Origin of the sequence: Novosphingobium anseongense (assembly GCF_037482895.1) — a bacterium.
GTDB lineage: Bacteria > Pseudomonadota > Alphaproteobacteria > Sphingomonadales > Sphingomonadaceae > Novosphingobium > Novosphingobium anseongense.
The window spans coordinates 1,237,588-1,468,273 of the sequence record NZ_JBBHJZ010000001.1; the positions used below are offsets into that span (position 1 = coordinate 1,237,588).

203 protein-coding genes, 2 tRNA genes and 1 pseudogene (2 of these 206 running past the window's edge) are annotated in these 230,686 nt (G+C 66.3%); 90 read left to right on the forward strand and 116 right to left on the reverse strand.

Annotated features, from left to right (window positions below; genetic code table 11):
• The 3 genes from guaB to WG901_RS05955 form a co-directional block, all read right to left on the reverse strand.
• Positions 1-193, reverse strand: partial view of an IMP dehydrogenase gene (guaB, locus tag WG901_RS05945; protein ID WP_339586085.1) — the 5' portion only. The gene continues 1,265 nt to the left of window position 1, outside the view; 193 of the gene's 1,458 nt are visible here — the first part of the coding sequence; it begins with the start codon at positions 191-193; the stop codon falls past the left edge of the window.
• Positions 194-291: 98 nt separating this feature from the next.
• Positions 292-1,767 (reverse strand): M28 family peptidase, encoded by a 1,476-nt coding sequence (locus tag WG901_RS05950; protein ID WP_339586086.1) that lies wholly within the window; start codon positions 1,765-1,767, stop codon positions 292-294.
• 93 nt (positions 1,768-1,860) lie between these two features.
• Positions 1,861-2,616: a 3-hydroxybutyrate dehydrogenase gene (locus WG901_RS05955; protein ID WP_339586087.1), complete on the reverse strand. Its 756-nt coding sequence runs from the start codon at positions 2,614-2,616 to the stop codon at positions 1,861-1,863.
• 92 nt (positions 2,617-2,708) lie between these two features.
• Here WG901_RS05955 and ypfJ point away from each other — a divergent pair, with 92 nt between their 5' ends.
• The 3 genes from ypfJ (at position 2,709) to WG901_RS05970 (ending at position 5,516) form a co-directional block, all read left to right on the forward strand.
• Entirely contained in the window at positions 2,709-3,581 is an 873-nt protein-coding gene (ypfJ, locus tag WG901_RS05960; protein WP_339586088.1) for a KPN_02809 family neutral zinc metallopeptidase, read from the forward strand.
• Positions 3,582-3,647: 66 nt separating this feature from the next.
• A complete protein-coding gene (locus WG901_RS05965) occupies positions 3,648-4,307 on the forward strand; it encodes a hypothetical protein (protein WP_339586089.1) in 660 nt (219 codons plus the stop codon).
• Between the two features lie 60 nt (positions 4,308-4,367).
• On the forward strand, positions 4,368-5,516 hold the full coding sequence (locus WG901_RS05970) for an alpha-hydroxy acid oxidase (protein ID WP_339586090.1): 1,149 nt from the start codon (positions 4,368-4,370) through the stop codon (positions 5,514-5,516).
• Here the strand turns inward: WG901_RS05970 and creD are convergent.
• From creD to sdhC, 6 genes are all read right to left on the reverse strand, one after another.
• A complete protein-coding gene (gene creD / locus WG901_RS05975) occupies positions 5,502-6,926 on the reverse strand; it encodes a cell envelope integrity protein CreD (protein ID WP_339586091.1) in 1,425 nt (474 codons plus the stop codon). The two genes, WG901_RS05970 and creD, sit on opposite strands and share 15 nt — an antisense overlap.
• 65 nt (positions 6,927-6,991) lie before the next feature.
• The gene (locus WG901_RS05980; RefSeq protein ID WP_339586092.1) at positions 6,992-9,091 is read right to left on the reverse strand and encodes an oxidoreductase; all 2,100 of its coding nucleotides are present in this window, start codon (positions 9,089-9,091) and stop codon (positions 6,992-6,994) included.
• 86 nt (positions 9,092-9,177) lie between these two features.
• Positions 9,178-10,305, reverse strand: a complete 1,128-nt coding sequence (locus WG901_RS05985) for a cupin domain-containing protein (protein WP_339586093.1) — start codon at positions 10,303-10,305, stop codon at positions 9,178-9,180.
• Between the two features lie 76 nt (positions 10,306-10,381).
• Positions 10,382-12,202, reverse strand: coding sequence for a succinate dehydrogenase flavoprotein subunit (gene sdhA, locus WG901_RS05990; RefSeq protein ID WP_339586094.1), 1,821 nt, complete (start codon positions 12,200-12,202; stop codon positions 10,382-10,384).
• Position 12,203: 1 nt separating this feature from the next.
• Complete coding sequence (sdhD, locus tag WG901_RS05995; protein WP_339586095.1) at positions 12,204-12,587, reverse strand: succinate dehydrogenase, hydrophobic membrane anchor protein; 384 nt, start codon at positions 12,585-12,587, stop codon at positions 12,204-12,206.
• Positions 12,588-12,602: 15 nt separating this feature from the next.
• Entirely contained in the window at positions 12,603-13,016 is a 414-nt protein-coding gene (gene sdhC / locus WG901_RS06000) for a succinate dehydrogenase, cytochrome b556 subunit (RefSeq protein WP_339586096.1), read from the reverse strand.
• Between the two features lie 135 nt (positions 13,017-13,151).
• On the opposite strand from sdhC, the gene WG901_RS06005 reads away from it, so the two are divergent.
• Both WG901_RS06005 and WG901_RS06010 read left to right on the forward strand, forming a co-directional pair.
• Complete coding sequence (locus tag WG901_RS06005; protein WP_339586097.1) at positions 13,152-14,114, forward strand: 50S ribosomal protein L11 methyltransferase; 963 nt, start codon at positions 13,152-13,154, stop codon at positions 14,112-14,114.
• Between the two features lie 158 nt (positions 14,115-14,272).
• On the forward strand, positions 14,273-16,474 hold the full coding sequence (locus tag WG901_RS06010; RefSeq protein ID WP_339586098.1) for a TonB-dependent receptor: 2,202 nt from the start codon (positions 14,273-14,275) through the stop codon (positions 16,472-16,474).
• Between the two features lie 48 nt (positions 16,475-16,522).
• Here the strand turns inward: WG901_RS06010 and WG901_RS06015 are convergent, their stop codons facing one another.
• A complete protein-coding gene (locus WG901_RS06015; RefSeq protein WP_339586099.1) occupies positions 16,523-17,671 on the reverse strand; it encodes a sterol desaturase family protein in 1,149 nt (382 codons plus the stop codon).
• Positions 17,672-17,756: 85 nt separating this feature from the next.
• The gene (locus WG901_RS06020) at positions 17,757-18,557 is read right to left on the reverse strand and encodes an SDR family NAD(P)-dependent oxidoreductase (protein ID WP_339586100.1); all 801 of its coding nucleotides are present in this window, start codon (positions 18,555-18,557) and stop codon (positions 17,757-17,759) included.
• A 69-nt stretch (positions 18,558-18,626) separates the two neighbouring features.
• Here WG901_RS06020 and WG901_RS06025 point away from each other — a divergent pair, with 69 nt between their 5' ends.
• Together WG901_RS06025 and WG901_RS06030 are read left to right on the forward strand one after the other, a co-directional pair.
• Positions 18,627-19,082, forward strand: coding sequence for a winged helix-turn-helix transcriptional regulator (locus WG901_RS06025; RefSeq protein WP_339586101.1), 456 nt, complete (start codon positions 18,627-18,629; stop codon positions 19,080-19,082).
• Between the two features lie 104 nt (positions 19,083-19,186).
• Positions 19,187-19,549, forward strand: a complete 363-nt coding sequence (locus tag WG901_RS06030) for an endonuclease domain-containing protein (protein WP_339586102.1) — start codon at positions 19,187-19,189, stop codon at positions 19,547-19,549.
• A 57-nt stretch (positions 19,550-19,606) separates the two neighbouring features.
• On the opposite strand, the gene ligA is transcribed toward WG901_RS06030, so the two are convergent.
• From ligA to WG901_RS06060, 6 genes are all read right to left on the reverse strand, one after another.
• On the reverse strand, positions 19,607-21,742 hold the full coding sequence (gene ligA / locus WG901_RS06035; RefSeq protein ID WP_339586103.1) for an NAD-dependent DNA ligase LigA: 2,136 nt from the start codon (positions 21,740-21,742) through the stop codon (positions 19,607-19,609).
• Entirely contained in the window at positions 21,742-23,406 is a 1,665-nt protein-coding gene (gene recN, locus WG901_RS06040) for a DNA repair protein RecN (protein WP_339586104.1), read from the reverse strand. The genes ligA and recN overlap by 1 nt, the downstream gene beginning before the upstream one ends.
• 36 nt (positions 23,407-23,442) lie before the next feature.
• Complete coding sequence (locus tag WG901_RS06045) at positions 23,443-23,886, reverse strand: RrF2 family transcriptional regulator (protein ID WP_339586105.1); 444 nt, start codon at positions 23,884-23,886, stop codon at positions 23,443-23,445.
• 65 nt (positions 23,887-23,951) lie between these two features.
• Entirely contained in the window at positions 23,952-24,749 is a 798-nt protein-coding gene (locus tag WG901_RS06050) for an outer membrane protein assembly factor BamD (RefSeq protein WP_339586106.1), read from the reverse strand.
• A 69-nt stretch (positions 24,750-24,818) separates the two neighbouring features.
• The gene (locus WG901_RS06055) at positions 24,819-26,108 is read right to left on the reverse strand and encodes a hypothetical protein (RefSeq protein ID WP_339586107.1); all 1,290 of its coding nucleotides are present in this window, start codon (positions 26,106-26,108) and stop codon (positions 24,819-24,821) included.
• A gap of 1 nt (position 26,109) precedes the next feature.
• On the reverse strand, positions 26,110-26,673 hold the full coding sequence (locus tag WG901_RS06060) for a TetR/AcrR family transcriptional regulator (RefSeq protein ID WP_339586108.1): 564 nt from the start codon (positions 26,671-26,673) through the stop codon (positions 26,110-26,112).
• Positions 26,674-26,759: 86 nt separating this feature from the next.
• Between WG901_RS06060 and WG901_RS06065 the strand changes: the two genes are divergently transcribed.
• A complete protein-coding gene (locus WG901_RS06065) occupies positions 26,760-28,805 on the forward strand; it encodes a molybdopterin-containing oxidoreductase family protein (protein WP_339586109.1) in 2,046 nt (681 codons plus the stop codon).
• Positions 28,806-28,815: 10 nt separating this feature from the next.
• On the opposite strand, the gene WG901_RS06070 is transcribed toward WG901_RS06065, so the two are convergent.
• The 8 genes from WG901_RS06070 to WG901_RS06105 form a co-directional block, all read right to left on the reverse strand.
• Positions 28,816-29,697: an SDR family NAD(P)-dependent oxidoreductase gene (locus WG901_RS06070; RefSeq protein ID WP_339586110.1), complete on the reverse strand. Its 882-nt coding sequence runs from the start codon at positions 29,695-29,697 to the stop codon at positions 28,816-28,818.
• A 94-nt stretch (positions 29,698-29,791) separates the two neighbouring features.
• Positions 29,792-30,640: a TauD/TfdA dioxygenase family protein gene (locus WG901_RS06075; protein WP_339586111.1), complete on the reverse strand. Its 849-nt coding sequence runs from the start codon at positions 30,638-30,640 to the stop codon at positions 29,792-29,794.
• 131 nt (positions 30,641-30,771) lie between these two features.
• Complete coding sequence (locus tag WG901_RS06080; protein ID WP_339586112.1) at positions 30,772-31,623, reverse strand: TauD/TfdA dioxygenase family protein; 852 nt, start codon at positions 31,621-31,623, stop codon at positions 30,772-30,774.
• A gap of 135 nt (positions 31,624-31,758) precedes the next feature.
• The gene (locus tag WG901_RS06085; protein WP_339586113.1) at positions 31,759-32,592 is read right to left on the reverse strand and encodes a TauD/TfdA dioxygenase family protein; all 834 of its coding nucleotides are present in this window, start codon (positions 32,590-32,592) and stop codon (positions 31,759-31,761) included.
• A 25-nt stretch (positions 32,593-32,617) separates the two neighbouring features.
• Complete coding sequence (locus WG901_RS06090) at positions 32,618-33,244, reverse strand: TetR/AcrR family transcriptional regulator (protein ID WP_339586114.1); 627 nt, start codon at positions 33,242-33,244, stop codon at positions 32,618-32,620.
• Positions 33,245-33,370: 126 nt separating this feature from the next.
• Entirely contained in the window at positions 33,371-34,609 is a 1,239-nt protein-coding gene (locus WG901_RS06095) for an MFS transporter (RefSeq protein WP_339586115.1), read from the reverse strand.
• Positions 34,609-35,874 (reverse strand): MFS transporter, encoded by a 1,266-nt coding sequence (locus tag WG901_RS06100; protein WP_339586116.1) that lies wholly within the window; start codon positions 35,872-35,874, stop codon positions 34,609-34,611. The genes WG901_RS06095 and WG901_RS06100 overlap by 1 nt, the downstream gene beginning before the upstream one ends.
• A 90-nt stretch (positions 35,875-35,964) precedes the next feature.
• Complete coding sequence (locus tag WG901_RS06105; protein WP_339586117.1) at positions 35,965-38,466, reverse strand: TonB-dependent receptor; 2,502 nt, start codon at positions 38,464-38,466, stop codon at positions 35,965-35,967.
• Here WG901_RS06105 and WG901_RS06110 point away from each other — a divergent pair.
• The 3 genes from WG901_RS06110 to WG901_RS06120 are packed head-to-tail and all read left to right on the forward strand — an operon-like array spanning position 38,453 to position 41,355.
• Positions 38,453-38,803 (forward strand): hypothetical protein, encoded by a 351-nt coding sequence (locus WG901_RS06110; protein WP_339586118.1) that lies wholly within the window; start codon positions 38,453-38,455, stop codon positions 38,801-38,803. The genes WG901_RS06105 and WG901_RS06110 overlap by 14 nt on opposite strands.
• 45 nt (positions 38,804-38,848) lie before the next feature.
• The gene (locus WG901_RS06115) at positions 38,849-40,108 is read left to right on the forward strand and encodes an MFS transporter (RefSeq protein WP_339586119.1); all 1,260 of its coding nucleotides are present in this window, start codon (positions 38,849-38,851) and stop codon (positions 40,106-40,108) included.
• Entirely contained in the window at positions 40,108-41,355 is a 1,248-nt protein-coding gene (locus tag WG901_RS06120; RefSeq protein ID WP_339586120.1) for an MFS transporter, read from the forward strand. The genes WG901_RS06115 and WG901_RS06120 overlap by 1 nt, the downstream gene beginning before the upstream one ends.
• A gap of 3 nt (positions 41,356-41,358) precedes the next feature.
• Here the strand turns inward: WG901_RS06120 and WG901_RS06125 are convergent, their stop codons facing one another.
• From WG901_RS06125 to WG901_RS06140, 4 genes are all read right to left on the reverse strand, one after another.
• A complete protein-coding gene (locus WG901_RS06125; protein ID WP_339586121.1) occupies positions 41,359-42,924 on the reverse strand; it encodes an ATP-binding protein in 1,566 nt (521 codons plus the stop codon).
• A 219-nt stretch (positions 42,925-43,143) separates the two neighbouring features.
• A complete protein-coding gene (locus tag WG901_RS06130) occupies positions 43,144-44,448 on the reverse strand; it encodes a cytochrome P450 (RefSeq protein ID WP_339586122.1) in 1,305 nt (434 codons plus the stop codon).
• 103 nt (positions 44,449-44,551) lie between these two features.
• Positions 44,552-45,805, reverse strand: coding sequence for an MFS transporter (locus WG901_RS06135; RefSeq protein ID WP_339586123.1), 1,254 nt, complete (start codon positions 45,803-45,805; stop codon positions 44,552-44,554).
• A 102-nt stretch (positions 45,806-45,907) separates the two neighbouring features.
• Positions 45,908-46,921 (reverse strand): methyl-accepting chemotaxis protein, encoded by a 1,014-nt coding sequence (locus WG901_RS06140; RefSeq protein WP_339586124.1) that lies wholly within the window; start codon positions 46,919-46,921, stop codon positions 45,908-45,910.
• A gap of 316 nt (positions 46,922-47,237) precedes the next feature.
• On the opposite strand from WG901_RS06140, the gene WG901_RS06145 reads away from it, so the two are divergent.
• Together WG901_RS06145 and WG901_RS06150 are read left to right on the forward strand one after the other, a co-directional pair.
• Positions 47,238-49,346 (forward strand): RelA/SpoT family protein, encoded by a 2,109-nt coding sequence (locus WG901_RS06145; RefSeq protein WP_339586125.1) that lies wholly within the window; start codon positions 47,238-47,240, stop codon positions 49,344-49,346.
• Between the two features lie 68 nt (positions 49,347-49,414).
• Positions 49,415-49,505: transfer RNA gene (locus WG901_RS06150), tRNA-Ser, on the forward strand.
• 417 nt (positions 49,506-49,922) lie between these two features.
• Here the strand turns inward: WG901_RS06150 and WG901_RS06155 are convergent.
• The 3 genes from WG901_RS06155 to WG901_RS06165 all read right to left on the reverse strand — a co-directional run bounded on the left by WG901_RS06155 (position 49,923) and on the right by WG901_RS06165 (position 53,503).
• Positions 49,923-50,609 carry a cytochrome P450 gene (locus WG901_RS06155; protein ID WP_339586126.1) on the reverse strand — a complete coding sequence of 229 codons (687 nt, stop codon included), beginning with the start codon at positions 50,607-50,609 and terminating at the stop codon, positions 49,923-49,925.
• A gap of 79 nt (positions 50,610-50,688) precedes the next feature.
• Complete coding sequence (locus tag WG901_RS06160) at positions 50,689-52,110, reverse strand: acyl-CoA reductase (protein ID WP_339586127.1); 1,422 nt, start codon at positions 52,108-52,110, stop codon at positions 50,689-50,691.
• A 25-nt stretch (positions 52,111-52,135) separates the two neighbouring features.
• Entirely contained in the window at positions 52,136-53,503 is a 1,368-nt protein-coding gene (locus tag WG901_RS06165) for a hypothetical protein (protein WP_339586128.1), read from the reverse strand.
• Between the two features lie 119 nt (positions 53,504-53,622).
• Between WG901_RS06165 and WG901_RS06170 the strand changes: the two genes are divergently transcribed.
• Positions 53,623-54,525 (forward strand): SDR family NAD(P)-dependent oxidoreductase, encoded by a 903-nt coding sequence (locus WG901_RS06170; protein ID WP_339586129.1) that lies wholly within the window; start codon positions 53,623-53,625, stop codon positions 54,523-54,525.
• Here the strand turns inward: WG901_RS06170 and WG901_RS06175 are convergent.
• The 4 genes from WG901_RS06175 to WG901_RS06190 form a co-directional block, all read right to left on the reverse strand.
• Positions 54,516-55,214 (reverse strand): TetR/AcrR family transcriptional regulator, encoded by a 699-nt coding sequence (locus tag WG901_RS06175; protein ID WP_339586130.1) that lies wholly within the window; start codon positions 55,212-55,214, stop codon positions 54,516-54,518. The two genes, WG901_RS06170 and WG901_RS06175, sit on opposite strands and share 10 nt — an antisense overlap.
• A 12-nt stretch (positions 55,215-55,226) precedes the next feature.
• Complete coding sequence (locus WG901_RS06180) at positions 55,227-56,492, reverse strand: MFS transporter (protein WP_339586131.1); 1,266 nt, start codon at positions 56,490-56,492, stop codon at positions 55,227-55,229.
• A gap of 86 nt (positions 56,493-56,578) precedes the next feature.
• A complete protein-coding gene (locus tag WG901_RS06185) occupies positions 56,579-59,104 on the reverse strand; it encodes a TonB-dependent receptor (protein WP_339586132.1) in 2,526 nt (841 codons plus the stop codon).
• Between the two features lie 670 nt (positions 59,105-59,774).
• Positions 59,775-61,250, reverse strand: a complete 1,476-nt coding sequence (locus WG901_RS06190; RefSeq protein ID WP_339586133.1) for a trehalase family glycosidase — start codon at positions 61,248-61,250, stop codon at positions 59,775-59,777.
• 14 nt (positions 61,251-61,264) lie between these two features.
• On the opposite strand from WG901_RS06190, the gene WG901_RS06195 reads away from it, so the two are divergent.
• The 4 genes from WG901_RS06195 to WG901_RS06210 all read left to right on the forward strand — a co-directional run bounded on the left by WG901_RS06195 (position 61,265) and on the right by WG901_RS06210 (position 67,615).
• Entirely contained in the window at positions 61,265-62,269 is a 1,005-nt protein-coding gene (locus WG901_RS06195) for a LacI family DNA-binding transcriptional regulator (RefSeq protein ID WP_339586652.1), read from the forward strand.
• 98 nt (positions 62,270-62,367) lie between these two features.
• Positions 62,368-63,663 (forward strand): MFS transporter, encoded by a 1,296-nt coding sequence (locus tag WG901_RS06200; protein ID WP_339586134.1) that lies wholly within the window; start codon positions 62,368-62,370, stop codon positions 63,661-63,663.
• Between the two features lie 47 nt (positions 63,664-63,710).
• The gene (locus WG901_RS06205; protein WP_339586135.1) at positions 63,711-66,158 is read left to right on the forward strand and encodes a TonB-dependent receptor; all 2,448 of its coding nucleotides are present in this window, start codon (positions 63,711-63,713) and stop codon (positions 66,156-66,158) included.
• 14 nt (positions 66,159-66,172) lie between these two features.
• On the forward strand, positions 66,173-67,615 hold the full coding sequence (locus tag WG901_RS06210) for a sulfatase family protein (protein WP_339586136.1): 1,443 nt from the start codon (positions 66,173-66,175) through the stop codon (positions 67,613-67,615).
• A 131-nt stretch (positions 67,616-67,746) separates the two neighbouring features.
• Here the strand turns inward: WG901_RS06210 and WG901_RS06215 are convergent, their stop codons facing one another.
• Both WG901_RS06215 and WG901_RS06220 read right to left on the reverse strand, forming a co-directional pair.
• Entirely contained in the window at positions 67,747-68,562 is an 816-nt protein-coding gene (locus WG901_RS06215) for an SDR family NAD(P)-dependent oxidoreductase (protein ID WP_339586137.1), read from the reverse strand.
• Positions 68,563-68,596: 34 nt separating this feature from the next.
• On the reverse strand, positions 68,597-69,460 hold the full coding sequence (locus WG901_RS06220; protein ID WP_339586138.1) for an SDR family NAD(P)-dependent oxidoreductase: 864 nt from the start codon (positions 69,458-69,460) through the stop codon (positions 68,597-68,599).
• 203 nt (positions 69,461-69,663) lie between these two features.
• Here WG901_RS06220 and WG901_RS06225 point away from each other — a divergent pair, with 203 nt between their 5' ends.
• Entirely contained in the window at positions 69,664-70,059 is a 396-nt protein-coding gene (locus tag WG901_RS06225; RefSeq protein ID WP_339586139.1) for a nuclear transport factor 2 family protein, read from the forward strand.
• A gap of 84 nt (positions 70,060-70,143) precedes the next feature.
• On the opposite strand, the gene WG901_RS06230 is transcribed toward WG901_RS06225, so the two are convergent.
• Complete coding sequence (locus tag WG901_RS06230) at positions 70,144-71,991, reverse strand: DUF885 domain-containing protein (protein WP_339586140.1); 1,848 nt, start codon at positions 71,989-71,991, stop codon at positions 70,144-70,146.
• A gap of 497 nt (positions 71,992-72,488) precedes the next feature.
• On the opposite strand from WG901_RS06230, the gene kaiC reads away from it, so the two are divergent.
• The 5 genes from kaiC (at position 72,489) to WG901_RS06255 (ending at position 76,893) form a co-directional block, all read left to right on the forward strand.
• Positions 72,489-74,189 (forward strand): circadian clock protein KaiC, encoded by a 1,701-nt coding sequence (gene kaiC / locus WG901_RS06235; protein WP_339586141.1) that lies wholly within the window; start codon positions 72,489-72,491, stop codon positions 74,187-74,189.
• On the forward strand, positions 74,186-74,515 hold the full coding sequence (locus WG901_RS06240) for a circadian clock KaiB family protein (protein ID WP_339586142.1): 330 nt from the start codon (positions 74,186-74,188) through the stop codon (positions 74,513-74,515). Before kaiC ends, WG901_RS06240 begins: the two co-directional genes overlap by 4 nt.
• A 32-nt stretch (positions 74,516-74,547) precedes the next feature.
• The gene (locus WG901_RS06245; protein WP_339586143.1) at positions 74,548-74,835 is read left to right on the forward strand and encodes a circadian clock KaiB family protein; all 288 of its coding nucleotides are present in this window, start codon (positions 74,548-74,550) and stop codon (positions 74,833-74,835) included.
• Between the two features lie 2 nt (positions 74,836-74,837).
• Positions 74,838-76,472, forward strand: coding sequence for a response regulator (locus tag WG901_RS06250; RefSeq protein ID WP_339586144.1), 1,635 nt, complete (start codon positions 74,838-74,840; stop codon positions 76,470-76,472).
• A 118-nt stretch (positions 76,473-76,590) separates the two neighbouring features.
• Complete coding sequence (locus WG901_RS06255; protein WP_339586145.1) at positions 76,591-76,893, forward strand: hypothetical protein; 303 nt, start codon at positions 76,591-76,593, stop codon at positions 76,891-76,893.
• A gap of 88 nt (positions 76,894-76,981) precedes the next feature.
• On the opposite strand, the gene WG901_RS06260 is transcribed toward WG901_RS06255, so the two are convergent.
• The 5 genes from WG901_RS06260 to WG901_RS06280 form a co-directional block, all read right to left on the reverse strand.
• The gene (locus tag WG901_RS06260) at positions 76,982-77,164 is read right to left on the reverse strand and encodes a hypothetical protein (protein WP_339586146.1); all 183 of its coding nucleotides are present in this window, start codon (positions 77,162-77,164) and stop codon (positions 76,982-76,984) included.
• Between the two features lie 349 nt (positions 77,165-77,513).
• The gene (locus WG901_RS06265) at positions 77,514-77,753 is read right to left on the reverse strand and encodes a hypothetical protein (protein ID WP_339586147.1); all 240 of its coding nucleotides are present in this window, start codon (positions 77,751-77,753) and stop codon (positions 77,514-77,516) included.
• Positions 77,754-77,849: 96 nt separating this feature from the next.
• Positions 77,850-78,209: a hypothetical protein gene (locus WG901_RS06270; protein WP_339586148.1), complete on the reverse strand. Its 360-nt coding sequence runs from the start codon at positions 78,207-78,209 to the stop codon at positions 77,850-77,852.
• A 378-nt stretch (positions 78,210-78,587) separates the two neighbouring features.
• Entirely contained in the window at positions 78,588-79,412 is an 825-nt protein-coding gene (locus WG901_RS06275) for a flagellin N-terminal helical domain-containing protein (protein WP_339586149.1), read from the reverse strand.
• A 202-nt stretch (positions 79,413-79,614) separates the two neighbouring features.
• Positions 79,615-80,466 (reverse strand): NADPH-dependent oxidoreductase, encoded by an 852-nt coding sequence (locus WG901_RS06280; protein WP_339586150.1) that lies wholly within the window; start codon positions 80,464-80,466, stop codon positions 79,615-79,617.
• Positions 80,467-80,890: 424 nt separating this feature from the next.
• Here WG901_RS06280 and WG901_RS06285 point away from each other — a divergent pair, with 424 nt between their 5' ends.
• Positions 80,891-82,489 carry an FAD-binding protein gene (locus tag WG901_RS06285; protein WP_339586151.1) on the forward strand — a complete coding sequence of 533 codons (1,599 nt, stop codon included), beginning with the start codon at positions 80,891-80,893 and terminating at the stop codon, positions 82,487-82,489.
• Positions 82,486-82,860, forward strand: coding sequence for a 4Fe-4S dicluster domain-containing protein (locus tag WG901_RS06290; protein WP_339586152.1), 375 nt, complete (start codon positions 82,486-82,488; stop codon positions 82,858-82,860). The genes WG901_RS06285 and WG901_RS06290 overlap by 4 nt, the downstream gene beginning before the upstream one ends.
• 270 nt (positions 82,861-83,130) lie before the next feature.
• On the opposite strand, the gene WG901_RS06295 is transcribed toward WG901_RS06290, so the two are convergent.
• From WG901_RS06295 to WG901_RS06335, 9 genes are all read right to left on the reverse strand, one after another.
• Positions 83,131-85,668 (reverse strand): TonB-dependent receptor plug domain-containing protein, encoded by a 2,538-nt coding sequence (locus WG901_RS06295; protein ID WP_339586153.1) that lies wholly within the window; start codon positions 85,666-85,668, stop codon positions 83,131-83,133.
• Positions 85,669-85,709: 41 nt separating this feature from the next.
• Complete coding sequence (locus tag WG901_RS06300; protein WP_339586154.1) at positions 85,710-86,681, reverse strand: aliphatic sulfonate ABC transporter substrate-binding protein; 972 nt, start codon at positions 86,679-86,681, stop codon at positions 85,710-85,712.
• Between the two features lie 3 nt (positions 86,682-86,684).
• On the reverse strand, positions 86,685-87,533 hold the full coding sequence (locus WG901_RS06305; RefSeq protein WP_339586155.1) for a TauD/TfdA dioxygenase family protein: 849 nt from the start codon (positions 87,531-87,533) through the stop codon (positions 86,685-86,687).
• 242 nt (positions 87,534-87,775) lie between these two features.
• Entirely contained in the window at positions 87,776-88,567 is a 792-nt protein-coding gene (locus WG901_RS06310) for a class II aldolase/adducin family protein (protein WP_339586156.1), read from the reverse strand.
• Positions 88,568-88,578: 11 nt separating this feature from the next.
• Complete coding sequence (locus WG901_RS06315; RefSeq protein ID WP_339586157.1) at positions 88,579-89,667, reverse strand: LLM class flavin-dependent oxidoreductase; 1,089 nt, start codon at positions 89,665-89,667, stop codon at positions 88,579-88,581.
• 23 nt (positions 89,668-89,690) lie between these two features.
• Positions 89,691-90,923 (reverse strand): rhodanese-like domain-containing protein, encoded by a 1,233-nt coding sequence (locus WG901_RS06320; protein WP_339586158.1) that lies wholly within the window; start codon positions 90,921-90,923, stop codon positions 89,691-89,693.
• Entirely contained in the window at positions 90,920-91,537 is a 618-nt protein-coding gene (locus WG901_RS06325) for a cysteine dioxygenase family protein (protein WP_339586159.1), read from the reverse strand. The genes WG901_RS06320 and WG901_RS06325 overlap by 4 nt, the downstream gene beginning before the upstream one ends.
• A complete protein-coding gene (locus WG901_RS06330; protein ID WP_339586160.1) occupies positions 91,534-92,346 on the reverse strand; it encodes an ABC transporter ATP-binding protein in 813 nt (270 codons plus the stop codon). The genes WG901_RS06325 and WG901_RS06330 overlap by 4 nt, the downstream gene beginning before the upstream one ends.
• 20 nt (positions 92,347-92,366) lie before the next feature.
• On the reverse strand, positions 92,367-93,167 hold the full coding sequence (locus WG901_RS06335; RefSeq protein WP_339586161.1) for an ABC transporter permease: 801 nt from the start codon (positions 93,165-93,167) through the stop codon (positions 92,367-92,369).
• A 262-nt stretch (positions 93,168-93,429) separates the two neighbouring features.
• Between WG901_RS06335 and WG901_RS06340 the strand changes: the two genes are divergently transcribed.
• Together WG901_RS06340 and WG901_RS06345 are read left to right on the forward strand one after the other, a co-directional pair.
• Complete coding sequence (locus WG901_RS06340; protein ID WP_339586162.1) at positions 93,430-94,263, forward strand: LysR substrate-binding domain-containing protein; 834 nt, start codon at positions 93,430-93,432, stop codon at positions 94,261-94,263.
• A 100-nt stretch (positions 94,264-94,363) separates the two neighbouring features.
• Positions 94,364-95,029: a peroxiredoxin-like family protein gene (locus tag WG901_RS06345; RefSeq protein WP_339586163.1), complete on the forward strand. Its 666-nt coding sequence runs from the start codon at positions 94,364-94,366 to the stop codon at positions 95,027-95,029.
• A gap of 59 nt (positions 95,030-95,088) precedes the next feature.
• Here the strand turns inward: WG901_RS06345 and WG901_RS06350 are convergent, their stop codons facing one another.
• From WG901_RS06350 to WG901_RS06360, 3 genes are read right to left on the reverse strand one after another with little or no spacing between them, the layout of a single operon-like run.
• Positions 95,089-96,039, reverse strand: coding sequence for an NAD(P)-dependent oxidoreductase (locus tag WG901_RS06350; RefSeq protein ID WP_339586164.1), 951 nt, complete (start codon positions 96,037-96,039; stop codon positions 95,089-95,091).
• The gene (locus WG901_RS06355) at positions 96,036-97,208 is read right to left on the reverse strand and encodes an acyl-CoA dehydrogenase family protein (protein WP_339586165.1); all 1,173 of its coding nucleotides are present in this window, start codon (positions 97,206-97,208) and stop codon (positions 96,036-96,038) included. The genes WG901_RS06350 and WG901_RS06355 overlap by 4 nt, the downstream gene beginning before the upstream one ends.
• Positions 97,209-98,201 (reverse strand): ABC transporter substrate-binding protein, encoded by a 993-nt coding sequence (locus WG901_RS06360; protein ID WP_339586166.1) that lies wholly within the window; start codon positions 98,199-98,201, stop codon positions 97,209-97,211.
• A gap of 172 nt (positions 98,202-98,373) precedes the next feature.
• On the opposite strand from WG901_RS06360, the gene WG901_RS06365 reads away from it, so the two are divergent.
• Complete coding sequence (locus tag WG901_RS06365; RefSeq protein WP_339586167.1) at positions 98,374-99,414, forward strand: aldo/keto reductase; 1,041 nt, start codon at positions 98,374-98,376, stop codon at positions 99,412-99,414.
• 13 nt (positions 99,415-99,427) lie between these two features.
• Here WG901_RS06365 and WG901_RS06370 read toward each other — a convergent pair whose 3' ends face one another.
• On the reverse strand, positions 99,428-100,792 hold the full coding sequence (locus WG901_RS06370; RefSeq protein ID WP_339586168.1) for an FAD/NAD(P)-binding protein: 1,365 nt from the start codon (positions 100,790-100,792) through the stop codon (positions 99,428-99,430).
• A gap of 206 nt (positions 100,793-100,998) precedes the next feature.
• Here WG901_RS06370 and WG901_RS06375 point away from each other — a divergent pair, with 206 nt between their 5' ends.
• Positions 100,999-101,598 carry a nitroreductase family protein gene (locus WG901_RS06375; protein WP_339586169.1) on the forward strand — a complete coding sequence of 200 codons (600 nt, stop codon included), beginning with the start codon at positions 100,999-101,001 and terminating at the stop codon, positions 101,596-101,598.
• On the opposite strand, the gene WG901_RS06380 is transcribed toward WG901_RS06375, so the two are convergent.
• Positions 101,580-102,617, reverse strand: coding sequence for an ABC transporter substrate-binding protein (locus tag WG901_RS06380; RefSeq protein WP_339586170.1), 1,038 nt, complete (start codon positions 102,615-102,617; stop codon positions 101,580-101,582). The genes WG901_RS06375 and WG901_RS06380 overlap by 19 nt on opposite strands.
• A 170-nt stretch (positions 102,618-102,787) precedes the next feature.
• Between WG901_RS06380 and WG901_RS06385 the strand changes: the two genes are divergently transcribed.
• The 4 genes from WG901_RS06385 to WG901_RS06400 all read left to right on the forward strand — a co-directional run bounded on the left by WG901_RS06385 (position 102,788) and on the right by WG901_RS06400 (position 106,686).
• Positions 102,788-103,588 (forward strand): SDR family NAD(P)-dependent oxidoreductase, encoded by an 801-nt coding sequence (locus WG901_RS06385; protein WP_339586171.1) that lies wholly within the window; start codon positions 102,788-102,790, stop codon positions 103,586-103,588.
• Between the two features lie 103 nt (positions 103,589-103,691).
• Positions 103,692-104,285, forward strand: coding sequence for a glutathione S-transferase (locus WG901_RS06390; RefSeq protein ID WP_339586172.1), 594 nt, complete (start codon positions 103,692-103,694; stop codon positions 104,283-104,285).
• A 103-nt stretch (positions 104,286-104,388) separates the two neighbouring features.
• Positions 104,389-105,273, forward strand: a complete 885-nt coding sequence (locus WG901_RS06395) for a TauD/TfdA dioxygenase family protein (protein WP_339586173.1) — start codon at positions 104,389-104,391, stop codon at positions 105,271-105,273.
• Positions 105,274-105,348: 75 nt separating this feature from the next.
• Positions 105,349-106,686 (forward strand): LLM class flavin-dependent oxidoreductase, encoded by a 1,338-nt coding sequence (locus tag WG901_RS06400; RefSeq protein WP_339586174.1) that lies wholly within the window; start codon positions 105,349-105,351, stop codon positions 106,684-106,686.
• 71 nt (positions 106,687-106,757) lie between these two features.
• On the opposite strand, the gene WG901_RS06405 is transcribed toward WG901_RS06400, so the two are convergent.
• The 9 genes from WG901_RS06405 to epsC form a co-directional block, all read right to left on the reverse strand.
• Positions 106,758-107,255, reverse strand: a complete 498-nt coding sequence (locus tag WG901_RS06405; protein ID WP_339586175.1) for a RidA family protein — start codon at positions 107,253-107,255, stop codon at positions 106,758-106,760.
• 24 nt (positions 107,256-107,279) lie between these two features.
• Positions 107,280-108,809 carry a flavin monoamine oxidase family protein gene (locus WG901_RS06410; RefSeq protein ID WP_339586176.1) on the reverse strand — a complete coding sequence of 510 codons (1,530 nt, stop codon included), beginning with the start codon at positions 108,807-108,809 and terminating at the stop codon, positions 107,280-107,282.
• Positions 108,810-108,817: 8 nt separating this feature from the next.
• A complete protein-coding gene (locus WG901_RS06415) occupies positions 108,818-111,331 on the reverse strand; it encodes a TonB-dependent receptor plug domain-containing protein (RefSeq protein WP_339586177.1) in 2,514 nt (837 codons plus the stop codon).
• Between the two features lie 316 nt (positions 111,332-111,647).
• Positions 111,648-112,058, reverse strand: coding sequence for a DOPA 4,5-dioxygenase family protein (locus WG901_RS06420; protein ID WP_339586178.1), 411 nt, complete (start codon positions 112,056-112,058; stop codon positions 111,648-111,650).
• 12 nt (positions 112,059-112,070) lie between these two features.
• The gene (locus tag WG901_RS06425; protein WP_339586179.1) at positions 112,071-113,405 is read right to left on the reverse strand and encodes a dicarboxylate/amino acid:cation symporter; all 1,335 of its coding nucleotides are present in this window, start codon (positions 113,403-113,405) and stop codon (positions 112,071-112,073) included.
• A gap of 16 nt (positions 113,406-113,421) precedes the next feature.
• Positions 113,422-114,579, reverse strand: a complete 1,158-nt coding sequence (gene ssuD / locus WG901_RS06430; protein WP_339586180.1) for an FMNH2-dependent alkanesulfonate monooxygenase — start codon at positions 114,577-114,579, stop codon at positions 113,422-113,424.
• Positions 114,576-115,919 carry an LLM class flavin-dependent oxidoreductase gene (locus tag WG901_RS06435; protein ID WP_339586181.1) on the reverse strand — a complete coding sequence of 448 codons (1,344 nt, stop codon included), beginning with the start codon at positions 115,917-115,919 and terminating at the stop codon, positions 114,576-114,578. Before WG901_RS06435 ends, ssuD begins: the two co-directional genes overlap by 4 nt.
• Before the next feature lie 11 nt (positions 115,920-115,930).
• Entirely contained in the window at positions 115,931-117,031 is a 1,101-nt protein-coding gene (locus WG901_RS06440; protein ID WP_339586182.1) for an LLM class flavin-dependent oxidoreductase, read from the reverse strand.
• 343 nt (positions 117,032-117,374) lie between these two features.
• Complete coding sequence (epsC, locus tag WG901_RS06445; RefSeq protein WP_417602422.1) at positions 117,375-118,349, reverse strand: serine O-acetyltransferase EpsC; 975 nt, start codon at positions 118,347-118,349, stop codon at positions 117,375-117,377.
• Between the two features lie 345 nt (positions 118,350-118,694).
• Here epsC and WG901_RS06450 point away from each other — a divergent pair, with 345 nt between their 5' ends.
• From WG901_RS06450 to WG901_RS06495, 10 genes are all read left to right on the forward strand, one after another.
• Positions 118,695-121,217 (forward strand): TonB-dependent receptor plug domain-containing protein, encoded by a 2,523-nt coding sequence (locus tag WG901_RS06450; RefSeq protein ID WP_339586183.1) that lies wholly within the window; start codon positions 118,695-118,697, stop codon positions 121,215-121,217.
• Positions 121,217-122,212: an ABC transporter substrate-binding protein gene (locus tag WG901_RS06455; RefSeq protein ID WP_339586184.1), complete on the forward strand. Its 996-nt coding sequence runs from the start codon at positions 121,217-121,219 to the stop codon at positions 122,210-122,212. Before WG901_RS06450 ends, WG901_RS06455 begins: the two co-directional genes overlap by 1 nt.
• A gap of 572 nt (positions 122,213-122,784) precedes the next feature.
• Positions 122,785-125,199: a TonB-dependent receptor gene (locus WG901_RS06460; protein WP_339586185.1), complete on the forward strand. Its 2,415-nt coding sequence runs from the start codon at positions 122,785-122,787 to the stop codon at positions 125,197-125,199.
• 361 nt (positions 125,200-125,560) lie between these two features.
• The gene (locus tag WG901_RS06465) at positions 125,561-126,517 is read left to right on the forward strand and encodes a sterol desaturase family protein (protein ID WP_339586186.1); all 957 of its coding nucleotides are present in this window, start codon (positions 125,561-125,563) and stop codon (positions 126,515-126,517) included.
• Between the two features lie 109 nt (positions 126,518-126,626).
• Positions 126,627-127,271 (forward strand): hypothetical protein, encoded by a 645-nt coding sequence (locus WG901_RS06470; RefSeq protein ID WP_339586187.1) that lies wholly within the window; start codon positions 126,627-126,629, stop codon positions 127,269-127,271.
• 203 nt (positions 127,272-127,474) lie between these two features.
• Positions 127,475-128,242, forward strand: coding sequence for an SDR family NAD(P)-dependent oxidoreductase (locus tag WG901_RS06475; RefSeq protein ID WP_339586188.1), 768 nt, complete (start codon positions 127,475-127,477; stop codon positions 128,240-128,242).
• A 56-nt stretch (positions 128,243-128,298) separates the two neighbouring features.
• Entirely contained in the window at positions 128,299-130,386 is a 2,088-nt protein-coding gene (locus WG901_RS06480) for a hybrid sensor histidine kinase/response regulator (RefSeq protein WP_339586189.1), read from the forward strand.
• Positions 130,387-130,597: 211 nt separating this feature from the next.
• Positions 130,598-133,123, forward strand: coding sequence for a TonB-dependent receptor (locus tag WG901_RS06485; RefSeq protein ID WP_339586190.1), 2,526 nt, complete (start codon positions 130,598-130,600; stop codon positions 133,121-133,123).
• Between the two features lie 123 nt (positions 133,124-133,246).
• Entirely contained in the window at positions 133,247-135,181 is a 1,935-nt protein-coding gene (locus WG901_RS06490; protein ID WP_339586191.1) for a putative bifunctional diguanylate cyclase/phosphodiesterase, read from the forward strand.
• 207 nt (positions 135,182-135,388) lie between these two features.
• Positions 135,389-137,437: an O-linked N-acetylglucosamine transferase, SPINDLY family protein gene (locus tag WG901_RS06495; protein ID WP_339586192.1), complete on the forward strand. Its 2,049-nt coding sequence runs from the start codon at positions 135,389-135,391 to the stop codon at positions 137,435-137,437.
• Positions 137,438-137,458: 21 nt separating this feature from the next.
• On the opposite strand, the gene WG901_RS06500 is transcribed toward WG901_RS06495, so the two are convergent.
• Positions 137,459-138,358: a LysR family transcriptional regulator gene (locus WG901_RS06500; RefSeq protein WP_339586193.1), complete on the reverse strand. Its 900-nt coding sequence runs from the start codon at positions 138,356-138,358 to the stop codon at positions 137,459-137,461.
• 76 nt (positions 138,359-138,434) lie between these two features.
• Here WG901_RS06500 and WG901_RS06505 point away from each other — a divergent pair, with 76 nt between their 5' ends.
• Together WG901_RS06505 and WG901_RS06510 are read left to right on the forward strand one after the other, a co-directional pair.
• Entirely contained in the window at positions 138,435-139,043 is a 609-nt protein-coding gene (locus tag WG901_RS06505) for a pyridoxamine 5'-phosphate oxidase family protein (RefSeq protein ID WP_339586194.1), read from the forward strand.
• Positions 139,040-139,450, forward strand: a complete 411-nt coding sequence (locus WG901_RS06510) for a VOC family protein (RefSeq protein ID WP_339586195.1) — start codon at positions 139,040-139,042, stop codon at positions 139,448-139,450. Before WG901_RS06505 ends, WG901_RS06510 begins: the two co-directional genes overlap by 4 nt.
• A gap of 3 nt (positions 139,451-139,453) precedes the next feature.
• On the opposite strand, the gene WG901_RS06515 is transcribed toward WG901_RS06510, so the two are convergent.
• A complete protein-coding gene (locus WG901_RS06515) occupies positions 139,454-139,789 on the reverse strand; it encodes a DUF4031 domain-containing protein (protein ID WP_339586196.1) in 336 nt (111 codons plus the stop codon).
• On the opposite strand from WG901_RS06515, the gene WG901_RS06520 reads away from it, so the two are divergent.
• The gene (locus WG901_RS06520) at positions 139,790-140,557 is read left to right on the forward strand and encodes an HD domain-containing protein (RefSeq protein ID WP_339586197.1); all 768 of its coding nucleotides are present in this window, start codon (positions 139,790-139,792) and stop codon (positions 140,555-140,557) included.
• Positions 140,558-140,602: 45 nt separating this feature from the next.
• Here WG901_RS06520 and WG901_RS06525 read toward each other — a convergent pair whose 3' ends face one another.
• The 3 genes from WG901_RS06525 to WG901_RS06535 form a co-directional block, all read right to left on the reverse strand.
• On the reverse strand, positions 140,603-140,824 hold the full coding sequence (locus WG901_RS06525; RefSeq protein ID WP_339586198.1) for a hypothetical protein: 222 nt from the start codon (positions 140,822-140,824) through the stop codon (positions 140,603-140,605).
• Positions 140,825-140,942: 118 nt separating this feature from the next.
• Positions 140,943-141,182, reverse strand: a complete 240-nt coding sequence (locus tag WG901_RS06530) for a tautomerase family protein (protein ID WP_339586199.1) — start codon at positions 141,180-141,182, stop codon at positions 140,943-140,945.
• A 22-nt stretch (positions 141,183-141,204) separates the two neighbouring features.
• The gene (locus tag WG901_RS06535; RefSeq protein WP_339586200.1) at positions 141,205-141,915 is read right to left on the reverse strand and encodes an SDR family NAD(P)-dependent oxidoreductase; all 711 of its coding nucleotides are present in this window, start codon (positions 141,913-141,915) and stop codon (positions 141,205-141,207) included.
• Positions 141,916-141,997: 82 nt separating this feature from the next.
• On the opposite strand from WG901_RS06535, the gene WG901_RS06540 reads away from it, so the two are divergent.
• Entirely contained in the window at positions 141,998-142,885 is an 888-nt protein-coding gene (locus WG901_RS06540) for a LysR family transcriptional regulator (RefSeq protein ID WP_339586201.1), read from the forward strand.
• Between the two features lie 12 nt (positions 142,886-142,897).
• Here the strand turns inward: WG901_RS06540 and WG901_RS06545 are convergent, their stop codons facing one another.
• From WG901_RS06545 to WG901_RS06575, 7 genes are all read right to left on the reverse strand, one after another.
• Positions 142,898-144,304 (reverse strand): NAD(P)H-dependent flavin oxidoreductase, encoded by a 1,407-nt coding sequence (locus WG901_RS06545; RefSeq protein WP_339586202.1) that lies wholly within the window; start codon positions 144,302-144,304, stop codon positions 142,898-142,900.
• Between the two features lie 27 nt (positions 144,305-144,331).
• Positions 144,332-145,081 (reverse strand): class I SAM-dependent methyltransferase, encoded by a 750-nt coding sequence (locus WG901_RS06550; RefSeq protein ID WP_417602431.1) that lies wholly within the window; start codon positions 145,079-145,081, stop codon positions 144,332-144,334.
• Complete coding sequence (gene prfB, locus WG901_RS06555) at positions 145,078-146,205, reverse strand: peptide chain release factor 2 (protein ID WP_339586203.1); 1,128 nt, start codon at positions 146,203-146,205, stop codon at positions 145,078-145,080. The genes WG901_RS06550 and prfB overlap by 4 nt, the downstream gene beginning before the upstream one ends.
• A 70-nt stretch (positions 146,206-146,275) precedes the next feature.
• The gene (locus WG901_RS06560; protein ID WP_339586204.1) at positions 146,276-146,845 is read right to left on the reverse strand and encodes a peroxiredoxin; all 570 of its coding nucleotides are present in this window, start codon (positions 146,843-146,845) and stop codon (positions 146,276-146,278) included.
• Between the two features lie 52 nt (positions 146,846-146,897).
• Positions 146,898-147,185, reverse strand: coding sequence for a DUF1330 domain-containing protein (locus WG901_RS06565; RefSeq protein ID WP_339586205.1), 288 nt, complete (start codon positions 147,183-147,185; stop codon positions 146,898-146,900).
• A 62-nt stretch (positions 147,186-147,247) separates the two neighbouring features.
• A complete protein-coding gene (locus WG901_RS06570; RefSeq protein ID WP_339586206.1) occupies positions 147,248-147,538 on the reverse strand; it encodes a hypothetical protein in 291 nt (96 codons plus the stop codon).
• Positions 147,471-148,604: a hypothetical protein gene (locus WG901_RS06575; protein WP_339586207.1), complete on the reverse strand. Its 1,134-nt coding sequence runs from the start codon at positions 148,602-148,604 to the stop codon at positions 147,471-147,473. The genes WG901_RS06570 and WG901_RS06575 overlap by 68 nt, the downstream gene beginning before the upstream one ends.
• A 214-nt stretch (positions 148,605-148,818) precedes the next feature.
• On the opposite strand from WG901_RS06575, the gene WG901_RS06580 reads away from it, so the two are divergent.
• The 3 genes from WG901_RS06580 to WG901_RS06590 are packed head-to-tail and all read left to right on the forward strand — an operon-like array spanning position 148,819 to position 151,278.
• Positions 148,819-149,469 carry a TetR/AcrR family transcriptional regulator gene (locus WG901_RS06580; RefSeq protein ID WP_339586208.1) on the forward strand — a complete coding sequence of 217 codons (651 nt, stop codon included), beginning with the start codon at positions 148,819-148,821 and terminating at the stop codon, positions 149,467-149,469.
• A 25-nt stretch (positions 149,470-149,494) separates the two neighbouring features.
• Complete coding sequence (locus WG901_RS06585; RefSeq protein ID WP_339586209.1) at positions 149,495-150,376, forward strand: SDR family NAD(P)-dependent oxidoreductase; 882 nt, start codon at positions 149,495-149,497, stop codon at positions 150,374-150,376.
• 32 nt (positions 150,377-150,408) lie between these two features.
• Positions 150,409-151,278, forward strand: coding sequence for an HpcH/HpaI aldolase/citrate lyase family protein (locus WG901_RS06590; RefSeq protein WP_339586210.1), 870 nt, complete (start codon positions 150,409-150,411; stop codon positions 151,276-151,278).
• 78 nt (positions 151,279-151,356) lie between these two features.
• Here the strand turns inward: WG901_RS06590 and WG901_RS06595 are convergent, their stop codons facing one another.
• Both WG901_RS06595 and WG901_RS06600 read right to left on the reverse strand, forming a co-directional pair.
• Positions 151,357-153,603: a TonB-dependent receptor gene (locus WG901_RS06595; protein WP_339586211.1), complete on the reverse strand. Its 2,247-nt coding sequence runs from the start codon at positions 153,601-153,603 to the stop codon at positions 151,357-151,359.
• A gap of 156 nt (positions 153,604-153,759) precedes the next feature.
• Complete coding sequence (locus tag WG901_RS06600; protein WP_339586212.1) at positions 153,760-155,436, reverse strand: MFS transporter; 1,677 nt, start codon at positions 155,434-155,436, stop codon at positions 153,760-153,762.
• Between the two features lie 240 nt (positions 155,437-155,676).
• On the opposite strand from WG901_RS06600, the gene WG901_RS06605 reads away from it, so the two are divergent.
• Positions 155,677-156,930: an acetyl-CoA C-acetyltransferase gene (locus WG901_RS06605; RefSeq protein WP_339586213.1), complete on the forward strand. Its 1,254-nt coding sequence runs from the start codon at positions 155,677-155,679 to the stop codon at positions 156,928-156,930.
• Between the two features lie 147 nt (positions 156,931-157,077).
• The gene (locus tag WG901_RS06610) at positions 157,078-157,497 is read left to right on the forward strand and encodes a MarR family winged helix-turn-helix transcriptional regulator (RefSeq protein ID WP_339586214.1); all 420 of its coding nucleotides are present in this window, start codon (positions 157,078-157,080) and stop codon (positions 157,495-157,497) included.
• 114 nt (positions 157,498-157,611) lie between these two features.
• On the opposite strand, the gene WG901_RS06615 is transcribed toward WG901_RS06610, so the two are convergent.
• Positions 157,612-157,932 (reverse strand): hypothetical protein, encoded by a 321-nt coding sequence (locus WG901_RS06615; RefSeq protein ID WP_339586215.1) that lies wholly within the window; start codon positions 157,930-157,932, stop codon positions 157,612-157,614.
• A gap of 300 nt (positions 157,933-158,232) precedes the next feature.
• Between WG901_RS06615 and WG901_RS06620 the strand changes: the two genes are divergently transcribed.
• The 6 genes from WG901_RS06620 to WG901_RS06645 all read left to right on the forward strand — a co-directional run bounded on the left by WG901_RS06620 (position 158,233) and on the right by WG901_RS06645 (position 165,226).
• The gene (locus WG901_RS06620; protein ID WP_339586216.1) at positions 158,233-159,462 is read left to right on the forward strand and encodes a CaiB/BaiF CoA transferase family protein; all 1,230 of its coding nucleotides are present in this window, start codon (positions 158,233-158,235) and stop codon (positions 159,460-159,462) included.
• A 32-nt stretch (positions 159,463-159,494) separates the two neighbouring features.
• Positions 159,495-160,721: a CaiB/BaiF CoA transferase family protein gene (locus WG901_RS06625; protein ID WP_339586217.1), complete on the forward strand. Its 1,227-nt coding sequence runs from the start codon at positions 159,495-159,497 to the stop codon at positions 160,719-160,721.
• 44 nt (positions 160,722-160,765) lie between these two features.
• Positions 160,766-161,056 carry a hypothetical protein gene (locus tag WG901_RS06630; protein WP_339586218.1) on the forward strand — a complete coding sequence of 97 codons (291 nt, stop codon included), beginning with the start codon at positions 160,766-160,768 and terminating at the stop codon, positions 161,054-161,056.
• Positions 161,057-161,116: 60 nt separating this feature from the next.
• A complete protein-coding gene (locus WG901_RS06635; protein WP_339586219.1) occupies positions 161,117-162,610 on the forward strand; it encodes a class I adenylate-forming enzyme family protein in 1,494 nt (497 codons plus the stop codon).
• Positions 162,600-163,793 (forward strand): CoA transferase, encoded by a 1,194-nt coding sequence (locus tag WG901_RS06640; RefSeq protein ID WP_339586220.1) that lies wholly within the window; start codon positions 162,600-162,602, stop codon positions 163,791-163,793. Before WG901_RS06635 ends, WG901_RS06640 begins: the two co-directional genes overlap by 11 nt.
• 182 nt (positions 163,794-163,975) lie before the next feature.
• A complete protein-coding gene (locus WG901_RS06645) occupies positions 163,976-165,226 on the forward strand; it encodes an amidohydrolase family protein (RefSeq protein ID WP_339586221.1) in 1,251 nt (416 codons plus the stop codon).
• Here WG901_RS06645 and WG901_RS06650 read toward each other — a convergent pair.
• Entirely contained in the window at positions 165,194-166,147 is a 954-nt protein-coding gene (locus WG901_RS06650; RefSeq protein ID WP_339586222.1) for an enoyl-CoA hydratase/isomerase family protein, read from the reverse strand. The two genes, WG901_RS06645 and WG901_RS06650, sit on opposite strands and share 33 nt — an antisense overlap.
• Before the next feature lie 191 nt (positions 166,148-166,338).
• Between WG901_RS06650 and WG901_RS06655 the strand changes: the two genes are divergently transcribed.
• The gene (locus WG901_RS06655) at positions 166,339-167,133 is read left to right on the forward strand and encodes a helix-turn-helix domain-containing protein (protein WP_339586223.1); all 795 of its coding nucleotides are present in this window, start codon (positions 166,339-166,341) and stop codon (positions 167,131-167,133) included.
• 4 nt (positions 167,134-167,137) lie between these two features.
• On the opposite strand, the gene WG901_RS06660 is transcribed toward WG901_RS06655, so the two are convergent.
• Complete coding sequence (locus WG901_RS06660) at positions 167,138-167,875, reverse strand: DUF2889 domain-containing protein (protein ID WP_339586224.1); 738 nt, start codon at positions 167,873-167,875, stop codon at positions 167,138-167,140.
• A 168-nt stretch (positions 167,876-168,043) separates the two neighbouring features.
• Between WG901_RS06660 and WG901_RS06665 the strand changes: the two genes are divergently transcribed.
• The 4 genes from WG901_RS06665 to WG901_RS06680 all read left to right on the forward strand — a co-directional run bounded on the left by WG901_RS06665 (position 168,044) and on the right by WG901_RS06680 (position 174,402).
• Complete coding sequence (locus tag WG901_RS06665) at positions 168,044-168,238, forward strand: ferredoxin (RefSeq protein ID WP_339586225.1); 195 nt, start codon at positions 168,044-168,046, stop codon at positions 168,236-168,238.
• Between the two features lie 216 nt (positions 168,239-168,454).
• Positions 168,455-171,034 carry a TonB-dependent receptor gene (locus WG901_RS06670; RefSeq protein ID WP_339586226.1) on the forward strand — a complete coding sequence of 860 codons (2,580 nt, stop codon included), beginning with the start codon at positions 168,455-168,457 and terminating at the stop codon, positions 171,032-171,034.
• A 184-nt stretch (positions 171,035-171,218) separates the two neighbouring features.
• The gene (locus tag WG901_RS06675) at positions 171,219-173,423 is read left to right on the forward strand and encodes an acyl-CoA dehydrogenase family protein (RefSeq protein ID WP_339586227.1); all 2,205 of its coding nucleotides are present in this window, start codon (positions 171,219-171,221) and stop codon (positions 173,421-173,423) included.
• Positions 173,424-173,580: 157 nt separating this feature from the next.
• The gene (locus WG901_RS06680; protein WP_339586228.1) at positions 173,581-174,402 is read left to right on the forward strand and encodes an enoyl-CoA hydratase/isomerase family protein; all 822 of its coding nucleotides are present in this window, start codon (positions 173,581-173,583) and stop codon (positions 174,400-174,402) included.
• Positions 174,403-174,453: 51 nt separating this feature from the next.
• Here WG901_RS06680 and WG901_RS06685 read toward each other — a convergent pair whose 3' ends face one another.
• From WG901_RS06685 to cysD, 13 genes are all read right to left on the reverse strand, one after another.
• Positions 174,454-175,194, reverse strand: coding sequence for a TetR/AcrR family transcriptional regulator (locus WG901_RS06685; RefSeq protein ID WP_339586229.1), 741 nt, complete (start codon positions 175,192-175,194; stop codon positions 174,454-174,456).
• Positions 175,195-175,214: 20 nt separating this feature from the next.
• Positions 175,215-176,687, reverse strand: coding sequence for an aldehyde dehydrogenase family protein (locus tag WG901_RS06690; protein ID WP_339586230.1), 1,473 nt, complete (start codon positions 176,685-176,687; stop codon positions 175,215-175,217).
• 36 nt (positions 176,688-176,723) lie between these two features.
• The gene (locus WG901_RS06695) at positions 176,724-177,464 is read right to left on the reverse strand and encodes an SDR family oxidoreductase (RefSeq protein ID WP_339586231.1); all 741 of its coding nucleotides are present in this window, start codon (positions 177,462-177,464) and stop codon (positions 176,724-176,726) included.
• A gap of 172 nt (positions 177,465-177,636) precedes the next feature.
• On the reverse strand, positions 177,637-178,005 hold the full coding sequence (locus WG901_RS06700; RefSeq protein ID WP_339586232.1) for a MarR family winged helix-turn-helix transcriptional regulator: 369 nt from the start codon (positions 178,003-178,005) through the stop codon (positions 177,637-177,639).
• Positions 178,006-178,170: 165 nt separating this feature from the next.
• On the reverse strand, positions 178,171-178,587 hold the full coding sequence (locus tag WG901_RS06705; RefSeq protein WP_339586233.1) for a nuclear transport factor 2 family protein: 417 nt from the start codon (positions 178,585-178,587) through the stop codon (positions 178,171-178,173).
• Complete coding sequence (locus WG901_RS06710; RefSeq protein ID WP_339586234.1) at positions 178,587-180,299, reverse strand: class I adenylate-forming enzyme family protein; 1,713 nt, start codon at positions 180,297-180,299, stop codon at positions 178,587-178,589. Before WG901_RS06710 ends, WG901_RS06705 begins: the two co-directional genes overlap by 1 nt.
• Before the next feature lie 83 nt (positions 180,300-180,382).
• Positions 180,383-181,366 (reverse strand): acrylyl-CoA reductase (NADPH), encoded by a 984-nt coding sequence (gene acuI, locus WG901_RS06715; RefSeq protein ID WP_339586235.1) that lies wholly within the window; start codon positions 181,364-181,366, stop codon positions 180,383-180,385.
• A gap of 69 nt (positions 181,367-181,435) precedes the next feature.
• Positions 181,436-182,092, reverse strand: a complete 657-nt coding sequence (locus WG901_RS06720) for a TetR/AcrR family transcriptional regulator (protein ID WP_339586236.1) — start codon at positions 182,090-182,092, stop codon at positions 181,436-181,438.
• A 144-nt stretch (positions 182,093-182,236) separates the two neighbouring features.
• The gene (locus WG901_RS06725; protein ID WP_339586237.1) at positions 182,237-184,729 is read right to left on the reverse strand and encodes a TonB-dependent receptor; all 2,493 of its coding nucleotides are present in this window, start codon (positions 184,727-184,729) and stop codon (positions 182,237-182,239) included.
• A gap of 307 nt (positions 184,730-185,036) precedes the next feature.
• Positions 185,037-187,463, reverse strand: a complete 2,427-nt coding sequence (locus WG901_RS06730; protein ID WP_339586238.1) for a TonB-dependent receptor — start codon at positions 187,461-187,463, stop codon at positions 185,037-185,039.
• 254 nt (positions 187,464-187,717) lie between these two features.
• A complete protein-coding gene (locus WG901_RS06735) occupies positions 187,718-188,455 on the reverse strand; it encodes a 3'(2'),5'-bisphosphate nucleotidase CysQ (protein WP_339586239.1) in 738 nt (245 codons plus the stop codon).
• A gap of 116 nt (positions 188,456-188,571) precedes the next feature.
• Positions 188,572-190,500, reverse strand: a complete 1,929-nt coding sequence (gene cysN, locus WG901_RS06740) for a sulfate adenylyltransferase subunit CysN (RefSeq protein ID WP_339586240.1) — start codon at positions 190,498-190,500, stop codon at positions 188,572-188,574.
• Positions 190,500-191,483, reverse strand: coding sequence for a sulfate adenylyltransferase subunit CysD (gene cysD / locus WG901_RS06745; protein WP_417602445.1), 984 nt, complete (start codon positions 191,481-191,483; stop codon positions 190,500-190,502). Before cysD ends, cysN begins: the two co-directional genes overlap by 1 nt.
• A 16-nt stretch (positions 191,484-191,499) precedes the next feature.
• Between cysD and WG901_RS06750 the strand changes: the two genes are divergently transcribed.
• The gene (locus WG901_RS06750; protein WP_339586241.1) at positions 191,500-192,606 is read left to right on the forward strand and encodes a helix-turn-helix transcriptional regulator; all 1,107 of its coding nucleotides are present in this window, start codon (positions 191,500-191,502) and stop codon (positions 192,604-192,606) included.
• A gap of 189 nt (positions 192,607-192,795) precedes the next feature.
• Here WG901_RS06750 and WG901_RS06755 read toward each other — a convergent pair whose 3' ends face one another.
• From WG901_RS06755 to WG901_RS06765, 3 genes are read right to left on the reverse strand one after another with little or no spacing between them, the layout of a single operon-like run.
• Positions 192,796-194,040 carry an MBL fold metallo-hydrolase gene (locus WG901_RS06755; protein ID WP_339586242.1) on the reverse strand — a complete coding sequence of 415 codons (1,245 nt, stop codon included), beginning with the start codon at positions 194,038-194,040 and terminating at the stop codon, positions 192,796-192,798.
• A 2-nt stretch (positions 194,041-194,042) separates the two neighbouring features.
• Entirely contained in the window at positions 194,043-195,056 is a 1,014-nt protein-coding gene (locus tag WG901_RS06760) for a zinc-dependent alcohol dehydrogenase (protein WP_339586243.1), read from the reverse strand.
• Positions 195,057-195,096: 40 nt separating this feature from the next.
• The gene (locus tag WG901_RS06765; RefSeq protein ID WP_339586244.1) at positions 195,097-195,891 is read right to left on the reverse strand and encodes an SDR family NAD(P)-dependent oxidoreductase; all 795 of its coding nucleotides are present in this window, start codon (positions 195,889-195,891) and stop codon (positions 195,097-195,099) included.
• Positions 195,892-196,032: 141 nt separating this feature from the next.
• Between WG901_RS06765 and WG901_RS06770 the strand changes: the two genes are divergently transcribed.
• From WG901_RS06770 to WG901_RS06780, 3 genes are all read left to right on the forward strand, one after another.
• Positions 196,033-196,923 carry a helix-turn-helix transcriptional regulator gene (locus WG901_RS06770; RefSeq protein WP_339586245.1) on the forward strand — a complete coding sequence of 297 codons (891 nt, stop codon included), beginning with the start codon at positions 196,033-196,035 and terminating at the stop codon, positions 196,921-196,923.
• Between the two features lie 140 nt (positions 196,924-197,063).
• Positions 197,064-198,230, forward strand: a complete 1,167-nt coding sequence (locus WG901_RS06775; RefSeq protein WP_339586246.1) for a sulfotransferase family protein — start codon at positions 197,064-197,066, stop codon at positions 198,228-198,230.
• A 193-nt stretch (positions 198,231-198,423) separates the two neighbouring features.
• Entirely contained in the window at positions 198,424-198,894 is a 471-nt protein-coding gene (locus tag WG901_RS06780) for a VOC family protein (RefSeq protein ID WP_339586247.1), read from the forward strand.
• Between the two features lie 28 nt (positions 198,895-198,922).
• Here the strand turns inward: WG901_RS06780 and WG901_RS06785 are convergent, their stop codons facing one another.
• Positions 198,923-199,639 carry a transcriptional regulator gene (locus tag WG901_RS06785; RefSeq protein WP_339586248.1) on the reverse strand — a complete coding sequence of 239 codons (717 nt, stop codon included), beginning with the start codon at positions 199,637-199,639 and terminating at the stop codon, positions 198,923-198,925.
• A 144-nt stretch (positions 199,640-199,783) separates the two neighbouring features.
• Between WG901_RS06785 and WG901_RS06790 the strand changes: the two genes are divergently transcribed.
• Genes WG901_RS06790 through WG901_RS06815 form a run of 6 tightly spaced genes read left to right on the forward strand, consistent with a single transcriptional unit; the run spans position 199,784 to position 205,618 of the window.
• A complete protein-coding gene (locus tag WG901_RS06790) occupies positions 199,784-201,262 on the forward strand; it encodes an aldehyde dehydrogenase family protein (RefSeq protein WP_339586249.1) in 1,479 nt (492 codons plus the stop codon).
• Between the two features lie 3 nt (positions 201,263-201,265).
• A complete protein-coding gene (locus WG901_RS06795; RefSeq protein WP_339586250.1) occupies positions 201,266-202,048 on the forward strand; it encodes a carboxymuconolactone decarboxylase family protein in 783 nt (260 codons plus the stop codon).
• A gap of 4 nt (positions 202,049-202,052) precedes the next feature.
• Complete coding sequence (locus WG901_RS06800; RefSeq protein WP_339586251.1) at positions 202,053-202,808, forward strand: SDR family NAD(P)-dependent oxidoreductase; 756 nt, start codon at positions 202,053-202,055, stop codon at positions 202,806-202,808.
• A 4-nt stretch (positions 202,809-202,812) separates the two neighbouring features.
• Positions 202,813-203,625 (forward strand): NAD(P)-dependent oxidoreductase, encoded by an 813-nt coding sequence (locus WG901_RS06805; RefSeq protein ID WP_339586252.1) that lies wholly within the window; start codon positions 202,813-202,815, stop codon positions 203,623-203,625.
• Between the two features lie 14 nt (positions 203,626-203,639).
• Positions 203,640-204,425 carry an SDR family oxidoreductase gene (locus WG901_RS06810; RefSeq protein ID WP_339586253.1) on the forward strand — a complete coding sequence of 262 codons (786 nt, stop codon included), beginning with the start codon at positions 203,640-203,642 and terminating at the stop codon, positions 204,423-204,425.
• Positions 204,422-205,618 carry an NAD(P)-binding domain-containing protein gene (locus tag WG901_RS06815; protein WP_339586254.1) on the forward strand — a complete coding sequence of 399 codons (1,197 nt, stop codon included), beginning with the start codon at positions 204,422-204,424 and terminating at the stop codon, positions 205,616-205,618. Before WG901_RS06810 ends, WG901_RS06815 begins: the two co-directional genes overlap by 4 nt.
• A gap of 27 nt (positions 205,619-205,645) precedes the next feature.
• Here the strand turns inward: WG901_RS06815 and cofH are convergent, their stop codons facing one another.
• The 3 genes from cofH to cofE are packed head-to-tail and all read right to left on the reverse strand — an operon-like array spanning position 205,646 to position 209,718.
• On the reverse strand, positions 205,646-207,976 hold the full coding sequence (gene cofH / locus WG901_RS06820) for a 5-amino-6-(D-ribitylamino)uracil--L-tyrosine 4-hydroxyphenyl transferase CofH (protein WP_339586255.1): 2,331 nt from the start codon (positions 207,974-207,976) through the stop codon (positions 205,646-205,648).
• A 6-nt stretch (positions 207,977-207,982) separates the two neighbouring features.
• Positions 207,983-208,927, reverse strand: a complete 945-nt coding sequence (gene cofD, locus WG901_RS06825; RefSeq protein WP_339586256.1) for a 2-phospho-L-lactate transferase — start codon at positions 208,925-208,927, stop codon at positions 207,983-207,985.
• Positions 208,924-209,718, reverse strand: a complete 795-nt coding sequence (gene cofE / locus WG901_RS06830) for a coenzyme F420-0:L-glutamate ligase (protein ID WP_339586257.1) — start codon at positions 209,716-209,718, stop codon at positions 208,924-208,926. Before cofE ends, cofD begins: the two co-directional genes overlap by 4 nt.
• Before the next feature lie 97 nt (positions 209,719-209,815).
• Between cofE and npdG the strand changes: the two genes are divergently transcribed.
• The 8 genes from npdG to WG901_RS06870 all read left to right on the forward strand — a co-directional run bounded on the left by npdG (position 209,816) and on the right by WG901_RS06870 (position 215,436).
• Positions 209,816-210,469: an NADPH-dependent F420 reductase gene (gene npdG, locus WG901_RS06835; RefSeq protein ID WP_339586258.1), complete on the forward strand. Its 654-nt coding sequence runs from the start codon at positions 209,816-209,818 to the stop codon at positions 210,467-210,469.
• A 1-nt stretch (position 210,470) separates the two neighbouring features.
• The gene (gene cofC, locus WG901_RS06840; protein WP_339586259.1) at positions 210,471-211,058 is read left to right on the forward strand and encodes a 2-phospho-L-lactate guanylyltransferase; all 588 of its coding nucleotides are present in this window, start codon (positions 210,471-210,473) and stop codon (positions 211,056-211,058) included.
• A 19-nt stretch (positions 211,059-211,077) separates the two neighbouring features.
• Positions 211,078-211,935, forward strand: coding sequence for an SDR family NAD(P)-dependent oxidoreductase (locus tag WG901_RS06845; RefSeq protein ID WP_339586260.1), 858 nt, complete (start codon positions 211,078-211,080; stop codon positions 211,933-211,935).
• A 27-nt stretch (positions 211,936-211,962) separates the two neighbouring features.
• Positions 211,963-212,880, forward strand: a complete 918-nt coding sequence (locus tag WG901_RS06850) for an LLM class F420-dependent oxidoreductase (RefSeq protein WP_339586261.1) — start codon at positions 211,963-211,965, stop codon at positions 212,878-212,880.
• 65 nt (positions 212,881-212,945) lie between these two features.
• Positions 212,946-214,226 (forward strand): MFS transporter, encoded by a 1,281-nt coding sequence (locus WG901_RS06855; protein ID WP_339586262.1) that lies wholly within the window; start codon positions 212,946-212,948, stop codon positions 214,224-214,226.
• A gap of 73 nt (positions 214,227-214,299) precedes the next feature.
• The gene (locus WG901_RS06860; protein ID WP_339586263.1) at positions 214,300-214,827 is read left to right on the forward strand and encodes a MarR family winged helix-turn-helix transcriptional regulator; all 528 of its coding nucleotides are present in this window, start codon (positions 214,300-214,302) and stop codon (positions 214,825-214,827) included.
• Between the two features lie 124 nt (positions 214,828-214,951).
• Positions 214,952-215,173, forward strand: coding sequence for a hypothetical protein (locus WG901_RS06865; RefSeq protein ID WP_339586264.1), 222 nt, complete (start codon positions 214,952-214,954; stop codon positions 215,171-215,173).
• 65 nt (positions 215,174-215,238) lie between these two features.
• Positions 215,239-215,436: a hypothetical protein gene (locus tag WG901_RS06870; RefSeq protein ID WP_339586265.1), complete on the forward strand. Its 198-nt coding sequence runs from the start codon at positions 215,239-215,241 to the stop codon at positions 215,434-215,436.
• A 15-nt stretch (positions 215,437-215,451) separates the two neighbouring features.
• Here WG901_RS06870 and thiE read toward each other — a convergent pair whose 3' ends face one another.
• The gene (thiE, locus tag WG901_RS06875; RefSeq protein ID WP_339586266.1) at positions 215,452-216,099 is read right to left on the reverse strand and encodes a thiamine phosphate synthase; all 648 of its coding nucleotides are present in this window, start codon (positions 216,097-216,099) and stop codon (positions 215,452-215,454) included.
• Positions 216,100-216,185: 86 nt separating this feature from the next.
• Between thiE and WG901_RS06880 the strand changes: the two genes are divergently transcribed.
• Positions 216,186-216,581, forward strand: a complete 396-nt coding sequence (locus WG901_RS06880) for a hypothetical protein (RefSeq protein ID WP_339586267.1) — start codon at positions 216,186-216,188, stop codon at positions 216,579-216,581.
• Here the strand turns inward: WG901_RS06880 and WG901_RS06885 are convergent.
• The 5 genes from WG901_RS06885 to tkt all read right to left on the reverse strand — a co-directional run bounded on the left by WG901_RS06885 (position 216,578) and on the right by tkt (position 222,261).
• Complete coding sequence (locus WG901_RS06885; protein ID WP_339586268.1) at positions 216,578-217,489, reverse strand: fructose bisphosphate aldolase; 912 nt, start codon at positions 217,487-217,489, stop codon at positions 216,578-216,580. The genes WG901_RS06880 and WG901_RS06885 overlap by 4 nt on opposite strands.
• An 85-nt stretch (positions 217,490-217,574) precedes the next feature.
• Positions 217,575-218,774 (reverse strand): phosphoglycerate kinase, encoded by a 1,200-nt coding sequence (locus WG901_RS06890; protein WP_339586269.1) that lies wholly within the window; start codon positions 218,772-218,774, stop codon positions 217,575-217,577.
• The gene (locus WG901_RS06895) at positions 218,771-219,247 is read right to left on the reverse strand and encodes an MOSC domain-containing protein (protein WP_339586270.1); all 477 of its coding nucleotides are present in this window, start codon (positions 219,245-219,247) and stop codon (positions 218,771-218,773) included. The genes WG901_RS06890 and WG901_RS06895 overlap by 4 nt, the downstream gene beginning before the upstream one ends.
• A 1-nt stretch (position 219,248) precedes the next feature.
• On the reverse strand, positions 219,249-220,256 hold the full coding sequence (gap, locus tag WG901_RS06900) for a type I glyceraldehyde-3-phosphate dehydrogenase (RefSeq protein WP_339586271.1): 1,008 nt from the start codon (positions 220,254-220,256) through the stop codon (positions 219,249-219,251).
• Between the two features lie 31 nt (positions 220,257-220,287).
• The gene (gene tkt / locus WG901_RS06905; RefSeq protein ID WP_339586272.1) at positions 220,288-222,261 is read right to left on the reverse strand and encodes a transketolase; all 1,974 of its coding nucleotides are present in this window, start codon (positions 222,259-222,261) and stop codon (positions 220,288-220,290) included.
• Between the two features lie 190 nt (positions 222,262-222,451).
• Between tkt and WG901_RS06910 the strand changes: the two genes are divergently transcribed.
• The 4 genes from WG901_RS06910 to WG901_RS06925 all read left to right on the forward strand — a co-directional run bounded on the left by WG901_RS06910 (position 222,452) and on the right by WG901_RS06925 (position 223,994).
• On the forward strand, positions 222,452-222,637 hold the full coding sequence (locus WG901_RS06910; RefSeq protein ID WP_339586273.1) for a hypothetical protein: 186 nt from the start codon (positions 222,452-222,454) through the stop codon (positions 222,635-222,637).
• A complete protein-coding gene (locus WG901_RS06915) occupies positions 222,634-222,942 on the forward strand; it encodes a cell division protein ZapA (protein WP_339586274.1) in 309 nt (102 codons plus the stop codon). Before WG901_RS06910 ends, WG901_RS06915 begins: the two co-directional genes overlap by 4 nt.
• A 228-nt stretch (positions 222,943-223,170) precedes the next feature.
• Positions 223,171-223,746: a 5-formyltetrahydrofolate cyclo-ligase gene (locus WG901_RS06920; RefSeq protein ID WP_339586275.1), complete on the forward strand. Its 576-nt coding sequence runs from the start codon at positions 223,171-223,173 to the stop codon at positions 223,744-223,746.
• On the forward strand, positions 223,746-223,994 hold the full coding sequence (locus tag WG901_RS06925) for a DUF2842 domain-containing protein (protein WP_339586276.1): 249 nt from the start codon (positions 223,746-223,748) through the stop codon (positions 223,992-223,994). The genes WG901_RS06920 and WG901_RS06925 overlap by 1 nt, the downstream gene beginning before the upstream one ends.
• A gap of 114 nt (positions 223,995-224,108) precedes the next feature.
• Here WG901_RS06925 and WG901_RS06930 read toward each other — a convergent pair.
• Positions 224,109-224,185: transfer RNA gene (locus WG901_RS06930), tRNA-Asp, on the reverse strand.
• A 216-nt stretch (positions 224,186-224,401) separates the two neighbouring features.
• On the opposite strand from WG901_RS06930, the gene WG901_RS06935 reads away from it, so the two are divergent.
• Complete coding sequence (locus tag WG901_RS06935) at positions 224,402-224,863, forward strand: hypothetical protein (protein WP_339586277.1); 462 nt, start codon at positions 224,402-224,404, stop codon at positions 224,861-224,863.
• Here WG901_RS06935 and WG901_RS06940 read toward each other — a convergent pair.
• The 5 genes and pseudogenes from WG901_RS06940 to thyA all read right to left on the reverse strand — a co-directional run bounded on the left by WG901_RS06940 (position 224,860) and on the right by thyA (position 230,000).
• Positions 224,860-226,164, reverse strand: a complete 1,305-nt coding sequence (locus WG901_RS06940) for a dihydrolipoamide acetyltransferase family protein (protein WP_417602582.1) — start codon at positions 226,162-226,164, stop codon at positions 224,860-224,862. The two genes, WG901_RS06935 and WG901_RS06940, sit on opposite strands and share 4 nt — an antisense overlap.
• Positions 226,165-226,371: 207 nt before the next feature.
• Positions 226,372-226,542 (reverse strand): annotated as a pseudogene (locus tag WG901_RS23780) (biotin/lipoyl-containing protein); the annotation flags it as partial.
• A gap of 4 nt (positions 226,543-226,546) precedes the next feature.
• Complete coding sequence (locus tag WG901_RS06945; protein ID WP_339586279.1) at positions 226,547-227,602, reverse strand: alpha-ketoacid dehydrogenase subunit beta; 1,056 nt, start codon at positions 227,600-227,602, stop codon at positions 226,547-226,549.
• Complete coding sequence (locus WG901_RS06950; RefSeq protein ID WP_339586280.1) at positions 227,602-228,900, reverse strand: 3-methyl-2-oxobutanoate dehydrogenase (2-methylpropanoyl-transferring) subunit alpha; 1,299 nt, start codon at positions 228,898-228,900, stop codon at positions 227,602-227,604. The genes WG901_RS06945 and WG901_RS06950 overlap by 1 nt, the downstream gene beginning before the upstream one ends.
• Before the next feature lie 116 nt (positions 228,901-229,016).
• On the reverse strand, positions 229,017-230,000 hold the full coding sequence (gene thyA / locus WG901_RS06955) for a thymidylate synthase (protein WP_339586281.1): 984 nt from the start codon (positions 229,998-230,000) through the stop codon (positions 229,017-229,019).
• 139 nt (positions 230,001-230,139) lie between these two features.
• Here thyA and WG901_RS06960 point away from each other — a divergent pair, with 139 nt between their 5' ends.
• Both WG901_RS06960 and WG901_RS06965 read left to right on the forward strand, forming a co-directional pair.
• Positions 230,140-230,484 carry a hypothetical protein gene (locus tag WG901_RS06960; protein ID WP_339586282.1) on the forward strand — a complete coding sequence of 115 codons (345 nt, stop codon included), beginning with the start codon at positions 230,140-230,142 and terminating at the stop codon, positions 230,482-230,484.
• Between the two features lie 9 nt (positions 230,485-230,493).
• Positions 230,494-230,686, forward strand: the 5' end (the start) of a protein-coding gene (locus WG901_RS06965; RefSeq protein WP_339586283.1) for a methyl-accepting chemotaxis protein. 1,349 nt of this gene lie beyond the right edge of the window; the window shows 193 of its 1,542 coding nt (coding positions 1-193); it begins with the start codon at positions 230,494-230,496; its stop codon lies beyond the right edge, outside the window.

Below are 230,686 nucleotides of genomic sequence, written 5' to 3' on the forward strand. Positions count from 1 at the left end.
TGCCGCCGAGTTGCGCCATGACGATCGCCATGTCGGCCTCGGTCACCGTGTCCATTGCCGAGGAGATGACGGGGATGTTGAGCCCGATCTCGCGCGTCAGACGGGTCCGCGTATCGGCCTCGCTCGGCAGGAAGTCGGACTCGGCCGGACGCAGTAGGACGTCGTCGAAAGTCAGGCCGAGAGGGATGTCCATGGTGCCACTGCGCCTTTCGCGGTTGGATTCGTGGCGGCCCATGTAATCAAGCCCGCCCGATATCGCTAGGGCTGAATTGGCCTCGAGACCGTTGCGGCCTACTTCGCCCTCTCGCTCCGCCTCGGAACGCGCCGCAGATCGGCGAACCAGCGGCCGAGCGCGACTTGGAAGGCGACGTCCTCGGCCGCGCCGCCCAGTTCGATCGTCTGCGTCAGATCGTCTTTGGGCCGATGATAGCCGCCCTCGAAGAAGCTTTCGAGCCGCGCCATGTCGCCATAGGCGCTGGTGACCATGACCGCCGGGATATCGTGCTGGTGCAGCGCCCAGCCGTCCTGGCGGCGAACATAGGCTTCGATGCCGTCGCTCGTGACGAGCTTGCGCTTCTGCCGCTTGGCCACGGCCGCGATCTGCGCGTCGAGCGAGGTCATGCCCTTGCCGACGATCGCGACTGGCGTGCCCGCGGGGGCGATGGCAAAACTGTCGATGTTGAAGGCAGCGACGATCTGTCCCAGCGGCAGTGGCGGATTCTCGGCAAAGGCATGGGCACCGAGCAGACCCAGTTCCTCGGCGGTCGTCGCGAGAAAGTAGATGTCGCGATCGGCCTGCGGCATCCGCACCAGACGCCGCGCGGTCTCGGTCAGGACGGCGATGCCGCTGGCGTTGTCGATCGCGCCGTTGCATATCTGGTCCTCGGCCGGTGGCTCGCCGCAGCGGCCGAAGCTGTCCCAGTGGGCGAGAAACAGCACGGCGCCGGCGTCGGGACGGCGCCCCGGGATCTTCCCGATCAGGTTGTGGGTGCGGATCGTCGTTTCACTGCTCGTCGCCTCGATCGTAGCGGTCAGGTCGAGCAGTTGCGCAGCGAAATCGGGGGCGGCCGCGGCCTTTTCGAGTGCGTCGACGCTGCGGCCGCTGCCCTGGAGCAGCGCAGCCGCGCCTTCGCGGGTGATGAAACCCTCAAGATCGCCGCCGACGGCATCATCGGCCAAGGCATAGCCCGAACGGCGGCGGCGGGCGGCGACGCTATCGAGCGTTCGGTCGCCGTCGAGCACGGTCAGCACGGCCGAGGCGCCCGCGGCAAGCAGCGCGTTCTGCCGCTCGCTGTCGTCGATCCCAGCGTCGAGCAGCAGCGCGACGCGCCCTGCGAGTTCGTTGCGCGAGGACACCGTGCCGGGATTGCGATAGGCCATCCCCTTGCCGACGAAGAGCAGCGGCGCGTCCTTGACCATCGAGCGCCGGCCAGAGGTCAGCATCAGCATCGCATCGCGCGGGACGTACTGCCGGCGCCCCTTCCGCGCGAATATTGCCGAGGACGAGGCCGGCTCGCGCGCGATCAGCGTGACCGGCGCGAACCATTCGTGTCCTGGAGTATTGGTACCCGAGACGAGACCGATGTTGAACCATTCGCGCGCCAGATAGCGCAGGGTCTTCGCCTCGCCGTCGGTGCCCGGCTCGCGCCCTTCGAAATCGTCGCTCGCCAGGACGCGGATGTGCTGCATCAATTGGGCTTCGAGGACGGTGTCGCGACGCGGCGCAGCGAGGCTAGCCGACGACAGGCCGAGACCCGTCATCAGCATGCAACCGACGATCGCAAGCCTGCCCCTGTTCATCCGGCCAAATTACAGCATCGTCTAACGTCAGCAAGATTTATGACTGTTAACCAAGAGGTTTTATTCCGCCGTCCAACCACCATCCATGCTCATGTTGGCGCCCGTCACATTGGCTGCGGCCTCGCTGCACAGAAACAGGGTCATGGCTCCGATGTCGCTCGGCTGGACGAACTGCTTGGTCGGCTGACGCACGAGCAGCACGTCCTCGATCACCTGCTCGCGCGTAAGACCGCGCGCCTTCATCGTATCGGGGATCTGGTTCTCGACCAGCGGCGTCCAGACATAGCCGGGGCTGATGCAGTTCGCGGTGACACCGTCGGTCGCGAGTTCGAGCGCCAGCGTCTTGGTCAGCCCGGCGAGCCCATGCTTGGCCGCGACATAAGCGGATTTGAACGGCGAAGCGGTCAGCGAATGGGCGGACGCAACGTTGATGATCCGCCCCCAACCTGCCTCCTTCATGTGTGGTACGGCAAGGCGGCTCGTGTGAAAGGCCGCGGTCAGGTTGAGCGCGAGGATCATGTCCCACTTTTCGACCGGAAAGTGCTCGATCGGCGCGACGTGCTGCATACCGGCGTTGTTGACGAGCACGTCGACCGGACCCGCCCCCGCCATCAGCGCCTCGACACCCGCGCGCTGCGACAGGTCGCCCGCGACATGGCGCGCCGAAAGCTCGTCGCAGAGCGCCGCAATGGCTTCAGCCTCGCCGAAACCCGATAGCACGATTTCGGCACCCTCGGCACGCAGGGCCCGCGCAACGGCAAGGCCGATGCCCGAGGTCGAACCGGTAACGAGGGCGCGTTTGCCTTTGAGGAACATGCTCGACTCCATGGGGTTGTGAGCTAGAATTGCAGACTGTCTCGCACCTGCGGAATGATCTGCGCAAGTGCGGCAAGGGAGGAAAAAGGCCGATGCGGCTCGACGATTTCGATCCTCGTGACATCAACGTCGAGGATCAGCGCGGCGGCATGCTGCCGATCGGCATGGCCGGCGGCAAGATTGGCTGCGGCACCCTGGTTATCGCGCTGATCGCGGCCTTGGTGTTCGGAGTGGATCCCACGCAATTGCTCGGCGGGCTCGAACAGTCGCAGCAGCAATCGACGCCGATGCAGCCGCAGGGCGCGCCCAAAAGCCTGAGCGAAAGTTGCTCGGTCGATGCGGTCAGCCGCGAGACCTGCAACGCGCTCGCCTCGCTCAACCGCACCTGGCAGCCGATCTTCGCGCGGTCGAACGTGCAGTTCCAACAACCAAAGCTGGTGTTCTACTCGCAGATGGGCCGCTCGGGCTGCGGCGCCGCGCAGAGCGCGATGGGGCCGTTCTACTGCCCCAGCGACAACGGCATCTACATCGACACCGATTTCTACCGCGAGATGGAACAGAAGCTCGGCGCCGGCGGGGACTTCGCGCGTGCCTATGTCATGGCGCACGAATACGGCCACCACGTCCAGACCCTGACCGGCCTGTCGCGCCAGGTGCGCAGCGCGCAAGAGCAGAGCCCGCGCGAGGCCAATGCATTGCAGGTGCGCATGGAGTTGCAGGCCGATTGCTATGCCGGCGTCTGGGCCGCCAAGAACAAGGACCGCATCGAGTCCGGCGACATCGAAGAAGGCCTGACTGCGGCGAGCTCGATCGGCGACGACACGCTGATGAAGAATGCCGGCCAGCGCGCGAATCCGGAAAGCTTCACCCACGGTTCAAGTGCGCAGCGCATGCAATGGCTGCGCAAGGGACTCGAAAGCGGGAACGAGGACGCCTGCGACACGTTTGCCGATCTGAGACGGTAGGACGGGTCGTGTCGCGACGACGCCGCGCCGATGGAACCCTGACGAACAAGCCGGTTGGAGATTCGCATGCGTAAGATGAACTGGCTCGCGTTTTCGGCATTTGCCTTGGCGGCTTCGCCGGCGATCGCCGAGCCGGGTGTCGCCGATCGGCCCGACAAGCCGATCATGCAGAAGGATGTGACCGCCAAGGACGTGGTCTCCACGCCGGCGACCGATCTCAACCTCAAGAAGGACGAGATTCCGGCGCTACTGCTGGCAGCCGAGGAGCGCCCCTATACCCTGACCGGCCTATCCACCTGCCGCCAGCTGGCGACCGCCATCGGCGAACTCGATGCCATCCTCGGCGAAGACGTCGACGTGCCGCAGACCGAGGGCCGACGCACCACGCCGGGCCGCGTCGCGCAGTCGGTGGTCGGCTCGTTCATCCCCTTCCGCGGCTTGATCCGCGAGGTATCGGGTGCCAACAGCCGCGATCGCGCGCTGCAGGCGGCGATCCTCTCGGGCGTCGCGCGGCGCTCGTTCCTCAAGGGCATCGGTCAGGGCAAGGGCTGCCGCTATCCGGCACGTTCGGCGACGCTCGACGTGTTCAACGCGCGAATGGCCGCGCTCGAAGAGGGCAAGGAACCGGCGCGCGCGCGACCGGCCGATGCCGAGCCTGTGAGCACGCGCGGCGACACGCGCGCGGTACGCTACGTCTCCCGCCCGATGGTCCAACGCGCCGACTGACGCGCGCCTGTCTCTTCGGCGAGGATTGTTGCTTTTGAGCGATTGCGCTAGCGCGCGATCATGCGCCTGACCGACTGCCACAACATCGACGATTTCCGCCGCCTCGCTAAGCAGCGCCTGCCCTGGCCGGTGTTCGACTACATTGACGGCGCCGCCGACGACGAACTGACCAAGGGACGCAACACCGCAGCCTATGCCGACTGCGACCTGGTGCCCGACGTGCTCGCCGGGGTGCACGAGATCGATACCTCGATCGAGATCCTGGGTCGCAGGAGTGCGCTGCCGCTGATTCTATCGCCGACCGCGCTCCAGCGCGTGTTCCACTGGCAGGGCGAGCGTGCGGTGGCCAAGGCGGCCGAGAAGTTCGGCCTGTGGTTCGGCATCTCGAGCCTCGCGACGGTCTCGATCGAAGAGATCGGCGCCCTGGTCTCTAGCCCGAAGATGTTCCAGTTCTACTATCACAAGGACCGCGGACTGAACCGCTCGATGATCGAGCGCTGCCAGGCCGCGAAGTTCGACGCGATCGCGCTGACGGTCGACACGATCGTCTCGGGCAAGCGCGAACGCTGCGCGCGTTCGGGTTTCACCTCGCCGCCGAAGTTCACCCCCTCTTCGGCGCTCTCCTACGCGATCAAGCCGCGCTGGGCGCTCGACTACGTGTTCCGCGAGAAGTTCGCCCTGCCCAACCTCGACACGCACGTCAGCGAAGGCAGCGGCGAGGCCGTGTCGATCGCCGGCTATTTCAACACGATGCTCGACCCGTCGATGGACTGGAAGATGGCCGAACAACTCCGCGAGGACTGGGGCGGCAAGTTCGCGCTGAAGGGCGTGATGAGCGTCGCCGACGCCCGGCGCGCGGTGGCGATGGGCGCCGATGCGATCATGATCTCGAACCACGGCGGCCGCCAGCTCGACGGCAGCCGCGCGCCGTTCGACCAGGTCCGCGAGATCGTCGACGCGGTCGGCGGGCAGATCGAGGTGATCTGCGACGGCGGCGTGCGCCGCGGCACCCACGCGCTCAAGGCGCTGGCCGCGGGGGCAGACTGCGCTTCGGGCGGACGGCTCTACCTCTATGCGCTAGCCGCCGCCGGCCAGGCCGGCGTCGAGCGCGCGATCGGCCTGCTCAAGGACGAGATCGAGCGCGGCATGAAGCTCATGGGCGTCAAGAATGTCGCCGAACTCAACCGCGAGCGGCTACGCTGGCGCTGAGCCCGGAGCGCGGCCCACCGCGCTCCAGTCGACCTTGCGCGTCGCATACATCACTCCGGCAAGCGCGCCGAACAGCAGCACCGAGCCGATCACCAGCGACCAAGCCTCGAGGTTGAGCAAGACGAACAGCAGGGCGTAAAGCCCGACGAGCAGCGCACCGATGAAGCGCGCGCGCTGCCAGGACTTAAGCACGGCCGCGCTGTAGGCCGTCAGCAGCCCGATGATCGCGGCCGAAGCCAGCAGATAGGCCGCGGTGAAGCCGATCACCTCGGCGAAGGCGAGCAGCATCACGAAGAACAGCACGAGCCCCGCGCCGGTCAGCAGGTATTCGGCCGCCGCGACGCGTGCGCCGCCGACGACGTCGAACAGCAGGAAGGCGAGGAAGGTGAAGCCGATGAACAGGAAGCCGTATTTCACCGAACGATCGACCTTCGAATATAGGTTCACCGGCTCGATCAGTCCGACCGTGACCGCGAGCGCCTGACCCGAGCTCGCGCCGACGCCGTCCGAGGTCATCGCGATCCGGCTCGCGGTGCCCTCGGGTGAGCCCGTGTCGATAACCGGCGGGCCCTGGTCGTCGGTCGCCACCGGCGCCTGGCCGAGCGCGAGCTTGTCGACCGTATAGCTGGCCTTGAACCCCTTGTCCGAGATCTGGGGCTTTTCGGGCAGGAAGGCACCGCCGAAGCTCGGGCTGGCCCAAGGCGACGTCACGTCCCACTTGGTCTGACCGCCGCGCGGGACGAGGCTCAGCGAGCGGCTGCCACGCAGGCCGAAGGCATAGTCGACCGCCAGCGTGCCCTGGCCCGTCCAAGGCACGAAAGCGAAAAAGCCCTGCCCCCCGGTTGCGCCCGGTCCTTTGCCGGGCTGCACTGCCAGCGCTTGTCCGTTTGCCGTGAGCGTCCCGCCGGTGGTGAGTCCGCGAGCATCGGAGGCGCCGAGGCGCAGTTCGGCCCGGTCCCAGATCAGCTTGTCCGCCGTCACCCCGAAGCGCGGCAGATCGGCGGGCAGCGCGAAGCTGGCCTTGCCCTTGACCTGAGCTTCGTAGAGCACCGAGCGATAGATCGACTTGCGCCGCTCCTCGGGCTTGATCGCCGTGGTCACGTCGTTCTGGATGGGCGAGACGTAGAGCAATTTCTCGACCTCGACCGTGCGCGTCGTGGTCTTGCCGTCGCTGCCGGTCTCGTTCTGCGTCTCGGTCGTGCGGAAAGGCACGACGATCACGGGGCCTGCAAGCACCTGCGGCCCGCCCCAGCCGGCGTTGATCGCGGTCTGCGCGGTTTCCGACTGACTCTGCCGATCCCAGACCAGCGCATAGACCATCATCAGCGGGATCACGAGCGCGAGCCCGATCAGGCTCGCAAGCAGCAGCTTGATCCCCGGCGAGCGTTCCTTACGCACTGGTTCGGTCATGAATGCCCTTCCCGCGATGTTCGATCAACCTCGCCTACCGAGACTTGCTCACCGCTGAACGAAGGTCAATGCCGCCGCGGCACGTCTGCCGGCAACATCGCGGTCGCCGGATCGTCGGGTGCGAACCAGGCTTCGCTCACGGTAGCCGGCGCGCCGGGCTCGCCGATCAGGCGCGCGAACTTCTGGCCTTCGTAGGGCGCCGCCGCGAGCATCCGCGCCGCCAGCGCATCGCCGATCGTGAAGAGCTGCGGCACGCGGCCTTCGAGCGCGCGGGCGATGTGATCGATCGGCTCGCGCGCGGTCGAGAGCACCACGGCGTCGGCGGCCTCGCGGCTCTCCTCGCCGGTGTGGACGTCGTAGAGCACGACCGCGCCCGGCTCAATCCGGCGGATCCAGGTGCTTGGGCGCAGGCGCACGCCGGCGCGCTTCATCCGGGCGACGAGGTAGCGTTCCTCCCAATTGTCGGTGTTGCGCCCCGAGACCGGAGAATAGGCGGCGGTGACGAATTGCACCTCGGCGTCGTCGCTCGCGAGTATCTCGGCGAGCCCCGTGCCCGTGTGATAGCCCTCGGCATCGATCACGAAGACCTTGCCCGTGAGCCGCACGCCGTCCGCCAGCAAGGCCTCGGGTCGGTGGACGAAAGGCAGGTCCCATCCCGGAATGTCGGCATCGAAGGTGATGCTGCGCCCGCCGGGGCTGTAGCGCGCGCCGGTGGCGACGATCACCGCGTCCGGCGCTTCGGCGAGAACGCTGTCGGCATCGGCCGCGATACCGAGCCGAACCTCGACCCCGAGCCGTGCCATCTCGCGTTCCCACCAGTCGATCGCCGGGCGATAGTGCTCACGTCCTGGCAGCGCGGCCCAAAGCGCCAGCGCTCCGCCGAGATGGTCATTCTTCTCGATCAGGGTGACCGCGTGACCGCGCCGCGCAGCGACGCGCGCGGTTTCGAGCCCGCCGGGCCCGCCGCCTACCACCACGACCTTGCGACGATGCGGCGCGGGCGTGAAGCTCTCCTCACCCCACACCCGGTCGCGGTAACTGGCCGGATTGATCGCGCAGCCCTGCGCGCCGTCGCCGCCCGCCGCTGTGCACCAGTTGCAGGCAATGCAGGTGCGGCTCAGGTGTTCGAGCCCGTCGCGCGCGTTCTGGACGAAGCGCGGTTCGGCAATCAGCTGGCGCGCCGAGCCGACCACGTCGCAGACCCCTGCCGCGAGCGCCGCCTCGGCATCGGCCATGTCGGTCAGGTTGCCGAGCACCGACAGCACGGGCACCGCGCCCGCGGCCTTGCGCACCTGCTCGACGAAAGGCCGGTAATACTGCTTGCGCTCGAAGCCGGTCGGCATGCCGTGATGGAACTGCTGCGGCTCGAGCCCGACATCGAGATCGATGTAGTCGAGCAGGCCGCGTTCGCAGAGCCGCTCGACCACCTCGAAGGCGGTGTCCGTGCCATAGCCGCCCTCGATCTGCTCGTCGCAGTTGAAGCGCATGCCCACGGCGAATTCCGCGCCTTCCACCTCGCCGGCCCCGTCGCGCGCCGCCTGCAGCGCCTCGGCGACGAAGCGCATGCGGTTCTCGAGGCTGCCACCGTATTCGTCGGTGCGCTGGTTGAAATAGGGCGAGAGGAACTGCTCGACGAGCGCGGCGTGACTCGCGTGGAGCATGATGCCGTCGAATCCGGCTTCGGCCATGTGCCGGGCCGTCTGGCGGATCGCGCCGAGCATGCCGGCAATCTCGGCCTTGGTCATCGCGCGGGTCGAGGCGGCGCGGCCGTTGAGCCCGAACTGCCGCACCGAGGGCGCCAGCGACGGCGCCGGCGGGCTCAGCGCCTGCCACTGCCCCGCGCCGATCCAGTGGTAGAGCGTCTCGCCAAATATCTTGCCGCCGGCCGCATGGATCGCATCGGCCATGACGCGGAAGGCCGCAACGTTCTCGGGCGGGTGCGGCGACGGCTGGCGCGTGCGCCCGCGCTCGTGGATCGCCAGTGCCACGACGACCAGCCCACAGCCCCCGCCGCGCACCCGCTCGGCACTATAGGCGACGAGATCGTCGAGCGGCTTCGAGCCGGCGCTCAGCGCCGAGCCATGCGGCGCGAAGAAATAGCGCGTAGGGATTTCAACGGGACCGAGCCGGATCGGCGAGAACACATTCGGATATTTCGGGTGCATCGCTCTCTCCGGGGCATCTTATATTTTCGATTCAATCGTACCCAGAAGTACCTTTACTGCAAGCCAAGGTTTGTGCGCACAAGGCCTCAGTCCTCGTCGATCGCAAGACAGCCGGCCTCGATCAGGTCGGCGAGCAGCGCGATTGCCGCTTCGGACGGATCTTCCACCAGCACGACGCGGGCCAGGGCGCACAGCTGCCTTGCCAGCCCGGCCACGTCCGCGCCGCACTCCCAGGTGCGACCATCGACGAACAGCAGCACGCCCGCCCCTTGCGCCACGTAGGAAAACCGGCTGGCCGGATTGCGCGACAGCGCCACGCCGGCGCACAGATCCGCGCGATCGAACGGCTGTTCGGGCCGCCAGTCCATGTCGGGGTATTTCGGCGCGGTGGTATATTCGCCGAACCAGCGCGCAAAGCTGTCGCGATCGAGCATCTTCTCGGCGATCATCGCCTGCAGCCGGGCAATGGCATCGGCGGTGATCTCGCCTGGATTGTCCTGCGCCGCCAGTCCATGGTCGCCATAACGGTCGCCATCCTGCAAGCCGCCCAGCACATGATCGCACCAGTGGGCAATCAGTTCGCCGCGCGACGGCGCGCGGAAGCCGATCGAATAGGTCATGCAATCGTCGCCGAGCGCCACGCCGTTGTGCGCCACGCCGGGCGGGACATAAAGGATGTCACCGGGCTCGAGCACCCATTCCTCGACCGGCTCGAAATCCGCGAGCAGGCGCAGGTCGTCATGCGGGAGAAGCGGCGTGGTGTGGTCGCAGGTGCCGCCGATCTGCCAGCGCCGCCGGCCCAGACCCTGGATCAGGAACACGTCGTACTGATCGAAATGCGGCCCCACGCCGCCGCGGTCGCTGGCGTAGGACACCATCACGTCGTCTATCCGCCAGTTGGGCACGAAGCGGAACGCCTCGATCAGCGCGGCAACGTCGGGAACGTGGTGATCGACCGCCTGGACGAGCAAGGTCCACGGCTTCTTGCCGAGCTTGCCGAAGTGCGCCGGCTCGAACGGCCCGCCCTCGGCCTTCCAGCCCGCCTTGCCGGTCGCCACCAGCCGCGATTCCACCGTATCCTCGCAGGCGAGACCGGCCAGTTCGTCGGGCTCGAGCGGGTTCTGCCATAGCGCCCAGGGATTGCGGATCAGCAGCGGCCGCTGCTGCCAGGTGTCGCGCAGGAAGGCGGCGGTGTCGAATTGGGTTAGTCGCACGATCGTCCAACGCTCCATGCAAAAGGCCGGAGCATCCGCCCCGGCCTTGCTAGTGTTCTCAACGAAGCGCGATGGCTCAGTATACGCGCTTCTTCGGCTTGATGTACTCGATGTCGTCGGTCAGCGTGTATTCGTGGACCGGGCGGTAGTCGATCTTGACGCCGCCGCCCTTGCCGCCCCAGCCGTCGAACCAGGCCACGGTGTGCTTCATCCACTCGGCGTCGTTGCGCTCGGGGAAATCCTCGTGCGCGTGGGCGCCGCGGCTTTCCTTGCGGTTCTGCGCGCCGTGGAGCGTGACGCTCGCCTGGCTGATCAGGTTGTCGAGCTCCATCGTCTCGACCAGATCCGAGTTCCAGATCAGGCCCTTGTCCGAGACATGCAGGTCGTTCATCCGCTCGTAGGTCTTGGCGAGCTTCGCCTTGCCTTCGACCATCAGCTCGTCGGTGCGGAACACGGCCGCGTGTGCGGTCATCGTACGCTGCATTTCCATGCGCACCTGCGCCGTCGGCGAACCGCCCTTGGCGTTGCGGAAGTGGTCGAGGCGCGTGAGCGCGAGGTCGGCCGAATCCTTGGGCAGCTCGGGCCAGGCCGCGGACGGATCGACCAGCTGCTTGAGGCGGTGACCGGTGGCGCGGCCGAAGACCACGAGATCGATCAGCGAGTTCGAACCCAGGCGGTTGGCGCCGTGGACCGAGACGCAGGCGGCTTCGCCCACCGCGAACAGCCCGGGGACGACCGTGTCCGGGCCATCCTTGCCCAGCGTCACGACTTCGCCGTGATAGTTACAGGGGATGCCGCCCATGTTGTAGTGGACGGTCGGCACCACCGGCAGCGGCTGGCGCGTCAGGTCGACGCCCGCGAAGATCTTGCCGCTCTCGGTAATGCCCGGCAGGCGCTCGGCCAGCACTTCGGGCGCGATGTGATCGAGGTGCAGATAGATGTATTCACCGTTGGGGCCGACGCCGCGGCCCTCGCGGATTTCCATCGCCATCGAGCGGCTGACGACGTCGCGCGAGGCAAGGTCCTTGGCCGACGGGGCATAGCGTTCCATGAAGCGCTCGCCGGTCGAGTTGGTCAGGTAACCACCCTCGCCGCGCGCACCTTCGGTGATGAGCACGCCCGCGCCGTAAATGCCGGTCGGGTGGAACTGGACGAATTCCATGTCCTGCAGCGGCAGGCCCGCGCGCAGCACCATGCCGCCGCCGTCACCCGTGCAGGTGTGGGCAGACGTGGCGGTGAAGTAACAGCGGCCGTAGCCGCCGGTCGCCAGGACCACGGCCTTGGCGCGGAAGCGGTGGATCGTGCCGTCGTCCATGCACAGCGCGATCACGCCGACGCACTTGCCGTTGTCCATGATGAGATCAATGGCGAAGTATTCGATGAAGAAGTCCGCGTCGTACTTCAGCGACTGCTGGTAGAGCGCGTGCAGCATCGCGTGACCGGTACGGTCGGCCGCGGCGCAGGTGCGCTGGACCGGCGGGCCCTCGCCCATGTTCTGCATGTGACCGCCGAACGGGCGCTGGTAGATCGTGCCGTCGGCGTTGCGGCTGAACGGCACGCCGGCGTGCTCGAGCTCGTAGACCGCGGCGGGCGCTTCGCGGACCATGTATTCGATCGCGTCCTGGTCGCCGAGCCAGTCGGAACCCTTGACCGTGTCGAACATGTGCCAGGTCCAATGGTCCGGGCTGTTGTTCTTCAGCGAAGCGGCGATGCCGCCCTGCGCCGCGACGGTGTGCGAGCGCGTCGGGAACACCTTGGTGATGCAGGCCGTCTTGAGACCGGCCTCGGCGCTGCCCATCGTGGCGCGCAGGCCCGAGCCGCCGGCGCCGACGACGACGGTGTCATAGGTGTGATCGATGATCTTGTATGCGGGCTGACCCGAAGCAGCAGTGGCCATCTTAGGCAGCTCCCAGCGCGAGGCGGACGACGCAGAACAGGCCGAAGGCCGCGGCTGCGAAAGTGATGAGGTTGAGCGCGACGATACTCGCGAACTTGTTGGCGTCTTCATGGACGTAGTCCTCGAGGACGACCTGCACGCCGAGGCGCGCGTGCCAGATGTTGATCAGCACGAACAGCGCCAGCGCGGTCGCCGGGATCGGCCGGACGATCCATTCGCGGACCGCCTCGTAGCTGAAGTTCGGCAGGAGGAAGAGCGAGACGCCGAACCACACGGTCAGCAGCAGGCTGCCGATGGCGGTGTAGCGAATGATCAGCCAGTGATGCGCGCCGTTGTGCGCCGAACCGAGGCCGCGAACGCGTCCGATCGAAGTTCCGTTGCCCATGTGTTTCTTCCTATCTCAGCGCAGCAGCAGCGCGGCCCAGAAGGCCGCGGTGAGGACGAAGCCAAGCAGCGTGCTGACGGTCGCCCAGAGGTTGTTCTGCCCCAGTTCGTAGCCCGCGCCGATGTCGAGCACGAAGTGACGGATGCCGGTGATCGTATGCGCGATCACGGCCCAGCTCACGCCGACCAGCACGACCTTGCCGTACCAGGCCGAAGCGAGGCCGTGGAACGTGGCATAAGCCGCCGGACCGCTGACCAGCGCGCCGAGCCACCAGAGCAGAAGGAAGATGCCGACAGTCGCGCCGACACCGGAGACGCGGTGCAAGATCGACGAGAGCATCGCGGGACCCCAGCGCCAATGAAGGCGGGCACCGTCCATCAGGTGCGGCGATATCGGTCGCTTGCGTGCCGAAGGGCTGGCTTGGGCCATTTTCTCGAATCCCCGTTGTGCATAGCAGCATTCGACGCTGCTCTATGCGCTCCCCCTTAGCCAAATCGCCGAGCCGTGCAAGTCGGTGCGGCCTTCGCCTTGGCGATCCCGCCACGCCTCCCTATGGGAAGCGCCATGAGCAAAGCCTGGAAACTGACCGCCTTCGCGCCGCGCGCCGTGATCGAAGCCGCGTTGATCGCGCACGAGGACGCCTTCGACTGGGACCCCGACATGGTGCTCTCGGGCAGCGAGATCGCGGAAGACAAGCCCGACGACTGGCGGCTCGAGGTCTGGCTGCCACGCAAACCAGGCAGAGCCGAAAAGGCGGCGATCACCGCGCTGTTTGCCACGGAAGCACCGGGGCTGGCGGTCGAGGAACTACCCGAGACCGACTGGGTGACGCAGAGCCAGCAGGGCCTCGAGCCGATCCGAGCGGGCAAGTTCCACGTCCACACGCCCGAGCACCCGCCGCTGGCTAGGCCCGGTATCCGCGACTTCACGATTCCCGCGAGCCGCGCCTTCGGCACGGGCCAGCATGCGACGACCGCGGGCTGCCTGACGATGCTCACCCATATGAAGCGCGAAGGCGTGGTCGCGCGCAATCTGGCCGACATTGGCACGGGCACCGGCCTGCTCGCGTTCGCCGCGCTCGATCTCTGGCCGCGCGCGCTGGCGACCGCGAGCGACATCGACGACGTCTGCATCGGCGTGGTCGACGACAATGCCGCGCTCAACCATATGCCATTGGGCGCTGGCGCGGGTGCCGTGACGATGGTCGTGGCCGACGGCATGGCACATCCCGTGCTGCAGGTGCGCGGACCCTACGACCTGCTGATCGCCAACATCCTCGCCGGCCCGCTTATCGAACTCGCCCCCGATTTCGCCAAAGCCCTGGTGCCGGGCGGCAGCCTGCTTCTCGCCGGCCTGCTCGAGACGCAGGAACCCCAGGTCCGCGCGGCCTGCCGCCGCGCCGGCCTGCGGCTCGCCGCGCGGCTGGTGAACGGCGACTGGTCGATCCTCTGGCTGCGCAAGCGACCCGCGGTTCGTTCGCGGAGCAGCCGGCCCGGCCAGCTGCCCGAGTGGTCGAGGCGCTGGTAGCCAGCCTCTCCATTCGGCGAGCACACTGTTCCCTTAAGTCGTAGAACAATTCCGCAGGGCAATCGACTTTGCCTGTGACGGTCAAATCCCTCCGTTCCGGTTGCAGATTCGGCGCGCGCGCCGCAAGCAACGGAAACAAAACGATACGGAGGGGGATCATGCAACACACGAAAATGGCGCTGCTTGCCAGCGCATCCTTGGTGCTTTTCACGGCACCGGCGCAAGCTCAGGACACGACTTCGGCGCCCGCAGCGCAGGAAAGCGAGGCCCGTCAGGGTTCGGCCGCGGCGCTGATCGACGACATAGTGGTCCGTGCGCGCAAGAAGGGTGCCGCCGAGCGCGCGCAGGACGTGCCGATCGCGCTGACGGCGGTCAGCGGCGCACAGATCGAGGCCATGTTCGCGCAGGACCTGACCGACATCGGCATGACCATGCCCAACGTGCGCCTCGACGACGGCGGCGCCTTCCCGGGCGTGTCGAACTACACGATCCGCGGCATGGGCTTCAACTCGACGATCGCCTCGGTCGAGCCCACGGTCGGCACTTTCGTCGACGGCATCTACATCGGCGCCAACCTGGGCGGCCTGCAGGAAACGCTCGACCTGGAATCGGTCGAAGTGCTGCGCGGCCCGCAGGGCACGCTGTTCGGCCGCAACGTCACCGGTGGCGCCGTGGTCATGCGCTCGCGCCGGCCCGAGGGCGAGTTCGGCGGGATCTTCCGCATCGGCTCGGGCAGCGGCAACCGCAAGGTCCTGGCCGCGGGCATCGAGGGTCCGCTGTCGGAAACCGTCGCCGCGAAGGTCTTCGCGCAATACAGCGACTATGACGGCGACTGGCACAACCTGACCACCGGCAGGCGCCACGGCGCCGACGAGACCTTCGCGGTCCGCCCGATGATCCGCTTCCGCCCGTCGAGCGCGGTCGACATCACGCTGATCGGCGAATACGGCAAGACCGACGGCGACGGCGTCGCCAGCCGCTTCATCGAGGATCCCGCGCAGCTCCTGTTCCAGCAGGGCATCCGCGAGCCGAAGGGCGCCGAGAACCTCTCGAACAACTTCCAGGGCGATACCGACATCGAGTGGAAGCAGGCCGTGCTCGACGCCAACGTCGAGCTGGGCGGCGGCACCCTCACCTCGATCACCGGCTATCGCAAGGTCGACTACTTCTCGACCGGCGACACCGACGGTTCGCAGAGCGAGACCGCGCGCGCGATCAACCAGATGAGCCAGCACCAGTTCAGCTCCGAGCTGCGCTATGCCGGCAAGGCGCTCGGCGGCAAGCTCGACTATACGATCGGCGCCTACTACTTCGAACAGCGCATGGAGCAGTTCTACCATGTGTTCTTCTTCGGCGCTTCGAACCAGCGCTCGCGCGGCGTGCTCAACCACCACACCTGGTCGGTCTTTGCCCAGGGCGACTACGAGGTGGTGCCCGGTTTCTTCGTCACCGCCGGCGGTCGTTACACCTGGGAAAAGAAGCGCGCGGCGACGGGCCGCACGAACGAGTGCACGGTCCAGCTCGTCTGCAGCCTGACCGACGAAGGCTCGACCGTGTGGAAAAACTTCGCCCCCAAGGTCGGCCTGAGCTGGAAAGCGACCGACGACGTGCTGGTCTATGCCAGCTGGACCAAGGGTTTTCGCTCGGGCGGCTACAACATCCGCACGACCGGCGCTCGGTTCAACCCGGCCAATCCCGCCGCGGCCAACGAATCCGCGGGTCCCTACGACCAGGAAGTCGTCAAGGCGCTAGAAGGCGGCATCAAGACCGAGTTCCTCGACGGCAAGGCGCGGGTCAACCTGGCCGCCTTCCACAACCAGTACGACGGCCTTCAGCGCACGGTGAACCAGGGCCTGGTCAACTTCATTGCCAATGTCGCCAAGGCGACGGTCAACGGCGCGGAGATCGAAACCACCTTCCTGCCCTTCGCCAACCTCGCGCTGACCGCGAACCTGGGCTACCTCGACGCCAAATACAAAGACTACATCCTGCCGGGCACGACCACGAACCTGAGCGGCAAGCAGCTGATCCGCGCGCCGAAGTGGACCTATACGCTGGCCTTCACCCACGACCTCGACCTGGGTTCGGGCGGCGTCATCACCAGCCGCGCCTCGCTCAACTACAGCGGCAAGACCCCGGCCAACGATCCGGGCAACTACTTTGCCGCGGCCTATCACCTGGTCGATGCCAGCCTGACCTGGTCGCCCGAAGGCAACAACGACCTCAAGCTGTCGGCCTGGGTCAAGAACCTGACCAACGAGAAGTATTCGCTGACCGCGACCTATGTCGGCACGCTGTTCACCAACCTCTACCAGGCGCCACCACGGCGCTGGGGCGTGGAAGCGACCTACAAGTTCTGAATGTGGCTTGGGGAGTCGTTCGCACGGCTCCCCAATTCCCACCGCCCCTCAATCCTTCGACTGCTTCCTGACGAACGGATACTTCATCTGCGCCCAGTACCCCGTGGGCACCTTCTCGGGCACGCCGTAGTCCTTGGGCCAGCGGCTCTCGGGCAGGTGGAACGTCCCGAACAGCTTGTCGAGCAACGGCAGGTGGATCGCGAAGTTCACGTCGACCGCCTCCTGCTCGAGCCCGTGGTGCCAGTGGTGGAACCGCGGCGTCGCGACCCACTGGCCGAGCCGGTTGAAATCGCCGCCCAGGTTCGCGTGAAGCAGCGACGAGTAGACGTAGACGAAGCCGATATAGGCCTGCATCACCGAAGGGCTGAAGCCCAGGGTGAACAGCGGCAGCGAGGTCACGCCGCGCAGCAGCACGACCTCGACGAAATGCATGCGCGCGCCCGCCAGCCAGTCCATCGCCGGCGCCGAATGGTGCACGGCGTGGAAGCCCCAGAGGAACGGCACCGTGTGGAACAGGCGGTGATACCAATACTGGAACAGGTCCGAGAGCACGACCACCGCGAGGAACTGGACGATCCACGGCAGCGAGGCGACCCACAGGCGGAAGCCTTCCCAGCCGCCGGTCTGCGCGTTGACATAGGCCTGCGGCGCCAGCGCGAGGAAGGTGAAGGCCTGCACCATCATCGAGCTGATCAGGTAGTAGAACAGGTCCTCGCGCCACTCGATGCGGAACAGCCGCTGCTCGGCACGGTGCGGGAAGAACCGCTCGATCGGCGCGAACATGAAGCCGGTGACGAGCAGGTTGACGATGAAGAAGTCGAGCCCGAAGAAAATGCCCCAGTCGCGCGTCTCGGCGGGCTGGACGTTCGACCCGCCGATCAGCGCGGCGACGAGGCCGATGACCAGCGCCGTCACGCCCAGCGCCTTGCGCGGTCGCAGCAGCAAGGACAGCAGCGACAGCGCATAGGACAGCAGCAGCACGACGTGGACCGCGACGCGGAATTCGGGCCAGTCCTTGAGCGTCTGCAGTTCGGGCATCGCGAAAAGGCCCGGATAACGCAGCGCCACGACCATGCCGAAGCCCGAGATCGCGAAAAGCAGCGCGAAGAAGCCAGCGAACCAGCCCGAGCCGAACCCGCGCACCTCGATCGGCGCCTGCAGATCGCGCTCGAGATTGCGGAAGAAGTCTTTGATCATCGGCACCGTCCCCCGAAAGCATGACGCTTCTAGGACAGGCGGCGCGCCATTGCGAGCCTGGCTTGCGCGCCGCCGGGCCCGATCTTCAGTTCGTCACCGCCTCGCGATAGCGCGGGGCGACCTGGCCCTTCGACAGATTCGGCGCCATCGCCAGCCGCGCCGCCTGCATCGCCTGCCATTGGCCCTCGTCGGGCAGCGGCGGGATCGTGATCGTCTCGCGCCGATCGAAGCCGAGCAGCGCCGCGTCGACGAGATCGTCGACCCCCATGACGAAATCGGGCGGAAAGGCATCGACGTCCTTGCCCGAACGCTCCCAGATCTCGGTACGCGTCGCGCCGGGAAGCACCGCCTGGGTGTAGACGCCCTTGTCGGCAAGCTGCGCCGACAGCGCCTGACTCAGGTTGAGCAGGAAGGCCTTGGTGCCGCTGTAGACGCCGTCGAACATCTCGGGCGCGAGCGCGAGGACCGAGGCGATGTTGACGATCGCGCCTTCCTGCTTCGCCACGAAAGCCTTCGCGGCCGCGGCGGCGAGGCGCGTCGGTGCGGTGACGTTGAGCGCGATGATGCGTGCGAGCTCGGCCGGGCCGTTCTCGAGCACGCTGCCATCGAGCGACATGCCGGCGTTGTTGATCAACAGGGTGACGTCGCGCGCGGCCAGCCGCGCCTCGATCCTGGCGACATCGGCATCGGCGGTGAGATCGGCGCCGATCACCTCGATCGCGACGCCCGTCTCGCCGCGCAGACGTTCAGCCAGACCCTCCATCCGCGCGGTGTCGCGCGCGACCAGGACGAGGTCGAGGCCACGCTTGGCCAGTCGATCGGCATAGACCGCGCCGATCCCGCTCGAGGCGCCCGTGACGAGTGCGGTGCCGTTGATATTGCTCATGTCGCAACTCCTTTTCGACTCGATGTCGAGTGACTTGCATTTTGATAGTTATGTCGCTATCATTCTGCAATGGACATCGAAAAATATTCCGCCGGCCCCTGCCCCCTCGCTCGTGCACTGCTGCGCGTGGGCGACACCTGGTCGATGATGATCCTGCGCGATGCGGGTTTCGGGGCGACACGGTTCGACCAGTTCCGCACCAGCCTGGGCATCGCCCCCAACATCCTGACCAGGCGGCTGACCGCACTGACCGAGGACGGCCTGCTCGAGAAGCGGCGCTACAGCCAGCGGCCGCCGCGCGACGAATATGTCCTGACCGAGAGGGGCCGCGACCTCCTGCCGATCCTGTCCGCCCTCGGCGCCTGGGGGCGCCGGCATTTCGGCGAAGGCTGCCTCAATGTCATGACCGACGGCGCGACCGGTGCCGAAATCGAGCCCATCGTTATCGATCGGGTCAGCGGCACGCCGCTGGCCGAACTGGAACTCCGCATGGTCGCACCCGAGGAAAACGCACCGCCAAGGTGAAGTTAAGAGAACTGATCCGATGCGGATCCGGCTACCCTTCTCCCGCTGGCGGGAGAAGGATACGCAGGCTTGGCGCGTCAGCGCCTAGCCGGAGTTGGATGAGGGTGGCAATCACGCGCCGAACCAGTCCGCACGCGCGCCAGCTTCGGCGCAACATGACCGACGCCGAGCGGTATCTCTGGCATGCGCTACGTGCACGGCGGTTCGCGGGCTGGAAGTTCCGCAGACAGGTCTCCGTGGGACCGTTCGTGGCGGATTTCCTGTGCCATGCAGCCAGATTGATCGTCGAAGTCGATGGCGGGCAGCATAGCGCAGCGGTCGATGCGCAGCGCACTGCATTGCTCGAGAGCATGGGCTATCGCGTGGCGCGCTACTGGAACCACGAAGTGCTGGAAAACATCGAGGGGGTCCTGCGGGCATTGGAGGTCGCGCTTGGCCACCCTCATCCAAGCTCCGCTAGCTCCTGACGGAGCAAGCTGCGCTATCCTTCTCCCGCCAGCGGGAGAAGGGCTTGCCCAATTCCCCTACCCCGCCGCCTTGAAGATCTCCGCCCAGGCCGCCTCGTCGATCACGTCGATGCCGAACTTCTCGGCCTGCTTGAGCTTCGAACCGGCGCCCGGCCCGGCGACGACGAGGTCGGTCTTGGCGCTGACCGAACCGGCGGCGCGCGCGCCGAGGGCTTCGGCCTGGGCCTTGGCCTCGTCGCGGCTCATCGTCTCGAGCTTGCCGGTGAAGACCACGGTCTTGCCCGCGACCGCACTGGCCTTGGTCTCGACCACGTAAGGCGGCGGCGAGACTTCGGAGAGCAGGTCTTCCCAGACCGCGACGTTGTGCGGCTCGTGGAAGAAGTCGCCGAGCGCCTCGACCACGACGGGGCCGACGCCCTCGATCGAGAGCAGTTCGGCCTTGGCCTCGTTGGCGACATTCCCCTCGAGGTCGGCTTCCTCGATGCGCGCCTGCTGTGCGACCTCGCGCAGTGCGGGCAAGGTGACGAAGCGCTTCATCAGGTCGCGCGCGGTCACCGCGCCGACGTGACGGATGCCGAGGCCGAACAGCAGCCGCGCCGCGTCGGGCGTGCGCTTGGCCTCGATCGCCGCGAGCAGGTTGTCGACCGACTTGTCCTTCCACCCCTCGCGCCCGACGATCTCCGAGCGGCGCTTGCGCAGGCGGAAGATGTCGGCGGGGCTTTCGAGCCAGCCCTCGCCGAAGAATTCTGCGATCGTCTTGTCGCCGAGCCCCTCGATATCGAGCGCGCCGCGGCTGACGAAATGGCGCAGGCGTTCGGTCCGCTGCGCCGGGCAGATCAGGCCGCCCGTGCAGCGCACGTCGACCTCGCCCTCCTCGGCGACGGCTTCGGACTGGCACTCGGGGCAGTGGTCGGGGAAGTGGTAGGCCGCGCGCGGTTCCTCGCGCGTCAGATTCTCGACCACCTGGGGGATCACGTCGCCCGCGCGCTGGAGGACGATGCGGTCGCCCACGCGCAGGCCGAGCCGGCCGATCTCGTCGCGGTTGTGCAGCGTCACGTTGGTGACGGTGACCCCGCCGACGAGCACGGGCTTGAGCCGCCCCACCGGGGTCAGCTTGCCCGTGCGGCCGACCTGGATGTCGATCGCCTCGATCGTCGTTTCGGCCTTTTCCGCGGGGAACTTGTGCGCCATCGCCCAGCGCGGCGCCTTGGCGACGAAGCCGAGCCGGCCTTGCCAGTCGAGGCTGTCGACCTTGTAGACCACGCCGTCGATGTCATAGGGCAGGTTCGGTCGCAGCTCGCGAATGCTGCGGTAATGCTGCAGCACCTCCTCGACCGTGGCGCAGCGCACGAGCAGCCGCGAGACGGGCACGCCCCACTCGGCGATCTGGCCCATGACGCCGAACTGCGTCGCCGCGGGCACCTCGCTGACCGCGCCCCAGCCGTGCGCCAGGAAGCGCAGCGGGCGCCTGGCGGTGATGCTCGCGTCCTTCTGCCGCAGCGATCCCGCCGCAGCATTGCGCGGATTGGCGAACTGGCGGACCTTGGCCGGATCGAAGTCCTCGCCCTTGCTCTCGGCGAGCGCCCGGCCCTCGGCCATCAGTTGTTCGTTGAGCGCGAGGAAGGCGGCCTTGTCCATATAGACCTCACCGCGCACCTCGAAGACCGCGGGCGGCTTGATCGCGCCGTTGCCGCGCAGCTCCTGCGGAATGTCGGGAATGTGCGCGACGTTCGGCGTGACGTCCTCGCCGACCTGACCGTCGCCGCGCGTGGCCGCGCGCACCAGCTTGCCGTCCTCGTAGCGCAGCGAGCACGACAGGCCGTCGATCTTGTCCTCGGCGGTCATCGTCACCGGCGCGTCCTCGGGCAGCGCCAGGAAGCGGCGGACGCGCGCGACGAATTCCTCGACCTCCTCGTCGGAGAAGGCGTTGTCGAGGCTCATCATGCGAACCTCGTGCGCCACCTTGCTCAGCGGCGAAGCGGCGATCTCGTGGCCGACCTTGCGGCTCGGGCTGTCGGCGCGGATCAGTTGCGGGAAGGCCGCCTCGAGTTCGGCATTGCGGCGCACGAGCGCGTCGTACTCGGCATCGCTGATCTCGGGCGCGTCCTCGGCGTGGTAGAGCCGGTCCGCGCGCGCGATCTGCCTGGCAAGCCGCATCAGTTCGTTGGCGGCTTCGGCCTCGGGGATCTCCATCACACGCCCTCTAGCAATCGGTCGGCCTGCGCCCTTGCCTCAGCCGTGATCTCGGCGCCAGAGAGCATGCGCGCGATTTCCTCCTGGCGGCCGGCGGCGTCGAGCAGGGCCACGCCGGTGCGGGTGACCGTGCCCTCGCTCGACTTGGCGATGACGTAGTGGCGGTTGCCGCGCGCCGCGACCTGCGGACTGTGCGTGACCGCGAGGAGCTGGCCATCCGACGCCAGTCGCGCCAGACGATCGCCGATCGCCGAAGCGACGGCGCCGCCGACGCCGCGGTCGATCTCGTCGAAGATCACCGTCGCCGCGCCGCCCTCTTCGGCGAGCGCGACCTTGAGCGCGAGGATGAAGCGCGAGAGCTCGCCGCCCGAGGCGATCTTGTTGAGCGGGGCGAAGTCCGCGCCCGGATTGGTCGCGATGAGGAATTCGACCGCGTCCATGCCGCCGGGGCCCCAGCGGTCTTCGGGCAGGCGCAGCACGGCCGTGCGGAAGCGCGCGGCGTCGAGCTTGAGCGGCGCGAGTTCGGCGGCGACCGCCTTGTCGAGCCGCTGTGCCGCCTCGATGCGCGTGACCGACAGCGCCTCGGCCTTGGCGCCATAGTCGAGCGCGGCGACCTGCGCGGCCTGTTCGAGCCCGGCGATCTCGGCCTCGCCGCCCTCGATCGCGTCGAGCGCGGCGCGCATCGTCAGCATGCGGCCGGGCAGATCGTCGACCTGGCAGCCGTGCTTGCGCGCGGCGGCGCGCAGCTCGAACAACCGCGTCTCGATGCGATCGAGCGCGGCGGGATCGAACGACAGCGCCTCGACCGCGCGACCGATGCGGTCCTCGGCCTCACCCGCCTCGATCACGGCGCGATCGAGCGATTCGAGCGCCTCTGCCAGCAGCGGATGCTCGCCGGCGATGCGATCGAGCCGCCGCGCCGCGCCGCGCAGGGCCGCGAGCGCCGAATCCGATCCGCTCCACAGATGCTGGAGCTCGGCGAGATCGTCGGAGAGCTTCTCGCCCTTCTGCATCGTCGCACGCTGCTCGGCGAGCTCTTCCTCCTCGCCGGCTTCGGGCGCGAGCGTGGTCAGCTCGGCGAGATGCGCGAGCAGCAGATCCTGGTCCGCCGCGGCCTGTTCAAGCCGCCCGCGTGCCGAGGCCAGCGCCTCCTCGGCCGCGCGCCAGGTGCGCCAGGCCGCCTCGAGCCCGGCAGCATCGGCGCGCGCATAGCGATCGACCAAAGCGCGGTGCCCGCGCGGATTGACCAGACCGCGATCGTCGTGCTGGCCGTGCAGCTCGACAAGATAGCTGGCCAGCTCGCGCAACAAGGCGACGCCGACGGGCTGGTCGTTGAGGAAAGCCTTGGAGCCGCCATCTGCCTTGAGCTGGCGCTTGACGATCAACGGCTCGCCCGGCTCGATCTCGATCTCCGCATCGTCGAGCAGCTTGGCAATACCGGACGGCAAGGCCGCGAATTCGAAGCTCGCGGTGACGCTCGCCTTGTCCTCGCCCGCGCGGACCAGGCCGCTGTCGGCGCGGTTGCCCAGGACGAGCCCCAGCGCATCGAGCAGGATCGACTTGCCCGCGCCGGTCTCACCGGTGAGCACGCCGAGACCGCGCGCGAAATCGAGGTCCAGCGCCTCGATCAGGACGATGTTGCGGATGGAAAGGCGGGTCAGCATGTTCGCGGGACGTTCTAGCTCAGCGAAATCAGATCGTCACTCGACTTCGACGCCTTCGAAAGGCGGCACGAGTTGGATCGGATCGGCGAGCGAAACCTTGTCGAGCATGGCGGCCATCTCGTCGCGCAGGGTCAGCATCAGTCCGCGCAGGCGGCATTCGGCCTCGGGCAGGCAGTTGTTGCAATGCTCGTGCGCATTGCGCGCGGCGCAGGGCACGAGCGCGAGGCTGCCGCGGGTCAGACGGATGATGTCGCCATAGCGGACGTCGATCGGGTTCAGCGCCAGCTCGTAGCCGCCCTCGCGACCGCGGTGCGAGATGACCAGGCCTTCGCGCACCATCTCCGAGAGGATCACGGTGAGGAACTTGCGCGGAATGTTCTGGGCTTCGGCGATGGAATCCAGACGCACGGGTCCCTGCCGCCAGGTGTCGGACAGATGCTGCAATGCGCGGATCGTATAGCGAGTCTTCTGCGAAAGCATGTGCCCGCACTCAGCGCGCCCCAGTCGGAAATGTCAACTTGGGGAGTAGAAAGTCCTGAAGAAAATCAGCTCGCAGTGGTGCCCGGCGCGTGCTGGCTCATCAGCTCGTAGGCTTTCTTGTACCACTCGCTGTCGGGATAGTTGTTGCCGAGAACGGCCGCGGCCTTCTGCGCTTCCTCGGGCACGCCGAGCGACAGGTAGGTTTCGACCAGGCGGAACAGAGCCTCGGGCGCATGGCTGGTCGTCTGATAATTGTCGACGACATTGCGGAAGCGCAAGGTCGCGGCGACCCAGCGGCCCGTGCGCTCGTAGAGCCGGCCGATCGTCATTTCCTTGCCCGCAAGGTGATCGTTGACGAGATCGATCTTGAGCCGCGCATCGCTGGCATAGCGCGTGTTGGGATAGCGGCGCGTGACTTCGGTCAGCGCGGTCTTGGCCTGGAGCGTGATCTTCTGGTCGCGGGTCACGTCGCTGATCTGCTCGTAATAGCAGAGCGCGATCAGGTAATAGGCGTAAGGCGCGTCCTTGTTGCCCGGATGGATCGACAGGAAGCGCTGCGACGACTGGATCGACTTGGTATAGTCGCGCGCCACGTAATAGCTGAAAGCGCTCATCAGCTGCGCGCGGCGCGCCCAGGGCGAATAGGGATGCTGGCGCTCGACCTCGTCGAACAGAGCTGCCGCCTGGCGGGTATCGCCACGATCGAGCCGGGACTTGGCCGCCGCATAGAGCGTATCGACGTCGCGCGCGACATAGGCGGTATCGCGGTTCTTGCCCCCGCGCCCGCCGCAACCCGCGGTGAGCAGCATGGCGCCGGTGGCGATGGCAAGGACGGTGAGTTTCAGCGGCGATCGATCGAGCATGGCGGGGTCTATAACCAGCGGTGTGCTGAACGCCAAGTGAAGTTGCGAAGGGTGTCTACAGCCACGAACCTACCGCAGCGCCAGCATCGCCGTCAGGCTCGCGCCGAAATCGCGCCGCGCCCAGAGATCGAGGAAATTGGTCGAGACGTGAAGAAAGCCGCGGACCACAGGATCGCGGTCGATCAGCGGGTCGCGCGGGCCGGCCGCCTGTGCCGCTTCGGGCAGGCGCGCGGCGAGCAGCGCGGGGAAATCGAGCATCAGTGCGAGACCGAGCATGGCGACCGACAGGTCGAAATGAATATCCAGCAGGTCGCGCGGCAAGTCGGGTCCGCCATGCCCCGCGAGTTCGCGCGCGAACAGGGTCAGCAAATCGTCGAGATGCGCCGCGATCATCGTGCCCTCTGCGGCCGAGAGCCCGCCCCAGAGACCGTAAGCGAGGTTCATCTGGCGGGCCATGCCCCAGTCGAGCAGGCCGCAGCGGAGCACGCCGCCCGCGTCGCGCCAGAACCAGGCGTTGTCGATGTTGGTGTTCCAGTGGGTCAGCGCGACGAAGCGCGGATCGGCGTGGAGGAAGCGGCGCACGGCAGCCTCGTGGCGGAGCAAAGCCAGAGCGTCGCGTTCGAGCCGCTCGACGAAGCCAGGATCGCGGACCGCGGCCGGGAAGAGCTGCGGGCTGCCCTGCACCAGCGCGCCGATCGCGGCGACCTTGGCGCGGATCTGTTCGGGCCCCTGCGGGATCGGCAGGTCGGCGGCGGCGGCGGTCCGGTCCCACGGGAACAGCCGTTCGAGTTCGGGCGACAGCGCGCCCCGATGCTGCGCAGCGGCGAGCGCCGCAAGCGCGGTCACGGTCGCCTGGTAGTGTTCGAGCGCGTTGGTCAGCTCGTGATCGCGGCACTTCGCGCGCAGCGGTTCGAGACCCTGTTCGCCAAAGGCGATCTGCTGGGTGATGAGCAGGCCAGAACCGGTGTCGGGATCGAAGTCGGCAAAATAGGGCCTCGCCACCGCAACCGGGAAAGACGACAGCCGGGCGAGTTCAGCAAGGCGCACTTCGGCTTCGAGCTCGTAGCGCCGGCGATCCCGGAAAGCGTCGGCGAAATCGCGCGACAGCTTGACGAAAAGGTCGGTGTGCAGCGCGGGATCGGGCTGCGCATATTCGACCGACAGCAGCAGCTTCTGCCCCGAATTGCCGGCATGACACGGCTCGACCGCAACGAACCGCGCAACGGCGTTGTCTGACGGCAGCGAGCCGAAGGCGTGAAACGCCCGCGTGAGGAACTCGGCACCGGCCTCGCGCAGCGCCGCGGGATGGCTCGGCATCGCCAGACCCGTGGCCCGGCCGGTCGCGAAGTCTTCGATCATGTCAGTCCTCGCCGTCGACGATCGCCTGCAGCGAACGCGCGAGCCAGCGAAGCGAATGCTCGGGGATCGTCTCTGGATAGAGCCCGTCCATCTGGATGACGAAGCCGGTCATAAGCGAGAACATGTCCATCGCGCGCTCGAGCGCATGCGGCGGGCCGAGCCAGTCGACCAGCGGCTGGATCATGTGTTCGCGCGATACGCGGCGCGCGATCTCCTTGGCCTCGGGATCGGCCAGCGCCGTCACCAGCATGACGGTGATGTTCGTGTTGCTGCGCTCGGGGATCAGCCGCGCCATCGCCTCGCCGAAGCCGATCTTCTGCCAGGTGAACACGGAATTGGTGCGCAGGACGTGGACCAACGCCTCCTCGAACAGCGCCGCCTTGGAACCGAAGTAGCGGCTGACCAGCGAGGGTGCGACCTGCGCCTCCACCGCGATCTCGCGGAGCCCGGCCTGGGCATAGCCCGAGCGCGTGAAGACGTCGGCGGCCGCCGCGAGGATGCGCGCGCGCGTCTGCTCGAGATTCCGGCGCTTCGGCTCGGGCTTGGCGGCGAGAACGGACTCCATCGCCCCGGCCTATCAGAGTGCTTCCCGTTGACAAGGTATCGTAAGTGGCCGATTGACCACTTATTGGGATTTTGGGGAGAACGGCCGTGGAAAATGCGGTCAGCAAGAAGACCTATTGCCGCATCTGCACGAACCAGTGCGGCATGGTGATCGATGTCGCCCGGGACGAGGCCGGCATCGAGCAGATCGTCAAGATTCGCGCCGACCGCGAGCATCCGCTGAGCCAGGGCTATTCCTGCCCCAAGGGTCGCGCGATCGGCGGCATCCACCATCACCCCGATGCGATCACCCGCCCGATGATGCGCAAGCAGGGCGCACTGGTGGAGGTGAGTTGGAACGAGGCGCTCGACGATATCGCCGCCAAGCTGCGCGGCGTGATCGACGCGCACGGGCCCAACGCGGTGGGCGTCTATTTCGGCAGCGGGCTGGGCATGGACGCCTCGGGCTATCGCCTGGTCGATACGTTCTACAAGGCATTGGGAGCCCCGCCCAAGTTCTCGCCGCTGACGATCGACGGCACGGCCAAGCTGCTCGTGGCGATGCAGGTCGGCGGGTTTCCCGGGCTCAATCCCAAGACCGACGACAAGGCCTGCGACATGCTCGTCTATGTCGGCACCAACCCGATGGTCAGCCACGGCCATAACACCGGCATGTTCAACCCCGCCGGACCGATCCGCGCCATGGCCAAGCGCGGCGAGGTCTGGACGATCGACCCGCTATTCACCGAGACCGCCAAGTTCTCGACTCGTCACGTCCAGCCCTATCCGGGCAAGGACTATGCCGTGCTCGCCTGGCTGGCGCGCGAGATCATCGACGGCGGGCCGATGACGCCGGCGCAGCCGATCCAGGGTCTGGAAGAGTTGCGCGCGGCGCTCGCCGGCTTCGACCTCGCAACGGCCGCGCAGATTGCCGGCGTGCCCGAACAGGACCTGACCGACCTCCTCGCCGCGGTCCGCCGCAAGGGCCATGTCACGATCGAGACGGGAACCGGCGTGACCATGTCGCGCAGCGCCAACGTCACCGTCTGGCTCGGCTGGGTCATCAATATCCTGACCGGGCGGATGAACCGCGCAGGCGGCACCTGGTTTCACCCGGGCTTCATCACCCAGTTCGACTCCTTCGAACTGCCCGTGCTCGACGATCCGTTCACGCCGGGCGCGCCGACCATGCCCGAAGTCTCGGGCATCTTCGGCGACTGGCCCTGCGCGGCGCTGCCCGGTGAGATCGAAGCGGGCAATATCCGCGCGCTGATGAACTTCGGCGGCGCGCTGCTGCGCTCGTTCCCCGATGCCAACGTGCTGACGCCGCAGCTCGAAAGCCTCGACCTCCACGTCACCTTCGAGATCATCGCCAACGAGACGACCGCGCTCTCGACCCATGTGCTGCCGACCAAGGACCAGGTCGAACGCCCCGACATCGCCTTCTGGGACACGCTCTCGGGCAGTTTGTCGATGCTGCATACGCCGGCGCTGGTCGAACCGCAGGGCGAACGGCGCTCGGCCTGGTGGGTGATCGCGCAGATCATGAAGCGCGTCGGTTTGCCCCTGCCCGACTACGTGCCCGAGAGCGATCTCCAGCAGGGCGCCGACGAGGCGATGCTCGCCGCGCTGATGCCCCATGCGCGCGCCAGCTACGAAGAGGTCGCGGCAAACGGCGCGGTGGTGCTGCCGCTGGAGTTTCCGGGCATCTGGGTCGATGCCCACATCGAACGCATGGGCGGCTGGAAGCTCGCGCCGCCGGCGCTGGTCGGCTTCTGGCAGGAACTGCGCGCCGAGGACCAGGCCGCGCTGGGCCAGCCGCGCCCGCTGTGCTTCATCTCGCGCCGCCAGCGCCGCAAGTTGAACGCTGCGCTGAGCTTCCTGGGGAGCCCCGCGGACATCATCCTCCACCCCGCCGATGCCGAGGCCAACGGCATCGCCCACGGCGACGCGGTGCGCGTGAGCACGAGGCGCGGCGAGATCGTGCTGACCGCGAACGTCAGCGATACGATCCGCCGCGGCGTCGCCTCGATTCCGCACGGGCACGAGGCAGCGAACGTCAACCTGCTGACCAGCGTCGAGGAGGTCGATCGGCTGACCGGCATGGTGCTCTATACGGGGATCCCGATCGCGGTGGAGCCGGTGGCGGCCTGAGCCACCGCGCTCACTTCACCTTGTAGGCCCCGTACTCCGCGGGCGCTATGCCGGTCTGCTCGCGGAACGAGGGCGCGAACTGACCGCCGAGGTCGGTGATGCCGTAGTGCTTGGCCATGTCCGCGCCGACCAGGGTCTTGCCGTTGTAGTCGAGCAGCTTGGGATCGTTGAAGAGCGCCCATGCGACATGACCGGTGAGGCCGGTGGACTCGAGCTGGCCTTCGAGGTGTTTGAACTTCTCGGGCTCGGCCGCTATCATCTCGAGCAGGCGTTCGGAGGTCAGCGCGCCCATCCAGATCGACACGGCGGCGACCTTGGAACCGGCATCGGCGAAATCGACGCCCATGTCGAAGGCCATCTTGTCCAGGCCGGCCTTGTGCGCGCCATAGGCGGGGCCGAAGCAGTAATGCATGGCCCCGGGCGACGAGGTGAACAGGATCAGGCCGCCCGTTTTTCCATTTTGGCCCTGCCTCACCATATGCGGCGCGACGTGCCACGAGGCGACGAAGCCCGAACGCACGCCGACGTTGATCATGTCGCCGATCTTGAGCGGCTTTTCCCAGAAGTTTCCGGGCATCGACAGTTCGTCGTAGATGGCGCAGGCGTTGTTGATCAGGATGTCAACGCGGCCTTGCTCGGCGATGACCTGCTCGACCAGCGCGCCGACCTCCTCGTCCTTGCTGCTGTCGCAGGCGACGGCGATACCCTTGCCGCCGGCCGCGGTGACCTCGGCGGCGGTGGCGTGGATCGTCCCCGGCATCGAGGCGTCGCCTTCCTTCTGCGAGCGCCCCGTGACGTAGACCGTGGCGCCATGCGAACCCAGCGCCGTGGCGATCCCCCTGCCCGCGCCGCGGCTCGAACCGGTGACGATCGCGACTGGTGGCTGGCTCATACTGCTCTCCCTGAAAAGATTCGTCAGGTTGTTAGCGGGATGCGCACGGGACGGTCAATGCCGTCCCGGCACTTCGCCAACCTTCTGGGAAGCCTCAGGCGAAGGCTTCCTCGCCTTCGAGCTTGGTGCGCATCATCAGGCGGCCCGACTTGTGGTCATAGGGCAGCGCGCGGTGCATGGTGCCGGTGTTGTCCCAGATCACCATGTCGCCGAGCTTCCAGGTGTGGCGGTAGGAGAAGCGCTCCTGCGTCGCCCAGTCGCGCAGACGGACGAGCAGCGATTCACTCTCGGTCGGGTCCTTGCCGAGCACCGAAAGCGCGGTCGCGCCGAGCACCAGCGACTTGCGGCCCGAACGGTGCTTCCACACCAAGGGCAGCGTGTTCTTGCCGCGCGACTGCCACTGCTGGAGCAGGGCATAGCTCGGCTCGGGGTTCACGTAGAGCTGCGAACGCCACATCGCATGGTCGACCTGCAGGCCCTCGATCTGCGCCTTCTCGTCCTCGGGCAGTTCGTCCCAGGCGGCATAGGTGTTGCAGAAGTCGGTCTCGCCGCCGACGGGCGCTAGCGCACGCGCGCTCATGATCGAGGCGAGGATCGGCTTGTCCGACATCGTCCCGTCGAGGTGCCAGAAGAAGGCGCCCTTGAGGTATTCGGCGATCGGGTTGATGCTCGAATCCATCGTGATCGGATAGACCGCATCCTTGCCGCCGGCCGCCTCACCATCCTCGTGCGCGAAAGTGCCGAGCGTGTGGGTGAAGGCGATCTGCTCGTCATCGGTCAGGTTGATCTCGGGGAAGACGATGACCCCGCGGCGCTCCATGAGCTCACGAATTTCGCTCGCGCGCTCGCCCGAAAGCAGCGTCGCCTTGTCGGTGTGGATGGCCGAGCCGATCTTCGGCGCGACGTCGGTGACTTCCCAGCGTGAGGATACGGCTGTCGCCATCTTCGTGTTCTCCCATAAGCCTTGCGGGCCTTGTTGTTGAACACTTGTACAGCGCGACGCGCGCGAGCGTCAACGCGAAACGGCCGCCCTCTCGCGAGGACGGCCGCTGCGAACGTTGCGAACGAAGGCGCTCAGACGAGCGGCTCTTCGCCTTCCAGCTTGGTGCGCACCATCATGCGGCCCGTGGCGGGATCATAGGCTTCGGCGCGGTGCATCGTGCCGGTGTTGTCCCAGATGATCATGTCGCCGACCGACCACTCGTGGCTGTAGACGAACTGCTCCTGCGTCGCCCACTCGCGCAGCCAGTTGAGGATGCGGACGCTCTCGAAGTGGTCCTTGCCGACGATCGTGTGCGCGGTGTTGCCGATGACCAGCGACTTGCGGCCGGACTCGTGGTTCCAGACCAGCGGGATCTCGACGTCGCCGATGCTCTGCATGCGCTCGAGCAGTTCCTGGTTGGGCTCCGGGTTCCAGTACATCAGGGTCGGCCAGGCGCCGTGACGGACGCGGTAGCCGTCGAACTCGGCCTTCTTGTCCTCGGGCAGCGCGTCGTAGGCGGCATAGGTGTTGGCGACGCCGGTGTTGCCCGTACCCTTGGGCGACGGAACGACACAGCGCAGCAGCGAGGCGCGGATCGGCATCTGGTTCATCGTGCCGTCGATGTGCCAGAACAGCGAACCCTTGAGGTAGATCGCCGAGCTCGGGTTGACCTTCTCGTCGAGGGTGATCGGGTGGACCTTGTCCTCACCGCCCTTGTCGGTCATCTCCGGCGCGAAAGTGCCGAGCGTCTTGGTGAAGGCGACCTGCTCCTCGTCGGTGAAGTTGACCTGCGGGAAGACCAGGACGCCGCGCTGCTCGAGCAGATCGCGCAGCTCTTCGGCGTTTTCGCCGCGGAGCAGCTCTTCCTTGCTGTTGAGAATGCGGCTGCCGATCCCGGGCTTGATGTCCTCGACGGAAAGGCGGGTCTTGGCGGCGGTGGCCATGGCGAACTCCGATCAATGAGAAAAACGAACTGCTCGCGTCTATTTCTGCCAAGCAAGGCTGGCCGTCAAGGACGCCGAGGCGATCACTGTGATCGTGTACAGTTTAATTTGATCTGAATTCGAAAAGCGATTTGCTCAGCCCAGAGGCTCCTCGCCGGCAAGCTTGGTGCGGACCATCAGACGGCCGCTGTCGGCCGGATAGGGCCGCACGCGGTGCAAGGTCCCGGTGTTGTCCCACATCACCGCGTCGCCGCGCGACCAGCTATGCGCATAGTGGAAGCGCTCCTGCGTCGCCCATTCGCGCAGCCAGACGAGCAGTTCGAAGCTCTCGAGCGGGTCCATGCCGACGACGTTGACCGCGGTATTGCCGATCACCAGCGAGCGGCGGCCCGAACGGTGCGTCCAGACCAGCGGCAGGGTCCGGCGCGGCACCTCGAGCCATTGCTGCAGCGTCTCGTAGCTCGGCTCGGGATCGACCGCGCGCTGTGCGCCAGCCATCGCGTGGACCGCCTGCAGCCCCGCAATCTGGCGCTTGCGCGCTTCGGGCAGCGCCTCCCAGGCGGCATAGGTGTTGCAGAACTCGGTCTCGCCGCCGCTTTCCGACAGGACCTTGGCGCAGAGGATCGAGGCGAGGATCGGCGCGGCGTTCATGTAGCCGTCAAAGTGCCAGAAGAACGAAGCGCGGGTGTAGTCGGCGCTGCGGCCGCCGGCGGGGTCGATAGAGATCGGCGTGACGCCCTCGTCGTCACGATCGGGCGCATAGGTACCGAGCGTCTTGGTGAAGGCGACCAGTTCGGCCTCGGAGAAATCGATCCGCGGGAAGATCAGGACGCCACGCTCTTCGAGCAGCGCGCGCAGCTCCGCGGCATGGCCTCCCGAGAGCAAGGCCGGCTTGTCCGCCAGCACCTCGGCGCCGATCGCCGGCTTGATCGCACGATGGTCGAGCCGGTTCGCCGCCTCGCTGGCCATAGCCTCTCTCCCGAACTGGACGGGCTCAGCCTTGGCGCAGGGCCTCCGCCAGTTCGGCGCTTTTCTCCAACGGCGGCGCGAGCTTGTCCAGCCATTGCTCGACGAAGGCGCGCGCCTCGTCGTGGCCCGAGGTCACGCCGAGCCCGCCTTCCATGACCAGCGCGCGGCCGATGCCCGCGAGCACGAGGCTGAGCCCCGCCGGCGGCACGCCGTCGGGACCGGCCAGGCGTTCGCCCAGCAGCTTGGTGAAAATCTCCACCTCGCGCTGGCGCATCGCTTCGCAATGCTCGGCCATATGCGCGCGCACCGCCTTGCGGTGGTTGGCGAGCGCCATGAATTCGAGCGCGATGGCGATGCGGCTGGTGTCGGTCAGATAGGCCCAGAGCGCGCGGATCGGATCGTCGGAGAGCAGCGCCTCTTCGATCATGCGGTCGCTGTGCTCGGCGCCGTGACGCGAAACCGCGAGCAGCAGGTCGTCGGTGGTGGTGAAGTAGTAATGGACGAGCGAGGGCTTGAGCCCGGCCTTGGCCGCAACCCGGCGCGTGCTCACGGCGGCATAGCCTTCGTCGCGGATCAACTGTTCGGTCGCATCGAGGATCAGCGCCCTTGTCGCCGAATTCTCCGCTCCAACCCTGCGTGGCGTGACTGCCATCCAAAACCCCTGACTACGGGCTCCATCACCTAGGACCACGGGCGCTCAAGTCAAGGAAAGCGGGGCTCGCACCTGTGGGCTTTGCCCGCGGAAGCCTGCGACATCGCCCCCACGAGCATAGCAAACTCAGTGCGCTTCCAACCGCCAATCATGCTTCGGCCGGCCCATCGTCGCCATGGCCACAGCACCGATCGTCATCGCCACCATCACCGTGACGAGCAGGCCGTCGTAATTGCCCGAGCGGTCGTGCAGCCAGCCCGCGACATAGGGACCGATCGCGGCGTTGATCGCGCCGAAGGTGATGATCGCGCCGAAGAGCGCAGCAAAGGCACGCAAGCCGAAATGCCGCGTCGCGAGATAAAGGGCGACGTCGATCTCGGCGCCCGTGGCGATGCCGAAGCAGGCGACCGCCAGGGTCAGCAGCAGCACGCTGGGCGCGTCGAGCAGCAGGATGGCGCAGCCGATCACCGGCAGGAACTGGGTGGCGGCGCCGAGCAGGCCCCCGGGAAAACGATCGAGCAGGAAGCCGACGGTGAGACGCGCGACGATACCGACGAGGCCCATGACCGAGGCGATCCGCGCGGCCTGCATCGGCCCGATCCCGGTCTCGCTCAGCAGCGGCACGAGATTGGCCGACATCGCCATGTTGTAGAGCGAAAAGGCCCCGAAGGCGACGAGCAGCCGCCAGAACGCGGCCGTGCGCATGCCTTCGCGCAGGGTCAGGCCAGGCACCGGTCCGGCGACGACCTGCGCCGCCTCGCCCGGCTTGCGACCGTCCCTGAAGAACAGGAACACGACCGGGAAGGTCGCGAGGATCCAGACGCCAGCGACACCGACGAAGCCCACGCGCCAGCCGTAGTCGCCGATCAGCCAGGTCGCCAGCACGGGCACGACCGCGGCGGTGATCGGCGTACCCGAGAGGGCGACTGCCATGGCGAGCCCGCGCGAATGGTCGAACCTGGCGGCGACGGCGCTGGTCCAGACGGTCGACTGCACGAGCACCACGCCGACCGCGAGGACCATCCAGAGCAGCGACCAGTTGAGCAGCGTACCCGTCGCCGTGGCGAGCAGCGCGAAGGAGCCCGTCTTGACCAGCAGCCCCGTCAAGGCGACGCGGCGCGGGCCGAAGCGATCGACGATCATGCCGATCAGGATGTTGAGGAACACGCCCACCGCGTTCGACAGCGAGAGGCCGATCATCACATCGGTCCGCGTCCAGCCGAAGGCCTGTTCGAGATGCGGCACGAACGGGCCGATGCCGTAGCTTTGCAGCCCGATCGTCGAATAGCCGACGAGAGCGGCCAGGGTCAGCGGCCAATAGGCGCGCCATTCGACCGCGCCTGCCTTGCGATCTCCAGCTTGCATCAGTGTCCGAGGCTCCAGTCGTGCTTGGGCCGGCCCATCGTCGCGATCGCCACGGCGCCCGCGCCCATCAGCACCATCAGCACCATCAGCATCTGGTCGTAGCCGCCCGAACTGTCGTGCAGCCGGCCGGCGATGAACGGTGCCGTCGCGCCGCCGAGCGCGCCCGAGGTCAACAGCGCCCCCATCAGCGAAGCAAAGCTCTTGAGCCCGAAATGGCGCGATACCAGGTAGAACACGACGTCGTATTCGGCGCCGATGGTGATGCCGAAGCTGGCCACGGCGAGCGCCAGGACCAGATAGCCGGGCACGTCGACCAGCATCAGGCCACAGCCGATCACCGGCAGGGTGAAGACCACGGTACCGAGGATCGTCGCCGAGAAGTGATCGAGCAGGAAGCCGGCCGATATCCGCGCGACGATCCCGACGATGCCCATCAGCGCCGCGAGTTGCGCGGCTACCAGCGCGGTCTGCCCCTTCTCGCTCATCAGCGGCACGAGATTGGGCGCGATCGACATCGTATAGAAGGCGAAGGCGAAAGCCGCGACCATCAGCTGCCAGAAGGCCCGCATGCGCAGCCCTTCGCCGATCGTGACGCCGGGCAGGACGGCAAGCGCGGCGGGTGCTTCGGCCTCGGCGGGCCGCGTCTTGCGGGCCTGCCTATCCTCGTCCTGCCGGCCGTGGAAGAACAGGAACACGACGGGCAGCGCGACCAGCAGCCAAATCCCGGCAACGCCGGCAAGCGCCAGCCGCCAGCCGTATGCGCCGATCAGCCAGGTCGCGAGCACGGGCACGATCGCGGCGCAGAACGAAGATCCACTGAGCGTCACTGCCAGGGCCAGCCCCCTGCCCTTGTCGAAGCGGCTGGCGACGGCGCTGGCCCAGACGTTGGCCTGGGCGAGCACGGCGCCGAAGGCAACGAGCAGCCAAAGCAGCGACCAGTTCAGCATCGTGCCCGTCGCCGTGGCCAACATGGCGATGGCGCCGGCCTTGACGACGACGCCGCCCAGCGCGACGCGCCGCGGCCCCACGCGATCGGCGAGCACCCCGACCGCAAAGTTCAACAGGACGCCGATCGTGTTCGAGATCGTCAGGCCAAGCATCACTTCCGAGCGCGACCAGCCGAAGGTCTGCTCGAGCGGCGCAACGAAAGGCCCGATCCCATAGGTCTGGATCGCCATGGTCGAATAGCCGATCCCGGCGGCGATCGGCAGCAGCCCGTGCCGCCGCCATTCGCCCAACGCCGTCAACGGCGCGTCCTGTTTCATTGTCCTCTCCCGCGCGTCCCGCACGGTTAAACGAGACGGCGGCCCCTTTGGCAAGGGACCGCCGCCGTTTTGTTCCGCTCGGGGAAAGACTTAGCTGCCGAAGTGGATCTTCACGCGCATGCCGTACATCCGCGGTGCGCCGAGGAGTATCCATTCGGCCCCCGACGACGCGAGGCCGTTGCTCGAAGCCACCCAATACTTCTCGCCCGTGACGTTGGTCGCGAACACCGCAAGATCGACGCCGCTGCCGGCGATCGAGTTCCAGTTGAAGTTGAGGTTCAGCAGGTCGGTCGCCGGCGCGATGCTGGCGTTGTAGGGGATCGCGCCCTGGGCGAAGGCGCGATCGTTGCCGTGGTTGCTGAACTGCTTGTCGGTATGGGTGAAGGTCGCCCCGAACGAGACCTTCCCGACCTCCTCGGAAAGCGGCAGCGTATAGGTCGCGGTCAGGGTCACGCGGTTCTTCGGTGCGAAGGGCAGGATCGTGCCTTTCGCGAAGCCGCTGGCCTGGTCGCAGTTGAACGCGGCGTTGTTGCAGTTCGTCACGGTACCGCCGCCCTGAACGACCTTGGCGTCGAGATAGGCATAGCCCAGGTCGAAGCGCCAGGAATCGCCGATCATCAGCGAGCCATCGACCTCGACGCCCTTGAGTTCGGACCTGCCGACGTTCTGGATGCCGTTGATTCCCGTCGGCGCCGGCGCCGTGCAGGTCGCACGGCCGCCGGTATTCGGCACGCCGTTGGCGTTGGTCAGCGGCAGGCACTGCGGGATGAACACCGAGACCTGCTGATCCTTGAACTTGTTGAGGAAGGCCGCGAAGTTCAGGTTGCCGCGCACGTCGCCGCTGTTGAAGCTGGTCTTGGCGCCGAGCTCGAAACTGTCAACGTATTCGGGCTGCCAGGCCTCGAACTGCAGGTTCGCCTCGTTGACGCTGCCGCCGCGATAGCCGCGCGCGTACTTGGCATAGAGCAGCGTGTCGGGATCGGGCTTGAAGTCCAGGTTGATCAGCCAGGTCGGCTTGCTCGAACGGGTCTGGAACGAACGGCCGATGCCGCAGGCACCGTTGGTCAGGACGGCCGCGGTGGCGCCGCCTGCCGGCTGCGCCGCGCGGGCGCAGCGATAGGTCAGCACGCCCGTCGCCGCGTTGCGGATGACCTGGATGTTGTCCGCTTCCACCCGCACCCGGTCCCAGGTGTTGCGGATGCCGCCGGTGATGGCGAACTGCTCGGTCAGCTTGAACGTCGCCTGGGCGTAGAGGCCGTAATTCTTGTAGAAGTAATTGTTATGCGCGATCGAGATGTTGCCCAGCGCGCTGCAGCGGAAGGCCCAGACATCGGCCTGATTGACGCAGTTCGACAGGATCGCGGTATATTGGGTCTGCTGCTTGTTGGGCGCGCTGTGCTCGAGATAGCCGCCGACCTGCCAGACCAGCTTGTCGCCCGCCGTATGACCCTGGAGCTGGAGCTCCTCGCTCAACGTCCATTGATCGCCCTGTCCGCCGTCGGGACCGGGATTGGTGATGACGAAGGACCGGGGAACGGTATCACCGGGCAGCAGGAAGGCGTCGCCCGAAAGGTTGAACGAGTACGATTCCTTCGCCTTGCCGTAGCTGAAGATGTTCTTGACGGTGATCTCGTCGCTCGCGCGCCAGGTCGTCGTGTTGATGGCCTGCCAGGTCTCGTTCTTGACGAAGGAATTCTGGTTGTTGTTGGCGACGTCGTAATAGCCGTACCGGGCCGCGGTCTGCCGATCGAGCTCGGTGCAGTTGGCCGCGCGCGAGGTCAGTGCCGTGCCGATATTGCCGTCCGAACCGGCCACCGTACCGCGGTTGCAGTAGGCATATTTGCCCATGTAGCCGTTGGTGTCGGACTTGGCCCAGCTGAAGATCGCGTAGTTCTCGAGATCGGGAGTCAGATCGATCACCAGGCTGGCGCGCGCTGCCCAGTAGTCGATGTCGTTGAACGTGCTCGGCCCCACCCCCGAGCGGTTGCGGATGTAGCCATCGCGCTTGTTGCGATCCACTGCGACGCGGAAGCGGATGCTGTCGCTCAACGGCACGTTGAGCACGCCCTGCACGCGCCACTGATCGTAGTTGCCGATCGTCCCTTCGACATTGCCCTCGAACCGGTCGGTCGGCTTCTGCGGCACGAGCAGGATCGCGCCACCGGTGGTGTTGCGGCCGAACAGCGTGCCTTGTGGGCCTTTCAGCACCTGGACGTTCTGCAGGTCCATCATCTGGCCCACGCCGGCGCCGTTGCCGCTGGTGATGTTCGAGGACAGACGCGGCGCCGTGGCTTCGGCGAAGTAGACGGCGACCGAGGGCGCCGTGTTCAGATCCTGCGAGAAGCCGCGGATCGCGAAGCTCGACTTGTCGGGGCCGTAGCGGCCGTTGACCGTCAGCGACGGCGTATAGGTCGCCAGGTCGGTGCTGTTGACGATGTTGCGCGCGGCGAGCTGCTCGGGATTGTAGACCGTGATCGAGATCGGCACGTCCTGCAGGCGTTCGTCCATGCGACGGGCCGTCACGATGATGTCGCCGGCGCTGGCCTCGGCCGCCTCCTGGGCGAAAGCCGGTGTCGTCATGACCACGGTCATGGCCGTTGCCGCTAAAGCAAAGTTCCTCGTGCTTTTCATTTTATCCTCCCCACTATCCCCGCCGGTCGGCCGCTTTCCGCAGCTGTCGCTCGTGCTTGGTACGATGCGCAGGATCGGGCGGTTTTCCGCCCACCTTCCCAACCGATTTCTTGCTTTTCGCATCGGTTTTTTGGCCTTTATTCGTGAGGTGTCAAGCAACACTTGGAACTTTAGTCCCATGTTTCCGACGGGCGGGCGGCGCACCGGCTTGACCCCAAACGAAAAAGCATCGTGCTGCTTGGGGACCCTGCCCGCCGAACCGGTCGAACGGAGCGAAAAGCGACTGCCCGGCGATTGACACGGCGGCCTGCAATTGGGAGCTTCGCGCAAAAGGGAGAGAGGATTGCCAGAAAAGCTGCCGGCTACGGCCGCAACCGAGTGGCGCGCCCACTGGACCGTGGTGCTCGCCGCCGCGGCGGGCGTTTCGCTCTCCGCCGTCAGCGTCTCGTCGCTCGGGGTGATGATGGAGCCGATCGAGCAGGAGTTCGGCTGGAGCCGGACCCAGATCTCGCTCGGAACCTCGCTCGTCTCGTTCATGGCAGTCCTGCTCGCCACGGCGGTCGGCCTGGCGATCGACCGGCTCGGCGCCCGCTTCGTCGGCATCGTCGCGGCGGCGCTGATGTGCGCGGGCGTGTCGCTGATGTCGGCTGTCGCGGGCGAGCTCTGGCAATGGTGGAGCCTCTGGCTCGTGGTCGGCCTGGCCGCCTCGGCCATGCCCACGGTCTGGCTGCTGCCCGTCACCAGCCTGTTCCAGTCGGGCCGCGGCCTGGCCGTGGCGATCACGCTCTGCGGATCGGGCATCAGCACCTCGCTGATCCCCATCGTCGCCAATGCCCTGCTCGCCGAATATGGCTGGCGCGGCGCCTATCTCGGACTTGGCGCGATCTGGGCGGCGGTCGTGCTGCCGCTGGTCCTGCTGTTCTTTCGCAGCGCCCCCAAGGCACCCGTCGCACCGAGCAGGACGGCGGGAGAGGCGCTCGAGCCGATGGCGCCGCTGCCCGGCCTGACCGCGCGCGAAGGCTTCGCCTCGCCCAAGTTCTACAAGCTGGCGCTCGCGGCGTTCCTTTCGATGTCGGCCGGCGTCGCGCTGATCCTGAACCTGGTGCCGGTCCTGCGCTACACCGGTCTCACCCCGGCGAATGCCGCCGCCGTCGCCGGGGTGATCGGCCTCGCCACGATCGTCGGTCGCATCGCCGGTGGCTGGCTGATGGACCGCATGAGCGCGGGTACGATCGCAGCGCTATCCTCGGCCGGGGCGATCGCCCTGCCCGCGCTGCTGCTGATCGCGCCGGGATCGGTCATGGCAGCCACCGCGGGCGTCGCGATCTATGGCCTGCTCGGCGGCGCCAAGGTGCCCGCGGTCGCCTACCTCGCCAGCCGCCATTTCGGCGCGCGCGCCTTCGGCACGCTCTATGGCGCGACCAACACGGCGATCGCGCTCGGCGTCGGACTCGGCCCGCTCGCGGCCAACTACGTCTACGACCTGACCAAGTCCTATACCCCGGTGATGTGGACCGCGGTGCCCTTCCTGGCGATCGCCGCGCTGCTCTATCTGTCGCTCGGGCCCTATCCGGATTTCACGAAACAGGAGGCCGCGGCCTGATGGCGACGACGATTCCGGGCTCGGCGCTGGCCGAATGGCGCAAGCACTGGCCGCTCGTCGCCGCGACGATGATGGGCATGTCGCTGGCAGCGTTGCTGACCTCGGTCTTCGGCGTGATCCTCGGCCCGATCGAACAGGAATTCGGCTGGACCCGCGCCGAGATCTCGTCGGGTCCCGCCGTGGTCTCAATGATAGGGCTGTTCCTGGCGATCCCCGCCGGCCACCTGATCGACCGCTTCGGCGCCCGGCGCTGCGGGCTCGTCGTGATCGCCTGTTCGTTCGCCTCGATGGCGGCGATGTCGGCGATCGGCAACCAGCTTTGGCAATGGTGGGCCTGCTGGGCGGTGTTCGGCATCGCCGGCTCGTTCACCTCGACCGTGTGGATGGCGCCGGTCTCGACGATCTTCCATTCGGGCCGCGGCATGGCCATCGCGCTGACCGTCTCGGGCACCGGGATCAGCATGACCCTGGCCCCGGGCATCGCCGAATGGTTCGTCCAGCATTACAGCTGGCGCACCGGCCTGCTGGCGTTGGGGGTGATGTGGTGCGCGGCGGTCCTGCCGCTGGTCCTGGCTTTCGTACCCAACCACGTCGCCCCAGTGGAGGAGGCGGAAGAGGCCCTGGCGCCCGTGCAGGATCGCAACGTCGGCCTGACCCCGCGCGAGGGCTTTGCCTCGCCGACGCTCTACATCCTGTTCTTCGCCTCGTTGCTCTCTGCCATGACCGGCGTGGCGCTGATCCTCAACCTCGTGCCCGTGCTGACCTTCACCGGACTGACGCGTACCGAGGCGGTCACGATCGCCGGATCGATGGGGATCGCCTCGATCGTGGGGCGCATCGTCGGCGGTTACCTGATGGACCGCTACGACGTGCGCCGCCTGGCGATCGGCGCCTGCGTGGTCTCGCTCGGCCTGCCGCTATCGCTGCTGCTCGGCGCGGGTACCTTCTGGGCGGCGATGGCCGGCATCGTCGCCTATGGCCTGACCGGCGGGATGAAGATGAACGCGATCGTCTACCTGGTCAGCACGCACATGGGCGCGCGGAGCTTCGGGCTGTTCTACGGCGTCATCAGCATCACCACGACCGTCGCGATGGGCATCGGCCCGCTGATCGCCAATCACATCTACGACGTCAGCAAGTCCTATACGCCGGTGATCTGGGCGACCGTTCCGGGCTTCATCCTCGCGGGCGTGCTGTTTGCAACCCTGGGGCCCGCCCCTGCGCTGACAGCGCGCGACACGCCGTAACCCTCAGCCGTCTTTCTGCTGCATCAGGTTGCTGATGCGCCGGCCCAGTTCCTCGACCGCGAAAGGCTTGGTCAGGACCTGCATGCCGCGTTCGATATGGCCGTGGTTGAGTACGGCATTTTCGGCATAGCCGGTGACGAACAGGATGCGCAGGCCCGGCCTGAGCTGGCGCGCGCGTTCGGCCACCTGGCGGCCGTTGAGCCCGCCGGGCAGGCCAACGTCGGTAACGAGGAGATCGATGTCGGGCGTGTTCTCGAGGATCTGGAGCCCGGAGGGACCGTCGCCCGCCTCGAGGCAGCCATAGCCGAGATCCTCGAGCGAATCGACGATCAGCATCCGCACCATCGGCTCGTCGTCGATCACCAGCACTGTCTCGCCCGAACGCGGCGCAGCGGCGGCCGCTTGCTCGCGCGGCTCCTCATCTTCGCTCGGCCCGTCGTGACGCGGCAGGTAGATGCAGACCATCGTGCCCTGGCCGATCTCCGAATAGATGCGGACGTGACCGTGGCTCTGGCGCGCGAAGCCGTAGACCATCGACAGCCCCAGACCCGTGCCTTGGCCGATCGGCTTGGTCGTGAAGAAGGGATCGAACACGCGCTCGAGATCCTCCTTCTCGATGCCGGTGCCGGTGTCGCTGACGCAGATCGTCACGTACTGGCCCGGATCGAGCCGGTGCTGCGCGGCGGCGCGCGCGTCGATCCAGCGGTTCGAGGTCTCGATCGTGATGCGGCCGCCCTCGGGCATGGCATCGCGGGCGTTGATGCAGAGATTGAGCAGCGCGTTCTCGAGCTGGTTCTCGTCGACCAGAGTAGACCACAGGCCGCTTGCCGCGACGGTCTCCACCTTAATGCTCGGACCGACCGTGCGCCGCACGAGTTCGGCGAGTTCCTGCAGCAGCGAATTGGCCAGCAGCGGCTTGGGCGAGAGATTCTGCCGCCGCGAAAACGCGAGCAGGCGGTGTGTCAGCGCGGTCGCGCGACGGGCGGCACCCTGCCCTGCCTGGAGATAGCGCTCGACATCGGTGGTACGGCCTTGCGCCAGACGCGTGCCGATCATCTCGAAGGCCCCCGAGATTCCCGCCAGCAGATTGTTGAAATCGTGTGCCAAGCCGCCGGTGAGTTGGCCGACGGCCTCCATCTTCTGTGCCTGGCGGAGCGCCGCTTCGGCCTCCTCGCGCTCGGCCAGCGCTTCGGCGACCCGCGCCTCCAGCGTCTCGTTGAGCTCGCGCAGCGCGGTCTCGGCCTGGACGCGTGGGGTGATGTCCTTGAACAGGACCGCAACCTGGTTCTCGCTGCCATCGCCGACGCGGTAGGCAGAGACTTCGAGGTGATGGCCGGTCGCGACGATCTCGCGCTCGAAGCGGATCGAACGGCCGCTCGCAAGGACGCCGCCGTATGTCTCGACCCAGCCGTCGGCCTCGTCACCGACGAGATCGCGCACCTTCTGGCCGACGACGTTCAGCAAGCCGGCGTTTCGCTCGTAGGCCGGGTTCGCCTCGACATGGACGTAGTCGCTGAGCGGGCCGTGCGGACCATCGATGAATTCGATGATGCAGAAACCCTCATCCATGGACTCGAAGAGCGTTCGATAATGCTCCGCATTGCCCGAAAGACCTGGCATCCCCGCTCGCCCTCTGCACGTTCCATCCGCGCCCGATCGGCCGCGCTCCGGCGAAAACGACCGGAATGGTTGTTTGTGCCATCGTCGCCGGTCGGAGTCAGTTATTATTTGTGAACTGCGCCACCCCGTTCCCGTCGGGGCGGCGGCAGAATCATCGAGAATGCCGGTCTATTTGACGTCCCAGACCAGCGGCAGGTTGCGGATCGAGAGAAGGCCGGGAAACACCGAAGTGTCGCTGCCCGGCTTGGCGCGGAATTCGGGAATACGCTTGAACCACTCGTCGAGCAGCAGGCGCAACTCGCGCCGGGCGAGATGCCCGCCGAGGCACGAATGCACGCCGCCGACCAGGGTGAAGTGGCGGTTGCCCTTGCGCGTGGGATCGAATTCGCGCGGGTTCTCGAAGCGCGCCGGATCGAAGTTGCCCGCGGGGTTGAGGCAGGAGAAGCTGTCGCCGGCCTTAACCTGGACGCCGTGCCACTCGAAGTCCTTGATCGCGCGGCGCGCCGACGAGAGGATCGGCTGGGTGCGCAGGAATTCCTCGACCGCGCCGTTGATCAGCTCGGGATTGTCGCGCAGCCGGGTCTGGATCTCGGGCTGCAGCGCCATGCGGCGGAACATCTGGGCGATCGTTGCGGCGACCGTGTCGAGCCCGCCGAGCCAGAGAAACCAGACCATGCCGATCTTCTCGTCATCGGTGAACTTGCGCCCCTTGATGTCGCCGTGGACGATCGAGGAGGTGAGGAACTGGTCGGGGTTCTTTTCCTTTTCGGCGATGAACCCGCGCAGGAAATCGAGCACGCTGCGCAGCGCCCACTGCATCTTCTCGAGGCTGCCCGAATGGAGAATGTTCCACTCCCATTCGAGGAAATCGTCGAACATCTCCTTGGGGAAGCCCATCATGCCCATGAAGATGCGCACCGGGAACACGCGGGCGAAATCCCAGGCCATGTCGACCTCGCCCTTGTCCTCGATCTCGCCGATCATCTCGTCGAGCACTTCGCGGATCATCGGCTCCATCACGCGGGTGATCGTCGCCGGGCCGAGGAACTGGGTGAGGAACATGCGGTAAGGCGTATGCTCGGGCGGATCGAGGCCGAGCGGGATCGACGGGAAGGTCTCGCCGATCAGCCGCTGGAACTCGGCCGTGCCCTTGTTCGAGAAATGCTCGTTGTCGCAATAGACGCGGTCGATGTCCTCGTAATGCGTGACCACCCAGTTGCCGGTGGCCGAGCCGCCCGCGATCGCGCCCAGGCCGCCGGCGGCGGGCGGGTTGAACAGCAGGCGCGGGATGTTCTGGCCCGCCAGCCAGCCCATGTGCTCGTAAGGATCGACCTGATCGTTGGGCACGCCGCCCATCGTCCACGACAGGTCGACGATCCGGTCCTTGGGCACGTGCGAAGGCGCATCGGGGAAATCGACGCGGATATCGTCGAGGCTCTTGGGATGCGGTGCGGTGGCGGTCGACGCAGACATGATCTTCTCCCTTATTGGAGAGGTGCATGCCACCAACCCGCCTTGCGGGCAATCATCGGCGAGAACGCGGTTTCCCCCTTCGCCCCCGCGATGAAATGCGTCGCTATTCGGCCGGAGCGGCCTCCAGCGTCGGCTCCTGACGTGCGTGCAGCCGGATTGCCGGCAACCAGAACATGGCGGCTATGCCCAGCGCGCAGAAGGTCCAGAAGATCCCCTTGTAGCTGCCGGTCAGGTCGAAGATCAGGCCGAACAGCGGCGGCGTCGCCAGCATCGCGATCAGGATGACCCCCGAAAGAAGCCCCATGGCGCGACCGACCGCGCGCTGGCCAAAGACCCGCGGCGCGATGAAGCTCTCGATCGGGATCATCAGTCCGCCGAAGATGCCGATGCAGGCCACGCCCAGCGCGATCGCGCTGTAGCCGGCGCTGGCCTGGGTCAGCAGGCCGATACCCAAGGCAAAACCGCCGAGCGCGACGAACATCAGCGTGCGCGGCCCCACGCGATCGGCCAGCGCGGCGAAGCTGAGCTTGGCGACGAAGCTGCAGGCCGAATAGACCGAGATCAGCGTCGCCGCCCGGGTCGCGTCGATGCCGCTGTCCTTGGCCAGCGGCGCCAGGTTGGTGATCATCCCCTTCATCCCGGCCGTGACGATCGCGACCGTGCCGGCGATGGCCCAGAACGCGGGATCGGTCAGGATCTGCCGGGCGGAGATCGGTGCCCTGCCCAGTTCCTGCCGCGCCAGTTCGGGCGCTTCGGGCGCACCGTCGGGATGGAGCCCGCGATCGGCGGGCCGCTCGACGACGAGCAGCGCCGCCGGCACGGTCCAGACGATCAGCACCAGCGAGAGCAGTTGCAGCGCCTGTCGCCAGTCATGGGTATCGAGCAGCCCCTGGATGATCAGCGGAAAGGCAAAGCCGCCCGCGGAGATGCCCGCGATGGCCACGCCGATCGCACGGCCGCGCAGATTGGCGAACCAGCGCGAAAGCAGCACCGTCGCCGCCACCGGCCCCATCAGCGCGTTGGCCGGCGCAATCAGCAGGGCGAAGGCGACGAGGACCTGGACGAACGAGGTCGCCAGCGAGATCGCCGTATAGCCGGCCGCCAGGAAGCAACCGCCCGCGATCATGAGCCTGCGCACCGAAAAGCGGTCGGCGAGGTTGCCGATCAGGGGCATCAGCACCGCGCTCACGGCCGAATAGACCGTCATCGCCAGCATCAGCACCATGCGGGTGGGCTGGAATTCCTGCGCCAGCGGCACGGCAACCAGCGAATAGGTAGAGGCGATCATGCCCGAGGCGGAAAGCAGCAGGAAGCAGATGCCGACCTGGCGCCAGCCGACGGCGAACGAAGCGGGCATGGGCTGAACTCTCCTCGGCATCTTGTTGTCGGGCGCTTGTGCCAGACATCGCGCCAAGGTCAACGCGCTCGTATACAATCGCCCGCATCGGCGGCGATTGGGTCAGCCGCCCGCGGTTTCGATGCAGCCGTACCAGCCGAGGCCGGCATAGGTTTCGTATCCCGGGGTCAAGGCATAGGAGACCAGCTTGGCGCCGTTCTGATAGAATCCGCGCTTGCTGCCGGCCTGGAGCGAATAGGTCTCGGCCTCGCCGTGTCCGGTCGAAGAGGCGATGACGCGGTGCTGGGCGTTCAGCAGCATGATGCGCGTGGTCTTGCGCTCTTCGGCATCGAGCGGCACCCCCTCGACGATCGCTTTGGCCTGCGGCTCCCAGTCGAAGAATATCCCGAGCACGCCCAGCGGCTGGCCGTGCTCGACGCCGCCGGCGCGGATCGCCGTGGCATAGGTCGCGACCTCGGCGCGATCGAGCGCCGGATTGCGTTCGATGTCGCAGACGGTGAAGGCGTCGCCGCTGGTCGTGGCCATGCCGTTGCGGAACCACTCGGTGCCGGCGACATTGCGCCCGACGACCGAACCGTAGCGATCGGGCCGGCCATTCGCCACGACCACGCCGTTGCGATCGGCGATCCAGAGATCGAGATAGACCGTGTAGGAGCGCAGGATCGTCGCGAGCCGCCGCGTGGCATGGGCCTGGGCTTCGGACGAAGGCTGCTCGAGCAGATCGACCACGGCGGTGTCGGTCGCCCACCAGCGCACGTCGCACGAACGCTCGTAGAGATTGCGATCGATGATCTCGACCGCGTTGTGCGCCATGTCGGCGAAGCGATTGCCGCGGGAATCGAGCAGCATCTGCCGTCCCGCCGCCTCGATACGGCCGGCGTTGTCGTTGATCGCGGTGCGCAGGCCCGCCGACAGCGCGCTGACCTCCTTGGTCACTTCGCCCATCTCGTGCGCGACGACCGCGAAGCTCTTGCCGACCTCGCCGGCACGCGCGGCCTCGAGCCGGGCGTTCATCGCCAACATCTGCGTCTTGACCATGATCATGTCGATCGAGCTGATCTTCTCGGCCGTGTTGCGCGACAGATCGAGCGCGAGTGTCAGAATGTCGTCTTGCAATGTAGCGCCCCCGCCGTCGCGTATGATCGCCTCGCGCAGGACACCCTTTCCCAAACCCGACGTTTTCCGCCGTTTCGCGGCCATTTATCCGCATAACTACTTACCGGGGCGTTAAGCCTGTTTCTGCGACGCGAAAAAATCCGAAAAGCCGCGTCCAGGCGGGAACCGATCGCCACGCTCGCGCGTATAGGGTGTAACTGTCGCCGCCTATCCTCCCTGGGCCCGAGTGCTCAAAGCTGGCGGCGACAGGCTTCTCCCTCAAGCTTCGGCGCTTCCCCCTTGCCCTCGCAGGGGTTCTCCGCCCATTTAGGCAGAGATGCTGCGTCAATACGAACTTGTCGAACGTGTGAAGGCCTACGATCCCGATGCGGACGAGGCCATGCTGAACCGTGCTTACGTCTATACCGTCCAGAAGCACGGCACGCAGAAGCGCGCCTCGGGCGATCCCTATTTCAGCCATCCGGTCGAAGTCGCCGGACTGATGACCGAGCTCAAGCTCGACCAGGAGACGATCGTCACCGCGCTGCTCCACGACACGGTCGAGGACACCCTGGCAACGATCGAGGAGGTCGAGAAGTTCTTCGGGCCCGACGTCGCCCGCCTCGTCGACGGCGTCACCAAGCTCTCGAAGATCGAGACGCTGACCGAGAACGAACGCGCCGCCGAGAACCTGCGCAAGTTCCTGCTCGCGATGAGCGAGGACCTGCGCGTCCTGCTCGTCAAGCTGGCCGACCGCCTGCACAACATGCGCACGCTCCATTTCATCAAGAGCGAGGACAAGCGCCGCCGCATCGCGCGCGAGACGATGGATATCTATGCTCCGCTCGCCGAGCGCGTGGGCATGTACGAATATATGCGCGAGATGCAGTTGCTCGCTTTCGAGCAGCTCGAGCCCGAGGCCTATGCGACGATCACCGGCCGGCTCGCGCAGATCCGCAGCCAGGAAGGCAGCCAGGTCGGCGCGATCGCGCTGTCGGTCAAGCAGGCGCTGGCCGAAACCGGGCTCAAGGTCGAGGTCTCGGGGCGCGAGAAGCATCCCTACTCGATCTGGAAGAAGATGGCCGAGCGCCACGTCACCTTCGAGCAGATCACCGACATCATGGCCTTCCGCGTCATCACCGACAGCGTCGAGGACAGCTACAAGGCGCTCGGGGTGCTCCACCAGACCTGGCAGATGATCCCCGGCCGCTTCAAGGACTACATGTCGACGCCGAAGACCAACGGCTACCGCTCGCTGCACACGGCGCTGATCTACGAGAATTCGATGCGCGTCGAAGTGCAGATCCGCACCAAGGACATGCACCAGACCAACGAATACGGTCTTGCCGCGCACTGGGCCTACAAGCAGGGCGGCGAGCGCCCCGACGGTCCGCGACCCGACGAAGAAGTGGGCTGGCTGCGCGACCTCGTCGAGATCGTCGACGCCAGCCACGACGCCGAGGAACTGCTCGAGCACACCAAGCTGGCGATCTACCAGGACCGCATCTTCGCCTTCACGCCTAAGGGCTCGCTGCACCAGCTGCCCAAGGGCTCGACCCCGGTCGACTTCGCCTATGCGGTGCACACCGATCTGGGCAATGCCGCGGTCGGCGCCAAGATCAACGGCCGCCACATCCCTTTGCGCACCCCGCTCAACAACGGCGACGTGGTCGAGATCATCAAGAGCCGCAACGCCCAACCGCAGCTCTCGTGGCTGGGCTTCGTCGTCACCGGCAAGGCGCGCGCGGCGATCCGCCGCGCGGTGCGCGCCAAGGAGCTTCAGGAAATCGCCGCGATCGGCCGCAAGCTGTTCGAGGAGATCGTCGAGCGGCTGCCCACCAAGATCGGCAAGAAGGCGATCGCCGACGCGGTCAAGCGCCTGGGCTTCGCGCGCGAGGAAGAGCTGATGGCGGCGATCGGCACGGCCAAGCTGTCAGACCGGGAGGTCATGGAAGCGCTCGTCCCCGGCAGCGCCGCCGATCTCGCCGACGATCACGACTGGCCCAAGCAGGAGCGCGCGATCTCGATCCGCGGCCTGACCCCGGGCATGGCCTTCCATCTCGCCGACTGCTGCCACCCGGTGCCGGGCGATCGCATCGTCGGCCTGCGCCAGCCCGGCAAGGGCGTGGAGGTCCACACGATCGACTGCCTGAGCCTGGCCAGCGGCATCGATGCCGACTGGCTCGACCTGTCGTGGGGCGAGCGCTCGACCGGCGCCGTCGGCCGCCTGCGCGTGGTGCTCTACAACCGCCCGGGCACCCTGGCCGAAGTCACCGCGATCTTCGCCAACAACCGCGCCAACGTCACCGATCTGCACATGATCCAGCGCGACGACCCTTTCGGCACCTACGAGGTCGATCTCGAGGTCAAGGACGTCGCGCACCTCAGCCGGATCATCTCTTCGCTGCGCGCGAGCGAGGCCGTGGCCGAGGCCGAACGCATCTGACGGGAAATAGCAGGCCATGCCTTGCGCAGCGCTCCGGCTGCCGCTAGGGCGCGCCTTCCAGAGCATGCGGAGCGGTGGCCGAGTGGTCGAAGGCGCTCGCCTGGAAAGTGAGTATACGTCAAAAGCGTATCGAGGGTTCGAATCCCTCCCGCTCCGCCATCACCCTGTTCGCGTACATCCGAATGCGCCGCAAAAGTGCCGACAGCACAGGCCCTTCCTCCTTGCGCGCTGCGGTTTCGGGATCAGGCGACCAGCGCTACCGTCGTTCTAGCAGAGCCGAAAAGAGCCGGCCGGAACCGTCTGGTCATGCCGCTGACGGTCCTGCTCGGGAGATCTTCCGCGGTGAGCGCGAAACGGGGGAACCGCGGGCCACGCCACGCTTGAGCAATCCGGCGCCTTGCCGGTATGCGCGAGCCAATCTTCTCAGCGCGTTTCCGGCAGGCGGGTCATTCTCGCATAGACGCTGCGAACCGCCGCCGTAGCGGCGGTGGAACATAGCGAAGCATGCTCCCTCGCCGACCGCGAGGAAGGGGCGTTATCAGCCCAGTCGACGACCGTGACGAAGTCCCGCAACCATCAAAGGGTTGCCGCAGCGGCCGCAGGTCGCTTTCCAGGTGCGACGAAGTCATCCGCCGGCGAAAGCTTGATGTGCATCCTCTCGAGACCGCGAATGATGAAGCTCGGCTCGTAGTTGAGATCCGCGACACCGTTGGGATGCTTCTCGAGATCGAGTGCGATCTTCGAGGTCATGCTCAGGAACTTCTCCATGATCACGCGGACTTCCACCCGCGCGAGCGGAGCGCCGGCGCATACGTGCTTGCCGCGACCGAAACCGACGTGCTCGACCACCTTCTTTCGCCCGATGATCAATTCGTTCGGATCGTTGGTCGAGCCCTCGATCCGCAGCACTTCCTCCAGGAAGGCTCCGATGAGCTTGGGTTCGGCACGCAGCCGGCTCTGGAGTTCCTGATCCTCGACGAGGTACTTCATCGAATTGCCCAGCAGCTTGGCCGAGGTGTCCTGGCCGGCGCCGAACATGAACATGCCGAGCTGGACGAGGTCGTAGATTTCAGGCGTCGTGCCGTCGTTGTATTTGGCGTGCGCGCACTCGGTCAGGATGTCGTCGCGGGGATTCGCGCGGCGATCCGCCAGGTAGCCGTAGAAATACTTCCCCATGATCGCGAAGGGATGCTCGGCGCCGCCCGACATCGGATCGGTGCCGTCGAGGGCCCAAGGAATGGGACCGCTGGCGATGGCGTCCATGCCGGTTGACCGCAGTTCATCCGTCGCCGGATCGGCGTTTTGACGGGCGGTCGAAATTTCTTATGTCGACGCGTCGGCGCTAGTCGCGCACGACGCCGTCCTCGTTGGCCATCCAGTGGACGAAGCGGTGCAGCGGGTACATCGCGTCGTGGGGATTGCCGATCGCGCTGGGACCGGCTTCGCCGAGCCTGACCACGCGCTGCGCCCCGCCGCTGGCGAGATGATCGCGCAGCGCGGCCATACGCTCGAACGGGTAGACGCCGACGGTCTGGGTGGCGACGTTCACGTACTTCATCGCCTCCATGAGATCGGGTACGCAGACCACGTTCGAGGTCTTGCGCAGCGGATGGAAGTCGACCGGCTCTTCCGAACGGATCGCGACGCCCCGGCCGTCGGTCTTGCCGAAGACCGCATATTCGTCGTCCATCATGCGCAGGACGTCGATCTGCTCCTTGAGCTCCATGTCGAGCGGGCGCGGCGTGCCCTCGTCCATGCGGTCGACGCGGATCTGATCGGCGAGGACCTGACAATAGCGATCCGCCTGTTCGGGTGTGGCTTCGATGAAAGTGAAACGGCTGGAGACACAGGGTTCCTGGCCACCCATCGCCACGTCGCTCGCGTTGAGCGTCGCGGCCTCGACCAGCGTCTGCTCGCTCGCGAAGGCCTCGCGCCCGACCATCGAGATCGACGTCTTGGGGTCGAACGAGACGAGCTGGAAGCCCGGGCCGACGTACTTCATCACATTGTTGATCGCATCCCCACCGCCCCAGGCGACGAGCTTGTCGAAATATTGCGGGCGATAGAGGACGCGCTCGACGCTCTCATCGCCACCGCGCCAGTAGATCGCCGACATCGACTGGACGACAGGGTGGTTCGGATCGACCTCGGCCATCGTGCGCAGGAAGGCGACGGTCGAGAACGGGTCGGCCGAGGCCATCTTGAACAGGCTGACCGATTTCACGAGCGCCGACTGGGCAATCGACTGGATGCCCTGGGTCGGTGCGTTTCCGGGCAGGACGTGGATCAGCCGCGGGGCATAGGCGCGAATGAACGAACGACGGCCCTGATGATCGGTATGTGGCACCCATTCGTCGAGCGCCTTGGGGTTGGGGAAGTTCTGCTCGACCAGTTCCCTCAGGACCTTGGGGTCGAGGTATCCGATCGCATGCTTGAGCTGGAACTCGATCGACTTGCGCGGCTGCAGGCTGACCTTGGCCATGCGGTCGATCGTGGTCTGGATATGCGGGTTGTTGGGATCGGCAAGCTTCTGGCCGGCCTCGTGAAGGAAGTCGATGATCTCGGACAGCGGCGTGTTGAGCAGCGGCGGAAGTTCCGATCGCGGATGGACGAGGCTGTCGAGGTCGATCTTCGGTGTCGCGAAATCGACGCCGAGGTCGCGCGAGCGATGGACCTGCCCGGCGCCTTCGACGAGCTTGCCACGGATGAAGAACGGCGCGGAATCGGCCTGCGTCGCAGCGGTGATTTCGGTTACGGTGTTCATGGGTTCTCTCCTGGAATGGCGCAGATCAGGACAGGCCGCGGACATAGGCATCGACCGTGCCGGCACAGCCGATCTTGTCGTCGCCCTCGAGGTCGGCGTAGCGCGCGATGTCGTCCTTGATCGACGGCGAGCCATTGCCGCAGGCGCAGGGGCTGAAGTCTATCTCGATACGATCACCCGAGATCACTCCGCCCCAGCGACCGTCCATCGACAGGTCGAAGAAGGCCGCACGCGCCTCGATCGGGCCCTGCCCGTCCACGCTAGCCTCGAAGCCCGGCGCAAGCGCATCGCCCTCCTTGTTGAGTGGAATGGCGACGAGCCAGGCCGGCAGGTGATAGCGCTGACCTTTCTGGCAGCGCGGCGCCGAGGTGTTGACCTCCTGCATGCCGTACATCTGGTAGATGAAATTCGGCTGGAGATTGAAGGTCTCAAAGACGAATTCGCGGTAGTTGTCGGGCAGCTGGGCGCGCTTGAGGCCGCCGCCGAGGAAGACGCCGTTCTCGGGGTGAAAGTCCTTGGCGCTGTAGCCTTTGGCGCGCACGGCCTCGGCAAAGGGATAGAGCGCCCCCCACATGCCGGTGATGTAGAGCTTCTGGTCGCGCTTGGCGATGATGTCGTCGACCGCGCCTTCCTGCGCAGCGTCCAGGGCTTGCTGCCGGCCGGCGGATTCAGCCTCGAACTCGGCGATCTCGCCGGGCTTGGCCGTGCCGTCGGCGATCGCCTTCCGCAGCGTGATCATCTTGGTCATCGAGCCGATCGTGACCGGCGGCAGCCCGGAATTGAACCGCGGCGCCTCGGGGTCGACGAAGGCCCCCATCATGGCCATACCCATCGCGGTGTTGCGCGGCGTATAAGCCACGGCGCCTGCAGCGCCCGCCGTGGTGCGCATGTCCCTCACGCGGATATCCGATCCCCACTGGACCGCAGCCACGCCGTCCCTGGCCGCGAAGTCGAGATCATGCTGCGAGGCGACGAGCATCGCCGACTTGCCGGTAGTGCCCGACGAGCAAGAAACGTGGTGTCCGGCCTTGCCGCAGGCGACGACCCAATCGTCGATGTCCTCTACCCCCGACAGATCGATATTATCGGTCGGATGGGCCGACACCGTGCCGAGCCACTTGGTCAGGCGATCCCACTTCTTCTCGGTGAGGAAGCTCTCGGGATAAGACTTGTAAGCCGTATGCGGCAGCAGCAACGGGACGACATCGGCAAGGTTCTTGACTTCGGTGATGCCGGCATCGGCCGCGCGCAGCTTGACCAACTTGATCCGCTCGCCCTGCTCGACCAGCCTTTCGGCGATCGCCGCCACCTGGACATCGCGCACCTCGCCGTAGGACGCGTAGGCCTGCGCGGTGCCGGCCGTGCTTAGCAGCTTGTCGCAGTTAGCACCCATGAACCTTCTCCCATCGAATCGATTTGCTTCGACGCATACGATAATGTGTTATATGAAATAACACAACTAGGATGGATGCCAGGTCGCGGCGGCCTGTCGCAGAACAAGGATTTTCCAGGATGCAAAGCTACCGGCCACCTTCGCAGAACGGCACGCTTTCGATTGTAACGGGCACCGGTGGCCTGGGCTACGAAGTCGCGCTTGCGCTGTCTCGCGCCGGCGGCCGTGTGATCCTCGCAGGACGAAACGCAAAGACGGGCGCCGGGGCCGTCGCCGCGATCGCGGCTGCCGCGCCCGGCGCCGATGTCGCATTCGAAGTGCTCGATCTGGCCAGCCTGCGATCGGTTCGCGACTTTGCTGCGCGCTTGCGCGGAAGCGAGCAGGCCGTCGATCGCCTGATCAACAACGCCGGCGTCATGTCGCCGCCCCGGCTCGAACTCACGAGCGAAGGCCACGAGGTGCAGTTCGGCGTCAACTATCTCGCACATTTCGCGCTGACCGCGGAACTGCTGCCGCTGCTCCGCGCGAGGCCCGGCGCGCGGGTCGTCAACGTGACGAGCCTGGCGCAGCACTACGCCAAGTTCGACATCGAAAACCTGCGTAGCGAAAAAGGCTATCATCCTGGCCGCGCCTATTGCGGATCGAAGCTGCTCCAGGCGATGTTCGCGCGCGAACTGCAAAAGCGCAGCGACGCGGCCGGCTGGGGTCTGACCAGCCTCTCCGCCCACCCGGGCTTTGCCGGGACCAATCTCTTCGAGACCGGCGGCGGAATGAGCCGGTTCGTAAGCACCCGCATCCTCTTGCCGCTGCTCGGGCAATCGGCCTCGGCCGGGTCATCACCCATTCTCTTCGCCGCAACATCTCCCGAAATCGATGGCGGGGCGCTCTATGGCCCGACGGGCTTCATGCAGATGCGCGGTGCCCCGGGTCCCGGCAAATATGCCAAGATCGTGGAAGACCAAGCCGTGCGCAGCGATGTGTGGCGCAGGTCCGAGGACCTTGCCGGGGTGCGCTACGGCTGATCCGTTTTCGGATCCCGGCTCAGCGCAGGCACCACGCGGGGCCGCGCGGTGACATCGACGATCAGCGCGTCGAACAGCGCAACGATATCGTCCAGCGGATAGTCTTCGGGCTGGCGCAGCCACCAGGCCAGTATCTCGAAGATACCGCTGGTGACGAAAGGTGCCGCCAGTTCGACCGGCAACCAGGGATTGGCGCGGGGTCCGCTGTGCCCGCGCTCTTCGGCTATGCGCGCGAATTCCGCACGCATGATGTGAGCAGCACCGCCATTCAGCAACACGGTCCAGAGCTTGCGATGGGCATGAACATGGCTGCACAGTTCGAAGGCGCTGCCCTGCCCCTCGCCGTTCAGCGCCGCATGGCCAAGCGAGATCAGCGTACGCACCTCGTCGGTTGCGATCTCCTCCAGAAGTTCGTTCTTGGTGGCATAACGACGAAAGAAGGTGGGATAGCTCAGCCCCGCGCCATCGGTGATCTCCTTTATCGAGATCTCTTCGAGTGGTTTGCGTTCGATCAGATCGAGGAACGTCGCGCGCATCGCCTCGGCCGATCGCTGCGCCCTTGCGTCGCCGCTTTTCGACGGTGTCGTCGTCCTTGCTCGGGCCAAAACGGATCGTCCCCTGAATACGCCAGCCAGAAAGCGCTGGTTCTCCGTTCTATCGCGAAAACACCCGCGCTTGTCAGCCGTCAACTCCGCATCGCCTCATTCGGGCCGGGTCTCCCATGCCGGAAAGGATCCTAGCCGGAAGATCAGCGCGGCGCAGAGCACGCTCGTGCCGATGCCCGTCCACAACAACGGGCCGTAGCTGCCAAAATGATCGAAGACCGCGCCGGCCGCCACCGAACCCAAGCCGCCTCCGATACCGACGAGGCTGGTCATCACGCCGAAAATCTTGCCGAAATGGGCCATGCCCGCATAGCGGCCGGTCAGGTAGGCGCAGACCTGCAGCTTGGTTCCGGTCGTATAGCCGATGATCATCATCGCGACGACATACCACCCCGCCGTGTGTTGCGGCTGCAGCAGCATCAGATAGGCGATAGCCGGCGCGAGCAGCGTGATCGCGCCGACAAGGCCGGCGTTCCAGCGATCGGTCATCCAGCCCGTCAGAAGCTTGCCGGCGATCGCGGCCGCGCCGGACAGGCTGGCCAGCCATGCCGCGTCGGCGCGCGACACGCCGGTCGAGGTGAGGAGCGGCACCTGGTGGATCAGGATCGCCGTGCCGATGAACATGGTGATCAGCGTGGAAAGGCCGATCCGCAGCAGCGGCAAGCTGCGCAGCGCCTCGCGTAGGGTCAGCCCAGGCTGCGGGGCCGTGGGCCGCGGCGCTTCGAACTGGCCGCGAATCGCCAATCTGTCCCGATCGCGCACATCGTAGAGAAAGAATAGCGCAAGCAGCACGCAAGGCGCCGACCAGCCCAGGCCGATCCAGAGATAGGCCTGGCGCCAGCCGAATTCGTCGGTCAGCCATTGCGCCAGCGGTGGCGCGGCAATCTGCGAAATGGCCGTACCGCAAAGCACGACGCCGAGGGCCAGCCCGCGCGCGGCCGTGAAGGCGTTCGAAACGGCCGTGGTCCAGACCGTCGCCTTGATGCCGAGGCTGACCAGTCCATAGAACAGCCACAGCAGGTACCACTGCACCATCGATCCATTGGCGAGACTGACCAGCGCCAGCGACGCCCCGGTCAGCGCGAGCGAGGGTATCGCCATCCGACGGCTGCCCCAACGATCGATCAGACCGCCGATCGAAGGCGAAAGCAAAACCATGATCAACGATGGAATGACGCTGACCACCGAAATCTGAGCGCGGGTCCAGCCGAACTCGGCTTCGAGCGGCTCCATGACGAGGCCAATGACATAGGACGAGACAGTATGGAGCGAAAAGCCGGCGGCGGAGGCGAGGACCAGTGGGCCATGGGTGCGCCATTCGTCGCTCGCCTGCGTCCTGCCGATCATGTTCGGGCTTTCCATCGAACGTCTCCCGAAACCTGTGTTCCTGGCCAAGGCGTGTCCCCGCAGATGCCGGAGCGGAGGTCCGGACACCTGCGAAGACCCTTTTAGAATTCGATCGAAAGATCGATGCCGTAAGTGCGCGCCGGCACGTAGCTTGCCGAAGTGGCGAAGGGCGTGAACAGCGCCGTGGTCATGTCGCGACGGTTCGTCAGGTTCTTGCCCCAGAGCGCCAGTTCCGCATCGACCGGCCCCAGCGCGAGATGGCGAAGCGCGATGCGACCATTGATCGTCCAGTAGCCGTCCACCTTTTCCGCACCGCGATTCCAGTCGAAGATCTGGATCGCAGGGTTGCCCGCGAAGCTCGTGCCCCCCTGGTAGAACCCGTCGCTGCGCAGGCTCAGGGTCGTTTCGCCGAACAGCGGCTGGGTTTCATAGGAGCCATAGAGGCTGCCGGTCCAGGCCGGCCTTGCCGTCACGTCGAGCCGGCCACCGTTGGCCGCCAGAACACCCGGTTCGACGAACGGGAACGAGATGTCGGTGTAGCTGAGACTGCCGCCCATCGTCACGCCGCGCGTCGGCGCCGCGGTGACTTCCAGTTCGAATCCACGCGCGCGGACCTTGCCTTGGTCGCCGACGAAGACGCTGAGCTTGGGCAGCATCTCGCCGGCGATCGTGGCGCCGTAGAGCTGGGTCAGGATCGGCAGAGCCAGCGCCGCCGATGCCGTCGCCGAAGTCGATTGTGCTTGCTGGAAATGGTTATAGTCGACGTGGAAAAGCGCCAGATTGGTGCGCAGCTTGTTGTCGAGGAAATCGGCCTTGATGCCCAGCTCCCAGGACTTTGCGGTCTCGGGTTCATAAGGGATGCCGCCGGTCGAACCGCCCGACACGAACGAATTCGAGAACTTGCCGTAGATCAGCGTGTCGTCGTTCGGGGTCCAGTTCACGCCGAAGAGGAAGTTGGGCTTGGTCTTCTTGAAATCGGGCGGCGTGATCACCGTGTTGGGCGATACCACTCCCGTCGGCCCACGCGTGTTGTAGGTGAAGGTGCTGGTCTTCTTGTCGCGCGTGATGCGCGCACCTAGCACGACCTCGAGCTGCGGCGTGAACTTGTACTCGAGCTGCGCATAGGCCGCGATCGAGGTCGCCTCGTTGTCATAGACGCCCTCGTTGCCCAACGGAATCCGGCCATTCTGCTGCACGAAGGTCGGGAACGACAGCGTGTTCTGCAGGCCCTGCGGACCGCCCGCGATATCCTTCGAATGGAACCACAGCGCCCCGACGGTCGCGTTGAGATTGCCCGAAGTGAAATTGACCTGAAGTTCGTCGCTCCACTGCTTCGACACCGAGGCCGACTGCGAGGCGACGAGGATGAAGCGCTGCCCGACCAGCGGCGCAAGCTGAGCCGCGAAAGCGGGGATCGCGGCCTGGGCCGCCGCGGCATTGGGAATGCCCGGCGTGCCGATCGAGCTGAACGCGACGAGCGTCGCATAGGGAACCAGTGCCGGCTGGGTGAAGGTCAGGCTCGAAATGCCGTCGATCGGCGTCGGGCCGAGCACTTGGGATTTGCGATAGGCGAAGATGTTCTTGACCGTCAGGCTGTCGCTGGCCTGCCAGGTCGCGGTCGCGCTGTGGCCCTGGACGGTCTGGGTGCGCGGGACGGCAAAGCCGTTGGTCGCGATGTCGGGGCGTTTGCCGTCTGGGCGGGCGTAAAGATCCTGGCTCGCGTAGAGCGGCTTCAGGATATTGCCGACAAGCGCCGGCAGACCGGAGAAATTGGGATCGTAACCGACGAAGCCGGTGACGTCAGGCGTGCCGCTGTCCTCGTTGCGATCGTACTTGTAGACGATCTTGAAGGTGTCGCTCGGCTCGAACTTCACCGAGCCGAAATACGAGTTGGAATCGACCGTACCCAGATATTCGGCCGAGCGCTGGACGCCGAAGGGCGACGTCGAGCGATCCCAGATCAGCCCGGCGGCGGCGTTGCGCACTTCGCCGCGGCGATAGTTCCGCACGAAACTGCCGAAGGCGCTGAACGGCCCCATCTGCGGCAGGTCGGCGGTGACGCGGAAGCGATAGGCATCGCGGTTACCGATCGAGCCCTCGGCCTTGATATGGGCCTCGCCGCCGGGATCGCGCGTGGTGATGCTGATCGCGCCGGCGGTGGCATTGCGGCCGAACAGCGTGCCCTGCGGTCCGCGGAGCACTTCGAGCCGCTGGATGTCGGGCAGTTCGAAGATCGAACCGCGCGGGCTGCCGACGTAGACGCCGTCGATGTAGATCGAAACCTGCTTGTCCGATCCGGGCACTACGCCAAAGCTGCTCTGGCCGCGGATGGTGAACACGGGCACGGAGCTGCCCCCAGGCGACGGCTTGACCGTGACGCCCGGAGCGATCGCCGAAAGGTCGTTGACCGTGAAGATACGGTTCGCCTGCAAGCTTTCTGGCGTGATCGCGGTGACCGCGATCGGCACGTCCTGCAGGCTCTGCTCGCGCTTCTGCGCGGTGACGACGATCTCCTCGAGGCCGCCCTCGCCGTCAGCGCTTTGCGCCCAGGCTTGCGAAGCGAAGGTAGAACCTGCCGCCAATACGGTCGACGCGAGCCAAAGGGCGCGCGTGATATTGCTCCTCATCCGTTCTCTCCCTTGACGGCCCGGCGCGTTCACCCGCCCTCGCCGCCGATCTATTTAGATACCGACGCTCGCAGCTTTCCTGTTCGCCTGGAGGCAAGTCCGGGCGCGATGCCGAGGCGCAGCCCATCGCCCGCGCGACACCACCTGAACGGCGAGGCGCGCGGCGAGAGCATTTGCCGAGCAGTCGAATTCGGGCATCACCCGAAGCAGTCACCTGCGATACAATGGCTCATATATATGTAATATGAAATCACACAACTGCAAATTTCGAGGTTTTGTGCAATCGAGATCGGGCATGCCGATTGCTTGTGGCGACAGCCAAACGGCGCGATACCCTAGATAAATCTTGCGCGCGGGCCCGAGGTCAAAGCAGGAGCGATCTATCGATAGACTTGGATTGCCCGTATCCTCCACCGTCTGGCTTGGGCGCACCTGCCCGCGTGGCTGATAGCGGAAGAGGTGAAAGCGGGTACGTTGATCGCCATCGCAGGAAGCGGCCTGCCCGGACGAACGGAGCAAATTGCCGCGATACGTCGCAGGGACAGACCTCATGGTCCGACCGGTGATGCGCTTTTGGGTCGCATCGCGAACCCGATAAGCAGAAAATACCCCGCCTAAACCTGACTGACCTCGACGCTAGCCATCGTTCGCAGCGAGCGGCATTCGACGGTCAGCCGGAACGCGATGAATCCAGCCTTGCCGCCAGCGCCGCAGTGACGCCGTTCGTCCAGCCAAAGCCCTCTTGCGTGACGTATTCGCCGCCGTCCCCACTTCCGCCCCGCTCGACATCGTACTTCTCGAGCATCCGTCCGGTGGCCGCGAACTCCGTTTTGACGGTAGCAATCCAGCGACCGGCAAGATCCTGTGCCAGCGTGGGCTCGCCATGGCTCGCGAACGCCTGGCAGGCGATCCACTGGAGCGGCGCCCAGCCATTGGGCGCATCCCACTGTTGCCCCGTCTCCACCAAGGTTGTCCTGAGGCCGCCGGGAGCCATCAGATGGCGGCGCGCCGCCGCGATCGTGCGGGCGGCAGCGGACGGATCGGCGCAGCCGGTAAAGAGCGGATAGAGCATGGCCGCCGTCGGCTGGTCGGACACGGTTTCGTCGTCCATGCTGTAATCGGCGAAGAAGCCCTTGGCCTCGTTCCAGTTCAGGAGCGCGATCGCCTCTCGCCTCATCAGCGCAGCACGTTCCATTGCCGGATCACCGGCCTCGGCCAGCGCGCTTTCGAGGCCGAATAACAGGGCGTTGAGGCAGCAGGGTACGATCCGCGTCGTGCGGATGGTTTCGAGACGACGGCCATCCGCCAACCAGCGTGAGGTGAAATCCCAACCGCTTTCCGCGCCCGCACGCAGTTCGCGCCAGACTTCAGCCTCGGGTCGCCCGCTCTTGCGTGCCGTCGCAAGGTCCTCGGTCCAACTCTCGTCCCGCGGGCGATCGGCGTCGTCCCAATAGCGGTTGAGGCTTCTACCGCCGGCAAGGCTCACGACGCGGCCGCCCGACATCCAGTATTCGTGCTCGCGCCGCAGCGCACGCAGCAGCCGGGGATCGCGCTTTCGCTCCGACAGGCCGACCATGAGATAGAAGACGGGCGGCTGCGAGCGCGACAGGTAGTAGCTTCGCGTCCCGTTGGGCACGTGACCGAAGCGATCGATCAGATCCGCGAAGAGATCGACCATCTCTTCGACCAGGTCCTGCCGCCCTTGGGCAACGAGACCGAGCATCGTGAAATAGCTGTCCCAATAGTAGAGTTCGCGAAAGCGCCCACCGGGGACTACGAAGCGATGGGCGAGGCCGATTGCCGAGCCCTGCTCGATGGCGCCGTCGCGCTCGAGCCGCGGCCAGGTGCGCGCGATATGCTGCGCAATGTCCTCCGCGGCACGATCCGCCGTCGGGTTGGCGTCCTCCTCTTCGGGCAGAGCGAAATTCGCCGCGACGAAGCGTCGAAGATCCTCGGGTCCGGCAGTTCCCAATGCGAGATATTCAGCCAGAATCGCCTGAGCCTCGCGCAGCGGCACGGCATCGGCGAAGGTCTTGCTGTCCGCGAAGATTCCGCTTTCCTGGATGGCCGCGAACAGCGCGCCATAGAGCAGCGACGGCGGTTCGATCCCGGCGTCATTGTCGCTTGTCGTCGAGTGCGATTGCATTATGCGTGGCCTATATGGCGGAACAGACCAACGACAAGTCCGAACCCGTTGCCGGGCCACATCGCCGCGTCACGCTGGAGGACATCGCGCGGATCTGTGAGGTTTCGAAGATCACGGTTTCCCGGGCCTTGCGGAAAAGCCCGAAGGTGCGCCCTGCCGTTCGCGAGAAGATCGAAGCCGCGGCGCGAGAAGCCGGATACCGCATCAACCTTGCCGCACGCGATCTGCGCCTGAGCCATCGTCGTCGCGTCGCGATCGTCATGGACTGGACGCCCAACGACGCGCGGCCGATGTCCGATCCCTATCCGCTGGTCCTGCTCGGCGGCGCGGTCGAAGCCCTGGCGACGGCGGGCTATGCGGCGGTGGTGACGACCAGCGATCCGGCACTGGGCGCTGAGGTCTCGGATACCAGCGGACTGATCCTGCTCGGTCAGGGTGCCGACCAGCACACCGTGAAGGAATATTCGGAGCTCGGCCTGCCGCTGGTCGTCTGGGGCGAGGCGGACGGCAGCGGGAGCCCGGGTCCCGTGGTCGTTGGAAGCGACAACCGGCTCGGCGGAGCGCAAGCCGCAACCTACCTCTTGTCGCGCGGGCGTGATCGCTGCGCATTTCTCGGCGACCTTCGCCACGCCGAAATGCGTGCGCGGCGCGACGGGTGCGCGGCGGCGCTCGGAGAACAAGGGCAAGGCCTGATCGATGTGGACAGCGACCTCACCGCAGCGGCCGCCGAAGCCGAGGTCGAACGCCTGCTGGCCGAGGACGGCGGCATCGATGCGATCTTCGCGGGCAGCGACCTGATGGCCGCCGGCGCAAAACGCGCGGCGGCGCGCGCCGGACGCGACGTGGCTATCGTCGGCTACGATGACAGTCCGACCGCCGTCGCCTTCGGGATCACGAGCGTCAGTCAGGACTGGTTTGGTGGCGGCCGGCTGCTGGCGCAGACCCTGCTCGAATTGATTGCCGGCCAAAGTCCGCATCCCCCTTCGCTACCCACGCGCCTCGTAACGCGAGACACATAGCGAAAGCCGGATGGCATCGATATCATTTTTCGCTGTCCGCGTTGGGAAAGACGGTCTACGAAGCTTCAAAAGCACGTAAACGTCTCCAGGGGGCGGCCATGAACGGCCAGAAATCAGCCAGCAAGAGCGCCGCCTTTTCGCGTCGGCTTCTGATCGCGGCATTGATGCTGTCCTATGCCCAGTTCGCCATCCTGCTCAACAGCGTCGGCACGGTCATCCTCCAGGCAATCAACGGGTTCGGTGTCAGCAAGCCCGAAGCCGCCACGCTCGAAGCCTTCAAGGATCTGCCGATCGCGCTCGTTTCCTTGGCGGTCGCGGCCTATCTGCCGCGCTTTGGGCTGCGCCGCGCACTGATCGTCGGCCAGGCGATCGTGGCGCTCGCCTGCCTGGCAATGGCACTCGTCCCGGGCTTTGCGATGGCGCGCCTGCTGTTCCTGGCCACCGGCGTCGGCTTCGCCCTAGTCAAGACCGCGACCTATACCCTTATCGGCCTGCTTACCGAGGACGCCGCTCGGCATGCCGCGCTGACCAATCGGATCGAAGGCGGCTTCATGCTGGGCGTGCTGTCGGGCTACTGGATCTTCGGCCTGTTCATCGACCCGTCTGCTCCCGGCAATCCCGTTTGGCTGCAGGTCTACTGGCTGCTCGCAGCGCTCTCGATAGCGATCGTCGTCCTGCTGCTCTCGGCTCGTCTCGACGAGCGAGCGGCACAAGGAAGCGAAACGGCGCCGTTGGCAGAGGGGCGGCTGATGATCGGCCTGATAGTGCGCCCGGCGGTACTGCTCTTCGCCGGCGCCGCATTTCTCTACGTGCTGGTCGAACAGGGCGTCGGCACCTGGCTGCCGACCTTCAACGCCGAGGTGCTGCATCTGTCAGCACCTATGAGCGTCCAGGGCGCTAGCATCTTCGCCGCCGCGCTCGCACTCGGCCGCCTCGGCGCAGCGCCGCTGATCACGCGGATCGGCTGGCTGCGTCTGCTGGCGCTCTGCGTGGCGGGCATTGCCGTGATCGTGATGATAGTCGTGCCGCTCGCCGAGCGGCACGCTCCTGGCCGCATAGAGCGCTGGGCCGACCTGCCCTGGTACGGCTACGCCATGCCGCTGATCGGCCTGTGCCTCGCACCGATCTATCCCACGATCGTTTCGACGATCCTGTCGGCCCTGCCGCGCAGCCAACACGCGGCCATGACCGGCCTAATCATCGGCTTCTCGGCCCTGGGTGGCACGACGGGCTCATTCATCACCGGCCGCGTCTTCGCCACCTTCGGCGGAATCGCAGCCTTCCGACTCGTCATCGTACCCGCGCTCCTGCTCGGACTGCTCGTCGTCCTGCTCGACCGCCGCCTGCGCAAAGCGGCGCTGTCCACGCCTAAAGATTTGCCTGCATCGACTTAGTCAACCAATAAAGTAGAGAAACACCGTTTCCAGAGGGGGGTATTCCCATGACTGCATTTTCGACCACCATTCGCCTGGCCACTTCGGCCCTGGCACTGACCGTCGCCACGGCTGCCTTCGCGCAGGAGAGCTCGGCTCCGAACGATGCCGACGCTTCTTCGCCCGCAAATGATATCGTTGTCACAGGCACGCCGCGTCGCGATGGCCTCAACCGTCTCGACGCCGGCTTCTCGATCAGCACGATCTCGCAGGATCAGGTCGAACGCCTCGCGCCGCGCAGCACGGCCGACATCCTGCGCCTGGTTCCGGGCATCTTCGTCGAAACCAGCGGCGGCACCGCCGGCGTCCACGTCGGCGTCCGCGGCTTCCCGCAGAACGGCGGCGGCGCCTTCGCCACGGTCCAGTTGGACGGCTCGCCGATCTTCGCGCCGAACACGCTCTCGTTCCTCGAGACCTTCAGCCTGTTCCGTATCGACGATACGGTCGAGCGCACCGAAGTGCTGCGTGGCGGCCCCAGCCCCGTGTTCTCGAACGGCCAGCCGGGCGTCACGGTCAACTTCATCCAGAAGAAGGGCACCGACAATCCCGAGGGCAGCGTGCGCCTGACCGCCGGCGCCCAGGGCATGGGCCGTGTCGACGCCTATGCCAGTGGCCCGCTGGGCAACGGCTGGTATTTGAGCGCGGGCGGCTTCTACCGCTTCGATGACGGCATCCGCGACACGCAGTACGTCGGCGACAAGGGTGGCCAGTTCAGCGCCAACCTGACCAAGCGCTGGGACGGCCTGGGAGAAATCAGCCTCTACGTGCGCAAGGTCCACGACCAGAACGCGTTCTTCTCGGGCGCGCCGCTGCAGTCGACCAACAACGGCGCCGATCTCGACGTCTATCCCTATTTCGACCAGCGCAAAGACACGCTGGCGGGCAATGCCAACCGCTATCAGGTGCTCGAGATCAGCCCCGGCGCTACGCCGGGCACGGTCAGCCGCGACTTCGGTGACGGGCGCACGGTCGATCTCACCCAGTTCGGCGGCAGCGTCAATCTGACCCCGGGCGACGGCTGGACGATCAGTGACAACTTCAGCTTCCTCGACGGTCGCGCCGACGTGCGCGCGATCTTCACCAGCGCCGTGCCGACGACCTTGGGCGCCTACATCACCAGCCGTCTCGGCGCCGCCAGCACGGTCGGCCGCGGCCCCGCTACCTCTGGCACGGGCAGCTTCGTCGGCGGCGGCGCGGCCGCAGCCAGCCAGCCGGTGATCGTCGCCGGCCTGTGGTCGATCGACAAGGACCTGCGCTCGTTCACCAACGAACTGCGCGTGTCGAAGAGCTTCGGCGCCAACACGCTGACGATCGGCGGCTACTATGCCGACTATTCGGTCGACGACCTCTGGTACCAGGGCAACAATGCCCTGTTCGCCTTCGAGCCCAACGCCCGCCTGATCAACGTGACGCTCAACAACGGCGCGCAGTTGACGCGTAACGGCATCGTCAGCGCCACCACCGGCCAGACCCGCGCGAGCTGGAACGGGCGCAACCTCGCCGCCTTCGCCGCCGACGAGTTCGAGCTCAGCGACACCTTCCGCGTCGATGCCGGCGTGCGCGTCGAAGAGTTCAAGGCCGACGGCACGGTGGGCCTGACCACGGCCAACGTCGATCTCGATGGCAATCCGGCGACGCTCTACAATAACGGTTCGACCGTGCTCAACGGCGGCACCCGTACCGTCGCCTACAAGCAGACCAAGGTGTCCTACACGGCCGGCGCCAACTGGCGCTTCCTGCCCGACTTCAGCGCCTTCGCGCGCGTGAACTCGGGCTACAAGTTCCCGCACTTCGACGATCTGCGCGAGGGTTCGCGCGTGGTCCAGAAGGTCGATCAGTACGAGATCGGCTTCAAGACCGCGCAGCCCTGGATCAGCGCTGGGCTAACCCTGTTCTACAACAAGTTCAAGGGCCAGACCTACACGCAGCAGGTGGTCAACCCCGACAACTCGATCACCACCGTGGTCGCGATCGCCGGCTCGCGTGTCTGGGGTGCCGAGCTCGACGGCGTGCTGCGGCCGTTCGACGCCTTCCAGCTGCGTTTCAACGGCACGCTGATGGACGGCGAGTTCCGCGACATCACCGCGGGTGTCGCCACTGGCGTCCAGAACGGCAACCAGATCCAGCGCCAGCCGCGGTTCCAGGCCCGCGTCGAGCCAAGCTACACGATCCCGCTGGGCGAGACCACGCTGACCCTGTTCGGCGCCTACCAGCACGTCGGCAAGCGGTTCTCGGACATCCAGAACCTGCAGCAGCTTCCGGCCTACGATACGCTCGACCTGGGTGCGACGTTCAAGGCCGGGCCGCTCGAACTGCAGGGCCTCGTCACCAACGTCACCAACTCGCTGGGACTGACCGAGGGCAACGCGCGCATCATCGGCACGACGAGCGGATCGGTGATCGCCCGTTCGATCTTCGGGCGCGCCTTCCAGCTTTCCGCGCTCTACAAGTTCTAAAAGGAGACCCCACGATGGACCGCCGCACGCTGCTCAAGGGCATGACCGGTGCTGCTGCCACGATCGCGGCAAGCGGAGCAGCGACGGCGGTCGCCGCGCCACCGGCACGGCGCAACGTGCTGCTGATCGTCAGCGACGATCAGGGGCTCGATCTCGGCCGCGCGGGCGTCGCGGTGCGCACCCCGCATCTCGACGCCCTGGCCAGGCGCGGCACCTATTTCTCGCAAGGCTATGCCGCGGTCTCATCGTGCAGCCCGAGCCGCTCGGTGCTCTACACCGGGCTCTACGGCCATCAGAACGGCATGTACGGCCTCGCCCACTCGGTCCACAACCAAGGGCTGGTCGACGGCGTGACGACATTGCCCGTGCTGCTCAAGGCGGCCGGCTACACCACGGCGCTCGTCGGCAAGAAACACGTCCGCCCCGACAGCGCCTTTCCCTACGACGCCGAACTCGCGCCCGAGCGCTCGGGCATCCGCGACGTCGCGCTGATCGCCGACGAGACCGAGCGCTTCGTCAAGGCCGCGGGCGAGACGCCGTTCTTCGTCACCGTCGCCTACAGCGACCCGCACCGCGCGCCGGTGAACTTCGGCAACGACCGCGCCTGGCCGCGCGTCGAGGAAGTCCATTACGATCCCGCCAAGGTCACGGTGCCGAGCCACCTGCCCGACCTGCCCGCGGTCCGCGCCGATCTGGCCCAGTATTACGAATCGCTGAGCCGGCTCGACAGCGGCGTCGGCATGCTGGTCGAGGCGCTGGCGCGCACCGGCCATGCCGAGGACACGCTGATCGTGTTCCTCTCGGACAACGGCCGCCCCTTCCCCGGCGCCAAGACCAATCTCTACGATCCGGGCCTGCACCTGCCGCTGATCATCCACGCCCCGGGCAGCCGCGGCGGCCGGACGAACGAGGCCATGGTCAGCTGGACCGACATCGTCCCCACCCTGCTCGCCTGGACCGGCGCCAAGGGTCCCGCCTATCCGCTGCCGGGCCGTTCGCTGTTGCCGCTGCTCGGCCAGCCCGGCGGCGCCGGTTGGGACAAGGTCTTCGCCAGCCACGAGTTCCACGAGATCAACCAGTATTATCCGATGCGCGCCATACGCACGCGCACGCACAGCTATATCCAGAACCTCGCCTGGCAGTTGCCTTACCCCATCGCCGGCGACGTCGCCGAGTCCGAGAGCTGGAAGGCGATCGCCAGCGATCCGAGGATCGCATTGGGGAAGCGCAGCCAACAGGCCTACCTTCAACGGCCGGCAGAGGAACTCTACGACCTGCGCAGCGATCCCGAAGAGATCGTGAACCTGGCCAATGCTCCTTCTGCACAGGGCACTCTCGTGCAGCTCCGCCGCGAACTGCATGCTTTTCGTGAGAATACCAAGGATCCCTGGCTGGCGGGTCAGTTCTCGCCGCACAAGGCGGAAGGGGCACAGGCCGAGGCAGGTCCTCATTCCTGAGACGGCATAGGCGATCTTGGTGATTGCCTATGCCATTGCGCTCCTATCCTGCCTCAGCCGTATGACTCCTGGATATCACGATCGCTGGCCTCGTTCAGGCGGCCGATCTGATCGCCGCGCACTGGGGCTTGCTAAGTACCGGCCAGCTTCGCGTGTTCGATGGCCGACGCAGCCGTCTGGTCGCGCGGTTTGATGGCGTGGGCCAGGACCGTTTCGGCGCGGTTCTCGACATCGTTGATGCGCCGGATATGCTCGATGTTACCGGGCGTGCTGATGATCCATACCGGACCATTGGCGATATTCTCCAAGCCCTCGCGCGCGACCGTCTCCGACGGCTCGGCCATCTCGATCGGCATGCCGAGACGCGCCATGGCCGGGGTCGCGGTAAAGCCGATGTTGAGATGCAACACGTCGACGCCGAGCGGCTTCATCTCGCCCCACAGCGCTTCGGAGAAGATACGGCTGAAGGCCTTGGCGCCCGTATAGGCGGCAAGCGTCGGCGAGCCGAGATAGCTGCTCTGCGACCCGCCCAGGATGATGCCGCCGCGCCCGCGCTTGGCCATCAGCGCACCGTAATGGCGCGAGAAATCGGCCTGGCCCAGCACGGTGATCGACAATACCGACTGCGTGACCTCCTTCGGCAGTTCCACGAACAGTCCGCGCGTGTTGTTGGCGCCGGCGTTGTAGATCAGCAGGCCGATCTCGACATCGTCGGTAGACTTGCGAACCTGGTCCAGCGCATCGCTCTGGCTGAGATCGGCGGAAACCGTGCGCACTTCGGCGCCCTGCCCGCGAAGCTCTTCGGCCAGTTCTTCCAGCGGGCCGGGTTTGCGCGCGACGAGCACCAGCTTGAAGCCGTCCGCTGCGAGTTGCCGGGCGAATTCCGCGCCGACGCCTTCCGAGCCGCCGACCACCAAGGCCCAGGGGCCGTATTTCTGCAGATCCATCAGTTCATCCTTCCCAATTCATAGCGGATCGGTCCTACGCGGGGCATGCCGTGGTCTCGGCATCCAGTTCGATGCCCATGTCGGCCATCTCGCGCTCTGCCCAGAACAGGCGGCCGGTATATTCGAAGGGATTTGCGCAGGCCGCGAAATAGACCAGCATCCGCGACGGCACGGTGGTCGGCACCGCCACGCTCGGATCGAGACCCTTTTCCTTGACGCGGATCGCCACGAGCTCAGTCGCGACCAGGCCCGGATGCACGCCGATGATGGCGATGTTCTGTGTGAAGAATTCGGGCGCCATGCAGTTGCCGAAGCGGTCGAGCGCGCGCTTGCTGGAATAGTAGCCCGGCACAGCCAGGCTGAACGTGCCCTGCGCCGCCAGCTTGGGCGGCTCCTCCACTTTGCGGAAGACCTCGCCGCTGCCCGTGCTGAGGTTGATGATCCGCCCTCCGCCGCGCTTTTCCATGATCGGCACGCAGAGCTGGGTCAGGGTGAAGGGCGCATGGACGTTGACGTCGAACTGGTACAGCCACTCGGCGCGGGTCAGTTGGGAGAAGGGCTTGCCCCAGATGTCGCCCGTGGTCGCGGCCGCGTTGTTCACCAGCACGTCGACGCCGCCGAAGCGCTCGACCGCTGCGGCGACAAGGCGCTCCAGATCCTCTTCCTTGGCAAGATCAGTGGCGACGGCGATCGCCTCGCCGCCCAGCGCCTCGATCTCCCGCAGCGTCTCGCCGATCGTGCCCGGCAGCGCCGAATCTGCCTCGACCGTGCGTGCGGCGAGGACGACCTTCGCGCCGCGCCGGGCGAAATCGATCCCCGCTTGCCGCCCCACGCCGCGGCTGGCACCGGTGATGATGACGACCTTCCCGGTCAGATTCAGCTCTTCCTGGCGTTCCATGCGCTGCTCCATCTCCATGATCAGCAACCGATCGTTGCGGCTACGTCCCGATCATCGAACCATGGCTCCGAGCCCACAAGCCACAGATGCGGCGGTCGTCGTGAAAAACGGACTCAAATGCGATCGCCGACGAGCACGGTGGCGCCGCAGACGTCGACGGCTGACCACATCGACCACGCTGCCTTGACGCGCTAGAAAGCGGCATGGCTGGTCAAAACGACACGATTGCGATGCGCGCCGAAGAATATGAAGCGCGCCTGCGAGATGCGATGTTGCGCGGCGCCGTAACGGAGCTCGACGAGCTTTTGAGCGACGACCTCATCTTCACCAATCAAGATGGTATGCGGCTGTCTAAGTCGGATGACTTGGCAGCTCATGCCTCTGGCATGCTGAAGATCCACACCCTCGACAACTGCGGCGCACCGGAGTTTCGCCATCTCGCCGACGCAACCGTCGTCCGTATCGAAACGGAAGTGACAGGCAGCTTTGACGGACAGCCCTTCTCCGGATTCTTCGCCTACACGCGCATCTGGCATCGCGAAGACGAACGGTGGAAGATCATTGCCGGCCACTGCTCTCCGGTGACTAGCGGCCGTTGAACCGACGGCCGGTATCAGGGCCCTCGCCGCTTCGTTCGAACCACCATCACATCGGCGGCCCAGGCCAGAAGCTGTTTTCGACCGTCAAGCCGCGCCGGACCTGCGGGCTGCAATCCAGTTGTCGATCACGCGCTCCAGGACCGTCAGCGGCATGCCGCCGCCTGCCAGTGCCGTATCGTGGAAGCTCCGCATGTCGAAGCGCGTGCCTAGCGCCGAACGCGCCTTCGCTCGCAGACGCAGCCATTCGTTGTGACCAACCTTGTAGGCGCAGGCCTGGCCCGGCCACGAACAGTAGCGCTCTACCTCGGATGTCGCACCTCCCTCGGCGCGTCCCGTATTGTCGATCAAGTAGCGAATGGCGCGCTCGCGGCTCCAGCCCTTCGCGTGTAGGCCCGTATCGACGACGAGGCGAACTGCACGGAAGAGCAGACTCTGGTAAAATCCGACGCGACCGAGCGGATCGTCGTCGTAGGCGCCAAGCTCGTCGGCCAATTGCTCGGCGTAGAGGCCCCAGCCCTCACCATAGCTGGAGAAGAAAAACAGGTTCATCACCTTGGGCGCGGCGGCGCTCTCCTGTTGTAGCGCAATCTGCAAGTGATGACCGGGAGACGCCTCGTGATAGGTCAGCGTCGGCAAGCCGTATTTGGGCCAGTTGGCCGTGTCCGTGAGATTGATCCAGTAGATTCCCGGACGCGTACCGTCGAGGCTGGGCGGGTTGTAATAGCCCTGTGATGCCCCTTCCTGGATTTCGGGAGGGACACGCTTGATCTCCACCCCAGCGCGGGGCAGGCGACCGAAGGCCTTGGGCAGCAGCTTCTGCATGGCCGCCATCTGCGTGTTGAGGTGCGCGACCAGTTCGACTTTCGCGGCATCCGTATTGGGATAGACATTGGCAGGATCCGCGTTGAGCGCAGCCATGCGCTCGCCGACGGTCCCTTTGGCATAGCCCAATTTCTTCAGCAGTGCGTCCGAAAGCGCCGTCAGTTCCGCGACCTGGGCCAGACCGACGCGGTGGATTTCGTCCGCTGTCATGCGCGTGGTGGTGATGTAGCTCAGGCTGTTCGCGTAATATTGCTCGCCCTGCGGCAAGCGCGCGACCGAAGCATCGTGCCCAGCCTTGGGTAGAGCCGCCTTCAGCGCATCGCTCTGGCGCTGCAGCGCCGGATAGACCCGGTCGGCCACCAACCTCTCGACGCGCGCGCGCCAGTCGCCCGCGATCGACTGCTCGTTCGTGCGACGCACGATCGAGCCGACCAGTGGGGAAGCGGCTGCCTGCGTACTCAGCATGCCCGCCTGGAGGCCAATGGTCTTCTGCAAGACGAAATCTGGCGGAATGACACCGATGCCGAAGTCCTCGAGCATACGGTCGGTCTCGGCGGCAAGCACGTCTGCGAAGTCGTTGATTCGCGAGACATAGGCCTCGGCATCGGCCCCGTTCTTGATTGTATGCTGGTTGTCGAGGAAGTCTCCGGTCGTGAGGTAGGCACCTCCACCCTGGCTGACTCGGTAGACCTCCGGCCAGCCCCCCTGCCCATAGGGAATGGCATAGGTGCGGATGACCGCATCCAAATTTGCCTCGAGCGTGTCGTAATAGATGCCGTCCTGCGTCCCCATCGATGCACGGTCGAGCTTGCCGAGATCAGCCCTCGCCATCCGATTGCGCTCGCGGTTTTCCTCTTCGCGCGCACGCGTGGGAATTGTGAGGTGAGACTTCAGCGCGGCGCGAGCGCCGGTGTCGAGCCCGAGGCTTGTTGCCGTCTCAGGCGAAGCGTCGATCTGGGCTTCGAAATACCTGTCCATGAAGGCCGCCAGGGCGGGGTTTGACGGGCCACCGGCGGCCTGCCGACCGGGCGACCGGGCGAACGCCGGCCCGGCTGCCAACAGGGCTGCGCCTGCCGAGGCGGAGGTGAGAAAATAGCGGCGGTCGATCATCGGGGGGCTCCGAACTGGCTCTCACCAACCTACGCCAAGCATGCGAGGAAACACAATCGGCGCGGAAACGGCGCCGCCCGTGGACGACAAGGTCATCTCTTCGAGATCGGACAGAAATGAGGCCGGGCCGAGCCGCGTCTCTTCTCAAGCCATTTCACGTCGCCCGACTGCGTGCCCCCTGCGGTGACATTGCCGGACAGGCATCTGAAAAATAAACGCAAATCGCAGCACATGCCCACGGAACCAATTTCACGCGCGCACGTATTACCATTGTAAATACGCTCGGGGGCGATGGCGGGGATGCGAAAACCTGTAACTTTCAGGTTCGACTGCGAACTCCTCGAACGTGCGCGGCGGCATGCCAGTGCCGACAACCGCAGCCTCACAAATTTCGTCGAAACCGCGGTTCTGCGCGCTCTCCAGAGCATCGATGGCTCTGTTGGAGAGACTGTGCCGCGGGCAAGGACGACAGAATCAAAACAGGGGGATGCAATTCGGTGACCATCGTCAACGCTCCGGACAGCCCTTCGAGGGCGCTGCTGAAATCTCTTACCGGTATTAATGGGCTGGACGATCTCACGCTGGGTGGCCTGCCCAGTGGCCGGCCGTCCCTGCTTTGCGGCGCTGCGGGTTGCGGCAAGACGCTTTTCGCGATGACCTTCCTCGTGAACGGCGCCACACGGTTCAATGAAAATGGCGTATTCGTCAGCTTCGAGGAACGCTCCGACGACCTGATCGAGAATGTCGCCTCGCTTGGCTATGACGTCGCAAAGCTGATCGCCGAGGATCGCCTGGCCATCGACTATGTCCGCATCGAGCCGGCGGAGATCGAGGTCAGCGGCGAGTATGACCTGGAAGCCCTGTTCGTTCGGCTCGGCTATGCGATCGACAAGATCGGCGCGAAGCGGGTCGTGCTCGATACGATAGAGGCGCTGTTCTCGGGCCTCACCGATCAGGGCGTCCTGCGGGCAGAGCTTCGCCGCCTCTTCACCTGGCTCAAGGACAAGGGCGTCACCGCGATCATCACGGCCGAGCGCGGTGAGGGTCAACTCACGCGCTATGGCATCGAGGAATACGTCTCCGACTGCGTGATCCTCCTCGATAACCGCGTGCTGGACCAGGTGACGACGAGGCGCCTGCGTGTCGTGAAATATCGCGGATCCTCGCACGGCACGGACGAATACCCATTTCTCATCGACGGTCGCGGTATCAGCGTCATGCCGATCACATCGGCAGGCCTCGATCACAAGACGTCCTCGGAAGTCGTGCCGACCGGCATCGCAGACCTCGACACGATGTTCGGCATCGGCGGGTTCTTCCGCGGATCGAGCATCTTGATCTCGGGCCTTGCAGGCACCGGAAAATCGACCTTCAGCGCGACTTTTGCAAATGCGGTCTGCTCCCGCGGCGAGAGATGCCTATATTTCGCATTCGAAGAATCGCCGGCGCAGATCATACGCAACATGCGATCGGCGGGGATCGACCTGCAGCGTCACGTCGACGCCGGACTGCTATGTTTCGAGGCCGCCCGTCCCAGCCTGTTCGGCCTGGAAATGCACCTTGCCCGCATGAACCGTGACATCGAGGAATTCGAACCCAGCGCGGTGATCATCGATCCGATCTCGGCGCTGCGCGGGGTCCAGTCGGAAATCCACGCGACGCTTTTGAGACTGGTCGACATCTGCAAAGGGCGCGGCATCACCGCAGTCCTGACCAGCTTGTCGCTGGCCGCCGACCACGTGACCGAAGCCGACCGCAGCGTCTCGTCGCTGATGGACAGCTGGATCTCGCTGAGCGACGTGGAATCCAACGGTGAACGCAATCGCGTACTCTATGTCCTCAAGTCGCGCGGCATGAAGCATTCCAACCAGATTCGCGAATACCTGCTTACCGACGACGGCATCAGGTTGATCGAGCCTTACATCGGCCAAAACGGCGTCCTGACAGGCGCCGCGCGCCTCGCGCAGGAGGTCTCCGAACGCGCCGAGGAACTCGAACGCCGCCAATCCCATGATCAGCGTCGACGCGCTCGTGATCGCAAGCGCAAGGCCGTGGAAAGGCAGATCGCCGAACTGCAGGCGTCGCTGGACGCCGACGAGGAAGAGTTGGACCTCCGCTTCACGCAGGACGACGAGCGAGAGGGCCATATCCAATCCAATCGTACCGCCATGGCGGCCAAGCGAGGAGCGAGCCAGTGAGCGAGGGCGCCGAGACCACCCAAGAGAGCGCCATTCCCGGCCACTACAACCTGCGGCTTTACGTCGCGGGTCAGACGCCGAAGTCGCTGACCGCAATCGCCAATCTGAAGACGATTTGCGAGGAGCACTTGTCCGGGCGATACACGGTCGAGGTCATCGACCTGATCCAGAGCCCCCAGCTCGCGGCCGGTGACCAGATCCTGGCCGTGCCGACCTTGGTTCGCCGACTGCCTCCACCGATCAAGCGCGTCATCGGAAACCTCTCCGATACCGAGCGGGTCCTGGTGGGACTCGACATCGTTTCCATAGGGGAGACCGAAGCATGACATGGCCAGCCCCGTCGGAAACAGGTCGCTACGTGCTTCGATTGTTCGTCACGGGAACAACCAGCCGATCCCAGCGCGCCATCGCGAACATGCGCAAGATCTGCGAGAAGGAGCTCGCGGGGCAGTATGATCTCGAGATCATCGACGTATACGAGAAGCCCGAGGCGACCCGCGAACTTCAGGTGGTTGCGACGCCGACCCTGGTCAAGGTGCTTCCCGAGCCTCTCCGGCGGATCATCGGCGATCTTTCGGACCGGGAGAAAGTGCTGACGGGCCTCAATCTGACTCCGGTCACCGGCGAACCTCGTCAGATCTCGTAGTCGTGGCAATTGCCGATCAAAGCAGGCGGACCGCCGAGCTCGAAGCCTTGCTCCAGGAGGCCAACGAGACTCTCGACGCCATCCGCAACGGCGAAGTCGACGCGATCGTCGTGGGCGGCGAAGTGGGCCAGTTCGTCTACACGCTGGAGAACGCCGATCGTCCTTACCGGGTGCTTGTCGAGCAGATGAAAGAGGGTGCGGTCACGCTCAATGCGGACTGTGTCATCCTCTACGTCAATCGAAGCTTCAGCGACCTCGTCAAGCAGGCGTCCGGACGCCTCATCGGCTCCTGTCTCTACGATCACGTCGTTGATCCCGGGCCCATCAAGGCGATGCTGAGCGGCGCTGAGACGGCAACCATCGAAGTGATGCTGATCCGTAGGGACGGTCAGCATACGCCGGCCAACATGTCGATCGTCGAGCTTCAGGTTGAAGCTGGCGCACCAAAAATGTTCTGCAGCATCGTCACGGATCTGAGTGAGAAACGAGCGGCCGAGAACGTGCTGCGTCAGGTTCAGAAGATGGATGCGGTCGGGCAATTGACCGGCGGCATCGCGCACGACTTCAACAATCTCCTGATGGCAATTTCGAGCAGCCTCGAGATGCTGGAGAAACGGGTCTCTGACGATCCGCAGACGCAGCGGCTTCTCGACAACGCCAGGCAGGGCGCTCAGCGCGGCGCGGCCTTGACCCAGCGAATGCTGGCTTTCGCCCGCCGGCAGGATCTCAAGGCCGAGCGCGTGGACCTGACCGAACTGACGCGTGGCATGATGGACCTGCTGCAGCGGACCCTCGGACCGGCCTGGTCCTTGCAGATCGCATTCTCGGACGATCTGCCACCGGTTCTCGCAGATGCCAACCAGATCGAGATGGCGCTGCTGAATCTGGCGGTAAACGCGAGAGACGCCCTGCCCGACGGCGGCGACATCATCATATCAGCCGAGCTTGCCGTGATCGATGCCGACCAAAAACACGGATTGCGTCCGGGCCGATACGTCTGCCTGAGCGTGATCGACGGCGGCGAGGGAATGGACGCCGACACGCTGATGCGGGCGACCGAGCCCTTCTTCACGACGAAAGGCGTGGGCAAGGGCACGGGACTGGGCCTTCCGATGGTTCACGGACTGGCAAAGCAGCTCGGCGGGACTTTCGTGCTGCAAAGTTCCCCTGACGACGGCACCACGGCCTGCTTGTGGCTGCCCGCCGCGGACGAAACCTTTCCCGAGAGTCCGGCGCCCATCGCGTCGGATGATGCACCGGCAGATATTCGCCCGATGAGGATTCTTGCGGTCGACGACGACGTCCTCATTCGGATGAACGTGTCATCCATGCTCGAGGACATGGGGCATGAGGTGTTCGATGCGGGATCGGGCGAGACCGCGCTGGAACTGCTGCGTCAGGAGCCGGGAATCCAGCTGCTGATCACGGACCAGGCAATGCCGAGAATGACAGGAACCGAGTTAATCCAACACGTTGCGGATGAGCGCCCTGCCCTGCCCATCATCCTGGCGACGGGCTATGGCGAACTTCCAGCAGGCGCACCTGCGCACATCGTGAAGTTGAACAAGCCGTTCAGCGAACAGGAATTGGCTCGGGCAATCGAAGTCGCCCTGTCCTTGACGCGAAGCGGAGTCTGAGCCAGCCGGTGAACTTCTAACGCCGTGCAGACCAGCTAGCGCTTGCCGCCGTCAACTTGTCTGACTAAAATGCCGCGATGCAGCAATCCCCCGTCGATCCCATCGCGAGAAGCCCTTCGTGAGCGCAACCCGCATGACGCTGATGGAAGCCATCGCGTGCAAGAAGACAGTCATGGCGCAATACAACGGAGGTCAGGTCAAACTGGCGCCCCACCTGTTGTTCGAACGCCATGGCGACCTGTTTGTCTCGGCCTTGAATTTGAGCAAAACCTGGCGAGCCGACGAGGAGCCCAGGCTGGGGCAATTCAAACTTGCCGGCCTGATCGCGCCTGAACTCCTCGACGAAACATTTGCGCCGATATCGGGGTATGAGCCCACACCGCCACGTTCGGACGACGCGTTGCTCCTCACGGTCGAATAACCGTTATACGACCTCGGCATCGTCCGCTCAAACACGCGCGCCGAGCTTTTCGCGTTGTTCGATCGAAATGGGCAGTCACGCGCAGCCGTCAGCGACGAGGCTTGGCGTGCCACTTGCCATTGCCGTCCTGCTGAAACAGCCAGAAGGGATCGGGATCGGGGTATTCGGCGACCGAAGGCGGCGAAATGCTTCTCTTGCGGCTTCGAGCCACGGCGCGGCGGCTGGGCACCTCGACTGTGCTGCCATCGGGGAACTGGACCTGTATCGGCATCGTGGATGTCTTTCACTGGATAGGTCGCAACATTGGCGGCGTTGGAATGCTGACGAGCAGGCACCTGACGGTAATCGTTGATCCTGCTCTTCATGCGCGACCGACCGCCGGCTGCGCCGGAGGGGGATGAGAAGCGAGAGAGAAGGAGTTAGGGGCGCGGAGTCCCGAAGACCGTCAATTTGCGACTGTACCGCGAGCCAGATAGGGTCGAGCCGCTGGATTTCCAAGCGCAACCGGCACGCATCGCGCGAATTGTCGATCTCTGCCCTGACTTCGGAAGCAGTGGACCCGTGCCGCGTCGCTTCGCCTTGTGGCCAGCGACGATGCGACAGGCCCCCCATACGCCGCCTTACGGTTCGTTCGATTTGGCGCCCAATGCTGCCAGGATCAGGCCTTCGGCCTCGGTCGCTTCGGTGATGAGCCGACGCAGGGCCGTTGCCGTATCTTCCAGCAGACCGTCACCGAGAGGCCTTTCGCCGTTGATGAAACGGCGGAGGGCACGCTCGTCTATGCCCAGGCGTCGCGATGCCGCCGTGGTCCCCCCGAACAGTTGCACGCAATAAGCAAAGTGCTCGGATCGATCTTGCATTGAGAATGACGCCTTCAGGGTTTGTCGTTGCCGGACCATAGGTCATTGCGCCGGTGAGGCAACACGGGCGCTGCCGCTTTGCAACGCGATCGGCGCTCACTGATAGTGCAAGGTGTTCTCGAAACCCTCATTGGTCTTGGTCATCCGAGAGAGTTTGCGAAGGCTGGCGCGAACATGCCTCTCGAAACGCCGATCATCGTAGATGCCCGTGACCCGGTACTCGTCCTGGCCGAGCAATTGTTTGAGGCGATCGGCGAAAGCGGCCTGGTCATCCTTGCCCGCGGCCGCCTTGAGGTTGCGGCAGACCCATTCTTCGGCGGCGGCCTTGTCGTAATCGTCCTGCGCCTCATAACCGCGCCGGTCGGCCGCGGCCTGATCGAGAGCCGCCGCGTCGATGCGGCAGTCCAGCCATTTGCGAACCTGCTCGCCGTTCCATGGTTTCGCCGAAACACTCATCTCGTTCTCCTGGTCCGGTATGGCAGCCTGGTCATGTCGACCGGCCTAGCAGGTCCGTGACAGCAAACCATCCGCCTGTACCGGCACTGCCGTGGGAGGAAATGCCCCAAGCGACGAAGCGTAGCGCAAAAGAAAAGAGCCCGGTGGTCATGGCGGCCACCGAGCTCGAGTGCCGGGAAGGGACCGGCTGTTTTGTCCTGTCGATCGCCTGCTTCCGACGGAGGCGCGGGAACTAGTCGCGCCTGTTTGACGGAAACGGGAGCCCGGCGGATCATGGCTGTGACGCCGGGCTCTGATGTTTCGCGGGGAAGGGACCCGCGGCAGTCGATCAATCGGTTGTGTAGTCGTTGGTTGTCGTATTCGGTCTCGTCGGTGCTCTTAGCGGAGCAGCGAGAGGACGCTCTGCGCCGACTGGTTGGCCTGCGAGAGCATGGCCGTCGAAGCCTGGCTGACGATCTGGGCCTTGGCGAGCGCGGTCGTTTCGGCCGAGTAGTCGGCGTCTTCGATGCGGCTGCGGGCGTCCGACAGGTTCGTCACGTTGTTGGTCAGGTTGTTGACCGCCGATTCCAGGCGGCTCTGGCTGGCACCCAGCGAAGCACGCGTGGTGTTGATCGAAGCCAGTGCCGAGTCGACGTTGCCGATCGTGGTGCCGGCCTTCGAAGAGGTCGAGACGTCGAGCGCCGAAGCGTTGACCTTGGTGCCGTCGATACCCTTGATGTTCAGGGCGATCGTGTTGGACGAGTCCGAACCGGCCTGGATGGTCACGGCGACCGAACCCGTCGAGGTCTTGTCGAACAGCGTGACGCCGTTGAACTTGGTGTTGGTCAGGATGTCGTCGATCTGGCTGGTCAGCTCGGTGACTTCGGCCTGCAGGTTGGTGCGGTCCGACGACTGGTAGGTGCCCGACTTCGACTGGATCGACAGCTCGCGGACGCGCTGCAGCATGTTGGTGACTTCGTTCAGCGCGCCGTCGGCGGTCTGAGCGAGGGCAATGCCGTCGTTGGCGTTGCGGATGGCCTGCGTCATGCCGCGGACCTGCGAGGTCATGGTCGTGGCGATCGCGAGACCGGCGGCGTCGTCCTTGGCGCTGTTGATGCGCTTGCCGGTCGACAGGCGCTCCATCGCATTGCCCAGAGCCTTGGCTGCAGCGTTGCCGGCGTTAGCCGCCTTCATCGCGCCGATGTTCGTGTTGATAACCGCCATCTGAATATCCCGTGAGTAGACCCGAAAGGGTGCCGACCGAGAGCATTCGGATGCGGCTGCCATGAACTAGAGCGGCAACCAGATGCGGAAATTAAGTGCCGGTCTTCTTGCCGGTGCGGCAAGTCGTTGCCGGCGCTCGCCTGCTCTGCGTGGGCCTTGTACAGGCGAGAGCACGCGCCGGTTCAGACCCTCCCCTTGCCGCTCAGCGCAAGGCGAAGCCGAGGCCGCGCAGCGCTTGCTTGAGGCGATCACGGCCATTGAGCGAGGCCGCCGATCGGCCGCGGTTGAGCAGTAGCGCACGCCAGCCGACTGCGTCCTGCCCCTGCGAAACCTGAAAACCGCGAGCGGTCTCGTCATAGGCGGCAACGGGCTCCCGCTGGGTTTCGAGTCGATAGACCTCACGATGGAGCACGGCCGCCTGCGGCAGGCGCGGCTTGATCGCCGCCGGTGCGGTCTCGTCGGGCCAACCGACGACCAGACCGAAAACCACGGCCGCGCGCGGCGGCAGCTCGATCAGCGCGGCGACGTCCTCCGGACGATTGCGCAGCGCGCCGATATAGACCGTGCCCAGCCCCAGCGATTCCGCCGCGATCACGGCGTTCTGCGCGGCAAGCCCGGCATCGATCGCGGCGACCGTGAAGCTCTCGAGAAATTCGAACCCTTCGGCGGGCTCGCCGGCATCGTCGGCGACCAGCTTGGCGCGCGCGAGATCGGCGATCCACAGCAGGATCAGCGGCGCCCGGGCAATGTGTTTCTGCCCCCCGGCAAACTCGGCCAGCCGGCTGCGCTTGCCGGCATCGGTGACCGCTACGACGCTCCAGAGCTGCAGGTTCGACGAACTCGCCGCCGACTGGGCCGCGGCGACGAGCGTCTCGATCGTATCCTTCGGCAGCGGATCGGCGCGGTAGGCACGCACGGTGCGATGCGCGAGCAGATGCGCGACGGTGTCGTTCCACAGGATCGCGCCGGGCCGGTCGGCCCCGTAACGGGCTGCGAGCGCGTCATCGGCCGAGGAGGCATCGGTTACGGCGGCTTGAGGATCGTCGAGTGCCACGGAGAGGCCTCCTGCCTGGAATTGGAAATGCCAGGAACCTAGGAACCCGTTCGCGAAGGGCAAACCAGACGATGGAATAGACTTATGATCGCGGCTCATCGTTCGGACTCTTTGAAAAGTCTCGCCAGTCCATTGGCCTTGCTCGATTGAACCGCTCACCGGGCGATCCTATCCCGGCAACAGGACAAGCCGGCGGCGGACCAGACTTCTGATCCGCGTCAGCCGGCGAACCGCATGTCCGGACCACCGGCTGCGGGGCGACGTGGGGGCCACCGTTGCCCGCTGTCCAGCGGATCGAGGCGGCTCGAATCCTGAGCCCGAGCCGCCTCGATCCTCACATCAGCAGCTTCAATAGCCCTATCAGCAGCTCTCGTTACCGCCGTCCTGCGCCTGTTCCTAAAGGCGGGGCGACAGGAGACGCCGCTTGAACCAGACATCCCCGAACCCCCAGGCGACCCGCCGTGCCGACGTCCTCATCATCGGTGGCGGCATGGCCGCGGCCTGGGCAAGTATCGCCGCGGCGCAGTCCGGCGCTCGGGTGATCCTGGTCGACAAGGGCTATGTCGGCACCAGCGGCGTGACCGCGACGGGCGGCCCCAACCACTGGTGGGTGGCGCCCGATCCCGCCCTGCGCCGGGAGGCGGTCGAGAAACGGTTGGCATTGTCCGAAGGGCTCGGTGAAGCCGAATGGATGGCGCGGATACTCGACCTGACCTGGCGCCACCTGCCCGGCCTCGCCAAGCACTATCCGTTCGGATCGGACGGCAAGGGTGGCACCTATTATTCGGGCGTGCGCGGTTCCGAATACATGCGCGCGCTGCGTGCCGCCGCGCTCGAGGCCGGGGTGACGGTGCTCGATCATCATCCGGCGATCGAGCTCCTCGCCGCCGACGACGGCCGCGTCAGCGGCGCGCGGGGCTATGCGCTGCGCCGCGGAGAGGACTGGCGGATCGAGGCGGGCGCCACGATCCTGGCCACCGGTGGCTGTGCCTTCCGCTCGGGCTTGATCGGCAGCCATTGCAACACCGGCGACGGCTATTTGATGGGCGCCGAGGCCGGAGCCGAGCTTTCGGGCATGGAATTCTCGATCGCCTATACGCTCTCGCCGGCCTGGGCCTCGACCCGCACCCTCCCCTATTTCGCCGCGCGCTTTTACGACGAGGCCGGCAACGAGCTCGAGATCCCGCCCGCGCGTGCCGGCCATATCCACGAGCAGGCGCTCGGCCGCGCCCTGATGCAGGGGCCCGTCCTCGCCGACCTGACCGAAGCGCCCGCGGCGCTGCCACCGATCCTCCATCGCATTCAGCCGTTCACTCCGGCGCCTTTCGCACGGCGCGGCATCGACCTGTTCCGGCAGCGCTTCCCGGTCTGGCTGTTCGGCGAAGGCACGGTCCGCGGCACCGGCGGGCTTCGGATCGCCGACCGGGATTGCCGCACCACCGTGGCGGGTCTCTTCGCCGTGGGCGATGCTGCCACGCGCGAGCTCGTGACCGGCGCGGCAAGCGGCGGCGGCGCGGTCAATTCTGCCTGGGCGCTGTCCTCGGGCCGCATCGCCGGCGCAGCGGCCGCGCAGGAGGCGATTGCCCGCCGCGACGCCGCCCCTGCCCCGTCCCACGGGCTCGGCCGCACGGGACTTCACCCGACCGCCGATCACCGCCCGATCGATCGCGCCGCGCTAGACCGGACGATCGGCGGCGAGGTGCACGACTACGACAAGGCGCTCTGGCGCCGCCGCGAGAGCCTGACCGCCTCGCTCACCACGCTCGACGATGCCTGGGATCAGTTGACCCGCCACGCGCACGGAACGGGGCGCGAGGGCGTGGCGCTGCGAGAGACCGCGGCGATGGCCGCCAGCGCGCGCTGGGTCACCGCCGCGGCGCTGGTCCGCGCCGAGACGCGCGGGCTGCAGGTGCGCAGCGATCACCCGACCGCCAATCCCGCCATGGCCAGCCGCCTGCTGACCGGCGGGCTCGACCGCGTCTGGACGCGCTTCGAACGCGCCGGACTGGAGGCCGCGGCATGATCGCGCTGATCCTCGAAGACCGCTGCGACGGCTGCAACGCCTGTGTCGACGCCTGCCCGACCGACGTGCTCGACGTCAGCGGTGGCGTGCCCGTGATCGCGCGGATCGACGCCTGCCAGACCTGCTACATGTGCGAGCTCTACTGCGCGAGCGACGCGATCTACGTCGCGCCCGACAGCCTGTCGCGCGAGACGGTGACCCGCGAGGCGGTGCTCGCCTCGGGTCAGCTCGGCCAGATCCGCCGCGACCACGGCTGGGATCGACCGGACGAGGCCGGCCACCTCGACGAATACTTCAAGCTCGGCCCGCTGCTCGGCGAAGGCGCGGAGATCGCGGTCAGGCGATGGGCGGCGGAACGGGCGGGCGCGTGATATGCTTGCTGGCGGGCATAAGGCGACAAAGGTGACAAAGGTGACACGGTCCCAGGAGGCGGAGTGTCACCTTTTCCCAAAGGGTGACACCTTGTGGTTCGCCATGTGCGGCGCAAGGCCAGACTAAACCCCGATGGCAAAGAGCCCGCGGGGTCTAGTCTGGCGCGGGCCTGTAGGACACCGGTTTGAGCGCTGGTCTCATCCGCATTCGCCCATCCCTGCCCATGGAAGCAGTCGCGCCTATAGCACCAGCAACGCCCCGACCCCGCCTCAGAAACTCACCGCCACGCGCGCGTAGTAGAACCCACCCGACAGACCGAACGGCGCGAAATTGCCATAGTAGCCCGAACCGGTGTTCTGCTGGATGACGCCGACCGGGTCGGGGTAGACGTCGAACAGGTTGTTCGCGCCTACGGCCAGGTTGATCGCCTTGCTCACCTGCACCGAGACGTCGAGATCGGTCACCCACTTCGCGCCGAAGGTCCGGTCATCGACGGTCGAGGTGTTGCTAGCCCCCGCCTCGGTGTAGCTGCCGAAGCGCGTGAAACGCAGCGCCGTACGCACCGGCCCCAGCGACCATTCGCCGTTGAGCACGAGCTTGTCGCGCGGCGTCGCGCTGGTCAGGTCGCTCCGCGCCTGACGGCCGAACAGCACGGTGTTGGTGAGGTTGGTCGGGTTGGGCGCGACACTGAGGATCTTGGTATTGTTGTAGGAGTAGGCCGCGCTCAGGCGAAAATTGCCCGCGCTCTGGGTCTTGAGCGTATATTCGGCCACGGCATCGATGCCGCGCGTGCGCGTGTCGACACCGTTGATGAAGAACTGCGCGCTGCTGACGCCCGGAACGCCGCGCGCGGCGAGGATCGCGACGACCGCGGGGCTCGTCAGGATGCGTGTCGCTTCGGCGCTGTTGAGGATCTCGGTCTTCACGACGCGATCCTCGATGCGGATCTGATAGGCGTCGACGGTCAGACGGAACGGCCCGCTCTCGAAGGTGGCGCCCGCGGTGAAGTTCAGCGACTTCTCGGGCGTAAGCGGCTTGGCGCCGAAGAAGCCCGCGATCGGATCGTTGGGCGCGAGGAACTTGACGAGTTGCGGCACACGATCGCCGTTGATGATGATCGAGGTGTTCTGCGAGGTCGAGAAGCCCTGCTGCGCGAGCGACGGCGCACGGAAGCCGGTGTTGACGCCGCCGCGCAGCGCGAAGCCGGGGAACAGCTCGTAGCGGGTGGAGAACTTGCCGCTGACCGTGTCGCCCGAACTGTCCGAATAGTGCTCGACGCGGCCAGCCAGGCCGACGAACCAGTTCTTCGTCAGGTTGGCGCCGATGTCGACATAGGCGGCGATGTTGTTGCGCGTCAGCACGAAAGCGTCGGCCGGGGTCGTCCCGGTGAACGAGACGAGGCTTGCCGCGGGGCGCTGCCCGCCGAACAGCAGCTGGAACGGGGTGGTGCCGCGCGGAATGACATAGCCGCCGTCGCGGTAGGAGTCGGGCTCGCCGGCCTGGTTCTCGAAGCGTTCCCAGCGATGCTCGAAGCCGAAGGCCAGGGTGACCGGCTCGGCCAGGCCCCAGTCGAAGGTGCGGCTGAAGTCGAGATTGTTGACCCACAGGCTCGAGATCTGCCGGCCCATGAAGAATTCGGTCTTGCTCGTCGGCCCGAGCGAGGGGTTCAGCGTGTCCTGCGCGCCGAGCTTGACCTTGTCGCGACCGAACGTGGTGCTCAAGTCCAGGTCGAGGCCCCAAAGCTGCGAGCGCAGGCCGGCGGTGAACTGGAAGTCGGTTTCCCAGATGCGGCGCTTGGCAAGGAAGCCGTCGGGGTAGATCTCGGGTAGCGAGTTCACGTTGTTGGCGTTGAACTGGCCGCGGCCGTCCTTGATGTTGCGGTAGCTGAGCGTGCCGAAGCCATAGAGCGTGGTCTCGTCGCCCAGCGGCAGCTCGGCGTTGAGTGTGGAGTTGACGATGTAGTCGCGGTTGGTGCGGCCGTAGTTGCCCGCGCGATCGCGGTCGATCGTCGCTTCGCGCGGATCGCGCGAACCGTCGGCGAGGCGCGGATAGAGATCGACGTTGCTCGCGACGATCGCGCCCGAAGGCTTGGCGCGGTCGTGGTACTTGGCCTCGAGCGCCAGTCGCACGAAGCCGCCGTCGGAGCCCAGCCGGGTGCCGTAGCTCAGGGTCTGCTGGAGCAGTTCGCCGCCGCGCGAATAGTGCTGACCGGCCGTCCCCGTCCACTCGCCGCCCTCGGGCGAGGAGTCGAGGATGAAGTTGATCACGCCCGAGATCGCGTCCGAGCCGTATTGTGCGGCGGCGCCGTCGCGCAGCACTTCGACGCGGCCGATCGCATTGGCCGCGATCAGGTCGATGTCGACCGGGGTCGAGCCGCCCGAGACGCGGCTGAGATTGTTGATCAGCGAGGTCGTGTGCCGGCGCTTGCCGTTGACCAGGACCAGCACGTAGTCGCCGCTGAGCCCGCGGATCGAGATCGGCTTGGCGCTCGAAGAGGTGCCGCCGCCGCCGAGAGCGGGCATCGACAGCGAGGGCACGATGTTGGCGAGAATGTCCTTGAGGCCGGTACGTCCCGTCGCCTGGAGTTCCTTGCCCGAAATCACGTCGATCGGCACGGGGCTATCGGCGACGGTCCGCGGCGCAGCGCCACGCACACCGGTGACGACGATAGCCGAACCGTCGGCCGCATCGTCGGCGGCCGCGGCTTCAGCAGCATCCGCGGTGTCGGCCCAGGCCGTACCCGACATGCCGAGCGCGAACGCACCGGCGCCGGCCCACAACAGCGCACGAGAAGTCTTCGAAATCATGACATACCTTTGATTGTAATGGATTATATTCGGCCGAAAGTTCAGGCCGGAGCTTTTGCCAGGGGAGCTGCCGGCAGCAGGCCGGGCAGGAAGGCTTGCGACAACGGCCGACTGGCCTTCACCTCACCGGCGTGCGCGAAGGTATCGAGCACGACGCGCTGCTCCTGGATCAGACGGTCGTCGATCGGTGCGGCGATGCGCGCGTTCTTCTCGACCGCGATCCGGGCGACCGCCGGCGGCAGACCGGTTTCGTGCGCCAGGACCTTGCCGTATTCGTCCAGGTGGCTGGCTGCCCAGGCGAGCGCCGCGGCCTCCCGACCCAGGAAATCCGAGAGGATTTCGCGCTTCTTCTCGATTGCCGCGACGTTCGCCACTTCGAACGTATAGCCGAGCACATAGTCGCGCCCGTCGACCACCACGCGGCCACCCTGCGCCAGCGCCAGCGGCACATAGGGCACCCAGGTCGACCAAGCCGCCACCGAACCCGCCGCCAGCGCTGCCGCGGCGTCGCTCGGCGAAAGAAAGATGAGCTTTACGTCGTCCGTCGTCCAGCCTGCACGATCGAGCACGCGCAGCACGAGATAGTGGCCGATAGAACCCTTGCCCGTGGCGATCGCCTTGCCGCGCAGATCCTCGAGGCTGCGAACCGAGGACTGCGCCGAGGTCACGATCGCCAGCGCCTCGCTCGGACGCGGTTCGGTACGGTGGGCGGAAACCGCCTGGATCGGGCTGCCGCTCTGATAGGCGAACTGGAACGGAGCGTCGCCCACCAGCCCAACGTCGATGGCATGGCTGCCCAGCGCCTCGAGCAGGTTCTGCGCGGCGGGAAACTCGGCCCATTCGACCGTGTAGTCGATGCCTTGCAGCACGCCGGCCGCAGTCATCAGCGCCTTGGTGCCGCCCTTCTGGCTCCCGACGCGCAAGACTGTCGCGGACGCGCCACCACCCTGGCCACAGCCCGCCAGGACGAGCGACGCGCCCGCGCTCACTATCAGAGTACGACGATCGAGCATCGATCAGAGATCGGCGTAAAGCGGCTCGTCGGCGATCAGGATCCGGTGCAGCTTGCGCGGATAGTCGCCATAGTTCTTGACCGCATAGTGCACGGTCGAGCGGTTGTCCCAGAAAGCCACGGTGCCCGGCCGCCACGAAAAGCGCGCCTGGAATTCGGGGCGCTTGTACTGGCGCAGGATCTCGGCGAGCAGTTCGCGACTCTCGGCCAGTTCGACACCGAGAATTTGCGGCTTCTGCGAATAGTTGACCCAGAGGATCTTCTTCCCGCTCTCGCGATGCGTGCGCACCACCGGATGGGCGACCAGCGGATAGTCGTGACCCGCGCCGTTGAGCTCGGCCTGAAAGTTGTGCGTGACGAACTTGCCTTCGAGCCGCTGCTTGAGCTCGTCCGAGAGGCCTTCGTAGGCCAGATTGGCATCGACCCACAGCGTGTCGCCGCCGACCGGTGGCAGGTCGATGTCGCGCAAAACCACGCCCCAGGTCGGTACCAGCCGCCAGGACGTGTCGGTGTGATAGGCATCGCCCGGCAGCACGTCCTTCTGGAAGCGGCTGACATATTCGTCGCGCGCGGCGATCTGGTGGACGACCGCGAGGTTGTCGTCACGCTTGGCACTGGCGTGGGTGTAGAGCGGGCCGAACTCGGCGGCGAAGGCCTTGTGCTGTTCGTTGTCGAGCTTCTGATCGCGGAAGAACACGACCTTGTGCTCGATCACCGCGGCACGGATCGCAGCGATCGTCTCGGACGAGAGCTTCTGCGACAGGTCGATGCCGGAAATCTCGGCGCCGATCGTCGGCTGGACTGGGCGGATGACGAGGCCGGTTGCGGCTTCGGCGACGGGGGCGGTGGCCATGGTTCGGGCTCCTCTTTCGAGCTGCAAAGCGAGGGATGGAGTGGCGGGAAAAGCGCGGCCCGGCGGGGCCGATCCTTGCCGGACCGAGCCGCGTTTCCTTGACCTGAAGACTAGGCCGGCCGGTTCAGCCCGGCCAACGCGGATGGCTGATAGGAAGGTGAGATTTCATCAAGCCGCGGAGGCCGAACGGGCGCGCCGGATTGCCCGGCTACGCCCGCCTCAGGCCCTCTCAAATCCTCGGTTCAGCTATCGAAGCCCGGCGCCTCGCGCTGGACCTTGCGGAGCACCGCGTCCCAGACCAGCTGGTGGTGCGGCTTGCTGCCCTCGCGCGCCTGAGCGGCCTTGGGCCGCGCCTGCTGCTGGCGGCGGACTTCGTCCTGGGCCGCTTCGGGGGCGATCAGGACATTGTCGCGGCCACCGGCGAGTGCGCGCACCTGGACCGAACAGGCGGATTCGAGCTGGTAGATGCCGCTCCAGGCCTCGCCCGGTGTGGCGCCGAGCGCCAGCGTGCCGTGGTTGCGCAGCAGCATCTGCTTGGTATCGCCGAGGTCGGCGACCAGCCGCTCGCGCTCGTCGAGGTTGAGCGCGACGCCTTCGTAATCGTGGTACGACAGCTTGGGAATGATGCCGAGCGCGCGCTGGCTGATCGGCAGCAGGCCTTCCTTGTGCGCCGAGGCGCCCATGCCGTCGGCCGTGTGGAAATGCGCGATATAGTGCGCATCCTCGCGCGCGGCGTGGATCGCCGAATGGATCACGAAGCCGGCATAGTTGATGCCGTATTCGCTCTCCGACAGGATGTTGCCGTCGATGTCGATCTTGACGAGGCTCGATGCGGTGATCTCGTCAAAGCCCAGGCCGAAGGGGTTGATCAGGAAGTGATGATCGGGGCCCGGCACGCGCGCCGAGATGTGGGTGTAGAGGAAATCGTCGAACCGGTGGATCGCGGCGATGCGATAGAACGCGGCGAGATCGACGCGCACCTGCCACTCCGCTTCGGTGATCTCGCGGACGTCCTGCTTGAAAGCCGTTGCCATGGTATGTCTCCTCAGCTCGCCAGCGCGACCGGCTGGCCGGTGCGCTCAGCCACTTTGGCGCGCACCAGGGGGATCAGTTCGCGACCGTAGTCGATCGCGTCGGCGAGCGGCTCGAAGCCGCGGATCAGGAAGTGGTCGATGCCGATGTCGAAATATTCGAGCATGGATGCGGCGACCTGCTCGGGCGTGCCGACCAGGCCCGTGCTGTTGCCCGCGGCCCCCGTCAGCGCGGCGACACCGGTCCACAGGCGCTGGTCCCGGCGCCCGCCTGCCGCGGTTTCGAGCAGACGCAGCGAGCCGGCATTGGGGGGACGGTGGCCGCTGGTCGGCAGGCCCGCCGCCTCGCGATTGGCGCGCACCTGCTCGACGATATCGTCGGCCTTCTTCCAGGCGGCTTCCTCGGTATCGGCAATGACCGGGCGCAGCGACAGCGAGAAGCCCGGATCGCGGCCGAAGCGCGCGGCCGAGCGGCGCACCTGGCGCACGGCGTCGCCGACCTGTTCGAGCGTCTCGCCCCAGAGCGCGTAGACGTCGGCGTGGCGCCCGGCGACCTCGATCGCCTCGGGCGAGGACCCGCCGAAGAACACCGGCAGGTTCGACGGCTTGATCGCGCTGTAGGCGCCGCGCGCCTCGTACCACGAGCCCTTGTGGTCGAACGGCTGCGCCGCGGTCCACTCCTGGCGCAGGATCTCGAGATACTCGTCGGTGCGCGCGTAACGCTGCTCCTTGGTCGTACCGACGTCGCCGTCACGCGCCATCTCGGCATCCGCACCGCCGGTGATGATGTGGACGGCGACGCGGCCACCCGAAAGCTGGTCGAGCGTCGCCAGTTGCCGCGCCGCCAGGGTCGGCTGGGTAAAGCCCGGCCGGTGCGCGACGAGGAAGCCGAGCTTGGTCGTGATCGCCGCGGCATGAGCGGCGACGATCTGGCTTTCGGGGGAGTTCGATCCGAACGGCACGAGCACGCGATCGAAGCCGCCTTCTTCCTGCGCCCGCGCGGCGGCGTTGACATAGTCCGTGTCGAGCCCCCGCTCGCGCACGCCGTTATGGATCTCGGACGTGTTGTTGAAACCGATGTAACCGATGAACTTGACGGACATGACTGTCCTCCTTGCGGGTCTGATCAGATGACGAAGAAGCCGTGGGTGCCGTCGCGTTCGAGCTGCCCCACCAGGCCATATTCCCAATCGAGGTAGGCCTGCATGGCCGCCTCGGCATTGTCGGTGCCCTCGTAGGGGCGCTTGTAGCGGCCCTCGGGCCCGCGCGGTGCGGGCGCGCCGTCGCTGCCCGTCGCCAGTTCACCCGCGAAAGCGCCGTCGAGCACGAAGACCTCCCAGCCGAGCTGGGCCAGCCACGAGGCGGTCATGTCGGCACGCGAGCCGAGATCGTCTACCAGCACGATCCGCGCGCCGCGCACGGGCGCGAAATGATCGGTCTCCTGGACAAGCTGTCCCCCAGGCGCGTTGCGGAAACCGGGAACGTGGCCCGCGGCGAAGATATCGGGCTGGCGCACGTCGAAGCGATAGAGCGTCCGGCGGGTGTCGGCCGCGAGGAAGTCCAGCTCGTCCGCGCCGATCCGCTTGACGCCGGCGCGATAGGCAACCTCGCGGGCGCGGCCCCGGGCGATCTCGATGTCCTCGCCGGCGAAATCGGCGACCTGCCCCTGCTGCCCTGTGGCCAGCGACTGGCCGGCGAGCGTCCAGCCGATCGTGCCGTTGCGCAGGGCATAGATCTTGTTCGGCAGCCCGGCGTTGATCAGCGACTGGGTGCCGATGATCGAGCGCGTGCGGCCGGCACAGTTGACGATGATCGTCGTCTCGGGATCGCGCGCCGCGACGGGCGCGCGCAGCACGAGCTCGGCGCCGGGCACCGAGCGCCCGGTCGGGATGGACATCGTCGCATATTCGTCGAAGCGGCGCGCATCGAGGATCGCGACGTCGGCCTTCTGGTCGATCAGGGCCTGAACTTCGGGCGCGGGCAGCGACGGCGTGTGGCGGTAATGCTCGACGAGTTCGCCGAAGGCCTTGGAATAGGAATTGACGTCCTCGAACAGTTCGTAGCCGGCCGCCCGCCAGCCGGCGAGACCGCCTTCGAGCGCGGCGACCTGGGTGAAACCGAGGTCGCGCAGCTCCATCACCGCCTGGGCAGCGAAGCCCTCGCCGTCATCGTAGACGACGATCGGCGTCTCGGCGCGCGGGATGCGCCACGGCGCTTCCTCGGCCAGGCGGCGGAGCGGGATCTGCGCGGCGAACAGCGGGTGGCCGAGCGCGAACGCGGCCTCCTCGCGCAGGTCGATCAGCGCGATCTCCTGGCGGGCGAGAAGCAGCTTGCGGATTTGCGAAGGATGCACGGTCATGCGGCGCTCGAACGGTCCCAGAGGTTCGGCACGACCTTGTTGGCGTAGCCGGAAATGAAGCGCTTGGCGGTTCCGTCGAGATCGTAGGTCGCCCGTTCGACCGCCCCGATGTTGCCGCCGTAGACGTGAATCGAGATCGACGGCGCATCGGCGAGCCCGTTGGCGACGCGGTGGATGTCGCCGGCCGCAGGACTGATCGCCTCGACCTCGCATTCGAAGAGATCGCCCACGGGGCCGACCTGTTCGAGCCTGCCATCGGCGCCGCGGCGGAAGTGCTCGACCCGCTCGGCCCCGCGCAGGACGCCGACGAGGCCCCAGACGCGGTGATCGTGGATCGGCGTGCCCTGCCCCGGCCCCCAGACGAAGGAGACCACGCTGAACCGCTCGCGGCTGTCGCAGTGGAGCAGGTATTGCTGGTAGCGATCGGGATTGGGCCGGGCGAAGGCATCGGGCAGCCAGTCGTCGCTAGACACCAGGCGCGCGAGCAGCGCGCCGCCCTTTTCGAGAATCTCGGCCTCGTCCGCCGCATTCTCGACGAGATCCGCGAGGTCGGTCACGAAGCCGCGTAGACGTCCGATATTGGGATCGATCGCAAGGACGGCGACTGCGTTCACGCCACCGCCTCGTGCGCGTGAACGCCGTGCGGGAATGGGATGACGCTTTCGTGCCCCGGCTCACCGCCGAGCACCGACAGCAGCTTGGCGCGCAGGCCGCGCGAAACCTCACCACGCTCGCCACGCGCCGCGTGGATGCGCTCCTGCGCGACGATGCGCCCTTGGTCGAGCACGAGTACGCGATCGGCCAGGGCGATGGCCTCGTCGACGTCGTGCGTCACCATCAGCACGGCAGGACGGTGCGCCTTCCACAGCGCCAGGACGAGATCGTGCATCTTGAGCCGCGTCAGCGCGTCGAGCGCGGCGAAGGGCTCGTCGAGCAGCAGCAGCTTGGGCTCGCGCACCAGAGCGCGGGCGAGCGCGACGCGCTGCGCTTCGCCGCCCGAAAGCGTCAGCGGCCAGGCGTCGAGGCGATGATCGAGACCGACCTCGTGCAGCGCCTTCTCGGCCTTGAGGCGCACGCGCCCGGTCAGCCCCTTGAGCCCCAACGCGACATTGCGCCAGACCTTCTTCCACGGCAGCAGGCGGGCGTCCTGGAAGACCACCGCGCGCGACGAGGGAACGTCGACGTCCTGTCCGCGAACGTCGTCGAGCCCGGCCAGGGTACGCAGCAGCGTGGTCTTGCCCGAGCCCGAGCGGCCGAGCAGGGCGACGAATTCGCCCTCGGCGATCTCGAGATCGAGCCCCGAGATGATCGTGTTCGCGCCGAAGCTGCGGGAGAAGTTCTTGAGCCGGACCAGCGGCGCCGCCGGCGTCAGCACGGGCTCCGCAATCGTGTGATCGGCAAGGAAGGAAAGTCGTGCGTCCATGGGTCGTCCTTTCGGGAAGTTCACTGTCCGACGATGCTGGGGCGCCACACCAGGGCGCGGCGTTCGATGGCGCGCACGATCCAATCGGCACCGAGACCGAGGATCGCGTAGACCATCAGGCAGACGACGATGATGTCGGTCCGCATGAAGTCGCGCGCGTTGTTGATGAGGTAGCCGAGCCCGGCCGAGGCGTTGATCTGCTCGGCCACGACGAGCACGAGGATCGAGACCGACAGCGAATAGCGCAGGCCGACGAGCAGCGAGGGCAAGGCGCCCGGCAGGATGACGTGGAGGATCAGCTCCGAGCGGCTGAGCCCGAAGCTGCGCGCGCCTTCGATGAGGCGCAGGTCGACACCGCGGATGCCGCTGTAGAGATTGAGATAGATCGGAAACACCGAGGCGAAGGCGATCAGCGCGATCTTGGGAGTCTCGCCGATACCGAACCAGACGATGAACAACGGCGTCAATGCCAGGGTCGGAATGGTCCGCTTGATCTGCATCAGCGGATCGACCGTCGCCTCGCCCGAACGCGAGAGCCCGGCGACGAGCGCCAGGACCACACCGACGGTCACGCCGATCGTCAGGCCGACGAGCGCGCGCAAGGTGGAAACGAGCACGTTGCTCGGCAATTCACCGCTGACGACCATGCCGAGCAGCGTGGAGATCACCGCCGAGGGTGCGGCGAGCGTGCGCTCTGGGATCAGGCCCGTGCGCGAGCCGAGCTCCCACAGCAGCAGGAACACGATGGGTGAAACCCAGCGCGATCCTCCCAGATCGAAGGCGAACTTGCGGACAGCGGGAAGCGACAGACTCGTGGACATGGCCAGGAGAGTCCCCGTTAAACTCTACCAACTCAATTGAGTTTTCGATTTTCGCCTTATCAGCAATGCTCATACTGGCCGAAATCCGCGATTTCCGGGTGACGAGCCGTGGGAAAAACGGGGCAAGAGCCCCGCGCCGCGCCCCGAAAAAGAATTGCTTGCAGCGGGTTAATGTCTACTATTTTGATTGACTATATTTGCTCTGCCAATAGTTGAGCACCGGACCACCGCCTCAAGCCCCTTCGTTCAGAAAGATGAAGCGATGCCCGTCAATCTTCCGACCAATCTCCTGCGCAGCTTCGTCGCCATCGTCGACACCGGCTCGATGCTCAACGCCTCGGAAAAGGTCTTTGTCACCCAGTCGGCGCTCAGCCTGCAGATCAAGCGCCTCGAGGAGCTGCTGCAGCAGACCTTGTTCCACCGCGAAGGGCGCCGCCTCTCGCTCACCCCCGCCGGCGACCTCATGCTCGAATATTCGCGTAAGGTGCTGACCCTCCACGACGAGGCCGTCGCTGCGGTCACCGCGGGGCAGTTCGCCGGCCCCGCGCGGATCGGCATGGTCCAGGATTTCGCCGAGATGCTGCTGTCGGGCCTGCTCGCGCGCTTCGCCGAGCTCCACCCAGAGGCGCAAATCTATTCGCGCATCGCCGGTACGGCCGAGCTGCTGTCGCTGCTCGAACACCGTCAGCTCGACATCGTCCTGGGCTTCGCCGCCAACAACGATCCGCATGCGATAGCCAATGCGCCGATGGCCTGGTTCGGCAAGCCCGAGCTGCTCGCCCACGAGACGCTGCCGCTGGCCGTGCTCGAAACCCCGTGCCGCTTCCGTGAGGCCGCGATCCGCGCGCTCGAGGATGCCGGCCGGCCCTATCGCATCACCGTCGAAACGCCCAATCTCACCACCTTGCGCGCCGCGGTTTCGGCCGGCCTTGGCATCACCTGCCGCACCCACCTGTTCCTTCAGGACGAACCGCTCGACGCCGAAGAACTGCCCGACCTGCCGCGCGTCGCCTGCATCCTGCAGACCGCCCCGTCGCTCGCCAGCGCGACCAGCCGCCTCGCCGAACTGGCGCGGGAGACCGTCGCCGCGCTCTGAGGTCTTATTGCAAAACATCATCGGTTCGCGGCGGCTTCTCATTTTCGGGAGCCGTCGTGGACGGCCTAGGAAATCCTGTCAGAATCAGGAGAGGCCGACGATGAGCTACAAGACCTTGGGACAGCGCTATGGAGAACTGCAGGCCGAGCGCGAGAGGACCTGGAAACCCGAGCAGCTGGCGCGCAACGCCGGCCAGCGCCGCGTCCTGGTCGAGCGTCACGATCCCGCAGCGCACCCGCAGTCCGGCACGGCCGCGCCCGATTTCACCGTGATCGATCAGGACGGCAAGGCACTGACCCGCGATGCCCTGACGGCGAACGGCCCCGCGGTCCTCGTGTTCTTTCGCTTCGCCGGCTGCCCGGCCTGCAATCTCGCCTTGCCCTATTACAACGAAACGCTGTGGCCGCAGCTCGATCGCGCCGGCATCCCGCTCGTCGCGGTCAGCGCGCAGAACCCCGTCGATCGCGGCATCATCGACCGCCACGGCCTCGGCTTTCCGGTCGCCGCCGATCCCGACTATGCGCTGGACCGCGCACTGGGGATCACCTTCCTGCCCGAGGAACGCCCGCAGGTTGCGCCCGGCGAAAGCTGGATCGGCGCGACGCTCGGCACCAACAGCTACGAAATCGACCAGCCCGCCGTGCTCATCCTCGACCAGGGCGGCACCGTGCGCTGGCTCGATGTCAGCCCCGACTGGCTCGATCGCACCGAAAGCGATGCCATCCTGGCGCAGCTACCCGAAGTCACGGCGCGCATTGCCGCCTGACAGCAAGATCCCGTTCGACACCTTCCCCCTCCCGCCAGGCGGGAGGGGTTTTGTTTGGCTCAATAGCCGCGCGTCCGATCGACGATGTCGGACGGTGCTTCGCCGCGCGCGAAGCGGGTGAGGTCCTGCGAGAGCTTGTCGAACAGCCGGTGCCGCACGGCCTGGTAGTTCGAGGAAATGTGCGGCGTGATTCGCACCTGGGAATGCGTGTAGAGCGCGTGTCCCTCGGGCAGCGGCTCGGGATCGGTCACGTCGAGCGTCGCGAAGGCCAGTTGCCCGGCATCGAGCGCGGCGAGCAACGCCGCCTGATCCACCACCGAACCGCGCGCTATGTTGATCAAGTGTGCACCGGGCTTGGCCTGGGCCAACAGCTTCGGGCCGAACAGATGCCGGGTCTCCAAGGTGGCAGGAACCGAGATCACGATGTGGTCGGCCTGGGCGACGACGGCCTCGACCGAGCCGAGCAGCTCGACCCCCTCGGGGGTCACCGCGCCGGCCGAGCCCCGCCGCACCGCGACGACGCGCGCACCGAGCGCGAGGGCACGCCGCGCCACGGCCTGGCCGATCGCACCCAGCCCCACCACGCCGATCGTCGCGCCGGCGAAGCGGCCGAGCGGCACGAAGCGCCAGTCCGCTGCCGAGCGGATCGAGGCAGCAGCCAGATCCTTGGCGCGCAAGTAGATCGCCGCGATCACGTAGTCGGCGATCTCCTCAGAGGCCGTGCCGCGCCCGCAGGTGACGAGCGGCGCGTCGAGCAGCCAGGCCGGATAAGAGTCGATCCCGGCCGAGGCCGAGCAGACCCAGCGCAGCTTGCCCGGCCAGCTCGCCGGCGACGGCGCACCGCGCAGGGCGCGCCATTCGGGCGATGGCCGTACCACCAGCACGTCGGCCTGTTCGGCCGCGAGCCAGGGCTCGCCGACTGGCGGTTCGATGACCTTGGGCGCGAAAGGCAGGGCCGCGAGACCGGCGTTGAACTCGGGCTCGAGCTGGCTGGCGACGATCAGGCTCACAGCGTCAACCCCGCCTTGCCCGCCGCGACGAGCACGGTGTCCGCCTGCGGCGAATGGATGCGGCTGCACAGCACGTCGCGGTAATGGCGTTCGAGCGGGTTGTTGCGGCTGATGCCGGGATTGCCCGTCAGCTCGAGGCCGATCGCCACGGCCTGGATCGAATTGGCATTGGCCGTGTGCTTGATCAGGTTGGCCTGCACCGCCGGCGGCACGTCGCCGCGGTCGGCGGCCTGCGCCGCGCTGTCGATCAAGGTCCGGTTGACCTGGAGCAGCGCTTCGATCTCGCCGAACTTCTCCTGCACGCGCGGCAGAGTCGCCAGCGAGGCGCCCAGGTTGGTCGGCACGCGCTCGTTGAGATAGCGCGCGAGCCAGTCGCGCGCGGCGCGGGCGATGCCGTCGTAGATCGTCGCGATGGCCAGCGCGTTCCACAGGGTCTGGCCGTTCGCCTGGCCCGGGGTCGGCGCCCATTCCTCGGGTGGGCGCAGGTCGACCGCCCAGGCGGCCGGGGTCGGCGTATCGGTGAAGACCACCTTGTGGCTCACCGTCGCACGCATGCCGAGGTGGTCCCACTCGGGCACGATCTCGATCCCGGGGCTCTTCGGATCGACCAGCAGCAGACCCAGCAGGGGTTCGGGATCGTCGGTCTTGGCCCAGACGGCGAACCAGTCGAGCCCGGTCGAGCCGGTCGAATAGATCTTCTCGCCGCTGATCCGCCAGCCGTCGGCGGTGCGCCGGGCGATCGTCTTGGGCAGGCCCCCGCGCACCGGCGTGCCGAGTTCGGGCTCGACGCGGAAGGTGCCGATCAGCCCCGCGCCCGCCGCCGCCTCGCGCGCCAGCTTCTCGTAAAGCCCCTGCGGCCAGCGCCCCTTCTTCTCGGGCGCGGCATGAAAGGCATAGGTCATGAACAGGATCAGCGCGGTCGAGGGCTCTCCCTTGGCCACGGCGCCGAGCACGCGCAGCGTATCGGCATAGCCCGCGCCCTGCCCGCCCAGCCGGGGCTCGACGGTCAGGCCGATGAGACCTTCGCGCGCGAGGATGTCGAAGTTGGCGCGCGGGAACGCGCCCGAGCGGTCGTAGGCTTCCGCCGTGGCGGCAAGCTCCGCGGTCAGCGCCGCGAGCCGATCGCTCGGCAAAGTGGACTGGTGCGGCACTATGGGCTGGGTTGCCATTTAAGCCTCTTTCGTAATTTCGGGATTGAAGCGATCGTCCCACAAGGGACGCACGTCGACGCGCCGCGGCAGCAGGCCGGCATCGAAGAACACGTCGGCGACGGTTTGCTGCGACTTGATCGCTGCCTCTGTGACCGGGCGCTGCTCGGTCCAGGCGCTCTTGCGCTGGAACTGGTCGCGGACATAGGCGACGGGCACGCCGATATCGGCGGCGACGATCTCGGCCCAGCGACCCTCGTTGGCCCTCGCCCAAGCGTAACCCTGGCGCGTGAGGCGCAGGTAGCCCTTGATCCATTCGGACTTCTCGCGATCGGCCAGCGCATCGCGATGCGCGCAGACGATGTAGTTGCCCGACAGGAAGCCCTGCGCCGTCTTGAGGATGCGCGCCCCCTCGGTCGCGAGCGCGCGCTGGATGGGGAAGCCGTAGATCGCCCAGGCATCGAGCGAACCGCGCGAGAAAGCGGCCGCGCCATCGGACACGGTCATCGCGACCGGTTCGATGTCCGACCACTTGAGCCCGACCGAGGCCAGCATCTGAATCAGGAAATACTGCGCCGTGGTCGCGCGGACATAGCCGACGCGCTTGCCCTTGAGCCCGGCCAGATCCTGGATCGGCGAACCTTTCGGCAGAAGCACGACCTGGTTGTTGACGTCGCCAAAGCGGATACCGATCTGGCGGAAGCTCTGGATCGTCGAGGCCGCGGCAAAGACCGGCGGAATCTCGCTCGTGCCGCCGAAGTCCAGCGAGCCGGCATTGAACGCCTCGACCACGAGATGTCCGGACTGAAACTCCGAATAGGTGACGGGAAAATCGGGCTTGAGCCCGGCCGCCTCGAACAGCAGGCGCGTATCGCCTTCGCCCTTGCCCGTGATCGAAACCCTCAGCGATCCGGACTTGGCCCCGCCCGCGCATCCGGCCAGCCCCAAGCCCACGAAAGCGGCACCGCCGGCAAGGACGGCACGGCGCGCGAGGCCTTTTTCGGGCAGCGACATCTGACTTTTGAGATCACTCTTCATAATCTCAATCAATTTAGTAGAGTGACTTCAACGCAGGCAATCGAATTTCGCGCTGCACTTATGAGCATTGCGAAAGCCAAATGGGGCAGATTTCACGCGCCGGTGTATCGAGCGACCGGTAAAGCGCCTCGGCAAGGAGAACTCGGACATGGAACAAAGACCGCTCGGCCGCACCGGCATCACCGTCAGTTCGGTATGCCTCGGCACGATGACCTGGGGCTCGCAGAACAGCGAGGCCGAAGCCCACGCGCAGATCGATCTCGCGCTCGATCGCGGCATCACCTTTCTCGATACGGCCGAAGCCTATCCGGTGACTCCCGCCAGCGCCGAGACGCGCGGCTTGACCGAGGCCTATATCGGCAGCTGGATCGAGCGGAACCGCGGCCGCGACCGTTTCGTGCTGGCGACCAAGGTCGCCGGGCCGGCGCGCGGCCGCGGCGCCGATGCCGACAGCCGCCTCGATCGTCGCGGCATCGAGGCCGCGCTCGACGCCAGCCTCAAGCGGCTCAACACCGACTATGTCGATCTCTACCAGCTCCACTGGCCCGACCGCCGCGTGCCGCGCTTCGGCGAACGTGGGCTGGTCGAGATATCCGACGAACCGGGCACCGTGCCGATCGCCGAGACGCTAGGCGTGCTCGCCGATCTCGTGAAAGCCGGCAAGATTCGCGCGTTCGGCGTGTCCAACGAGACGCCCTGGGGCGTCAGCGAATTCCTGCGGCTCTCGCGCGACGAGAACCTGCCGCGCGTCGCTTCGATCCAGAATGCCTACAGCCTGCTCAACCGCACCTTCGAGATCGGCCTGTCGGAATTCGCGCTGCGCGAGGACGTCGGCCTGCTCGCCTATTCGCCACTCGCCGCCGGGCATCTTTCGGGCAAGTACCTGGGCGGCCAGGTTCCGGCCGGCTCACGGCTCGACGTCGCCAAGCAGTTCGTCCGCTACAACGTGCCGCAGCAGCCCGACGCGACCGCGCGCTATGGCGCGGTGGCGCGCGCCTTCGGGCTCGATCCGCTCGAACTGGCGCTGGGCTTCGTCCACGGCCGCAGCTTCGTCACCTCGTCGATCATCGGCGCGACCTCGCTCGAACAGCTCGACGCCGATATCGCCGCGAGCCTGGTGAAGCTGTCGCCCGACGTGATCGAGGCGATCGAGGGCATCCAGCGGCTCTATCCGGACCCGTGCCCCTGAGGCGAGACGGGCCCTAAAGCCCCTCGCCGCCGACCCAGTGCGCGCTGCCGAGGTAGCGCGCCAGGTCCCAGACCTGACGGCGGATATCGGGCACGGCGACGATCTCCCAGGCCTCGCCCTTGGTCAGCGGGCCGACCGCGTAAAGCCCGTCCTGCGGCTCGCCGGCGGCATTGCGCAGGCGCCCCGACTGCTCGACGTCGACGCCGAGGCGGTGGGCATCGGCGCGCGCGCGACCCTGGGCGATCAGGTCGTCGAGCAGCGGATGCCCGGCTCGCGTGACGTCGCCCTCGGGGCCGATGCAACTGATGATGCGATCGGCGGGCAGCACCTGCTCGCTCGCGCTGCCGCGCGGCCGCCAGCGCAGGCGCGCGCGGGTGCCCTCCGCTTCGGCGGACACGAGCTTGCCCGCCACGAAAGCGAGCCGCCCCGAGCCTTCGAGCGCGGCGATGCGGCTGGCCGCGGTCGGCGCCAGCCGGTGGCGATGGACGTCCCAATAGGGGCGCAGGTGCCGCAGGAAACGCCGCTGCGACGCCTCGTCGTGGCGGCGCCAGATGTGTTGGGTATGCGGGCGCAATTCGTCGATCGCGGCGCGCCAGCCGAGGCTTTCGGCACGCTGCCGCACCGCGCGCACCAGCGCGGCGCCGCTGGCCTCGGGCTCGGCCACGGGTCGCACCGCCGGCCCGCTCTCGGCATGGCTGCGCGGCTTGAGACCGCGGCGCGACAGCGCGGTCATGCGCCCGCGGTAGCCAGCGCGATCGAGCGAGAGGATCGCATCGATCGCGGTCAATCCGCTGCCGACAAGGACGATGTGCTCGATCGCGTCGAGCCCATCGGTGGCGCCGGGCCGCCAGGGATCGGCGAAGTGCAGCCCCGGCGGAAGATCGGCCAGCACGGGCAAAGCGGTCGGCGCGAAGTTGCCGAGCGCCAGCACCATCGCGCGGCATTCCAGCGCGGCGCCGCCGGCGAGCGACAGGGTGATCGCACCCCCATCGAATCGCGCGGCCACCGCCTCGCCCGCGCGCACCTGCGCCCGGTCCGGCGCGGCCGCGAGCGCATCGATCAGCAGTTCGCGCAGATAGCGGCCATAGGCCAGGCGGGGGACGAAGCGATTGGCCTGATCGTCCGAGGAAAAACCCATCCAGCGCAGGAAGTGGCCAAGATCGTCGGGAAAGGCGCTCATGTTCGCGGCGCGGACGTTGAGCAGATGCTCGGGCTGGCGCGTGCCGAAGGCCAGGCCCTTGGCAAGCTGGGCCTCCTCGCGCTCGACCAGCACGACGTTCTCCCCGTGGCGCAGCAGATTGATCGCGAGCAAGGTGCCACTGAACCCGGCACCGACGATCGCCACGGGCAGTTCCGCCTTGTTCCGGGTCTTGGCCATCGCGAGGTCCTACGAACGATCACTGGAAAAGTTTCGCGGCCCATGAACCGCAGGCTGGAAAAACTCAATCGATTTGGTAGATATTCTGCCTCGAGCGCGATCAAGCCCCCTTCGATCGTGCCGGATTCCATGGCGATCCTGGGCGACCACGCCGGATCCGGAGCCGTTCAGCTCAAGCCGTTACCGAACACGAGGATACCTTTATCATGACCGAAGCCGCAACACTCCCGCGCGAGACCGCACACCCGATCGATCCCGACATTCTGTCGCGCTGGTCGCCGCGCGCCTTCGACGGTTCGCCGCTCGACGCCGCAACCCTGCACACGCTGTTCGAAGCGGCGCGCTGGGCGCCTTCGGCCTACAACGCGCAGCCCTGGCGCTTCGCCTATGCCGTCCGCGGCGACGCGCATTGGGAAGCCTTCGTCTCGGCCCTGCTGCCGTTCAACGCCGCCTGGGCGCAGGGCGCCTCGGCCCTGCTTTTCATCCTGTCCGACACGCTGATCTCGCTGCCCGGCAAGGACGAACCCGCGCCGTCGGGCACGGCCAGCTTCGACACCGGAGCGGCTTGGGGCTTCCTTGCGCTGCAGGCGACCAAGCTCGGTCTGCATACGCACGCCATGGCCGGCTTCGACCACGCCCGCGCTGCCGAAGTCACCGGCGCGAGCGAGCGTTTCCGTTTCGAAGCCGCGGTGGCGATCGGCCGCATCGGCGATCCCGCCAGCCTGCCCGACACGCTGCGCGCGCGTGAGATTCCCAGCCACCGCCGTGCGATCGACGAGATCGCCTTTCACGGCCGCTTGGGCTGACCGGTAACCGCCGCGTTGAACGAAGGATCGAAAGCCCCGCCCAGGTCCGGCACGGCGGGGATCACCCCGGCGCTCCGATAGCGTTCGAGGATGGCCTGCTGCTCGGCGCGCAGGCCGTCCTCGACCGGAACCACCGTCGTCACGTTCTCACGCACGGTGAAGCGCGCGACCTCCAGGGGGATGCCGGTTTCCTTCGCGAGCACCCGTGCATAGTCCTCCTGGTGCGTTCTTGCCCAGGCGCGTGCCCGCGCCGCGCGCGCCAGGAAATCGGCGAGCTGCGCGCGCTTCGTCGCGATCGCCTTGTCGTTGGCGGCGAGGAAGCCGGTTTCGGCGGGCAGCTTCGCGGCATCGGCGAGCGCGCGTTCCTTGTCCTCGAGCAGGGCGATGCCGACATAGCTGCCCCAGGTCGACCAGGCGTCGATCGACCCGCTGGCCAGCGCGGCCTTGGCCTCGCCGTTGTTGAGGTAGACCCAGGTCACGTCGCTCGATCGGAGACCGGCCTGTTCGAGCAGGCGCAGCGCGGTGTTCTGCCCGGCCGAGCCGCGCACCGTCGCCAGCCGCTTGCCGCGCAATTGCGCCAGGCTCCTGATCGGGGAATTGGCCTTCACGATGATCGCCGAGGCCCGGCCGCCTGTGCCGTCAGCCGCGCGCGCGGCGAAGACCACCTTGATCGGCGCCCCGCCGGCATAAGCGAAAGCGAAAGGCGCCCCGCCGATGCCACCCACGTCGACCGCCCCCGAACCCAGCGCTTCGAGCAGCGGAGAGGCCGCCGGGAACAGGGCCCAGTCGATGCGGTAGGGCACATCCTCGAGCTCGCCCGCGGCCGTGAGGAGCGCCTGGATACCACCGCGCTGATCGCCGACCACGAGCGCACCGCCAGCTCCAGATCCGCCAGCAGCTCCGCTATGTCCCCGCCAGGCGAAGGCGCCGGCAGCGATGAGCAAAGCCAGCACGATCCACAGCGCCCAGCGCCGCCCACCTGCACCGTGAGATTCCTGTGCACCATCGGGCTCGGTCATCGTCGCAGGATCCTTCGCAATCACAAAGCGCGGTTGTAGCCGGGCAAATGGCTGGTCTGGCAGCGAAATCCACGCGGTTTGGATATTCTCAGCGGTTGATTGGAACTCCGCATAGGTCGTCGACGCCAGCAGTCCCTATTCCGCTCCGGACTTAGGAACAGGAGCACGGCATGGATCTTCGACTGGCAGGCAAGCGCGCGATCGTCACCGGCGGCAGCCGCGGCATCGGCAAGGCCATCGCACGGGCGCTGCTCGACGAGGGCGTGCGCGTGGCGATCACCGGCCGTGACGAAGAGGTCGCCCGCGCCGCCGCGGCCGAACTCGCCGATGCCACGGGTGGCGAGGTCCATGCGCTCGTCGGCGACACCCGGGAAGACGCCGCAGTCGACGGGCTCGTCGCCGAAGCGGTTCGGTTGCTCGGCGGGCTCGACATAGTCGTCAACAACGCCGCACGCCCTGGCGCTGCGCCCGCGATCCCCGGCGTGGCGGGGGTCGAGTCGAACTACATCCTCGACGAGCTCAACACCAAGCTGGTCGGCTACCTGCGCGTCGCGCGGGCGGCGGCGCCGCATCTGGTCGCGGGCGGCTGGGGCCGGATCATCAACATCAGCGGCCTGGCCGCGCGCTCGGCGGGATCGATCCCGGGCTCGACGCGCAATGTCGCGGTCGCCGCGCTGACCAAGAACCTCGCCGACGAGCTTGGCCCCAAGGGCATCAACGTCACCGTGGTCCATCCGGGCGCCACCCGCACCGAGCGCACGGCGGACAGCGTGGCAAAGAAGGCCGCTGCCGATGGCCTGTCCACCGCCGAGGCCGAGAAGGCGCTCTACGGCCATTCGCTGATCGGCCGCATCGTCGAGGCCGAGGAAGTCGCCGCGGTGGTTGCCTTCCTCGCCTCGCCGCTAAGCGCCGCGATCAACGGCGATGCCATCGCCGCGGGCGGCGGAGCCGCAAGGGTGATCCACTACTGAGCTCCGCGCGGTTTTGCAGAATTCATACATCGCGCGAGCATTTCACGATTTTCCCCGCGCCGCGACGGCCTATTCCTGAGGAGACATCCTTTCGGAGACAACGATGCAACTCTACGCCAGCGCCCCCTCGCCCTTCGTGCGCAAAGTGCGCATCGCGCTCATCGAGCTCGGTATCGAAGACCGCGTCGAGATCGTGTCGACCGTTCCGCTCGACGATCCGGCCTACCGCGCGGTCAATCCGCTCGGCAAGATCCCGGCGCTGCGTCGCCCCGACGGTTCGGTGCTCTATGACAGCCTGGTCATCGTCGACTGGCTCGACCAGACCTTTGGCGAAGGCCGGCTGATCCCGCGCGATGCCGCGGCGCGCAATGCCGAACTGCACCAGCACGCGCTCGCCAACGGGGTGATCGACGCGGCATTCAATGCGACCAGCGAACTGCGCCGGCCAGAGGACCTGCGCTCCGATTTCTGGCTCGGCCGCTGGAGCGAGGCGATCGTCGCCGGGGCCGCGGCGCTGGCTGCGGAGCCGCCCGTGCGGTTCGGGCTCGGCGCGATCACCGCGGCCGTCGCCGCCGACTACGTGCCGTTCCGCCTTGGCCAGCTCGGGCTCGACATCTCGGGTCTCGCCGCCTGGCGCGAATCGCTGGGCGCACGCGCCAGCCTCGAAGCCACGGCGCCACACCGCGAGTTCGCCTGAGCTATCAGCAATAGTCGCCAGCTGTTTTGACATTCTCGCAAGACCGACGCCGCGACGGATCGCATGATCGCGCCATTCCGTCATCCAGACCGAGAGGCCGATCATGAGCACCGCCACCGCCTATAGCGACACGCCCGCCGATAGTTCCGCAATCGACATCCGCCCGCTCCAGCCGACGATCGGCGCAGAGATTCACGGCGTCGATATCAGCCGGCCGCTGAGCACCGAGCAGCGCGACGCGATCAAGGCGGCGATCCTGCAGTACAAGGTCGTGTTCTTCCGCGACCAGACCCTCGACAAGGAAACCCACGCCGCCTTCGCCGCGCAGTTCGGCCCGCTCTACGATTATCCGAGCGCGACCAGCGACGCGAACATCGTCCCGATCCACAAGATCTCGGCGGTCGATGCGCGCGAGCGCTTCCGCGAGCTCGAACATCCCGATTTTCTCAAGGGCACGATCGGCGCGGGCGACTATTACCATTCGGACACGAGCTGGCGCCTGGTCCCGGCCTGGGGCGCGGTGCTGCGCGCCGTCGACCTGCCACCGGTGGGTGGCGACACGATCTGGGTCGATGCCAACCTCGCCTATGAAGGGCTGCCGGAAGACCTGAAGACCAAGCTCGAAAGCCTTCATGTCGTTCACAATTTCCAGCATTCGATCACCCGCCTGGGTCATGAATATCCGATCGTCGCGCACCCCGCCGTGCGCACCCATCGCGAGACCGGCAAGAAGATCCTCTGGGTCAACTACTCGCAGAATCCGCAGTTCCTCGGCGTTGAACTGGCCGAGAGCAACGCTCTGCTGCTCGAAGTGCTTCGCCAGTACAAGCGCCCTGAATTCCAGGTGCGCTTTGCCTGGCAGCCCGGCTCGGTCGCCTTCTGGGACAACCGCGCGGCGGTCCACTACGCGGTGCGCAACTACGGCGACTATCCGCGCCTGCTCGAGCGCATCCTGATCTCCGACGAGCGGCTCTACGCCGACCTCTAAGCCGCTCCACCCCATTCAACGATCACGGCGCGGGCTCCAGCGAACCCGCGCCGTTTCGCTTCAAGGACACCGACCATGACCAAGGCACGCCAGATCAAGCTGGGCTTCATCCTCCACGGCGTCGGCCGCACCTGGAACGATTGGCGCCACCCCGACCGCGACGTCAACGCCAGCACCAGCTTCGCCCAGTACAAGCGCCAGGCCCAGCTCGCCGAGAAGGGCAAGTTTGACTTCCTGTTCGTCGCCGACAGCCTGTCGATCACCGAAAAGTCGAGCCCGCACTATCTCAACCGCTTCGAGCCGATCACGATCCTCTCGGCGCTGGCCGGGGCGACCTCGCATATCGGCCTCGTCGCCACCCTGACCGTATCCTATTCGGAGCCGTTCAACGTCGCGCGTCAGTTCGCCTCGCTCGACCACATCAGCGGCGGGCGCGCCGGCTGGAACGTCGTCACCTCGTGGCTCGGCGACACCGCCGCCAACTTCTCGAAGGCCGAGCATCCGGCGCACGACGTGCGCTATCGCATCGCCGGCGAATATCTCGACGTGGTCCAGGGCCTGTGGGATTCGTGGGAAGACGATGCCCACGTCGCCGACAAGGAGAGCGGGGTCTTCGTCAACGCGGAGAAGCTCCACCGGCTCGACCACCAGGGCGAGTTCTTCCAGGTGCGCGGCCCGCTCAACATCAAGCGCGGCCCGCAGGGGCAGCCGGTGATCTTCCAGGCCGGCGCCTCCGACGACGGTCGCAACTTCGCCGCCAGGCGCGCCGACGCGATCTTCGCCGCCGCGCCGACCTACGAGGACGGCCTGTCCTATTACGCCGACGTCAAGGCGCGCGCCAAGGGCTTCGGCCGCGACGCCGACAAGCTGCTGGTCCTGCCCGGCATCGCCCCGATCGTCGGCGAGACCGATGCCGAGGCCGAAGCCAGGTACCGCGAGTTGGCGGGGCTGGAATCGCTCGAGACCGGGCTCGGCTTCCTGTCGCGCAGCTTCAACGACCACGACTTCCGCCAGTACGATCTCGATGCGCCCTTCCCCGATGTCGCGCACATCGGCCTCAACAGCCAGCAGAGCGCAACCAAGCGCATCCTCGCCGAAGTGCGCGCCGAGAACCTGACCCTGCGCCAGGTGGTCGAGCGCCTGTCCGCCCCGCGCGGCGCCTTCGTCGGCTCACCCGAAACGGTGGCCAACGAACTCCAGCGCTGGTTCGAGGACCAGGCGGCCGACGGCTTCGTGATCTTCGAGCCGCTGCCCGGACAGCTCGACCTGTTCGTCGACAAGGTGATCCCGATCCTGCAGGCGCGCGGCCTGTTTCGCGAGGACTACGAAGGCGAGACATTCCGCGAGAGCCTGGGTCTGGACGTGCCCGAGAACCGGCACACGGCGGCGCGGAGCAACCGTTCGGCGGCCTGAGCCTCCGGCCAAAACGAAAGGCCCCGGACCGCTATGGCGGACCGGGGCCTTTTCCTTGCGCGAGAAGCGCGTCAGCGTGCCTTGGCGGCGGTCGCCTCGATCTCGACCAGGAACGCCGGGTTGGCCAGCGCCGCGACCTGGACCACCGAACGCGCGACCTTGTTGGGCTGTGCGGCGGTGCCGAAGTATTGCGAATAAGCCTGGTTGAAACCCGCGAAGTCGAGCTTTCCGCCCAGCTTGGGATCGCCGACGAGGAAGACCGTAAGCTTGATCACGTCGCCCAGACCATAGCCCTGCGCCTTGAGCAAAGCCTCGATCTTGCCGAAAGTGCTGATCGCCTGGGTCTTGGTATCGCCCCAGGCCGCGGGGTCGGTCGCGGGCCTGCTCGCGTCTACCTGGGCCGGCACCTGCCCGCTCAGGTAGAGATAGGTCGCGTCGGCGGGCACCGACACGCCGCTGAGGATCGGCGATGTCGCCGCGCCCTGGTGGCGGACTATCCCGTCGGCCTGCGCGGCCGCCGGGGCTACGAAGCCGAGCAACGCGACAGCGCCCGATAGCAGCTTGCTCATCATGTCTTCTCCTTGAAAATCGTCTCAGGTGCGAGGTTGAAGCGCGAGCGCGGCGGCGCGGCGGGCGGACAGGATGCCGCCCTCCTGCCAATGGCCCGAATAGGCCGACAGGTGCGATCCGGCGAAGAGGAAAGGCCCGTCACCGGCATTGAGCGTCGCTGCGGCGCGGGCATCGTTCCCCGGATCGGCCCATTCGATCCACGGCCCTTCGGCGAAGGGAACCTTGCCCCAGTGGACGAGTACCGGCGCCGACAGGTCGCTGCCGTGGCCCGGATGGAGCCGATCGACCGCGGCGCGCGCGATCGCGATCTGCTCGGCGCGCGGCCGCGTGCTCAGGCGCTGGGCAGACTCGCGCGAGCTGTAGGCCGCGAGCAGCACGGCGCGCTTGGCCTGGAAATTCCCGCTCGGATACCAGACGAGGTTGGTGTCGCCGCCGACGAAGGAGATGCCGCCGTAGATCTGCTCGGCCTCCCAGAACGGCGTGGACTCGAAGCCGATCTTGAGCGAGTCCGAATAGCGCACGCCGGCGATCGCCGCCTTGGTCGCGCGGCTGAAGTCGTTGGGCGTACGCGCGAGGATCGGCAGCGGCGTGGTGATGATCGCGCGATCGGCCTCGACCGCCTGGCCAAGGCCGGTCTTGCGATCGCGGTAGACCACGCGGACCCCGGCACCCTGGCGACGGATCTCGCGCACTTCCGCGTTCAAGCGTGGCGGGCTGCGCAAGGCCGCGGCGAGTGCCACGGGCAGCCGGTCCATGCCGCCGACGGGCTGGAGCATCGTCGGCTGCATCAGGATGTTCTCGTCGAACAGCACGGCGGCGAGCTCGGGATTGGCGAGCAGTTCGTCGAGCGTCAACGGCGGCACCGCGATCGCCTGCTCGATCGTCGCGCCGGGCACTTGCGCCAGCCCTGCGCGCTGCGAGCCACGGTAGGAGAGATCGTCGGCGAGATCGCCGTAGGACTTGAGGAAGGCAACGAGCTTCTCGCGCACCGGCGCGCTCAGTTCCTGGTCGAGCGTACCCTTGCGCAGCGCTGTTTCGAGCAGCGCCGCGAGATGCCCGCGCAGGTCGTTGCCGACCTGGCGCAGCCGCACCCGACCGGCGCCCCCCGGCCCCGCACCGCCGCCGACGAAGTTGCTGCGGCTCGAATTGACCAGCACTTCGAGCGGCACCCCGAGCTCGCGTGCGAGCCCGAGATACTGATCGTGGTGGCTGGGAATCCGCGCCGGACCGACGTTGAGGTAGAGCCCCGGCGAGAAGCCGACGGTCTGGTCGTCCTGGTCGAGATGCGAGATCCGATCACCGCCGCGCACGGTCCAGGCGCGGCCTCCGACGCGGTCGTTGGCTTCGAGCAGGACAACCTCGACGCCGGCTTTCTCGAGGTCGCGCGCTGCCGCGAGACCGGCGATGCCGGCGCCGATGACGACCACGCGGAGCCCCGCTTTTGCGCCACCAGGCACCGCCCCCCGCGCCGTCGCCGGCAGAGCGGCGGCGGCCACGGCGCCGCCGAGCGCGGTCAAGAGGCGGCGGCGATCGAATGCGAAGGAGCGGTCCATGGCCGGCCTCAGAACTTCACGCTGACGCGCCCATAGTAATAGCCGCCGTTGATGCCATAGGCCGCATAGTTGAGCGGCGCGTTGTGGACCTGGGCACCGTTGATGTAGACCGGATTGGTCGCCGCGGAACCGGGTACGGCCGGGATATCGGGCGGGCGCTTGTCGAACAGGTTGTTCGCACCGATCGCGAACTCGAGCCATTCGACCGGGCGATAGGCGGCTTCCACATCGGTGATCGCAGCGCCACCGATCCGACCCTCATAGAAGGCTGCGCCGTCGGGCGAGAGCAGCGCATAGGCGGAGCCGTAAAGCGTCTCGCGCAGGCTGAAGGTGAAATTGCCGCTGGTCAGCAGCGCGTTGAGTCCGACCTTATAGCGCGGCGCCGCCTTCTCGATGTAGCTGCGCGCGGTCGGCGTGAAAGCGGTCGCGGGGAGCTTGGTGCCGGTGACCTTGGTCTGCCCATAGGTCGCGTTGAGCGACCAGTCGATCTTGCCGAAGCTCGCCTCGGTCGTCGTCGCCACCACCAGGTCGACGCCGCGGGTGCGCGTGTCGAAGGCGTTGGTGAAGGTCGAGACGCCGACCTGCGGCACGGTCTTGTCGTATTCGCGGCCCGTCGAGGCGATCGCATCGAGCACGGCCTGGTTGACCACGGCGAAGTTGCGCAGCCCGTTGATCGTGCCGGTCGAGGCGATGCGATCACGGACCTTGATCTGGTAGACGTCGAGCGTGACCGTCACGCCGGGCAGCGGCCGGGCGACCAGGCCGAGCGAGAAGTTGGTCGATTTCTCGGGCTTGAGCGCCGAATAGCCGAGCAAGGCCGCGGCGCGCGAATTGGCCGCCACCTGCACCGTCTCGGACGTCGGCGAGACCGAGATCGCGCGGTAGGCCGATTCCCCGAGCGAGGGTGCGCGGAAGCCCGTGCTCGCCGTGCCGCGCAGCGCGAAGCCGTCGGAAAAGTCATAGCGCGTGGTGATCTTGCCGATCGCGGTGTCGCCGATGTCGGTATAGTCCTCGTAGCGGCCCGCCAGGCTGACCGACCAGGCTTCGACCGGGTGCACGGTCAGGTCCAGATAGCCGGCCCAGGACTTGCGCTTGGACTGGCCGGCGCTCGAGGGCTGGAAGCCCGGGAACGACTGCGCGCCGGTGCGGTAGTAGGACTCCGGATCGCCAGCGAAGATCGTGTAGGTGTCGCGGCGGCGTTCGAGGCCGAAGGCCAGGTTGACCGGCTTGCTCAGCCCCAGGTCGAATTCCTTGGCGACGTCGAGGTTGAATGTCAGCTGGCTGCCGATGAAGCCGCCGTCCTGGAAGTCGCGCGGGGTATAGCCGAAGTCCTGGAACAGCGAGAAGTTGGCGGAATCGATCGTCGCCAGCGAAACCCGGTCGCGGCCGAAGGTGGCCGAGAGATCCCAGCGCCAGCCGTCGGTCTCGCCGCGGACGCCGCCGCTGACCGCCCAGTCCTCCTCGGTCGCCTTGAGCAAGGGCACGAAGCCGTAGGGGAAGGCATAGACGTTGCTGCCGACGACGACCGCGCCGGCCTGGATCGGGCGGCCGTCGTTGGGCCGCAGCACCACCAGCGGGCCGCGGTACTGCTCGTTTGCCGTCGCGACGCGGCGTGCGAAGGTGCCGTTGGCGTAGAGCTCGACGCCGCCGAAGTCGTAGCCCGCATTGACCAGCGCCGTGGTCAGGTGCGACTTGGCGTCGCTGAAGATCGGATTGACCTTGGGAAAGTTCGCCGCGCCGGTCAGCGGATAGCCGGCCAGCGAAACGCCGGGCAGCAGGTTGCCGTTGATGTCGACGACGCGGCGGTCACCGTCGCCGAGCCGCGTGGTATCGTGGAAGCGGTAGGAGACGGTGGCATTGACGAAGCCGTTCTCGCCGAGCGGCAGGGCCAGGCGGCCGGTCGTGGCGATCGTTTCGCCGCCGGTCTCGTAGTGCTTGCCCGCCGTGATCGCGAGCGAACCGCCGCTGCTGTCCTTCTTGAGGATCAGGTTGATCACGCCCGCGATCGCATCCGAGCCGTACTGCGCGGCGGCGCCGTCGGTCAGCACCTCGATCCGCTCGATCGCCGCCGGGTTGATCAGGTCTAGGTCGGGCGCCGAAGCACCCTGGAACGGACCCGCGGTGACGTGAAGGTTGGCGCTCGGGTGGCGGCGCTTGCCGTCGAGCAGCACGAGCGCGTGGTTGGGACTGAGCCCGCGCAGCTTGGCGGTCAGGGTCAGGTTCGAGGCATCTCCGCCGAAGGCCTGGGCAGTGAACGAAGGCACCAGCTGGTTGAGCGCCTGGTTGAGGTTCGGCTGGCCGATGCGTGACAACTGCTCGCTGCCGACGATCTGCACCGGTGCCGGGCTGTCGGCCGCGGTGATACCGGTCGCGCGGGTGCCCGTGACGATGATCGTGCCGGCATCGACCCCGGCGTCGGCGGCAGCGGCGGCGCTCTCGGCTTCCTCGGCATGGGCCGGGCTGCCGGCGATCAGCGCGAGAAGCGAAGCGCTCAGAACAAGACGTCGTGAAGAAATGATCATGCAATACCCCCTGGCATGCCGCCATCGTCTCAAGGCGATGGTCCGTGGCGGCCGTTCTCAGGGGTTACGAAGGTTCCAACGACGTCTGCAGATAGCCTTTCTGCCGTACGGCAAAGCTAAATTTCTTATTGAAATCATCAATGTAGAATTGAGCAAAAACCTATTCGCGTCGCTTATCAAGGAACCGCACAAACCGGTGATCGGGGACTATTTCAGCCCAACCAATCTATAAGCGAGGATGATCGATCAAGGCCGTCCGATACTGTGTGAGATGTTCGAAAGCGCTATCAAGCAGGCCTGATAAGGCCGAGCGCCGTCACCCCTGACCGTTCAACGCCGGCTCGGTATTGGGCTCGCCGGCCGCGTCGGGGACATCCTGGTGCTCGGGCAGACGATCGCCGAACAGCGCCAGCGGCGTGCCCAGCCACAGCGCGTGCTCGAGATGGTCGCGGCGCGGCGCTGTCGTGTTCGGATGGACGAGCACGCTGAGCCCGCCGCGGTTGAGCATGAGCCAAGGCACGAGCTCGGCAAACAGCGTGGTCTCGAAGGCGATCTGGTACATCGCCGCGCCGTGCGGGCCCACGGGCACCTCGTGCCAGCGACCGAGGCGCACCCGGAAGCGCTCGGCCACCTGCGCGCGCACAAGCGCGGCAATCTCGCGCTCCGCGGGCGACTGGAAATAGACGTGGGCGTGATAGCTGGCGATCGCCTGGAGGGTCTGGGTCATCGCCGCCAGATGCTACTCGGCGGGCGTCGCCACAAGGTCCGCTGCCGGCGCTTCGCTGTCGAGCAGGCCCTGGCGCTTGGCGACGATCATCGGCACCAGCGCCTGACCGGCGACGTTGACCGCGGTGCGGCCCATGTCGAGGATCGGATCGATCGCCAGCAGCAGCCCCGCGCCTTCGAGCGGCAGACCCAGGGTCGACAAGGTCAGGGTCAACATGACCACCGCGCCGGTGAGCCCGGCCGTCGCGGCCGAGCCGATCACCGAGACGAAGACGATCAGCGCATAGTCGGCGGCGTGGAGCGGCAGGCCATAGAACTGCGCGATGAACAGGGCCGACACCGCCGGATAGATCGCCGCGCAACCGTCCATCTTGGTCGTCGCGCCCAAAGGCACGGCGAAGGCCGCATAGGCGCGCGGCACGCCGAGCTTCTCCTCGGTCACGGCCTCGGTCACCGGCAGCGTGCCGATCGACGAGCGCGAGACGAAGGCGAGCTGGATCGCCGGCCAGGCCCCCGCGAAGAACCGCCGCGGGCTCAGCCCCTGGCTTAGCAGCAGCAGCGGATAGACGACGAAGAGCACGAGCCCGAGCCCGAGATAGACCGCGAAAGCGAAGCGGCCGAGCTGGCCCAGCGTGTCCCAGCCATATTCGGCGACGGCCGTACCGAGCAGGCCGATCGTGCCGAGCGGGGTCAGGCGGATTACCCACCACAGCAGCTTGCGCAGCACCGCCAGCGCCGAGCGTACCACGGCGAGGAACGGATCGGCGGCGGCGCCGACCTTCAGGGTCGCGACGCCCACCGCGATCGCCAGGACCAGCACCTGCAGCACGTTGAACCCCAGCGAGGTCGTCGCCGCGCCGCCCTCGGCAATCTTGGTCGAGGCGTAGAGACCCAGGGCATTGCCCGGGATCAGCCCCTTGAGGAAATCGAGCCAGGTGCCGACCGAGCGCGGCGCGGTCGCGGCCTCGCGGGCAATCCCGGCGTGCGCGCCCGGCTCGAGCACCAGGCCGAGCACGATGCCGATCACCACCGCGATCAACGCGGTCAGCGCGAACCACAGCAGGGTCTGCCAGACGAGCCGCGCGGCGTTCTCGAGTTCGCGCAGGTTGGCGAGGCTGGCGACGATCGCGGTGAAGACCAGCGGGCCGACCAGCACCTTGAGCAGCTGGACGAAGGTCGAGCCGACAAGGTCGAGCGTCACCGCCAGCGCATTGGCCTCGCCGTCGGCGCCCGGACCGATCGCGCGCGCGACGAAGCCGAGCGCGAGGCCGATCACCAGCGCCACCAGCACCTGGACGCCGAACGAAGGCCAGCGCGAACGCGTCGGAGAGGCAGGTTGATCGACCAAGGGCATGGGCTCCTGTTCAGGACGGTCCGGTAGGCAGAACGCTTCCGTAGCGCGAAAGTGCGTGACCGCCAGCCTCGCCCGCGCGTCCGGGTGCGACGCGAACGGCGCTGGCGGTCTCGCGCGCGATCGGCAGCAGTGGGAACAGCAGCTCGGCGACGCGGTAGGCTTCCTCGAGATGCGGATAGCCCGAGAGGATGAAGCTCTCGATCCCGACCTCGGCATATTCGGCGATCCGCGCGGCGATGTTCTCGGCCGAGCCGACCAGCGCGGTGCCCGCACCGCCGCGGATCAGGCCGACCCCGGCCCAGAGGTTGGGCGCCACCACCAGCCGCGACCGATCGCCGCCGTGGAGCGCCTGCATGCGCCGCTGGCCGTGGGACTCGCTACCGCGCTGCGCCGCCTGCGCGCGCGCGATCGTGACATCGTCGAGCCGGCTGATCAGGCGGTCGGCCTCGGCCCAGGCCGCTTCCTCGGTCTCGCGCACGATGACGTGGAGGCGGATGCCGAAGCGCACGTGCCGCCCCTGCCGCGCCGCCGCCTCGCGCACGCGCGCGACCTTTTCGGCCACGGCCGCGACGGGCTCGCCCCAGGTCAGGTACCAGTCGACATAGGAGCCCGCGACGGCGATCGCCGGATCGGAAGAGCCGCCGAGATAGAGCGGCGGGCCGAAGGGCTGAACCGGCGGGAACAGCAGCTCGGCCTCCTCGGCGAACAGGTGCTCGCCCTCGTGGCTGATCGCCTCGCCGGCCATCAGCCCGCGCCAGATCTCGAGGAATTCGGCGGTCAGCGCGTAGCGATCGGCATGGTCGAGCGCGACACCGTCGGCACGCAGCTCGCGCTGGTCGCCGCCGGTGACGATGTTGATCAGGAGGCGCCCGCCGCTGATCCGGTCGAGCGTCGCCGCCTGGCGCGCGGCGAACAGCGGCGAGGTGACGCCGGGCCGCACTGCAACGAGGAACTTGAGATCGCGCGTCAGCGGCGCCAGCGCGCTCGCCAGCACCCAACTGTCCTCGCAGGTCCGCCCCGTGGGCAGCAGCACGCCCTCGAAGCCGAGCCGGTCGGCCGCCTGGGCGACCTGCGAGAGATAGGAAAACTCGGTCGGCCGCGCCCCCTCGCCCGAGCCGAGCCAGCGCCCGTCGCCGTGCGCGGGAATGAACCAGAAGGGCCTGATCACTCGGCCGCCACGGCCTCCTCGAAGGCCGGGGCATGGCGGTTCTCGGGGAACGGCAGGCCCAGGTGCTCGCGCAGGGTTTCGCCTGCGTATTCGGTGCGGAACAGGCCGCGTTCCTGGAGGATCGGCACGACGCGGTCGGTGAACAGCGCGAAAGCCGCGGGGTTGGTCACGCGGTAGTTGAAGCCGTCGCAGGCGCCGCCCAGGAACCAGCGCTCGATCTCGTCGGCCACCGTCTCGGGCGAGCCGACGAAGGGGTTCGGCCGCGCGGCGAAGCGCCAGGCGGTCTCGCGCAGGGTCAGGCCTTCGGTTCGCGCCGTGCGGATGATGCGCTCGGCGCCGCCCTTGTAGCTGTTGAGCGTCAGGTGGCCCAGGTCGGGGAACGGCGCGTCGAGATCGTACTGGCCGAAGTCGTGGTAGTTGAGCGGGCGGCCGAGCTGGACCAGCGCCTTGGCGAGATCGAGCTTGCCGTTCTGCGCCTCCTCGATCGCCTGGGCCTCCGCGTCGGTCTCGGCGATCACCGGGATCAGGCCGGGCAGAATGACCACGTGATCGGGATTGCGCCCGCGGGTGGCGGCGCGCGCCTTGACGTCGGCATAGTATTCGCGCGCCTGCTCGAAGCTCTCGGCATTGGCGTAGATGCCCTCGGCGATGGCGCCGCCGAAGGCGCGGCCTTCTTCGGATTCGCCGGCCTGGAAGATCACCGGCTGGCCCTGGCGCGAGCGCTGGATGTTGAGCGGGCCGGTGACCGAGAAGAACTCGCCCTTGTGGTCGAGCCGGTGCTGCTTGGCCTTGTCCAGGAATGTGCCTGCCGCCTTGTCGCGCGGGAAGGCGTCGTCTTCGTAGGAATCCCAGAGGCCCTTGACCACGTCGAGGAACTCGGCCGCGCGGCGGTAGCGGTCCGCGTGGTCGAAATGCGCCTCGCGGCCGTAGTTGCCCGCCGCGCCTTCGAGCCCGGTGGTGACGACGTTCCACGCAGCGCGGCCCTTGCTGATCAGGTCGAGCGAAGCGAACTGGCGCGCGACGTTGTAGGGCTCCCAGAACGAGGTCGTCAGCGTGCCGGCGAGGCCGATCTTCGACGTGCTGACCGCGACCGCCGAAAGCAAGGTCAGCGGTTCGAGCCGGTTGAGGAAATGCGGCGCGGTGTCGGGCGTGATGAACGGCGAGTCGACGATGAAGACGAGGTCGAACTTGGCCGCCTCGGCCAGCCTCGCGTTCGCGATGTACCAGTCGATGTCGACGCTGGCATCGCCGGGCAGGTCCGGGTGGCGCCAGTCGTTCTGCGTCGTGCCGACGCCGCTGAGGATCGCGCCGAGGTGGAGCTTGCGCTGGTGGGTGGTCATCGAACGGTCTCCTATTCCGCGGCCTGCGGCAGGGCGTCGCGCTCGGCCACGGCCGCGCGCACGAGGGGGATGAGGTCGCGGCCGTATTCGATCGCGTCCTCGAGCGGATCGAAGCCGCGGATGAGGAAGTTGGTGATGCCGAGGTCGTGGTAGTCGAGCAGGCTCTCGGCGACCTGCTCGGCCGTCCCGACGAGGCCGGTCGAATTGCCGCCGGCACCGGTCAGCGCGGCGATCTCGGTCCAGAGCCGCTTGTCGCGCACGGGTCCGCCCGCCGCCGCTTCGAGCAGGCGCTGCGAGCCGACGCTGGGAGCGCTGCCGTCGTGGCGACCGAACTGGCGGCCCGTGCCGCGCAGCGCCTTGGCCGCATCGAGAATGCGGTCGGCGCGGGCCCAGGCCTCCTCCTCGGTGCGACCAAGCACGGGGCGCAGCGACAGGCTGAACTGGATATGGTTCTCGCGACCGTGCTTCGCCGCGGCCTCGCGCACGCGGTCGATCGTCTCGGCGGTCTGCGCCAGGGTCTCCCCCCAGAGCGCGAAGACGTCGGCATGCTTGCCCGCGACCGCGATCGCCGCGTCCGACGAACCGCCGAAGAACACCGGCAGATAGGGCTGCTGCACGGGCTTCACACCCGAGAAGCTGTCGACCACGTGGTAGTGCTCGCCTTCGTGATCGAAGGGCTCGGTCGCGGTCCAGGACTGGCGCACGACTTCGAGATATTCGTCGGTGCGGGCATAGCGCTCCTCCTTGGTCAGGAAGTCGCCGTCGCGCTGCTGCTCGGCGTTCGAGCCGCCGGTGATGATGTGGACCGCGAGGCGCCCGCTGGAGAAGTGGTCGAGCGTCGCGAGCTGGCGCGCGGCCAGCGTCGGCGCGACGAAGCCCGGACGATGCGCGAGCAGGAAGGCGAGCTTCTCGGTCTGCTGCGCGGCATAGGCGACGACCTGGAAGCCGTCGGGCGCGCCGCTGAAATAGCCGACGAGCACGCGGTCGAAGCCCGCTGCCTCGTGCGCCCGCGCGATCGCGCCGAGATAGACCTTGTCGACGACGGCGCGCGACGAGACCCGGCTTTCCGAGCCGCCGTTCGAACCGATCGCACCGATGAACTGAACGGGCATTCGACCTCCAATGCGGACGCGATCGAAGCGCGCGCCGGCGGTCGGCTATCGGCCCGCAGCCCCGCTGCGAACAAACGAGTTCAGCCCTGCAAAGCTTGAGGAGAAGTCATAGAAACGGCAGAAAATCCGCGGAACGTGCGCCTGACGATCGATCTGACCGCGCGCCCAAGAAAATCTACGGCAGGGGCAAAAATCACTGAAGCGACAAACTCAACCAAATCAGTAGAAATGTCCCTGCCTTTATTGGCATCCTCTCCCAAACTTTCCGGCCGGCCCTTCGGGGTCGGCCTTTTTTTTGAGGACGAGCATCGAGTCGGACAGAGGCTCCGGGAGAGCCTTCGCGCTATTCGAACGGATCTCCGTGGGCGATCTCGACGCTGGGCTTGTGCTGACGCACCTGGCTGCCCGGCGGTACCGGACGCGTCAGCCATACGTTGCCACCGATCACCGAGCCCTTGCCGATGGTGATCCGGCCGAGGATCGTCGCCCCGGCATAGATCGTCACGTCGTCCTCGATGATCGGGTGGCGCGGATCGTCCTTGACGAGATTGCCCGCCTCGTCAGTGCGGAAGCTGCGCGCGCCGAGCGTCACCGCCTGGTAGATCCGCACGCGATTGCCGATGATCGCGGTCTGGCCGATCACCACGCCGGTGCCGTGATCGATGAAGAAGCTCTCGCCGATGCGCGCGCCCGGGTGGATGTCGATACCCGTGCGCGAATGGGCGATCTCGGCGATGATGCGTGCGACCAGCGGCGCGCCGAGCAGGTAGAGCTCGTGCGCGATGCGGTGGTGGATGACCGCGGTGACGCAAGGGTAGCAGAGCAGGACCTCGTCGACACTGCGCGCGGCAGGATCGCCCGAATAGGCGGCTTCGAGGTCGGTATCGAGCAGGCGCCGGATCTGCGGCAGCCGGCCGGCCAGACCGGCGATGATCTTGCGCGCTTCGGCATCGCGCCCCGCGTCGGACAGGATGACGCTGCTGTAGGCGAGCTCCATCCGCACCTGCATGGTGAGCAGCGGCAATGCGCTTTCGAGCGAGGCGAGCACGAAGGCATCCTCGTTGTCGGGGGTCAGTTCGGCCGGCCCCAACCGGATCGGGAATAGCGCCGCGCTCAGCGATTCCACGATCCGCGCGATCGCGTGGCGCGAGGGGAAGCCGTGCTCGCCGTATTCGACGTGCCGCGCCTGCGACAGGCGCCAGTCCTCGCGCGCGGCGCGCAAGGCCGCCGTGATAGGGCCGAGATCGCCGACGTCTTCGCCAGTGCCGAGGCTCTCATCGCTCGAGCAGGCAGACAAGAAGCAAGGATTAGAGACCATGCAGATTATCGCTTTTTTCCAAAGGGCGGCAGCTCCGGAACATCGGCCCTGGCGTGGACGCCTCGGGGCCGGAATTGCGACCAGCGGCACTTCGCGCGCTTCAGCCGAGCTCGCGCCCTATCAACTCGCCCCGCCTCGTCAAGCCCCCCAGGGACAGGCCCCGCGCCGGTTAGAGACAACGCCGCTCGCAATCGAACTATAAGACTTGCTTATATCGTTATTATGATGAGCCCAATATTAGGAATTCGTTGCTCTCGTTGAGTAATATTGAAGAAATTTAATCTTTATTGGATCGGCCAAGAACATCCCGCACTCCCCGTTCGAATTCACGAATCAGGGGTTTTCATGTTCACCAAGTCCGCCGTCCGCAGCCACAGATTTGCCGTGCTCGTGGGAGCGCTCCTGGCCAGCACGCCGGGTCTGGCCTGGGCGAGTGCGCTGGACGGCGCCGCCGAAGCCGCAGCCGATGGCGCTCCGGGCGATACGATCATCGTCACCGGCGTCCGCGGCGGCAAGCCGCGCACCGTGGCCGAAAGCCCTGCGCCGATCGACGTCATCCAGGGCCAGGCGCTGAGCAACAACACCGGCCGTGCCGATCTGGCGGAATCGCTCTCGCGGCTGCTGCCCTCGATCAACTTCGGACAGACCACGGCGGGCATCAATTCGGTCGTCCGCCCGTTGAGCAACCGCGGCCTCGGTCCGGCCTACACCCTGGTCCTCGTCAACGGAAAGCGCCGCCACAACGGCGCGCTGCTGACCAACGGCGGCGGCGACACCAGCGGCGTCAACCCGGTCGACTTCGACATCATTCCGCTGAGCTCGGTCGGCTATGTCGAGGTGCTCAAGGACAGCGCCGCGGCGCAGTACGGCTCGGACGCGGTCGCCGGCGTGGTCAACGTCGTGCTCAAGTCGGGCAACAGCGGCTTCCACGCCGCGGCATCGGCGGGCAGCCTCTATGGCGGCAAGGGCGATCTGTGGGTCTACAAGGCCGAGGCCGACGTGGGCTTCAAGCTTGGCGACGGCGGCTTCCTCCACCTCAGCGGCGACGCGCGCAAGCGCGGCATTGCCTGGTGGAACTTCTATTCGGCCGACCTGCCCTATTCGCCCGCGAGCAATCCCAAGAACGCAACCTGGAACGGCGACGGCGCACACAACGGCGATCCCGAGGTCCGCGCCTTCAATCTGGCCTACAACGCAGAGCTGCCGCTGGGCGGCGACACCGTGCTCTACTCGTTCGGCACCTATGGCGAGCGCGACACCGTGATCGGCAACAACTACCGCCGGCCCAACGGCCTCGCCAGCTTCGACGTGCTGTTTCCCGACGGCTACTACCCGCTCAACAACACCGACGAGAAGGACTACCAGGTGCTGGTCGGCCTGCGTGGCGAGACCGGTAGCTTCAAGTGGGACCTGTCGAGCACCTTCGGCCGCAACCACAACCGCCAGTACAGCGACTTCACGATCAACCCCTCGCTCGGTCCCACGGGCCCGACCCGGTTCGACAATCTGGCGACATACCAGTTCGAGCAATGGGTCACCAACCTCGACCTGACGCGCGGCTTCGACGTGGGCCTCAGCGAGCCGTTGCAGGTCTCCGCCGGCGTCGAATACCGCGTCGACAAGTTCTCGACCTTCGCCGGTGACGCCGACGGTTATCGCAATGGCGGCTACGTGTTCAAGGCGGGCGACCAGGACGGCAACCCCAACGTCGGCAAGCCCGCCTCGGTCGGTGCCCAGGCCGGCGTGATCCTGTCCCCGGCCGACGAGGTCCGGCTCACGCGCAAGAGCGTCGCGGGCTATCTCGACCTCGGCATCTACCCGGCCAAGGGCTGGTATGTCGGCGCGGCGGCGCGCGTCGAGAACTATGACGACAGCTCGGGTACGACGGTCGGCGGCAAGCTCAACTCGCGCTACGACTTCTCCCCCGCCGTGGCGATCCGCGGGACCATCGGCACCGGCTTTCGCGCGCCGTCGCTGTCGCAGATCGGCTACGCCCAGACCGACAGCCGCACGGGCATCAATCCCGTCACCGGCGTATCGGGACCGTCGCTGAGCAAGATCGTCACCCCCGATTCCGCGATCGGGCGAGCGCTGGGCGCCCAGGATCTCAAGCCCGAGAAGTCGTTCAACTTCGGCCTCGGCCTCGTGCTGCGTCCGCTCGACCGGCTCAACGTCACGATCGACGGCTATCAGGTCACCGTGCGCGACCGCATCAGCCGCACCGGCACCCTGCTCGGCCCGGCCGTCGGCCGCATCCTGATCGCCAACGGCCTGACCGGCGGCGAATACATCACCTATTTCGCCAATATCGCCGACACCCGCTCGCGCGGGGTCGACGTGGTGGTCGACACCACGCGCGACCTCGGCAGCGCGGGCAAACTCGCACTCTTGGCGGCGTTCAACTACAACGAGACCAAGATCCTCAAGATCGCCGACACGCCCGCGGCGCTGACGGCGCTGGTGCCGACCAACACCGGCGGCAGCCTGATCTACCTGACGCGCGCGGTGCGCGGCGACCTGACCGTCACCCAGCCCAAGACCAAGCTGATCTTCAGCGGCAACTGGGACGTCGACGCCTTCAACCTCAACGCCCAGCTCACCCGGTTCGGCGGCTATCAGTACATCCGCAGCGAACTGGCGTCGCAGGACGCGCGCTACGGCGCCAAGTGGATCACCGATCTCAGCGTCAGCTATACCTTCGCCAGCAAGCTGCGGCTGACCGTGGGCGCGGCCAACCTGTTCGACGTGCGCCCCGACGAGAACGGCCAGGTGACGACATCGACGGGTTCGGCCTCCTCGGTCTACGGCCAGTCGCCCTTCTCCGCGGCGGGCGGGTTCTATTACGGCAAGGTCTCGCTGGACTTCTGATGACCACCCTCGCCCGCAGGTCGCGCCCGGTCACCGCCCTTTTCCTCGGCCTCACGCTGCTCGGCGGATGCGGGAAGGAACAGCCTGCCGGCCGCGCCAAGCTGGTGCTCGGCGACCAGGTCGGGCTGAGCAAGGCCAAGATCGAAGCCGCGAAGGCCCTCGACGGCGCGCCGTTCGACTACGAATGGGCGCTGTTCCCCGGCGCCGCACCTTTGTTCGAGGCGCTGATGGCGGGTGCGGTCGACACCGCCCCGGCCGGCGACACCCCGGTGATCGCCGCGGCCGCGGCGGGCACGCCGTTCAAGATCGTCGCCGCTACGCGCTCGTCGGGGCGCGGCGTTGCAATTCTCGTCCCGCCCGGCTCGCCGATCCGCAGCGTGGCCGATCTGCGCGGCAAGCAGGTGATCGTCTCGTCGGCGCGCGGCAGCGTCGCCCAGTATCTCCTGCTCGGCGCCTTGCGCGAAGCCAAGGTCGATCCGCGCGAGGTGAAGATCGGCTTCATGCTGCCCGGCGAGGCGACAGCCGCCTTCACCGCCGGGCGGATCGACGCCTGGGCGACCTTCGGCACCTATCAGGCGACCGCCGAGACGCGCGGCGCACGCGTGCTGCGCGACGGCCGCGGCATCAACGCGTCGCTCGCCTTCATCGCGGTGACGAACGCCGCGCTCGAGGATCCGGTCAAGCGTCGCGCGATCGTCGACTATATCCGCCGGCAGCGGGCCGCAAACGCCTGGTCGATCGAGCACCCTGCCGAATATGCCGAGGTCTTCCAGCGGGTCACCCGCGTCACGCCGGAAGTCGCGCGAGCCGTCGTCGCCCGTGAGAACCCTCAGCTCGTGGCGCCCTCCCCCGAGATCATGCGCGAGCTGCAGCACGTGGCCGACCGCTTTCACGCCGAGGGCGTGCTGCCGGCGCATGTCGATGTCTCGTCGATCGTCGACACCAGCATCTTCGAAGAAGCCGCAAAAGATCGCTCGGCGCCGCGCGCCGAATGAGAGCCGCTCATAGTCGGCACCTTCCCCGCTGGAATACGCAATAGCGCCCAGGACCGGACCTTGTCCTAGCGCATCTCCCTGCGTCGACCTCGAAACGCGAAGGCAGAAGGGCGATTTCGCGCTTGGCATCTGCGATTCGAGCCCACCTCGGACCGCCTGTTGCGACATTGAGACGACGTCCGCCTTTCCGGAACGTGATTCGGCCGGACTGCCAAAATCGGTCAAGGATCATGGCATCGGCGCGTTTTCGCTGACGGCCCTAATCGCACCGACGCCGCGAGACACTCCCACCTTCCCTGAAAAAATAAGGATTTGTGCGGTGCAGCACGAGCAGCGCTCATACTGAGCAGGTGCGGAAATATTACGCTTGACCACATTCGTAATATCCATACCTTATCCCTCGTCGCCCATGAAAGTAGGGCGGGGGCTCAACACAAAAGAATACCAGAACGACCACAAGGCGCCGGCATAGCCAGAGCGCCAAGGGAGGGATGTCACTTCACGATAGGCTAAACAGCTAGGGGTCGGAGTGACTTATGAGATTGATTCGAAACACTTTACTGTCTGCGACCATGCTGATGGGCGTGGGCGTCACGCAGGCCCATGCACAGGACGTAGACGTTACCGCCACCGACAAGGGCGATGAAATCGTCGTGACGGCAACCCGACGCGCCACCTCGCTGCAGGACGCGCCGATCAACATCAGCGCGCTCAGCGCGCAGGAGCTTTCGAAGCAGCGCATCGACGATGCCAAGGGTCTGGCCGCCTTTACGCCGGGTCTGACCGTGGCCGAAACCGGTCCGCGCACCGCGGGCACGATCATCATGCGCGGCATCTCGTCGTCGGATGCCGGCAACGGCGCCAATTCCAACAGCGCGGTCGGCGTATATCTCGGCGAAGTGCCGCTTTACCTCGATTTCAAACTGCTCGACATCAACCGCGTCGAAGTTCTGCAGGGGCCGCAAGGCACGCTCTACGGTTTGGGCACCCTGTCGGGCGCGATCCGCTACATGCCCAATCGTCCCGACAGCAGCGATTGGTCGATCGACGCTCACATGCGCGCCTTCGGGCAGTCGCAGAGCAAGGATGCGGGCGTAAACGGCGACGTCACCGTGAACGTGCCGATCGTGCAGGATCACATCGCCTTCCGCTCGGTCGTGGGCTATTACGACAACCCCGGCTTCATCGATTACAACTACCTGCTGAAGCAGCCGGGCGTCTCCAATCCGCAGCCCGTCCGCGGCACGACCGCGGCCCAGGCGGGCCTGGGCACGGCGGCGCAACAGGCGGCCAACTTCTATTCGAAGAAGGACCTCAACTACGAGCGGACCTTCACCACCCGCAACCAGTTGCTTCTGGAACTGAATCCCGGCGCGAAGCTGTATCTCACCTATGCGCACCAGCAGACCAAGACGGGCGGCGCGCAGACGGTCCAGGCCGGCGTTCTGGGCACCGGACGGTATGAGTCGGCCAAGCGCTATCAGGAGCCCTCGACCCGCACGTCCGACCTCTTTGCCGCCGAAGCGAACGTCAGCCTCGGCTTCGCCCAGGTGGTCGCCACCTCGGCATGGACCAAGCAGACCACCGACACCTTCGGCGACCAGACCGACCTGCTGCTCGATCTCAACTACGGCTACGAACAGTTCCCGAACTATTCGGCCTATACCCAGTCGAACAACCGCACGAAGCAGTTCAATGCCGAACTGCGCCTGGTCTCGAGCCATGGCGGTCCGTTCAGCTGGGTCGTCGGCGGCTTCTACAACAACCTGCGGACGGGCTCGAACGGCAAGGAAGTCCTGCCTGGCTACGTCGCATGGTACAACGCGACCCGCGCCGGCACGATCGTTGCCAGCACAGGCCTGCCGCGCCCACCGATCAACCGTCCCGACGACCTCGAATACATTTCCTTCGTGAATACGCAGACCAAGGAAAAGGCCGTCTACGGTGAAGGCACCTTCAGCATCACCGACAAGTGGCAGGTGACCGGCGGCGTCCGCTACTTCAAGTATGACGCCTTCGCCGAGGGCGGCACGGACACGCCGCTGACGGCGAGCGGCCAGATCCGGACACCCTACCCTCTCGCCCAGATCATTCCGAGCCGCGTAAGGTCGGGATCGACGGCCGCCGACGGCTTCGTGTGGAAGGCCAACACCTCGTACAAGTTCAGCGAGGACCTGATGACCTACTTCACCTACAGCAAGGGCTATCGCACGGGTAACGTCAACCGCGTTGCGCCTTGCATCATCCCGCTGCCGGCCGGCCAGAACGTCTGCGCGCTGCCGAGCGAACTGGCCTATCAGCCGGACAAGACCCGCAACATCGAACTCGGCGTCCGCGCCTCGCTGTTCGACAAGCGCCTGCAGATGACCGGCTCGGTCTTCCACGTCAAATGGACCGGCCTCCAGGTCCCGTCGCGCACGGTCAACGGCGCGGTCGGCATCACCGTCAACGGCAGCAGCGCGGTCTCGAAGGGTGTCGAATTCACCACCCGGATCAAGGTCACGCCGAACCTCTCGCTCCAGGGCAACTACAGCTACACCGACGCCTACCTGACCGCCGATGCTCCCGGCCTCGTCGTCAGCCAGGGCAAGTCCTATGGCGCCTTCGCCGGCGACCGCCTGCCGGGATCGTCCAAGCACGCGGGCTCCGCGCAGGTCACCTACACGCAGCCGCTCGCCAACGGCAACGAGATCGAGGCGAACTGGGCCGTCACCTACAAGGGCGACGTCTACTCGCGCATCGGTCTGCGCGGAAACGGCGAGGTCATCCCCGCCTACACCACGCACCGTGCGGCGATCACCTACCGGGCCGAGCATTTCGACCTGGGGATCTACGCCGACAACATCTTCAACAAATATGCCACGACCGGAATCAGCAACGACATCAGTTCGTTCAACCAAGTCCGCAATGGCATCGTCGAGCGTTACTATGGCCGGAACATCCTCGCGCCGCGGCGTGTCGGCGTGGACTTCCGTTTCCGCTACTAATACTCCGACCTTTCGGGGCCTGCCGGTCGAGCAGGCCCCGACTTCTTGAGGATCGCGCCCGGGGCGGAGGCGGAGTTCAGCCATCGGTCCCGGTAATGCCCCCAGCCTACAAAGCCCGGAGCCACGCCGAACCGCGTATCTGCGCGATCACAGCATCCGGGTCATAGGGACGATCTATGCCGATCATCGGCGACAAGTATCTGCCACTTTGCCTTGGTTTTTTACATTATTCCAAAATGTCTGATCACCCCGGCGGCCCGCAATACCGCGAGGATGCCAGTAGGGCCTGATATCAACGCCTAGTGCCTCATCAAGGGTTCCGCCAATGAGTGAAGCGATCACAATCGACAGACCGTCCTACATGGTAAGCGCACCCGTCACCATGGGACTGGACAACCTCGGCAGGGTCGAAGGCGGCCCGGCCAAGCAGGCCTTTTTCACCCACTTCCAGCCCGCTTTCCTGCTCGCGGTCGTCGCGTTCTACTATTACGCACCGGCCGATTGGATCAAGCCGTCGGTCACCTTGTGGATCGGCCTCGGCGTCAAGTTCTTCATGCTGGCGATGGAATGGGTCAGCCCCCGCTACAAGAGCTGGCAGCACACCTGGAAGGAACTGGCCTGCGACACGTTCTACGTCGCCATGGGCATGATGGTCGTCCGGGTGGTCTTCGCGCCGATCAACAGCGATGCGATCATCACCTGGTTCCAGGACACCTTCGATCTCGCCAAGTTCGCCTGGTTCATGGGATTGCCCTTGCTGCTTCAGGCCTTCGCGATCTCGTTCATCGGCGACTACTTCCAGTACTGGATGCATCGCGGCATGCACAACTGGTACCCGCTGTGGGTCACCCACGCGCCGCACCACTTCGTGACGCAGCTCAACATCCAGAAGGGCAGCGTCGGCAATCCGATCGAGATCTTCCTGATCGGCCTGGGCGTCGGTGGCCTGTTCGACTTCCTGCCGCGTGCGGTCCTGCTCGCGGGCGCCTTCGGCCTCGCTGTCGGCACCTACCAGCACTGCAACATCCGCTTCAACACGCCCAAGTGGTGGTTCAAGATCTTCAACACGACCGAGCACCACAGCCTGCACCACGCGCAGGACTACGACAGCACCCGCAGCAACTATGCCGGCACCTGGATCTTCATCGATCGCATGCACGGCACCTGCCGCGACGGCGAAGCCGAACTGCTGGGCCAGGAAGGCGGACGCCGCATGTCGATCTGGGAAACGATGCACTACACCCTTTCCGAGCCGTACAAGCTGCTCAAGGAACGGTTCGGCCAGCGTCGCGGAATGGTCGCGATCCCCGCCGAGTGAGGCCAGCGACTTCGCGGCACGGGCCAGTCTCCTGATCTGGGGCAGCTAGCGCCGCGAAGTTCGCAATCCCGAGAAAACATCAACGCGTCGCTATCTCGAAGGAAGACCTGTGAACCTACGTTTCATCGACTGGATCTGGCGCGTGAGGGGCTCCATCGAGACGGGACCGAGCCGGTCGCCTGCGGCGGTCTTCGGCAAGCTCGACAGCCTGTTCCAAGAGGAAAACACAGCCCACTGGATCGAGGGCGACACGCTGACCTTCAGCAAGTCGCGCCAACGCCCCCAGGACAAGATGTCGGTCTTCGACAGCGGCACGCTCCGCGTCACCGAGGGCGTCCTGCGCTACGACATGATGAGCAAGGCGCTGCTGGCCTGCTTCCTGGCACCGCTGCTGTTCTTCGCCGTCGGCCATATCGGTGTCGCCATGGACAAGTGGCGCAATCCGCCCGAGGTCGCCGCCGCCAAGGCCGAAGCCGCGAAGAAGCGGTCGCGGGTCAAGCCCGATGACGTGCCGATGAACGCGGTCGATCAGATGCTCGGCGCGCCCACGCCCGAAAAAAAGAAGGGCGGCGAAGAAATGGGCAAGAGAAACCGCAAGCCATCGATGACCACGGCTTACGTTTTCATGGGCATATTCTTCGCCTTGTGGATGATCGGCCGAATTCTCGAGAACCACCTGTTCCGTTCGCGAGTGCGCAAGCACTTGTCGGACGAAGCCACGAGCACCCTGGACCTCGCGCCCAGCCGGGCCTGAGCCGATCACGCGATCGTGAGCAGTGACAGGGCGGGCCGATCGCTCTGCTCCATCGAGGCCACGATGCCACGATGCCCCGCCTCCCCCAAGGCCCGGTCCCGTTCCGGCACCGACTAACCGCGCGCGGAGATCGCCCGCGCACGAAGATTGACCGCACTCCGGCTCCCCGCTACCAATGTGACGAACAAACGGGGGAGTGCCATATGAGCGATGAGTCCAATCGCCTCCTGGGCAAGGTCGCGATCGTCACGGGCGCTGGTCAAGGGATTGGAGCCGCTATCGCGGTGGCCTATGCCGCCGAGGGCGCCAAGGTGATCATCACCGGCCGCACGCAGGACAAGCTCGACGCTGTCGTTGCCGGGATCGCGGCGGCCGGCGGCACCGCCATCGGCATCGACGCGTTGGCGGGCAACCGGGATCACGCGAAGCGCACGGTCGATCGCGCTATCGCCGAGTGGGGCCGGGTCGACGTCCTGGTGAACAACGCGCATACCTTCACCGACTATCTGCCGATCGAAGATCCGAAGATGGAAGAAAACTGCGGCACCGATCTCCAGTCCGCCTTCTTCGGCTCGCTACAACTGATGCAGCAATGCTTCCCGCACATGGTCGCGCAGGGCGGCGGCTCGATCATCAACATGGGCACCGGCTTTTCGATCCGCTGCGAACCCGGCTTCCTCGCCTATGCCGCGACCAAGGAAGCAATCCGGGTGCTGAGCAAGACCGCGGCCAGGGAATGGGGCCAGCACAAGATCCGGGTGAACACGATCCTGCCTTCGGCGCTGACCCCCAAGTCGATCTGGTATCTCGAGGAAAGCGGCACCTACGATCTCGAACTGGCCAAGGTGGCGATGGGCCGCTTCGGCGAGCCCGAGGACATCGCGCCGACCGCGATCTTCCTGGCGAGCGACGAGTCCGGCTTCGTCACAGGCCAGACGATCGGCGTCGAAGGTGGAACCACGATGCTCTGACAACCACAGAGCGCGAGGATCTGCTTTGGAATAAGCGCGATCGCACAGTATCTTGGGTGCACAAGCAGCCGATTTGGCGCATAGTGGTTCAGCGGGTCCGGGGGGACTCCGCGCGACGTAGTCATTCGTCTGTGCCGGGGGCTCCGATCATGACGACACGACCGGGGAAGCAACCGTCGTCCTTCAGCCGTGCGCTGCTCGTGAACATCATCGCGTTCTACGGCGCCCTGGCGCTCGGCTCGCTCGCGATCATGGCCTGGCAGGCCACGGAAAGCACCAACGAAGCCGCGGCGCGCGGGATCACCGAGATGCTCGACGGGTCCGCGAGCCGGATCGGTCAACTCGTCCATGCCGCCGAGCTGGCGGCGGGTTCGCTGGAACGCGTCGCGCTCGACAATCCCATCGATGGCGGCTCGCTGCGTCCTTCGCTGGACAAGCTGCTCGCCGCCTTCGAGCAGCATCCCTACCTCAGCTACATGGGGATCATCGTTCCCACGACCGGCGAATACGGCCTCCTGGAGCGCAAGGCGAACGGCAGGATCGGACTCGTCCTCTACCCGGAAGCACGGCGACGCGATGCCCTCGTGCGGACCTTCACGCTCGTCGAAGAGGGCTTCGTTGCCGACCGGTCCTATCCCAGCAACGGTTACGATGCGCGCACGCGTCCGTTCTACCGAGGAGCAGTGAACGGTCCGGCCGCCGGGGGCTGGATGCCTATCTATCCGTGGCGAGACTATGCAAGGCCCGAGCAGCCGCTGTGGGGCTTCAGCTTCGTAAAGGCTCTGCGCGACGACCGTGGCAGCATTCGCGGCGTGATAGACACCGACTTCGACATGCCCGCGCTCAACCGCCTCGTGCGGGCGCTCTCGAACGAATATCACGGACAGATCCAGGTCCTGCAACTCGGCCCCAAGCCCCGACTGATCGCAGGCCCTGGCCTAACAACGACGCCGCGGGACACGCCCGCGGATCTCCTCGCACTGACCCGGGAAGCAGGCACGCCGTTCGTAGGAAAGATGGCGCTCGACGGCAGCCGGAAGTGGGTCGCCACCCGACAGATCCCGATCGCGGGTGGCGAAAGATGGCTGGTGGTCGTTTCCCGCCCGGCCCAGTTCTTCGACACGATACTGCACCGGCAATTGATCCAGTCGCTTCTGCTCGGCCTGGCCGCCGCAGCGGGGATAGGCCTGCTGTCGCTGCGCATCGGACGCCGCTTCGGCCGTCCGCTGGCCGATCTCGAAGGATACTTCGCCCGCGTCGGGCGAAGCGATCCGACCTTGCGGGACAGGCAGATCCCGGCCTCCGCCCACGACTTTCAGGAGACCAGCCGCCTTGGCCTGGCGATCGACCGGATGCTCGTGGAGCGTGCCGATCTCGAACAACGCCTTGCGCAGCGTCAGCGGCTCGAAGCGCTCGGCCAACTCACCGGCGGCATCGCGCACGACTTCAACAATCTTCTGGCCGTGATCATCGGCAGCAGCGAGGATCTGGTCGAGGATCTGCGAGATCGAGAGCACTTGGAACTGGCCGGCCTCATCCTCTCCACCAGCGAACGCGCGGCCGAACTCACCGGACGAATGCTTTCCTTCGCGCGCAAGCAGGCCCTGTCCCCTTGCCTCGTGGACGTCGATAGCCTGATCGACGGCCTCCTGCCCCTGCTCCGCCGCTCCGTTCCAAACGAGATAGCGATCCGACATCAGGCCGCTTCGCTTCCGAACACCGTCTTCGTGGACCCGACCCAGCTCGAGATGGCCCTGCTCAACCTCGTGATCAACGCGCGCGACGCCATGCCCGACGGTGGGATCATCGCGATCGGCGCGGAGCATTTCGCGACGGGTGAAAGCCGCACGTTGCACGCCGAGCTTCGTCCCGGCCGCTATGTGAGGGTTTTCGTTGCCGACGACGGGGCGGGAATGGGCGAGGAAATCGCCAGGCAGGCCTTCGATCCCTTCTTTACCACCAAGGGCATCGGCAGCGGCACGGGCCTCGGCCTCAGCATGGTCTACGGCTTTGCCAGCCAATCGGGAGGCCACGCCGAGATCATTTCCCGATACGGAGAAGGCACGACCGTAAGGCTCTACCTGCCTGCCGCTCCTGCCAGGGCTTCGGATAAAAGCGAAGCGCCGATGCCGGGCCCGAGCTGAAGCGCATCCGAATAAAAATGCAACGGCGCCGTAGAAAAGCAATGATACACTATTGAATATTATCTCCGGATTGCCCAACCTCGCGCCACAACAATAAGAAAGCGCGCACCTGCGCGCGTGGAGGCAGAGGATGGAAGCTGTTCGGGCAGCGAGGCCGGGTTGCGTCTTCAAACAACGTCGTAACGAGCGGCATGATCGTTCCATTGCCGGCATGCTCGGCGCCGCGTCACTGCTGACCCTGGCTTGGAGTCTGCCCGCAGCGGCGCAGGAAACGGCCCCGCGATCGCCGCCACCACAGACCGCCCAAAGCTATATCGAGAATGGCGACATCATCGTCACTGCGCGCAAGCGCCAGGAATCGATTCTCAAGGTCCCCGTCGTCGTCACCGCCATCTCGAACGACACGCTCGAGAGCGCGCAGGTGACCCAGGTGACCGACCTGCCGCGGCTGGTCCCGGGCCTCGTCATCGCCGGCAACTTGCTATCGATCGGACCGCAGGTGACGATCCGCGGCGTCGGCACGTCCTCGTTCGATCCCGGCGTGGACCAGTCGATCTCGCTCAACATCGACGGGCTCTCGCTCGGCCAAGGCCTCGCCTTCGGCAGCGGCATGTTCGACGTTGGCCAGGTCGAAGTGCTCAAGGGTCCGCAGGCGCTGTTCTATGGCAAGAGCAGTCCCGGCGGCGTGATCTCGCTGCGCACCGCCGATCCGACCGACGAAGTGGAAGTGATCGCCCGTGGCAGCTACGAGTTCTACGCCCGCGAATGGCGCGGCGAGCTCATCGCCTCGGGTCCGGTGACCGAAACGCTGAAGGCGCGCTTCGCGACGACCTATTCCGAGGGCGAAGGCTGGTTCCGCAATCGTGCCGTCGCGACGCCGCTGACGGGGGCGATCACCCCGCCCGACCGCGTTCCCCAACCGCGCAACTTCATCGTCCGCGGCACCCTGCTGTGGAATCCGACCGACACCTTCTCGGCACGGTTCAAGATCAACCATTCCTACGACAAGACGATCAATTCGGATCTCAAGCAGCTGGCAAGTTGTCCCGACGGCGCGGGGCAATCGTTCTCGCCGGTGCCCGGCCTGTTTCCCAACATTCCCTTCATCGGCGGTGACGACTGCAAGTACGATCGCAACGCCAACCAGGTGTTCCTAGATCCGGCGGCCTTCCCCGGGCTGCCCAACGGCGGCACGCCCTATCTCCAGAACAAGCAGAATTTCGGGACGCTCGAGCTCAACTACGATCTCTCGCCAGCGCTCTCGCTGACCTCGACCACGGCCTACTACAAGCTGGTGTCGAGCAGCTCGGTGAACCCGACGCTGACCACGGCCGCCGGCCCGACATTCGCCGTTACCAACAATTTCCGGCGCCGCGAGTTCACCGAGGAACTGCGTCTCGAAAGTGACTTTTCGGGCCCGCTCAACTTCACGCTCGGCGGCTTCTACGAAGACGGCATGCTCTATGACCGGGTGCGGTTCATTCAGAACCGCGCCTATACCATCGGCGCGCCGCTCGGCTTCCTGCCGCCGGGCTCGATCGAGCTCGATGCCGCGACGACAGTCGATATCAGGACCTACTCGCTGTTCGGCCAGCTGCGCTACAAGCTATCCGACCAGCTCGAACTCGCGGGCGGCGTGCGCTGGAACGACGAAACGCGTACCGAACGCGTGACCTACGCCAATCCGGCGCTCGGCGACATCACCGGGCTGCTGCCCGAGCCACGCGTCCATTCGAGCAACTTCTCCCCCGAAGCGACGCTGACCTATACGCCGAGCGACGATCTCACCATCTTCGCCTCGTACAAGAAGGGGTACAAGTCGGGCTCGTTCAAGGTCGCAGTGCCGGCGGCGCCGGGTGAGGACAACGCCTTCGACGATGAAGAGGTCCAGGGCTACGAGGTCGGCCTCAAGTCGCGTTTCTTCGATCGCAGCCTGCTCTTCAATCTCGCCTTCTACGACTACACCTACAAGGGCCTGCAGGTCGGCGGCATCGCCGATTCGGTGGGCGGCGTCCCCGTGATCACGACGGTCAACGCGGGCAAGGCGCGCACCTATGGCGTCGACGTGGACCTGATGTATCGCCCGCCCGCGATCGAAGGGCTCTCGCTCAGCGCCTCGGTCAACTGGAACCATGCGCGCTACAAAGAGCTCAACAACATCCCCTGCTACGCGAACCAGACCTTCGCGCAGGGCTGCAACACCTTCTTCGCTCCGCCGAGCGGCGCGCAGCTTGGCCTGCCACCCGGCGTCGGCGTGACGCGCAACGGCGTCTACGGCTTCTACAACGCGCAGGACATCTCGGGCCAGCGCATGATCCGCGCACCCGAGTGGACGGCCAATTTCGGCTTCGACTACGAGTTGCCGGTCGGATCGGGCCTCAAGCTCGGCCTCACCAACAACAACCAGTATTCGTCGAGCTATCCGGCCTATCTCGCCAATGGGCGTCCCAATGCAGACAACGTCCAGGACAGCTATTTCCGGGTCGATGCCAGCATCGCGCTGAGGGATGCGGAGGATCGCTGGGAAATCGCGCTGATCGGCAAGAACCTCACGGACAAGCTGGTCTCGTCGAACTGTTCGGCCTCGAACAGCGCCGGCGGCATCGTCCTGCCATTCAGCGGCGCCTATACGGGCGGCTCGGTGGCCGGCCCGATGGGGTGGGCCGAGACGCTGTGCTTCGCGGACGGCCCCGGCCGATCGGTCTTCGTGCGCCTGACCTACCGCCCGTTCAACTGACGGGCGCCCCCGGAGAGAACGACGACAGCCGACTGGGCCTTACCAAGACCTTAGCGCCGATCGCGGCGAATACACGCGCGCGCTATACCGATCGGCAAAGGTGCCCGGGCTAGACGGCGCCCTATGCGGGCGCTCTTCACGTTACACGAACTCTACCGGGACGCGGTGCGGACCTCCGACTTCGAGATCGCCCAGGTCGCCAACCTGCAGCGCCAGATCGCGCCGCTCTATGCGCTGCTCTCGGTCAGCGCCGCCTCGCTCGCCTATACGCATCGCGACCTCGCACCCGCGAGCCTCACCGTCGTCATACCCGCGATCCTGATCGCCGCCTGCATGATCCGCTCGGTCCGATGGCTCTTCGCCGCGGGCGAGCCGGCACCGACCAAGCCCGATGCCCGCGCGAAGCTTCGCCGGACGACCTTCCTCGCCGCTCTCATTGCGGTCGCTTTCCTCGCCTGGGCACTCGCGCTCGACCAGTATGGCGGGCCCGACCAGCACGGCCACGTCTCGATGTTCATCGCCATGACCGTGGTCGCCTGCATATTCTGCCTCGGCTATCTGCCGACCGCCGCCTTCCTGGTCTGCGTGATCGTCATGGGGGCCTTCCTCGTCTACAGCTTCGCGCGCGGCAGCGAGGTCGGCATCGTCGTCGCCGTCAACATCTCGCTCGTCGCGCTCGTCATTCTCAAGGTCCTGCGCGATTCCTTCGCGGCTTTCCTTCGGCTCGAACTGTCGCAGCGCGACCTTGCGCACAAGCAATCCGAAGCCGAGGTCCTGATCGAGACCAACGTCGCGCTCGCGCGCACCGATACGCTGACGGGGCTGCCGAACCGGCGGTTCTTCCTCGACGAGCTCGACCGACGGCTTCGGGCGGGCGAGGACGGCTTCGCCGTCGCGCTGCTCGATCTCGACGGGTTCAAGCCGGTCAACGACACCTACGGGCACGCACAAGGCGACAGCCTGCTCAAGATCATCTCCGAGCGGCTGCGCGAATTCGCGAGCGACTGCATGGTCGCGCGCTTCGGCGGCGACGAGTTCGGCATCCTCTTCGCCGGCAACGCCGATCGGGCCGCGAAGACCGGCCAGCGCATCTGCGAAGCGATCAAGCGCCCCGTCCCCCTGACGGGTGCGAACGTCGTCGTCGGCTGCTCGATCGGCATCGCCGGCTATCCGCAGGCGGGGCGTTCGGCACAGGATCTCCTCGATCGCGCGGACTTCGCGCTTTATCACGCCAAGGCCCAGCGCCGCGGGGGCTGCGTGGTGTTCACCAGCCGGCTCGACGAGATGATCCGCTCCGAGCGGGCCGTGGAGAGCGCCTTCCAGGCGGCGGATATCGACCGCGAGATCTCGGTCGTCTTCCAGCCCGTCTTCTCGACCAGAACGCGCGGCGTGGTCGCGGTCGAGGCCCTGGCGCGGTGGACATCTCCCTCGATCGGCGTGGTCTCGCCCGAGCGGCTGATCGCAACGGCCGAACGTGCGGGCATGGCGCGGCGCACGACGCTCAAGCTCTTCGAGAAAGCGCTCGCCGGCGCCTCGCGTCTGCCTGCGGCGGTCCATCTCAACTTCAACCTCTCGGCCGTCGATCTCGCCGACGAGACCACGATCGCGATGATCCTCGACGAGCTCACGCTCTCGCCCGTAGCCTCCACCCGCCTCGTCTTCGAAATCACCGAGAACTCGCTGATCTCGGACATGGAGACCGCGCGGCAATCGCTCCAGCGGTTGCGCAGCGTCGGCGCCAAGGTCGCTCTCGACGACTTCGGCACGGGCTTCTCGAGTCTTTCGTCGCTGCACAATCTGCCGCTCGACATCCTCAAGGTCGACCGCAGCTTCGCCGCACAGCTCGCCGATGCGACCGGCCGGCGGCTCGTCGGCGCCATCCGCGGCCTCGCCGAGACGCTCTCGCTGCGCTGCGTGCTCGAAGGCATCGAGACCGAACAGCAGCTCGTCGACGCCACCGCGGCGGGTTTCGACTACGCCCAGGGCTATCTGCTCGCCCGGCCGGGCAGCATCGAAGACGTGCTGGAAACGCTGAGCCAGCTACCTAAGGCCGCCTGATCGCCCCGCGACGCAGTTTTGCCACCCCGCCTTTGAGGATCGCGTCGGGCGTTGCCGGATCCACGCTCGGCCGATAGCATGGCCGAAATTCGGAGCCGTCGCCCAGCCCTTCCCGCGGTCGTCGCTCCGACGCACATCGGAACAAGGCTGCACATGACCACGCCCGCGGATGGCCCTTCATCGTCTTCGAACGCATCGCAAGCAGAGTTGGACGCTCTCGTTCAACTCTATTCGCAGTCGCGGCTCGATGACGCGGTCACGCTCGCCGCCGAGCTCCTGCAAAAGTACCCCGACTGCGAAATCACGCATAACATCGGCGGTGTCGTCGTGGCCGCGGCCGGCTATCGGGACGAGGCCGTCACGATCTACGATCGCGCCATCGCGCTGGCTCCGGACTACGTCGAAGCCTACAACAACCGCGGCAACGTGTTGCGGGACCTGAAGCGCACGAGCGAGGCCCTCGCGAGCTTCGACGCGGCGATCGCCCTCTGGCCCGAATATGTCGAGGCACGGATCAATCGCGCGATCACGCTGCGCGCCGAGAAGCGGTTCGCGGAAGCGCTGGTCGAGATAGACATGGCGATTGGGCTCAATCCCGATATTCCGCAGGCCTGCACGAGCAAGGGCAACATCCTTCAAGACCTGCATCGCTATGACGAGGCCGTGATCGCACATGGCCGGGCCATCGCGCTCGATCCGAATTACTTCGCCGCGCACAGCAATCTGGGCAGCACCTTGCTGCATCTCAAAAGATTGCCCGAGGCCATCGACAGCTACGTCACGGCGCTGGGCCTGGCGCCGTCGCATGCCCTGACCCATCGGAACCTGGGGACCGCCCTGAAGGGCTCACGCCGTTTCTCGGAAGCCCTGCCCTGTTTCGAGAAGGCTTTCGGCCTCGACCCGAGCGACGACATCGCCCTCGGAGAGGTCGTCTTCCTCCGCGCGCAGATGGGCCTGTGGGTCGAGGACGATCTCAAGCAGGAGCTCCTGCGTCGTCTGCACGATCAAGGCAGCGTTTCGCCGTTTCACCTGGCAGCGATCACCGACGATGGAGCGCTCCAACTCAAGAATGCTCGGCGCTGGGCCGAGCAGAACTTCCCGGCGCGAGCTCCCGCCGCCTTTGCCGCGGCGGCAGACCGGACGACGCTGCGGATCGGCTATTTTTCGTCCGACTTCCACAACCACGCGACCATGGCGCTGATGATCAAGATGATCGAGCGGCACGACCGCGACCGCTTCGAGATCCATGCCTTCTCCTACGGTCCGCAGAAGCAGGATCCCATGCGCGAGCGTGTCATCCAGGCGGTCGACACGTTCCACGACGTCAGCGGAATCAGCGACGAAGAGACGGCGCAGCTTTCCCGCGACCTGGGCATCCACGTCGCCATCGACCTGAAGGGCTACACCGAAGATGCGCGCACGGGCATTTTCGCCGCCCACGCCGCGCCGTGCCAGATCGATTATCTGGGTTATCCGGGCACGATGGGCGCACCTTATTTCGACTACATCATCGCCGACCCGATCGTCGTCCCCGAAGACAGCAGGAAGCATTATTCCGAGCGGGTGCTGCGCATCCCGCACAGCTATCAGGTGACCGACGACGAGCGACCGATCTCCCCGCGGAGGTTCACCCGGAGCGAACTGGGCCTTCCCGAGAAGGGATTCGTGTTTTGCTGCTTCAACGGGAGCTTCAAGATCTCCCGGGCGGAATTCGACATCTGGATGCGTCTGCTGACGCGCGTCGAAGGCAGCGTCCTCTGGCTGCTGGCCGACAATCCCTGGGCGATCGAGAACCTGCGTCGCGAGGCCGGGAACCGCGGTATCGCCCCAGAGCGCCTGGTCTTCGCCGAACGCATGCCGGTCAGCGAGCACCTGGCCCGCCAGGCCTGCGCGGACCTGTTCCTCGACACGTTCAACTACAACGCCCACACGACGGCGAGCGATGCCCTGTGGATCGGTCTGCCGGTGATCACCAAGCTTGGCGGAAGTTTCTCTTCGCGGGTTGCCGGCAGCCTGCTGAAAGCGATCGGCCTGCCCGATCTCGTGACGGAGTCGCTGCAAGCCTACGAAAGTCTGGCGCTCGAACTCGCCACGGATTTCGCGCGGCTGCAGGAGGTCAACGAACGGCTCGCGGCAAACCGGACCACGCATCCGCTGTTCGACACCGAAGCCTTCACGCGCAACTTCGAGCAACTGCTGGTCGATGCCGATCGCGAGAGCGCCGGGCGACAATCGCCGATCGCTCCGGCCGCTTGACGATCGCGATGCAGGCCGGCCTTACCTTTCGCCCCAGGCGCTGTGCCGCGCGCGTTCGCGCATGGCTTCGATGAAGGCTCTCACCGCCGGCATCGCCGCGCGCCCGCTTTCGTAGAGGAGGCTCACCGGCATCGGCGCCGGCGCATGGTCGGCGAGCACTTCGACCAGTCGGCCGGCGGCGATCGCGTCCTGCAACTGATAGCTGAGCAGGTTGGCGAGCCCCACCCCTGCCTCCGCTGCAGCTATCGTAGCATCGACGGTGTTGACGATCAGGCGCGGCACCACCTCGACCAACGTCTCGCCCCGAGCACCGAAAGGCCAGGCGCTGCCGAGCCGCGGGCCGCTTCCGGCAATGCAGCGATGGTCGCCGAGATCGGCGGGATGGGCCGGCTCTCCGTGTCGCGACAGATAGTCGGGACTGGCGACGACGACCTGCCGGACCGCGCCAATCGTCACCACGCGTAGCGCGCTGTCGGTCAGCGCGCCGATGCGGACCGCGACGTCGATGCCCTCCTCGATGATCCGGACATTGCGATCGAGCAGCATCATCCGCGCGCTCAGGCCCTCGTGCCGGGACAGAAGGGCGTTGATCGCCGGCAGCACGTGCAGTCGCCCGAACATCACGGGGGCCGTGACGTAAAGCTGTCCACGCGGGGTTGAGCGGCCGCCCATCACGATCTGCTCGGCCTCGCGCAGGTCGATCAGGATGCGCCGCGCGCGATCGAGAAAGGCCGCGCCGTCCTCGGTCAGCGATACCGCCCGTGTCGATCGCTGGAACAGCGTGACGCCCAGATGCCGCTCGAGCGCCGCGACGGCGCGAGTGATCGCCGGCGGCGAAACCTCGAGCGTGCGCGCAGCGGCTGCGAAGCCGCGCTGGTCAGCCACGGCGACGAAAGCCGAGAGCATTTCGAACCGATCCATTATTCCCCAAACTGCAACAGTGAACGCCAATCAAGAGGAATTATCATAAAACCTTTATAGGAATAGGTCTCTGCGCATGGCACAGACCTTCCTTCACACGATGTTCGGCCCCGGCAGCCGCGCCTTGCAGGAAATCGCGGGTTCGCGCGGCTCCTATGCGCGCATGGAAGCCCAGGCCGGCGAGATCGACAGTCTCGGCGCGCGCGAGGACGAGTTCATCGCCGCCCGCGACAGCTTCTACATGGCGACCGTCAGCGAAGACGGCTGGCCCTATGTCCAGCATCGCGGCGGACCGGTGGGCTTTCTCAAGCGGCTGGGCGGCAATCGGATCGGTTTCGCCGATTACCGTGGCAATCGCCAGTACCTGTCGACCGCCCACCTCGCCGCCGACGATCGCGTCGCGCTGTTCCTCATGGACTATCCCAACCAGCGCCGCCTCAAGCTGATCGGCCATGCGCAAATCAGCGAGGATCCGGCGGACATCGCCGCCGTCATGCCGGTCGACTACGCGGCCGAGCCCGAGCGGGCTTTCGTGATCGACGTCGTCGGCTTCGACTGGAACTGCCCGCAGCACATCACCCCACGCTTCACCGAAGCCGAGATCCGGCGCGGCACCCAACCCCTGCTCGACGAACTGGCCCGACTGCGCGCGCGCGTCGCGGAACTGGAAGGAGAAAAGCCATGACCGAGAAACTGACCCGAGGCGTCCACCACGTCGGTCTCACGGTCCCGGACCTGGACCAGGCTCGGGACTTCTTCTGCGGCCTGCTTGGCTTCGACGAAGTCGGCGGAGTCGCCGACTACCCGTCGATCTTCGTGTCCGACGGAGTGACACTCCTGACCCTGTGGCGCGCCGCCGATCCCTTGGCGGCGCGCGCCTTCGACCGGCGCGCGAATATCGGCCTCCATCATCTGTCGCTGGCGGTGACCGACGATGCCGCGCTCGAAGCGGTCTGGGACAAGGTGAGTGTCCATCCCGAAGTCGTGGTCGACGTGTCGCCATGCCCGATCCGGCCCGGGTCGACGACGCGTCATTTCCTGGTCTTCATCCCCGGCGGCATTCGCCTCGAATTCGCCACCCCTTTCGCCTAGCCCTCAGTCGGCGTCCGACCAGGTCCAGGCTTGCGGGAACCCCTGCTCGGCGAGCCACTCCGGTACGTGCGCCGCCGGCGCGAAGTCCCGGTTCGGGCTGGCGAGCGACCGGATGCGCAGCAGTTTCTCAGGCCTTCCCTGAATGATCGCCGCCATGGCGACGGTCTGGTACTTGTCGCATTCGATCGCGCCGAAGCCGACCGCGAGCGACCGGCGGACCTGGTCGATATCGTAATGCGGCCAGGAGACGCGCATCGTCAGCGGATTCTGAAACCAGCGCCTCTGGATGCCGATCAGGTCCGCCATGGCGTGGAGTTCTTCCAAGTCGGGCGAGAACATGTGACACATGAGCCTTTCTCGCAGGGGATGTATGGCGGCATCTACATATACGCTCATGGTGTTTCCAAGGGGCCAGGACTCGCGCGGTCGCACAAGCGGATTTTCGCCGCTCGTGCTCAGAACCGCCATGATCCGTCCCGGTTTCCGAGGCCAGGCCCGATGAATGCTCCCTCCCCTTCGCTCGGTGACGCCTTCGACCGGCTCGGCGTGCCCGACCAGGTCCGCGGGATGATCGTCGAGCGCCATGGCGAGCCGCACCGGCACTATCATACGCTCCGTCACATCGACCTGATGCTGCGTCAGATTCCGAAGGACACGGCGTTTTCGCGGGAAATGATCGCCGCCACACTGTTCCATGACATCGTCTACGACCCGACCCGATCGGACAACGAAGACCTGTCGCTGGAAATCTTCCTGTCGGTTGCCGACCTGCTCGCGCCCGGGACTCCGCTCGATAGGGCGCTGGTCTCAGACATGATCCTCGCAACCGAGAGCCATCACTTCCGCGGGCAGGACATGCCGCGTGATGTGGCCATCGATATCCTGCTCAAGGCCGATCTCAGCATCCTCTGGCAACCGGATGCGCAGATCTATGCATGGTATGCGCAAGGCGTACGCCAGGAATATGCCTTCGTTCCCGAAGCACAGTTCCGCGTGGCGCGTACCAGGATACTGACCGCGCTTCGCGATGATCTTGTTGCCAGCGGTCAACTGACCCCGGACCAGACCGAAGCGTTGAGGCGCAATACAGAATGGGAACTCGGCTAGAGAAAGACTGCCCGACGAAGCCGGACAGCCTCCCCAAGAGCAAGTTCAAACAGGCTCGGAGCGCAAGCGTTCGGCAGACCTGTCGTTCAATTTGGTGACCGTCACACTGCCCCAGTCGTTCTCGCAAACGATTTCGGCACCCAAAACCATAGGCAGATAGAGTGACCCGTCTTCACAAACTTCGACCCCGGTGGTCTCGAAGCTCCGGGTTGCATCGGCATCTTTGGCAAGGTCGGTAACGGTAACACGGTAGGCGCGACTATTCATTTTTTCTCCGTGACCCACCTGTCTCATAGGAGATTCCGCCGGCATTGAAAGTCGGAATTCCCCGAGAATGCGACGGAGCGAGTTGCCCCCACTCCGCGCATCTCTCCGCCCCACGGCGCTATCCGCTCGTTGCGGCCGAAGTGGCGCGGCGGTAAGCCGGGACACTGAGGCCGTTGCGGCCCCAATTCTCCAGTTCGACCTCCTGAAAGACGACGAAGGTATCTGCGGGATCCTTCCCCAGCACCTCTCGGAGCAGGTCGGAAACGCCGCTATACAGCGCTTCCTTCTGCTCGGCAGTCGTGCGGTCCGCGCCGGGAACGGTTCCTTCGCGCGTAACCTGGATCGTCACGATCGGCATGATTTCTACTCCCGATGACGCATCAGTGACCGGCCGACTGACCGCCGTCGACGTGCAGGATCTCACCCGTGACGAATGGCGCGTCCTCGAGGTAGAGCACCGCGCGAACGATGTCGTCGACCTCTCCCAGACGGCCCATCGGATGCAGCGCGGCCAGCGCCTCGTGCGTTTCCGGGACGTGCATCGGCGTCTTGATGACTCCGGGCGAAACCGCGTTCACACGGATACCGCGCGTCGCATACTCGATCGCCAGGCTGCGCGTCGCGGCGTTGAGCCCGCCCTTGGTCAACGCGGCGATCACCGAAGGCACGCGCGCGTCCGCCTTTTCCGCCAGAGTCGTGGTGATCTGCACGACATGGCCGCTTCCCTGCTTTTCCATCGCGGCGATCGCCTGCTGGGTGATGAAGAAGAAACCGTCGAGATTGGTCGACAGCTTGGTGCGATACTGCGCTTCGGTGTAGTCGGTGAACGGCGAAGCGACGAACACGCCGGCATTGTTGATCAGCGTATCGACGCGTCCGAAGGCCGCCAGGGCGGCTTCGACGACCTTGCGGCCGGTCGCCGGATCACCAATGTCTCCGGCCACGGTCAACAGATCGGGATCCTGCGATGGCGCGATGGAGCGCGAGGTGGCGACGACGCGATAGCCGCGCGCGCGGAAACCCTCGACGATACCGGCGCCGAGCCCCTGCGAGGCTCCGGTAACGATGGCGACTTTGCGGTCAGTGGTCATGATGAACTCCGTGTTGGCCTTGTCGAACAGAGCCTGGAGTTAGGGCGCTTACGCCTGAGCGAAAATTCGCTATGATTTCACAATGGCTGATCGAAAACGCACAGATGTCGACTGGCAGGACTTACGTGTGTTCCTGGCGCTCGGCCGGCATGGGAGCCTGTCCGCTGCGGCGAGAGCGCTCGGGGTCAACCACGCGACCATCGCCCGCCGCATCCGTTCGCTCGAACAGAGCGCTGGTGCGAAACTCGTCGAGCGCCGGCCCGAGGGCTATGCCCTCACATCGGCCGGGAACCAAGCGCTTGCCGCGGCCGGCGACATGGAAGCCGCTGCGCGCGCGATCGGGCGCAGCGGAACCGACGACGCGCCGAAAGGGCTGGTCCGGGTCAACGCCTCGCCGGCGCTGGCACACGGCTTTCTCGCGCGCCGTCTGGCGGGATTGACGGTCCGCCATGCGGCGCTCGACATAGACCTCGCTTCGGACATACGCAGCATCAGCCTCGAACGCCACGAGGCCGACATCGCCATCCGCCTGAGCCGACCCGAGGACGGCGACGTGATCGCGCGTCCGCTGGTTACCCTGGGCTATGGCTTCTACGGCACGCCCGCCGCCTGCCTCGCCGTCGAGCACGGGGCCGAGCCCGTGTTCATAGGTTTCGACGAAGCCGATGGCCATGTTCCCGAAGCCGGCTGGCTGGCGCGCCACTATCCGCGCAGGCGCGTGGCCTTTCGCGCGAGCAACCAGTTCGCCCAGGCCATGGCGGCGCTCTCGGGCGCTGGTCTCGCGCTCCTGCCGCACTACATCGGTCGGAGCGAACCGGGCCTGCGCGGCTGCGCTCTGGACGTCGCGCCGCCGCCGCGCGACGCCTGGATGCTGATCCGGCGACGCGACCGCGGCGATCTGGCGATCCGGACCGTGGCCGAAGGCCTCGCCGCACTCTTCGACGCGGAGCGCGCGCTTTTCGCGGCCTAGGGCCGCGTCCGGTCAGTCGCCGGTCAGGATGCGGTCGACCAGTTCCTTCACCGTCGGGGTGAAGTTGTTCGAATAGAACGGGTCCTGCTTGAAGCGGTAGGCAGCATGCCCGGCAAAGGCCAGATTCTCGTCCACCGGTCCGCCATGGGCGATGTCCTGCAGCGTCTTCTGAATGCAGAAGCTGCGTGGATCCGCCAAACGCCCCGTGGTGTAGTCGTCGTGGTCCTTCCACGACGAGAAGCCGCAGTGCGACAGGCAACCCATGCAGTCTGCCTGGTCCTGGCGGATCCAGTCGCGCTCGGCCGGATCGACGAAGATGATCGTATCGTCGGGCGTGCGCAGGCCTTCGGTGAAGCCGGCATTGGCCCAGGTGCGCGCACGTTCGAGGTCCTTGGGCGCGACCCAGAAGTTCTTGCCCTTGACGCCGACGTCGAGCTTGACCGTGTGCTCGCCCGCCTCGACCTTCGAATAGGGCACCTGACGCTCGCTGCGCGCCTCGAGGCCGCGCAGGAACGGGTTGCGCACGGCCGAAGAATAGAACCCCGTCGGCGAGAAGCGGTGGAGCAGCACGTCGCCCGGTTCGAGCGTGCGCAGCATGTCCTTCCAACCCTGCGGGATGGGGCTCTCGTGCGTCAGCAGCGGGCGGGTGCCGAACTGGAAGGCGATCGAGCCGAGTTCGGGATTGTCGATCCAGTTGTCCCACTCGCGCAGGAACCAGACGCCGCCGGCCATGACGATCGGCACGTCGTCGGGAACGCCCTCGGCGCGCATGACGTCGCGCAGCGCCTTGACGCGCGGATAGGGATCTTCGGGCTTGGTCGGGTCCTCGGCGTTCGACAGGCCGTTGTGGCCGCCGGCGAGCCAGGGATCTTCGTAGACCACCGCGCCGAGCAGTTCGGGCACCTTGTGATAGGCGCGCTTCCACAGCGCGCGGAAGGCGCGGCCCGAACTGACGATCGGCAGATAGTGCACGCCGAACCGTGCCGCGATTTCCGACAGCTTGTAAGGCATGCCTGCGCCGCAGGTGACGCCCGTCACGAGACCGCGGGTCTGTTCGAGAACGCCTTCGAGGATCGGCTGGGCGCCGCCCATTTCCCACAGGACGTTGATGTTGATCGCACCCTGCCCGCCCGAAATCTCGTGCGCGCGGCGAACCTGCGCAACCGCGCCGTCGATGCCGAAGCGGATCAGCTGTTCATGCCGTTCCTTGCGCGTCAGCTGCTCATAGACCTGCGGAACGATCTTGCCCTCGGCGTCATAGCTGTCGGCATTCACCGCGCTGACCGTGCCGATGCCACCGGCCGCCGCCCAGGCACCCGAACTGGCATGGTTCGTTGCCGACACGCCCTTGCCGCCTTCCACCAGTGGCCATACTTCGCGGCCGCCGTACAGAATCGGCTTCAGACCCTTGAAACTCATGCGACTTTCTTTCCTATCGCGGTGCGGCTAGCGCGCGGCCGCTGGCTTGTCCGCCTGCCGGCAGGGCTTGATCGCTTCGGGCGCGGGCCGATCGCCCACGGCCTCGAACTGCGCGTAGTAACCCTGCATCTCCGGCTTACGAATAAATTGGGTCAAACGAAAGCCCACTGCGCTGAATTCACAGAACAGCAGCGACGGCGGGATGCCGTGCTGGCCGGTGGGCCGATCGGTATCGACGACGATCACGCGCGCGCCCGGGCGCAGTGCCGGACGCAACCGCCAGAGGAAGGCGTAAGGCTCGGTGACCTCGTGATACATGTGGACCATAAAAATGCGGTCGAAGCTTGCCTGTGGCAACCGCGGATCGTCGATAGCGCCAGGCTTGATCGAGACGTTGTCGAAGCGCTCGCGCTCGACGCGTTCGCCCAGCCGGTGGAGCGCCGGGGCATCGATGTCCTGGGCAAGGACGCGGCCCTTCTTGCCCACGCGCATGGCCAGGCGGACGGTGTAGTAGCCCTCGCCCGCGCCGATGTCGGCCACGGTCATGCCTTCGCGGATGTCGGCGAGATCCATCACGGTCTGCGCCTCGTTGACGCTGTCGCGCTGGACTTCGGTCGAGAAAGCGGTCTGCCCCGCCTGCGACACCGGTCGATCGGGACGCGGAAAGGCGCGCGCGGTCGCCGGCCGACCGGACTGATCGTCCTGCTTCGCACCGCAGCCGGCCAACAGGCCCAGGCTCAGCAATGCAACGCCGACCGACCGTGCAGCGAGTCTCAATCGACGTCCTCCACGGCCACCTTCTCGCCGGTCACGCGCTGCGACAGCGCCGCGGCCATGAAGGGATCGAGCGCGCCGTCGAGCACGTCGTCGGGTGCGGTCGAGGTCACGCCCGTGCGCAGGTCCTTGACCAGCTGATAGGGCTGCAGAACGTAGGAACGGATCTGGTGGCCCCAGCCGATCTCGGTCTTGGCCTGGTACTCGCCCAGCGTCTCGGCTTCGCGCTTGGCCAGTTCTGCCTCGTACATCCGCGCCTTGAGCATGCCCATCGCGGTCGCGCGGTTCTTGTGCTGCGAACGGTCGTTCTGGCTGGCGACGATGATGCCCGTGGGAATGTGCGTGATGCGCACCGCCGAGTCCGTGGTGTTGACGTGCTGCCCGCCCGCGCCCGAAGCGCGGTAGGTGTCGATCTTGAGATCGCTTTCCTTGATCTCGATCTCGATGTCGTCGTCGATCACCGGATAGACCCAGACCGAGCTGAAGCTCGTGTGGCGGCGCGCCGAGCTGTCGTAGGGGCTGATGCGGACCAGGCGGTGGACGCCGCTCTCGGTCTTGGCATAGCCATAGGCGTTCTCGCCCTTGATCAGAAGAGTCGCGCTCTTGATGCCGGCCTGCTCGCCCGCGTGATAGTCGACCAGCTCGACCTTGTAGCCGTGGCGCTCGGCCCAGCGCGTGTACATGCGCTGGAGCATCTGCGCCCAGTCCTGGCTCTCGGTGCCGCCCGCACCGGCATGGACTTCGAGATAGGTGTCGCTGGCATCGGCCTCGCCCGCGAGCAGGGCCTGGACCTTGTCGGCATCGGCGCGCTCGGCCAGCGCGGCCAGCGAAGCCAGGCCCTCGGCCACCGTGCCGTCATCGCCTTCGGACTCGCCGAGTTCGACGAACTCGATCGCGTCGGCCTTTTCCTGGGCGATCGTCTTGACCGTGCCGATCGACGCGTCGAGCCGGCGCCGTTCGCGCATGACCGCTTCGGCTTCCTTGGGATTGTCCCAAAGCTTGGGATCCTCGACGCGCGCGTTCAGCTCGTCGAGCCGCCGCAGCGCGCGATCCCAGTCGAGAGACTTGCGGACGAGCGCCAGCGCGGCGTCGATCCGGTCGATATGAGCCTGCCCTTCGGCACGCATGGCACGGCACTCCAAAAACGAGGGCTCCGCTTAGCGGAGCGCCACGTTTTGTAAAGCATGGGGACGGGGTTTAGTGCCGGTGATTGAGCGCCTGAACCGCCTGCAAGGTCAGGCGGACGTGCTCGCGGTAGTCGAGGTCCGAATGGACGAAGCTGACGCGGCCGTTGGGCGCGATCACGTAGGACGTACGCCCGGTCATGTTCGCCGGCATCGCGGCGCGGCGCTCGGGCAGCAGCCTGTCGGTCTTCATCGCCACGTCGTAGGAACGCACGATCGCGGGCGTCGCCGAAGCCACCGCGAACTTGCTGCGGCACTCCTCGGTCGAGAAACGCTGCAGGGTCGGGATATCGTCGGCCGAAAGCCCGACGATCGTCGCGTGGGCGGCGCCGAACTGCGCGCTCGCTTCGGCGAAAGCGCGGGTTTCCAGGGTGCAGCCCTGGGTGAAGGCCTTGGGGAAGAAATAGAGTACCACCGGCCCGCGGCGCAGCGCCGCGCGCAGGTTGAAGCTCTGCACCTTGCCCGCCATCGCGCTCTGCGCGGTGAAGTCGGGTGCCCGCGCGCCGACCGGCAATTCGGCCTGAGCGACCGCGGGAATGGCCAGGGTGAGCAGGGCGGCGGCGGTGCGAGCGAGTTTGGTCATGAAGCGATCTTGCGCCTGCTTGCCGCCGCCTGTCCAGCCCTTCCCGTCGGTGTCAGAGGCCTTCGACGAGGAAGCCGCGATAGGGCGCTGCCTTCTGGCGAAGCTTGGCGCGCTCGTTGTACTCGCCGTAGTACCAGTCGCGCGCCTCCTGCATCGACGGAAACTCGAGGATGACCATGCCGTCGGCGGCCTCGCCCTCGACCGTTTCCATCGCGCCATAGACGACGCGCGGCGTCAGCCCGGGCACGGGCACGCCGGCGTTTCCGGCCTTGTAGGCGGCCATGGCCTCGGGATCGACGATCTCGCCCTCGCGGATGAAGATGGCATAGGCTGAGGGCATCGCAGGTCTCCCGAGGTTTGGTTTCGGCGGGTCTTACCGCCTATCGCCGGCGGAGCAAGCGGTCACGACAGGCCGCGCACATAGGCATCGACCGTACCCGCGCAGCCGATCTTGTCGTCGCCCTCGATGTCCGAATAGCGGTAGACGTTGTCGGCGATCGACGGCGAGCGGTTGCCGCAGGCGCAGGGGCTGTAGTCGACCTCGATGTGATCGCCCGAGATCACCCCGCCCCAACGGCCGTCCATCGAAAGGTCGAAGAAGGCGGCGCGGCCTTCGACCTTGCCCTCACCCACCCCGGGGACCAGCGCATCGCCCTCCTTGTTGAGCGGCAGGCAGACCAGCCACGGCGGCACGTGATAGCGCTGCCCCTGCTGGCAGCGCGGCATCGAGCTGCCGAGTTCCTGCATGCCGTACATCTGGTAGATGTATTCGGGCTGGAGATTGAAGGTCTCGTAGACGAATTCGCGGTAATCGTCGGGCAGCTTCGCGCGCTTGAGCCCGCCGCCGAGATAGACGCCGTTCTGCGGGTGGAAGTCCTTGGCGCCGTAGCCCTTGGCGCGTACCGCCATCGGCGAAGGGATAGAGCGCGCCCCACATGCCGGTGATGTAGAGCTTCTCGTTGCGCTTCGCGATGATGTCCTCGACCGCGCGGACCTGCGCATCGTCGAGCCCTTTCTGGCGGCTCTCGGTCTCGGTCTCGTATTCCTGGATCTCGCCGGGCTTGGCCGTGCCGTCGGCGATCGCCTTGCGCAAGGTGATCATCTTGGTCAGCGATCCGACCGTGACCGGCGGCAGACCCGACTGGAAGCGCGGCGCGTCGGGATCGACGAAAGCGCCCATCATCGCCATGCCCATCGCCGCGTTCTTGTGCGTATAGGCCACGGCCCCTGCCGCGCCGGCCGAGGTGCGCATGTCGCCCGCACGGATCGCCGAGCCCCATTGCACCGCGTTGATGCCGTCCTGGCTGGCGAAATCCAGGTCCTTGCGCGAGGCGACGAGCATCGCCGACTTGCCGGTGGTGCCGCTCGAACAGGCGACGAAGAGCCCGGCCTTGGCGCAGGCCTCGACCCAGTCGTCGATCTCCCTGACCTCGGAGAGGTCGACGCCGTCCGTCGGATAGGCCGAGACGGTACCCAGCCACTTGGTAAGCCGATCCCACTTCTTCTCGGTCAGGAAGCTTTCGGGATAGGACTTGTAGGCGGTGTGCGGCAGCAGCAGCGGGATCACGTCCTCGAGCTTCGCGATCTCGGTGACGTCGGCATCCTGCGCGCGCAGCTTGACCAGCTTGATGCGGCCGACCTGTTCCTGGAACCGCTCGTTCATCGCCGCGACCTGGCGGTCGCGCAGCTCGGCGAAGGGAATGTCGAAACCGGAAGCGTCCGGCATGTGCTTCAGCAGGCTTTCGGCAACTTCGCCCATCGCATTCCCTCCGACTCGATTAATGGATACTTATCCGTGTCATTATGGCCGGACCCGAGCACCAGGCAAGCCTGTTCTTCGGACCCGCGCCGACTTGCCTTGCCGCTCGCGCGCCCTATTGATCTTGCTTTCGCGCGGATCGCCCATAAAATGGCAACTTGACCGTCTCATTATTCGTGATTCGCCTCCGGGAACCAGGGACCAGTGACGAAGCATGAATGAAGCATCGGCGATTTCCCGGCCCGGCGCCGGACGACCCACCCGCGAGCAGGCCGAGGCGCGGCACGCGGAACTGCTCGACCACGCGCTTGACCATTTCCTCGACAAGGGTTTCGAACAGGCGACCATCGAGGCGATCGCCGCCGATGTCGGCATGACCAAGCGCACGGTCTATGCGCGCTATCCGGACAAAGCGTCGCTGTTCCGCGCCGCCGTGAGCCGTGCGATCGAACGCTATGCGATACCCGAGGATCGCATCCACGCGACCGAGATCCCCGGCGATCTCGCGCAAACGCTGACCAACATCGCAATGCTGCGCATCGATCTCGTCTCGTCGCCGCAGGGCCTGAAACTGCAGCGGATCATCCAGACCGAGAGCTATCGCTTTCCCGAGATCTTCACCGACACCTACGAGATCGGCGCGCTGCCGACGATCAAGTTCCTGGCCAAGCTGCTGCGGCGCGAGACCGAAGCGGGCAATCTCGCGGTCGAGGACACCTTCACCGCAGCCAACGCCTTCATCTCGATGGTCGTCACGGGCCCGGTAAAGCTGATCCTCGCTGCGATACCATTGTCTACCGAAGAGCTCGACCGGCGCATTGCCTTTGGCGTCGACCTGTTCCTGAACGGCGCGCGGCCGCGCTGACCCATTCCGCATAGAGAGGATAACAATGAGCCAGTCTCCTGCCACGCGCGTCGTCGTCATAACCGGAGCCAGTTCGGGCATCGGCCTGGCGACCGCCAAGGCCTTCGCTGCGTTGGGCTGGCACGTCATTGGCCAGGGCCGTGATGCCGAGCGCAGCGCCCAGGCAGCAGCGGCCATCGGCGAGACTGCCGCGCAGGGCGGCAAGGTCGACTTCCTGCGTGCCAACCTGTCGCTTATGGCCGAGACCAGGCAACTCGCCGAGCAGATCAAGGGCCTGACGGGCCGCGTCGACGTGCTCATCAACAATGCCGGCGGCGTGCGTGACCAGCGCTACGTGACGAGCGAGGGCACCGAAGAGACCTTCTCGGCCAACCACCTCGCCCCCTTCCTGCTGACCCGCGAACTGATGCCCCTGCTCGAAACCGCCGCGGCCGCGAACGGCCCGGGCAGCGCGCGGGTCCTGGCGGTCTCTTCGATGGCCTATCTGCAGCCGCAACAAGGGCTAAACTGGGACGACCTGCAACGGCTCCAAGGCGAGTTCCAGGCCGGCGCCGCCTATTGCGAAGTCAAGCTGGCGAACCAGTTGTTCAACGTCGAGCTCTCCCGCCGCGTTGCCGACAGGGGCATCGTGTCGCAGGCCCTGGTCCCCGGTCCGGTGGCGACGAACTTCTTCAAGCACGGCGACGAGAATATGCAGGCCTACGAGAAGACCGTGCAGGCGCTCACGCCCGAGGAAGTGGCGGAAACCCTGGTCTGGATGGCGACGGCGCCCGAAACCGGCAAGGACGGCGGACGGATGTTCTATCAGATGGCCGAACACGCCGTGCAACCCCATGGCAAGGACCCGGCCGCCGCCCGGAGGCTCTGGGACGAGAGCGAGATTCTGCTGGCGAGCATGGGCTACTGACAGGCAATCGGAGAGCCGCTATCCGGCCTTCCATGAGCAAGATCGAACGCCCGCGCCGAAGCGCGCTGTACCTGCCCGCCACGAACGCCAAGGCGCTCGCCAAAGCGCGCACCCTGCCCGCCGACGTGGTCATCCTCGACCTCGAGGACGCGGTTGCGCCCGAGCACAAGGAAGCGGCGCGCGCCGCCGCGCTCGCCGCCGTCGCCGAGGGCGGCTTCGGCCGTCGCGAGCTGGCGATCCGCGCCAACGGGCTCGACACGCCCTGGGGCGCCGACGATCTCGCCGCGATCGCGCTGTCGGGTGCCGATGCCGTGCTCGTGCCCAAAGTCTCCTCGCCCGCCGACATCGACGCCTGCCAGGCCGCGCTCTCGGCGGCCCCCGATAGTCTCCAGCTCTGGGCGATGATCGAGACCTGCGCCTGCCTGCCGCAGCTCGACGCGATCGCCGCCAAGGCGCGTTCGACGCGGCTCTCCCTGTTCGTCATGGGCACCAACGATCTTGCCAAGGAAATGCGCGCCCGGCTGACGCCAGAGCGCACGCCGTTCCTGCCCTTCCTGTCGCTGGCGGTCGCCGCGGCGCGCGCGCACGGCGTCGCCATCCTCGACGGTGTCTGCAACGAATTCCGCGACATCGACCTGTTCCGCGCCGAGGCCGAGCAGGGCCTGCTCTACGGCTTCGACGGCAAGAGCCTGATCCATCCCAACCAGATCGATCCATGCAACGCCGTGTTCTCGCCGAGCGAGGACGAACTCGCCTGGGCCCGCGCGGTGATCGCCGGCTTCGCCCTGCCCGAGAACCAGGGCAAGGGTGCGATCCAGGTCGAGGGCAAGATGGTCGAACTGCTTCATCTCGAGCAGGCGCAGCGTTTGGTGGCAGTCGCCGAGCAGATCGCAGCAGGCTGACCCCGCGTTCCGAACCGGCAACAAAAAACCTCCCCGGAGACCGCTCCGGGGAGGTTTTTGTTTGGCTAGCGCGTCAGCTCAGAACTTGACGCCGACTTCGACGCCATAGGTCGTCGGCGAGGACCAGTTCGCGCCCAGACCGATGGTGTTGTACTGCACCGCGGTCTTGTAGCGGTTGTTGGTCAGGTTATCGCCCCAGACCGCGACGGTGAACGTGTCGCTGGAATCGGTCCACTGCGCGCGGGCCGAAGCGACCTCGTAGGCCTTCTGCGGGAACTGCACGCCCGAGGGACCGAAGTTGACCTCAGAGGTGTAATAGAGATTGCCCGAAAGGACGAATGCGCCACCGGCGATCTCGGTCTTGTAACGTGCGCCGATGTTGCCGGTGAACTCGGGAACGCGCTGCATGGTCACATCATCGAGCGGAGTCAGCTGGACGCCGAACAGGCCGGGCGTGCAGCGCAGCGTCGCCGAATTGGCGGCCGTGCAAGGCACGTAGACCGGGGCGATGCCGAAGTCCTTGTAGCGTGCGTGAGTCCAAGAGCCGCCCGCACTCAGCTGGAAGCCGTCGAACAGCTCGTAACGGATCGAACCGTCCAGACCGTAGATCTTCGACTGCGCGGCGTTGATGATGTTCGCCTGGCTGGCGAGGAACAGCGACACCTGCAGGTTCTTGTAGTCGTAATAGAAGGCCGAGAGATCGAGGCTCAGCTTGCGGTCGTCGTACTTGAAGCCGACCTCGTAGGCGTTGATCGTCTCGGGCTTGACGTCGTTGCAGGTGCGGCCGGCACCGGTCGGGTTGGTCGGCGTCGGGATGTTCGACACGTTCTGGCAGGTGCCGCCGACGTCGAGCAGCGCCGCCTTGTAGCCGCGCGTGAACGAAGCATAGACGCTCGATTCCTCGCTCGGCTTGTAGCGCACGACGACGCGCGGGGTGACGCGATCGCTGCTGATCGAAGGCACGTAGGTGCGCGGCGCGCCGGCGTTGAAGTAGGCGTTGGTCACCGCATCGTGGGCATAGCGCACGCCGGCCGTGACGAAGAGCTGCGGCGACAGCTCGTAGGTCGCGTCGATGAAGGCAGCATAGCTCTTGGTGGTCGTGCTCGAACCGCCCGAGCGCGTCGCACCGAGCGGGTCGCGCGACGAAACCGCCGTGTCGACATAGGTGAAATAGGTGTCGCGGTTGCTGAAGTAGAACAGGCCGCCGGTCCACTGCAGTGCGCTGCCCGGCTTGGAGTTGAACAGCAGTTCCTGGCTCCAGGTGTCGTTCTTCACCGGCAGGCCGAGTTGGAAGATCGGTGCGCCGGTGTTGTCGAGGTTCTGCGAGGCGTCGACGTTCTCACCGCGATACTGCGAGTAGGAGGTCAGATCGGCGAAGCCGAGATCGGCCTTGAAGGTCGCCTGAACCATGTCGTTCTTCGAGCGGAAGAAGGTCGGCCGGTCGAGCGCGACCTGGTCGGGATCGGTCGTGTAGAGAATGCCGCGCGTGATATCGGGCACGAAGCCCGGCTTCATCTCGCCGAAGACCGGATCGACATAGGTGTTCGACATCAGCGAGGTGGGATCGTTCACATCGCCATGCTGATAGCGGACGACCAGCGAGGCCGGGCCGAAATCGAGCTTCAGGCCGGCGCGGACGTTCCAGGACTCGAACTTGCCCACCTTGTCGTTGTTGCCGATGATGTTGGTCACGAAACCGTCGCCGCGGCGATAGGCGCCCTCGATGTCGACGGCGACGCCCTCGGCGATCGCGGTCGTCGCATAGCCCTGGAGGCGGAGTTCGTTGAAGCGACCGTAGGAGGCCTTGAACTGGCCGCTGGTGTCCTCGCTCGGATCGGCAGTCTGGATCAGGATCGCGCCGCCCGTGGTGTTGCGGCCGAACAGCGTGCCCTGCGGCCCCTTGAGCACCTGCACCGACTGGACGTTCAGCAGCTGCATGTCGGCCGCGAGCGGGTTGGGCGAGTAGAATCCGTCGACGTAGATGCCGACGTTGGCGCCACCGCCCGAAGTGGTGATCGAAGTGCCGATGCCGCGGATCGTCGGCTGCGAGAAAGCACCCGTAGTGTCGAAGCGCAGCGACGGCGTGACGCGCGAGATGTCCGAGAGGTCCTGAACGTTGGCGGTCGCGAGGGTTTCCTGGCCCAGCGCCGTCACGCTGATCGGCACGTCGACCGAGCGTTCCTGGCGGCGCTGCGCGGTCACGACGATTTCGGAGGACACGCTGGCGTCGTCGGCATCGGCCTGAGCGAAGGCCGGCGCGCTCACCGCAACAAGGCCGATCAGGCCGAAAATGGACGTGGTGGTGCGGATGATGTGATTGCGCATGGCTTCCTCCCTCGCGTGGTTCTGTACGTCTGCACAGGTTTGGGCGCGGGCTATCGTATAGGCTGACGAACTGTCCAGCTTACGATACGGACCAGGACGATTTTGCCACCCTATGTGTCGCCAAGGCCACTATCGGCATGCAATACCGATATTCGCTCATGGTCCGATATAGGTGACCGTGCTGCCGCGGTACGGATCGGGCGAATCCGCCTTCCAGCGCACCGAGCCGAACGGCCGCTCGAGCCGCCGGCGGACGCGATGACCATGGCCCGTACGGTTGTAGCTGTCGGCCAGTTCCTGGAGCTCGAACTCGGTTTGCGTATACCGGTCGCGCATGCGCAGATAGTCGCCCCAGGTCGGGCAATGATAGCGCTCGACCCAGATCGCGGGATTGGCGATGTCGCGCGAAATCGACCAGTCGAAGGCGCCGATGCGGTTCCGCGCCCGTTGCAGCCGGACCATCACGTCGTAGAACTCGCGGGCCTGCTCGGGGTCGACGTCGTATTCGACCTCCACCACTAGCGGCCCCGAACGCATCGTCAGCCCCAGCGAAACCTCGGGCTCGTAACCGATGTCGACCGAGGAGGTATCGACCTCTTCGTCGCTGGCGAGCGGGAACAGACGGCCGAGCAGCGCCGTCGCGGCGACCGCGCCGCCCGACGCGATGAAGGCAATGGCGACGCTCCAATGCGACGCCACTTCGCCCCAGGCCCAGGCGCCGATGCCGATGCCAGCCGTGATCGCCGAGGTGTAGAGCGATAGCGCGCGCGCCGTTACCCAGCGCGGCGCCGACATCTGTACGCTGACATTGATCAGCGCGACGGTCAGGATGTTGCAGGCGCCGATCACGAAGAAAGCCGCGCAGGTCAGGATCAGCGAATGGCTGAGGCCGATGACGATCAGCGAGGCGCCCGTGCCGAGCGCGAAGACCCGCACCGCGATCTCGCTGCCGATGCGTTCGCGGATATCGCTGACGAACAAGGCGCCCAGCACGGCGCCGACACCGGTCGCGCCGAGCAGGATGCCGAACACCGAAGCATCGCCCTGAAGCATTTCCTTGGCGACGAGCGGCGCCAGCGCAGAAGCCGTGGCGCCGGCGAGGCCGAAAGCGAAAGCGCGGACCAGAGCCGTACGCACCGGCGGCGCGTGCAGCGCGTAGCGCGCGCCCGAAATGATCGCGCGATCGATGCGTTCAGGCGGCAGGCGCGACGGCGTGTGCTGACGCGTCCAGAAAAAGAAGGCGACCCACAAGGGAATGTAGAAGGCCGCATTGATGCCGAAAGCGGCCTGGGCGCCGAACAGCAGCACGACGATGCCGCCGAGCGCAGGGCCGAAGCTTCGCGCTATGTTGTAGCTGATCGTGCCCAGCGCGATGGCCGCGGGCAGGTTCTGCGCGCTGACCTGTTCGCCGATCGAAGCCTGCCAGGACGGACCGTAGAGGGCCACGCCGCCGCCGATCAGCACGCAGAAGCCGAGCAGCAGCCAGGGCGTGGTCAGCCCCATGATGGCCAGGGCGGTCAGCGCAGCCGCGCTCAGCGCCGAGAAGGCCAGACCCGCGAGTGCGATCTTGCGCCGGTCGAACATGTCGGCAACCGCGCCAGCGGGCAGCGCCACCAGCATCAGCGGCACCATCATCGCGGTCTGCACCAGCGCGACCATGCTCGGCGAATTGTTGCTGAGCCGGGTCATTTCCCAGGCGGCGCCGACGCCGAGGATGAGCTGGCCGAAGTTCGAGAACAGGCTGGCGATCCAGATCGTGCGGAACGTCTTCTCCCGCAGCGGGGCAAAGGCACCGGTACGCGCTTCGCTCGGCGTGTCAGCGCTGGTCGCCATCAATTCCCCTCCATTGAGAACCTGTAGTTGTCGCCCGGCGCGGTCGCGTCAAGGCCCCCTCTCCGGCCAAAATGCACGAGCGCGCGGTTGGTCCCCGACGAATGCTCGCACGGCTTGAACCTTCGCCCCGCGAGAACACATAGGAACAAGCCGCAATCGCCTCGGCGATGCCATACGGATTGCAAAACCCCGGCCGGCCAAGCATGGAACGGCCAAGCAAAAATACTGAGGAGAAGACCCGTGGCCGACGCCTATATCATCGACGCCGTCCGTACCTTCCGCAGCATCGGCAAGATGGGCAAAGGCGCCCTCTCCACCATGCACCCCGAACATCTTTCGGCCACAGTCCTGACGGCGCTCAAGGATCGCAACAACCTCGACACCGCCGACGTCGACGACGTGATCTGGGGTGTTTCGGGCGCGATCGGCCTGCAGGGCGGCGACATCGGCCGTAACGCCGCGCTCGACGCGGGCTACGACGTCAAGGCCGGCGGCGTGACGATGAACCGCTTCTGCGGCTCGTCGATCACCACGACCAACTTCGCCGCGGCGATGATCATGTCGGGCATGCACGATCTCGTGATCGCCGGCGGCATGGATATGCTGTCCTACGTCAACTACTACGGCATGAAGATGCGCGAAGCCGGCCTCTCGGGCGGCGGCATGGGCACGGGCAATCCGCGCCTCCAGGCCAAGCACCCGCAGTCGAACCAGGGCGTCTGCGCCGACGCGATCGCCGCGATCGAGGGTATCACCCGCGAAGAGCTGGAAGAGATGGGCGTCGAGAGCCAGCGCCGCGCCGCCGTCGCGCTCAAGGAAGGCCGCTTCGACAAGTCGACGATCGTCGTGAAGGACGACGAAGGCAACGTCATCCTCGACCACGAGGAATATCCGCGTCCCGAGACGACCAAGGAAGGTCTCGCCCAGCTCAAGCCCGCCTTCGAGATGTTCCTGAACATGCCCTCGCAGGAAGGCGGCAAGACCTACGGCGAACTCATCCAGCAGAAGTACCCCGACGTCGACATCAAGCCGATCCACCACGTCGGCATCTCGTCGGGCGTGGTCGACGGCGCCGCCGCGATCCTGCTCGCCTCGAAGGACTATGCCGAAAAGCACGGACTGAAGCCGCGCGCGCGCATCGTCGCCATGGCCGAGATCGGCGACGATCCGACCCTGATGCTCAACGCCCCCGTCCCCGCGGCGCAGAAAGTCCTGGCCAAGGCCGGCCTGACCAAGGACGATATCGACGTCTGGGAAGTCAACGAGGCCTTCGCCGTCGTCGTCGAGAAGTTCATCCGCGACCTCGACCTGGACCGCACCAAGGTGAATCCCAACGGCGGCTCGATCGCACTCGGCCACCCGATCGCCGGCACCGGCGCGATCCTGATCGGCACGGCGCTCGACGAGCTCGAGCGCACGGGCGGTCGCTATGGCCTGATCACCATGTGCGCCGCCGGCGGCATGGCACCCGCGATCATCATCGAACGGGTTTGAAGCGAACGCTTGATACACGCTGTATCACATCGTTCGTATCTTGAATAAGCCGTGCATTTCCGCGCCGCTCCGGGTAGTTTGCCCGGATCGGCGCGGCGCTAACTGCGGGGAAAGACAATAGAGGTCACGATAGAGAACGATCACGAGATGCGGCGCGCTATCGGCCTTCGCTTCACCGTGCTCGCCCGCTTGCTGCGCAACAACTTCGACCGCCAGGTCGTGGGTCTGCACGTCACGCGCTCGCAATGGGCGATGATCGCAGTGGTCTCGCGCCACCCGGGCGCGACCCAACGCGTGATCGCCGAAGCGCTGGAGATGTCGGAAGCCTCGGCCGGACGCCTGATCGATCGCCTCTGCGCCGATGGTCTGCTCGAACGCCGCGAACGCGACGACGATCGCCGCGCGCGCGCGGTCTATCTGACCGATGCCGCCGGCCCCCTGCTCGACAAGCTGGCGACGATCGCCCGCGACGCCGAGGAGCGCATGTTCCGCGGTTTCGAAACCGAAGAACTCGAGCGACTCCAGAGCTATCTCGACAAGCTCTACGCCAACGTCCTCAAGGGCTGAACGCGAAGAAACCGCCTGCGCGTCAGCAGCACGGTCGCTTAATCTTTCGCATTGCACACAAACAAAAAGGGCGGCGCTAAGCGCCGCCCTTTCCGTATCAGTTGCGTCGGGCGCTTACTTGGCGCGGCCGAGCTCGATCTTGGTCAGCGAGGTCGTGACCTTGCCGTTGACGTCCGAAAGCGTCGAAGCCGGAACCGTGACCAGCTTGCCGTTCAGGATGACCTGCGGGTTGCCGTCAGCGGTGACGCGATAGATCGCAGCGACGCGCTGGCCGTTGCTCGAGTAGAGCATCTTGCCGGCGTTGATGGCGACCGAACCAGCGGCGGCGTCGGTGGCGGCGCGAACCGACTGCGACGACTCAGCAGCGAAAACGGCGGCCGGAGCGGCCAGAACGGCGAGAGCAGCGACGGCGGCGGGAAGGATGAACTTGGTCATGAGAAATCTCCGATTGAGGCGAAAGGGGGAGGATCAACTTCTGAACGCTAACCTAGTTTAGTATAAGCTTTGTGTCAATTGCATAGAATGCAACATCAGTGGCATTTTTCGCAAACAACTAAGCAAGCTTATTAGATGTTGCGGTGCAGCATATCGCGCTGCAGCAGGCAGATTTCAAGCCTTAATCGTCACTGCGATGGCCAGACGGTTGATCGCGGCCGCGAATCCGCGCAGGACGGCGCTTGCCAGGGGCGCGACAGACCGCCCCTTTCCCAGATAGAGACAGAGGGACAGGACCAAATGACGACCAAGGTGATGCAGGGCGTTCGCATTCTCGAGGTGGCGCAGTTCACCTTCACGCCGGCAGCTGGCGCGATCCTCGCCGACTGGGGCGCGGACGTCATCAAGATCGAGCATCCGGTGCGCGGCGACACCCAGCGCGGCTTTCTCAACATGGGCGGCGTCAAGCTGGACCCGCTGCGCCATACGCTGATCGAGCACCCGAACCGCGGCAAGCGCTCGGTCGGCATCGACCTGTCGACGACCGAAGGCCAGGAACTGCTCTACGAACTGGCCAAGCAGTGCGACGTGTTCCTGACCAACTACCTTCCCCAGCACCGCCAGAAGAACAAGTTCGACGTCGAGCACATTCGCGCGGTCAATCCGAACATCATCTATGCGCGCGGTTCGGCGCTGGGCAACAAGGGCCCCGAGCGCCACGTCGGCGGCTTCGACGGCACCTGCTTCTGGAACCGCAGCGGCATCGCCCACGCCATGACCCCGGCCGAGCTCGACGGCCCGCTGAGCCAGGGCATGCCCGCCTTCGGCGATTCGATCGGCGGCATGTTCATCGCGGGCGGCATCTCGGCCGCCCTCTATCACCGCCAGATGACGGGCGAGGCGACCGAAATCGACGTCTCGCTGCTGTCCACCGCCTGGTGGGCATCGGGCGCGCTGCTCGCGCAGGTCATGGAGACCGACATCTACAGCCCCAATTCGATGCCCAAGTCGGGCGGGGTCAGCGTCAATCCGTTCATGGGCAACTTCCGCACCTCGGACGGCGGCTGGATCAACCTCTGCACCTTGAGCCCGACCGGGCTGATCCGCGACATGTTCGAGCACTTGGGCCTCGCCGAACTGGCCGACGATCCGCGCTTTTCCGAACCGCGCGCGCTGTTCGAGAACGCGGCGATCGCCAGCGGCTACATCGTCGACGCCTTCTCGAAGAAGCCGTTCGAATACTGGCGCGAGCATCTCAAGACGATGAAGGGCCAGTGGGCGCCGATCCAGACCATGCGCGACCTGATCACCGACGACCAGACCGTGGCCAACGACATGATCATCGAGGTCGAGGGCGCCGACGGCGGCGCACCGATGCGCCTCGTTCGCGGCCCCGTCCAGTGGAACGGCGAGCCGACCGAAACCACGCGCGCGCCGCAGGCTTCGGAGCACACCGAGATCGTGCTCATGGAAATGGGCATCGAGTGGGATCGCATCGAGGAACTGAAGGCCAAGGGCGCGATCGCCTGAGGCACTTTCCCTAGGTCGGGAGGGGCCGCGCGATGACGCAGGTAATGAAGGGAATACGGGTCCTCGAAGTGGCCCAGTTCGTCTTCGTGCCTGCGGCCGGCGCGGTCCTGGCCGACTGGGGTGCCGACGTCATCAAGGTCGAGCATCCGGTGCGCGGCGATGCCCAGCGCGGCGCCCGCTCGATCGGCGGCATGACCTTCGACGCCGTCGCCAATCCGATGATCCAGCATCCCAACCGCGGCAAGCGCTCGATCGCGATCGACGTCTCCAAGCCCGAGGGGCAGGAACTGGTCTACGAACTGGCCAAGGACGCCGACGTCTTCCTGACCAACTACCTCCCCGGCGCGCGGCAGAAGCTGAAGATCGACCTCGAACACATCCGCGCCGCCAATCCCGACATCATCTACGCACGCGGCAGCGGCTATGGCGACAAGGGCCCCGACCGCGACCGCGGCGGCTACGACATGACGGCCTTCTGGATCCACAGCGGCGTTGCCCATGCGATGACCCCGCAGGAGTTCGACGTGCCGCTGCAGATGGGCATCGGCGGCATGGGCGATTCGCTGAGCGGCATGAACCTGGCTGGCGGCATCGCCGCAGCGCTATTGCACCGCGAACGCACCGGCGAAGCAACCGAGGTGGACGTCTCCTTGCTGTCGAGCGCGATGTGGATGTCGGGCATGGTCATCGCCCCCTACCTCCATGGCGGATCGATGATGCGCGTCGGCCTGCCCAAGGTCGGCGGCGCCGCAGTCAACCCGTTCATGGGCCATTTCCAGACCAGTGACGGGCGGGTGATCAGCCTGTTCATCATGGTGCCCGATCCCTACATCCGCGATACCTTCGAGCACCTGGGCTTGCCCGACGCCGCGATCGACCCGCGCTTCGCCGATGCCAAAGGCCTGGCCGAGCATCATGCCGAGATCAACGACCTGATCGTCGCCGCCTTCGCCGCGCGCGACTTCGCCTATTGGCGCGAACATCTTCAGACGATGAAGGGCCAGTGGGCCGCGGTGCAGAGCCTGCTCGACCTCGGCGAGGACGCCCAGGCGATCGCCAACGACGCGTTCTTCACCGTCGATCCGATCGACGGCTCGCCCGCCTTCCGCGTGGTACGCAATCCCGTGCAGTTCGACCACACCGCCGTCGACACCCGCCGCGCGCCCGAGCATTCCGAACATACTGAGACGGTACTGTTGGAGCTCGGCCTTGATTGGGAGCGGATCGAGCGCCTAAAGGCGTCCGGTGCGATCGCCTGATCGCGAACATATATTCCTGATTACAGATACGAAGGACACGAGAGATGAAGCCCGGAACCCGTTTGAAGAGCGTCGCCGACGATACCGAAGTCATGGTCATCCGCACCGGTGGCGGCACGATCGAATGCGGCGGCTCGCCGATGGCTGAAGCCAAGCCTGCCGATCTCGCCCCTCTCGCCGCCGACTTCTCGGCCGGCACCCTGATGGGCAAGCGCTATGTCGATGCCGACGGCGCCTACGAGCTGCTCTGCGTCAAGCCCGGCAAGGGTTCGCTTTCGGTCGACGGCGTCGCGCTGGTGATCAAGGACGCCAAGCCGCTTCCCGCTTCGGACTGATCGGCCGAAACCCGGGTCCATTCCGGCCAGGCCTCCTACCAGGATAGAAATCGCCGCCTTATGAACATCTCGCTGCTTCTCGAAATGGCCGCCGAGGCCGCGCCCGACCGCGTCGGGCTCGTCTGCGACGGCAAGCGCTGGACCTATGCCGAACTGCTCGCCGCCGCTCGCGGCGCCTACGAGCTGATCGAGCAGAGCGGCGCGCAATATGTCGCACTGCTCGACGAAAGCAGCGAGGCGGCGGTGATCGCTCTGTTCGGCGCGGCGCTGGCCGGCGTGCCCTATTGCCCGCTCAACTATCGCCTCGCCGACGAGGACCTGGCCGCGCTGCTTGGCCGCATAGCGCCGGCGCTGGTCGTGGGCGACGAGGAGCGCGTCGCGCGCATCGCCGGCGACCAAGGCCACACGGTGCTGGCGCGCGAGCTGTTCGTGCTCCAGGCGCAGGAAGCCGTCCCGGCCGACGACCGCGTCTACGACGAGGGCGAAGGCGTGGCCGTGCAGCTGTTCACCAGCGGCACGACGGCAGCGCCCAAGGCGGCGATCCTGCGGCACTCGAACCTGCTCGGCTATATCCTGGGCACGGTCGAATTCGCCTCGGCCGAGGAGAGCGACGCGGCGATCATGGTCGTGCCGCCCTACCATATCGCCGGTATCTCGGCGATCATGTCGTCGGTCTATTCGAACCGCCGCATCGTCATGCTGCCAGCCTTCAGTCCCGAGGGCTGGCTCAAGCTGGTCGATAGCGAGAAGGTGACCAATGCCTTCGTCGTGCCGACCATGCTCGGCCGCATCATTGCAGCAATGGATACGACGCCCGCCGACGTGTCGTCGCTGCGCGCGATCTCCTACGGCGGCGGCAAGATGCCGCTCGAAGTGATCCAGAAGGCGCTGGCGCTGTTTCCGAGCACCGGCTTCACCAATGCCTATGGCCTGACCGAGACCAGTTCGACGATCGCGCTGCTCGGCCCCGACGACCACCGCGCCGCGCTGGCCTCGGACGATCCCAAGGTGCGCGCGCGCCTGACCTCGCTGGGTCAGGCCCTGCCGACGGTCGAGATCGAGATTCGCGACGAGGATGGCAAGGTGCTGCCCACGGGCGAAGCCGGTGAGATCTACGTCCGCGGCGACCAGGTTTCGGGCGAATACAAAGAGAAGAGCGCGCTCGTCGAGGGCGGCTGGTTCCCGACGCGCGATGCCGGCTTCATCGACGAAGACGGCTACATCTTCCTTTCCGGCCGCGCCGACGACGTCATCGTCCGTGGTGGCGAGAACATGTCGCCGGGCGAGATCGAGGACGTGCTGCTGACTCATGCCGCCATCGCCGACGCCTGCGCCTGCGCGGTGCCTTCGGTCGAATGGGGCGAGGCCGTCGGCATCGCCGTCGTCGTGCGCGAAGGTCATGGCGCACCGGGCGAAGACGAGCTCAAGGAACTGATCCGCGGCCGCCTGCGGTCGAGCCGCGTGCCCGACAAGGTCGCCTTCGTCGCCGAGCTGCCCTATAACGAAATGGGCAAGCTGCTGCGCCGCGAGGTCAAGAAGATCCTTGCCGACTGAGGACGGTCTCGGCCCGGCGATCCCGCTGGCGCGCTGGGCCGACCGTCACTTGCGCCTCCTCGCCGAGGAGACCGGTTCCCCTCGCATCGCCGCGCTGAGCGGCGAGACGATCGTCGGCGAACGGGGTTCGAACGGCGACTACACGATCAACGGTCGGATTTCGGCAGGGCTCGGCGGCAGCCGACTGATGCCGACGCGCGACGGGGGCTGGTTCGCGCTGACGCTGATCCGCGCTGAAGATCGCGAGCTGCTGCCCGCGCTTTTCCTGGACGATAGCGTCGACATCCACAGCCCCGAGGCGATCGCCGAGGCGGTGGCGCGGCACGACTGTGCCGACCTCGTCATGCGCGGCCGCCTGCTCGGCCTGCCCGTAGCTTCGGCCGACGAAGCGCCCGTTTCTCAACCGGTCGAAGTGCTGATCGAAGGGCCGCGCCGCGAGCGTTCGCCGGATAACGTGCCGCTCGTCGTAGATCTTTCGGCGATCTGGGCCGGGCCGCTGATCGGGCACCTGCTCTGGCTCGCCGGCGCGGAGGTGGTGAAGATCGAGAGCCGCAACCGCCCCGACCTGATCCGCCGCGACGATCCCGCGACCTTCGACCTGATCAACCAGGGCAAGGCCTCGGCATTGATCGACATGGCCAGCGAGACCGAGAAAGCGACGCTGATCGCGCTGATCCGCCGTGCCGACTTCGTCATAGAAAGCTCGCGTGTGCGGGCCTTGAAGCAGCTCGGGATCGATGCCGAGGCGCTGGTGAAAGAGGTGCCGGGGCTCGTCTGGCTCAGCGTCACGGGCCACGGCGCCAGCGGCGAGGCGGCGGGCTGGACCGGGATCGGCAACGACTGCGCGGTCGCCGGCGGCCTCGCCCGCGCACTCGCCGACGCCAGCGGCACGATCGGCTATGTCGGTGACGCGATCGCCGATCCGCTGACCGGGATCACCGGCGCACTCGAAGGCTGGCGCGCCTACCAAAGTGGCGCGGCCCGGCGCATCGGACTCGCCATGAGCGCGATTACCGCGCAGGCGCTGGCCGAGGAGCGGGCGCATGATCCAGCGCGGCTTCACGGCGAACTGCTCGGCTGGGCGCAGGCCGTCGGACAGCCCTTCCCCAAGGTCCCGCGGCGCGCGCTGGAGGGCGAAGTGCGCGCGCTCGGCGCCGACACCGCGGAATGGCTCGCATGCTGATCCGCAACGCCGAGGTATGGGGGCATGGGCTGGCCGATGTGGAGATCGAAAGCGGCAGGATCGCCGCTCTCCATCCTCCCCGGCACGGGGAGGGGGACCGCGAAGCGGTGGAGGGGCGCCTCGGTCAACACGGCGCTCGCCGGAGCCCCCCCTCCACCACCCTTCGGGCGGTCCCCCTCCCCGTGCCGGGGAGGATAATCGATGCGCAGGGCGGCGCTCTCCTGCCCGGACTCCACGATCACCACATCCACCTCGCGGGCCTGGCCGTTCGCGCCGCCTCGGTGCCCTGCGGTCCGCCCGAGGTGAACGACGCCGACGAGCTCGCGGCCCGACTCCGTCGCCCCGGCAGCGGCTGGATCCGCGGGATCGGCTATCACGAGAGCGTGATGGGGCTGCCCGACAGGCGCCAGCTCGACGCGCTGGCTCCCGATCGGCCGCTGCGGATCCAGCACCGATCCGGACGGCTCTGGCTATTCAATTCGCTGGGGCTCGAAACGGTCCTGGCGGGGGCGGAAGCACCCGACGGGCTCGATCGGGACAAAGGCCACCTGTTCGACGAAGACGCCTGGCTGCAGACCGCACTCGCGAGCACGCCCCCGGATTTCACCGCGATTTCCGCCGACCTCGCGCGCTTCGGCGTGACCGGCGTCACCGACATGAGCCCGCGCAACGATCCCGTCATCGCGCGCCACTTCGCAGGGCAGCGCGAAGCGCGATCACTCCGTCAGCACGCCCTGCTCGCGGGAACCCTCGGCGGCTGGACCCTCGGCCCGGCCAAGCTCCACCTCCACGAAGCCGCCTTCCCCGATTTCGAGGAGACGGTCGCCTTCATCGCGACGGCGCATGACCAGCATCGCGGGCTCGCGGTCCATTGCGTGTCCGAGATCGAGCTCGTCTTCGCGCTCGCCGCGATCGAGGCTGCGGGCGCGCGACCGGGCGACCGCATCGAGCATGCTTCGGTCGCCTCGCCCGAACTCGTCGCGCGGATCGCGGCGCTGGGGCTCGCGGTCTGCGTTCAGCCGCACTTCGTTGCCGAGCGCGGCGACCGCTACCTCGCCGACGTCGAACCGCGCCACCACGGCGACCTCTACCGCCTGCGCAGCCTTTCGGATGCCGGTGTTCCGCTCGCCGGCGGCAGCGACGCGCCTTTCGGGGACGCGGATCCGTGGCAGGCGATGGCCGCGGCGGTCTCGCGCCGAACGCGCGACGGCCAGGTCATCGGCGCCGAGGAGGCGCTGACGCCCGAGGAAGCGCTGGCGCTCTACCTCGCCGATCCGCTCGATCTCACCCGCCAGCGCCGGGTCGAACCGGGCGCGACCGCCGATCTTTGCCTGCTCGATCGCCCCTGGACTGCGGCGCGTGAAAGCCTCTCGGCCGACACCGTGCGCGCGACCTTCGTGTCAGGCGAGCTCGTCCACCAGGCCCCAGTCTAGCGCCTGCTTCGCGCTGAGCCGCTTGCCCGAAAGGATCAGCAGCGCGGTCCGCTGCCGCCCGATCCGCCGTGTCAGCGAGACGCAGCCCCCCGCCCCCGGCAGCACGCCCATTGCCAGTTCGGGCAGCTGAAACCAGGCGTTCTGCGTCGCGACGATCCGCCGCGCCCAGGCCGCCAGTTCGAGCCCGGCGCCGACACAGGCGCCCTGGATGTGGACCTCGAGCCGATCGGCACAGCGCGCAGCCGGTCGCGCCGGCAAGGTCGCCAGCCGGATCGCATGGGCGGTCGCGGGATCGGTAGTCGTGCCGAATTCGCCGAGTTCGGCGCCGAGGCTGAAAGCCTTGCCCTCTGCGCGCAGCGCGATCCGGGCGACATCGGGATCGAGCGCGGCCAGCGACAGCGCCTCATAGAGCGCATCGCGCAAGGGGCGGTCGATGGCGTTGCCGTTTTCAGGACTCGCAAGCGTGAGCGTCAGCCCGTCGTCGCCACGTTCGACCCGCAGCCGTCCCTCGCCGCGCGGTGTCGGCACGGGCTGGACCGCACGCCAGCGCAAGTGCTCGTCGCTCCCCTGGAGCACGGCATAGGCCAGCGATTCCGCGGTCAGTCCCTCTTCGGTCGACAGCGCGGGCAGCAGGCGCAGAAGCTGGACGATGACCGCCGCGGCGCGGGGATGGGCCATGACCTGGCGGGCAATCGCCTCGGCGCCAATGGCGGGCTCGATCACGGCATCGAGATGAGCCGCGAGTGGATGGCCGGCATCACCCAGCCCGATCACCGGGCATGGCGGCAGCGCCAGCGACTCGGGCAGGCTCGCGGCCCGATCGAGATCGACGAAAGCGATCGGCCGGCCGATCCCATCCCCGGACCAATCCTCGCCACGCCAGAGCCGTTCCGCCGCGACGGTCAGTTCGCCGATGTCCATTTCCGCGGATCTCCGGGGCGAATCGCTCGCCGTTCCGAGACGATCCATCGCGCAAATTGAACGGGTTGAACACCAAGGGCCTTGCAATGTAAGCTAACCAAGGTCAGGAATAAACGAGACATTCTCATTTTCGTTGACATTGCTCGCCTATGGAGCAAATCTCGACGCATAAGAGGTGGAGGAGAGAGTCCATGCCCGTCGGGTCAGCCCCTTCGAACAAGGCGAAGATCGCGCGTCGCGTGATCGAGGTTCTGGAATTTTTCGACGATACGCATCGTGAAGCCACGGTGATGGACATCGTGCGCCGCTACGACCGGCCGCAGTCGAGCACGTCCGAATTGCTGTCGAGCCTCGTCGAGCTCGGCCTGCTCTACAAGGATCCCAATTCGCGCTCTTACAGTCTGGCGCCCCGCGCGGCTCTGATCGGCGCCGCCGGCCAGACCGGTATCGTCCGCGACGGCCGTCTCGTCGGCCTGGTCGATCGTCTCGCGGCGCAGACCGGCCTTTCGGTCGCGGTCTTCGGCCGCGTTGGCCTCAAGAGCCAGATCGTCTCGTGGCATGCAGGCCCGCGCGCCTCGAGCAAGGCCATGCGCGGCCTTCACGGCGGCCTGCAGGAACCGCTCTGCGACAGCGCCCCCGGTTGGCTGCTGCTTTCGACGATCGCTCCGACGCGCCGCGACGGCGTATTGCGCCGGCTCAATGCCGAAGCTGCCGAGGATCGCAAATTCGCCGTCCCCGACATGACCGCGCGCATCGAGACCTGCCGCGAGAGCGGCCACGTTCGTGGCAAGCTCGGCTTCGGTTCACAGGCCGATGTCGTCGCCGCCCTGCTGCCCGGCCAGGACGAGAGCCATCCGTTGGCCATCGGCATCGTCTACGGCGAGGAAGACCGCGTCAGCCGCGAGAGCCTGCTGCGTTGCCTCGACGATGCGATCGAGGGCCTCGCCTCGCTTAGCAAGGTCGAAAAGCTGCCGACCGCCGCCTGACCGGTTAAAGGCGGGCGAGCTGCCGCCCGGCAATGTGGGCGAGCGGTTCGTCCGGCCCTTTGCTGAAATCGCGCAGTTCGCCGACACGCGCTGCGATCACCGCCCGCTCGGGCTGGAAGGTATAGCAATTTGGCGGCAGATCGGCCGCACGCGATTGTCGCTCGATCGGAATCGTGCGCCCATGTGCGACCAGTCCCGCCCATTGCAGCACACGTGCCGGCTCTTGCAGGTCCGCCGGCAGCGCCGCGATCCAGTCGCGCAACTGGTGCAGCATGAGGCCGCTCGCGCTCTCGGGCTCGACCAATAGCCTCGCGCGCTCGCGCCACAACAACAGCCGCGCACCGTCGCGCCGCAACTCCAGCAGGCGCTCGCCCGCGATCGGGTCGCTGGCGAGCACGTCATAGACCAGCGGCCGTCCCCTCGCATGCGCCGCGGCGAAGACCGCCAGATCGTGGAGATGGGTACAGTTGGCGCGCTTCTCGCGCTTGGCCGTGACCTCGCTCAGCGGCTGCCCGGTGAATGTCGCGATCAGTTGCGCCCGCGCGCCGGGGCAGGTGGTCCAAGGTGCCCGCTCCATCACCGGCTCGACCGCCGTGACCACCCCGCCCTCGTGACGCAGCGTCACCGCCATGCAATGCATGTCGTCTTCGAGCATCGCCAGCACCGCGCCTCCTTCCGCACTGGTTCGCGGCTCGATGCGGATGCGGCGGCGATAGCCGGGTAAATCCTGGACCTCGGTCATGATCGACAGAGGATTTCACAGCCGCCGAGGCCTGTCGACCGTCCTGACAAGCCCCATCGCCCGCGCGATTGCCGTCGGCCAAGACCCGATCGCATCGACAAGGCAGCCCTGCGAATGGCAAATAGGCGATCGACGGCCGCAAAGGCGGCGCCAGCGATGGAGAGAGGCATGAAGATCCGGATCGACAAGGCGCGCTGTGTCGGCAACGCACGCTGCTGGGCCGTGGCGCCCGAGCTCTATCCGCTCGACGAGGAGGGATACATCGCCATCGAGGACTTCCACGTTCCCGAGGGGCAAGAATCACTCGCCAAGCGCGGCGCCCGCGCCTGCCCCGAACGCGTGATCGAGATCGTCGAAGAGTAATGATAAAGTAGCTGATCATCTCAGATGATAGCAGTAGAGATACACCTCATCTCACAACGCCTGCGCTTCGTTGTATACAAGCAACGCTTCCCGAAAAACTGACACCCTTGTTACGTTTGCTCATTGGCAATCGCTGCACGAGGCGTACCCAATAGGTCGGCCCGGTACATAAAACCCATCCAGGGTGACCGGGGCGAATAGCGGGGGAAGATGCCAGTGAACACCAAGACAAAAGCGGCCTTGCTGGCCGCGACGACCTTCTGCGCCTTCAATTCGGCGGCGGTCCAGGCGCAGACGTCCGAGACGGACACCAGTTCGAGCAACGACATCATCGTCACCGCGCAGCGCGTCGAACAGCGCCTGCAGGACGTGCCGATCTCGATCACCGTGGTCGATCAGGCCAAGCTGATGAACAACAACATCAGCAACCTGAAGGACGTGGCCAGCCTGACGCCGGGCTTCGCGGTCAACAGCCGCTACGGCGCCGACAACACGACCTTCACGATCCGCGGCTTCTACCAGGAGCAGCGCAGCTTCGCGACCGTGGGCGTGTTCTTCGCCGACGTCGTCGCACCGCGCGGTTCGGGCGCGACCTTCGGCGGCGACGGCGCCGGTCCGGGCGCGCTGTTCGACCTGCAGAACGTCCAGGTCCTGAAGGGACCACAGGGCACGCTGTTCGGCCGCAACGTCACCGGCGGCGCCGTGCTGCTGGTGCCGCAAAAGCCGACCGACAACCTCGAGGGCTATATCGAGGGCAGCGCCGGCAACTACGACATGTGGCGCACCCAAGGCGTGATCAACATCCCGCTGTCGGACACCTTCCGCGTGCGCGCCGGTGTCGATCACATGGATCGCAAGGGCTATCTGCGGAACGCCGGCAATCTGGGCGACGGCGATTTCGAAGGTCGCGGCCTTGGCGACGTCAACTACTGGGCGGCGCGCCTCAGCATGATCGGCGACCTAGCCCCCAACCTCGAGAACTACACGGTGTTCTCATACACCCATTCGCAGAGCAACGGCGTGATCCCGAAGATCATCGCGGCTTTCCCCGGCACGTCGAACCAGGCCTTCTTCGGCAACGAGTCGGCCGCGCAGATCGCCCGCGAAGCGCCGCTCGGCTTCTGGTCGGTGTCCAACCGCGCGCCGGACTCGCACTCGATCAGCGAGCAGTGGCAGGCGATCAACACACTGACCTGGACCGCCAGCGACAGCCTGACGGTCAAGAACATCCTGTCCTACGGCGAATTCCGTGGCCGCACCAATCTCGACCTTTTCGGCAACTACGCCTTGCTGCCCGGCGTGACCTACGGCACCGAGACCGGCCAGCAGGTTCGCGGCTTCGCCTTCACCCACGACAATCCGAACACCAAGCGGACCAACGCGCAAAGCTCGCTGGTCGCCGAGCTGCAGTTCCAGGGGCGTCCGGGTGACGGCACCTTCACCTGGCAGGCTGGCGGCTATGCCGAAATCAACGATCCGCTCGGTTTTTCCGGCGTCTCGACCGCCTCGTTCACCGGCTGCACCGACATCGGCAACTTCGTCTGCCTGCCCTCGAGCGCGGTCGGCGGCCCGGCCTTCCCTGCGGGCACCGGCCTCGGCACGATCTCTGGCGGAACGGGCTCCTTCTCGTACCAGAAGACCAAGTTCCGCGACTACGCGCTCTATGCCCAGGCCAGCTACAAGCTGACCGACAGGCTCACCCTGACCGGCGGCCTGCGCTACACCTGGGACCAGATGCGGACCTATCTGATCAACCAGACCGCAGTCTATCAGACGAATCCCGCCAACACCCGGTTCGGCTGCACCAACCTGACCGCCCCCGGGTTCGTCTCGCCGGTCTCGGCCGCCAACCAGGCAACTTCCCCCTACACCCTGGCCAACCACCTGAATTTCTGCGGCCAGAACCTGAAGAAGGACACCAAGGCGCCGACCTGGCTGATCCAGGCCGATTTCAAGCCGGTCGACGACGTGATGATCTACGGCAAGTGGTCGCGCGGCTACCGTCAGGGCGGCCTGGCCATCTTCGGACCCGATCCGATCCAGCCCTATGACAAGGAAACGGTGGATTCGTTCGAAGCCGGCGCCAAGACCAGCTGGCGCGGCGCAGTACCGGGCAGCTTCAACGTCTCGGGCTATTACAACACGCTGCGCAATCAGCAGCTCCAGCTCGGCGTCGCCTGCAACCCCGCCAGGCCGGGCTTCACCGTGATCTGCTCGGGCAACGCGACGATCATCAATGCCGGCAAGTCGCGCATCTGGGGCTTCGAGGCGGACCTCAACGTCTCGCCGTTCGAAGGCCTGCGGCTCGACCTGGCCTATGGCTACATCAACGCCAAGTTGCTCAAGGTGACGATCCCGGTGGTGCCGGCACCGTATAACGACATCACGCCGCCGCTGGCGCAGGGCTGCACGGGCGAGCAGTGCAACACGATCGCCAACTCGGGTCCACCGCACCAGGTCGTGGCTTCGGGCAACTACACGCTGCCCTTCGACCAGTCGTTCGGCAAGTTCACCGTCGGTGCCACCTTCGTCTACCAGTCGCGGCGCCGCATCGTCGCCGATGGCATCGCCGGCAGCGGCCGCGGCATCGCGCCGTCGTCGAGCGTGCTGAACCTCAACGCCACTTGGGCCAACGTCGCCTCGATGCCGATCGATCTTTCGGTGTTCATGACGAACGTCACCAACGAGCACGTCATCCAGCAGATCAACGACAACTCGGCCCGCGGCTTCGTTTCGGCAATCGTCGGCGAACCGCGCATGTGGGGCGCGCGCATCAAGTACCGCTTCGGCAATTAAGCCTGGCGGACGGGTCGCTAGACTGAAGGCGGCGTCTCCCTCGGGAGGCGCCGCTTTTGTTTGGATCGCGGCGGCGATGGGGCGAAATTCCCATTGCCGCGACCCGCCTTTCCGTGCTGATGCGGCTGGGCCTGCTGAACGAACGTGCAGCACTCAGATCAGAAGACCGGGAAGAGACAGCTCCATGAATTTCGACCTCACCGACGAACAGGAAATGGTGCGCGACACCTTCGCGCGCTTCCTCGACGACAACTCCTCGGGCGAGCGCGTGCGCGCCGCCCTGCCCAGCGGGTTCGACCCGGCGCTGTGGCAGGGCCTGGCCGAGCTCGGCGCCTTCGCGCTGCGCGTTCCCGAAGAGGCCGGCGGCCTGGGCCTCGGCCTGTTCGACGCCGCCGTGGTGATGGAAGAGGCCGGCCGCACCCTGGCCTCGGGCCCGCTCGCCGAGGCGCTGGTCGCGACGCGCCTGCTCGCGCTGCTCGGCGGCCAGGACGACCTGCTCGGCAAGGCCATCGGCGGTGAGGCGGTGGTGACGATCGCGATGCGCGACGTCGCCGAATTCGGCCGCCAGTGGGTTTCGGGCGGACTCGTCGCCGAAGCCGTCGTCGCGCGCAAGGGCAACGACGTCGTCCTGATCGCGGTCCCCGCCGAGGCGCGCGTCGCCGAGGAGAACCTCGCCTCGACGCCGATCGCCGAGATCGATCTCGCCGCCCTGCCCGCCACCGTGCTCGGCAGCGGCGACGCCGCGCTGGCGACCTTCGCCGCCGGCCTCGAGGAATGGAAGCTGCTGATCGGCGCGGCGCTCTCGGGCCTGTCGCGCGCGGCGCTGGTCCTGGCCGCGGCCTATGCCGGCGAGCGCAAGGCCTTCGGCGTTTTCATCGGCACGTTCCAGGCGATCAGCCACCCGCTGGCCGATCTCATCGCCGAGGTCGACAGCGGCAAGTTCATGGTCTGGAAGGCGATCCGCGCCATCGCCGATGGCGATGCGGACGCCGCCGCGCAGGTCTCGCTGGCCGGCTGGTGGACCGCGGAGACCGCCTCGCGGACGGTCACCCAGTCGCTCCACACCTTCGGCGGCATCGGCCTCACCACCGAGCACGACATCCACCTGTTCAACCTGCGCGCCAAGGCTTGGCCGCTGGCCTTCGGCGACCCTCAGCAGCTCCTCGCCGAAGCCGGCCGCCGCCTCTACGGCAACGAGGCGGCAAGCCTGCCCGACGTCGGCGACCTGCCGATCGAATTCGACCTCGGCGAGGAGGCCCGCGCGGTCCAGGCCGAGATCCACGCGTTCTTCGACAAGCACGTCACCGACGAGGAGCGCGCCAAGTTCCACTATTCGTGGGAAGGCCATAACCCGCGCATCCACAAGCTGCTGGTCGAGAACGACCTGGCCTACCTGCAGATGCCCAAGGACGTCGGCGGCCGTGGCCTCAACGCCTATGCCGTCACCGCCGCGCGCGATGCCTTCGAGGAAGAGGGCTGGAACAACCCCGTCGCCGGTGTCGCCCAGATGGTCTCGCTGATCATGCACCGCTTCGGCTCGGACGAGCTCAAGCAGGAGGTGCTATCGAAGGTCATGTCGGGCGACGCGATCTGCTCGCTCGGCTATTCGGAGCCGGGTTCGGGCTCGGACGTCTTCGCCGCGCAGTGCCGCGCGATCCCCGATGGCAACGGCTGGAAGATCGAGGGCACCAAGATGTGGACCTCGGGCGCCAACCTGACCGACTACGTGCTGATGCTGACGCGCACCAACACCGAAGTGGCCAAGCACAAAGGCCTGACCATGTTCATCGTGCCGCTCAAGGCCGATGGCGTGACGATCCAGGCCGTGCACACCTTCATGGACGAGCGCACCAACATCACCTTCTACGACGGCGTCCAGATCCCCGATTCCTGGCGCCTCGGCGAAGTCGACGGCGGTGCGCGGACGATGGCCGCGAGCCTCGAGCTCGAGCACGGCGGCGGCTTCGCCAAGGTGCAGAAGGTCCTGGTCGAGGAAGCCGTCGAGCTGGCGCGCGAGATCCAGGCCCCGGGTGGCGGCAAGCTGATCGACCAGCCCAACGCCCAGACCCGCCTGGCCCGCGCCTATGCCAACTACCTGGCGGCCGAACTGCTGCAGTACCGCGCCAACTGGGTCCAGGTCGAAGGCAAGACCAACCTCGCCTATGGCCCGATGACCAAGGTGTTCTCCTCGGAGAAGTTCACCACCGACTCGCGCGACCTGCTCGACCTCACCGCGCCCTATTCGCTGTCGAAGCGCAAGGGTCCGGCGGGCAAGCTCAACCAGGCCTATCGCCATGCCCACGGCACGACGATCTACGGCGGCTCGAGCGAGGTTCACCGCTCGATGGTCGCCGAAAAGGGCCTCGGCCTGCCGCGTTCGCGCCAGTAACGGCAACACGATACCGATCCTCCCCTGCAAGGGGAGGTGGCAGCCCGCAGGGCTGACGGAGGGGTATCCCGCTCACGATGGCAGGACACCCCTCCACCACCCGCTTCGCGGGCGGTCCCCCTCCCCCTAAGGGGGAGGATCTTAAAGGGAGACACCCATGACCGAAGAAGCACCGCACCTGCTGACCGAGGAAGTCGACGGCATCCTCATCGCCACGCTCAACCGCCCCGACAAGCTCAACGCCATTTCGCGGCAGATGATGGACCTGCTCACCGAAGCGGTCCTGCGCTTCCGCGACGCCGACGAACTCAAGGTCATGCTGATCCGCTCGACGGGCCGCTATTTCAGCGCTGGCGCCGATCTCAAGGCCGGCAACCAGAACGTCGTATCGCCCTCGGTCAGCGGCGTGCAGTCCGCGCGTTCGATCCGCGAGAACCACCGCCTCAATCTCAACAACATGCAGCAGCTGTGGGACGAGATGGAGCACATCGAAAAGCCCATCGTCGTCGCGCACCACGCGATGTGCGTCGGTGGCGGTCTCGAGATGAGCCTGTCTTGCGATTTCCGCCTGGCCGCCAAGAGCGCCGGCTATGCCTTCCCCGAGGGCCTGTTCGGCGTGCTGCCGGCCTCGGGCGGGGTCAGTCGCCTGACACGCCTCTGCGGTCCGCACTGGGCGCGCTGGCTGGTCATGGCCAACAAGCCCGCCTCGGCCGACAAGGCGCTGACCATGGGCCTGGTCCACGAGGTCTATCCCGACGAGACCTTCGAGCAGGACGCCCTCGACTTCTGCCGCCATCTGACCAAGCAGAACGGCGAGCAGATGGGCGCGGCCAAGGTCGCGATCGAGCTCATTGCCGATTCCGGCCGCGATGCCGGTCGCCACATCGAGCGCATGGCGAACAGCGGCCTGATGCTCAATCCGTCCTACATCAAGGGCATGGAAGAGTATCTCAAAGGCGTGGGCGGCAAGGGCAAGTAAGCCGCCAGCACCATCCTTCCCCCTTGTCGGGGGAAGGAATGCCTCGAATATTCAGCCGAACTCGCCCCGTGCGACGCGCGCGCGCGTGTCGGCGATCGCGAGTTCGATCAGGCGCGCCTCTGGCACCATGTAGTGATCCGGCTGGCGGCGTTCGCGTTCGCCGAAAAGACTGGTGAGGCCGGTGTCGGTGGAGACCGTGACGGTACGCTCGATCCCGGTCATAAGCACGGTGGCCATGCCCCGTAGCGGCGACATCATCTCGTCGCCCGAGCCCCCCATCTGCGTCACGAACAGGCCGATCAGCGGCTGGGTGGAGCTGACGCGATGGATCATCATGCGCTCGTCGCGTGTATCCGCCATCGTGTTGCGCAAGTGGAGCAGCCGCGAATTGCGCGCCCAGAAGTCATGATAGGCGCTCATGAAGGCATAGGCCCGCTCGCCGAGACCATCGTCGGGCCAGCGCTCGCGCAGCATCGCGAGATAACTTTCCTCAGCCGTCGCCATCACCGGTTCGAGCACCGCGAGCAGCAGTTCGGTGAGATCGGAAAAGTAATTGTAGAGCGACGTCATGCCAAGCGCGGCGCGCCGCGCAACCGCGCTCATCGAGATCGGCACGTCGCTCTCGGCCAGCACGTCGACACAAGCCGCGAGGATTCGCTCGCGCGTTCCCCGCCCCTTGCGTCCGAGCCGCTGGCCGTTGAGATTGTGGCTGACATCGCCGAGCGCCCCCCCAGACGCATCGGCCGGATCGGGCTCCGCCCGATCCGTCGTCACATTGGCCGTTTCCGTCATCCTCCCCCCTCTAGCTCCCGCTATGCTTTGACGGGGTAGGCGATCATCTTGGTTTCGAGGAATTCTTCAATACCCTCTACGCCCCATTCGCGACCGATGCCGCTGGCCTTGTAGCCACCGAACGGAATGTCACCGGCGATGCACATGCCGTTGTTGACCGAAACCGAACCCGTGCGGATGCGCTTGGCGACTTTCATCGCGCGATCGTGATCGCCCGAAGAAACACCGCCAGACAGGCCGTAGGAGCTCTCGTTGGCGATGCGGATCGCGTCTTCGTCGTCCTTGAACGGGATGACGACCAGCACCGGGCCGAAGATCTCTTCCTGCGCGATACGCATGTCGTTGGTGACGTCGACGAAAACAGTCGGTTCGACGAAGAAGCCGTTGCCCTTGTCGGGACGCGCGCTGCCGCCGTGGAGCAGCGTGGCGCCCTCGTCCTTGCCAAGCTGAATGTAGCCCAGCACGCGCTCCATCTGCTTCTTGCTGACGACCGGGCCCATGATGTGCTCGGGGTTGGTGACGTCGCCCCAGTTGTCGCCGAAGTTCGTATAGCCGCCCTTGAGGATCGCCTTGGCTTCCTCGTAGCGGCTCTCGGGCACCAGCAGGCGCGACTGCACGGCACAGCCCTGGCCGGCGTGGAACACCAGCATGGTCATCGCCACTTCCATCGCGAAGTTCGGCGCGTCGTCGAGGACGATCTTCGCCGACTTGCCGCCGAGTTCGAGGAACACGCGCTTCAAGGTCGGAGCGCCCTGCTCCATGATGCGCTTGCCCACCGCGGTCGAGCCGGTGAACGAGATCAGGTCGACGCGCGGATCATGGACCAGCATCTCGCCGGCCTGGGCCGGATCGCTGCCGAACACGACGTTGATGACGCCGTCGGGGAAGCCGGCTTCCTTGGCCAGTTCGCCGAAGATCGCGCCCATGCCCGGGGTGTCCGGAGCGGGCTTGAGGATCACGGTGCAGCCGGCGAGCAGCGCCGCAACGACCTTGCCGATGTTGACGTAGAGCGGAACGTTCCACGGCGTGATCGCGGCGACGACGCCGACCGGCTCATGCACGGCGATGCGGTGGCTGGTGAAGCCGAAGGCATCCTTGTTGCCGTAGTCCTTTTCCCACTGGACCTTGTCGAACACGGCCAGATAGTCGTCCCAGCCGTTGAGGGCCATCGAAACGTGGGCCTTGTCGATCGCGCCCTGCGCGGCCCCGGCTTCGTGCACGGCGAGATCGCCGAGACGCGAACGGTTGGCCTCGAACAGCTCGCGATACTTCTTCACGAGCGCGAAGCGCTTTTCCTTGTTGGTCGACCAGTCGGTGTCATCGAAGGCGCGGCGGGCGGCGACGATCGCGGCCTCGACGTCCTCGGCCGTGGCGTCGGCTGCCTTGCCGGCAACCTCACCGGTCCAGGGGCTGATGACGTCGAACGTGCGGCCGCCGGTGGCGTCGCGCAACTGGCCATCGATGTAGAGTTTGGCGTCGGGAAGTGTCGTCATGGTCCTCGTTCCCTTTTGGAATGATTGTCGGTTAATTTAGGCTCGGCGCGCTTCGATGGAAGCATGCGTGACGCGAACGTCGGGCGGCAGATCGATAAGCGCGCGGAAAACGCCCGTCACCGAAGTGACGTTGCTGATCGGGCGCTTCATAAGGTCGATGCCCGAAGCGACGCAGAGCTGGTGGAACTGCTGCGCGGCGGCCGGATCCCAGTTCATGTTCTGGTCCTTGCCGATCTCGTACATCGGCCCGGCGCGAACCGTGGTGACGCGGATACCGTCGGGCTCGAGTTCCTTCGAGAGCGTTTCGGTGAAGCGCTCAAGCCCGCCCTTGGTGCTCGCGTAGAGCGACAGCATCGGGAACTCGAAGGCGACCGATTCGCTCGTCACGTTGAGGATCGCGGCGCCCTTCTCCATCAGCGGAATCGCCGCGCGGCATGTGTAGATCGGCCCGGCGAAGTTGGTATTGGTGATCGACAGGATCTGCTCGTCCGTCGCGTCCTTAACCAAGAACGGCTCGTAGACCGCGGCATTGTTGATCAGCACGTCGATCTTGCCGCTGCGCTCGGCGATCGTGGCGAAAGCGGCGCGCACCGAATCGGGCGAACTGACATCGCATTCGACCGCGTAGTGCGGCGCGCCGAGTTCGTCGGCCAGTTCCTGCACTTTCTTGAGAGTCCGCCCCAAAAGGACGACGGTCTCACCCTCTTCGGCAAAGCGCCGCGAGAGCGCGCGGCCCAGGCCCAATCCGGCTCCGGTAATGACTATGGTCTTGCCCACACTGCAACTCGCTTGATGACTGTCGGGGCTGCACGGTTTCCAGAAAGCCAGAGCGACGACAAGGGGATTTGCACAACGCGCGGGCGATGCTTGGCACGAAAATGAAGCAGACTTCGCCTATTACCCCGAAACGTTGGCCAACGTCGCGATCAACTGCCTCATTCGAAAGGATTTAATCGGCAACCGCAACGTCGAGGGTCTGCCGGCGAGAAAGGTTGGAACGCATCCGGCCGAGCGCCGTCATCATCACCGCGCGCTCCTCCTCCTCGACGCCTTCGAGCGCGATGTCGTAAGTGGCGAGCGCACAAGGCAGAAGCTGATCGAGCAGCATCTGCCCCTTGTCGGTCAGAAACAGGCGCCAAGCGCGGCGATCGGTGGGATCGGGACGGCGTTCGACGAGCTGGGCATCCTGCAGCCGATCGACCATCCGCCCGAGCGTGATCGGCTCGACCTCGAGCAGTTCAGCCAAACCGCCCTGGTTGATGCCTTCGTTGAAGCTCAGCAGGCTCAGGACCTGCCATTGCGGACGGGTGACACCCACGCCCCGCGCGCGCGCATCAAAGTGCCTGCGCAAAAGACGCGACACTTGCGCCAACATCGTACCGATCGTCTCGTCCATGGACGAGAGTTACTTGCTAAGGTTACTATAATCCAGACTTATTTTGAGCCTGATCAGCGATTTCCCGTGCCGCACCGGAGCCTGGTATCAGGCATCGAAATCCATGTGCAGTCGCGTCAGCCTCTGCTCGGCAATACGCCAGCCATCGGCGGTACGGACATAACGCTCGTGATAATGACCATAGCCGGTGAGCGCACGGTCGCCATCCCAGATCACACGATCCTGCAGCGCCCAGATTGCCGTAGCCGCGTCGCCATCGATCGATATCTCTGGCGAATGGACCTGATGCGCGGTCTTGGCCGTGCCGATCGACGCACGCGTCGCCGCGACTGCCGCGTCGCGACCATCGAACACGCCGCCGCCGCTGCCCGTCACGTCCTGATGGAAATCCTCGGTGAAGAGCTGCCCCCAGCCCTCCCAATCCTTGGTGTCGAGCAGCCGGCAATAGCGCGCCTTGAGTTCGGTGATCGCGAGCCAGTCGGCAAAATCGGGAGCGCCTGCCATCACGCCAACTCCGCCGCGAGGCGATCGCCGGCAAGCTTGCGCAACTCGGCGGTCTTGATCTTCGAACTGCCCGTGGTCTCAAGCTCGGTCTCGGCGAAGAACAGCACGCGGCGCGGCACCTTGTAGGAGGCAAGCTTTTCCTTGGCCCAGGCCTTGATCTCGTCTTCGCTGAGGATGACGCCCTCGTGCGGCACGATGCAGCCGACCACGAGTTCGCCGAGCAATTCGTCGGGGATACCGACGGTCTGGGTCAGCTTTACCCCCGGATGGTCACGGATCACGGCATCGATCTCGAGCGGCGAGACATTCGCACCGCCGGTCTTGATGATGTCGTTGAGCCGTCCCTCCCAGAACAGCCGGCCGTCGACGTCAATATAGCCACCGTCGTTGGTGCGCAGGAAGCCTTCGTCATCGAGCGTTTCGTCGAGCGGAATGCCCAAGTAGCCCAGCATGAGCGTAGGCCCCTTGACCGCGATCTCGCCGCGTTCGCCGATCGGCACGGTTGCGCCGGTCAGCGGGTCGATGATCTTGATCGTCGAGCCTGCGGTCGGATGGCCGTAGCTCAGCGGCACGGCCAGTTCGGGCGATGTGCCCGAGGGAAAAACCGTGATCAGGGTGAAGGTCTCGGTGTTGCCGTAAGCCTGTCCGGGCTCGAGCCACTCGGTGTGCACGCTGGGATGCTTGGCCAGCAGCATCGTCTTGTCGAGATAGCGCATCGCCGAGAGGTTCACGCTGTCGTAGTTCGGTGCGGCGGCGAGCTGCGGCCACTGATGCGGCCAGGCGAGCGGCATCGAGCAGCGCTCCTTGTCCATCAGTTCGAGCGCCTCGGCCGGATCGAACCAGCGCTGCAGCAGCAGAGTGCCGCCCGAGGACAGCGTGCCGCCGAAGGCCTGGCAGAAATTGCCCGACCAGAAACAGCCGTTCGCCGACCAGGTGCGCGGCGGATGCGCGGGATCGATGTTATACCACTGATGCCAGCGCCAGAGCTGCAGGCAGACGCCGCGGTTGGAATTGAGGATGCCCTTGGCCTTGCCGGTCGAGCCCGAGGAGAACATCAGCACGGCCGGATCGGCCGGCGTCACCGCCGCGGTCGCAGCTTCGACCAGGTCGTCGGCCACGTCCTGGCCACGCGCCAGGAACTGGCCCCAGCCCTCGATGCCGCCCTCGGCCACGTCGGTGTCGATCATCGCCAGGTGGCGCAGGAAGGGATAGCGGGTCGAGGTCAGTTCGCCGGGCGCCGTGGTCGCAATGGCAGGCTCAAGGCCGAGCAGCATGTCGGCGAAGTCCTTCTTGAGGACCTTGCGCTCCATCAACAGCACCGAGCAGCCCGAAAGCTTGAGCACTTCGTCCATCTCGGAGGGCGTGAAGAAGCTGCTGATCGGGTTGGCGACACAGCCCGCGAGCGCCGATCCGAAGGTGCAGGAGAGAAATTCGAGGCGGTTGGTGACGATGATGCCGACACGCGTGCTCTTGCCAGTGCCGCAGGCGATCAAAGCCTTGGCGACTTCGAGGCTCTTGGCGAGCAGGTCGTCATAGGTCCAGCGCTCGACCTGACCGTCGATATCGATCATCGCGGCTTCGCGTGGGCCGAAGCGCTGCGCGATTTCGCGGACGTATCGCCCCAGCGTCAGCGGACCGATGCCGGCTTCTTCCGCCAAAGGGATGCCGCGGGCGATGGACAGACCTTCCGCGACTTCGACCTTGCTGCTCATCTCTGCCACCACTCCCTGAAAAATTCACCGCGACCGATGAGGGCGCCCCGGCTTCGAACGGCCGGACGCGCCCCCCGTTAGGCTCAGCGGTTGACGTCGACGATCAGACGGCCGCGGATCTTGCCGTCGATGAGGTCGCGCGCGCCCTGGATCGTCTCGGCCAGGCTGATCTCGGTCGCGATCGTGTTGAGCAGCGAGATGTCGAGGTCGCGACCCAGACGGTCCCAGGCAGCCTGGCGCGGCTTCTGCGGGCACATCACCGAGTCGATGCCGAGCAGCGAGACGCCGCGCAGGATGAACGGCATGACCGTGGTCGCCAGGTCGCTGCCCTGGGCCAGGCCGCAAGCCGTAACCGTACCGCGGTACTTGGTCTGGGCGATGGCATTGGCCAAGGTGTGGCTGCCGACCGAGTCGACCACCGCGCCCCAGCGCTCCTTCTGGAACGGCTTGCCGGCATCCGACAACTCGCTGCGGTTGATGAACGAGTCCGCGCCGAGGCCGGTCAGGTAGTCCTTCTCGCTGTCGTCGCCGATCGAGGCGACGACGGTGAAGCCTTCCTTCTTGAGCAGCGCGACCGCAACCGAACCGACGCCGCCCGGCGTGCCGGTGACGAGGACTTCGCCGTCCTCGGGCTTCACGCCGAAGTTGATCAGCGCATCGACGCTGAGCGAGGCGGTGTAGCCGGCCGTGCCGATGCCCATCGCCTGAGCGCCGGTGAAGGCCGACGGCAGCTTGACCAGCCAGTCACCCTTGAGGCGTGCCTTCTGGGCGAAACCGCCCCAGTGGACTTCGCCCACGCCCCAGCCGTTGAGCAGGACCTTGTCGCCCGCTGCGAAGTTCGGGTTCGAGCTGTCGCTGACGGTACCGACGAGATCGATGCCGGGAACCATCGGCCAGCGGCGCACGACCGGACCGTCACCGGTGATGGCAAGGCCATCCTTGTAGTTCATCGTCGAATATTCGACGTCGATGGTGACATCGCCCTCAGGCAGTTGGCTCTCGTCGAGCTCGCTCACCGAGACCTTCTGGCCATCGTCGGTCTTTTCGATCAGGATCGCAGAAAACATACAAACTCCCTTGGGCAATGGTCGGTCTATCGAACAGTCAAATGGGATCATGCGACGGCGTGTGAGTCTCTACTCGCCGCCCCCGCGAAGCCGGTCCGCTATGCCGGGGTAGGCATCGGCCCGCAAGGAGCCATACATCGACAGGCGTAGCGTTTCCTTGGCAAAACGCTGCGCCAGCGCGTCGCGCCCAGCGTCGTTCTCGGCATGGGCACGCGCCCAGATCGGCCAGAGAAAAATGCCGGCCAGATTCATCACCGAGAGAACCTCGGCATCGATCCCGGGCACGGCCAGGTCGCTGGCGGCCCAGCGCTCGAGCGAGCCGCAGTATTCGCGCCAGAACGGGTCCTGCGACGGATCGGGTGACGCGAGGACCTGGAGAAGCCAGACGCGGCAGAGCTCGTGGTTCTCCATGGCGAAGGCAGCGAGCCGTTCGGTCATGGCGGCGATATCGATCTCTTCGACCCGGCGCTCGCCGATCGTTTCGGGATCGCCGAAGGCGGCGCGGAACAGCTTGTCCGAAGCCCAGGCCACCGTCGCCTCGATCAGCTTCTCACGAGTCTCGAAATGCTGGTAGGCAGTACCGCGGTTGACGCCGGCGAGATGGGCGACCTCGGAAAGGCTGATGCCTTCGGGCCCGTCCTTGGCGAGCAGCGTGCGCGCGGCCTCGAGAATGACCTCGCGGGTTGCATCGGGATCGCGGGGGCGCCGCTTGGCTCGACTCTCCATCCTCGTCCTACCCTCGTGCGCGCTGCGTTATGAACAGCACTGTCGCCTATTAGCGGCATGCGCGCCGGTCAAACGAAAAGGGGGCTCAAACGAAAAGGCCGGCGGTTTCCCGCCGGCCTTCCCTTTTCAAGCCTGAGGCCGAGCTCAGCGCGAGCCGAAGCGCACCGTGAAGGTGGCGCCGAATTCGCGCGGTGCGGTCATCGTGATGCCGCGATAAGCGCTGGAACCCGACTGACCATAGGTGATGGCCGGAACGCCGGCCGGCAGAACGCCGGCGCACTGCGGCACGGCGGCCGAGCAGAACAGCTGCTGATAGCTGACGCCCAGCGGCTGCGCCGTACGGGTCAGAACGCGTTCGACGTTGAACACGTTCTTGACGTAGCCGGTCAGCTCCCAAGCGCCGTCGGCATCGCGGATGCCGGCGAACAGGTTGACCTGAGCATAGCTGTCGATGTCGTCGAAGGTGTTCGCCGGATCGTTCTGCGACTTGCCCTGGAACGTCATCAGACCACGGATGTAACCCTGCATGCTCGCGCCGATCGGGTGGTTGTATTCCGACTGCACCGTCGCCGCGAAGGGCGCGGAGGTGCCGGCACGATAGTTCACGTTGCAGGTCGCGATCTGCTGGCCGTTGTTGGCGGCCAGGATCTGGGCATAGGTGGGAACACCGCCGCCGTAGTTGTTGCAGGGAACGACGCCGTTCTTGATCTTGCTGAGGGCGTAGCTCGCCGTACCGCTGATGCTGAAACGATCGCTCAGACGGAAGTCGATCTCGCCTTCGACGCCGTCAACCTTGGCCGGCACGCCGACCGCGAGAGCAGGCGCTGCCAGGAACACGCGCTGAGCGCCCTGAGCGTCGGTACCAGCGGCGTAGATGTTCTGGGCGGAGAACGCGTAGTTCTTGAAGTCCTGGCGATAGGCCGTGACGTTCACGCGCAGACGGTTGTCGAGCCAGGTCGACTTGACGCCGATCTCGTAGGAGTTCGAGGTCTCGTCTCCCGGGAAGTAGAACGACGAGAGCAGCGCGCCGGGGTTGGTCAGGTCGCGGAACTGGATCGGGTTCGTGGCCGAACCCGGACGCCACGAGCTGCCGAACGAGGCATAGGCCATGATGTCGGGCGTGAACTTGTGCTTCAGCGAAGCCGAGTAGATCCAGTGGCTGGTCTTGAGGTTCTGCGTCGCCGCGGGAACCGCCACGCCGCCGACCGTCAGGCTGCCGGTCGACTTGTAGTCAATGTAGCGCGTGCCGGCCGAAAGCTCGGTTGCCTCACCGAGGTGCGCCGTGACGTTGGCGAACAGCGACTGCTCCTTGGTGGAGGCCGGACGCGTGACCGTGGTGTTGACCAGCTGCGCGAACGAAACGCCGGCACCCGGAACGATACCGCTCGTCTGCACGAAGTTCGGGAACGCGGCCTGCGGGATGAAGAAGCCGGCGAACAGCGGCGTCTGCGTGACCAGCGAGGTCGGCGCGTCGAGCTTGTTGTAGAGGCCGCCAACGACGTAGTCGAAAATGCCGCTGATGCGCTCTTCGTTCGACAGGCGCAGTTCGTGCGTGGTCTGCTTCGAACGCGTGTTGGTCACCTGCGCAGCCTGACGCAGCGCGAGCGGATAGGTCGCGCCGAAGAAGGCACCGTCATCCGAAGGATCGAGGCTGTCGAGCTTCGAATCGCTGACCGAGCCGACGTAGTCGAGCTTCTGGCCGGCAAAGCGAGCCTGGGCCTGCCAGTTCCAGACCTTAAAGTCCTGCTCGTAGCGACGCGGAATGAACTGCACCGACTGGCGATCGCCGGCGGTGATCAGCGCCTGGCCGTTCGGACCACCGACAACCGTCTGCGACAGCGATTCCACCTGGTCGAACTGTGCGACCTGGCGGTTCGTCGCGGTGTAGCTGGCCGACAGGCTGAGGAAGTCGACCGGCTCGGCGCGCAGCGAGATGCGGCCGCCGCGGGTCTTCTGATACGGATCGACCGTGCTGTTGAGGCTGTTGACGCGATTGCCGTCACCCTCCTCGTAGACGCCGGCGACGCGCAGGGCGAGGATGCCCTCGATGATCGGCACGTTGATCGCGCCGTTGAGGTTGCGGGTGCCGATGTCGTTGATCGTACCGGTCAGGTAGCCGCCGGCCTCGTTCATGTCAGGACGGTGCGAGGTGACGGTGATCGAACCCGACGGGGACGCGCGACCGCGCAGCGTGCCCTGGGGACCGCGCAGGACCTCGATCTGGCCGACGTCGAACATCGACTGGAACAGGATGCCCGCGGCAAGCGGCGCATCGTTGAGGTAGAATTCGATCGTGCCGTTGTTGCCGCTGGCGTTCACGTCGTAGGCGACGCCGCGCAGCGACGCCTGGGCGCCGATGCCGTTTGCGCTCGACGCGAGATTGAGGCCCGGAACGAGCGTCTGGATTTCCTGGAATTCGCGAAGATTGAGCTTCTCGATCGAGGCGGCGGTGACGGCGTTGACGACCAGCGGCACGTCCTGCTGCGATTCGTCACGACGGCGTGCCTGAACGACGATGTCCTCGTTTCCGAAGCCGGCCTGATCCGCATCCTTGGCCGCCGTATCCTGGGCAAAAGCCGGGCTGGCCAGGCTCAGAAGGCTGGCACTGGCCAGCACGAAAGTCCGCACGCTCTTCATAGGTAACCTCTCTCCGCATGATCGGTCTGATAAAACCGCATCCTAGATCGCCCAGTGGCTCGTGCCGCTCGCGCGGCCTCACAGCCGGCGCCTCTGATGCGAGGGCGGGTCACTAGGGGGAGCGGCGGAGATTTACCAATTACAAAATGAGGCTGCCTCAGTTTCCGTCGGGCTGTGACATTTTAGCAATAGGTTAACATTCGCCGGCCGCGGGCGCGGACGGACGGGCACAGACACGGCGGAGATTTCCGGGAAACGAGAAGGCCGACGGTTTCCCGCCGGCCTCCCGTGAAGTCCGTTTCTGGGCTCAGCGCGAACCGAAACGAGCGGTGAAGTTGACGCCGAACTCGCGCGGGTTGGTGTAGAGCTGGACCTGGCGGTAAGTCGTCAGACCGACACCGCCGACAACGCCCGTCGCACCGGCGACCTGATAGGTCACGTTCTGCACCGACGCCGGCGTGTTGAGCACGCGGCCGACATTGGTGATGTTCTTGCCGTAGACGCCGATGTCCCAGCTGCCGTCATCCGAGCGGATACCCGCGAAGAGGTTCAGCAGGCCATAGGCCTTGACGTTGTCGAAGGCATTGGCCGGATCGTTCTGCGAGTCACCCTGGTAGGTGAACAGACCGCGCAGATAGGCATCGCCGAAGCCGATGGGCTGCGAGAATTCGGAGGTGACCGTCGCGCTGAACGGCGCACCGACACCGGCGCGATAGTTGACCGAGCAAACCGCAACCTGCTCGCCGCCGTTGGCAGTCTGGATTTGCGCGAAGGTCGGCACGCTGCCTGCAGCATCGGGAACGCCATCACGCGGCGAGTAGTCGTTGCAGGGGATGCGGCCGTTCTTGATCTTGCTCAGCGCGTAGGACAGCGTCGCGCCGATGTCGAAGCGGTCGGTGACGCGGAAGCCGATCTCTGCCTCGACGCCCTCGACCTTCGCCGGCACGCCCACAGCAATCGCCGGACCCGCGGTGAAGACGTTGGGCACGAGCGCACCGTTCACCGAACGCGAGGCCGCGATGAAGATGTTGCGCGAACTGTAAGCGTAGTTCTCGAAGTCCTGGTGGTAAGCCGTGAGGTTCAGGCGCAGGCGCTTGTCGAACCATTCGGACTTGAGGCCGATTTCATACGACTTCGAACGCTCGGGCTGCGGGAAATAGAACGACGAGAGCAACGGGCTCGGATTGGCGATCTCGCGCAGGATCGTCGGGTTGGTGCTGGAGCCGGGACGCCAGGAGCTGCCGGTCGAGGCATAGACCATGAGATCGGGGGTGAAGCGGTAGGTGACCGAGGCCGAGTAGATCGTGGCCTTGAGGTCGCGATTCTCGGCCGCAGCGGCGACTGGCGCGCCGGCGATCGTCAGGAACCCGTCCGAATGGTACTTGATATGGCGCAGGCCACCCGAGATCTCGAGCTGATCACCGATATGCGCGGTGAGGTTGCCGAAGAACGACTTCTCGACCGAGCCACCGCCGCGCGTGATCGGCGTGTTGGCGATCGTCAGCAGCGTGTTCGGCGAGACGATGCCGCCGAACACCGGCGTCTGCTGGATCAGCGCCGTCGGCGAATCCAGCTTGTCGTAGAAATAACCGACCACATAGTCGAACATGCCCCCGATCCGCTCTTCGTTGGAAAGACGGAACTCGTGCGTGACTTCCTTGCCCGAGGTGTTGGTGGCCTGGTTCGCGCTACGCAGCGCGAGCGAATAGCGGGCGTCGTAGAAGCCGCCGGTATCGCTGGGGATATTGGTGACATACTTCTGCTTGTTGACCGCGCCGACATAGTCGAGCTTCTGACCGGCGAGACGGAGCTGCCCCGACCAGTTGAACACCTCGTAGTCCTGCGTGTAGCGGGCGGGCTGATTCATGGTCGAAAGCCGGTCTTCGGCTCGGATCACAACCGCGCTCGCGGGCTGCGCCGGATCGCGCAGGCTAGCCGACTCGGCTTGGTAGAAGCTGCGCGACTTGCGCTGGGTGCGCGAATAGTTGCCGTTGAGCGTCAGGAAGTCGAACGGTTCGAAACGGATCGACACGCGTCCCGACTGCGTCTCCTGATGCGGATCGAGCGGATTGTTGATGCTGCGGACCCGGTTTTCCTGGTTCTGGTCCATCACGCCTGCAACGCGGATCGCCAGCTTGTCTTCGATGATCGGCACGTTGATCGCGCCGTTGATGTTCCAACCGTGGATGTCGTTGACGAAACCGTTGAGGTAGCCGCCGGCCTGGTCGAGCACCGGCTTGCGCGTCCCGACGGTGATCGAGCCCGAGGGAGAGGCGCGGCCGCGCAACGTGCCCTGAGGACCGCGCAGGACTTCGATCTGGCCGACGTCGTACATCGAGATGAACAACTGGCCGGCCGAGATGTGCGCTTCGTTGAGGTAGAATTCGATCGTGCCGTTGTTGCCGCTGGCGTTCACGTCATAGGCGACGCCACGCAGTGTGGCCTGGGCGCCGATGCCGTTCTGGCTCTGGCCGAGCTGGAGCCCCGGAACCAGTGAAGCGACATCCTTGAATTCCCGGATGTTGAGCTTGTCGAGCGTCTCGGCGGTGACCGCGTTGACCACCAGCGGCACGTCCTGCAGCGATTCCTCGCGACGGCGGGCGGAAACCACGATCTCGTTGTCGCTGAAGCCGACTTCGTCGGCGTCCTTGGCCACCTTGTCCTGCGCGAAAGCCGGTGTGGCCACGCTCAGCAAGCTGACGCCAGCCAAAGCGAATGCACGGATGCCCTTCATCTTCAATCCTCCCTCGAACTGGCCAGACCAGTTACCTGCATTCATCGTCGCGCTTCTTGCGCGATCGACGTTTACCCCAATGATCCAATCGATCGAGAATGATTAAAGAGATGAACCGTTCGTTTGCCAACAGGGCAAAACGAGATGTCCTCGCCTTTTTTGCAGGTGTGACAAATCCGCCATAGTCGCGCAGACCCGACCAAGATCGCTCTTGGCCGGATTCTATGGTAGCGTTAACGTCAGTCGCGCGGCGGTCAGGCCAGTTGCGCGATCTCGCCTAGGATACGTTCGGCGTGCTCTTTGCGGCAAATCAGCAGGTCCGGCATGTAAACATCGGCCTGATTGTATACGAGCGGGCTGCCGTCAATCCGCGAGACATGCAGGCCGTGCGCCAGCGCGACGGCTGCCGGCGCGCAGCTGTCCCATTCGTACTGGCCGCCCGAATGAAGATAGATGTCGGCCTCGCCGCGCAAGATCGACATCGCCTTGGCGCCGGCCGAACCCATCGGCACGAGTTCGGCACCGATCCGCTCGGCGACGTCGGTCGCCTCCTTGGCCGGACGCGTGCGGCTGACGACCATGCGCAGCCTCTCGGGCGCCGCAGGCACGGCCGCCGGCGTATCGGTGCGCAGCACCACGCCGACCCCGGGCAGGGCCACCGCACCCACCGTCGCCACACCGTCGATCGCGAGCCCGACGTGAACCGCCCAGTCGGTGCGCGCTTCGCCGTATTCGCGCGTGCCGTCCACCGGATCCACGATCCAGACGCGGCTTTTCTCGAGCCGCGAGGGATTGTCCTTCTCCTCTTCGGACAGCAGCCCGTCGTCGGGTCGCTGCTCGCGCAGCGCATGGCAGAGGAACTGGTTGGCCGTGGCATCGCCCGCCTTGCCGAGCGCCTTCAACGACAGCATGCCCGAGGCACGCACCTGCAAGAGGATCTGGCCCGAAACCTCGGCAAGATGCGCAGCGAGTTCGGCGTCGGTCATGCTCATGATGTTATGCTCCCAACTCAGTCCCGATCCGCTCGCCCTGAGCTTGTCGAAGACCGGTATTGTTCTTGTGGCTCGGGCAGGCAGGGGACGAGCCGAAGCCCGCCCCCACCCCCAATTCAGGCGTCGCCCAGCAGCGCGTCGACGATCAGGTTCGCCGCCTCGTCGGGCGTGATCTTGGTCGTGTCGATGCGGATCTCGGGCTTCGCCGGTGCCTCGTAGGGGCTATCGATACCGGTGAAGTTCTTGAGATCGCCGGCACGGGCCTTCTTGTAGAGGCCCTTGACGTCGCGCTCCTCGGCCACGCTCAGCGGCGTGTCGATGAACACCTCGACGAACTCGCCCTCGGGCAGCATCGCCCGTACCATCTCGCGCTCGGCCTTGAACGGCGAGATGAAGGCCGTGATGACGATCAGACCGGCGTCGGTCATCAGCTTCGCCACCTCGCCGACACGGCGGATGTTCTCGATGCGGTCGGCCTCGGTGAAACCCAGGTCCTTGTTCAGGCCGTGGCGCACGTTGTCGCCGTCGAGCAGGAAGGTGTGCCGGTTCATCCGGTGCAGCTTCTTCTCGACGAGGTTGGCGATCGTCGACTTGCCCGAGCCCGAGAGGCCCGTGAACCAGAGCACCGCAGGCTTCTGGTTCTTGAGGCCGGCATGGGCATCGCGGCTGATGTCGACCGCCTGCCAGTGCACGTTCTGGGCGCGGCGCAGCGAGAAGTTCAGCATGCCTGCCGCGACCGTGGCGTTCGTGATCTTGTCGATCAGGATGAAACCACCGAGCGTGCGGTTGTCCGCATAGCTCTCGAACACGATCGGCTTGTCCGTCGACAGTTCGGCCACGCCGATGGCGTTGAGCTCGAGCGTCTTGGCAGCCATCTGCTCCATCGTGTTGACGTTGACCGTATACTTCGGCTCGCGCACCGTGACCGAGACGGTCTGGGTGCCGAGCTTGAGCCAATAGGCGCGGCCGACGTGGAGCGGCTCGTCGTTGAGCCAGACGATCGTGCTTTCGAACTGGTCGGCCGCCTCGGGCGGATTGTCGGCCGTGGCGATGACGTCACCACGCGAGCAATCGATCTCGTCGGCGAAGCAGACCGTGACAGACTGGCCGGCAACCGCCTCGTCGAGATCGCCGTCGAGCGTGACGACACGCGTGACCGTGCTGGTCTTGCCCGAAGGCAGCACGCGGATCGCGTCGCCCGGCTTGACCGAACCGGTCGAGATCAGGCCCGAAAAGCCGCGGAAGTCGAGGTTCGGGCGGTTGACCCACTGCACCGGCAGGCGGAACGGCTTGGCGACGTCGACCGAGCTCAGCACTTCGACCGTCTCGAGATGCTCGATCAGGCTCGGCCCCTTGTACCAGGGCGTGTTCTCGGACGGGCCGGTGATGTTGTCGCCCTTGAAGCCCGAGATCGGCATGGCCGTGAAGTTCTCGATGCCGATCGAGCGCGCGAACTCGGTGTAGTCCTTGACGATCGAGTCGAAGACGGCGTGATCGTAGTCGACCAGGTCCATCTTGTTGACCGCGAGCACCAGGTTCTTGATGCCGATGAGGTGGCACAGGTACGAGTGCCGGCGGGTCTGGACGAGCACGCCCTTGCGCGCGTCGATCAGGATCACGGCAAGGTCGGCGGTCGAGGCGCCGGTCACCATGTTGCGCGTATACTGTTCGTGGCCCGGGCAGTCGGCGACGATGAACTTGCGCTTCTCTGTATTGAAGAAGCGATAGGCCACGTCGATCGTGATGCCCTGCTCGCGCTCGGCAGCGAGACCGTCGACGAGCAGCGCGAAGTCGATTTCCTGGCCCTGGGTACCGACCTTCTTGGAGTCGGTTTCGAGCGCGGCGAGCTGGTCCTCGAAGATCATCTTCGAATCGTAGAGCAGGCGCCCGATCAGGGTCGACTTGCCGTCGTCCACCGAACCGCAGGTGATGAAGCGCAGCATCGTCTTGTGCTGATGCTGGTCGAGATAGGCGTCGATGTCGTCGGCGATGAGCGCTTCGGTGACGTAGACGGGACCGTTGGCTTTGGTTTCGATGTCCGACATCAGAAGTACCCCTGCTGCTTCTTGACTTCCATGCCGGCACCGCCGGCGTCCTTGTCGATCGCGCGGCCCTGGCGCTCCGACGTGGTGGTCAGAAGGGTTTCCTGGATGACTTCGGGCAGAGTCTTGGCCTCGCTCTCGACCGCGCCGGTCAGCGGATAGCAGCCGAGCGTGCGGAAGCGGATCGAGCGTTCGACCGGCACTTCGCCGGGCTTGAGCGGGAAGCGATCGTCATCGACCATCAGCAGCATGCCGTCGCGCTCCACGGTCGGGCGCTTGGCCGCGAAGTAGAGCGGCACGATCGGGATATCGTTGAGGTGGATGTACTGCCAGACGTCGAGCTCGGTCCAGTTCGAGATCGGGAAGACACGGATCGACTCGCCCTTGTTCTTGCGGGCGTTGTAGAGGTTCCACAGCTCGGGGCGCTGGTTCTTCGGGTCCCAGCCGTGCGAGGCCGTGCGGAACGAGAAGATGCGCTCCTTGGCGCGGCTCTTCTCCTCGTCGCGGCGGGCGCCGCCGAAGGCCGCGTCGAAGCCGTACTTGTCGAGCGCCTGCTTGAGACCTTCCGTCTTCCACATGTCGGTGTGGAGCGCGCCGTGGTCGAACGGGTTGATCCCGCGCTCCGCCGCTTCGGGGTTCTGGTAGACCAGCAGCTCCATGCCGCTCTCGGTCGCCATGCGATCGCGCAGCTTGTACATCTCCTGGAACTTCCAGGTCGTGTCGACGTGCAGCAGCGGGAACGGCGGCGGCGACGGATAGAACGCCTTGCGCGCCAGGTGCAGCATGACGGCGCTGTCCTTGCCCACCGAATAGAGCATCACCGGGCGCTCGGCCTCGGCGACGACTTCGCGCATGATGTGGATCGCCTCGGCCTCGAGCCGCTGCAGGTGAGTCAGTCTGGTTGGTGAAATGATGGTCATTCGTCCCTCTCCGCTTGTGCGGTCTCTGGTTCCATGACGAGTCGCGCTTGACCCCAACGCTCCCATATGGGAGCAAAGTGTAATGGCGCTCGGAACGACAGACGAACGCGACCTTCTCCTGCCACTTTTCACGGGGCTGGAAGACGAGCCGCTGTGGGACACCTTCCTACATCGCCTGCTCGCACGGACGCGCGCGCAGCGGCTGCATCTGTTCATCCGCCCCGGCGGCATGTCGGGCATGCCGCCGATCCGGCGCACGATCCGCGTCCATGGCTATGCACCAAGCGCGACGCCCTTCGATCTCGAGGCCTTCAGCGAGGCCGGGCTGCTGCCCTATGCCTCGCTGCGCCCCAACCGCGTCTACTCGCTCGAGGAGACGACGCTTCCCGAGAGCCCCGAGGCGATGCAGCGCCAGCGCGGCGTGCTCGACGCCGCCTGGGTCGCGCACGCACGCTTCATCCGCATCGTCGCCAAGGGCGATCACAACGCCTGGCTGGTGCTGCTTCACGACCGGCTCGACTTCGGTGCGGGCGACAGCGCCCTGCTCTCATCGCTGGCGCCCCATTTCGCGCTGGCCCTGGCGATGCTCATGGAACTGCGCGGCCTGCGGCTGCGCGCGACGATCGCCGAGGACGCGCTGGCGCTGCTCGGCGTCGGCCAGGCGATTTTCGACCCCGCCGGCCAAGCGATCATCGCCGATGCCATCGCCACCGAAGAACTCGACATACAGAACACCGGACAGTCGGTGGGCCGCGCCCAGCTCCGCGCCGTTGCTGCGCAGGCGCTCAACGCCGCCTGCCGCGAGCTGTCGACCGCGCGACCCGAGGCGCGGCGGACGGTGCGTTTCGACGAGAGGCTCGGCAAGGACGTATTGCTGCGCCGTGCGCCCGTCGCGTCGGACAGCCCACTCAGCAGCGGCTATTCGGTGGGCCTCGTCCGGCAGGACCGGCGCGAGAACGCCCAGAGCGCGACGCCGGTGGTCGCGGCCACGTTAGGCCTGTCGACACGCGAGGCAGCCTTGGCCGAAGCGATCAGCCAAGGCCGCTCGATCGTCGAAGCCGGCGCGGAACTGCAGCTCACGCAGGAGACCGCGCGCAACTATTCGAAGCGAATCTACGCCAAGACCGGCGCCAGCGGCCAGGCCGACCTGGTGCGCATGATGCTCACCGGGCTCGCGCCGTTTGCGTGAGGGTTTGGCAGCCTGCCTCCCCTTCCCCAGGTCGTCACCCTGAACTTGTTTCAGGGTCCATTTCTCCGCCAGCACGGCGCTCGATCGATAAGCGCAACCGAGCCGCCGTATATATCCCGCGACCGGAGAGCAGGCGGCACGATGGACCCTGAAACAAGTTCAGGGTGACGGTTGTGGTCTTGGAGAGCCTTAGCTCTCCAGCGCCTTCTCCACCGCGGAGATCTCCGAACGCAGCCACATGGTCTCGCTCAGATTGCTCTGGCCCGAGCGTTCGAGCAGCAGCGCGGAGGCATCCTTCTTGACCGTCAGCGCCGGGCGATTGGCCGGCTCGGCGCCGAGTGCGATCGCGACGAGATGCAGCGCTTCCAGCGCCTCGCCGGCATCGAGCCGGACCTTGGCCCGCTCGGCCAGCTTGTCCGCGCCGCCGGCGAGTTCCACCAGGTCGGCATCGACCGACGAGCGCGGCACGCCGTAGAGCTCGGTGGTGCCGTCCTCGTAGTGGAACCAGCCCGAATACTCGCGCCAGATCGACTTCACCGCCCAGCTCGCCTTGCCGTGGAACTCGCCGATCTGGAGATTGCTCGGCCAGGCGAACTCGCGCATCAGCTCGTGCACCGACTTGCCCGCCTTCATGCCCTCGAGCGTGTAGTCGCGGACATGGCTGACCGCCGCGTGCATCCGGTCGAGGTCCTCGCGGATCTTGTCCTTGCCGACGATCGGCTCGCCATGGCCTGTGACGACGATCTCGGCACCGAGGTCGCGGATCTTCTCGAGGCTCTTGAGGTAGGTCTTGACCAGCCGCGGCTTGTCGCCGCGCAGGGTGTTGAGGAACGGCATCGACAGCCAGACGGGGCCGAAGGTGTTGCCGGTGAAGACGATCTTCTCCTTGGGCATCCACACGACGATGTTGTCGATCGTCTCGCCCTCGGGCGCCGAGATCAGCTGGAAGGTGCGATTGCCGACCTCGAGCGTCAGCTCGCGATCGACGAGGATATCGGGCTTCACTTGCGGGATCGGCTTGGGCGGCGTGTCGCGCTTGAGCGTCGAGCCCCAGAGCTTGAAGGTGCGCTGACCGAAGAACGACTGCAGCCCCATCATGTCGCCGAGCGCGTCGTTGTAGCCGGGTCCACCGACGATCTGCGTGCCAGCTTCCTGAAATTCGGGCACACCGCCAAAGTGGTCGGCGTGGCTCTGCGTCAGAATGACGTAACGGATCGGACCCGTGCGATGCGGTGCGAACAGCTTGGCAGCGCGTTCACCGTCTTCCGGCATGCCGGTGTTGACGATCACGTCGCCGTCGCTCGTCGTGACGAGGTGCGCGTTGGATATGCCGCGCGCCAGGAACACGAAGGGCGTGATCTCGACCGCTTCGGTCTGGGCATCGCCCGAACGGACTAGATCGGCAAGCTTGGGCTGGGTCTTGGCTTCGCTCATGGTCAGGCGTCCTCGTCCGCGTGGATCATCACCTTGCAGCTCTCGGGCGTGGCCGCGATCTTGAGGCCGTCGAGCACCTGGCTCAGCGGCAGGCGGTGGCTGATCATCGTCGCGATCTTGTCCTTGAGCCGCGGCAGCGCGGCGACGACTTCGGGCATCTCGGTCGGATAGCCCATGGCCGTGGTGATCGTCATCTCGCTGGTGAGCATCGTGCCGAGGTTGAGCTCGACCGGCTTCATCACTGCGGCAGTGACAACCAGCCGCGCGTGGAACTTGGCCATGCCGACCACGTCCATAAGGATGTTAGGCGCGCCGGCCGCATCGATGAAGGCGTCGGTGCCCACCGCGCTGCGGTTGAGCAGCTGGGCCGTGCCATGCAGTTCCTCGAGCCGCTCGCGCACGTTCTCGCGCGACGGGTTGATGACGGCATTGGCGCCGAGCGCCTTGGCGCGCTCCAAGCGCTCGTCCGAGAGATCGAGCGCGACGACATGCGCACCGCGATCGACCAGCCAGAGCACCATGCCGAGACCGATCGGGCCGCAGCCGAAGACCACGACCTTGTCGCCCGCCTTCGCCTCGGCGCGGTTGACGCCGTGGAGCGCGACCGAAAGCGGCTCGGTCATCGCGGCGATCTCGTACGGCACGTCGGCGGGGATCGGCAGCAGGTTGTCGCCGACGCGCGCCTCGGCGACGAGGAGTTGATCGGTGAAGGCACCCTCGGGGCCGCCGCTGCCGATGTTGCTCGGCGTGTTCATCGGGTTGATCGCGAAGCGATCGCCGACCGACACGCCCTCGACCGCGCTGCCCACGGCGGTGACCTCGCCTGCGGCCTCGTGGCCGATCGGGGTGACGCCGCCCGGCTGCCGCATGATGCCGCCATACTTGATGTAGGTCAGGTCGCTGCCGCAGATGCCGCAGGCCTTCACCTTGATCACCACGTCCTTGTCGCCCGGAACCGGCGGCTCCTTCGGATCGAGGCGGACGTCGTTGACCTCATGGATGTTGAGGATGGGCATGGCGGTCTCTCCTTCCGATCTGTTCTTGGTTTTACGTCGATCAGGGGCGGATCTGGTATCCGCCGTCGATGTAGATCGTCTGCCCCGTCAGGAAGCTCGAGGAATCGGAGCAGAGATAGGCACCGATCCCTTCGAAGTCCTCGGGATAGCCGACGCGCTTGGCCGGCGTCTGCGGACCGTAGGTCTTTTCGAGATACTGCGCCGCCGGGCCATCGGCCGCGCCCATCATCGGCGTGATGATGAGGCCCGGGGCGACGACGTTGGCGCGCACACCGTACTGGCCCATCTCGACCGCGAGGCTGCGGATCACGCCGGCCACGGCGCACTTCGAGCCGGCATATTCCATCTTGCCGGCGAGGCCCTGGTACAGCGAGCCGGAGCCGCAGGCGACCAGGCTGCCACCGGGTTCGCCGGCCTCTGCGCGTGACTTCATGTGGCGCGCGGCCTCACGCAAGGTGAAGAAGGCGCCGTGCAGCGCGGTCTTCTGGAACTCGAACCAGTGATCGGTGGGCATGTCGAACACCGAGTCGTAGCGGGGCGAAGCGCCCGAATTGGCGAAGACGCAGTCGATGCGGCCGAAATCGGCGATGAACTTTTCGTAGCCCGCGAGGATCGCGTCCTCGGACGACACGTCGACCACATAGGTCTCGACGCGGCCCGCGCCGGCTTCGAGCAGTTCGGCCTTGGCGGCGGCGTTCTTCTCGAGATTGCGCGCCCAGATGGCGATGTCGCCGCCCTGCTTGGCAATGCCCTTGGCAAAGCCCAGGCCGATGCCGCCGTTGCCGCCGGTGACCAGGGTCACCTTGCCGGTGCAGTCGAACAAGCCCTTAGCCATCAGTCTCTCCTCGTGTGTCGGAACATGCGCCGGTGTTCCGGGCGCGTCATGCCCTGAGACTTCCTCCCGCGCCGCTTGTGCCGCAACCGCGCTGCCTGTAGATTCCCGGCCAGACAATCAAATTAGAGACACAATAGCGCCATGCCGCTGGGACAGGATCCGGTCATCTCCCGTGAAGCGACGATCATCGTCGATGCCGAACTGCGCGGCCAGGACGCCGTGGCCCAGCTCGTGCGCTACGACATCCCCGCGCCGACCGAGTCCACCTTGCGCGATCCCGACTGCTACCAGATCAACATGTGCCTGACGCCGCGCCCGCTCAACGCGCGCGCCTGCTATCACGAGCACTGGGGTCCGCACCGCTTCGAGCGGCTGGGCGACATCTTCATGATCCCGCCGGGCGAGGCCCTGCACATCAAGGGCGACAGCGGTCGTCAAGCGTCCTTGCTCTGCTTTCTCGATCGCGCTGCGGTCAACGCCGTGATCGGCTATGACCTCACCTGGAACGACCAGAAGCTCGTCGCCACGGCGGATTTGACAAGCGCGCGCGTGCGGGCCCTGCTGTTTCGACTGACCCAGGAGGTGCGTCACCCCGGCTTCGCCGCCGACCGCATGCTCGAATTTCTGACCGGTGAACTGGCGATCGAACTCGCGCGCTTCTGCCTCGAGGTCGACGAACGCCCGGCCACAGGCGGTCTCGCCGGTTGGCGGCTGCGGCTGATCGACGAACGCCTAGCCGACAATCCTGTCGCACCCGCGCTCGGCGAGCTCGCCGAGCTCTGCAACATCTCGGTCCGACAGCTCACGCGCGGCTTCAAGGTCAGCCGCGGCTGCTCGATCGGCGACTACATCGAGAGCCGCCGCATGGAAGGCGCCAAACGCCTGCTGGTGGCCGGCGAGAACGTCAAGACGATAGCCTTCACCATGGGCTTCTCCTCGCCCTCGAGCTTCACTTTCGCCTTCCGCCGAGCGGTGGGGATCAGCCCGAGCCAGTTCCGGCAGCGGCAGACGCGGGGTATAAGGACGGCCTGAACGGTCTTGTCCTGATTTCGATTCACTGGCCAGATCCGGCGATGGAACCACATTGCCAACCCCTGCCCGCAAGGCGTTAGCTCTCACCCAACGGGCGACCGCGCCCCAAAGCAAGACACCGGGAAGAGGACAACCTGACCTTGGCCAATCTCATCAACGCCGATGCGCTCGTCGAACAGGCGCACAAGGACACCGGCATCGACGCGTTCGACGCCGAGACCTATCGCGAGGGCCTCGACGTCTTCGTCGAGGACTTCAACGACGGCATCGCGATCGGCCGCTATACCGAGGCCGGCATCGAGCGCGCCAAGGCCGATACGCTGCACTACCTGCGCAGCCGCCTGAAGATCGCCGACTATCTCAAGCAGAACCCCGAACTGCTCGATCGCCCGATCGAGCGCCCGGTCTTCGTCATGGGCATGGCGCGCACGGGCACGACCCTGATGTCGAACCTGCTCGCCGCCGATCCGGGCCGCCGCTCGCCGCTGACCTGGGAAATCGACGATCCGGTGCCGCCGGCGACGCCCGACACGCTCTACACCGATCCCCGCGCCCTCGCCCGGCTCGAACAGGAACGCGCGATGCTCGCGGCCAACCCCGCAGCGGGCAAGTTCTACCGCGGCTCGGCGGTCTATCCGAACGAATGCGTGTTCATGATGGCGGGCGATTTCAAGACCTTGATGATCGAGTCCAAGGGCATCCTGCCCAAGTACGGCGAGTTCATCTTCAACTGCGACATGACCTCGTCCTACGAGTACCACAAGAAGTTCCTCCAGGTGCTCCAGCACAATGCGCCCGGCACCTGGAACCTGAAGAAGCCGTCGCACTCGCTGTTCCTCGAGACGCTGTTCAAGGTCTACCCCGACGCGCGCGTGATCTGGACGCACCGCGATCCCTATACCGCGACCGGTTCGCTCGCGAGCCTGATCCAGCTCAGCCACCGCATGTTCCTCGGCGCGCCCGACTACGAGTGGCTCGGCAAGAACTACTCGTGGCAGCAGGTCCAGCACGCCAACCGGATCATGGATTTCCGCGACAAGTTCGGTGAAGACAAGATCGTCGACGTCCACTACGCCGACCTGATGCGCGATCCCGTCGGCACGACCAAGGCGCTCTACGCGACGCTCGGCGACGAATTCACGCCCGAGGCCGAAGCCGGCATCCAGCGCTGGGTCGACGACAACCCGCAGGACAAGTTTGGCGTCCACGAATACAAGCTGGCGCAGTTCGGCCTGTCGAAGGAAGCGCTTGAGCCGCAGTTCGAACGCTATCTGTCGCGTTACGACGTCGAGCCCGAGGGGAAGTAGGCGGAATCTCCGATCCAATCCCGTCACCCTGAACGCGTTTCAGGGTCCATTCCTCGGTTCTCGGCGGAGCCCTCAGGAATGGAACGGCGGCGCGGTCGCGCCTTTCCTACAGGCCTCTACGCAGGCTGCACGATGGATCCTGAAACACGTTCAGGATGACGGTTGATCTTTATTCGGATGGGAGTGTGATCGAATGCTCGAAGGACAGCTCTACCAGCTCGGCTTCGTCTGCGACAATCTCGAGGAAGGCATCGCCTCGTTCCGCGACCGCGGCATGACGCACGAACCGCACATCATCGAGGTCGACCAGCCGGTAAACGGCCCCGACGGACGCGAAGTGATCAACAAGGTGCGGCTCTGCTTCATCTGGATCGGCGACATCCAGTACGAGCTGATCCAGGCGATCGAGGATCCGCTGGGGATCTATGCCAATGCTCCGTCGAACGGCGGACCGCTGCGCTTCCACCAGGTCTGCTTCCGCGTGAAGGACTGGGCCGACTTCCGTAAGCGCGTCGACGAGCAGGATCTGCCGCTCGCGATGGAGCGCGACATGGGCGGGGACAATCTCAAGTTCCTCTACCTCGACGGCCGCAAGCTCTTCGGCCACTACCTAGAATATACCTGGATGACCGACGCCGCCTGGGATCAGATCCGGGCGATGTAGCTTAATTCCTCCCTGTGCCGGGGAGGAATTACCCCCGCTGCCGCTCGATCCAGCCGAGCACGACCTGGCGGTTGCTGCGATCGGCCTCGAACCGCGCCAGCGCGCCGTCGCGCGCGAGGATCGCATCGATGATGCGATGACGCCCCGCCTTCCACCCCTCGATCGACGCGCCGTCGTGGTAGATCGACGGCGTCCCCACGGGGCGGCTCGTGGCAAAGCGCAAGGTCACGCGCGTGAGCAACTCGAATAGCGGGCGCTCGACCATGCGGAACAGCAGGTCCTGGAAGGCCTCTTCCCATTCGCCCGTATCGATGTCGCGCTCGCAGAGATCGACCCGATCGGCGATCGCGCGCAGTTCGGGGTGGAACGCGGCATCGCCCTCGCGCGCGGCCGCGGCGCAGAGCTCGTTGAACAGCAGCGAGGTCATGTCGAGCGCCTCCTCCCAGCCGTGCGGGCGCGTGCGCAGATAGGCCCCCAGCGAGCGTTCGAGCGCCGCCGCATCTGGCCGCCGGCCATAGTAGCCGCCCCCCGGCCCGCGTCGCACTTCGAGCGCACCCTCGTGCTCAAGCAGGCGCGCCGCCTGCTGCACCGTGACGATGCCGACCCCCAGCAGCCGCGCGAGATCGGGCAGCGAGCCGATCAGTTCGTCGGGCTCGCGCGCATAGATCAGCTCGCGCAGTCGCTCGGTCGTCGCCTGGACGAGTTGCCGCTTGCCCGCGTTCTTGACCTCAACCTCTTCGACCATCGGCAATTTCCAATTATATGCATGTTTTTATCGATCATCCCGAAGATATGCCGAACCGAATCCGCTTGCCAGCCTAAAAACAAGCATATTAAAGTCCGGTTCGATTCGGGCGCGGGCATGCCGCGTCGATATGGAGAGGATATCATGGCCTTCAGGCAACCGGCGCTCGACGCGCTGCCGCGCTATCCGCTGATCATCGGCGATTCCTTCGAGGAAAAGGGCAGCGGCGAAACGATCGCGCACATCTATCCGGGCACGGGCAAGGTTACGCGTGAGATCGCCCTCGCCGGCGCTTCCGACGTCGATCGCGCGGTCGCGGCCGCGCGTGCAGCGTTCCCTGCCTGGCGCGCCATGCCCGGCGACAAGCGCCGCGACCTGTTCTTCAAGTTCGCCGCGCTGATCGAAGCCAAGGCGGCCGAACTCGCGCCCTCGCTCACTTCGGAGAACGGCTCGATCTCGATCGCTTCGGGCCACATGGCTTTCGATGCGGCGCAGAAGTTCCGCTATTTCGGCGGCTGGGCAGACAAGATCCACGGCCGTACGATCCCGATGTGGCAGGGCCAGGCGCACGACTACGTGTCCTACGAGCCGTTCGGCGTGATCGGCGCGATCGTGCCGTGGAACGGCCCGCTGTTCGCCTCGACGATGATCCTCGCGCCGGCGCTCGCCGCGGGCAACACGGTCGTGCTCAAGTCGCCCGACCTCGCGCCCTATTCGGCCATGAAGCTCGTCGAGCTGCTGCTCGAGGCCGGCTTCCCCGCCGGCGTGGTCAACCTCGTCACCGGCGGCATCGAGGCCGGCGAGGCAATGGTCGCGCATCCGGGCATCGACAAGATCCAGTTCATCGGCTCGGGTAACACTGCCAAGAAGGTTCTCGCCAACGCCGCGCAGACGCTCAAGCCCTGCGGGCTCGAACTCGGCGGCAAGTCGGCGGTGATCGTGTTCGACGACGCCGATCTCGTCGGCGCGGCCAAGCGCGGCATGTCGGGCGCGGTCAGCGCCAACGGCCAGGGCTGCGTCAACGGCACGCGCCTGCTGGTCCAGCGCGGCATCTACGAGCCCTACCTGCAGACGCTGGCGGCGATGACCGCGCATATTTCGGTCGGCGATCCGTTCGAGCCGACCACCTTCATGGGCCCGGTCATCTCGGAGACCGCGCTCAACCGCATCTCGGGCATGGTCTCGCGCGGCATCGACCAGGGGGCACGCGTCGTGGTCGGCGGCGAGCGGCTCGGTGGCGACCACGCCGATGGCTATTTCCTACCGATCACCGTTCTCGCCGACGTCGGCAACGACAGCGAGATCGCCCAGCAGGAGGTCTTCGGCCCCGTCCTCGTCGTCACCCCCTTCGACACCGAGGAAGAGGCGATCGCCCTGGCCAACGGCACCGACTACGGCCTGGGCGCCTATGTTCACACGCAGAACCTGCGCCGCGCCCACGCGGTTACCCGGGAACTGCAGGCCGGCCAGATCCACGTCAACGGATCGGGTGAGGCGATGCAACCCAATGTGCCGTTCGGCGGCTGGAAGCAGAGCGGCCACGGCCGTCTCGGCGGCGTTGAAGGACTGCACGATTTCCTGCAGCCGAAGAACATCTGGATGAACATCGCGGCGGAGGGCTGACCCATGGCATTGCTCGATCCCAAGGAAAGAAGTGACCGCGGCCTTGCGCTGCAGGCCGAAGTCAACGGCCAGCCGGCCCAGGCGCCGGTGTCGCCGGTCGAGGAATCGATCCGCGACTTCGTCTATGCCGAGGTGTGGAGCCGGCCCGGTCTCGACCGGCGCTCGCGCTACCTGATCTCGATCGCCAGCGCGGTGATGAGCGCCGCGCCCGAAGCGATGATCGACGGCTACGTCCGCGGCGCGCTCAGGAGCGGTGAACTGACGCTCGCGGAACTGCGCGAAGGCGCGCTGCACCTCTCGGTCTACGGCGGCTGGCCGCGCGGGCTGGAATGGGACGCGGCGAACAGCCGCGCGCAGCAGGCACTGGGGCTCAAGCCCGCGGACTGCCCGCCGATCCGCGCCGAGGCCTGGGATCCGGTCGCCCGCGGCGAGAAGGGCCAGGCCGAATTCACCAAGACCATGACCTTTCCCGGCGGTCCTTCGTCAAACCCGTTCCAGGAAGCGATCAACAACTTCGTCTTCGGCGAAATGTGGTGCCGTCCCGGCCTCGACGAGCGCGCGCGCCGCTGGATCACCCTGGTCGGCGTGGCCAACAGCGCCGCCGAGATCCCGATCAAGTCGCACTTCCACGCCGGCATGGCGAGCGGCAACTGCACGCGCGAGGAGATGCTCGAGTTCTCGCTGCAATACGGCGTCCACGCCGGCTGGCCGCGCGCGTCGCTGGTCAACGGCGTGATCATGGAAATGGCAAAGAAGGTCGAAGCCGGCCTTCCCTGGCACGGGTGAACCAATGGCACTACCAATCGATATGAAGGACAAGGTCGCGCTGGTTACCGGCGCCGCCTCGGGCCTGGGCCGCGCGACCGCGATCAAGCTGGCGAAAGCCGGCGCGAGCCTGGTGATCGTCGATGTCAACGCCGAGGCGCTGGCCGAGACCGCAGGGCTGCTGGGCGGCGCCGAGGTGCTGGTGCACGTCGCCAACCTCGCCGATCCGGCGGCCTGCAAGAACGCCGTGGCCGCCGCCGTCACCCGCTTCGGCCGGCTCGACGCGCTGTGCAACATCGCAGGCATCATCAAGTTCGCCAACAGTCACGAGATGGACCAGGAGCTCTACCTGCTGACCATCGCGATCAACCTCAACGCGCCGTTCTTCCTCTCGCAGGCGGCGATACCGCACCTGCTCGAAACCAATGGCGCGATCGTCAACTGCGCCAGCTCGGCGGCGCTGATCGGCGAGGCCTATGCCGCCGCCTATTGTGCGAGCAAGGCCGGCATCGTGAACATGACCAAGGCGATGGCCATGGAATACGTCAAGCAGCCGATCCGCATCAACGCCGTGGCGCCGGGCGGCATGATGACCAACATCGCCAATGGCATGACCATGCCCGAAGGCGTCGACTACGAGCTGATCAAGCGCTTCTCGGGCCTGCGCGGCCTGGTCGAGGTGGACGACGTCGCCGACCTCATCACCATGCTCGCCTCGCCGGCGGGCCGTTCCTATCACGGCGCCTGCATCTCGATCGATGCCGGCATCACGGCGGGTTGATACCATGAGCGAAACCATCGGTTTCATCGGCGTCGGCAGTCAGGGCGGCCCCATGGCGCATCGCATCGTCGACGCAGGCATGAACCTCGTCGTCTGGGCGCGGCGCCCCGAAGTGCTCGAGGCCTATACCGCCAAAGGCGCCAAGGCCGCAGCCACCGTCGCCGAACTCGGCGCGGACTGCGACCATGTCGGCATCTGCGTGGTCAACGACACGGACGTGTTGTCGATCACCGACCAGCTCGTGCCCGTGATGAAGCGCGGCGGCCGCATCGCCATCCACTCGACGATCCTGCCCGAGACCGTCGCCAAGCTCGAAGAGCAATGCGACGCGGCAGGCCTGTTCCTGATCGACGCCCCGGTCAGCGGCGGCTCGCCGGGTGCCGAGGCCGGCACGCTCACCGTCATGTGCGGCGGTCGGCAGGAGGCCTACGAAGCGGCACTTCCGGTGTTCCAGACCTTCGGCCGGCTGATCCCGCTGCTCGGCCCCGCCGGCGCCGGCCAGCGTGCCAAGATCGTCAACAACGCCATGCTCTCGGCGCACATGGGCGTCGCCCAGGCGGCGATCGAGGCCGCCCAGGCGCTCGACATCGACCGCAAGGCCTTCATCGAGCTGATCGGCGCGAGCAGCGGCAACTCCTTCGGCTTCGGCGTCTTCGCGCGCCTGCCCTCGCCCGCGGCCTTCACCACCGGCGCGCCGATGCTGCTCAAGGACATGAACCTGCTGAAGGCGATTTTGCCCGGCCACGACGGCGCTGACGAGATCGCCGCTATTTCCGCGCGCTTCCTCGCCGCGGCCAATCCCCCAAAATCCTCCTAGGGAGTTACCCAATAATGGCATTCACCCTCGACCAGTTCCGCCTCGATGGCAAAGTCGTCGTCGTCACCGGCGCCGGCGGCCGCGGCAATTCGATCGGCCGCGCCTATGCGCTCGGCTTCGCCAATGCCGGCGCCTCGGTGGTCGTCGCCGACCTCAACAAGGACGGTGCCCAGGCCGTGGCCGACGAGATCATCGGCGCCGGCGGCAAGGCGATCGCCGTGGGCGTCGACGTCTCCAGCGAAGAGCAGACCCTGGCCATGGCGGCCGAGGCCAAGGCAGCCTTCGGCGGCGTCGACATCCTGATCAACAACGCCGCACTGATGGTCGACGTGTCCTACGACGATCTCGAGACCGTAGGCATCGACGCCTGGAACAAGGCTTTCGCGGTCAACACCACCGGCGCGCTGCTCTGCGCGCGTGCTGTCGCCCCTTCGATGCGCGAGCGCGGCGGCGGGCGCATCATCAACCAGACCTCGGGCGGCGCCTTCCCGGCCACCGGGCTCTACGGCATCACCAAGCTCGCGCTCGTCGGCCTGACCACCTCGCTGGCCAAGCGCTATGGCAAGGACAACATCACCTGCAACGCGATCGCGCCGGGCAACGTCAAGTCCGACGCGGGCAAGATGCTGGTGCCCGACGACAGCCCCTTCATCCAGTTCCTGCAGATGACCTGCGCCACCCGCCCGCGCGGCGAGCCCGAAGAACTGGTCGGCGCGGCGATCATGCTGAGCTCTCAGGCCGGCGCCTGGATCACCGGCCAGGTGATCCACATCGACGGCGGCTGGGTGATGCGGCCGTGAGCAAGCTGCGTGCCGGCTTCATCGGCCTCGGCTCGATGGGCGCGCCGATCGCCCGGCGGCTCGCGCGCAACGGGTTCGACGTCATCGGCTGCGACCTGTCGGACGAGATGCTCGCGGCCTTCGACGAGCCCGGCACGCACAAGACCAAGGACCCGCTGGAGGCGGCGCGCGAGTCCGACATGCTCGGCATTTGCGTGCGCACCGACGCGCAGCTCGAAAGCCTGTGCGGCGATGGCGCGCTGTTCGCGGCGCTGGGTGAAGGCGGCACCGTGATCCTCCATTCGACGGTCGCGCCCGAACTCGCGCAGAAGCTCGCGGCGAAAGCGAAAGATCACGGCGTCGGCTTCGTCGACGTCGGCGTTTCAGGCGGTGGCCCGGCGGCGATCGAGGGGCAGCTCTCGCTGTTCGTCGGCGCCGATCCCGCCGATGTCGAGACGGCGCGGCCGTGGCTCGAAGCCATCGGCCGAAACCTCGCGCACCTCGGCCCGGTCGGCCGCGGGCAGGAGGGCAAGCTGCTCAACAACCTGATCTCGATCGCCAACTACGGCATGTCGGCGGCGATCGTCGATCTTGGCGTCGACATGGGCTTCGATCGCCAGCAGCTGATCGACGCGTTCAACGCGGGCTCGGCGCAAAGCTTCGCCTTGCGCGTCGGCCCCGGCATGGTCCAGCCGCGCGAGGGTACCGGCGCGACGGGTTCGCTCAAGGGGCTCCACGACCTGCTCAAGAAGGACGTCGACCACTGCCGCGAGCTCGACGTCTCGGAAACGACCGCGCTGTCGGCGCTGCTGGCATCGTGCGACGCGATGCTCGCCCGCATCCGGCGCGCGGCGGCCGAGGCCGAGGGCCAGCCGCGGCCGAACGATCCCAGCGCGACGGTCGACGCCTATTTCGCCGCGGTGCGCGCCAAGGACATGGACGCCTGGATCGCGCTGTTCGCCGAGGACGCCCGCTATGCGCTGCCGAATGGGCAGAGTTTTCAGGGCAAGCCGGCGATCCGCGAGTTCCAGCAGATGGTGTTCGGATCGGGCTCGCCCTTCCCCACGCCCGGCGCGCGGTTCGTGGGCGCGGAGGGGATCGCGGTCGAGATCGAGGCGAAATTGCCCGATGGGACCGTGCGGAACACGACCAATCACTATCGGTTCGATGATGCGGGGAAGATTACCTCGCTGACGGTCTACATGCGCGGGTGAACGATCCTCCCCTGCAAGGGAAGGATCTCACGCGTCTTCGAGCTTCACCACATCCTTGTACAACGTCGTCCGCTGCTTGAGCGGCCGCCCCGCCGCAGAGGCCGCTTCGAACAGCTGATCCACCGTCAACTCCTGCCCATGGCTTGCGCCCGCGGCGCGGCTAATGGACTCGTTCATCAGCACACCGCCGAGGTCGTTCGCCCCTGCCGCGAGCACGGCCGAAGCGCCGTCGACGCCGAGCTTCACCCACGAGCACTGGATCGAGTCGATCTGGCCGAACAGCACGATGCGCGCGACCGCGTGCATCATCAGCGCCTCGCGCCAGGTCGGGCCCTTGCGGCTCTGCCCCTTGCGATAGAACGGCGCTTCCATGTGGACGAGCGGCAGCGGCACGAATTCGGTGAACCCGCCGGTCTCGACCTGCAGCCGGCGCAGTTCGAGCAGGTGCGCGGCCCAATGCTCGGTGCGTTCGAGGTGGCCGTACATGATCGTCGAGGTCGTCGGCAGGCCCACGAGATGCGCGTCGCGTACGACGTCGAGCCACTGCCGCGTGGTCAGCTTGTCGGGGCAGATCTGCGCGCGGATGTCGTCGTGCAGGATCTCGGCCGCGGTGCCGGGCAACGAGCCCAGCCCGGCGTCTTTGAGCCGCTTGAGATAGTCGCTGACCGAGACGCCGAGCGTTTGCGCGCCCTGGGTCACCTCGAGCGGCGAGAAGGCGTGGACGTGGAGGTCCGGGCAGGCATCCTTCACCGCCTTGACGATGCTCGCATAGGTATCGCCGGTGTAGCGCGGGTGGATGCCGCCCTGGAGGCAGACTTCGGTCGCGCCCTTGGCCACAGCCTCGCGCGCGCGGTCGGCAATCTCGGACAGGTCGAGGTCGTAGGGCTTGTCGCGGAAGCCGGCCTTGGAGCTGGTCTTCGAGAAGGCGCAGAACGAGCAGGTGTGCGTGCAGATGTTGGTATAGTTGATGTTGCGGTTGACCACATAGGTCACCGTCTCGCCCTTGGCCTGCTTGCGCAGGTCGTCGGCCGCCTCGACCACCGCCTGCGCCTGCGCGCCGCGCGTGGCGAACAGGGCGACGATCTCGTCGACCGACAGCTCGTTGCCGCCCGCCGCCTTGTCGAGGATGCGGTGCAGCGCCGGCGTGGTCGGACCCGAATGGCGCTTGCCCAGCGGCAGGGCCGGGCTGGCGGGCGCATGATCCGAGAGACCCGGGCTCCAAAGGCTATCGCGCGCGAGGCCTTCGGCGTCGGACAGCTTGAGCACGAAGGGATGGAGCTTGGCGTCGATCCACGAGCGGTCGTCGGTGGCGACGAAGCGCGGGTAGATCGTCAGACGCTCGACCAGCGGCAGGCCGGCCTTGGCGCAGATGGCCTCGAGCCGCTCGATCTCAGGCCAGGCGGCCTCGGGGTTAACATGGTCGGCGGTGACGGGCGAGATGCCGCCCCAGTCGTCGATGCCCGCGTCGATCAGTTCGACCAGCCGCTCGTCGTTGAGATTGGGCGGCGCCTGGACCGAGACTTCATCGGGCAGGATAATCCGCGCCGCGGCGACCACGCGCAGGAAATCCTGCTCGGTCGCTTCGGGCGCTCCGGCCATCTTGGTGCCCGGCTTGGGGCAGAAGTTCTGGACGATGACTTCCTGCAGGTGGCCATGGGCCAGATGCAGGTCGCGCAGCACGATCAGCGACTCGATGCGCTCCTCGGCGGTCTCGCCGATGCCGATCAGGATGCCCGAGGTCATCGGCACCCTGGCGCGACCCGCGGCTTCGAGCGAGGCCAGGCGCACGGCGGGCACCTTGTCGGGCGAGCCGTGGTGCGACTGGCCCTTTTCGAGCAGCCGTTCCGAGGTCGATTCCAGCATCAGCCCGCATGACGCCGCGACCGGGCGCAGCATGCGGTAGTCATCTTCCTCGAGCACGCCGGCGTTGACGTGCGGCAGCAGGCCCGTCTCCTTGAGCACCAGTTCGGCGCAATGGCGGACGTAGTCGATCGTGCGCTCGAAGCCGTGCTCGGCCAGCCACTCGCGCGCGGCGGCATAGCGGCGCTCGGGCGCGTCGCCGAGCGTGAACAGCGCTTCCTTGCAGCCCGCCTCGGCGCCGTCGCGCGCGATCTGGAGGACTTCCTCGGGGCTCAGGTAGGGCGCGTGCAGCCGCGAGGGCGTCGTCGCGAAGGTACAGTAGTGGCAGACGTCGGTGCAGAGCCGCGTCAGCGGGATGAAGACCTTGGGCGAATAGGTCATCCGCGCCGGGGTCAACGGACCTGCACGGCCATCGCGGCGGGCGCGGGCTTCGGCCAGGAGGTCGTTCAGCGGTGTGTCGAGTACGCGTGCAATCAGTTCACGGTCAGCAAGAGCCATGTCATCCTATCCAAGTCGGGCTGCTGACAGTGCTACGCGCGCGAGCTGCTCCCGTTCAGCGGCTCCGTACATGACTGTTGGAGCCACCGTGACCGAAATGCCCATGGCGCGCAAGCCCTCGGCGTCGGCCGCATCGGATTCGTCGATGATCAGGTGATCGAGCAGCCCCGCATAGTGCGCGGCAATCGCGGCGTTGCTGTTCTCGCGGCCGAGTTCGCCGAGCAGCTTGCCCAGCGGCCCCTTGAGCGACTGCCCGCCGACCAGCGGCGAGACCGCGATGAAGGGCACCTTGCGCGCCGCCAGGGCATCGCGCACGCCGTCGACCGCGAGGATCGGATCGACGCTGAGGAACGGGTTCGACGGGCAGAGGATCACCGCGGCAAGATCGGGCCGCGCCAGCGCCTCGGCCAGCCCCGGCGACATCGCCGCGCCCGGCGTCCCGTCGAAGCGGATCGCCCTTGCCGCGGGACGGCATTGCTCGCGCACGAAATAGTGCTGGAAGTCGAGCCAACCGTCCTCGGTCTCGACCTGGGTACGCACCGGCGCGTCGCTCATCGGCACGACGCGCGGCCCGATGCCGAGCGCCTGCGTCAGCCGCGCGGTGACTTCGGACAGGCTCTCGCCCGCGCGCAGCCGCCACGAGCGCGCCAGGTGCATCGCCATGTCGCGATCGCCGAGGTTGAACCAGCTCTCCTCGCCCAGCGCGCCGAGCCGTTCCATCGTCCGCCAGGACTCGTCGACCACGCCCCAGCCGCGGACGGTGTCGTTGAGCCCGGCCAGCGCATAGGTCACCGAGTCGATGTCGGGGCAGATCGTCAGGCCCAGGTGTTCGAAATCGTCACCGGTGTTGACCGCGATGGTCAGGTCCTCGGGCGGCAGCACCGCCGCGAGACCCGCCGCCAGCTTGGCACCGCCGACGCCGCCCGAAAGCGCGAGTATGTGTCCGCTCATCGAAACATATCCTGTTCCACCGGGCGCAGACCTGCGGTCGTCCCCGGCCCATCCTCGGTCGATACCCAGCGCCCCACGCCGCGCACCAGCGCCGCGGGCGTGCCCTCGGCGCCCTCGCCCATGGCCAGCACCGCCGCTCCCGCGACAGCGTCGGCGACGGCGATCATCGTCGCCTGCAAGGTCCTTCCGAACAGGTCTTCATCCGCGCCGCGGCGATCGTCGACCACGCAGAGCCCCGCGCAGCCGATCGCCGTGCCCAACGTGCCGATCCGCCAGGCGCGGCCCATCGAGTCGGCGATCACCACGGCCGGTGTCGCGCCCGTCAGGTCGCGCAGCTCGGCGCGGATCTCGCGGGCACTGGCGTCGGGATCGACGGGCCAGAGCAGCACCGTATCGTCCTCCCCGCCCTCGACGTTGGAGGCGTCGATACCGGCATTGGCCAGCACGTGCCCGGTCTTGTGGCGCGCGATGATCGCGGCGGGATGCGCGCGCATGATCTCGCTCGACTGGTCGAGGATGAGTTGGACGGCGGCGGCGTCACGCTGGGTTTCTCCGGCGATGCGCACGGCCTCTGCGCCCGCCACCACCTCCTTCAACCGCGCCGTGCGACCCTCGCTCTTGGACACGATCTTCTGCGCCACCACGACCACGTCGCCGTCGCGCAGCGCATCCCCTTCGCGTGCCATCGCTGCGGCGATTTCACGCGCGACGCAAGTTCCGGTAGAGAACAGCGGCATGCCGTGCAAAGGCGTGACCGTCAGCGATCGGGACGCCTCGTTCTGTTCGCTCACAGGAAAAATCCTTCGCAATTTCGTTTTTATGGCTTGGCCTTCCCTGCCGCTATCGGCATGAGCCCCTGCAAGCAACGACAGAATCCGGAGAGTTCACATGGCAACCATCGCGGTCATCGGCGGCACGGGCCACCTCGGCAAGGGCATCGCCCGCCGTCTCGCCAAGGCGGGACACGACGTTACCATCGGTTCGCGCGCGGCGGATAAGGCCGAAGGCATCGCCGCCGAGATGGGTCTCGGCACCAAGGGCGCGTCGAACGACGACGCGGCGCAGGGCAAGGACGTGGTCATCGTCACCGTGCCCTACGAGAACCAAGAAGCCACGCTCAAGCAGATCAAGGACAAGGTCGGCTCGGCGATCGTGGTGGACACGACCGTGCCGCTGGTCCCGCCCAAGGTCATGCGCGTGCAGCTTCCGGCCGCGGGCAGCGCCGCGGCGGAAGCGCGCGAACACCTCGGTCCCGGCGTCCGGTTCGTCACCGCCTTCCACAACGTCGCGGCGCACATCCTCGACACCGACGCGAAGGTCGATTGCGACGTGCTGGTGTTCAGCGACGACATCGAAGCGCGCAATACCGTCGTCGGCCTGGTCAACGACATGGACCTGCGCGGGCTTTCGGGCGGCGCGCTGGTCAATTCGGCCGCGGCAGAGGCGATCACTTCGCTGCTGATCTACATGAACAAGACCTACAAGGCCGACGGCGCGGGCATCCGCTTCACCGGCCTGACCACGGCCCCCGCGCTTCCATAGGATGTCGGTCTGGGCGATCATTCCGCTCAGGGCCACGCCGGAAAGCAAGAGCCGGCTGGCCGGCGTGCTCGACGAGACCGCGCGCGCGGAGCTGGTCGACGCGATGCTCACGCGCGTGCTCGACGCGGCGCGCGGTGCACGCAATGTCGAGGAAGTGCGGCTGATCGGATCGGCGCGCACGATCCTCGATGACGTGATGATCATGGTCGACCCCGGCCAGGGGCTCAACGCCGCTGCCGCCGCTGCATTGGCGGCGGCCGATGGCCGCGCTTCACGGCTGATCGTGATCCACGGCGACCTGCCACTGGTGACCGCGCGCGATCTCGAATTGCTCGCCGCCGCGCCCGAAGGTGAGATCGCGATTGCCCCCGACCGCCACGGTACCGGTACCAACGCGATTTCCTTGCCCCTGCCCGCGGCAAGGGGCTTTTCATTCGCCTTCGGGACTGACAGCTTTGCCCTGCACAACGCCGAAGCGGGGCGGATGGGCCTGAGGATCAGCGAGATACACAGTCCGGGGCTATCCCGCGACGTGGACGAGCCCGAAGACCTGTCCGATGCGGCGGACTTGCTAAAACCGGCAAGCTAGAAAAGAGGATACGGGAAACATGGATGCCAGCGCGATAGACCTTTCCGGCCAGGTGGCCTTCGTCACCGGCGGCGGCGGCGGCATCGGCCGCGCGATCGCGCTGTGCATGGCCGACATGGGTGCCAACGTCGCCGTAATCGACAACGTGCCCGAGCGCTGCGAGGAAGTCGCCGCGCGGGTCCGCGAGCGCGGCCGCGAGGTTCTGACCTTCCCTTACAACGTCATGGAAACCGACAAAGTCGCCGAGGCCGTAGCCGAAACCGGTGCCAAGTTCGGCCGACTCGACATTCTGGTGAACAATGCCGGCGGCGTCGCACGGCGGCACTTCAAGGACCTCCAGGAGAAGAACTGGCGCCGCCACATCGACCTCAACCTGGTCAGCAACCTGGCTGCCACTTCGGCCGCAATCCCGATCATGATCGAAGGCAAGCGCGGCGGCTCGATCATCAACGTGTCCAGCATCGAAGGTTCGCGCGCGGCACCCGGCTACGCGGTCTATGCGGCCTGCAAGGCGGGCATCAACAACCTGACGCGCACGCTCGCACTCGAACTCGCCGAATACGGCATCCGTGTTAACACCATCGCGCCCGACATCACGATCACCCCGGGCATCCGCGGCAATTTCACCGGCCCGGTCGACGAGTCCAAGTGGTACGTCCCCGGACCGAGCGCCGAAGCCTCGGTCGCCGCGCGTGTGCCCGCGGGCCGCGCCGGCATCGACACCGAATGCGGCATGGCCGCGGTCTTCCTCGCTTCGAAGATGGCCAGCTACGTCACGGGCACGATCCTGCCCGTGGACGGCGGCTCCTGGGCCTCGAGCGGCTGGGTTCGCAACAGCCAGCAGGACTGGATCCTGCCGCCCGAAGTCACCGATTAATTTTCAGATATCTTTAGGACTTAAACAATGACCTTCACACTCAGCGTAACCCTTCCCTTCGACCACATCCAGCACGGCGACGAGTTCGTGTCGATGGCGGCGGTCCACGAATGCTCCAAGGCGGCCGAGGACGCCGGCTTCTGGTCGGGCACGGTCACCGATCACCCGGTGCCGTCCTACCGCTGGCTCGACAACGGCGGCCACTATGCGCAGGATCCCTTCGTCATGCTGTCGATGGTCGCGGCCGTGACCACCAGGCTGCGGCTCCAGACCAACATCGTCGTCCTGCCCTACCGCAACCCGTTCATCACAGCGCGCGCGGTCTCCTCGCTCGACGCTTTCTCGAACGGTCGCGTGATCCTGGGTCTCGGCGCGGGCTATCTGAAGCCCGAATACAAGGCGCTCGGCGTCGACTTCGACAGCCGCAACGACCTGATGGACGAATACATGCGCGCAATGAAGCTCGCCTGGACCGGCGAGGACTTCTCGTTCGAGGGCACCGGCTACACCGCCGTCGGCAATCGTGTGCTGCCGACCCCCGTACAGACGCCGCACCCGCCGCTGCTCGTCGGCGGCAATTCGAAGCGCGCGCTGCGCCGCACCGTCGAGCTCGGTGACGCCTGGCACCCGTTCATCGTCCCCAAGATGGTGACAGACACGGCACGCACCGCGAGCATCGACGGCGACGACGACATCATCGAAGCGATCGAATACATGAAGGTGCATAGCGAGAAGGTCGGCCGCGCCGTACCGCCGCCGGTGATCGCTTCGAGCACGTTCCAGATCAAGCCGGGCTTCAACGCGCAGGAGGCGATCGACCACTACGCGCACATGAAGTCGATCGGCGTTCAGGGCTCGGGCGCGAGCGTGCTCGCCACGAGCCGCAGCGAATGGTGCGACCTCGCTCGCCAGTTCGGCGAAGAGGTGATCAGCAAGGTCGACTGACGATGGCATGAGTCAACAGGGACCGGTTCATCAAGGACCGGCCCATTCAGGGAAGGAAGCCCGCGATGATCGAGGCGGAACGGACGGCGCTCCAGGAATGGAAGGCGCATTGGCCATTGATCGTCGCGGGGCTCGTCGGCTTCTCGTTCTATTCGATGGTCACCTATTCGCTCGGCACCTTCATGGAGCCACTCGAAAAAGCCTTCGGTTGGAGCCGCGCAGAGATCTCCGTGGGGCTGACGATCTTCGGCCTCACCGCCACCTTCGTCGGTCCACCCATGGGCGCGGTGCTCGATCGCATCGGCTCGCGCCGGATCGCGCTCTACGGCCTGATCCTTTCCGGCGCCACCTTCTCGCTGTTCAGCCTCGCCGATGGTTCGCTGACGCAGTGGTTCGGACTTTGGCTCGTGTTTTCGCTCTGCTCGGTAGCAATCAAGTCGACGGTCTGGAGCGCAGGCACCTCGAGCGTGTTCTCGACCAGCCGCGGCCTCGCGCTCGCGGCCGTGTTGAGCGGCTCCGCTCTGGGGCAGGTGTTCGCCCCCCTCATCGCCAACGCCCTGATCCAGAGCCAGGGCTGGAGCGAGGCCTACCTCTACATCGGCTTGGGTTGGGCGGGCCTAGGCGCGCTGCTGGTGGCGCTGTTTTTCCACGATGCCCACGCGCTGGGCCAACGCCAGGCGGCCGCCGCCAAGGGCGGTGACGGTCGCCTGCCTGGGCTCACGATCGCTGAAGCCTGCCGCGATTCTCGCGTGATCCGCATCGCCCTTGCCAACCTGCTGATGGCTTTCGCCGGCGCCGGGGTCACCGTGCATCTCGTGCCACTCCTCACCGAAACCGGCATGACCCGCGGCCAGGCTGTCGAGATCGCCGCCAGCGCCGGCGTGGCGGGTCTCGTCGGCAAGTTCCTGGCCGGCTGGCTGCTGGACCGTTTCCAGGGCAGCCTGGTCCCCGTCGGCAGCTTCGCGATCGGCGGCTTGGGCTATTTCCTGCTGCTCGACACCTTCGGCACGCGCGGCGAACTCCTGCTCGGCACGCTCTGCCTCGGTTTTGCCGGCGGCGCGGGGCTGCAAGTCAGCACCTATCTGATCTCGCGCTATGCCGGGCTCCGGAACTTCGGAGCGATCTTCGGCACGATCGCCAGCGCCATGATGGCGGGCACCTCGTTCGGCCCGCTGCTTGCCGGTGCCATCCACGATGCCACAGGCAGCTACACTGGCCTGTTGTGGACCGCCGCGCCGGTCATGTTCGTCTGTGCAATGCTGTTTGCCGGTCTCGGCCCCTACCCGCGGTTCACCGCACCAACGTCGCCGGATGACCTTTCCGCCCAACCCGCACCCGCGGAATAGATGCGTCTTTTCGCTAAACCGGCGCAGCACCAAAGCTCTTGCCTGCGACGACGCGGCGCGCAATGAGGTGGCCGTGAACCACGTCGACCGCGAAAAGACCCTGCGCAACTTCTCGAGCGAGCTCAACCGTCAGACGCCAGAGCGTCCGGCGAAGCCCGACGGCGCGGATTTTTCGGCCGGCGAGGTCGCCTTCCTGGCAGAGGGGCTGGCGTTCGGCCAACGTGCTTTGCGTGCAGCCACGGCCAAGGTCACCGAGCGCTACAATCTCGGCCCGCGCGGCGCCTGGATTCTCAACGTCGTTTCGAACGGGGTCACCTATCCGCTCGAACTGGCTTCGGTGTTCTGCGTCGGCCGCAGCCTCATCACGGCCGAGCTCGTCCGCCTGACCGATGCCGGACTGATCGAATCGCGGCCGGGGAAGGACGATCGCCGCAAGACCGAGCTGACGCTGACCCCGCTGGGCCAGCAGGCGAGTGGAGAGGTCCGCGCGGAATTCTCCGCGATCGTTCACCGTCGCCTGCCGGGCTTCGACGCGACCGAACTGCGCATCGCTGCCGAAGTGCTGCGCGCGCTGGCGCGCGAGCCCGAGTGGCCCGAATGATACAGGCTGCGGTCCGAACACGGTTACTCCGCCGCTAAGGCCATCGCTTCATTCCGCCCCAACCACGTAAGTCTATCGACTGTCGTGGGACTACGTCGGGGCCAAGGGAATGGAGGGAAAGACCATGAGCCTGATGAAAGCACTCGTGCCCAGTACGATACTGACCCTGTTCGTCGCCGCACTCGTCGGAGCCTCGGGATCCGGTGCGGCCCGCTCGAGCTTCCTGGCCCTGGAAAACGCGAACCTCGCCGGTTATCCGGTCTTCTGGTCCTGGCCGTTCTTCCTGAGCGTGATGGCGATCAACTGCCTGCTCGTCACGCGCATGGCCAAGGCCAGCCGCGGCTAGGCACCGCTTGGCCGAAGCTTCACGAGCGGCTAGACTATCGATCGCAAGGCCTGAGGGAGGCACGAATGTCGCTGATCAAAGCGCTGCTCTTGGGCGGCATCCTGACCTTTGTCGTATCAACCGTGATCCACAGCGGCGGTTCGACCGGCGGCTTCCTGAAAATTCACGAACTCGCGATCGCTGGGCAAGCCTTCGAATGGTCCTGGCCGCTGTTCATTGCCGCGACCGGCCTTGCCTGGGGCATCATGCTGATGATGCGCTGAGGCGCCGAGCGCCTTTCAGGCCCGCGCCGCAGCAATCGCCTCGTGAAAAGCACGCACGGCAGCGGCCTCCTCGCCGTTCCACACCGCACCCGACACCGCCAGGAAATCGGCGCCGGCCTGGACCAGTGGCGCGCAGTTGGCCGGCGTGATCCCGCCGATCGCAACGCAAGGGATCTCGAACACCGCCTGCCACCAGGTTAGCGTCTCGAGTTCGGCACGGTGTTCGGTCTGCTTGGTCGTGGTTTCGAAGAAGGCGCCGAAAGCGACGTAGTCGGCGCCGGCCTCGCCCGCTTCCATCGCGAGATGGCGGCTGGCATGGCAGGTCACGCCGATCTGCGCGTCGCGGCCCAAGCGCTCGCGCGCGTCGGCGACGTCGCCGTCCTCCTGCCCCAGATGCACGCCGTCGGCACCCAGGCGCTTGGCCAAGCCGATCGAATCGTTGACGATGAAGGCCACCTCGCGATCGTCGCAGATGCGCTGCAGCGGCTCTGCCAGCAGGGCGGCGGCATGATCATCGATCCCCTTCACGCGAAACTGGAACGCCGCCACCTTGCCCGCATCGAGCGCGCGCGCCAGCCGATCGGGAAAGGCACCGCCGACGTCGAGCGGCGAGATCAGATAGAGCTTCGAGGCGGGGCGTTTGTCGTCTGCGGGTTCGATCATCCCGCGCTCATAATGTCGCTGTCGCGCTTGCGCCAGTGTGAAGCCATTCGGGAAATGTTCAGGCGATCTGGCGTTGAAACGCGCACATGAGAAAAGCCGCCGCCCTGTTCGCCCCTCTGCTCCTCACCGCTTCGCTGGCTGATGCCGCGCCGCCCGCGTCCGACCGCGCGCTCGCCCGGCTCGGCGAGACCGTACGCGTGCACGGCCTGCGCGTGACGCCGCTGCGCGTGATCGAGGATAGCCGCTGCCCGCAGAACGCGCGCTGCATCTGGGCCGGGCGCGTGCGGATTTCGGCGCGGGTGGCCGGCACGGTGCGTGAGCTGACCTTGGGTGAGCCGCTGGCGGTGCGCGGCGGGGCGATCCAGCTCAGCGCCGTGGTGCCCGAGCGGACGACGCCACAGCGCGCGATCGCGCCGCGTGCCTATCGCTTCGGCTTCGAGTTCCAGCGCGGCCGTCCCGCGCTGGAACTGATTGGCGACTAGGCGCTGACGGCAGCGCCGGTCTTTTCGGTCGAGCCCTTGTAGATCTCGTCGATCGCGCCGCCCAACGAGGCGTTGAACTGGTCGTCGCTCATCTGCGAACGCAGGTCCTCGAGCAGCGCGCGGCTGAAGCTGGCGATGATGCCACGGTTCTTAGCCAGCTCGGCGCAGGCCTCGGGACGCTGGTAGCCGCCCGACAGCGCGACGACGCGCAGCACGCGCGGATGATCGACCAGGCTGTCGTACTTGCCCGGCTCGACCGGCAGCGACAGCTTGAGCATGACCTTGGCCTCGCCCGGCATGGCCGAAAGCTGCTTGGTCAGTTCGTCGAGCAGGATCGCATCGCACTCGGCGCGCGTATCGCTCTTGATGTTGATCTCGGGCTCGAGCATCGGCACGAGGCCGCCGGCGAGCACCTGCAGGCCGATCTCGATCTGCTGCGCGACGATCGCGGCGATGCCTTCGCGGTTCGCCGAGTTGATCACCGAACGTTCCTTGGTGCCATAGACCCCCAGCGCCTTCGACTTGGCGAGCAGCGCGTCGAGCTCGGGCATCGGCTTCATCAGCTGGACGCCGTTGGCTTCGTCCTCGAGACCCTTGTCGATCTTGATGAAGGGGATGATGCCCTTTTCGATCAGCGCCTGCGGCACCGGCTGACCGCCAGCCTGGCCGTCCATCGTGCGCTCGAACAGGATCGCGCCGAGCACTTTCTCGCCGGTGAAGACGGGCGAGGTGATGATGCGACTGCGCATGTCATGGATCAGGCCGAACATCTCCTCTTCGGTGCTCCAGGCGCCTTCCTCAATGCCATAGCCCTTGAGCGCCTTGGGGGTCGAGCCACCCGATTGGTCGAGGGCGGCGATGAAGCCTTTGCCGGCGGCGATCTTGGCGGTCATCTCGGAGGTGTTCATCGTGTCAAATCCCCAGGTTTCGTGCGTTTCCGAATGAGCGGTTGGTTATCGGTGCGAGGGCTTCCCCGCAATATTCGAGCGGTGATCAGCGCTGCAGCGCGGCCACGCCGGGAAGTTCGCGGCCTTCCATCCATTCAAGGAAGGCGCCGCCGGCGGTCGAGATATAGCTGAAGTCGTTGGCCACGCCCGCATGGTGCAGCGCCGCGACGGTGTCGCCACCGCCCGCGACCGAGGTCAGCACGCCCTCCTTGGTCAGCGCCGCCGCGGTCTTGGCGAGCGCGACGGTGGCGGCGTCGAATGGCACGGTCTCGAATGCACCGAGCGGCCCGTTCCAGACGAGCGTGCGGCAGGTCTTGAGCGCGTCCCCCAGCGCCTCGACCGCGGTCGGGCCGAGGTCGAGGATCATCTCGTCGGCCGCGACCTCGTGGACGTTGGCCGTACGCAAGGACGCTGGATTGGCCGCGAATTCCTTCGAGACAACCACCTCGTAAGGCAGATGGATCGTGCAATTGGCCTTGTCGGCCGCGTCCATGATCTCCTCGGCGGTGCCGGTCAGATCGTGCTCGCAGAGCGACTTGCCGACATCGACCCCGCGCGCGGCGAGGAAGGTGTTGGCCATGCCGCCGCCGATGATCAGGTGATCGACCTGGCCGACGAGGTGCTTGAGCACGTCGAGCTTCGACGAGACCTTGGCGCCGCCGACCACGGCCGCGACCGGGCGCGTGGGATTGCCCAACGCCTTTTCGAGCGCTTCGAGCTCGGCCTGCATCGAGCGCCCGGCATAGGCAGGCAGCACGTGGGCCAGGCCCTCGGTCGTGGCGTGCGCACGGTGCGCGGCCGAGAAGGCGTCGTTGACGTAGAAATCGCCGTTGGCGGCGATCGCCTTGGCGAGTTCGGGGTCGTTCTTTTCCTCGCCTTGCCAGAAGCGCGTGTTCTCGAGGATCGCGATGTCACCGGCGCGCAGGATGCCGATCGACTGCTTGACGACATCGCCGAAGATTTCGGGCACGAACATGACTTCGCGGCCGAGCGTCGCCTGGACCGCGCCGACCACCATCGACAGCGACTGGGTCGAGACACGCTCGCCCTTGGGCCGACCGAAATGCGCGAGCAGCAGGACCTTGGCGCCCTTATCGGCCAGTTCGAGAATCGTCGGCAGCGCCGCGCGGATGCGCGTGTCGTCGGTGACCGAACCGTCCTGCATCGGCAGGTTGAGGTCGACACGCACGAGCGCGACCTTGCCGGTCACGTCACCCAGATCGTCAAGCGTCTTGAAAGCGGTCATTCCTCGATCCTCACTTCGTCGCCAATGGCGATGTCGCCGTCGGTCACCACCCGGCCGCAGACCCCGCCGCGCCAATCCGGCATCAGCGTCGCCTTGAGGCCGGGAAGCAACGCGTCCATGCGCTCGCAGGGCTCGGTCTCTACCGTGGTCTCGATCCGCAGCGTCGCGCCGATGGCAATGATCTTGCCGGGTTCACGCGGCAGGCGCAGCCCTTCGACCAACAGGTTGGCACGACGATCGGACCAGGGCGGCCCCTCGCCCGGTGCGAGGCCCAGATCGGCCAGCGCCGCGGCCCAGCTCTCGGCTTCGATCAGCGAGACCTGGCGCTTGCGGGTCTTCTTCGTCGCGGCCATCGCCCCACGGAAATCGCCGTGGACGCCTTCGGCCGCCGTGACGGAAACGTGGCCGATCGTCTCGATAGGACCCTGCGACCTAGCGTGTCGCGCAATCCCTCCGAGGCGACCGGCCGTCATGTCACAGGAACTTGGCGATCGCGCCAGCCGTGTCGATCATGCGGTTCGAGAAGCCCCACTCGTTGTCGTACCACGACAGCACGCGCACGAGCTTGCCGTCGATGACCGAGGTTTCGAGGCTGTCGATCGTCGAGCTGTGCGAATCGTGGTTGAAGTCGATCGAGACCAGCGGCTCGTCGGTATAGCCGAGGATACCCTTGAGCGGGCCTTCGGCCGCCGCCTTGAGCAGTGCGTTGACTTCGTCCTTGGTCGTGTCGCGGCTCGGCGTGAAGGTCAGGTCGACGACCGAGACGTTCGGGGTCGGCACGCGGATCGACGAACCGTCGAGCTTGCCCTTGAGCTCGGGCAGAACCAGGCCGACCGCGGCGGCGGCGCCGGTGCTCGTCGGGATCATGTTCATCGCGGCGGCGCGAGCGCGACGCGGATCGTCATGGATCTGGTCGAGGATCTTCTGGTCGTTGGTATAGGCGTGGATCGTGGTCATCAGACCGCGCTCGATACCGATCGCCTCGTGCAGGACCTTGGCGAAGGGCGCGAGGCAGTTGGTGGTGCACGACGCGTTCGAGATGATCGTGTGCTCGGCGGTGATCTTGTCGTGGTTGACGCCGAAGACAACGGTCAGGTCGACTTCCTTGGCGGGCGCCGAGATCAGCACCTTCTTGGCGCCGGCATCGAGATGCTTCTGGCCGCCGGCCTTGTTGGTGAAGAAGCCCGTGCACTCGAGCGCGATGTCCACGCCGTTGGCCTTGTGCGGCAGATTGGCGGGATCGCGCTCGGCCGTGACCTGGATGCGCTTGCCGTTGATGATCAGATCGTTGCCGTCGACTTCGACCGTGCCCGAGAACGGACCGTGGACGGAATCGCGCTGGAACAGGCGGGCGTTGGCTTTCGCATCGGCGAGATCGTTGATCGAGACCAGCTCGAGATCATGGTCGGTCCGTTCGAGGATAGCGCGGGCCACATTGCGCCCGATACGTCCGAAACCGTTGATCGCAACTTTCGTCGCCATATGAAAAACTCCTCCTAAGTGCCCGATCTGATTAGCTACCGAGCTTAGCCTTGATTTGCGGAACGATCGCTTCGACCGAGAAGCCGAAGTGCGGGAACAGCACTTCCGCCGGCGCCGAGGCACCGAAGGTGTCGATGCCGATGGTGATGCCATCGGAGCCGACGATGCGTTCCCAGCCGAGCGTGACGCCGGCTTCGATCGATACCTTCAGAACGTCCCCCGGCAGCAGCGTCGCCTTGTAACCCGCGTCCTGCGCCAGGAAGCGCGACATGGACGGCATGGACACGACGTCTGCACCAATTCCCTCGGCCTCGAGAGCCTCGCGCACCTTGACCGCCAGTTCGACTTCCGAACCGGTGGCAACGAGCACCACCTTGCGCGCGGCTTCGGCGCCGCGCAGCAGATAGCCGCCTTTCGCACTTTGCAAACCACCTTCGGTGCGCAATTGCGGCAGGTTCTGCCGGGTTAGCGCCAGAACGGAGGGCTTGTCGGCGTTCTCGAGCGCCAGTTGCCAGCATTCGGCCGTCTCGATGACGTCCGCCGGGCGGAAGACCTCGAGATTCGGGATGAGACGCATCGACATGACGTGCTCGATCGGCTGGTGAGTCGGACCGTCTTCGCCGAGGCCGATCGAATCGTGCGTCAGCACGTAGATCACCCGCGCGTGCTGGAGCGCCGAGAGGCGGATCGCGTTGCGGCAGTAGTCGGAGAAGACCAGGAAGGTGCCACCATAGGGAATGATCCCGCCGTGCAGCGCCATGCCGTTCATCGCCGCCGCCATGCCGAACTCGCGGATGCCGTAATAGACATAGCGGCCCGAGTAGTCGTCGGCGGTCAGCGGGCCGGTGGCCTTGGCCTTGGTGTTGTTCGAGCCGGTGAGATCGGCCGAGCCGCCGATCATCTCGGGGATCGCCGGGGTCAGGATCTCGAGCGCGAGTTCACTGGCCTTGCGCGTAGCGACCTTCTGCGACTGGCCGAGCCAGGCCTTGAAGGCTTCGGCGGCGGCTTCGCCCGAAGGCAGCTCACCAGACATGCGCCGAACGAATTCCTTGCCTTCTTCATTGCTTGCGAGACGATTTTCCCAAGCTGCGCGAGCTTCCGCACCCTTGGCCCCGAGCGAACGCCAGTCGGCGGCGATGTTCTCGGGGATCTCAAAGGCCGGCGAGGTCCAGCCGATGGCAGCGCGCGTCGCGACGATCTCGTCGGCGCCGAGAGGGCTGCCGTGGACCGAGTGACTGCCCTGCTTATTGGGCGCGCCCTTGCCGATGACGGTGCGGCAGGCGATCAGCGAGGGGCGGCCATCGGCCACGGCCGCGGCAATCGCGCGCTCGATGTCGGCAAAGTTATGGCCGTCGCACTCTTCGGTGTGCCAGCCCGAAGCGCGGTAGCGCGCGGGGATGTCTTCGCTGGTCGACAGGCTGGTATCGCCGTCGATGGTGATGCGGTTGTCGTCCCACAGCACGATCATGCGACCGAGCTTGAGGTGACCCGCAAGGCCGATCGCCTCGTGGTTGATGCCTTCCATCAGGCAGCCGTCGCCGGCGATCACCCAGGTACGGTGATCGACGAGGTCGTCGCCGAAGGTGGCGTTGAGGTGACGCTCGGCGAGCGCCATGCCCACGGCCATGGCCAGGCCTTGGCCCAGCGGACCCGTGGTGCATTCGACGCCGTCGAGCAGGAAGTTCTCGGGATGACCGGCACAAGGGCTGGTGATCTGGCGGAAGTCGCGGATGTCCTCGATCGTCGGCCGGGCGTAGCCGGTGAGGTTCAGCAGCGAGTAGATCAGCATCGAGCCGTGGCCCGCCGACAGCACGAAGCGGTCGCGGTCGGCCCACTTGGGCGCAGCGGGATCGAACTTGAGGAACTTGCTGTAAAGGACCGTAGCGACGTCGGCCATGCCCATCGGCATGCCGGGGTGTCCGCTGTTGGCCGCTTGGACCGCGTCCATCGAGAGGGCACGGATGGCGTTTGCCATGGGCCCCAGGCGGGCGGGATCAAGGCTCATCTGGAAAATGCTCCCGAGGTCGGCAGGAGGCGCCGATTCGATGGGGGCTTCCTTTAGGGTGAGGGGGCGCCCCGTCAAGCGCCCTGCCCCCATAAGGAAGCCGCGAATATGTACCGATAATGACGATTTGACGTCACCACCATGGCGCACAACACTTTGCAGCGGCGCGATTTTGCGCTAGCGCTGGGGCATGGAAGGGGCATCCATCGAAAAAGCATTGGGACGGATAGAAGCAGCCTTGAGCCGTATCGAGCGGGCTGCATCACTGCCACCCAAGGCCGATCACGAACTTGCGACGCGGCATGAACGCCTGCGCGAGGCTGTTACACTGTCGCTGCATCAGCTCGACACGCTGCTTGCGGGTCAAAGGCCATGAGCAACGTCAAGCTGGAGATCGGCGGACGCCATTTCACCGTCGCCTGCGCCGAGGGGGAGGAAGACCACGTCACTGGTCTGGGCGAAATGATCGCTACCAAGATCGCGACGATGGGTGACGTCACCGGCCAGAGCGAAAGCCGTATGCTGCTGTTCGCCGCTCTGCTCCTCGCCGACGAGCTTCATGACGCCAACTCGCGTACGGGTGGCGCGAATCCGCAGCCGGGCCTGTCACCGGCGAGCGCACAAAAGCTCGACTCAATTGCCGAGCGACTGGAAAATCTCGCCTCCAGGCTTGAGGGCTAGCCCCGCAACCCCTAGATAGGCTCTCGACGGGATCTGCCCGGCACGAGCCGTTCGAACATCCCTGAGGCTATAAGCAAATCCTTGGGGGCTGTCCCTGGTTGGACCACTCTGTTTCCATTGGGGTCTGACACACATGGTCCCCACCTGACGTGAACGCGTCAGTGGATTTCTCGGCAACGACCCATGGTGGGCCCGTCACCCTCCCCCCACACGTTTCAAGGATACAGCGTGGACGAGAAGCACAAGCTCCGCGCGCGGATGCGCGACCTGCGCCGCAAGCACGTCGCCGCCCTGCCCGATGCGACGCGCGCGCTGCTGTTCCTGCGCCCGCCGCGTCCGCTGGCCGATCTCGCGCCCGAGGGCAGCGTGGTCGGGCTCTATCACGCCAATGCCAACGAGGCACCGACGCGCGGCTATGCCAGGTGGCTCTACGAGAACGGCCGCCAGATCGCCCTGCCCCGCTTCACCGCACGCGGCGATGCCATGGCCTTTCACCTCTGGCGCGATCCGTTCGAGGACAGCGACCTCGAAGAAGGCCCCTATCGCCACCTTCAGCCCGCAGCCGATGCCGATCCGGCCGTACCCGACCTCGTCATCGTGCCGCTGCTCGCCTTCACCGCACAGGGCGGACGGCTCGGCCAGGGCGGCGGCCACTACGACCGCTGGCTCGCTGCCCACCCCGAAACGCTCGCCGTGGGCCTCGGCTGGGACAGCCAACTCGTCGACCATTTGCCGATGGAGGATCACGACCAGCCCTTGCGCGCGGTCGTCACGCCGACGCGGCTCTACGAAAGCGAATCCTGATGCCTCCGAAGATCCGTGGCAATCGTCGCGAGCCGACCTGGCGAATCCCCGTCGGCATTCTCGGCCTGGTCGTGGGACTCGGCATCTACGCCCTCGTCATCGCGATCTATCTCGCGCCGGTGATCGCCGGCTGGCATGCTCTGATCCAGGCGCCGATCTATCTCGTACTCGGCGTCATCTGGCTGCTGCCCCTCGGACGCTTCCTGATCTGGATGGAAACTGGCCGCTGGAGCGCGCCGCGCCAATAGCCACATTGCCCCCTGCGCCGAGTTAAAGGCCGCGTGGACGGCACGCCACGGACGCGCGCTGCTGGCAATCGGGCAGCGCCGTAGCGAGGTTCTCGATGTCGTGAAATTCCCAAGTGGCGCGAGTGACGGGGCTCGAACCCGCGACCTCCGGCGTGACAGGCCGGCACTCTAACCAACTGAGCTACACCCGCGCAGCCACTTGGGAGGCCGCGAACTAGGCGAGAGTTCCGGGGCTGTCAACACGGTTGGAAAGAGATTTTTTGCAAGCCCGTGACAGCCAGGGATTTGGCCCGTTTCCGGCAGGATTCCACGGCCTGGACATGGTCAAGGCGGCGTTAACCATTCCTTTGGTTTGCGCGAAGATACTGCCCTCGATGGTCCACCGTGGACCGAACAGGGGGAATACCGTGAAGTTCTATGCCTGGGTCGGATATGCCCTGACCGGACTTTCGATCACGTTGCCGGCCACCACCTCGGCCCAGTCGAACGCAGCCGGGCCGACCGTGGCCACCGACAGCGCCGTCTTCGTCGAGCGCGTCGATGGCGGCACCACGCGGAGCCTCGAACCGGCAAGCCGCCTCAACCGCGGCGACCGGGTCGTGACGATCGTGAACTGGTACCGCATGGGCGGCGACGGCGGCTTCACCATCACCAATCCGCTCCCGCAGGCCATCGCCTATCAGGCGAGCGCGCGGGACGATCAGGAGGTCTCGGTCGACAATGGCCGCACCTGGGGCCAGCTCGGCATGCTGCGAGTCGGACAGCGCCTGGCCACGCCCGAAGACGTCACCCACATGCGCTGGCGCGTGCCGGCGACCCAGGCCCAGCGCGGCCGCGGTCAGATCGCCTACAGCGGCATCGTGCGCTAACCGGCCAGCATCATCAGGGGCGCCTCGATCCGTCGCTTGAGCGCCTGGATGAAACTCGCAGCGTCCCACCCGTCGACGACGCGGTGGTCGCAGCTGATCGAAACGTTCATCAGCTTGCGCTTCTCGATGCGTTCGCCGCCCTGCCCGTCGGAGACGTAGACCGGCCGTTCGACGATCTTGTTCGGGCCGATGATCGCCACTTCGGGCCGGTTGATAACCGGCGTCGTGGCGATGCCGCCCAGCGGTCCCAGCGAGGTCACGGTCAGAGTCGAACCCGAGAGCTCTTCCGACTTGGCCGTGCCTTCGCGAGCCGCTTCGGCCAGCCGCGCGATCTCGGCGGCCAGTGCCCACAGCGTCAGATTCTGCGCATTGCGGATGACCGGAACCATCAGCCCGGCGGGCGTCTGCGCAGCCATGCCGAGATGCACCGAATCGTAGCGCGTGACGACATTGGCCTCCTCGTCGTAGCGCGCGTTGATCATCGGGAACTCAGGCAGGGTGCGGCAGATCGCGGTGATCAGAAACGGCAGCAAGGTCAGCTTCGGCTTGTCGCCGCGCTGGTCGTTGAACTCGCCGCGCCAGCGTTCGAGCTCGGTGACGTCGCATTCGTCGACATAGGTGAAGTGCGGGATATGGCGCTTCGAAGCGGCCATGTTTTCGGCGATGCGGCGGCGCAGGCCGATGACCTTGATCTGCTCGCCGGCACCGTCAATCTGCTGCTCGGGCGCGCGTTTGGCCTCGGGCTTGGCGGCTGGCGCATCCTTGGCGGGAGCAACCGGCTTTTGCGCGAGCAAATGAGCGTCGAGATGCTCGTGCCGGACCACGCCGTCGAGCCCGCCCGTTACCGCAGCCAGGTCCACGCCCAGCGAGCGCGCACGGGCGCGCACGGCCGGCGAGGCCAAGGCCTTGCCGCCGGCGCTGCGGACGACCGGTGGCGGCACAGGCTTGCTCGGCCGCAACGGTGCGCTTTCGTTCTCCAGCCGCGACGCTGCGCGCTCGACATCTTCGGCATCGGGTGTTTCCGCCGCAATCCGCTCTCGGACCTCCTCGGCATCGGGACCGGGCGCCTCGTAGGAGCCGCCTTCGGTCTCGATCACCACCAACGGCGAACCGATCGCAACCGTCGCGCCGACCTCGCCCGCGATCTCGCGGACCACGCCGGTGACCGGGCTTTCCATCTCGACCGTGGCCTTGTCGGTCATCATGTCCGCGATCGGCGAATCTTCCTCGATCCGATCGCCGACCTTGACGTGCCAGGCGACGATCTCGGCCTCGGCGATGCCTTCGCCGATGTCGGGCAGGCGGAAGACGAAACGCCCCTTCCCGCTGGCGGCGGGTGCTTCGACAGGCTCGGCACGAGCGGGTGCGGAGTTCACGGCGGGTTTTGCTTTCGGCTCAGGCTCAGCCGCCGGTGCCGGCTCCGCATAGGCCTCGCCGCCCTCGGTCTCGATCACCACCAGCGGCGAACCGATCGCGACCGTATCGCCGACCTCGCCCGCGACCTCGCGGACCACGCCGGTGACAGGGCTTTCCATCTCGACCGTGGCCTTGTCGGTCATCATGTCGGCGATCGGCGAGTCTTCCTCGATCCGGTCGCCGACCTTGACGTGCCAGGCGACGATCTCGGCCTCGGCGATGCCCTCGCCGATGTCGGGCAGGCGGAAGGTGAAGGTGCCCATCGCCTCAGGCCCCCAGCAGGCGGTCGACCGCCTCGCCGATGCGGACGGGACCGGGGAAATAGGCCCATTCCAGGCTGTGCGGATAAGGCGTGTCGAAGCCCGTGACGCGCTCGACCGGCGCCTCGAGGTGGTAGAAGCAGCGCTCCTGCACCAGCGCAGACAGCTCGGCGCCGAAGCCGGAGGTCCGTGTCGCCTCGTGTATCACCAGGCAACGCCCCGTCTTCTTCACAGACTTTTCCACAGTCGCCATGTCGATCGGCACGAGCGTGCGCAGGTCGATGATTTCGGCATCGACGCCCTTCTCGGCCAGCACCGCCTCGGCGACGTGGATCATCGTGCCATAGGCGAGCACGGTCAGCGCCTCGCCCTCCTTCACGATCCGCGCCTTCCCCAAGGGAATCGAATAATAGCCCTCGGGCACGACCGAGCCCGGATGCTTGGCCCAGGGGCTCGCCGGCGTATCGTAATAGCCGTCGAAGGGGCCGTTGTAGATGCGCTTGGGCTCGAAGAAGATAACCGGGTCGTTGTCCTCGATCGCGGCGATCAGCAGGCCCTTGGCATCGTGCGGCGTGGCCGGGATCACGGTCTTGAGGCCCGCGACGTGGGTGAACAGCGCCTCGGGGCTCTGGCTGTGCGTCTGCCCGCCGAAGATGCCGCCGCCGAAAGGCGAGCGCACGGTGATCGGCGCGGTGAATTCGCCGGCCGAGCGATAGCGCAGCCGCGCCGCCTCGGACACGAGCTGATCGAGCCCCGGATAGATGTAGTCGGCAAATTGGATCTCGGGCACCGGGCGCAAGCCATAGGCGGCCATGCCGACGGCGGCGCCGATGATGCCGCATTCGCTGATCGGCGTGTCGAACACACGGGTCTTGCCGTATTTTGCCTGCAGCCCGGCCGTGGCGCGGAACACGCCGCCGAAATAGCCGACGTCCTCGCCGGTGATCACGACATTGGCGTCGCGCTCCATCATGATGTCGAGCGCGTCGTTGATCGCCTCGATCATGTTGAGGCGGCGGGTCGGCGCATCAGCCAGCGAGACGGGGGATTCCTCCTGGGTCATCATTCTTTCCAATCCGGCCACTTCACGCGCCGCTCGCGGATGGCCTGTTCGGCCTGCTCCTCGAGATGCCAGGGCAATTCCTCGAACACGTCCTCGAACATCGTCTTGAACGGATGGTGCAGGCCGTGGCCGAGGATGCCATTCTTCTCGGCCTCCTTCGACGCGGCCTTGACCTCTTCGGCGACTTCGCGATCCATCGTGGCCTGCTGCTCCTCGGACCACTCGCCCAGCGCGATCAGATGGCGCTTGAGCCGCGCGATCGGATCGCCGAGCGGCCATTCGACGCTTTCCTGTGCCGAGCGATACGAGCTCGGATCGTCCGAGGTCGAATGGCCCTCGGCACGATAGGTGAAGTGCTCGATCAGGGTCGGGCCCTTGTTGGCCCGCGCGCGGTCGGCCGCCCAGCGCACCGCGGCGAAGACCGCCAGTGCATCGTTGCCGTCGACGCGGATGCCCGCCATGCCATAGCCGATCGCGCGCGCAGCAAAGGTCGTGCGCTCGGCCCCGGCAATCCCGGAGAAGCTCGAGATCGCCCACTGGTTGTTGACGACGTTGAGCACGACCGGCGCGTTGTAGACCGTGGCGAAGGTCATCGCCGCGTGGAAATCGCCCTCGGCGGTCGAGCCCTCGCCGATGAAGCTCGTGGCGATGCGCGTGTCGCCCTTGATCGCCGAGGCCATCGCCCAGCCGACCGCCTGCGGATACTGCGTCGTCAGGTTGCCCGAGATCGAAAAGAAGCCGTATTCCTTCGCCGAATACATGATCGGCAGCTGGCGCCCCTTCAGCCGGTCGGCGCGGTTCGAGTAGATCTGGTTGACCATCTCGACCAGCGGATAGTTCCGCGCGACGAGGATGCCCTGCTGGCGATAGGAGGGGAACACCATGTCGTCGTCGGCCAGCGCGAAGGCCGCGGCGATCGCGATCGCCTCCTCGCCCGTGCACTTCATGTAGAAGCTGGTCTTGCCCTGGCGCTGGGCGCGATACATGCGATCGTCGAAGGCGCGGGTCAGCGCCATCGCGCGCAGCATGCGGCGCAGGGTCTCGGCGTCGAGACGCGGATCCCACGGGCCGACCGCCTTGTCGTCGTCGCCGAGTACGCGGACGAGATCGGTGCAGAGCGGATAGGTCTCTTCCGCGGCGCAGGTTTCGTCGGGACGCGGTTGGGCACCAGCGGGCGGGATCACCAGATCGGAATAGTCGACCGCGTCGCCGGGCCGGTACTTGGGCTCGGGCACGTGGAGCTCGAGCGGTGGCAGGTTGCCACGCTTCCGGCTCGGGGTCTTGGGCACTTTGGCCATTCTCTCGCTCTCTCCCGCCTGTGCAATAGGTTGCGCAAGATCGAAGCAAAGTTTTACAAGTACGTTATATTATTTCAATTGCGATTTCCCGCGCCCGTACGCAACAATGCTTTGCTTCAGACCGCCACAGGCGCCGAAATGTGCGCTTGCGGGGTGTAATCGACGACGGTGAAGTCCTCGATGCGATAGTCGAAGATCGATTCCGGCCGGCGCGCGATTTCGAGCCGTGGTGCGCCCGAAGGGGTGCGGCCGAGCTGTTCCTCCACGAGCGCGGCATGGTTGAGATAGAGATGCACGTCTCCCCCAACCCACACGAGCTCGCCCGGTTCCAGCCCCGCCTGCTGCGCGAACATCCGCACAAGCAGCGCCGCCGACCAGATGTTGAAGGCGAAGCCGAGGCCGAGATCGCACGAGCGTTGGTAGAGCAGGCCGGAAAGCTTGCCGTCGGCGACGTGGAACTGGTAGGTCTTGTGGCAGGGCGGCAGCGCCATCGCGTTCAGTTCGGCGACGTTCCAGCCCTCGACGATGTGACGGCGGCTGCCCGGATTGTCCCGCAGGCTCGCGACGACCTCTGCCACCTGGTTCACGCCCTTGGGGCGCTTTCGGAAGAGCCCTTCGTGGCCCTCGATGGCAACGGGCTCGTAGACCGCCCAGTCGACCCACTGCTTGCCATAGACCGGACCGAGATCGCCCCATGCCTGCGCGAAGGCCTCGTCGGCGACCACGCGTTTGGAAAAGTCCTCGCGGCTGATCTCGGTGCCGGTTTCGCGCCGGTACCGATCGAGCGGCCAATCGGTCCAGATTTCCACGCCCTGCGCGCAGAGCGAACGGATGTTGGTGTCGCCCGTGAGGAACCACAACATCTCGCGCGTCGCGGTCTTCCAGAACACGCGCTTGGTCGAGAGCAGCGGCATGCGGTTGTCCGCCAAGTCGAAGCGCAGCTCGGCCCCCAGGATCGAGCGCGTGCCCACGCCGGTGCGGTCGACGCGCTCGTCACCGTGCTCCCAGATCCGCCGCATCAGATCGAGATACTGCCATTCCCAATGGGTCCGGTCCGATGAAGCGCCAAGAGAATCGGTGTCTATCGCAGTGCTCGCCATGTCCGGACCCTAGCCGCGCCGACCCGCCAGCGGAAGCCGGAGAGCCCGAGGGTTAACGCGAACTTGCCGGCCACCTCGTAACCATCCCGGACGCGCGCGACAAAGCTCCGGCAAGCCCCTGGGTGTTATGGCAAACGCGATGTTTACCACGAAATCGGGCGCAGGCTTTCCGGCGGCACGATGGGCGCTTGGCGCCCAGGCCGCGGTCGTGCCTGCGATTCTCGTGTTCTGCCAGAGCCCTGCCCCCGGCGAAGCCGCGCTCTATCTTCCGCTGCATGCCGCTTCGCAGGCCCAATCCGTCGCCTGGACTCGCAACCATGGCGGCCGGCTGCTGGGCCGTGGGCCGCTGCCCGGCTCCTTGCTGATCCAGGCCGAAGCCTCGGGCCTCGCGCTGGCCGCGGCCGCCGATGGCGCGCTGCTGCTGTCCGTTCCGAACCCGCTATGCGGCGCCTCCGCGCCGTCCGACAAACCCGTCTATCGTTGAGACCGTGGAATGCATGAGCTGAACCAACTGCGCCGCACGGGCGCCTATGGCCTGACCGCCGCCTGCTGGATCTTCGTCCTCGGCCTCGCCGCCGGCGGGGTCCACCTCGGTCGCTGGCTGCCGCTGGTCGCGGCCATAGCAGTGTCGATCGTACCGACGCTCCTGGCCCGGCAGGACCGGGGCACGGGTGCTTCGCGACTCG

Bases quoted from the DNA above. Each gene is read 5' to 3' on its own strand.
- WG901_RS05950 (WP_339586086.1), bottom strand. From the start codon at position 1,767: ATGCTGATGACGGGTCTCGGCCTGTCGTCGGCTAGCCTCGCTGCGCCG.
- WG901_RS05955 (WP_339586087.1), bottom strand. From the start codon at position 2,616: ATGTTCCTCAAAGGCAAACGCGCCCTCGTTACCGGTTCGACCTCGGGC.
- ypfJ (WP_339586088.1), top strand. From the start codon at position 2,709: ATGCGGCTCGACGATTTCGATCCTCGTGACATCAACGTCGAGGATCAG.
- WG901_RS05965 (WP_339586089.1), top strand. From the start codon at position 3,648: ATGCGTAAGATGAACTGGCTCGCGTTTTCGGCATTTGCCTTGGCGGCT.
- WG901_RS05970 (WP_339586090.1), top strand. From the start codon at position 4,368: ATGCGCCTGACCGACTGCCACAACATCGACGATTTCCGCCGCCTCGCT.
- creD (WP_339586091.1), bottom strand. From the start codon at position 6,926: ATGACCGAACCAGTGCGTAAGGAACGCTCGCCGGGGATCAAGCTGCTG.
- WG901_RS05980 (WP_339586092.1), bottom strand. From the start codon at position 9,091: ATGCACCCGAAATATCCGAATGTGTTCTCGCCGATCCGGCTCGGTCCC.
- sdhA (WP_339586094.1), bottom strand. From the start codon at position 12,202: ATGGCCACTGCTGCTTCGGGTCAGCCCGCATACAAGATCATCGATCAC.
- sdhD (WP_339586095.1), bottom strand. From the start codon at position 12,587: ATGGGCAACGGAACTTCGATCGGACGCGTTCGCGGCCTCGGTTCGGCG.
- sdhC (WP_339586096.1), bottom strand. From the start codon at position 13,016: ATGGCCCAAGCCAGCCCTTCGGCACGCAAGCGACCGATATCGCCGCAC.
- WG901_RS06005 (WP_339586097.1), top strand. From the start codon at position 13,152: ATGAGCAAAGCCTGGAAACTGACCGCCTTCGCGCCGCGCGCCGTGATC.
- WG901_RS06010 (WP_339586098.1), top strand. From the start codon at position 14,273: ATGCAACACACGAAAATGGCGCTGCTTGCCAGCGCATCCTTGGTGCTT.
- WG901_RS06015 (WP_339586099.1), bottom strand. From the start codon at position 17,671: ATGATCAAAGACTTCTTCCGCAATCTCGAGCGCGATCTGCAGGCGCCG.
- WG901_RS06020 (WP_339586100.1), bottom strand. From the start codon at position 18,557: ATGAGCAATATCAACGGCACCGCACTCGTCACGGGCGCCTCGAGCGGG.
- WG901_RS06025 (WP_339586101.1), top strand. From the start codon at position 18,627: ATGGACATCGAAAAATATTCCGCCGGCCCCTGCCCCCTCGCTCGTGCA.
- ligA (WP_339586103.1), bottom strand. From the start codon at position 21,742: ATGGAGATCCCCGAGGCCGAAGCCGCCAACGAACTGATGCGGCTTGCC.
- recN (WP_339586104.1), bottom strand. From the start codon at position 23,406: ATGCTGACCCGCCTTTCCATCCGCAACATCGTCCTGATCGAGGCGCTG.
- WG901_RS06045 (WP_339586105.1), bottom strand. From the start codon at position 23,886: ATGCTTTCGCAGAAGACTCGCTATACGATCCGCGCATTGCAGCATCTG.
- WG901_RS06050 (WP_339586106.1), bottom strand. From the start codon at position 24,749: ATGCTCGATCGATCGCCGCTGAAACTCACCGTCCTTGCCATCGCCACC.
- WG901_RS06055 (WP_339586107.1), bottom strand. From the start codon at position 26,108: ATGATCGAAGACTTCGCGACCGGCCGGGCCACGGGTCTGGCGATGCCG.
- WG901_RS06060 (WP_339586108.1), bottom strand. From the start codon at position 26,673: ATGGAGTCCGTTCTCGCCGCCAAGCCCGAGCCGAAGCGCCGGAATCTC.
- WG901_RS06070 (WP_339586110.1), bottom strand. From the start codon at position 29,697: ATGAGCCAGCCACCAGTCGCGATCGTCACCGGTTCGAGCCGCGGCGCG.
- WG901_RS06075 (WP_339586111.1), bottom strand. From the start codon at position 30,640: ATGGCGACAGCCGTATCCTCACGCTGGGAAGTCACCGACGTCGCGCCG.
- WG901_RS06080 (WP_339586112.1), bottom strand. From the start codon at position 31,623: ATGGCCACCGCCGCCAAGACCCGCCTTTCCGTCGAGGACATCAAGCCC.
- WG901_RS06085 (WP_339586113.1), bottom strand. From the start codon at position 32,592: ATGGCCAGCGAGGCGGCGAACCGGCTCGACCATCGTGCGATCAAGCCG.
- WG901_RS06090 (WP_339586114.1), bottom strand. From the start codon at position 33,244: ATGGCAGTCACGCCACGCAGGGTTGGAGCGGAGAATTCGGCGACAAGG.
- WG901_RS06095 (WP_339586115.1), bottom strand. From the start codon at position 34,609: ATGCAAGCTGGAGATCGCAAGGCAGGCGCGGTCGAATGGCGCGCCTAT.
- WG901_RS06100 (WP_339586116.1), bottom strand. From the start codon at position 35,874: ATGAAACAGGACGCGCCGTTGACGGCGTTGGGCGAATGGCGGCGGCAC.
- WG901_RS06110 (WP_339586118.1), top strand. From the start codon at position 38,453: ATGACCACGGTCATGGCCGTTGCCGCTAAAGCAAAGTTCCTCGTGCTT.
- WG901_RS06105 (WP_339586117.1), bottom strand. From the start codon at position 38,466: ATGACCGTGGTCATGACGACACCGGCTTTCGCCCAGGAGGCGGCCGAG.
- WG901_RS06120 (WP_339586120.1), top strand. From the start codon at position 40,108: ATGGCGACGACGATTCCGGGCTCGGCGCTGGCCGAATGGCGCAAGCAC.
- WG901_RS06125 (WP_339586121.1), bottom strand. From the start codon at position 42,924: ATGGATGAGGGTTTCTGCATCATCGAATTCATCGATGGTCCGCACGGC.
- WG901_RS06130 (WP_339586122.1), bottom strand. From the start codon at position 44,448: ATGTCTGCGTCGACCGCCACCGCACCGCATCCCAAGAGCCTCGACGAT.
- WG901_RS06135 (WP_339586123.1), bottom strand. From the start codon at position 45,805: ATGCCCGCTTCGTTCGCCGTCGGCTGGCGCCAGGTCGGCATCTGCTTC.
- WG901_RS06145 (WP_339586125.1), top strand. From the start codon at position 47,238: ATGCTGCGTCAATACGAACTTGTCGAACGTGTGAAGGCCTACGATCCC.
- WG901_RS06155 (WP_339586126.1), bottom strand. From the start codon at position 50,609: ATGGACGCCATCGCCAGCGGTCCCATTCCTTGGGCCCTCGACGGCACC.
- WG901_RS06160 (WP_339586127.1), bottom strand. From the start codon at position 52,110: ATGAACACCGTAACCGAAATCACCGCTGCGACGCAGGCCGATTCCGCG.
- WG901_RS06165 (WP_339586128.1), bottom strand. From the start codon at position 53,503: ATGGGTGCTAACTGCGACAAGCTGCTAAGCACGGCCGGCACCGCGCAG.
- WG901_RS06170 (WP_339586129.1), top strand. From the start codon at position 53,623: ATGCAAAGCTACCGGCCACCTTCGCAGAACGGCACGCTTTCGATTGTA.
- WG901_RS06180 (WP_339586131.1), bottom strand. From the start codon at position 56,492: ATGGAAAGCCCGAACATGATCGGCAGGACGCAGGCGAGCGACGAATGG.
- WG901_RS06185 (WP_339586132.1), bottom strand. From the start codon at position 59,104: ATGAGGAGCAATATCACGCGCGCCCTTTGGCTCGCGTCGACCGTATTG.
- WG901_RS06190 (WP_339586133.1), bottom strand. From the start codon at position 61,250: ATGCAATCGCACTCGACGACAAGCGACAATGACGCCGGGATCGAACCG.
- WG901_RS06195 (WP_339586652.1), top strand. From the start codon at position 61,265: ATGGCGGAACAGACCAACGACAAGTCCGAACCCGTTGCCGGGCCACAT.
- WG901_RS06200 (WP_339586134.1), top strand. From the start codon at position 62,368: ATGAACGGCCAGAAATCAGCCAGCAAGAGCGCCGCCTTTTCGCGTCGG.
- WG901_RS06205 (WP_339586135.1), top strand. From the start codon at position 63,711: ATGACTGCATTTTCGACCACCATTCGCCTGGCCACTTCGGCCCTGGCA.
- WG901_RS06210 (WP_339586136.1), top strand. From the start codon at position 66,173: ATGGACCGCCGCACGCTGCTCAAGGGCATGACCGGTGCTGCTGCCACG.
- WG901_RS06215 (WP_339586137.1), bottom strand. From the start codon at position 68,562: ATGGATCTGCAGAAATACGGCCCCTGGGCCTTGGTGGTCGGCGGCTCG.
- WG901_RS06220 (WP_339586138.1), bottom strand. From the start codon at position 69,460: ATGGAACGCCAGGAAGAGCTGAATCTGACCGGGAAGGTCGTCATCATC.
- WG901_RS06225 (WP_339586139.1), top strand. From the start codon at position 69,664: ATGGCTGGTCAAAACGACACGATTGCGATGCGCGCCGAAGAATATGAA.
- WG901_RS06230 (WP_339586140.1), bottom strand. From the start codon at position 71,991: ATGATCGACCGCCGCTATTTTCTCACCTCCGCCTCGGCAGGCGCAGCC.
- WG901_RS06260 (WP_339586146.1), bottom strand. From the start codon at position 77,164: ATGCCGATACAGGTCCAGTTCCCCGATGGCAGCACAGTCGAGGTGCCC.
- WG901_RS06265 (WP_339586147.1), bottom strand. From the start codon at position 77,753: ATGCAAGATCGATCCGAGCACTTTGCTTATTGCGTGCAACTGTTCGGG.
- WG901_RS06270 (WP_339586148.1), bottom strand. From the start codon at position 78,209: ATGAGTGTTTCGGCGAAACCATGGAACGGCGAGCAGGTTCGCAAATGG.
- WG901_RS06275 (WP_339586149.1), bottom strand. From the start codon at position 79,412: ATGGCGGTTATCAACACGAACATCGGCGCGATGAAGGCGGCTAACGCC.
- WG901_RS06290 (WP_339586152.1), top strand. From the start codon at position 82,486: ATGATCGCGCTGATCCTCGAAGACCGCTGCGACGGCTGCAACGCCTGT.
- WG901_RS06295 (WP_339586153.1), bottom strand. From the start codon at position 85,668: ATGATTTCGAAGACTTCTCGTGCGCTGTTGTGGGCCGGCGCCGGTGCG.
- WG901_RS06300 (WP_339586154.1), bottom strand. From the start codon at position 86,681: ATGCTCGATCGTCGTACTCTGATAGTGAGCGCGGGCGCGTCGCTCGTC.
- WG901_RS06305 (WP_339586155.1), bottom strand. From the start codon at position 87,533: ATGGCCACCGCCCCCGTCGCCGAAGCCGCAACCGGCCTCGTCATCCGC.
- WG901_RS06310 (WP_339586156.1), bottom strand. From the start codon at position 88,567: ATGGCAACGGCTTTCAAGCAGGACGTCCGCGAGATCACCGAAGCGGAG.
- WG901_RS06315 (WP_339586157.1), bottom strand. From the start codon at position 89,667: ATGTCCGTCAAGTTCATCGGTTACATCGGTTTCAACAACACGTCCGAG.
- WG901_RS06320 (WP_339586158.1), bottom strand. From the start codon at position 90,923: ATGACCGTGCATCCTTCGCAAATCCGCAAGCTGCTTCTCGCCCGCCAG.
- WG901_RS06330 (WP_339586160.1), bottom strand. From the start codon at position 92,346: ATGGACGCACGACTTTCCTTCCTTGCCGATCACACGATTGCGGAGCCC.
- WG901_RS06335 (WP_339586161.1), bottom strand. From the start codon at position 93,167: ATGTCCACGAGTCTGTCGCTTCCCGCTGTCCGCAAGTTCGCCTTCGAT.
- WG901_RS06340 (WP_339586162.1), top strand. From the start codon at position 93,430: ATGCCCGTCAATCTTCCGACCAATCTCCTGCGCAGCTTCGTCGCCATC.
- WG901_RS06345 (WP_339586163.1), top strand. From the start codon at position 94,364: ATGAGCTACAAGACCTTGGGACAGCGCTATGGAGAACTGCAGGCCGAG.
- WG901_RS06355 (WP_339586165.1), bottom strand. From the start codon at position 97,208: ATGGCAACCCAGCCCATAGTGCCGCACCAGTCCACTTTGCCGAGCGAT.
- WG901_RS06360 (WP_339586166.1), bottom strand. From the start codon at position 98,201: ATGTCGCTGCCCGAAAAAGGCCTCGCGCGCCGTGCCGTCCTTGCCGGC.
- WG901_RS06365 (WP_339586167.1), top strand. From the start codon at position 98,374: ATGGAACAAAGACCGCTCGGCCGCACCGGCATCACCGTCAGTTCGGTA.
- WG901_RS06370 (WP_339586168.1), bottom strand. From the start codon at position 100,792: ATGGCCAAGACCCGGAACAAGGCGGAACTGCCCGTGGCGATCGTCGGT.
- WG901_RS06375 (WP_339586169.1), top strand. From the start codon at position 100,999: ATGACCGAAGCCGCAACACTCCCGCGCGAGACCGCACACCCGATCGAT.
- WG901_RS06380 (WP_339586170.1), bottom strand. From the start codon at position 102,617: ATGACCGAGCCCGATGGTGCACAGGAATCTCACGGTGCAGGTGGGCGG.
- WG901_RS06385 (WP_339586171.1), top strand. From the start codon at position 102,788: ATGGATCTTCGACTGGCAGGCAAGCGCGCGATCGTCACCGGCGGCAGC.
- WG901_RS06390 (WP_339586172.1), top strand. From the start codon at position 103,692: ATGCAACTCTACGCCAGCGCCCCCTCGCCCTTCGTGCGCAAAGTGCGC.
- WG901_RS06395 (WP_339586173.1), top strand. From the start codon at position 104,389: ATGAGCACCGCCACCGCCTATAGCGACACGCCCGCCGATAGTTCCGCA.
- WG901_RS06400 (WP_339586174.1), top strand. From the start codon at position 105,349: ATGACCAAGGCACGCCAGATCAAGCTGGGCTTCATCCTCCACGGCGTC.
- WG901_RS06405 (WP_339586175.1), bottom strand. From the start codon at position 107,255: ATGAGCAAGCTGCTATCGGGCGCTGTCGCGTTGCTCGGCTTCGTAGCC.
- WG901_RS06410 (WP_339586176.1), bottom strand. From the start codon at position 108,809: ATGGACCGCTCCTTCGCATTCGATCGCCGCCGCCTCTTGACCGCGCTC.
- WG901_RS06415 (WP_339586177.1), bottom strand. From the start codon at position 111,331: ATGATCATTTCTTCACGACGTCTTGTTCTGAGCGCTTCGCTTCTCGCG.
- WG901_RS06420 (WP_339586178.1), bottom strand. From the start codon at position 112,058: ATGACCCAGACCCTCCAGGCGATCGCCAGCTATCACGCCCACGTCTAT.
- WG901_RS06435 (WP_339586181.1), bottom strand. From the start codon at position 115,919: ATGACCACCCACCAGCGCAAGCTCCACCTCGGCGCGATCCTCAGCGGC.
- WG901_RS06440 (WP_339586182.1), bottom strand. From the start codon at position 117,031: ATGCCCGTTCAGTTCATCGGTGCGATCGGTTCGAACGGCGGCTCGGAA.
- epsC (WP_417602422.1), bottom strand. From the start codon at position 118,349: ATGGTCTCTAATCCTTGCTTCTTGTCTGCCTGCTCGAGCGATGAGAGC.
- WG901_RS06450 (WP_339586183.1), top strand. From the start codon at position 118,695: ATGTTCACCAAGTCCGCCGTCCGCAGCCACAGATTTGCCGTGCTCGTG.
- WG901_RS06455 (WP_339586184.1), top strand. From the start codon at position 121,217: ATGACCACCCTCGCCCGCAGGTCGCGCCCGGTCACCGCCCTTTTCCTC.
- WG901_RS06460 (WP_339586185.1), top strand. From the start codon at position 122,785: ATGCTGATGGGCGTGGGCGTCACGCAGGCCCATGCACAGGACGTAGAC.
- WG901_RS06465 (WP_339586186.1), top strand. From the start codon at position 125,561: ATGGTAAGCGCACCCGTCACCATGGGACTGGACAACCTCGGCAGGGTC.
- WG901_RS06475 (WP_339586188.1), top strand. From the start codon at position 127,475: ATGAGCGATGAGTCCAATCGCCTCCTGGGCAAGGTCGCGATCGTCACG.
- WG901_RS06485 (WP_339586190.1), top strand. From the start codon at position 130,598: ATGCTCGGCGCCGCGTCACTGCTGACCCTGGCTTGGAGTCTGCCCGCA.
- WG901_RS06490 (WP_339586191.1), top strand. From the start codon at position 133,247: ATGCGGGCGCTCTTCACGTTACACGAACTCTACCGGGACGCGGTGCGG.
- WG901_RS06500 (WP_339586193.1), bottom strand. From the start codon at position 138,358: ATGGATCGGTTCGAAATGCTCTCGGCTTTCGTCGCCGTGGCTGACCAG.
- WG901_RS06505 (WP_339586194.1), top strand. From the start codon at position 138,435: ATGGCACAGACCTTCCTTCACACGATGTTCGGCCCCGGCAGCCGCGCC.
- WG901_RS06510 (WP_339586195.1), top strand. From the start codon at position 139,040: ATGACCGAGAAACTGACCCGAGGCGTCCACCACGTCGGTCTCACGGTC.
- WG901_RS06515 (WP_339586196.1), bottom strand. From the start codon at position 139,789: ATGTTCTCGCCCGACTTGGAAGAACTCCACGCCATGGCGGACCTGATC.
- WG901_RS06525 (WP_339586198.1), bottom strand. From the start codon at position 140,824: ATGAATAGTCGCGCCTACCGTGTTACCGTTACCGACCTTGCCAAAGAT.
- WG901_RS06530 (WP_339586199.1), bottom strand. From the start codon at position 141,182: ATGCCGATCGTGACGATCCAGGTTACGCGCGAAGGAACCGTTCCCGGC.
- WG901_RS06535 (WP_339586200.1), bottom strand. From the start codon at position 141,915: ATGACCACTGACCGCAAAGTCGCCATCGTTACCGGAGCCTCGCAGGGG.
- WG901_RS06540 (WP_339586201.1), top strand. From the start codon at position 141,998: ATGGCTGATCGAAAACGCACAGATGTCGACTGGCAGGACTTACGTGTG.
- WG901_RS06545 (WP_339586202.1), bottom strand. From the start codon at position 144,304: ATGAGTTTCAAGGGTCTGAAGCCGATTCTGTACGGCGGCCGCGAAGTA.
- prfB (WP_339586203.1), bottom strand. From the start codon at position 146,205: ATGCGTGCCGAAGGGCAGGCTCATATCGACCGGATCGACGCCGCGCTG.
- WG901_RS06560 (WP_339586204.1), bottom strand. From the start codon at position 146,845: ATGACCAAACTCGCTCGCACCGCCGCCGCCCTGCTCACCCTGGCCATT.
- WG901_RS06565 (WP_339586205.1), bottom strand. From the start codon at position 147,185: ATGCCCTCAGCCTATGCCATCTTCATCCGCGAGGGCGAGATCGTCGAT.
- WG901_RS06575 (WP_339586207.1), bottom strand. From the start codon at position 148,604: ATGGGCGAAGTTGCCGAAAGCCTGCTGAAGCACATGCCGGACGCTTCC.
- WG901_RS06580 (WP_339586208.1), top strand. From the start codon at position 148,819: ATGAATGAAGCATCGGCGATTTCCCGGCCCGGCGCCGGACGACCCACC.
- WG901_RS06585 (WP_339586209.1), top strand. From the start codon at position 149,495: ATGAGCCAGTCTCCTGCCACGCGCGTCGTCGTCATAACCGGAGCCAGT.
- WG901_RS06590 (WP_339586210.1), top strand. From the start codon at position 150,409: ATGAGCAAGATCGAACGCCCGCGCCGAAGCGCGCTGTACCTGCCCGCC.
- WG901_RS06595 (WP_339586211.1), bottom strand. From the start codon at position 153,603: ATGCGCAATCACATCATCCGCACCACCACGTCCATTTTCGGCCTGATC.
- WG901_RS06600 (WP_339586212.1), bottom strand. From the start codon at position 155,436: ATGGCGACCAGCGCTGACACGCCGAGCGAAGCGCGTACCGGTGCCTTT.
- WG901_RS06610 (WP_339586214.1), top strand. From the start codon at position 157,078: ATGCGGCGCGCTATCGGCCTTCGCTTCACCGTGCTCGCCCGCTTGCTG.
- WG901_RS06615 (WP_339586215.1), bottom strand. From the start codon at position 157,932: ATGACCAAGTTCATCCTTCCCGCCGCCGTCGCTGCTCTCGCCGTTCTG.
- WG901_RS06620 (WP_339586216.1), top strand. From the start codon at position 158,233: ATGACGACCAAGGTGATGCAGGGCGTTCGCATTCTCGAGGTGGCGCAG.
- WG901_RS06625 (WP_339586217.1), top strand. From the start codon at position 159,495: ATGACGCAGGTAATGAAGGGAATACGGGTCCTCGAAGTGGCCCAGTTC.
- WG901_RS06630 (WP_339586218.1), top strand. From the start codon at position 160,766: ATGAAGCCCGGAACCCGTTTGAAGAGCGTCGCCGACGATACCGAAGTC.
- WG901_RS06635 (WP_339586219.1), top strand. From the start codon at position 161,117: ATGAACATCTCGCTGCTTCTCGAAATGGCCGCCGAGGCCGCGCCCGAC.
- WG901_RS06650 (WP_339586222.1), bottom strand. From the start codon at position 166,147: ATGGACATCGGCGAACTGACCGTCGCGGCGGAACGGCTCTGGCGTGGC.
- WG901_RS06655 (WP_339586223.1), top strand. From the start codon at position 166,339: ATGCCCGTCGGGTCAGCCCCTTCGAACAAGGCGAAGATCGCGCGTCGC.
- WG901_RS06660 (WP_339586224.1), bottom strand. From the start codon at position 167,875: ATGACCGAGGTCCAGGATTTACCCGGCTATCGCCGCCGCATCCGCATC.
- WG901_RS06665 (WP_339586225.1), top strand. From the start codon at position 168,044: ATGAAGATCCGGATCGACAAGGCGCGCTGTGTCGGCAACGCACGCTGC.
- WG901_RS06675 (WP_339586227.1), top strand. From the start codon at position 171,219: ATGAATTTCGACCTCACCGACGAACAGGAAATGGTGCGCGACACCTTC.
- WG901_RS06680 (WP_339586228.1), top strand. From the start codon at position 173,581: ATGACCGAAGAAGCACCGCACCTGCTGACCGAGGAAGTCGACGGCATC.
- WG901_RS06685 (WP_339586229.1), bottom strand. From the start codon at position 175,194: ATGACGGAAACGGCCAATGTGACGACGGATCGGGCGGAGCCCGATCCG.
- WG901_RS06690 (WP_339586230.1), bottom strand. From the start codon at position 176,687: ATGACGACACTTCCCGACGCCAAACTCTACATCGATGGCCAGTTGCGC.
- WG901_RS06705 (WP_339586233.1), bottom strand. From the start codon at position 178,587: ATGGCAGGCGCTCCCGATTTTGCCGACTGGCTCGCGATCACCGAACTC.
- WG901_RS06710 (WP_339586234.1), bottom strand. From the start codon at position 180,299: ATGAGCAGCAAGGTCGAAGTCGCGGAAGGTCTGTCCATCGCCCGCGGC.
- acuI (WP_339586235.1), bottom strand. From the start codon at position 181,366: ATGTTTTCTGCGATCCTGATCGAAAAGACCGACGATGGCCAGAAGGTC.
- WG901_RS06720 (WP_339586236.1), bottom strand. From the start codon at position 182,092: ATGGAGAGTCGAGCCAAGCGGCGCCCCCGCGATCCCGATGCAACCCGC.
- WG901_RS06725 (WP_339586237.1), bottom strand. From the start codon at position 184,729: ATGAAGAGCGTGCGGACTTTCGTGCTGGCCAGTGCCAGCCTTCTGAGC.
- WG901_RS06730 (WP_339586238.1), bottom strand. From the start codon at position 187,463: ATGAAGGGCATCCGTGCATTCGCTTTGGCTGGCGTCAGCTTGCTGAGC.
- WG901_RS06735 (WP_339586239.1), bottom strand. From the start codon at position 188,455: ATGAGCATGACCGACGCCGAACTCGCTGCGCATCTTGCCGAGGTTTCG.
- cysN (WP_339586240.1), bottom strand. From the start codon at position 190,500: ATGTCGGACATCGAAACCAAAGCCAACGGTCCCGTCTACGTCACCGAA.
- cysD (WP_417602445.1), bottom strand. From the start codon at position 191,483: ATGGGAGCGTTGGGGTCAAGCGCGACTCGTCATGGAACCAGAGACCGC.
- WG901_RS06750 (WP_339586241.1), top strand. From the start codon at position 191,500: ATGGCGCTCGGAACGACAGACGAACGCGACCTTCTCCTGCCACTTTTC.
- WG901_RS06755 (WP_339586242.1), bottom strand. From the start codon at position 194,040: ATGAGCGAAGCCAAGACCCAGCCCAAGCTTGCCGATCTAGTCCGTTCG.
- WG901_RS06760 (WP_339586243.1), bottom strand. From the start codon at position 195,056: ATGCCCATCCTCAACATCCATGAGGTCAACGACGTCCGCCTCGATCCG.
- WG901_RS06765 (WP_339586244.1), bottom strand. From the start codon at position 195,891: ATGGCTAAGGGCTTGTTCGACTGCACCGGCAAGGTGACCCTGGTCACC.
- WG901_RS06770 (WP_339586245.1), top strand. From the start codon at position 196,033: ATGCCGCTGGGACAGGATCCGGTCATCTCCCGTGAAGCGACGATCATC.
- WG901_RS06780 (WP_339586247.1), top strand. From the start codon at position 198,424: ATGCTCGAAGGACAGCTCTACCAGCTCGGCTTCGTCTGCGACAATCTC.
- WG901_RS06785 (WP_339586248.1), bottom strand. From the start codon at position 199,639: ATGGTCGAAGAGGTTGAGGTCAAGAACGCGGGCAAGCGGCAACTCGTC.
- WG901_RS06790 (WP_339586249.1), top strand. From the start codon at position 199,784: ATGGCCTTCAGGCAACCGGCGCTCGACGCGCTGCCGCGCTATCCGCTG.
- WG901_RS06795 (WP_339586250.1), top strand. From the start codon at position 201,266: ATGGCATTGCTCGATCCCAAGGAAAGAAGTGACCGCGGCCTTGCGCTG.
- WG901_RS06800 (WP_339586251.1), top strand. From the start codon at position 202,053: ATGGCACTACCAATCGATATGAAGGACAAGGTCGCGCTGGTTACCGGC.
- WG901_RS06805 (WP_339586252.1), top strand. From the start codon at position 202,813: ATGAGCGAAACCATCGGTTTCATCGGCGTCGGCAGTCAGGGCGGCCCC.
- WG901_RS06810 (WP_339586253.1), top strand. From the start codon at position 203,640: ATGGCATTCACCCTCGACCAGTTCCGCCTCGATGGCAAAGTCGTCGTC.
- cofH (WP_339586255.1), bottom strand. From the start codon at position 207,976: ATGGCTCTTGCTGACCGTGAACTGATTGCACGCGTACTCGACACACCG.
- cofD (WP_339586256.1), bottom strand. From the start codon at position 208,927: ATGAGCGGACACATACTCGCGCTTTCGGGCGGCGTCGGCGGTGCCAAG.
- npdG (WP_339586258.1), top strand. From the start codon at position 209,816: ATGGCAACCATCGCGGTCATCGGCGGCACGGGCCACCTCGGCAAGGGC.
- cofC (WP_339586259.1), top strand. From the start codon at position 210,471: ATGTCGGTCTGGGCGATCATTCCGCTCAGGGCCACGCCGGAAAGCAAG.
- WG901_RS06845 (WP_339586260.1), top strand. From the start codon at position 211,078: ATGGATGCCAGCGCGATAGACCTTTCCGGCCAGGTGGCCTTCGTCACC.
- WG901_RS06850 (WP_339586261.1), top strand. From the start codon at position 211,963: ATGACCTTCACACTCAGCGTAACCCTTCCCTTCGACCACATCCAGCAC.
- WG901_RS06855 (WP_339586262.1), top strand. From the start codon at position 212,946: ATGATCGAGGCGGAACGGACGGCGCTCCAGGAATGGAAGGCGCATTGG.
- WG901_RS06865 (WP_339586264.1), top strand. From the start codon at position 214,952: ATGAGCCTGATGAAAGCACTCGTGCCCAGTACGATACTGACCCTGTTC.
- WG901_RS06870 (WP_339586265.1), top strand. From the start codon at position 215,239: ATGTCGCTGATCAAAGCGCTGCTCTTGGGCGGCATCCTGACCTTTGTC.
- thiE (WP_339586266.1), bottom strand. From the start codon at position 216,099: ATGATCGAACCCGCAGACGACAAACGCCCCGCCTCGAAGCTCTATCTG.
- WG901_RS06880 (WP_339586267.1), top strand. From the start codon at position 216,186: ATGAGAAAAGCCGCCGCCCTGTTCGCCCCTCTGCTCCTCACCGCTTCG.
- WG901_RS06885 (WP_339586268.1), bottom strand. From the start codon at position 217,489: ATGAACACCTCCGAGATGACCGCCAAGATCGCCGCCGGCAAAGGCTTC.
- WG901_RS06890 (WP_339586269.1), bottom strand. From the start codon at position 218,774: ATGACCGCTTTCAAGACGCTTGACGATCTGGGTGACGTGACCGGCAAG.
- WG901_RS06895 (WP_339586270.1), bottom strand. From the start codon at position 219,247: ATGACGGCCGGTCGCCTCGGAGGGATTGCGCGACACGCTAGGTCGCAG.
- gap (WP_339586271.1), bottom strand. From the start codon at position 220,256: ATGGCGACGAAAGTTGCGATCAACGGTTTCGGACGTATCGGGCGCAAT.
- tkt (WP_339586272.1), bottom strand. From the start codon at position 222,261: ATGAGCCTTGATCCCGCCCGCCTGGGGCCCATGGCAAACGCCATCCGT.
- WG901_RS06910 (WP_339586273.1), top strand. From the start codon at position 222,452: ATGGAAGGGGCATCCATCGAAAAAGCATTGGGACGGATAGAAGCAGCC.
- WG901_RS06915 (WP_339586274.1), top strand. From the start codon at position 222,634: ATGAGCAACGTCAAGCTGGAGATCGGCGGACGCCATTTCACCGTCGCC.
- WG901_RS06925 (WP_339586276.1), top strand. From the start codon at position 223,746: ATGCCTCCGAAGATCCGTGGCAATCGTCGCGAGCCGACCTGGCGAATC.
- WG901_RS06945 (WP_339586279.1), bottom strand. From the start codon at position 227,602: ATGACCCAGGAGGAATCCCCCGTCTCGCTGGCTGATGCGCCGACCCGC.
- WG901_RS06950 (WP_339586280.1), bottom strand. From the start codon at position 228,900: ATGGCCAAAGTGCCCAAGACCCCGAGCCGGAAGCGTGGCAACCTGCCA.
- thyA (WP_339586281.1), bottom strand. From the start codon at position 230,000: ATGGCGAGCACTGCGATAGACACCGATTCTCTTGGCGCTTCATCGGAC.
- WG901_RS06960 (WP_339586282.1), top strand. From the start codon at position 230,140: ATGTTTACCACGAAATCGGGCGCAGGCTTTCCGGCGGCACGATGGGCG.